Source organism: Saccharopolyspora sp. NPDC045839 (assembly GCF_056431645.1).
Window position 1 is genome coordinate 169,305 of record NZ_JBWKKH010000004.1, and the last position, 171,899, is coordinate 341,203.

Sequence of the window (171,899 nt, forward strand, 5' to 3'; positions counted from 1 at the left end):
CGGCGCGTCCTCCTCGGCCCCGACCGGCATGTCGAGGCTGACCGGGTCGCGGGAGTGGTCCATCAGGTCGAGGATCTTCTCCACCGGGATGCCGGCCTCTTCGGAGAGCTCGTCGTCGGTGGCCTCGCGGCCGAGCTTCTGGTGCAGGTCGCGCTTGATCCGGGCCAGCTTGTTGACCTGCTCGACGAGGTGGACGGGCAGCCGGATGGTGCGGCTCTGGTCGGCCATGCCCCGGGTGATGGCCTGCCGGATCCACCAGGTCGCGTAGGTGGAGAACTTGAAGCCCTTGGTGTAGTCGAACTTCTCCACCGCGCGGATCAGGCCGAGGTTGCCCTCCTGGATGAGGTCCAGCAGCGGCATGCCGCGGCCGGTGTAGCGCTTGGCCAGGCTGACGACCAGGCGGAGGTTGGCCTCCATGAGGTGGTTCTTCGCCCGGCGGCCGTCGCGGACCACGGCGCCGAGGTCGGAGCGCCGCTCGGGGGAGAGGTTCTTGCTGGTCTCCAGCAGGTGCTTGGCGAAAACCCCGGCCTCGATCCGCTTGGCGAGGTCGACCTCTTCCTGTGCGGTGAGCAGCGCGGTGCGCCCGATGCCGTTGAGGTAGACGCGCACCAGGTCGGCCGATGGGCCCTGGGTGTCCAGGTCTTCGGCGACGGTGACGTCTGGCTTGGTGGTCTGCGGGACGGTCATTGAGCTCCCTCCCTGGCGGGCTGGCTTGGCGGGCGCAAATCACACTCGCGCGCCGTTGCGCGGTGTGGAGGACGCGTACGCTCGGTTGTACGAGCTCCGCGTCGACGTCTTCTTCGGTGCTGCCGATGGGTTCGTTGGTGGCCTGTCGGCATGGCCGTCGAAGCTTCGTTACCTGGAAAACGACCGGCGTGCCGAATTCGTTCCCGAAGTTCTAGACGAAGAGACGTCATGGCGGTCACATCCGTTGCGCCGCCAAGCCTGAGGATTTCCTGAGAGCCTTCGTTACATTTAGACCTCAACCAAAAGTGTGAATGGCCCGTCGTTCACGCTCTCGACCGCCATCATCGCCCCGAACACCCCGGTGGCCACTCGCGCACCCCGCTCGCGCAGCGCCGCCACAACCCCGTCTACCAGCGGTTCGGCCTGTTCCGGCCGGGCCGCCTCGGTCCACGACGGGCGGCGCCCCTTCTTGGTCGACCCGTAGAGCGTGAACTGGCTGACGACGAGCAGCGGTGCCCCGGTCGTGGCGCAGGACTCCTCGTCCCGCAGCGCCCGAATCTCGTGCAGTTTGCGCGCCATATTGACGACTTCTCGAGGCCCGTCGGAATGCGTCACACCCAATAGCACTAACAGCCCGGGTTCTTCGATCTTGCCGACCACGACGCCGTCGACGGTTACCGAGGCGCGAGTGACTCGGGTGACGATTGCTCTCATTGGTCGGCGCCCGCCCATTCCGCCGGCAGCAGCATTCCGTGCCGAACGAGTTCGCGCACCATCGGGATCGCGGCCCGGGTCAGGTCTTCGGAGTCCTCGCCATAGCCAATCGCGAGCAGTTCGAGGAGTTCGCCGAGCGGCAGCGCCCCGCGGCACCCGGCGAGCAGCCGCACGCCCAGCTCGTCGATCTCGTGCTGCCAGCCCGGTCCGTCGGTGCGGTGCAGCCGGTGCACGAGCGGCTGCCAGCCTTCGTCGCCGGGCTCGGAGACTGCTTCCAGCACGGTGCTGTCGGCGGTGACCAGGCGGGCCGCCAGCAGGGCCTCGGCGGAGTCGTGGGCGCGCAGCCAGTCGACGCGGCGCAGCCACTGGTCCGATTCCGGGCCCAGCGGGTCGTCGAAGGCGTGCCGGAGGTCCTCGCAGACGACCTCGCCGCGCGAGTCGGTGCGGCGCAGCGTGACGAACCCGAATCCGATGCCGATCACGTCGTTGGCCTCGAACCAGTCCAGCCACTCGGCCGCCTTCCGCAGGCCCTGCGGGGACCGCAGGTCGTACCCGGCGTCGCGTAGCCAGGTGCCCACGTAGAGGGCTGGGTCGGCGACGTCGCGCTGCACGAACCAGGCGTCGACCCCGGCGCCGGGCGGCAGCCACCGGGACACCCGGTCCTGCCAGTCCTCGCCGTCCCGGTGCACCCAGGAGGCCAGCAGCTGCCCGGTGCCGCCTTCGGCGAGGAAGCCGGGCAGCTGGCGCACGACCAGCGCGCTCGCGTCGTCCCCGGCCAGCCCCGAGTCGCGGTAGGTGAAATCGGTGCGTGGCGGGCCGACGACGAACGGCGGGTTGCACACGACCTGGTCGAACTTGCGGCCCCGGACCGGGTCGAACCACTCGCCCTCGGCGAGCTCGACCTCGACGCGGTTGAGCCGGAACGTCGCCTCCGCCAACGCCAGCGCCCGCTTGGACACGTCGGTCGCGGTGATCCGCTGTGCGTGCGTGCTGGCGTGCAGGGCCTGCACGCCGCAACCGGTGCCGAGGTCGAGCACCGAGCCCACCGGCCGCCGCGAGGTCGCCCGGACCAGGCTCAGCGACGCGTGCCCGACGCCGAGCACGTGGTCGGCCTCCACCGGGCGGCCGCCGCGCAGGTCCGAATCCAGGTCCGAGACGACCCACCACGATTCGTCGTCGACCCCGTGCGGGCGGACGTCGAGCCCGGCGCGCAGCCGGTCGCCGTCATCGACGAGCAGCCCGGCGGCCTTCGCCTCGGGCAACGGCAGCGGGGCGAGCGCGGCTTCGACGGCGGCCTGAGACTCGGCCTGGCCGAGCAGGAACAAGCGGACCAAGGTGCCGAGCGCGCCGGCGTCGTCGGTGGCGCGCAGTGCCGGAACGGGCTCGCCCCGGCCCAGCGCGGCGTGCGCTTCGGGACCGAGGAGCTCCACGACGCCGTCGGCGTCGTAGCCGGCGGCTTGGAAGGCGTCGCGAAGTCGATCGATGCGGTCATGGGACAGGTCTGGAATCACGATCCCGATCCTCACACGGCCACCCGTTCGCGCATCTGGGCGCATCCGCGGCGCGGAGCTCCGGAAAACCGATCGCCCCCGAGCTCGTCCTGCACGAACATGGGTGGATGAGACCTGCGGTCGGTGCCGCCCTCGTCCGGTGCGGCGAATGTGGCGGGCACGAATACAGCGGCGCGCCTGATTGCAGCCGATGCCGGGCGCTGGTGGACGACGTCGTCGAAGAGGAATGGCGGCGCTTCCGCGCCGAGTGGGAGGCGGAACCGGAGGCGGAGGTCGCCGGGTTGGTGGTGGCCGAGCCGGACCGGCACGACTGGCGGGTGGTGGACGCCGCGCTCGACCGGATCGCCTGCGAAGAATGCGGAGGCCGGCTCGGACGCGGGCCGGTGGACTGCGGCGCGTGCAACCTCGCCCACGGCTTCAGGTACGCCGCGGTCGAGACCGATCGTCCCGGTGTTTCGCCGCTCAACGAGCACGCGGTGCGCGTGAACGTCTCGGTCGTCCGCAGGCCGAAGGTGACGTCGGCGCAGGAACTGCTCGCCAGGCGGCTGCTGCTGCCTGCGCTGCTGGTCGGCTTCCTGCCGACGACCGCGGAGGCCCAGCGCGTGAGCGCCCTGATCAAAGGAGGAGCCACACCGGATCGGGTTGTCGAGCTGATCGACGACTGGCTCGGAACGTGGCGTCCAGGAGGGCCGGGCGCGACTCACCGGTGAGGCAAAACGCCCGGGAGATCAGCAGATCGCGAGAAGGCTTCGCCCGGCGCCGATGGGGGCCTGCCATTCGCTTGGCTGAGCACCTCGTCTCCGAGGTCGATTGGCGACGTATCCATTGCTGCGCCGATACCGCATCGAATATTCGTGACTGCTCACTATTTGGTGCGTACCGCACCAAATAGTGGGTACTTGTCGGCCCCGTGCCCGGAGGTGACGATCAACCGGCTGCTGAAAGTGGAATTGAAGGAGCGATTCACGATGACCAAGTCCTCGCCGGTTCCGATCACGGTCCTCGGTCTCGGCGCCATGGGGCGAGCTCTGGCACATGCGTTCTTGGGTGGCGGCCACCCCACCGCGGTGTGGAACCGCGCGCCGGGCAGGGACGCCGAACTCGTCGCCGCCGGAGCCACCTCCGCCGCGACGGTCGACGAGGCGGTCGCCGCCGGTGGCCTGATCGTCGCCTGCCTGCTGGACCACGGATCGGTGCACGACGTCCTCGATCCGGTGGCCGGTGACCTCGCCGGGCGAACCGTCGTCAACCTGACCTCCACCGCGCCGAGCGATGCGCGGGAACTTGCCGCCTGGGCGGAGCGCCACGGCATCGACTACCTCGACGGCGGCATCATGTCCATCCCGGCCATGATCGGCCGGCCGGAGTCGTTCCTGCTGTACAGCGGTTCGAAAGAGGCGTTCGACGAGAACAGGGCGGTATTGGAGCTGCTGGGTTCGGCCGAGTACTTCGGTGCGGACGCGGGGATGGCCTCGCTCTACGATTTCGCATTGCTGGCCGCGATGTACACCATGTTCGCCGGGTTCTCCCACGGCGCGGCCATGGTGCGCACCGAAGGCGTCCCGGCCACCGAATTCGCGAAGCACGCCGTGCAGTGGCTCTCGGCGATGGTGCAGGTCCTCCCGCTGAGCGGGGAAGCCATCGAGGCCGGTGCCGAGGCCGATGGGCAGAGCCTCGACTTCACCAAGGCAGCCCTCGACGCCATCGTCCGGGCGAGCCGGGAGGCCGGGGTGGGGCTGGACGTGGTCGGTCCGCTCAAAGCCCTGGTCGACCGCCAGGTCGCCGACGGCCACGGAGCGAAGGCCTTCGACGCGGTGTTCGAGGGGGTCAGGGCGCCGGGTTCCGCGTGAGTCGCCGCGACGACCGCCGCCGCGCCTGACGTGTGAAAATGAGGCGCATGTCCAACATGCTGCACCTCACCGGCGACGCCGACGCCGACAAGCTGCTCAGCGACGACTCGTTCGCCCTGCTCACGGGCATGCTTCTGGATCAGCAGGTCGCGATGGAGGTCGCGTTCGCGGGGCCGAAGAAGATCGCCGACCGGATGGGCGGGTTCGGCGTCACCAAGATCGCCGAATCCGATCTGGACGAGTTCGTCGAGCTGTGCGTGCAGAAGCCGGCGATCCACCGGTACGGCGGGTCGATGGGGCGGCGGGTGCACGCGCTGGCCCAGTACGTCGTCGAGCACTACGACGGCCGGACCGAGGCGATCTGGACCGAGGGCGACCCGGACGGCAAAGAGGTGCTGAAGCGGCTCAAGGCGCTGCCCGGTTACGGCGACCAGAAGGCGCGGATCTTCCTCGCCCTGCTGGGCAAGCAGCGGGGCGTCCAGCCCACCGGGTGGCGCGAGGCCGCTGGGGCTTACGGCGAGGACGGGTCGAGGCGCTCGATCGCCGACGTCGTCGACGAGCAGACCCTGAACGAGGTCCGGTCCTGGAAGAAGGAGCAGAAGGCCGCCGCCAAGGCCGCCAAGGGCTGACTCCCGGAATTCGCTCTCGCCGCGATGCGCCCGCGCGCTACTGTCCGGCTGGGGAGGCGTTCATGGACGAGCGAAGGCTGGTGCGGGTCTCGAAGTACCTGGCCAAGCACCTGCGCCACCAGCCCGAGCGGATCGGGATCGAGCTCGACGAGCACGGTTGGGTGGCGGTCGACGAGCTGCTCGCCGCAGCCGGCTCGCACGGCTTCCCGATTTCGCGGGCGGAGCTGGTGCGGGTCGTCGCGGACAACGACAAGCAGCGGTACGTGATCGACGGTGACCGCATCAGGGCCAGCCAGGGGCATTCGGTCGCGGTGGATCTCGACCTGCCGGTGGCGCAACCGCCCGCATGGCTGTTCCACGGCACGGTCGCGCGCAGCCTGACCGGCATCCGCGCCGAGGGGCTGCGGCCGATGAACCGGCATCACGTTCACCTGTCGGTCGATCGCGAGACCGCGAAGCGCGTCGGCGGGCGGCGGGGGAGGCCGGTCGTGCTGACCGTGGACGCTGCCGGGATGCACGCGGCCGGGCACGAGTTCAGGGTCAGCGCCAACGGCGTCTGGCTGGTGGACCACGTCCGGTCCGAGTTCATCCGCTACCCGGACTGACTCGGCGGCGGCGCTACGGGTGGTAGCCGGATAACGCCCGGCAACGTCAACGCGGAAGCCAAGGCAGGGCCTGCGAACACGCGGGCCTTCGCGCGGGGCTGGCCCACGAGCAGTGCCACGGCACCGCGACCCCACCGGTGAGCGCCACCTCGGCCGAGCCGCCCGCCACATCGACTACGGCACCGACGACGAGCCACCCGCCGACCAGCTCGCCGCCTGCGGAGACGAAAGCAGACTCGCCGACGACACCCGGCTCGCCGACCACGTCAGGTTCGCCGACCACCACCGACCGGCCCAGCGCTTGCGCAAGCACGGGGCCGTGAGTCTTTTGAGTCGCCAGAGCAGCCCAAAAGACTCACGGCCCCGTCATCGACATCAGGGAGCTCGGCGAGCCGCCGACTGGATCAGGCCGCCGCGGCGGCGCCGGGGCTCTGGTAGCGGTCGACGTACTCCTGCTCGGACAGCTCGGCGATCGCGTACATGATCTCGTCGGTGATCGAGCGCAGCACCGGCAGCGACGACTCCATCCCGGCGTAGCGGGAGAAGTCCAGCGGGTCGCCGAAGCGGACCGTCACCGGGTGCGGCCGGGGGATCTTCTTGCCGCGCGGCTGGAGCTTGTCCGTGCCGGTCAACCCGACCGGCACCACCGGCGCGCCGGCGGCCAGCGCCAGCCGGGCCACGCCGGTCCGCCCCCGGTACAGCCGCCCGTCGGGCGAGCGGGTGCCTTCCGGGTGGATGCCGAACGCGCCGCCGTCGAGCAGCACCTGCTGGGCGGTGTCCAGCGCCTCCTTCGCGGCGCGCCCGCGGCCGCGCTCCACCGGGATCGCGCCGAGCGAGCCGAACAGCCACTTGACCAGCGCGCCCTTCGTGCCGGTGCCGTTGAAGTACTCGGCCTTGGCCAGGAACGACACCGGCCGCGGCAGCACCAGCGGCACGATGAAGCTGTCGAGCACGGCGAGGTGGTTCGGGGCGAGGATCACCGGGCCGGTCGTCGGCACCTTGTCGGCGTCGATCACGGTCGGCCGGTAGATCGTCCGCGCCACCGCGCCCACGACCCGCTTGCTCACCGAGTACAGCATTCGCCCTCCCGCGCCGTTGATCCCGATCGAATCTAACCCGGCGAGGTTTCGGCGGTGCGTCCTGCCGGTCAACCTCTGGGTCCGGCCGGTCGGCCCGGCGCCCGGGGTTGCGGGACGCGCGAACCCGGGGTATCCGAGGACGCGATCGGGTGGCAGCATGGGAGGCGGAGGTAGCGTCGTGAACAGCTCACATCGTGACGACACCCCGGTGCTGATCACCGAGGCACAGCCGTCCTACGACGATCAGCAGGCGCAGCGGCGCCGCCGGTACGCGATCATGATGGCCAGCCGGATTCCGTGTCTGGTGGTCGCCGCGGTGGTGTTCCAGCTGTGGCAATTGTGGTGGTTGTCACTGATCATCCTGGCGATTTCCATCCCGCTGCCGTGGATGGCGGTGCTCATCGCCAACGACCGCCCGGCCAAGAAGAGCGAGCACGTGAACCGGTTCCGCCGTTCACCGCACTCGATCGAATCCGGCAGCCACCAGGTCATCGAGGGCGCCTGACGGGCAACACCCGGCCGGATGCGGACATGCGTCGATGCCGTGCGGCATCATTGGGGGCATGAGCACGATGACGATGCCGGAGACCGATACCCGGACCGAGACCACTGATCAGACCAGTGACGACCGTCCGGAGGTGTTCCACTACGTGCAGAAGGACAAGATCGCGGAGAGCGCGGTCATGGGCACGTTCGTGGTCGCGCTGTGCGGCGAGGTCTTCCCGGTCACCAAGTCGCCGAAGCCGGGCTCGCCCGTTTGCCCGGACTGCAAGGAGATCTTCGCGTCCCTCCCCCCAGGCGGCAAGGACTGACCTTCCGGACCCGCGCGGCGGCGCTCAGCCGCCGTGCGGTTCGGCTTGCTTGTCGGTCGGTTTCTTCGGCAGCGGCGCGCCGTTGCGCGGCCGCTCCGCGGGTGGGCTCGGCTCCTCGCCCTCCTCGGCCTGGCCGTTGCGCCACGCGCGGTAGCCCTCTTCGGTGTGCATCCGCTGCGCGAGCCGCTTCATCTCCAGGCGCCGCCACCTCCGGCGCTCCCGGCGGGTCATCTTCGCCGGCCACATCTCCTGGATCGCGTTGTTGAACTGCGCGCCCATGATGATCGCCAGCCCGATGAAGAACGCGAACAGCAGGAACGCGATCGGGGTGGCCAGCGCGCCGTAGGTGTAGCCGGTGCCGGTCACCCACGTGATGTAGAGCCGCAGGCCGATGCTGGCGCACAGGAAGATCGCCATCGCCAGCAGCGCCCCGGGCAGGCCGCGATGCCACGGCAGCTTCCTGGGCAGCGCCACCTTGTACAGCGTCGCCAGCGCGACCACCAGGCCGATCCCGGTCGCCGGGTAGTAGAACGCCTGGATCAGCCAGGCGATGTCGTCCTGGAAGTCCTGCGGGAAGAGCGTCGGCAGCCAGTCCGGGCCCAGCGCGACCACCGGCAGCCCGACCACCGCGAGGATCAGGCACACCAGGTACAGCAGCAGCGCGAAGATCCGCTGCCAGATGCTGTTGCGCACCAGGTACTGGTCGTAGGCGAGCGTGATCGAGTCGACCAGCGACGCCAGCGCCGACGAACCCGCCCACAGCGAGATCAGGAAGCCGACCGAGACAATCTCGCTGCGTCCCTTGGTGAGGATGTCGGCGACGGTCGGGCCGATGATCTGGTCGACCACGTTCGCCGTGAACACCGAGCGGGAGAACGCGAGGATCTTGTCGTGCACGGCGTCGACGACCTCGGGGCCGAACCAGTCGCCGACGAAGCCCAGGCTGCCCAGCAGCCCGAGCAGCAGCGGTGGCATGGACAACGTCTGCCAGAACGCGGCGGCCGCCGATTCCGAGAAGATGTTGTCCCACCACGCCTTGTCGAGCGTGCGCATGACCAGGCGCAGTGGCCCGCGCCGCACCGGAGCTTCCCGTGGTGCGACGGTCGCACTGCGCCCCTGGCGGTCTGGTGGACTCGGCTGACCCATGGCACCCATAAGGATGCTGCATCGGCTGGCGCCGCGGGCGTCGCCCCTTCAAAACCGCCGGGAACACGGAGTGTCGCGCACCTCTCGTCCGGGCATGCCGGTGCCCGCCGGGCTCGAAAGGTAGGCTGCACGACGGCCCGCTTCGAGTCGATCGACGCTGAAAGCGCGTGCGGGCGGTCGCGGGGCAGCGCAGGGCGCGCCCTCACCATCCAGCAGGGGAGCAAGAAGGAAGGGGCGGCGACCCGGCGTGTCCGAAGCGCAACTCGACCATTCCGTTCGATCCGTGCTCAGCGACCCCTCGCAGGCTCCATCCCGGCCACTGCGCGCCTGGCAGCGCCGGGCGCTCACCAAGTACCTGTCGAGCAGGCCCCAGGACTTCCTGGCGGTGGCGACGCCGGGCGCGGGCAAGACGACGTTCGGCCTGCGGGTCGCCGCGGAGCTGCTGGCCGACCGCACGGTCGAGGCGGTGACCGTGGTTGCGCCCACCGAGCACCTCAAGCACCAGTGGGCCATGGCCGCCGGCGGCGCGGGCATCCCGCTGGACTCCAACTTCCGCAACAGCGACGGCATCACCTCCAGCGACTACCGCGGCGTCGTGGTCACCTACGCGCAGGTCGCGGCGCACCCGACGCTGCACCGGGTGCGCACCGAGCGCCGCAAGACGCTGGTGATCCTCGACGAGGTGCACCACGCGGGCGACGCGAAGTCCTGGGGCGACGCGATCCGGGAGGCGTTCACCCCGGCCGTGCGGCGCCTGTCGCTGACCGGAACGCCGTTCCGCAGCGACGACTCGCCGATCCCGTTCATCGGCTACGAGCCCGACGCCGACGGCTCGCTGCGCAGCAGGGCGGACCACTCCTACGGCTACTCCGACGCCCTCAACGACGGCGTCGTCCGGCCGGTGCTGTTCCTGGCGTACTCCGGCGAGGCCCGGTGGCGGACGAACGCCGGCGACGAGTTCAGCGCTCGCCTCGGCGAGCCGCTGACCGCCGAGCAGACCGCGCGGGCCTGGCGCACCGCGCTGGACCCGTCGGGCGAATGGATCCCGGCGGTGCTGCAGGCCGCCGACACCCGGCTGACGCAGCTGCGCAACGGCGGCCTCCCGGACGCCGGCGGCCTGGTGATCGCCACCGACCACGTCACGGCCAAGGCCTACGCGAAGGCCCTGCACCGGATCACCGGGCACGATCCGGTGGTGGTGCTCTCCGACGATCCGCAGGCGTCCGGCCGCATCGCCGACTTCGCCGAGTCCGAGGACCGCTGGATGGTCGCGGTCCGAATGGTGAGCGAAGGCGTCGACGTGCCGAGGCTGGCCGTCGGCGTCTACGCCACGAGCGCCTCGACCCCGCTGTTCTTCGCCCAGGCCATCGGCCGCTTCGTGCGGTCCCGGCGACCGGGTGAGACGGCGAGCATCTTCCTGCCGAGCGTCCCGGTGCTGCTGGAGCTGGCCAGCCAGCTGGAAGCGCAGCGCGACCACGTGCTCGGCAAGCCGCACCGGGAGAAGGACGGCTGGGACGACGAGCTGCTGGCCGCGGCCAACAGCAAGCGCGACGAGCCCGGCGAAGAGGAGAAGGCGTTCACCTCGCTGGGTGCCGAGGCCGAGCTGGACCAGGTGATCTACGACGGCTCGTCGTTCGGCACCGCGGCGTTCAGCACCTCCGAGGAGGAGCAGGACTACCTCGGCCTGCCCGGCTTGCTGGAACCGGACCAGGTGCGGGCGCTGCTGCGGCAACGCCAGGAACAGCAGCTGGAGGACGTGGGCAAGCGCGAAGCGGTCGCGAAGGCGGCGAAGGCCGCCGAGCAGGCGGAGCAGCGCGCGCGGCCGCAGACCGTGCAGGAGCGCTTGCAGAAGCTCCGCAAGGAGCTGAACACGCTCGTGTCGCTGCACCACCACCGCACCCGGAAGCCGCACGGCAAGATCTACAACGAGCTGCAGAAGAGCTGCGGCGGCCCGCCCACCGCGATGGCCACCGTGGAACAGCTCGAGGAGCGCATCGCCACCCTGCGCTCCTGGTGATATCGGCCCCGAACGGCGCAGCGCGATCGGTTTGGTCGCCGATCCGGGTCTCATAGGGTCGGGGCATGGCTTTCGACGTGGAGAAGATCCGGGCCCAGTACCCGGCGCTGGCGGACGGTCGGGCGTGGTTGGACGGCGCGGCGGGCACCCAGGTCCCGCAGTCGGTGATCGACGCGGTGAGCGACGCCTACCGGGTGGGCACGTCCAACGTGGGCGGCCCGTACGAGTCCAGCCGCCGCTCCGCCGGGATCGTCGCCGAGGCACGGGCGGCCGTCGCCGACCTGGTCGGCGCCCCGGACCCCGGGTGCGTGGCGTTCGGCCCGAGCATGACCGCCCTGACCTACCGCTTCGCCGGCGTGTTCGCGGCGGGCTGGCGACCCGGCGACGAGATCGTGGTGACCCAGCTGGACCACGACGCCAACGTGCGGCCGTGGGTGCAGCACGCGCAGCGGGCGGGCGCCGCCGTGCGGATGGCGGAGCTCGACCCGGCGACGGGTGAACTGCCCGTCGAGAACGTCACCGGGCTCATCGGTGAGCGCACCAAGCTGGTCGCCATCACGGCGGCCTCCAACGTGCTGGGCATCATGCCCGATCTGCGGGCGATCACCGACCGGGCCCGGCAGGTCGGCGCCGTGTCCTACGTCGACGGGGTGCAGCACTGCCCGCACGCCCACGTGCGGCTGGATGAGCTGGGCGCGGACCTCTACGCGACCAGCGCCTACAAGTGGGCCGGCCCGCACCTGGCCGCTGTGGTGGCCGCCGACCCGTGGTCGCTGGAGAACCTGCACCCGGACAAGCTGGCGCCATCGCCGGACACCTCGCCGGAGCGGTTCGAGCTCGGCACCAACCCGTTCGCCGCGATGGCCGGTGTGGTGGCCGCAGTGGAGCACCTGGCCGGCCTGGACAGCGACGCCGACGGTAGCCGCGCCGAGCGGCTGGCGACCTCCCGCCGGTCCGTGCAGGCCCATGAGGACGAACTGGCCAGGGAGCTGTTCGACGGCCTGGCGGCTCTGGACGGCGTAGTGCGCTACGGCGCTCCGCAGGGCTCGTGCACTCCTACGGCGTTCTTCGGGCTTCCGGGCAGGGAACCCTCGGATGTGGCAGAGCAGCTGGCTGAGCGCGGTCTGAACGTCTCGCACGGCCATTCCTACGCCTGGGAGACGGTGCACGCCCTCGGCATCGGCCCGAAGGGCGGCGTGCGGGCCAGCCTCTCGCACTACACGAGCCAAGCGGAGGTGCGGCGGCTGCTCGATGCCTTGGCGGAGATCAGCGGATGACCGGACGCACCTAGCCGGAAGACGACCGTGCCCCCGCAGGGCTCCTGCGGGGGCACGGTCTACTCGGTCTGACGGGTGTTTACTGCTCGTCCTGCTGGAGGTCGGCCTGCGCGTCGCGCAGCCCCGCCTCGTACGCACGGGCGTGGTGCCCGCAGAACAGAAGCTCGCTACCGGATGGCAGTACGGCGCGAAGCTTCGCAGCGGCCCCGCAGCGGTCGCAGCGGTCGGCGGCGGTCAGCTCGGGGCGGGTGAGCGTTCCCGGCATCGTGATCTCCCTCCGTCCCGGCGTCGGAATCACCCGACGCCCTCGATCCTGCTACGACCACCGTTGGCCCACTGGCTGCGGGAGCGGTGCTCGTTGACTCCACTCTTCCAGACGCTTGGGCCCGAGTCAGTGTTCCCGCGCCGGGTGGCGACGGTCGTCACGATGAAGCACCCGGTTGCAGCAGCGCCGTTTGCGGAGCGTGATCAACACCGTGAAAAGCCTTGTGACATGGGGAAATAAGCCCTCCCGGGCCGGACGGCGCGAAAGCGGAGTCGATCGACAACCGGACATTCAGTGTTTCAGATCACAGATCGGGCGCCGTTGGGGGCCCGTCATTTCCGCTGGAAGCGAACAGGAAATCCCACCAGGCGGACCGATTTTCGGCGTTTTTCCGGCCTGAAAGCGCCGCCGCGGACGCGAAGAGGGCCGCCGACCGGATCGGTCGGCGGCCCTCTTCGGTGCCGTGTTCGTCAGTCCAGGTAGTCGCGGAGCACCTGGGACCGGGACGGGTGGCGCAGCTTCGACATCGTCTTGGACTCGATCTGCCGGATCCGCTCCCGGGTCACCCCGTAGACCTGGCCGATCTCGTCCAGCGTCCGCGGCTGGCCGTCGGTGAGCCCGAACCGCAGCCGGACCACGCCGGCCTCGCGCTCGGACAGCGTCGCCAGCACCGACTGCAGCTGGTCCTGCAGCAGCGTGAAGGACACCGCGTCGACCGCGACGACCGCCTCGGAGTCCTCGATGAAGTCGCCGAGCTGGCTGTCGCCCTCGTCGCCGATCGTCTGGTCCAGGGAGATGGGTTCCCGGGCGTACTGCTGGATCTCCAGCACCTTTTCCGGGGTGATGTCCATTTCCTTGGCGAGCTCTTCGGGCGTGGGCTCGCGGCCCAGGTCCTGCAGCAGCTCGCGCTGGATGCGGCCGAGCTTGTTGATCACCTCGACCATGTGCACCGGGATGCGGATGGTGCGGGCCTGGTCGGCCATGGCGCGGGTGATGGCCTGCCGGATCCACCAGGTCGCGTAGGTGGAGAACTTGTAACCCTTGGTGTAGTCGAACTTCTCCACCGCGCGGATCAGGCCGAGGTTGCCCTCCTGGATGAGGTCCAGGAACGCCATGCCGCGGCCGGTGTAGCGCTTGGCCAGGCTGACGACCAGACGGAGGTTCGCCTCCAGCAGGTGGTTCTTCGCCCGCTCACCGTCGCGCACGATCCAGCGCAGGTCGCGGCGCATCTGGGTGGTCAGCTGCTCGCCGGCCTCCTCGACCTGCCGCAGCCGCTCCGCGCCGTAGAGCCCGGCCTCGATGCGCTTGGCGAGCTCGACCTCTTCCTCGGCGTTGAGCAGCGCGACCTTGCCGATCTGCTTCAAGTAGGCGCGGACCGAGTCGGCGGAGGCCGTCAGCTCGGCGTCCTTGCGAGCCTGCCGGAGCGCCTCGGATTCCTCTTCGTCCCAGACGAAGTCGCCGGACTCCTTGGTCTCCTCCTCCGGAACGGGCTCTTCCGGGATTTCCACCTCGACGTCGGCGAGGTCGCCGACGTCCGGGGACGTCAGGTCGGTCTCGATCGGTTCGTCGATCTCCATGCCCTCGCCGCTGCCCTTGGCCGAGGCCGACTTCGTCGACTTCTTCGCCGGGGCCTTGGCGCCCTTCTTGGCCCCCGCCGACTTCGCGGCGGCGGTCTTGCGGGCCGTCGGCTTCGCCCCCGTCGAGCTCTTGCGCGCGGCGGTGGACTTCGTCTGCTCGGTGTCAGACGAAGCAGCCGCCTCCGAACCTGGGGTGGCCTGGGACTGGCCCGACTGGGACTGGGCACCGCCGGTTGTTGCAGCGGAGCGTCGGGTTGCTGTTTCTGCGGCTGCCACGTACGCCCTTTCGCGACGGTCGATCAGGGCAGGCCGGAGGGCGCGAAACCTCGGCCGCCGAAGGTCGGGGAACAAACCCACTGGATCCAGCCCTGCGGCTGATGAGGAATCACCCGGTGCCTGCCTCGGTGTTTCCTCGACGAGGACTTCGAATCAAGTGGGCCGTGTTCCATTGTAGCCGCGATGCGGGGGTGCGGTTCCGCTGCAAGGCGGAGTCCGCGCGTCCCGCGATGTGCTAGGAGACCGGAAGATCAGGCGTTGTGCCTGGTTGCGGCCGCCGTCGCGGCACCGACGATGCCCGCGTCGTTGCGGAGCGCCGCGGCGACGACCGGTGTGCGTGTCTCCAGCCGCGGAATCCACTTGTGCCCCTTCTTGCTGACCCCGCCACCGGCGATGATCAGGTCGGGCCAGAGGAACTTCTCCAGTCCCTGGATGTAGTTGCTGACCCGCGGCGCCCACTCCTCGTAGGTCAGCTCCAGGTCGTCCTTGACGGAGGCCGCGGCCTGCGTCTCCGCATCGTGGCCGTCCACCTCGATGTGCCCGAACTCGGTGTTGGGCACCAGCTTTCCGTCGATGAACATCGCGCTGCCGATACCGGTGCCGAAGGTCAGCACCACCACCAGGCCGCGGTGCCCGGCGCCGGCCCCGGAGCGCATCTCGGCGGTGCCGGCCGCGTCCGCGTCGTTGAGCACCAGCACGTCGTCCCGGGTGCGGCCGAGCCGCTCGGCGAACAGCTCCTGGGCGTCGGTACCGATCCAGCCCTTGTCGACGTTCGCCGCGGTGAGCGCGGTGCCGTCCTTGATCACGCAGGGCAGGGTGATGCCGACCGGGCCGGTCCAGGCGAACTTCTCGACGATCTCCGCCACGGCGTCCGCCACGGCGGACGGGGTCGAGGGCTGCGGGGTGGGGATCCGCATCCGCTCCTCGGCCAGCACACCACCGTCGATGTCGACCGGACATCCCTTGATGCCGGACCCGCCGATGTCCACGCCGAAACCGCGGGCAGTCGCCATGGCTGAATCCTTCCTATTCGATTCAGATGAAGGTGTGCAGACCTTAACCGGGTTGTGTTGCGATGTGTACGTGGGATTGGCAGCAGAAGTAGACCCGAAAGCCTTGTGCCAGGTAGCGGTGCGGATCGCCCGCGAAGCCGCGGAACTGGCGCGCACGGTGCGTGACGAAGCAGTCACCGATGGTGCGGTAGACACGAAGAGTACCGAGACGGACGTCGTCACCGCAGGTGATCGCGCGGTGGAGCGGCTCGTGCGGGAACGGCTGGCGGAGTTGCGCCCCGGTGAATCGGTGCTGGGGGAGGAGGAAGGCGGCGAAGGCGCGCTGGACGGGCTGCGCTGGGTCGTGGACCCGATCGACGGCACGGTCAACTACCTGTACGGCTTCCCCTGGTACTCGGTGTCGCTGGCCGCGCAGCTCGACGGGGTTTCGGTGGCGGGCGCGGTGGTGGAGCCCGTGTCCGGCCGGGTGTGGAGCGCCGCCGCCGGGCACGGCGCGTTCCTGGACGGCCGCCGGCTCCGGGTCTCGGCCGCCGACCGGCTCGAACTGTCGCTGATCGGCACCGGGTTCGCCTACGCGGTGGAGCGCCGCACGGCGCAGGCCGAGGTGCTCGGCCGGCTGCTGGGCCAGGTGCGCGACATCCGGCGGGCCGGGGTGGCGTCGCTGGACCTGTGCGCGGTCGGCGCGGGCTGGCTGGACGGCATGTTCGAGGTCGGGCTCAACCGGTGGGACTGGGCGGCGGGCGCGCTGGTCGCCGCCGAGGCCGGCGCCCGGCTGCGGCTGCCCCAGCAGGGGTCGGCGGACGGGCTGGGCGACGGGATGATCGTCTGCGCCGCACCGGGCATCGCCGGTGAGCTGACCGAAGCGCTGCTCCGCGCGGACGCCGGCTGCGTCTGAGAGCGGCCCTGAGGCGCGAAGGGCGCCTGCGACCGGTGTGGTCGCAGGCGCCCTTCGCGCGTCGTCAGCAGTGCACTTCGCGGGCCTTGTTGAGGAGATCGTTGCTGATCTGCGGCGGGGTCACCTCTTGGTGGGCGCCGTCCTGGTGGTCCCGCTGGGGCACCCAGTTCTCCAGCTCCTGGAGCACCTGCTTGGCCTCCGAGGTGGTCTTGATGTCCTTGAAGTCCGCCCCCAGTGCGAGGTCGACGGAGGCGTCCTGGCGTTCGTCGCGCACCAGCTGGGCGCACGGCGCGATCAGGCTCAGCGTCCGCGCCGCGCTCACCCCGGCGCCGCCGAAGCGGATCTGGCCGTGGCACTTCAGGTCGTAGTTGACGTAGACCGGGTCGTTGTCCGCGCCGCCCTTGGCGAAGCCGAGGCTGGCGAGCTCGTCGCTGACCAGCGACGCCTGCCGGGCCTCGCCGTTGCCGTTGAGCACCCGCACCTGCACGTCCTGCTGCGGGATCGGGTTGGTCGAGTCGAGCGCGTTGCGCGGCAGCATCGACCCCAGCGGAACCGGCTCCGGCGCGGCGCCGCCCTGCGGCGCGGCCGTCGGCGTGCTGGGCGGATTGCAGGTCGTCGCCGCCTCGATGTCCTGCACCGAGTCGAAGACCCGGGTCCACAGCAGGCCCGACAGCAGCACGAGCGCGACCAGCACCACCAGGGCGGGCACCGGCCGACGCCGTCGGTACCGGGCTCGTCGACCCGACCTTGCACTCACGGCTGACACGTCCCGCTCCTCCCTGGATGCTTCGACCAGCGTGCGCCCGTCTTCACTAGATCAGCCTAGGCGCACAACCGGCGCCGTGCGGCGCTGGACGCCCCCACCATGTCGGAGCCGTCCGCGACGGGCCGCTGAATCGATGCCGAACGGCGAACTTCCTGGGCACCGCTTCGCGAGGCGGGGTGCCGGGCAACCGAAGAAGGCGACCGGGCGGCATCCGGTGATTGATCTTCGGCGGTCGGCGGATGCAGCGAACACCACACCTATGGGTGACCTGATGCGTGCGCGTACTCGGCATGAGCTACCCTCTCGGCGCCTCACGGAGTGCCGGATGAGGCGAGTCGCTCATTACGGGGGAACTGAACGCGTTGCAGGGCGAGACCACGATCACTGCGCCAACGGGCACAAATCCTGGTCCTGGAACGTTTACCAGCGGCACACCATTGCAGTCTCCACTAACGCAGGGGTGAATCACGATGGCGACCGACTACGACGCTCCGCGCCGCGAGTCCGAAGACTTGGCAGAGGACTCGTTGGAGGAGCTGAAGGCGCGACGCAACGATGCGCAATCCGGCGTCGTCGACGAGGACGAAGGGGCGATCGCGGAGAACTTCGAATTGCCGGGCGCGGACCTGTCCGGCGAGGAGATGACCGTCAAGGTGCTCCCGAAGCAGGCTGACGAGTTCACCTGCTCGAGCTGCTTCCTCGTCCACCACCGCAGCCGGCTGGCCGAAACCCGCAACGGCCAGTTCGTCTGCCGCGACTGCGCCGCCTGATCCAGGCGGCCAGGAGTCGACGAGACCGGGAAGTGGCTGGGCACACGCTGACGGCGTGTGCCCAGTGTCTTTCACGGCTCCCCGCCGGCCGGTCGGACCTGCCCTCCGGCGGGGGAGCCGGGGATCAGGGCTTCTTCAGGGCGGCCATGAGCCGTTCGGGGCGGCGCGTGCTGATCACCCAGTACGGCGTGGGGTCGTCCGGGTCGTTCAGCCAGACCCGCACCGAGGTTCGGATCGACGACCGGTGCACCATGAACGCCGCCGGGTCCAGGTCCGGGCCGAGCGCCCGGCGCTGCTCGGCGGGGGTGATGACCTCCGCGTCCTCGACGAACCGCAGCGGCAGGTGCGCGTCGCCCACCCAGAGCTCGCCGTCGACGACCTCGATCTTGGTGCGACCCAGCCAGAGCGGGATCGCGATGGCCAGCGGGATGAGCACGGCGTAAGGCAGCCATGCGCGCACGCCCGGGTAGCCCATGTGCACCGTGGCGGCCATGATCGCGGCTCCGATGACCGGCAGCGGCCACGCCCACCAGGACGTGTACAACCGCTCGCGGAACACGGGACGTCCCTTCGAGTTCGCCTGACCGGGCATGTCCCCGGCGATGCTGGCCGCTTCTACGCTTTCCGACACGTCTTCAGGGTAGTCTCGCCGCCCGTGTCGAACGTGAAGGTCCTGCTGACCCGACTTGACCCCGATGTGCCGCTGCCCGCGTACGCGAAACCAGGCGACGCCGGCGCGGATCTGGTGACCACCAGCGACGTGGTGCTCGAACCCGGCGAACGCGTCGTGGTGGGCACCGGGATCGCGCTGGCCCTGCCGGAGGGCTACGCGGGCTTCGTGCACCCGCGCTCGGGCCTGGCGGCCAAGGCGGGGTTGAGCGTCGTCAACGCGCCCGGCACGGTGGATTCCGGGTACCGCGGTGAGGTCAAGGTCTGCCTGATCAATCATGATCGTGCACAACCGCTGTCGCTGCGGCGCGGCGACCGGATCGCCCAGCTCGTGGTGCAGAAGGTCGAGCACGCGGTGTTCGAGGAGGTCGACGAGCTGCCGGCGTCGCAGCGGGGTGCCGGGGGCTACGGGTCCACCGGCGGGCACGAGGTGCTGGCGGTCTCGGGGGCCGAGGCCGGTCACAGGACGGAGGTCTGAGGGGATGTTCGGGTGGGGCCGGAAACGGGGCGAACGTGAGGCCGCGGACGAGGCGCTGAACGCCGAGGAAGCGGAAGTCGTGGAGGGCGGCCCGTTCGACTCGAACGAGGCGCCCGACGACGAGGTCGAGCGGCTCGACCTCGGTTCGGTGCGGGTGCCGGTGCCCGAGGGCGGCCAGCTGCAGGTCGAGGTCGACCCGGCCGGGCCGGTGCGCGCCGTGCACTTGGTCACGCCGGTCGGCCGGCTGACCGTCAGCGCGTTCGCGGCGCCGCGCAGCAGCGGGCTGTGGACCGAGGTCAGCGCCGAACTCGCCGAGCAGCTGCGCAAGGACGGCGCCCGGGTGTACGCCGAAGAGGGCGACTGGGGCTCCGAGCTGGTGGCGGACTCGCCGAACGCGGTGCTGCGGTTCGTCGGGGTCGACGGGCCGCGCTGGCTGCTGCGCGGCGTCGCGGCCGGGCCGGCGGAGCACGCCGAGGAGTGCGCGAAGCTGCTGTACGCGGTCCTCGACGAGACCATCGTGGTCCGCGGCGACGACCCGCTGCCGGTGCGCACGCCGCTGCCGATCCAGCTGCCGGAAGCGATCCTGCGCCACATCCAGCAGGCCCAGAACAACGGCCAGCAGGGCTAGGGGAGTCGGCTCGGGCGCCGCCGGAGAACCGGGACGGCGTCCGAGGCGATTTCGGCGCAGCCGAGACCGGATCGGTTCGGGCGCGGGAATTTTTCGCTTTTCACCGGAAAGAACCAGTGCGAAGCCGAACACCCAGCGTGGCCGTGTTGATCAAGGTTTAGCCGATCGGGCGGGTCAAGTCGGTTATCCCGCCGGGCTCGCGACTACGCCGTTCTGGACGGCTACGCTGGGGGTGCACGGGCTTCGAGTCGAGCCCCGGAAGCGCACGGGAGCGCTAGATGAGCAAGACCGACGGCGGCTACTGGCGTCGCCTCGTACGCCGCTTGACCAGCGACGTCGCCGAGTTGGACGCCGATGACCTCTCGGAGCGGTCCCAAGCCGGCGGAGCCCAGCGCGCCAGCGACTGCCAGTGCGGGCAGGAGGCCGTGGTGCTCGGCCGGGTGCGCAGCGTGGGCCTGTGCCCGAAGGCGTCGGCACCGACGCTGGAAGCCGAGTTGTACGACGGCACCGAGGGCGTGACCCTGGTCTGGCTCGGGCGCCGCCGGATCGCCGGCATCGAACCCGGACGGATCATCAAGGCCCGGGGCCGGATCGCGGTCCGCGACGGCCGCAAGGTGCTTTACAACCCCTACTACGAGTTGCAGAACACCGCATGAGCGAACGCGACGCATCCGCCGCCGGGACACCAGCCCAGGACGCGGCCGACAACCAGCAGGACCCGACCGCGCAGCGGGCCGGCGATCCCGAGAAGACCCTGCTCGAACAGATGGGCGGCGTCAGCGGGCTGGCCTACTCCGCGGTCCCGATCGTGGTCTTCGTGCTGGTCAGCTCCTTCACCTCGCTGATGCCGGCGATCTGGTCGGCGATCGGTGTCGCGATCGCGATCGCGATCTTCCGGCTGGTGCGCAAGGAGCCGCTGCAGCCCGCCATCTCCGGCGTGCTCGGGGTGGCGGTGTGCTCGTTCATCGCCTACCGCTCGGGCGATGCCAAGGGCTTCTTCCTGCTGGGCATCTGGACGAGCCTGATCTACGGCGGCGTGTTCCTGGTGTCGGTGCTGGCCCGCTGGCCGCTGGTGGGCGTGGCCTGGTCGGCGCTGAACGGGCTGGGCTTCTCCTGGCGCAAGCAGCGCCGGGCGCTGCGCGGCTACGACCTGGCGACGCTGGCCTGGACCGTGGTGTTCGCGGCGAAGTACGTGGTGCAGCAGTGGCTGTACGACTCCGACCAGACCGGCTGGCTGGCGTTCGCGCGGATCGCGATGGGCTACCCGCTGACCGGCCTGGCGCTGATCGTCACGGTGTGGGCGATCCGCCGCGCTTCGAAGGTCGCCGAGCAGGAGAAAGCCGAAGCCCTGCCGGAGCCCGGAGCCGTCGACTCCAAGCCCTCGCTGGGCTGACCCCGCCAGGTTCGATCCCCGCCGCTTTCGCGCGAAAACGGCGCCCGTCGAGCCGGGAATACCTCAGTCGGTGGGTCGGCGGTCGTGGATGATCGCCCGGATCTGGTGCTCGACGTCCGCGATGGCCACGAACAGCATCTCGTCGCCGGCTTCCAGCGGGTCGTCGGCCTGCGGCACGATCACCCGGCCGCCGCGCAGGATGGTGACCAGCGCCGCGTCGGACGGCAGCTTCAGGTCGCGGACCCGGCGGCCCGCCAGCGGCGTGGAATCCGGCAGCGTGACCTCGACCAGGTTGGCCTGGCCCTGCCGCAGCGTCATCAGCCGCACCAGGTCGCCGACGTTGACCGCTTCCTCCACCATCGCGGCCAGCATCCGCGGCGTGGACACCGCGACGTCGACGCCCCACGCCTCGGTGAACAGCCACTCGTTGAGCGGGTCGTTGACGCGGGCCACCACGCGGCGCACCGCGAACTCGGTCTTCGACAGCAGCGACACCACCAGGTTGACCTTGTCGTCACCGGTGGCCGCGATGACCACGTCGCAGGACTCCAGTCCGGCTTCCTCCAGCGACGCCAGCTCGCAGGCGTCGGCGAGCATCCACTCGGCGCCGGGGATGTTCTTCGGGTGGTAGTTCTGGATGCTCCGCTCGATCAGCAGGACCTCGTGGTCGCCTTCGAGCAGCTCCCGTGCGATGGACTGGCCGACCGCGCCGGCGCCCGCGATCGCGATGCGCATTACTCGCTCTCCTCGGGTGTGCGGCGGGCCGCCGCCGTGACGTCGGTGACGGTGCCCGACAGCGCCGCCACGTAGACGGTGTCGTCGGCCTGGATGACGGTCTTGGCGTCCGGCAGCACGCCGTTGCCGAACCGCATGATGAACGCGACCCGGGCGCCGGTGGCGGATTCCAGCTCGGCGACCCGGCGGCCGACCCAGCCGTCGTCCAGCGGCAGCTGCAGGACCGCGACGGTGCCGGAGGGCTCGCGCCACGCGGTGGCGACGCCCTCGGGCAGCAGCATGCGCAGGAACCGGTCGGTCGTCCACGGCACGGTGGCCACCGTCGGAATGCCCAGCCGCTGGTAGACCTCGGCGCGCTTGGGGTCGTAGATGCGTGCCACGACGTGCTCGATGCCGAAGGTCTCGCGGGCGACCCTGGCCGAGACGATGTTGGAGTTGTCCCCGTTGGACACCGCGGCGAACGCGGTCGCCCGTTCGATCCCCGCCTCGACCAGGATGTCCCGGTCGAAGCCGTTGCCGGTGACCTGCTGGCCGCGGAAGTCCTTGCCCAGGCGGTGGAACGCCTGGGGGTTCTTGTCGACCACGGCCACGGTGTGATCGAGCCGTTGCAGGGCCGTGGCCAGGGAGGCCCCGACCCGGCCGCAGCCCATGATCACCACGTGCACGACCTTGTCTCCTCGCTGCGGGGGGTGTGGGGTTGCCGGCCACGACCTCGCGATCGTCTGCCGACCGTACCGGCACGGGCGCTGATCCGGTCCGGTTCGCGCCCATCGGTTCCGGGCTGGTGCACCGTACCGGGTGAGACGTCCCCGGGGGCAGGGCGGCGCGCAGGATGTGACCTGAGAGCAATTCCGGCAGCCAGGGTCGCCAGTCGACCCGCCTTTGCGCTTACGCTCTGTGCCGTGTCCAAGCTCGCAACCGCGGCGAAACGGTTGATCGTAGGTCGGCCGTTCCGCAGCGACCGCCTTTCGCACACGCTGCTGCCCAAGCGCATCGCCCTGCCGATTTTCTCGTCGGATGCGATGTCCAGCGTTGCGTACGCGCCTGAAGAGATCTTGTTGGTGCTCTCGGCGGCCGGTGTGTCGGCGTTCGCGGTGAGCCCGTGGATCGGGATCGTCGTCGCGCTCGTGATGATCACGGTGGTCGCCTCCTACCGGCAGAACGTGCGCGCCTACCCCTCCGGTGGCGGCGACTACGAGGTCGCCACCGTCAACCACGGTCGCCGGTTCGGCCTGGTGGTGGCCAGCGCCCTGCTGGTCGACTACATCCTCACCGTCGCGGTGTCGATCTCCTCGGCAGCGGCGAACATCGGATCGGTCATCCCGTTCGTGGCCGAGCACAAGGTGCTGTTCGCGGTCGGGGCGATCGCGCTGCTGACCGCGATGAACCTGCGCGGTGTCCGGGAGTCCGGATCGCTGTTCGCGGTCCCGGTCTACGCCTTCCTCATCGGCGTGCTCGGCATGATCGCCTGGGGGTTCTTCCAGTCGTTCGTGCTCGGCCGCGAGCTGCGCGCCGAGAGCGCGAGCTTCCAGATCCTGCCCGACGAGACCCAGATGGCCGGCGTGGCGTTCGTTTTCCTGGTGTTGCGGGCGTTCTCCTCAGGTAGCGCGGCGCTGACCGGTGTCGAGGCGATCAGCAACGGGGTACCGGCCTTCCGCAAGCCGAAGTCCCGCAACGCGGCGACCACGCTGGCGATGATGGGCGGTTTCGCCGTCGCGATGTTCCTGGGGCTGATCGTGCTGGCCCAGCTGACCGGTGCGGTCCTCGCCGAGGACCCGGCGCACCAGCTGATCGGCGCGCCGCCGGGCTACGAGCAGAAGACGTTGGTCGCCCAGCTCGCCGGAGCGGTGTTCACGGGCTTCGCGCCAGGCGTCTGGTATCTGGTGGCCTTCACCGGCCTGATCCTGGTGCTGGCCGCCAACACCGCGTTCAACGGCTTCCCGGTGCTGGGGTCGATCCTGGCGCAGGACCGGTTCCTGCCGCGCCAGCTGCACACCCGCGGCGACCGGCTGGCGTTCTCCAACGGCATCCTGTTCCTGGCCGCCGGGGCGATCATCCTGGTGTTCGCCTTCGAGGCCGAGGTGACCCGGCTGATCCAGCTCTACATCGTCGGCGTGTTCATGTCGTTCGTGCTCAGCCAGAGCGGCATGATCCGGCACTGGAACAGGTTGCTGCGCAAGGAAACCGATCCGCAGGCCCGGCGCCGGATGCGGCGCGCGCAGGCGATCAACTCCTTCGGCCTGTTCATGACGGCCAGCGTGCTGGTGATCGTGCTGATCACCAAGTTCACCCACGGCGCGTGGATCGCGATCGCCGCGATGGCCGCGATCTACGTGCTGATGACCGCGATCCGCCGGCACTACGACCGCGTCGCCGACGAGCTCAAGCAGCAGGAGGCGGACGCGGTTCTGCCGTCGCGCAACCACGCGCTGATCCTGGTCTCCAAGCTGCACCTGCCGACCATGCGCGCGATCGCCTACGCCCGCGCCACCCGGCCGGACGCGCTCGAGGGCGTCACCGTCAACGTGGACGACGAGGACACCCGCGAGCTGACGAAGCAGTGGGAGGCGGAGAATCTCCCGGTGCCGTTGAAGGTGCTGGAGTCGCCGTACCGGGAGATCACCCGGCCGGTGCTCGAATACGTCAAGCGGATCCGGCGGGACAGCCCCCGCGACGTGGTCACCGTGTTCATCCCCGAATACGTCGTCGGCCACTGGTGGGAGCAGCTGCTGCACAACCAGAGCGCGCTGCGGCTCAAGAGCCGCCTGCTGTTCCAGCCGGGCGTGATGGTCACCAGCGTGCCGTGGCAGCTGGAGTCGTCCGCGCGGGTCCGCCAGAAGCAGCTCACCTCGATGCCGGGCGCGGCCCGGCGCGGGCTGGGTACGAACGGGAAGGTGAACAGTGACCGAAAGGCCGGACTGGACAGGTAGGCGGCTGGAGGTCGAGATCGGGCCGGTCGCGCACGGCGGCCACTGCGTGGCCCGGCACGAGGGCCGGGTGGTGTTCGTCCGCCACGCGCTGCCCGGCGAGGTCGTCGTCGCGGAGGTCACGGAGGACGCCGGCGGCGGTTTCTGCCGCGCGGACGCGGTCGAGGTGCTGACCGCGGCGCCGGGGCGGGTCAGCCCGCCGTGCCCGATGGCGGACATGGCGCTCGGCCGCGACCGCTGCGGCGGCTGCGACTGGCAGCACGCCTCCGGCGAGGCGCAGCGGGAGCTGAAGGCCGCGGTGATCGCCGAGCAGCTGCAGCGGATCGCCGGGCTCGACTGGCCGGTCCGGGTGCGGGAACTGCCCGGCGGGCTGCTGCGCTGGCGCAGCCGCGCGCGGCTGGCGGTGGACCGCAAGGGCCGGGCGGGATTCCGCGCGCACCGCAGCCACCGGGTGATCCCGGTGGAGGACTGCCCGATCACCGTCGAGGGCGCGCTGGACGAGGTCACGAACCGCCGGTGGCGTCCGGGCGCGGAGCTGACGGTGGCCGCCGACGCCACCGGTGAAGTGCACGTCACGGCCGTGGACCACAAGCCGCAGCGGCGGCACGGGCGGGCCGTGGCCCGGCAGGTGCAGGGTGGCGGGGTGGCCCGCGAATCCGCCGGCGGCCGGTCCTTCGACGTCGCGGTGCAGGGCTTCTGGCAGGTGCACAAGGCCGCTCCGGACGTCTTCACCGAGGTCGTCGGGCGGCTGGCGGCGGCGCCGGCGGGCGGCGTGGCGTGGGACCTCTACGGCGGGGTCGGCCTGTTCGCGGCCGTGCTCGCCGAGCAGGTCGGGCCGGCGGGTTCGGTGGTGCTGGTCGAGTCGTCGAAGCGCGCGGTGGAGGACGCGGTGGCGAACCTGCGGGACCTGCCGCAGGTGTCGTTCCGGGCGGGCACGGTGGAGGCGGTGGCCACCGACGAGGGCCTGCAGGCGCCGGACGTCGTCGTGCTCGACCCGCCGCGCAAGGGCGCGGGCCGGGACGTGGTGGAGTCGGTGACTGCGCGCCGCCCGGCGCGGATCGTGCACGTGGCGTGCGATCCGGCGGCGCTGGCGCGGGACGTCGGCCTGTTCGCGGAGCGCGGTTACCGGATGACCGAGCTGGAGTCCTTCGACGCCTTCCCGATGACGCACCACATCGAATGCATCGCACTGCTGGAGCCGGATTCGCGCTGAGCCGGGTCGGGGCCGGAACGGATTCATGAGATGACGCAACGCGAACACGTGCCGGAGGTCCTCCCGGCCCCGCCCGCTTCCGGGACCGAGGTGCAGCCCGTCCCGGCACCGGGGACGACGGCGCCGGACGCCGTGCCAGGGCGTCGGGCGACCGCGTTTCTGTTGGCGGCGCTGGGAATCGTGCTGGTCCCGGCCGGTCTGCTGCTGCTCGGTTCGTCCACTGTGCCCGGTTGTTTCGCCGGGTGGGCCGCGGGCTGGATCGTGGTCGCCGCGGCGGCATGGCTGGCCGACTCCCGCACGCCGCGCCGCTGGCCGGGCTGGGCGCTGCTCGCAGCCGTGCCGCAGGCGATCGTCAACGTCATGTTCGGCGCGCCGATCGGTCTGGTCTCGCTGGTCGCCGCGATCGCCTCGCCCGCCCTGGCGGTCCTGGCGCACCGCCGGCTCGCCATGCTCGCGGAGGATCTCGCGGAGCTGGACGTCGAGATCCCGGTGCCGCTCGACGCGCCCGGCAGCGGGCGGTTGCTGATCGGCCGGGACCGGATCGTGCTCGACCGGACCGGCGGCGCCGGACGGGTCCGGCAGGCGCTGCCCCTGGCCGAGCTGGCCTTCGCGCAGGCAGGCGAGATCAGCGGGGAATCGGGCGGCTGGTGGCCGCTGCCCGGCGGCACCGGCATCCGCCTGCGCAGCGGCCCGGCGCTCCGACTGGTCGCCGGGCCGCAGCAGTGGGTGGTCCACGTCGCCGATCCGCAACTGGTCGCCGCGATCGTCCGGCGGCGCGCCACCGCGGCGTGGCCGCTGCGCACCGGGCCGCAGGACCTCGCCGCCTGGCACCGGCTGCGGGGCTGGGCCGCCGCTCGCACCACGACGGTGCGGGGCGGCAGCCGGGCGCAGGGCTACCCGTGGTTCCGGATCCTGCTCGGTGGCGTGCTGGCGGTGTTCGGCTCGATGCTGCTGACCACCGCGATCGGCCGGGGCATCGGCGACCCGGCGCTGTGGATCATCGCGGTGGTCGTGCTGGGTGCGGGCGCGTTCCTGGCCGTCGACTGGTTCCGGGTGCGGCGTCGCCTCGACCAGGCCGAACTGCACCAGTTGCCGCCCGGCAGCCCGCCCTGGGGAGACCTCCGCCCGGATCACGCCCCGCTGCCCGGGTGGCGGCCGTTCCTGCGGTGATGACCCCCACAGCGCTGGTCGCCGCCCGGTGAGCGGGGCGGAAAACCGTTCGCGCGGGGCCCGGGCGATCGCTCCGGCCGCATCGGGCGGTCCGCAGGGCACCGCTGACCCCAGCGATCCGGGGGAATGCGCAGGTGGTGCTCCGGGTAGCCGCGCGGTTGCGCACGGTGCCGCGCACCACGCCGGGCCGTCGGCAGCCCCCTCCGTAGACTGGGACGCGCTATGCATCGCGGCGGAGCCAGGCAGCCAGCCCGGCCCCGGCATGCGAATGAACCCGACCGGCACGACGAGTGAGGTGGAACGGTGACGCTGCTGGGGTCCGTGCACAGTCCGGCCGATGTCAAGCGCCTGACGCACCCTGAGCTGGCGCAACTGGCTTCGGAGATCAGGCGGTTCCTGATCGAGAAGGTGTCCCGCACCGGCGGGCACCTAGGGCCGAACCTGGGCGCGGTGGAACTGACCCTGGCCGTCCACCGGGTCTTCGATTCGCCGCAGGACGCCATCGTGTTCGACACCGGGCACCAGGCGTACGTGCACAAGATCATCACAGGTCGGCAGGACGGATTCGACCAGCTGCGCAAGCGCGATGGCCTCTCCGGCTACCCGTCGCGCACCGAGAGCGCCCACGACTTCGTGGAGAACAGCCACGCCTCCACCGCGCTGTCCTACGCCGACGGCCTGGCCCGCTCCTTCCAGCTCGGCGACAAGCCGCAGCACGCGGTGGCGATCGTCGGCGACGGCGCGCTCACCGGCGGCATGTGCTGGGAGGCGCTGAACAACATCGCCGCGGACCAGGAGCGTCCGGTCGTGATCGTGGTCAACGACAACGGCCGGTCCTACGCGCCGACGATCGGCGGCCTCGCCGAGCACCTCGCCGCGCTGCGGCTGAACCCCAGCTACGAGAAGGCGCTGGAGAGCGGCCGCCGCACGCTGCGCAACCTCCCGGTCGTCGGGCGCTCGCTCTACACCGGACTGCACGCGGCCAAGAGCGGCATCAAGGACGCGATCAGCCCGCAGGTGATGTTCTCCGACCTCGGCATCAAGTACCTGGGCCCGGTCGACGGCCACGACCTGCGCGCGATGGAGCACGCGCTGCAGATGGCCAGGTCCTTCGGCGGTCCGGTGATCGTGCACGCGGTGACCCGCAAGGGCAACGGGTTCGCGCCGGCCGAGAACGACCAGGCCGAGCAGATGCACCAGGTCAAGGTCATCGACCCGGAGACCGGGCTGCCGACCAAGCCGGCCCCGAAGAGCTGGACGGACGTCTACGCCGAGGAGCTGGTGCGCATCGGTGCCGAGCGCCCGGACGTGGTGGCCATCACCGCGGCGATGCTCGGCCCGACCGGGCTGAAGAAGTTCGCCGAGGCGTACCCGGACCGCTGCATCGACGTGGGCATCGCCGAGCAGCACGGCATGACCGCGGCGGCCGGGATGGCGATGGGCGGCCTGCACCCGGTGTTCGCGGTGTACTCGACGTTCCTGAACCGGGCGTTCGACCAGCTGCTGATGGACGTGGCGCTGCACAAGCAGCCGGTCACGGTCACGCTGGACCGCTCCGGCATCACCGGTGACGACGGCGCCAGCCACAACGGCATGTGGGACCTGTCGATCCTGGGCCTGATCCCGGGCATCCAGGTCGCCGCGCCGCGCGACGCCGTGACGCTGCGCGAGGAGCTGCGCGAGGCGGTCGCCGTCGACGACGGCCCGACCGTGATGCGGTTCTCCAAGGGCTCGGTGATCGAGGAGGTCCCGGCCGTGGAGCGGGTCGGTGGCGTCGACGTGCTGCGCCGCTCGGGGGCCGCGGACGACGTGCTGCTGGTGGCGGTCGGCGCGTTCGGCAAGCTGGCGGTCGCCGCGGCGGAGCGGCTCGCCGCGCAGGGCATCGGGGTGACCGTGGTCGACCCGCGCTGGGTGCTGCCGGTGCCGGAGCAGATCGTCGAGATGGCCGCGCAGCACCGGCTGGTGGTCACCCTGGAGGACTGCGGCCGGCACGGCGGGTTCGGCTGGGCGCTGGCCGCGGCGCTGCGCGACGCGGAGCTGGACGTGCCGCTGCGCGACCTGGCGGTGCCGAACCGCTTCCTGCCGCACTCCTCGCGCGAGGAGGTGCTGGCCGACCTCGGCCTCACCGAGCAGGACATCGCCCGCCGGATCACGGAGTGGGTCGCCAAGCGCGGCGACGGGCGCGTCCCGCTGCGGGTCGCGGCCGACTCGGACCGCCCGGAAGCCGCCAACGGCTGACCCGTCGGCGACCGACGCCTTCCGTCCTTGCCACAGATCAGCGGGTGTTGCCCAGACCGGGCAACACCCGCTGATCACTGTTCACGTCAGGGCTGACGCGCCAGGTGGTCGGAGAGGTTCCAGGAGCGCCAGCCCTCGTCGAACAGGTCCTCGGTGATCTCCGCGACGACCGGCCCGCGGGCCTCCGCCGGCAGGCCCTGCAGCGCGGGAAGCGCGTCCGCCGACAGCTTCTCCAGGTACTCCTGGTCGAGCTTGCCGGTCGCCTCGAAGCGGGCGATGTTGCGCTCGGCGATGAACGCGTCGGGGTTGAGCGCCGCCAGCCCGAGCAGCGCCGCCATCGCCGTGCCGACCACCGCGGCGGGCAGCCAGCCGGCCCGCAGCCGGGCGCCGGCTGCGATGACCAGCAGGTACACCACGCCCAGCCACAGCTCGCAGGACATCACCAGCAGGCGCATCACGGTGTAGCCGTAAGCGTCCTGGTAGGCCCACATGCGGATCAGCGCGGAGAACACGATGAGCAGCGTGAGCACCGCGAGCGCACCGCCCAGCCCGCGCAGCAGGTTGCGGTCGAACCCGGTGCTCTTGGGCGCCCAGCGCGCCGCGGCGCCGATGATCGGCAGGGTGAGGATCGTGACGAACGTCAGCTGCCAGAAGCCGCTGCGGGCGTAGCCCGCATAGGTCAGCTGCTCGGTGTGCTGAACGTGCTGCTCGCCGCCGAACATCGGAGTGCTCTGCACCGCGATGAACGCCGCGAACAGCACTACCAGCACGCCGATCGGCAGCGCCCATTCGAGCCGCCGCAGCGTCTTGACCTCACGGGTCGTCCCCGCCGGTTCCGGTGGGCGGAGCAGGGTGAAGGCGGCGCCCAGGGTGGCCGCCCCGAACACGACCAGCACGAACGTCCAGCGGAAGAAGGACTCCCCGTCGAGGCGCGGCAGCACGGCCGAGGCCAGCGCCGCGAAGTTCTCGTCGGCGCCGGCGAACAACGCGCCGAAGATCAGCAGCAGTAGAACCGTGACCGCCAGCGACGCCACTAGCCGCAGGCCGACTGCGCCGCGGCCGCGTTCGCGCACGCCCCGCACCGTCCAGGGCAAGGCTCGGAGGGCTGCTACCGGGATCGCGATGGCGGCCAGCCCGAACGCCCGTACGCTCCGCCCGCCGGTCACCGCGAGCACTCCGGCGACCCCGGCGGTCAGCACGCACCACGCCGTGAGCCAGTCCGCCGACCGGAAGGCGCACACCGACAGCAGCAGCAAGGCCACCACCGCCCAGCACACCTGTCCGATGTGGACTTTTCGTTCCGCCTTGCGGCCCACCAGGAACATCCCGGTGGCGATGGTCAGGCCGAGCAGCGGCCAGCCGATCCCGGGCCCGCCCAGCGGCACGAAGATCGCCGCAGCGGCGCCGCCGATCACCGCCGCGAGCAACGCCACGGGAGCGCCCGAGACCCCCGGCCGCGGCCAGAAGGCGTCGAACAGCGGCGGTGGTGGGGCGAACGGTGGATGGGGTGGCGGATAGGGAGTTCCCGCGGGCATCGGCAGCTGCGCCATCGGGGCCATCGGCACCGGAGCTCCCTGCACCGGTTGCATCGGCGGCAACGGCGCGCCCTGGGCGGCCGGGTGAGGACCCGGCTCGGGGGCTTCCGGAGCGGCGGACGGTCGATCGGGATCGCCCGCCGGCGCAGGCTGTTCATCCGGTTCGGTCGCGGTGTCCTCACCTGGTGCGGTTTCCGCGGACGAGCCGTCCGGGGTGTCGGGCTCGCCGGCCTGCCGCCCGTCCTCTTCGGGCGTCACCTCCCGCCCTGCGGCGTCATCCGGTTCCGGGCCTTGGTTCGGTTTGCCGGGCATGATCCTCCAGCGGTGCGTTGATCGCTTTTCCGTTGGACGCGCGACGGTCGAATCGGTTCACTGGATTTGCCGGATTTCGGGAGGATTTTCCCCTGGCCCCGGCCGAAGGCGTTGACGCCGGTCCGCTCGGCGGAACGGGCTCGCGACCGACCGGCCGGCCGTGCAGTCGCGCACGCCGTCCCGGCTCCGCCGCCGGGCTGTGGCAGGGTGAACAGGTGCGAATCCTGGTCGTCGAGGATGAGAAGCCGCTGGCCGATGCGATAGCTCGCGGGCTGCGGCGGGAAGGCATGGCCGTCGACGTCGCCTACGACGGCGAGAGCGGGCAGGAGAAGGCGTCGATCACCCGCTACGACGTGCTGGTGCTCGACCGCGATCTGCCGGGCATGTCGGGCGACGAGCTGTGCCGCCGGCTGGTGTCCTCCGGCGAGCTGACCCGGGTGCTGATGCTCACCGCCAGCGGCACCGTCGCCGACCGCGTCGCCGGGTTGTCCCTGGGCGCCGACGACTACCTGGCCAAGCCGTTCGCGTTCGCGGAGCTGATCGCCCGGGTCCGGGCGCTGGGGCGGCGGGCCACGCCGGCGCAGCCACCACTGCTCACCGCGCTGGAGCTGGAGCTGGATTCCGCGCGGCGCACCGTGCACCGGCGCAACGGCGAGGTGGAGCTGACTCGCAAGGAGTTCGGCGTGCTGGAGGTGCTGCTGTCGGCCTGCGGCGGCGTGGTTAGCTCCGAAGAACTGCTGGAACGGGTGTGGGACGAGAACGCCGACCCGTTCACCACGACGGTGCGGGTCACGATGATGACGCTGCGCAAGAAGCTGGGGGAGCCGGGCATCATCGAAACCGTGGTCGGCTCCGGCTACCGGGTGCCGTCCGCGGGCGGCGCCGAGCACGCCCGGGATTGAGCCGATGCGTGCGGCCGCCCGATCGATCACCCGCCGCGGTCCGGGGCTGCGAACCCGGCTGACGCTGCTGGCCACGGCCCTGGTCGCCGCGGTGAGCGGGCTGCTGCTGTGGCTGGGCTGGATGCTGGTCGGCAACGTGGTCGCCGCGGTGCCCCGGCTGCCCGCCGGGACGCTGGTCCGGGTGCACGGCGTGGACGTGCCCGCCGAGCTGCTGGGCGAGGCGCTGCGCGACTCCGCGCGGCAGCAGGTGTTGTTGATCGGCGGACTCGCCTTCGTAGCAGTGGTTCTGGCGGCCGCGCTGCTGGCGTGGACGGTGACCGCCCGGGTCCTGCGCCCGCTGCACGACGTGACTGCCGCGGCGCACCGGTTGTCCGCGGAGTCGTTGGACGAGCGGATCGCGCTGAGCGGCCCGCGCGATGAAGTCGCCCAGCTGGCCGACACCTTCGACGCGATGCTCGACCGGTTGCAGGCGGCGTTCGACTCGCAGCGCCGGTTCGTGGCCAACGCGAGTCACGAACTGCGCACGCCGTTGTCGGTCATCCGCACGGAACTCGACGTCACGCTGTCGGACCCGGACGCCGATGAGGCAGAGCTGCGGCGGATGGCCGATGTGGTCCGCGAAGCGACGGCCCGCGCGGAGCGGCTGGTGGAGGCGCTGCTGCTGTTGGCCCGCACCGAAGGCGTGGAGCTGGCGGTGCGGGAGCCGGTGGACCTCACGGAGCTCGTGGGTCGCGCGCTGCGCGCGGTGGAGCAGGAAGCGCGGGAGCGCGGGCTGCGCATCAAGTGCTGCGAGGAACCGGCTTTCGCCGTCGGCGATCCGGCGCTGCTGGAGCGCGTCGCGGGCAACCTGCTGGAGAACGCGGTGCGGCACAACGTGGATGGCGGCTGGGTGGAGATCAGCACCGGCAGCGATCCACAGTGGACGACGCTGCGGGTCGCGTCGTCCGGGCCGCGGATTCCCGAGGATCAGGTGGAATCGCTCTTCGAGCCCTTCCGCCGGGCCGGTGTCCAGCGCACGGCCCGCAACGGCGCGGGCCTGGGCCTGTCGATCGTCCAAGCGGCGGCGAAGGCCCACCACGGCCGGGTCCGGGCGGAATCCCTCCCGGGCGGCGGTCTCGCGGTAATGGTCCAGCTCCCCGCCGCGCCGTAGCGGTCGCGCACGCGCTCAGACGGCGATGCGATCTGCCACCGCCTGCTGGAAATGGGCGCACCGGGTGACGTCCTCGTGATCGCAGCCGAGGGCGCAGTCGATGAGTTCGAGGGACGCCTGCGCGGCGGCGATGCGGGAGCGGAGAGCCGCTGCCTCCTCCCGCAGGATGTCCCTTCGCTTCACGGGATCGCCGGTGCCGGCCAGCGAACGGATGGTGTCGAGGGAGAGCCCGGCCTCCTTGGCGCGCAGGATGACGGCGACGCGGGTGAGGTCGGCGGTGTCGTAGCGGCGGCGTCCGGCTGCGTCGCGTGCGGGGGCGAGGAGCCCCATGGCCTCCCAATGGCGCAGGACGTGCGTGGCCAGGCCGAAGCGACCGGCGAGGGCACCGATGCTCATCGGCTCGTGCTCGCTTGACTTCATGCCGACATTAAGACGCAGCCTGGTGCCCATGATCAAGCAATCGACGGACGACCTCATCGCACGGCTCGACGCGGCCGACCGGCTGCCGGGCGTCGCGGAACTTCGGGCCCTCTCCTACGACCTGCTCGGCGTCGGCCCCGGAAGGCCGGCGGTGGACGTCGGATGTGGTGCCGGGCGTGCCGTGGCAGAGCTGGCCGAACGAGGTGTGCGGGCCATCGGCGTGGACCCGGACGAGCGGATGATCGCCGTCGCTCGCGCCCGGTGGCCCGAGGCGGACTTCCGGATCGCCGGGGCGTGCGAACTGCCGCTGGCGGACGCCTCGGTGGACGGCTACCGGGCCGACAAGGTGTTCCACGAACTGGCCGAGCCGGCGCGGGCCCTGGCGGAAGCGCGCCGGGTTCTCGCACCTGGTGGGCGAATCGTGCTGCTGGGCCAGGACTGGGACGACATCCTCATCGACTCCGACGATCCGGTCCTCACCCGGACCATCGTGCACGCCCGTGCCGACCTGATCACCAGCCCACGCGCCGCCCGCCGCTACCGCAACCTGCTGCTGGACGCCGCGTTCGACGACGTGGCGGTCGAGGTGCGCACCAGCGTGTTCACCGGGAAGTCGATGCTGCCGATGCTCACCGGACTCGCCGCGGGAGCCCACTCCACCGGCGCCATCACGCGCGAGCAGGCGGACGGTTGGATGGCCGAGCAGCGTGCGCGGGCGGAGGCCGACCGGCTCTTCCTCGCGCTGCCGATGTTCGTGGCAGCGGCCGTCAAGCGAGCCGGGCCGGTGCCGGACGCTCGCGAGGCTCAGGGGTCATAGCCGGAGCGAGGCCACATCGAGTTCGAACGGGACCGGGCTGGCGGTGATCCGCGCGCTCCCGTGACCGGCCTTCGCGGTCGCGTCGCACGCGTAGCGATCGTTCTCGAGGCGGTAGGCGGCGAGCTCCACGGGGCCGCCGTGGTCCTGGGCGACGCTCCAGAAGTACGGGATGCCGGCTCGCTCGCAGGCCTGGAACTTCTCCTGCTGCTCGCTGGAGGTGTTGCCCGGAGACCAGATCTCGCCGATGAGCAGGACGTTCCCGGGCTGGAACGACGTGCCGACCGGCGGTGTGTCGAGAACGACGAAGTCGGGGATGAGGGCGGAGCGGTAGCTCGTGCTGATCTCGATCCCGATGCCACCGACCGCGTAGAGATCGGTTCGCCCGGCCGCGGTGATGGCCTGGTCGAAGAGCGAGATGATCCGCTTCTCGGCCCACTGGTGCTGCCCGGTCGGCGGCGGCGTCACGAGCCAGTACCCCTCGATGAGCTCCAGACGCGACCCGTCCTCCCGGGCGGGCAGCGCGTGCCAGTCGGCGATCGTGAACGGCCCCAGTTCGTGCCGGACAAGCGCGGTCACCGGCCATCACCTCTTCTCCGTCCGGCTCCATCATGGCAGAACACGGCACCCGAGCTCACGCACGCGAACGGGGCCGGGGCGAAACGCCCCGGCCCCGACGGCCGCGAATCGCCGATCAGGCAGGCACGGAGGCCACGCCCGGGGCGAGGAATCGCTTGCCGTTGATCTTCTCCGAGACGCCGGCCCGGTCCAGGTACGGCGTGATGCCGCCCAGCCAGAACGGCCAGCCCGCGCCGAGGAGCATGCACAGGTCGATGTCCTGCGCCTCGACGACCACGCCCTCGTCGAGCATGATCCGGATCTCCTCGGCCAGCGCGTTCAGCGCCCGGTCGCGGACCTGCTCGGACATCGACGGCTTGTCGCCCTGCTCCCACAGCGCCGCGACCTCGGGGTCCACGACCCGCCCGCCCGTCGCCCGACCGCCACCCCCCACGGAGGCGCTTTGCGCCGCTGACTGACTGGACTCGTCGGTGATCCACACCGCGGCCTTGCGCGCGTCGACGAACCGCTGCATGTTGTCGCTGAGTCCGAACCGGCCCGGGTAGGCTGCGTGCATCGTCTCGTTGACGTGCTGGGCGACCGCCGGGCCGACCAGCTGCAGCAGCACCATCGGGCTCATCGGCAGGCCGAGCGGCTCCAGCGCGTTGTCGGCCACCTCGAACGGCGTGCCCTCGTCGATGGTCGCGATGACCTCGCCCATGAACCGGGTCAGCAGCCGGTTCACCACGAACGCCGGCGCGTCCTTGACCAGCACGCACGACTTCTTCAGCTGCTTGCCGACCTTGAACGCGGTCGCCAGCGCCGCGTCGTCGGTCTGCTCGCCGCGCACGACCTCCAGCAGCGGCAGCACCGCGACCGGGTTGAAGAAGTGGAAGCCGACGACCCGCTCCGGGTTCTTCAGCTTCGAACCCATCTCGGTGATCGACAGCGACGAGGTGTTGGTGGCCAGGATCGCCTCGGGGGAGACGTGCTCCTCCAGCTCGGCGAACACCTGCTGCTTGACCGACATCTCCTCGAAGACGGCCTCGATGACGAAGTCGGCGTCGGCGAACGCCTTCTTGTCCAGCGAGCCGGTGACCAGCCCCTTGAGGCGGTTCACCGCGTCCGGCGACAGGCGGCCCTTGCCGGCGAGCTTGTCGATCTCGCCGTGGATGTAGGCCACGCCCCGGTCGATGCGCTCCTGGTCGATGTCGGTGATCACCACCGGCACCTCGAGGCGGCGCACGAACAGCAGCGCCAGCTGACCGGCCATCAGCCCGGCGCCGACCACGCCGACCTTGGTGACGTTGCGCGCCAGCGACTTGTCGGGCGCCCCGGCGGGCCGCTTGGCGCGCTTCTGCGTCAGGTCGAAGGAGTAGAGCCCCGAGCGCAGCTCGTCGGACATCAGCGCGTCGGCCAGCGCCTCGGTCTCGGCGGCGTAGCCGGCGTCCAGGTCGTTGCCGCGGGCCAGCTCGATCAGCTCGACGGCCTTGGTCACCGCGGGGGACGCGCCGTGGGTGCGCGCCTCGACGATGCCCTTGGCGCGGGCGACGGCGTCGTCCCAGGCCTTGCCGCGGTCGATCTCCGGGCGGGTCACGGCCTGCTCGCCGTTGATCACGCGGACCGCCCAGCGCAGCGACTCCTCCAGGAAGTCCGGGCTGTCCAGCAGCTCGTCGAAGATGCCCAGCTGACGGGCCTTCTTCGGGTTGAGCATCCGGTTCTGGCTGAGCGCGTTCTCGATGATCACCGTCACCGCGGCGTCCGGGCCGATCAGGTTCGGCAGCAGCTGGGTGCCGCCCCAACCCGGGAACAGGCCCAGGAAGCACTCCGGGAAGGCGATGGCGCCGGCGTTCGCCGCCACCGTCCGGTAGTGGCAGGACAGCGCCAGCTCCAGGCCGCCGCCGAGCGTCGCGCCGTTGACGAAGGCGAAGGTCGGGATCTTCGACTCGGTGAGCCGCCGGAACACGTCGTGCCCGGTCTGCGCGATCTGGTGGGCGTGCTTCCGCTCGGCGATCCGCCCGATGCCGGAGAGGTCCGCGCCCACGGCGAACACGAACGGCTTGCCGGTGACCGCGATGGCCGCGGGCTCGGCGGCGAACGCCTCGTCCAGCTCGGCGTTCAGGCTGGTCAGGCCGCCGGGGCCGAAGGTGGACGGCCGGGTGTGGTCGTGGCCGTTGTCGATGGTGATCAGCGCGAGCTTGCCGGCCAGGCCGGGCACGTCGACGAGCCGGGTGAACGCCTTGGTCACCACTTCGTCGGGGAACAGCGCCGCGAAGTCGTTGGTCACTGCGCGCCTCCAGCGTTGTAGTTCGGGTTCTCCCAGATGACCGTGCCGCCCATGCCGAAGCCGATGCACATGGTCGTGATGCCGTAGCGCACCTCGGGGCGCTCGGCGAAGTGCCGGGACAGCTGCGTCATCAGCCGCACGCCGGAGGAGGCCAGCGGGTGGCCGCAGGCGATCGCGCCGCCCCACGGGTTGACCCGCGGGTCGTCGTCGGCGATGCCGAAGTGCTCCAGGAAGGCCAGCACCTGGACCGCGAAGGCCTCGTTGATCTCGAACAGGCCGATGTCGTCGATGCTCAGCCCGGCTCGCTGCAGCGCCTTCTCGGTCGCGGGCACCGGCCCGACGCCCATGACCTCGGGCTCGACGCCGGCGAAGGAGTAGCCGACCAGCCGCATCCCGACCGGCAGGCCGAGCTCGGCCGCGGTGTCGGCGTCGGCCAGCAGGCAGCCCGTCGCGCCGTCGTTGAGGCCCGCGGCGTTGCCCGGGGTGACCCGGCCGTGCGGGCGGAACGGCGTCTTCAGGCCGCTCAGCGCCTCGACGGTGGTGCCCGGGCGCGGCGGCTCGTCGGTGGCGGCCAGGCCCCAGCCCTGCTCGGAGCGGGTGGACACCGGGACCAGGTCCGGGGTGATCTTCCCGGCCCGCAGCGCCTCGTCGTAGCGCTGCTGGCTCAGGACGGCGTAGGCGTCGGTGCGCTGCTTGGTCAGCGTCGGGTACCGGTCGTGCAGGTTCTCGGCGGTCGAGCCCATGATCAGCGCCGACGGGTCGACGATCTTGTCGGAGACGAAGCGCGGGTTGGGGTCGACGCCCTCGCCCATGGGGTGGTTGCCCATGTGCTCGACGCCGCCCGCGATCGCCACGTCGTAGGCGCCGAAGGCGATGCCGCTGGAAACGGTGGTCACGGCCGTCATGGCGCCGGCGCACATCCGGTCGATGGCGAAGCCGGGGACCGACTTGGGCAGCCCGGCCAGCAGCGCCGCGCTGCGGCCGATGGTCAGGCCCTGGTCGCCGATCTGGGTGGTGGCGGCGATGGCGACCTCGTCGATGCGCTCCGCGGGCAGTTCCGGGTGCCGGCGCAGCAGCTCCCGGATGACCTTGACGACCATGTCGTCGGCGCGGGTCTGGGCGTACTGGCCCTTCGAACCGGCCTTGCCGAACGGCGTGCGTACGCCGTCGACGAAGACCACGTCCCGAACCGCTGGGCGGCTGCGGCTGTCGGCGGGTGCCGACGCAGGTGCGGCCACGGCGTGCTCCTCACTGGCTTGGTGGATGGTGCTGGCCGGATCGTCGGTCGATTACCGGCCGGTAACCGCACTCTAGCGCTTATTACCCGTCGGTAACCACACGGGCTGACCGTGTCGGCTGTCTCACATTCTGATCAGCACTGCCGACCGCGACCAATCCGGGCAGACCCCGCGCGCCGGGCCCGGATCCGCCCGCGACAGGCGGCGCGGCGCGGCGCAGGCTGTGGGCATGAGCGAAACTTCTGAGCGCTACCGCGCGCTGGCCACCGAGTTCACCCGCCGCGTCGAGGCGGTGCCCGCCGGCGGGTGGTCGGCGCAGTCCCCGTGCGAGGGCTGGACCGCGTTGGACGTCCTGCGCCACGTCGTCGACGTGCACCGCGACATCCCCAGCTGGGCAGGGGAGGCGATCACCCTGGCGAAGGTCGTGGACGACGACCCGCTGGGGGCGTGGCTGGAGGCCCGCTACGCGGTCCAGGCGCTGCTCGACGACCCGCAACGGGCGGGCCGCGAGTACGAAGGGATGTTCGGGCGCACCACGGTCGAGGCGACGATCGACCGGTTCCTCTGCTTCGACCTGCTCGTGCACGGGTGGGACATCGCCAGGGCCACCGGGCAGGACGAGGCGCTGCCGGCGGACGAGGTCACCAGGGTTTTCGCCGATGCCCGCGCCCTCGGCGACAACATCCGGCACAAGAGCGTCTGCGGTCCTGAGGTGCCCATCGCCGAGAACGCATCCGAGCAGGACCGCATGCTCGCATTCCTCGGCCGCAATCCGTGAGCGGCGCCTCCCGGGTGGCGGTTCGGTGCGAACCGCCACCCGGCGGGCCTCAGTCGGCCGTTGCCGCGGGCGTCGCGTGGAGGGCCTTGCTCAGGTCCTCCACGGTGAGCTCGATCTGCCACTCGCGGGCGCCCTTGCCGCGCAGCAGCTCCGTCACGCCGGTGACGCTGCGGTCTTCCGGCGGGATCCAGCAGGTCCGCCGGACCAGATCGGGGAGCAGCAGGTTCTCCACCGGCAGGTGGTGGCGCTCGGCGATCTTCGACAGCGCCGAACGCGCCGCGGACAGCCGCGCCGCGGCGTCGGGATCCCGGTCGCTCCACCGGTTGGTCGGGGGTGGCCCGTCGTGCGGCGAAGCCGGGGCCGGCAGCTCGTCGTTCTCCAGCCGACGCGCCGCCCGCAGTGCCTGCAGCCACAGCGACGCCCGGCGCCGCTGCTGCCGCCCGCCGAACACCGGCAGGGCGACCAGGTCGGCCTCGGTCTTCGGATTGGCCTGTGCGGCTTGCACGATCGAGGAGTCCGGCAGCACGCGGCCCGGCGCGAGATCTCGGTCCCGGGCGACGGTGTCGCGGGCTTCCCACAGCGCTCGAACGGCGGCGAGCTGCCGGGGACTGCGCAGCCGGTGAATCCCGGACGTGCGACGCCACGGTTCGGCTCGCGGCGGTGCGGGTGCGGTGTTGCGGACCGCCTCGAACTCCTGGTGCGCCCAGTCCAGCTTCCCCTGTCGCTCCAGCTCGTCGCGCATCGCGTCGCGCAGGGCGATCAGCAGTTCCACGTCGAGGGCGGCGTACACCAGCCAGTCCTGGGGGAGCGGCCGGCGGGACCAGTCCGCCGCGCTGTGCCCCTTCTCCAGCCGGTAGCCCAGCATGCGTTCCACGAGCGTGCCCAGCGAGACCCGTTCGAACCCGGCGAGCCGACCGGCCAGCTCGGTGTCGAACAACCGCGCCGGTCGGAGGTCGAGCTCGGCCAGGCATGGCAGGTCCTGGGACGCCGCGTGCAGCACCCACTCCGTGTCGTCCAGCGCCGGCGGCAGCGGATCGAGCGCACCGTCCAGCGCGATCGGGTCCACGAGCACGGTCCCGGCACCCTCTCGGCGGAGTTGCACCAGGTAAGCGCGTTGCGAGTAGCGATAACCCGAAGCGCGCTCGGTGTCCACGGCGACCGGTCCGGTCCCCGCGGCGAGCGCGGTCGCGGCGGCTTTCAACGCGGCAGGCGTGTCCACCACCGGCGGCACGCCGTCGGTGGGTTCGGTCAACAACACCGGCTCCGGGCGGTCGGACCCGACGGTCTCGGGGCTTGCAGCTTCCACGGCTATCAGACCTTACGTGCTTCGGCCCGCGTCGTGGGGCTACTCCACCCGAGCTCGTCGGGTCGACCGCACCGGTGCAGGTGCGTCAGCGTCCGGTCACCGGATCACGCCGGCCCGCATGGCCAGCGCGACCATCTGCGCCCGGTCGCCGGTGCCCAGCTTGCGCCCTATCCGCGACAGGTGACTCTTCACCGTGAGCGCGGACAGGTTCAGCGCCTCGCCGATCTCCTTGTTGGAACGGCCGTCGGCCACCAACTGGAGCACCTCGACCTCGCGCCCGGACAGCTCGCGAGGCGTGTTGTCCGTTCCCGGCACGCGGGTACCGGCGGCAAGCACCGGCGCCACGCTGGGATCGGCGTACACGCCGCCATCGAGCACGCGACGCACGCCGTCGGTGACCACCATGGGCGAGGCCGACTTCAGCAGGTACGCCTGCGCACCTGCCTGGAAGGCGGCCCGGACCGCATACGGGTCATCGGACGAAGCGAGCACCACGATCCGTGGCCAGCCCTGGCTCCGGAGTTCGGTTACCAGCTCGATGCCGGTCCCGTCCGGGAGTCCGAGATCGAGAATTGCGAGGTCGCACGGACCGGTCGCCAGGGCGCGAGCCCTGGCTTCGGCCATGGATGCGGCCTCGTGCACCGTGCCGGCGCCCATCTGCAGCAACCGGGCGGCGATTGCCTCCCGGAGCAGCGGATGGTCGTCCACCACGAGCACCGTGAACAGCTCTTCCCGCGGGTGCGGGACCATGTTGGCCGGCAAAGCGCCGGCGGGCGTGGTTCGAGCGGCCTGACCTAAGCCGACGGCAGCCACGTCACTACCTCCCTGGAGTCGGTCGTGCCCCCCGACCGGCACCGGGACTCTCGACCAATCAGCCGCGCCACTGATCGACCGAAAGTGGTGTCGTCGGGGGCAGCGTAACCGCCCAAGCGGGTCAGCGGGACGATCAATCGGGTATCTATCCCGATCGAGTTGTTACCTGAACATGATCGCATCGCTCTTTTGGGTGACTATGAGCTATCTCCGTAACGTCGGAGCGTGGCCAAGCGACGTAACATGAACGCGGATTGTGAATAACTTGCGCAATCAACGGTTTCGGCGGGCCCGCAGGGTCTTCGCGAAAGGAAATCGCGCATCGGCGTGTCGGCTGCCGCGGAAACGGGATCGGTTGCGCCGAACCTTACGCGCCGGAGTCGGCCGACACAGCCGGTGATCGGGCGATCTCGCGATCAGTCGCGGTGCGCCGTCCCGGACCACCCGCCGAGCATCGAGACGCCTTCCGGTGGCAGGCCTGCCGCGCTCGCCATCAACTCGTGGAACGCCGCCGCGTGCGGCGCCAGCTCCGCGTCGGTGGCCGTCCACGAACCGCGCAACTCCAGATCGTGGCTGCGGGCCGGGCCCGCGATGTCGCCGAAGCGGGCCGACGAGGTCAGCGTGACCGTGCCGCCCAGGGCGGTCCAGGACGCGCCGGAATCCTCCAGCGCATCGGTCAGCCACGACCAGCCGACCGCCGGCAGCAGCGGATCGGTGGCCAGTTCCGGATCGAGCTCGGCCCGCAGGTAGACGACGAGCCGCAGCTCGCCCGCCCACGCTTCCTGGCCTTCCGGGTCGTAGAGCAGGACCAAGCGGGCGGTGGCCAGTTCACCGGCCGGACCGTTCGCCTCCGCTGCGAGCGCATGAGCCCAAGGAGCGAGGCGTTTGGGCGGCCCCACCTCGGTCAGCTCTATCTCCGCTCGCGGACGCGAAGACGTCAACGAGGCAACAGCCTGCCGGAAAACCTCGGGCGCCACCGGCATCTCCGTCACGCTGCCGACTGTATGCGGCCGGGCGCGGGCGGTTGCGGAGGCACGCCGAACGGGGGATGAAGACGCTTCGCGACCGGCCTCGGAGGCGTCCCCGGCGGGGCGCCGAGGCAGGGGAAAGGGGCGGGCGGGTGCGTGCGAAGATTGCCGCGTAAGCCCGGTCGGCCCGCCGTGGCGCCGTCCCCGGGACGCCTCTCGACCTACGGACAGCGACCTCGATGACGAACTCCGCGAACCCCGCGCCGGCCTCGGCCCGCCGGAACCTGGCCGACGCCCCCCTGCTGGTTGCCGCCCGCGGCGGTACCCCCAGGCACACCCCGGTCTGGTTCATGCGGCAGGCGGGTCGTTCGCTGCCCGAGTACCGCAAGCTCCGCGAGGGCGTGCCGATGCTGCAGGCGTGCCTGACGCCGGAACTGGTCAGCGAGATCACCCTGCAGCCGGTGCGCCGGCACGGGGTCGACGCCGCGATCCTGTTCAGCGACATCGTGCTGCCCCTGTACGCCGCGGGCGTCGGGCTGGACATCGTCGCGGGCACCGGCCCCGTCGTGTCGAACCCGGTGCGCACCCCGGCCGACGTCGCGGCGCTGCCGACGCTGGACGCGGCGCAGGTCGCGCCGGTCGCCGACGCGATCGGGCTGCTGGTGCGCGAGCTGGGGCAGACGCCGCTGATCGGGTTCGCCGGTGCGCCGTTCACGCTGGCGTCCTACCTGGTGGAGGGCGGCCCGAGCCGCAACCACGAGCGCACCAAGGCGCTGATGCACTCCGACCCGAAGACGTGGCACGCCCTGCTGGACCGGCTGGCCGACACCACGCTGGAGTTCCTGAAGGTGCAGCTGGCGGCCGGGGTGGACGCGATCCAGCTCTTCGACTCCTGGGCCGGGGCCCTGTCGCTGCGCGACTACCGCGAATTCGTGCTGCCGCACAGCCGGCGGATCTTCGCCGCCGTCGCCGAGATCGCGGACGTGCCGAAGATCCACTTCGGGGTGGGCACCGGCGAGCTGCTCGGCGCGATGCGCTCCGCTGGAGCCGACGTCGTCGGCGTGGACTGGCGGGTGCCGCTGGACGAGGCCGCGGCGCGGCTGCGCGCGGCGGAACCGGATGCCGCCGCGCCGGTGGTGCAGGGCAACCTCGACCCGGCGGTGCTCTTCGCCGGGTGGGACGCGATCGAGCGCGAGGTGCACCGGATCCTCGGCGAGGGCAAGGCGGCCGGCGGCCACATTTTCAACCTCGGCCACGGCGTGCTGCCCAGCACGGACCCCGAGGTGCTCACCCGCGTCGTCGAGCTGGTGCACACCGCGAGCAAGCAGCAGTGATGACGCGCCGGGTCGCAGTCGTCGGCGGCGGCATCGCCGGTCTCGTCGCCGCCTACCGGCTCCGCCGCGAGCTGGGGCCGGACGCCGAGATCGTGCTCTTCGAGCAGGGCGAGCGCCTCGGCGGCAAGCTCCGCACCGTCGAGCTCGCCGGTTGCCGCTACGACGTCGGGGCGGAGGCGTTCCTCGACTGGCGTCCGGAAGTCCGGCAGCTGGCCGAGGAGCTCGGCGTGCCGGGAGAGGTCGTGCACCCGGGCGCGGTGTCCGCGACGGTGCGCGCCGGCGGCCGGACCTGCCGGTTGCCCGGCGGAACCGTGATGGGCGTCCCGGCTTCGCCGGAGGCGGTGCAGGACGTGCTTTCCCCGGCTGGAGTGGCCGCGGTCCGGGCAGAGGCGGAACTGCCGCCGGTCCGGCTCGGCGGCGCCGACATCTCGGTGGGCGAGCTGCTGCGCGGGCGGATGGGCGACGAGGTCGTCGATCGCCTCGTCGAACCACTGCTCGGCGGCGTCTACGCGGGCGATGCCGACCGGCTCGGCCTGCGGGCCACGATCCCGGCGCTGGCCGCAGCGCTCGACGCCGGAGCGGCGTCGATCACCGCCGCCGCGGCGGCGGCGCTGCCCACGCCGAAACCGGCGGATGCGCCGAAGCCGCCGGTGTTCGGCGCGTTCCGCTACGGCTACCGGGAGCTGGTCGACCGGCTGCTGATCGCCGCCGGTGCCGAGGTGCGGATAGGGCTCCCGGTGCGGCAGCTGACGCGGGCGGAGCAGGGCTGGCGCCTGGAGATCGGCGCCGCGCCCAGCCCGGAGTTCCTGGACGTCGACGCCGTGGTGCTCGCGGTGCCCGCTCCAGCGGCTCGGCGGCTCCTCGGCGACGTCGTTCCGGTGGCGGCCGCGAAGCTGGCCGAGGTGGAGCTGTCCTCCTCGATCGTGGTCGGGCTCGCCCTGCCGCCCGACACGCGGCTGCCGGAGGCATCGGGCGTGCTGATCGCGCGCGGCGAACAGCACGCGGACGGAACCCCGTTCACCGCGAAGGCATTCACCTTCTCCAGCAAGAAATGGCCGCACCTGCGCGGCACCGAGGGCGAGCTGCTGGTGCGCGGCTCGGTCGGGCGGTTCGGCGAGACCGCCGAGCTGCGGCTGGACGACGCCGAAGTGCTGCGCCGGGTCCGGGCCGACTTCGCGGAGCTGACCGGGATCTCCGCGGCTCCGGTGGACTCCGTCGTGACGCGCTGGGGCGGCGGGCTGCCGCAGTACGGCGTGGGACACCTCGACCTGGTCGCCGACGTCGAGCACGCCGTGGCCGAGGTGCCGGGGCTGGCGATCGCGGGCGCCGCGCTGCACGGGGTCGGCGTGCCGGCGTGCATCGCCACCGGGACCGCGGCAGCGACCGATATCACGCGGGACCTGCTGCAGGCCGGCCGCCGCGAGGTGGGAGCATGAACGCATGGCGCGGCTGAACTACAACGAGCTCAACGACACCATTCGCTACACCATGTGGTCGGTCTTCCGGATCGAGCAGGGCACGCTGCCCGAAGACCGGGCCAAGGCCGCGCAGCAGACCCAGGAGTACCTGGACTCGCTGGCCGAGACCGGCGTCGTGGTTCGCGGCGTCTACGACGTCTCCGGGCTGCGCGCCGACGCGGACTTCATGATCTGGTGGCACGCCGAGCGGATCGAGGAAGTGCAGGCGGCCTACACCGGGTTCCGCCGGGAGACCCCGCTGGGGCAGGCGTCCGAGCCGGTGTGGAGCAACGTCGCGCTGCACCGCCCGGCCGAGTTCAACAAGAGCCACATCCCGGCGTTCCTGGCGGGCGAGGAGCCGCGCAAGTACATCTGCGTGTACCCGTTCGTGCGCTCCTACGAGTGGTACCTGCTGCCGGACGACGAGCGCCGCACAATGCTGGCCGACCACGGCAAGGAAGCCCGTGACTACCCGGACGTCCGGGCGAACACGGTGGCGTCCTTCGCGCTGGGCGACTACGAGTGGATCCTGGCCTTCGAGGCCGACGAGCTGCACCGGATCGTGGACCTGATGCGCCACCTGCGCGGCACCGAGGCCCGCCTGCACGTCCGCGAGGAGATCCCGTTCTACACCGGTCACCGCGTCGACGTCCCCGACCTGGTCACCCGCCTTCCCTGAACGGCCGCTGGTCTGGACGTGCCACTGCTGACGGCGGATGCGAGGCCGTCCCGCGCGCCGAAGCTTCCGTGCAAGGTCGAAGTCGTCGTGTGATCTCACTCTGCCGAGGTCAGGCGGACGGCGATCGAGTTGATGCAGTAGCGCTGGTCGGTGGGGGTCGGGTAGCCCTCGCCCTCGAACACGTGGCCCAGGTGGCCGTGGCAGGACGCGCACAGGACCTCGACGCGCACCATGCCGAGCGACCGGTCCTCGCGGAGGATCACCGCGTCGCTGTCGGTCGGGTCGTAGAACGACGGCCAGCCGCAGTGCGATTCGAACTTGGTGTCGCTGCGGAACAATTCGGCCCCGCAGCCGCGGCACTCGTAGACCCCGACCGTCTTGGTGTCGACGTACTCGCCCTGCCAGGCCGGCTCGGTGGCGGCTTGGCGCAGCACCGCGTACTCGTTCGGGCTGAGCTGCTCCCGCCACTCCTGATCGGTTTTGGTGACCTTCGGGGTTCCTGCGACCGGATCCATGCCTCCACGCTAATCCGTGCGAAGATCAACTGCATCGGCGCGGTCTCAGATCGAGTCGAACGCCACCGCGGCCGACTTCGCCCCTCTGGTCCCGGCCAACTGCTGGGCCTCGGTTTCCACCTCCTCACGGACGGCAGCGCTCAGGGTGCGGAAACCCGTCGCGTCCACCTGGAGCTTGCTGCCGGCCTTCCTGGCCCGCCAGGTGCCGATGATCTCGCCGTCGGCGAGCAGCGCCCCGGGAGAGCCGACCGCCCGCCAGAGGACCTTTCGGTGGGCGGGATCCGGCAGCAGCTCCGCGCGATCCCGGGCTTGCAGGTACGGATCGCCGGTCGGCAGCAGCCGCACGCCCCGTGGTGACGGCGGCGAGTCGAGCGCCGCGATGGCGTCCGGCACGAACCACGACCGCTTCCCGGCGACCGAGACCTCGGCGAGGTCCGCCGGCCAGACCGGCCGCAGCGCGGTGGCGCTGGAGCCGACGAACGCGGCGACGTCGGCGATCGAGGCCGGGCCGAGCAGGCGCAGCACGTCTTTGATCAGGGCGTCGGTCCGGGCGGGCTGCTGCGGGACGTGCCACTTCGGGGTCGCCGTGATCCGCAGCCGCCCGGATGCGCGGACGAGCCGGATGCCCGCCGCCAGCCCGGATTGCAGGTACAGCGAGTAGAAGACGTGGGTCGATTCGCAGGCCTTGCACCATGCCGAGGCTTCCGGGACGTCGCGGGTGACCGCCGCGCTCAGCGCGCCCCGATCCGTCGGTTCGAACGAGTGCTCGCGCATCGCCGCTACCGTCTTGCCGAACATCTCGAGCGGGGCGTCGACCGATTTCATGACCGGCATCCGGGCCACCACGTCCGCGTCCGACATCGGGTAGAGCCGGCCAGCCAGCTCCGCGAGGTCCGCGGCGCGGTGCAGGTGCGCGCTGCCGCGCACCGACCAGGCGAGGACCACCGAGTCCGGGAGCTCCGCCCCGGGGACTCGCGTGCGCACCGACTGCAGTGCCGAGCCCGCCGGGGTGTCCGGCACGCCGAGCGGCAGCACGGCGAGGTTCTCGACGGCGCCTGCGGACCGGTCCAACTGCTGGACGGCGTGTCGGTAGGCCAGGACTCGTTCGCGATCGGTCTCGATCATGGGCACTCCGATTCGACGGCAGGCGTCGAGCATGCCCCACGGCCCCGACAATCAGCCGAGGAAGGTACCGAACACGAACGAGACGGCGTTCCAGACCGTGAACAGCACGCCGAACAGGATCAGCAGGACCACCGCGACGGCCACCAGCCTGCGGTGACCGTTCGCCCGGTTCACGCTCTGCGCGAAGTCGTCCACGCCGCGCAGCATGCCCTCCACGGTGGCCTCGGAGTTCGGCCGCTGCATCCGGTCGCGATGCTCAGCGAAGGCCTGCACCTCGGGATCCTCCGGGTCGAGCCCGTGCAGATCATCACCGAGGCGCTCGGTCTCCTCATCCCGGTCGCCGCGCTCCACGGCCCCACCGTAGCGCCTCGCCACGGCACCGTCGGGCGGCTGTTCGCGATCCGTGCCGCGTTCGGACGACCCGGCCACCGACCCGGCCGTCCGCCACACAGCCCACATCGTCCACAGTGGTCGGCTCTCTTCACCTGCGGGGGCGCTCGCCCGTGGCGGACGGGCGCGCGAGGAGGCCGCTCCGCGTTCCGTCGCCGGACATGATCCAGCCCGCGATGCATGCGCCGATGCGTTGGCCGGCCGGGTTTGCCAAGACCTTCGCGATCCGGCACTGGTGTGGCACCACGGCGAATCCGTCCCTGGGCACCGTGATCTGACAGGTATCCGATCTCGTACATGTGGAGAACTCCTCCCGGCTTGCGGAATCAATCGCTCGCCGGGAAAACGCCGTGGAGCGCCCGCACGTGAGTCGGCGCGCGCGCCGTTCACCAGATCGGATGATTGGGAGCGTGTGCTGCCAGCCGAATCCCGGCCCGGCCCGGGGGCGGTGGTTACAGTCGCCGCGCTCCACACCGGACTCGGGAGGCGATGATGAGCGACCAGCCGGCGGAAGCCAACGGCCTTTTCCTGCCCGAGCTGGAGGTGGATCCCCCGGAACGGCAGCGGCGCTGGACCGTCCTATTGCGACTGCTGCTGTTGATCCCGCACTTCATCGTGCTCTGGTTGCTGTCCATCGCGGCCGCCGTCGTGGTGATCGTCGGCTGGTTCGCCGCGCTGTTCCTGGGGCGGCTGCCGGACTGGATCGCCGGGTTCCTGGGCCAGTTCGTCGGCTACCAGGCCCGGGTGGTGGCGTCGAACATGCTGCTCGTCGACAAGTACCCGCCGTTCCTGGTGCCCGAGCCGGACTACCCGGTGCAGGCCGACATCCGGCCCGGCGAGCTGAACCGGTGGGCGGTGTTCTTCCGGATCATCCTGGTGATCCCGGCCGCGATCGTGAGCGCGATCGTCACCCAGGGTTTCGGCGTGCTGGCGTTCTTCATCTGGCTGATCGTGCTGGTCCTGGGCCGCAACCCGCGGCCGGTCTTCGACGCCTCCGCGGCGGTGCTGCGCTACGGCTACCGCACGAACGCCTACTTCTACCTGCTGACCGGCGCCTACCCGAAGAAGCTGTTCGGCGATGCGCGCGCGGAGGAGAACCCGCCGCGCCAGTCGCCGGGCACCTACCCGTTGGTGATGTCCCAGGGCGGGCGGGTCCTGCTGATCGTGTTCATCGTGCTCGGCGTGATCGGTTCGGTCACCAACGGCGTCGTGCAGTCGCTGTACCCGCCGGAGCACCAGGACTACTACTACGGCCGCTGACGTCCCGCAGTTTCAATTGAAACTGCGGGACAACGCGGGGTGGGATCAGATCACGGCTTCGGTCCAGGCCCGGTCGAGGATCTCCGCGACGGTCTGCTCCGGGGTCTGGTCGGAGGTGTCCAGCCACAGGCCGATGCGCGGCGTCTGCTCGTGCAGCACGGCGTTCAGCTCCGCGATCGCCCAGCTGTCGTACGCGGTCTTGCCGCGACCCGCCTCGCGCTCCGCGATCGCCGCGGTCGACGGCGCGAGGACGACCACGAGCAGCGGTCGGCTGCCGATGTTCTCGGCCATCTCCGCCAGGTGCTCGCCCAGGACCACGTCCTGCGCGACGACGGTGAACCCCGCCGCGAAGTACGTGTCCGCGGCCTGCGCGGTCAACCGGTGGCGCAACCGCAACTGGCGCAGCGCCTCCTCGGACGGCGGCGCGGACATCTCCTCACGGCCGCCGACCACCATCCGGCGGAACGCGTCGCCGCGCAGGTGCACCGAGCGCGGGAGCTTTTCGGCGACTCCCTGGGCGATGGTGGACTTCCCGGCGGCCTGGATGCCGGTGATCAGCAGGACGGCCTGGTGGTGCTCGTCGGACACGTTTCCTCCTCGTGCGAGGAGTGGATCTTCTCACCCGGTCGGCGCAGCCGTCATGCGCGTTTCGCACCCGGTTACAGATCGCTATGCGTTCATGTGTCCTGTTCAGCGGGTTGGCCCAACGTGTTTCCCTCGCCCGGCGGTGTCTCGGTTGCTCCGTCGGCGAGCACCATCGCAACCGTTGGTATTCGTCACGACGCGGGAGGCCAAGATGGTCCGCACCGAAGCCGAACGTGCACCGGAAGCCCAGGGCGGCTGCAGCTGTTGCGGCAGCTGCAGCGGTCCTTCCTGCGGCTGCTGCTCCAGCTGCGGCTGAGCCGCGGGGGTCTGTCCGGGGTGCTGCGGGATCACCCCGGGCAGGCCATGCCTTCCGTCGGCACGGTGCCCTGCACCAGGAACCGGCTGACCGCTTCGGTGATGCACGGCGACTTGCCGATGGCCCCGTGCCCGGCGCCCTGCCAGCGCAGCAGCACTCCGGTCGGCACCTGTTCGGCCATGTGATCGGTGCCCAGACCCAGCAGCTGCGGGTCGTTCGCGGTGCTGATCACCGGGATCGGCGGCAGGTCCGGGCGGCGTGGCGAGGGCAGCGGCTGCTGCGGGACCGGCCACGACCCGCACCACACCAGCCGCTGAGCGGCGGCACCGCCGAAGAGCGGGAACCGGTTCACCCAGTCCAGCGCGAGCTCGCCGGTGCGTTGCGGCGGCACGCGCACCGTCGTGTCGTTGCAGCTGGTGATCAGGTCGCCGTCCAGCCACGGCGGGTTGACGCCCTGGTCGGCGACCAGTGGCGCGCTGATCGAGGCGAGACCGGCGCCGTCGCCGCGACCGGCCGCGGCCAGCGCATCGGCGAGGGCGGGCCAGGTGGCCCGATCGGAAAGCCCCAGCAGGATCGCCTGCACCACCCGGCCGGCGCCGACCGAGGTGCCCGGCGCCGGTAGCGGCGTGCCGCGGGTCCGCTCGACCAGATCGCCGACCACCTTGCGCGGCTCGGGGCCCAGCGGGCAGCCGCGGCTGACGCAGTCGGCCGCGAACACGTCGAAGGTCTGCTCCGCGCTCTGCGCCTGCGATTCCGCTTGGCCGATGGCGTCGCGGGTCGGGTCCGGTGCGCCGTCGAGCACCAGCCGGCCGACCGATCCGGGGAAGCGCTCGGCGAAGGTCGTCAGCAGGCGCGCCGCTTCGCCGCGACCGATCGCGTGCAGCCGCGGCACGCCCAGCTCCAGGCGGAGTTCTTCCAGGTCGGATGCCGCTCGCCAGGTGTCGTAGGCCTGCAGCCGCTCATCGAGGTCGAGCAGGCATTCCTGGCTCGCCGACAGCACCGATTCGAGCAGCCGGTCCAGCGCGGCGCGGTCCGTGGCGCGCGGGTCGAAGCCGACGATCGCATCGCGCTGCGCCGGCGGCACGCAGTCGGCCGGATCGGATTCACCGGTGCCGCGCCGGTCCATCCCGATGATGTCGAACGTGTTGCGCAGTTCCGCCGGCAGCTGCGTGGCCAGCCGGGCCGCGTAGGTCGTGCCCGGCTCACCGCCGATGTCGCCCAGCACCACCAGCGGCACGTGGCCGGAACCGGCGCGGATCAGCGAGATGCGCGCGGTGCCGCGTTCCGGGGTTTCGGGGGCGTCCAGCGTGCTGATCAGCCGCGAGCAGGAGAACGTCATGCCCGGTGGCAGACCGCCGAGCTCCGTCCGCGTCTGCTCGGTGCAGTCCTCCCAGCTCTGCGCGTCGTCGCCGGGGGAGCCCAGCGGCGGGACGGGGGCCGGTTTCGGTGGCTGCGGCGCGGGGACGACCTGCTGCTCGCCGTCGTGGTAGGCGACCGCGGGCCGGTCCGACGGTCCCGCCGAACAGGCGGCGACCACCAGCAGCAGCAACGGCAGTAGTGCGGCCCCGACCCGGTGAGTGGTGCGCGGCACGGGTACTCCTAGTCGGCATGCGCGGTGGTCGCTGGACCGGGTCAGCATCGCATGATCCAGGTGAGGCCCCGGTGAGGGCCCTGACAATCGGGTGACGGTCGCGGTCGGTAGCGGGATAACGTGCGGCGGGAAGCGGTTGGCGGAGGCAGAGGAGCATCGTGCACGTCGCGCAGGTCGGTTCGGGGGCATCGTCGAACAGGCGGTCGCTGTTCAGCGTGGAGCACGTCTCCGCGCGCGCACTCGGGGCGATCCCGCCGCCGATGCTCGTGCTGCTGGGCGTGATCAGCCTGCAGGTCGGTGCCGCGTTCGCCAAGCAGTTGTTCACCACGGCCGGGGCGTCCGGCGTCGTGGCGCTGCGGTTGACCTTCGCCGCGGTGATCCTGCTGGCGGTGTGGCGGCCGTCGTTGCGAATGGACCGCAAGACGCTGGCGGTGGTGGCCGGTTACGGCGCGGTGCTCGCCGGCATGAACGTCTGCATCTACCAGGCGTTCGAGCGGATTCCGCTCGGCGCGGCGGTCACCATCGAGTTCCTGGGCCCGCTGGCCGTGGCGGTGATCGGCTCCCGCCGCAAGCTGGACATCGTCTGGGCCGTGCTGGCCGGTACCGGCGTGGTGCTGCTGGCCCGGGTGGAAGGCGGGCTCGACTGGGTCGGCGTCGCCTTCGCGCTGATGGCCGGTGCGTTGTGGGCCGGCTACATCCTGGTCGGCGCGAAGCTCGGCAGCCGGACCAGCGGCGGATCCGGGCTGGCCCTGGGCATGGCGTTCGGCGCGCTGGTGGCGGCGCCGTTCGGCATCGCTGAGGCCGGGACGGCGCTGCTGCACCCGGCGGTGCTCATCGCGGGGCTGGTGGTCGCGCTGATGTCCTCGGTGGTGCCGTACTCGCTGGAGCTGGAGGCGCTGCGCCGGATGCCGCCGCGGGTGTTCGGCGTGCTGATGAGCCTGGAGCCCGCGGTGGCGGCGCTGGCCGGGCTGCTGGTGCTGGGCGAGATGCTGGGCGGCTGGCAGTGGGTCGCCATCGGGTGCGTCGTCGTCGCCTCGGTCGGTTCGGTCGGCGCTACGAAGGGCAGCGACGGGAAGCCCGACGATGCGGGCCCCAAGGACACCGGCGCCAACTGACCCCGGCCGGCAGGTCAGATGGACGGCATCCGCATGGGGCGGAGGGCGCGCATCAGGGTCAGGAGGGTCCGGTTGAGCGGGACGGGGAGATCGTGCTCGTCCGCCGCGCGCACCAGCGCTCCGGTGATGTGCTCGTGCTCGGTCGGCAGGCCCGCCAGCCGGTCGTAGAGCATCGACGTGCCGTTGGTCGGCGGGAACTTCTCGATGTAGTCCGAGAGCACCTTCTCGGCATCGGCGTGGGTCAGCCGGGCGCCTTCGGCGCGGGCGACGTCGACGGCCTCGGCGAGCACTCCCTTGCTCAGGTCCAGGATGTCGGGCTCGCGCAGCACGTCGAGTCGGCGCAGGGTCAGCGCGGTGATCGGGTTCGGCGCCAGGTTCGTCAGCATCTTCCGCCACGCCGCGGTGCGGAAGTCCGACGTGGTCCGGGCGCTCAGGTCGCCGGTGGAGACCAGCTCGACGAAGCGCTCGCCGATCTCGCCGGCCTCGATCTGCATGGTGGCGGGGCCGCGGCGCACAACGTGCCCGGGCCGGACCCGCTCGGCGGCCACGTAGATCAGCGCGGGCAGCACCTGGGCCTGCAGACCCAGGCCGGCGATCGATTCGCGGTGCTCGACGCCGTTCTGCACCACGACGACCGGGGCGCGCCCGTCGTCCAGCTTCCGCAGCCAGCCGGCCGCGCTCGCCGCGTCCTGGACCTTCGTCGTGAGCAGGACCCAGTCGTATTCGCCGAGCGCGCCGGGCTCGGTCACCACCGAGACCGGGATCTCCCCGGTGCGGCCCGGGGTTTCCAGCGTCAGCCGGTCGAACGGGGTCCGGACGCACATCGTCACCTGGTGCCCGGCGGAATGCGCGGCTTCCGCGAGAACCCCACCGATACCGCCCGAACCGATCACCGCGATGCGTTGTGCTGCCACGGGTCGTGACATTACCCGTCGACGCGGGCTCCCCGGTCGACATCGCCGTCGAGCACTGCTTCGAGGTCGTACCGCGTGGGCTCGTCGAGCTGGTCGTAGCGGCAGGATCCGGGATCGCGGTCGGGGCGCCACCGCACGAACTGCGTGGTGTGCCGGAACCGGCCCGGGTGGGCGCCTTCGGTGTGGTCGTAGGAGACCTCGACGACGCGTTCCGGGCGCAGCGGCACCCACGGCTGCTCGGTGCTGCTCCAGCGGTTCACCGACCCGGGCAGCCGCCGCCCGTCCGCCGCGTCGGGCCCCAGCCACGGGTGCTCCCCGTCGGTGATCAGCTCGGCGAGCTCGGTGGCCAGCGCGCGTCGCTGCGTGGCCGGGAAGGCGCCGACGACGCCGACGTGGTGCAGTACGCCCCGGTCGTCGTACAGCCCGAGCTGCAGGGAACCCACCGCGGTGCCGGGTTCGGTCTTGGCGTGCCAGCGCAGCCCGGCGACGACGCAGTCCGCGGTGCGGGAGTGCTTGATCTTGAACATGGTCCGCTTGCCCGGCACGTACTCGCCGGTGGTGGGCTTGGCGATCACCCCGTCCAGTCCCGCGCCCTCGAACACCCGGAACCACTCCGCCGCGGTGTCCGGATCGTCGGTGACCGGCGTGGTGCGCAGCCCGTCGTGGTCCAGGCCGAGGCCGGCGAGCAGCTCGCGGCGCTCGGTCTGCGGCGCGGCCGTGAGGTCCCGGTCGTCCAGCGCCAGCAGGTCGAAGGCGATGAAGGTGGCCGGCGTCTTCTCGGCGAGCACCTTGACCCGGCTGGCGGCCGGGTGGATGCGCTCGCCCAGCGCGTCCCAGTCCAGCCGGTCGCCGACGTCGTCGCGCCGGATCACCACGAGCTCCCCGTCCAGCACCGCGGGCCGGTCGAGGTGTTCGGCGATGGTCCGCAGGACCTCGGGGAAGTACCGGTTGAGCGGGCGGCCGGTGCGGGACTGCAGCAGCACCGGCTGCTCGGCCTGCGGATCGGCGAACACCAGGCACCGGAACCCGTCCCACTTCGGTTCGAACAGCAGGCCGCCCTGCCGGGAGATGCCCTCGACCGGGCTGGCCAGCATCGGCTTCACCGGCGGTTGCAGTGGGAGCACCGGGTCCTCCTTGGTCGGTCAGTGGACGCGTTGGCGAGGCGCGCGGTCCAGCTGCAGTCGGATCGCCGTTGGCAAGGTATCCATTCCCAGCGATTCGCGAGCGCGGGAAAGCACCTTCTCGTCGAGTTCTTCCCAAACGTGGCGCACGTTGGTGCCTTCCTGCAACGACAGCGTGAGCCGCAGCGCCGGGCGCTGCTCGCTGCCCGCCATCCGGACCCGCGCCCGGTTGACCCCGGTGACCCGCTCGGCGTCGGCGCGCACGGCTTCGGTCAGCGCCGCGCTCGTCACCGCCAGGCTGCCGTTGCCGCGCTCCAGCACGAGGGACGGCCGAGGCTCCGGGCGCAGGGCCCGCACCACCCACCACAGGCCGAGCACGCACAGCACGATGCCGAGCACGATCGCCACCGCGATCGCCGCCTGCGAGTTGTCCCGCAGCCACTGGACCAGGATCGGGTCGGCCAGCGGCCGTTGCGCGCGGAAGACGCCCAGCCAACCGGTGCCGACGACGAGCGCGATCACGCCGGCGACCAGCGCCAGCAACCCGAGCGCGATGACCACGCCGCGCTCGAAGGACAGCCCGCGCGCGACCGGCGTCGTGCTCGGTTTGATCTCCTGCCTCGTCATCGCTGCTCCTTCGGCACGGTCACCGACACCAGCACCTTCGGGGTGCTGCGCAGCGGCAGGTCCTGCACGGCGTGCTCGGCGGTTTCGGTCAGCCGGGCGCGCAGGTCACCGGGTTCCCGGAACTGCGCGGTCGCCTTCACCTGGACCCGCTTCGAGCCTGCGGTGACCGAGGCGACCGCGACGCCGTCCTGGCCGCGCACCTGGTGCCCGACCAGCCGGGCCATCGAGCGCCGGTCGGTGGTCACGGTGACCTCCGGCGCCGGGTCGTGCAGCCGGATGTCCTTGGCCCCGGCGTTGATCGCGATGAGCACCAGGAGCACGCCCACCACCGCGACCACCGCCGCGGTCGCGAGGACCTGCGGGTCTTGCCAGGACAGCGAGCTCAGTCCGATGTGGACCTGCTGCCAGGGCACGATGAGGCCACCGGTGCCGGGCCGCGCCAGGACCCACACCGCCTCGATCGCCAGGAGCGCGCCGCCCGCCGCGACGGCCAGGCCCAGCAGCGTGGTGATCAGGCGTACCAACAGGCGCATGGCTTCACTCCACTCGCGGCGGCACGTCGGCGGGGACGAGGGCGGACACGGTCACGTCCACGGTGCGGACCCGGAACTCGGTGAGGCGCTGGAGCTCCGACCCGATCCGCTCCCGCATGGACGACACGGTTTCGCGCACCGGCAGCGGGTAGCGCAGCGCGACGTCGAGCCGGATCCGCAGCGCGTCGTCCGGACCGGACACCTGCGCCGCGGCACCCTGCCGGCCTCCGCCGAGCCGGTGGCGCCGCCGGGCGCTGCCGGGGTCCTGGTCGGCGGTGTGCTCGGCGATCTTGCGCAGCACCGTGCGGCTGATCTGCAACCGGCCCCGCTCGGCGGGATCGTCGCCGTGGCCGGGTTGTTCGGCCGCGGCCGGTCCGGTGGTGGCCGTCATCGGTCCCGGCCCCGGCCCAGGATGTCGCCGATCTCCAGCTCCCCGTCCAGGACCCGGCCGATCACCAGGCCGACGGCGCCGACCGCCAGCGCGATCAGGAACCCGGTGAAGCCGGCGACCGCCGCGGCGGTGCCGAGGATGAGGCCGGCGAGCAAGCCGGTCTGCGTCGCGTTCATGGGTGCAACCCTCCTGCTGAGGAACTGACTTGGATGGTCACCGGACTCGTGGTGGCCGGTTGCGGCGGGCCCGGCGGGCGCTGATCCGGTGCAGCAGCCCGCGAATCCCGCGCGGCCGGTGCACCACGACGATCGGTGCGTCGTAGCGGTCGCGCGGCCGGTGGCACCGGAGTTCGGCGAGACCGGCGGCGAAGACCTCCGGGTCACCGCCGACGTCCGGGTGGTTGGCCCGGACGAAAGCGCGGATCGCGGCCCGCGTGGTGGCCGGTTCGTGCTGCACAGGCACCATCATGCGCCTCCCCGCGGCTCGTCGGTGATCACGTCGGCCACGGTGATGTCCACCGGGACGTCGCCGAGCGCTTCGGCCAGCGCGCCGCGGATCTCGCCGAGGACCTCCGGCAGCGGCCGGTCCAGGCGCAGCACGACGCCGATCTCCGCGGCGCCCGACTCGGGTAACCGCACCCCGACGACCTTGCGGCCGGGCAGGTACGACGCGATCTCGCCGAACTGCCCGCCGTGCAGCCGGACCACCGAGGGGTGGGCGAGCACCCGATCGGCCAGCTCACCGGCGGAAACCTGATCCGGCATGTCGAAGTCGCCCTCCACGAAACGATCGGTCTTCTGGTTCGTTCTTCGTCTTTGAAGCGGCGGAGCCGCTTAGCCCACCTTCGCAACCGGCACCGCCGCGGGTTCTCCGAAGTCTTCTCGCGAGGACAGCCCCGGCGACTGGTCATACATGAGCCGGGGATCCCGGAGCCGCGAAGGCTTCTGAGGTTCGGCTACCCGCACCGCTACGCAGGACGAGCCTGGAACCGCATTTCTCTGGTGCTATTCGACGCGGGACGTGGTCTGCTGGCCGGCTTCCTCGCCGTCCTCGTCGGGCAGGTGGATGTCGTTGACCGCGATGTTGACCTCGATGACCTCCAGCCCGGTCATCCGCTCCACCGCGGTGATCACGTTGCGCCGCACCGCCCGCGCGAGGTCCACGATGGACGCGCCGTACTCCACCACGATGTCCAGGTCCACCGCGGCCTGCTTCTCGCCGACCTCCACCTGGACGCCCGAGGTGGAGGAGGTCCCGCTGCCGCCCGGGATCCGGTCCCGGAGGGCGCCGAAGGCCCGGGACACGCCGCCGCCCATCGCGTAGACGCCGGAGATCTCGCGGGCCGCGATGCCGGCGATCTTCTGCACCACGGACGCGGCGATGGTGGTCTTGCCCTGGGCGGTCTCGTCGGCCAGGCGGGCGGGCGCGGTGCCGGACCGGGTCTCCGGGATTCGCCGGCTCTCGTCGCTGCGCTCGGTCTTGGCCTGCGCGTTCTGCGGGCTTCCGCTGTTCTGTGCCATGGAAATCCAGCTCCTTCCCGGTTTCGCCGATGCCGCGTCGGCTCGGCTGGGCTTGTAGGTGGTCTGATGCATTCGCTCGACGTGCTCTTCCGTGACTGTGAGCCACGCCACTCATTGTGCCGATGCGGTCACCCAGCTCCCGGCGGCTCGACGTCGACCACCCGCATCCACACCTGCGGCGCGCCCGCGCCGAGTGCTTCGCCCAGCGCGGCGGTCAGCTCGCGGTGGATCGCGTCGGCCAGCTCCGGGGCGGGCAGCGGGTAGCGGACCGTCAGGTCCACCCGCACCTCGTCGACGTCGCCGACGCAGCCGCGCAGGTGCACGCCCGGCCGTTCGGCGAGGAGCTCCAGGCACAGCCGCCGCGTCAGCAGCACCACCGCCTGCGGGGAGACGCGCAGCTTGCCGCCCTCCTGGGCGAGCTCCACCGGCGCCGCGCCGCGGCCGCCCCGGACCCCGCGCACCGCCATCAGCGTGCGCTCCACCAGCCCGTGTGGCGGCTCGATCGGCAGGTGCGCGGTTCGCCGCACCGGCGCCCAGTCGGAGTCCAGCTCGGCGAGCCTGGCCTGGCAGTCCCGGCAGGTCTGGATGTGCGCGGCCAGTGCCGGCGGGGCGCTGTCGGCGAGGAAGTCCAGCAGCATGCCGTCGGTGCGGCCGCACGGCAGCCGGCGGTCCGGATCGAAGGAGCGGTCATCCATTGCGCATCTCCTTCAGCCTGGCGAGCAGCAATGCCCGCGCCCGGTGCAGCCGGGACCGCAGCGCGGCCACCGGCACGTCGAGCATCTCGGCGATCTCCTCGTAGCTCAGCCCCTCCAGCTCGCGGAGCACCAGCGGGATGCGCTGGGAGGGTTCGAGGGTCGCGATCGCGCGGTGCACGCGGGCCGCGTCCTCGGTTCGGACGACGTGGCCCTCAGGATCGACCGCGATGCGGTCGGAGATCAAATCGGCGGTCGGTCCCAGCGGGACGGTCGGCTTGCGGCGGCGCAGGGTGGCCAGGGCCGCGTTGGTGACCACCCGGTACAGCCAGGTGGTCGGCGCCGATTCGCCGCGGAAGCGGTCCAGCGACCGCCAGGCGGACACCCACGCCTCCTGGACCGCGTCCTCGGCCTCGGCGGAGTCCCCGAGGATCCGGTACGCGACCCGGTACATCTTGGCGGTGTGGCGGCGGACCAACGCGTCGAACGCCGTCGCGTCGCCGTGCTGGGCGGCAGCCACCAGGGCTTCGTCCGCGCTCGCCCCAACTGTCACGGACGCATTCTCGCGTAACGCAGCAGGAGCAGCGATTCCGCGTGCAGGGCGGACTGCAGGTGCATCCGCCGAGGCGCCTCGACACCGGCCCCCGCCGCGATCCTGCCCGCGTCGCCGCTGGTCAGCAGTGGCGACAGGGTGAGGCACAGCTCGTCGACGAGGTCCTCGTCGACGAGGTTGCCGAACAGCGTCGGGCCGCCTTCGCATCCGATGCGGCGCAGCCCCCGCGCGTTCAGCGCGTCCAGCGCCGCGTGCAGATCCACCCGTTCGTCGCCGGCGATGACGACGTCGGCACCTGCGTCGGCGAGCGCGGTGCGCCGCGACTGCGGGGCGGCGTCGCAGGTGAGCACGATCGGCGGCACGAGGGTGTCGGTGAGCAGCGGCGACTCCGGCGGCAGCGAAGCGTGCGCGGTCACCAGCGCGATCGGCGGCACGGCGGACAGGCCGAGCCGCTCCCGGCGCTCGGCGCGGACCTCGTTGCGCTTCACGCCGCGGTAGCCCTCGGCCAGCGCCGTGCCGACGCCCACCAGCACGACGTCGGAGAGGTCGCGGATCAGCCCGAGGACCCGCTGGTCGACCGGCGCGGACAACCCGCGCGAGCTGCCCCGGACGGTCACCGCGCCGTCGAGGCTGGAGACGAAGTTCACCCGAACCCAGGGCCGTTCCAGCTGCTCGGGGTAGGCGTAGAACCCCTCGAGTCGGTCCTCGACCTGCTGCGCGCCGTCGACCGGCCAGAGCTTGTCCACCACGGGTCAATCCCACCACGCGCGCCGGTCCGGCGGGTGAGCAGGAGCACGCGCCCGCACGGCCGGCGAGGTGTTTTGTCTTGAAGCGGCGCAGCCGCTCAGCCCACCCACGCAACCGGCGCCGCGAGGACAGCCCCGACGTGGTGAATTGGCTTTCATGAGTCGGGGATCCCACAGCGAGAAGGCGACCGTGATTCCCGCAGGGGGCCGCCACCCGCACCGCCACGCAAGATGAGCTCGTCGGACCGGCTCTTATAAGGTCTGCGCATGAGTTCTCCCCGTCTGGTCGACCGCCGTCCCGAGATGACACCGGACGAGCTGGTCCAGGCGATGACGCCGCCGCCCATGTTCGACGCGGTGCGCTTCGACACCTACATCCCGAACCCGGACGAGCCGAGCCAGGAGCAGGCGGTCCGGGACTGCTCGGCGTTCGCCGACCGGATCAACGCCGCCGCCGGTGGCGGGTCCTGGCTGCGCGGGGTGTTCGGCCGGAAGAAGAACGACGACGGCAAGCGGGGGCTCTACCTGGACGGCGGGTTCGGCGTCGGCAAGACGCACCTGCTCGCGTCGCTGTGGCACGCCGTCGAGGGGCAGAAGTCCTACGGCACGTTCGTCGAGGTCACCAGCCTGGTGGGGGTGCTCGGCTTCGCCGAGACCGTCGAGCGGCTCTCGGAGCACCGGCTGCTGGCCATCGACGAGTTCGAACTGGACGATCCGGGCGACACGATGCTGGTCACCCAGCTGATCGCGAAGCTCACCGACGCGGGCGTGCACATCGCCGCGACCTCCAACACGCTGCCCGACAAGCTGGGCGAGGGCCGGTTCGCCGCGGCGGACTTCCTGCGCGAGATCCACGCGATGTCCGCGCGCTTCGGCGTGGTGCGGGTCGACGGCCCGGACTACCGGCACCGCGGGCTGCCGGACGCGCCGCCGCCGATGAGCGAGGACGAGCTGTCCCGGCTCGCGGAGGCCACCGACGGCTCGACGCTGGACGACTTCGACGAGCTCTGCGACTACCTGGCCGGGCTGCACGCCTCGAAGTACGGCCGCCTGGTCGACGGGATCACCGCGGTGCACCTCAGCGGGGTGCACGCGGCGCCGGACCAGGACGTCGCGCTGCGGCTGGTCGCGCTCGCGGACCGGCTCTACGACCGGGCGATCCCGGTGCGGGTCTCCGGTGGAGCGCTGTCGGCGCTGTTCACCGACGAGATGCTGCAGGGCGGCTACCGGAAGAAGTATCTCCGCGCGATCAGCCGCCTCACCGCGCTCTCCCGGGACCTCGCCAAGTCCTGATCCGGTGAAGTGAACGGACCGTTCGCGCCGCCCAACACGACGAACGGTCCGTTCACTTCACTGCGATGGCGACCGTTGGTGAAGTGAGCGGTCCGTTCGCGCCGATAGGCGGGACGAACGGTCCGTTCACTCCCTTCGGACGTCGTGTTCGCGTCAGCTGGTGAGGACCGCTTCGATCGCGTCGAGGCCGGTGTCGAGTTCGGCGCGGGTGATCACCAGCGGCGGGGCGATTCGCAGCGTCGTGTCCTGCGTTTCCTTGCACAGCACGCCGCGCTCGGCCAGCGCCTCGCTGGCCTGGCGGCCCGTCGGCCCGCCTGCCGCGAGCTCCACGCCGGCCCACAGGCCGCGGCCTCGCACCTCGACCGCTCCGCGGCCGATGAGCTCGCCGAGCCGTGCGTGCAGGTGCGCTCCCAGCTCGCGCGAGCGCTCCTGGAATTCGCCGGTGCTCAGCATGCGCACCACCGCCCGGCCGACCGCGCAGGCCAGCGGGTTGCCGCCGAAGGTGGAGCCGTGCTGGCCGGGTTCCAGGACGCCGATGACGTCGTCGCGGCCGACCACCGCGGACACCGGCAGGATGCCGCCGCCGAGCGCCTTGCCGAGGGTGTAGAGGTCGGCGCGGATGCCGTCGTGCTCGCTGGCCAGCAGCTCGCCGGTGCGGGCGAGGCCGGACTGGATCTCGTCGGCGATCAGCAGCACGTCGTTGTCGTCGCAGAGCCTGCGCAGCCGGGGCAGGTAGTCGGCCGGCGGCACGATCACGCCCGCCTCGCCCTGGATGGGCTCGACCAGGACGGCCGCGGTGCGTTCGGTGATCGCGGCCTCGACCGCCGCGGCGTCGCCGTACTCGGTGACGATGAATCCCGGGGTGTACGGGCCGAATTCGTCGTGCGCGACCGGGTCGGTGGAGAACGACACGATGGTGGTCGTGCGGCCGTGGAAGTTGGATCCGGCCACGATGATCTCGGCCCGGTTCTCCGGGACGCCCTTGACCCGGTACGCCCACTTCCGGGCGATCTTGATGGCGGACTCGACGGCCTCCGCGCCGGAGTTCATCGGCAGCACCCGGTCGGTGCCGGTGAGTTCGGCGAGCTCGCGGCAGAACGGGCCGAGCTGGTCGTGGTGGAACGCGCGGCTGGTGAGGGTGACGCGGCCGAGCTGCTCGGTGGCGGCGGCGATCAGGTCGGGGTGGCGGTGCCCGAAGTTCAACGCCGAGTACCCGGCCAGGAAGTCCAGGTACTGCCGTCCGTCCACATCGGTCATCCAGGCGCCGGACGCCTCGGCGATCACGATCGGCAGCGGGTGGTAGTTGTGCGCGCTGTACTGCTCGTCGAGCGCGCGGTACCGCGCGGCTTGCGACGACGCTTCGAGGTGCGACGGAACGACAGTCATGGCCATTAGATTATGTCGACTCCTGCGCAGATTTCATCCGCAAGCCGTTGCTTTGAGCAGCGATCTGTTGCGTGATATCGGATGAATGAGGAGGTTCGTTGTCTCGTCGGGGGAGTGGCGCGGGCTCTTGACATCATGTGTGCGGTGAGGTTTCCGCGGACGGGAAGGCGAGGCGCTGATGCCGGACAACGGGGAGTACCGGGTCTACCTGGGGGCGTACACGGGAGCGGAATCGGCGGCCGACGGGATCCGGCTGGCGATCGCCGATCCCGGCGGGGCGCTGCGGTGCACCGAGAGCGTGGCCGAGGCGTTCGATCCGTCCTTCCTCGCGATGGCACCTGATGGGGCGACGCTGTTCGCGGTCAGCGAGCTGCGGGAGGGCCGGGTCGTCGCCTTCGCGGTGCGCGCCGACGGCACGCTCGGCGAGATCAACTCCCAGCCGACGCTGGGCGCCGCTCCCTGCCACCTGAGCGTGCACCCGTCCGGCAAGTACCTGCTGACCGCCAACTACGAGTCGGGGAACCTCGTGGTGCACCCGATCGCCGAGGGCGGCGTGCTGCGCGAGCCGTGCCACGTGGTGCAGCACAGCGGCAGCGGGCCGAACCCGCAGCGCCAGGAGGGCCCGCACGCGCACCAGGTGTTGCCCGACCCGGCCGGCCGCCACGTGCTCGCCGTGGACCTGGGCACCGACTCGGTGTACGTCTACGGCTTCGACGTGGAAAGCGGCCACCTGGCGCTCAAGCACGAGGTCCCGGTGCGGGCCGGGGCCGGTCCGCGGCACCTGGCGTTCCACCCGGACGGGGAACGCGCCTACGTGCTCAACGAGCTGGCGTCCTCGATCACCGAGTTCGGCTACGACCCCGCGACCGGGGCGCTGGAGCCGGGGCGGACGCTGTCGATGCTGCCACCGGGCTACGGGCAGCCGAACCTGGCCGCCGAGGTCGTGGTGACGCCGGACGGCCGGTTCGTGCTCGGGTCGAACCGGGGCCACGACAGCATCGCGGTGTTCCGGGCGGACTCCAGCGATGGCGAGTTCCGGCTGGTCGGCATCCGGCCGGCGGGAGTGGCGGAGCCCCGCCACATGGCGCTGTCGCCGGACGGCCGGGTGCTGTTCGTGGCGGGCCAGCGCAGCAACGACGTGCAGGCGTTCGCCATCGCGGAGAACGGCGACCTGGCACCGCTGAGCGAACCCGTGCCGACCCCGACCCCGGTCTGCGTCCTCCCGGCGAGCTGACGGCGCCCGATTTCAGGCGAATCGGGAGTTCTTCGGCTCGGGTCAGGCGCGCGTGTTGTAGCGACCGAAGGCGTACTGGCTCAGCGCCGTTCGGGCCCTGCGCGCTTCCTGACGGCGGGTCAGCCAGCCTCCCGTGGCCCCGATCGGGAAAACCCTGGCTCCGCCTCGGTGCGCGGGGGCGCGGTGCCACCACTTCGACGTCGGCTTCGAACCGTTGGCCAGCCACACCACCAGCGCCGTTCGCTTGCCGTTGTCGACCACGTCGACCCGGTTCACCTGGCTCCACGGGATCTCCCGCGTCAGGCCCAGCCGGGAGATCAGCAACCCGTCGCTGTTGATCTTCAGGCGCAGGCTCGGCAGCAGCACCCGCCCGATCGACCAGAGCATGCTGATGGCCAGCAGCAGCATGCCCAGCCGGAAGATCGCGACGTGCTCGGTCGAAAGCCCGCCGTAGGTCTGGAACACCCGGTTGGCGCCGAACATGATCAACGCGCAGATCAGCGCCGACATCGCCGCGCGGAACCGGCCACCGGTGGCGAACACAGGGCCCGGGTTGTCCTTGCGCACCCGCGCCACCGGATGCTGGTTCTGCGCGGTCTGCCTCGGGCGCGCCGGGACGATCTTGTCCCGCATGCGTTCGGGCGCCACCGCCGCGGGAACCACGGGAGCGGGCGGCACGGGAGCCGGTGCGACCGGTGCGGGCGGCGCCGCGTTCTGGGCCTGCGTGTAGGAGCGCGTCGCGGGCCTGGGCGTCGCCGGGACCTGCTGCGGCGGAGGAGTGTCCGGCAGCGGCGCGTTCGCCGTCTGCTGCAGCTGGGTGGCGTGCTGGGCGATCACGTCGCTGATCGCGGCCGGCAGCCAGGAGTTGCCCTGCGGGCTGGATTCGCCGATCTGGTCGAGCAGGTCGCCGGGCCTCGGCCGGTCGGCCGGGTCCTTCGCCAGGCAGGCCGCCAGCAGCGGCCGCAGCCCGTCGGGCACCTGGGCCAGGTCGGCCTCGGCGTGCACCACCCGGTACAGCAGCGCCGCCGTGCTCTCCTCGCCGAACGGACCGGTACCGGTCGCGGCGAACACCAGCACCGCGCCGAGGGAGAACACGTCGCTGGGCGGGCCGACCTCGGTGCCGAGGGTCTGCTCCGGGGAGAAGAAGCCCGGCGTGCCCAGGAACATGCCGGTCGCGGTCAGGGCGTTGCCGGCCATCGCCCGCGAGATGCCGAAGTCGATCACCCGCGGCCCGTCCGGGCCGAGCAGCACGTTGGCCGGCTTCAGGTCGCGATGGACCAGGTGTGCGCGGTGGATCGCGCCGAGCGCCTCGGCCAGCCCGGCGGCCAGGCTGCGCACCGTGGCCTCCGGCAGCGGGCCGTGGTCCACGACGGCCTGGTGCAGCGTCGGCCCGGGCACGTACTCGGTGGCCAGCCACGGCTGCTCGGCGGTCGGGTCGGCGTTGACGACCGCCGCGGTCCAGAACCCGCCGACCGAGCGGGCGGCGTGCACTTCGCGGCGGAACCGCTCGCGGAACTCCGGGTCCTCGGCGAGGTCGGCCCGGACGACCTTGACGGCCACCACGCGGCCGCCGCGGGAGCGGCCGAGGTAGACGCCGCCCATGGCGCCGCGGCCCAGCCGGGCGAGCAGCCGGTAGTCGCCGACCCGCGTCGGGTCGCTGGCCAGCAACGGCTGCACGGGACCTCAGCCTCCTGCCTCGAAGATCGTGGATTCGTCCCCAATGAGCTTACGGATCCGCGGCCCCGGCGTACGCGGGTCCACCCGACCGGTCCTGGCGGCGACGCACTGGTAATCGAATACTTGGCTTCGTTCCAACCTTTTCCCCGGGAGTTCGTTGTGGGTATGATCCGGCGCACTGCGAGCCCGAAGGAACGATCACGCGGATCCGATGGGAGGCGTTTCGTGACGTCCACCGAGCAGGACCGACCCTCCGTCGCGCTGCACGGCGTGGGCAAGCGGTTTCCCGGGGTGGTCGCGGTCTCCGACGTCACGCTCGCCATCCCGCCCGGCGAGGTGCACGTGTTCGCCGGGGAGAACGGGGCGGGCAAGTCGACGCTGATGAAGCTGATCGCCCAGATCGAACAGCCCAGCGGTGGCCGCATCGAACTGGACGGCGTCCCGGTCGCCTACCAGGGGCCCGGCGCGGCCCGGCGGCTCGGCGTGTCCATGGTCCACCAGGAGTTCGCGCTGGCGCCGGACCTGTCGGTGGCCGAGAACCTGTTCATCGGCCACGAACCCGGCCGCGGCGGGTGGATCTCGCGGGCCGAGGAACGCCGCGCCGCGCGGGAGCTGCTCGGCCACGTCGGCCTGGACATCGACCCGGGGCGGCGGGTGGCGCTGCTGTCCACTGCGGAGCAGCAGCGCGTCGAACTGGCGAAAGCCCTTGCGGTGCAGGCGAAAGTGCTCATCCTGGACGAGCCCACGGCCAGCCTCACCGAGCGGGAGGCGGAAGAGCTGTTCGGCATCGTCCGGGAGCTGACCGCCAAGGGCATCGCGGTGCTCTACATCTCGCACCGGCTGGACGAGATCTTCGAGATCGGCGACCGGGTGACCGTGATGCGCGACGGCGCGGTCGTCGCCACCCGGCCGGTGACCGAACTGGACGAGGCCGGGCTGGTGCAGCTCATGGTCGGCCGCGAAGTGGCGAACCTGTACCCGCGCCACCACAACGCGCCCGGCGAGGTGCGGCTGAAGGTCGACGGGCTCATCCGGGACGACGTCGTCCGCGACGTTTCCTTCGAGGTCCGGGCCGGCGAGATCGTCGGGCTGGCCGGGCTCGTCGGGGCCGGGCGCACCGAGCTGGCGCGCGCGGTGTTCGGCGCGGAACTGCCGGATGCGGGCACGATCACCTTGGACGGCAAGCGGTTGCGCATCCGCGGCCCGTCCGACGCGATCGCCGCCGGCATCGGATACCTCACCGAGAGCCGGAAGACCGATGGTCTTGCCCTCCAACTGGGGGTGGACAAGAACATCACGATGGCGAAGCTGCCGATGCGCGCCGGCCTGATCGACCTCGCCGGCGAGCGGCGGATCGCGGAGCGGGAGCGCGACGGCTTGCGCATCCGGGTGCCGTGGGTGGGGCGCCCGGTGCGGCTGCTCTCCGGCGGCAACCAGCAGAAGGTGATCCTGGCGCGGTGGCTGGAGACCGGCGCGGAGGTGCTGTTCTTCGACGAACCCGGCCGCGGCATGGACGTCGGGGCCAAGTCGGAGATGTTCCAGCAGATGGATTCCCTTGCCGCGCGCGGGAAAGCGGTGGTGTTCATCTCCAGCTACCTGCCGGAGCTGCTCAACATGTGCGATCGGATCCTGGTCATGCGCGGCGGGCGGATCACCGGGGAGGTCCGCCGCGCGGAGTTCTCCGAGGAACGCGTCGTCGCGCTGGCGACCGGAGCCCGCAATCCCGAAAACGGGGGCAACTCATGACTGAGCGGACCAAGTCACCGTCCACTGGGGACCACGGCCTGCTGGGCGCGCTGGGCGACCGGCTCTCCGGCGCGGTCTCGCAGGTCGCCGCGGCAGGCGCGCTGATCGTCGTGTTCATCGTGCTGTCGATCATCGCGCCGGCCTTCCTCACCGCGGACAACCTGTTCAACCTGGGCTCGCAGACCTCGGTGAACGCGGTGATGGCGGTCGGCGTGACGCTGGTGATCATCACCGGCGGCATCGACCTGTCGGTGGGTTCGGTGGCGGCGCTGTCCGGGGTGCTCGGCGTGCTGCTGATGGCCGAGTACGGCTTCAACCCGCTGGTGGGTGTCGTCGGCGGCATCCTGGTCGGCGCGGTGGCCGGGCTGGTGAACGGGCTGTTGGTGTCGGTGGTCGGGCTGCCGCCGTTCATCGCCACCCTCGGCATGCTCAGCGTCGCCCGCGGGCTGGTGCTGATCGCCACCGGCGCCGTCGCGGTGTTCGGCGCGCCGGAGTCGTTCCGGCTGCTCGGGCAGGGCGTCGTCAACAGCATCCCGATCCCGGTGCTGCTCATCGCGCTCGTCGCGGTGGCCGGGCACGTGGTGCTCACCCGCACCCGCCTCGGCCGCTACGCCTACGTGATGGGCTCCAACATGGAGGCCGCGCGGCTGTCGGGCGTGCCGGTGCGGCGCTACACCACGTCCGTCTACGTGCTCTCCGGCGCGCTGGCCGGGCTCGGCGGCATGATCGCGGCGTCCCGGATCCACTCGGGTCAGCCGAACTTCGGCGAGGGCCTGGAACTCGACGTCATCGCCGCGGTCGTCATCGGCGGGGCGAGCCTGTTCGGCGGTCGCGGCACCGTGTGGGGGTCGCTGATCGGGGCCTTCCTGGTCGCGGTCATCCGCAACGGGGCGGTCCAGCTCAACATCAGCACCTTCTACCAGAACGTGCTGATCGGCGTGATCATCTGGCTGGCGGTCTGGTGGGACCGGTACCAACGGCGCAAGCTCGGCGGCGACGCCACATGAGGAATTTGCTGCAAAGCTCGCTGTGCGCAGCGGTGCGGGTAGCGGCCCCTCAGCGGGAGTTGCAGACGGTCCCCGGACCGAGGGAGCCCAATACGCGGTGAAGGGGGCTGTCCTCGTCAGGAAGCGTCCGAGAACCCACGGCGGTGCGTGGGCCCAAGCGGTTTCGCCGCTTCAAGACAAGACCCGAACACCAACTCAGCAAGCCGCGATGAGCAAGGGAGCTCGGCCGATGAAGAAGGTACTGACCGCGACGTGCGTGCTGCTTTCGGTTGCTGCCGCCGGGTGCAGCGTCGGGGTGCGCGAGCAGACCGGCGGCGGCGTCCAGCAGGGCGGGCCGATCAAGCTGGCCGTGGTGCCGAAGGCGATCGGTTTCGACTTCTGGGAGAAGGTGCGGGTCGGCGCCGAGTGCGCCGGGTCCAAGCACCCGGACGTGACGATCCACTGGGACGGGGTGCACGCCGAGAGCGACGTCAGCGGCCAGCAGAGCCTGCTGCAGGACCTGCTCTCGCAGGGCGACGTCAAGGGCCTGGTGTACGCGGCGACGGATGCCAAGGCGCTGGCCGACATCACCAAGTCCGCGCAGGGCCAGGGCACCACGGTGGTCAACATGGATTCCGGCACCACGCCGCAGCCGCCGGACGTGCCGGTGTTCGCGACGAACAACGTCGCCGCCGCGGAGCAGGCCACCGACGCGCTCGCCGAGCAGCTCGGCGGCCGCGGCAAGGTGGCGTTCATCGAGTTCCAGCCCGGCACGAGCACCAACGAGACGCGCGCCGAGGGCTTCAAGAAGGGCCTGGCCAAGCACCCCGGGTTGCAGCTGGTCGCGCAGCAGTCCAGCGGCAGCGACTACAACCGGGCGCTGCAGGTCACCCAGGACATCCTCACCGCGAACCCGGACCTCAACGCCATCTACGCGGCCAACGAGCCCAGCGTGCTCGGCGCGGCCGAGGCGGTGCGGCAGGCGGGCAAGGCCGGCCAGGTGAAGGTCATCGGCTGGGACACCTCGGAAGGCGAGATCCAGGGCCTGCGGGACGGCGTGATCACCGGCCTGATCGCGCAGAACCCGTTCAAGATGGGCTACGCGTCGGTGAACGCGGCGATCGGCAAGATCCGCGGCTCGGCGGACCCGCTGCCGGACCCGGACACCGGCGCGGTGCTGATCACCAAGCAGAACGTCGACGGCCCCGACGTCCAGAAGCTCCTCAACCCCACCTGCGAGAACCCGCCCGCCTGAGCGAATTCTCGTAGCCCGATCGGCTGAGACCCTCACCGAATGCATTCCGGAAGAACCGCTGAGAACGCGGGCGCGTTCGGCCGCCCGAGCCGGCCGAATGCGCTGCTAACCTGCGGCCGGTTGGGGGCGCCCCGGCGGTGGCGGTGAGAATGTCGCGGTGAATACCGCGATCGTGAATCCGCTGGTGCAGGAGATCCTCGACCTGGTCGGGATCTTCGCCTTCGCGCTCTCCGGCGCGCTGCTCGCCGTGCGGAAGCGCTTCGACGCCGTCGGCATCGTGGTGCTCGCCGAGGTGACCGCGCTGGGCGGCGGGCTGTTCCGGGACCTGGTGATCGGCGCGGTGCCCCCGGTGGCGTTCACCAACGTCGCCTACTTCACCACTCCGCTGGTCGCCGCGGTCGTGGTCTTCTTCTGGCATCCGAGGCTGGCCCGGATCCGGCGTTTCGTGATGTTCTTCGACGCGGTCGGCCTCGGCGTGTTCTGCGTGGCGGGCAGCATCAAGGCGCTGAACTTCGGCATGCATCCGCTGGCGGCGATCGCGCTCGGCGCGGCGACGGCGATCGGCGGCGGCGTGGCTCGGGACCTGCTCGCCGGCGAGATCCCGGCGCTGCTGCACCCGAAGAGCGAGATCTACGCGGTGCCCGCCCTGCTCGGCAGCGCGCTGGTGTCGATCCTGGCCGTGGCCGGCGTGCTGACGCCGATCACCAGCTCGCTCGCGGCGCTGCTCGCGATCGTCGTCAGGCTGCTCGCCCTGCGCTACGGCTGGCGGGCGCCGCTCGCCCGCGGAACCGGGCCTGCCTAGAGAGTGTTTCGAAATTGGTTTGCGTAGCGGTGCGGGTGGCGGCCCCTGCGGGAATTACCGCTGCCTCCTCGGTGGGAGAACTCCGGAGGAGTGGGCACCGTGGACCCGCGGCGGCGCGAGTTGAGTCCCGCACCGCAAGCGGCTACCGCCGCTCATGAACCACGACCTAGGCACCCCGCCGGAGCACATCCAGCGCGGCGTCGGCGTGCGCGGCCATCCGGAACTCGTTGCGGATCACCGCGAGCACCCGCCGCTGCTCGTCGATGACGAACGTGTGCCGCTTCACCGGGATCGGGCCGAAGCGCCGCTTCACGCCGAACTGGCGGGCCACGGTGCCGTCGAAGTCGGACAGCAGCGGGAAGCCGAAGCCGTGCGCATCGGCGAACTTCTGCTGCTTGGTGACCGAATCCGTGCTGATCCCGACCGGCTGGGCGCCGAGCTCGGCGAACTCCGCGGACAGATCGCGGAAGTGGCAGGTCTCCGCCGTGCAGCCGGTCGTCATCGCCGCGGGGTAGAAGAACAGCACCACGGGGCCGTCGACCAGCAGGCCGGACAGCTTGCGTTCGTTGCCGCGCTGGTCGGTCAGCGCGAAGTCCGCCACCACGTCGCCTTCTCGCATGCCGCCTCCTCGAAGGAATCGGGATCCACAGGGTATGCGCACCGCCGCACACCCGGACGGCCAGCCCGGCGCCGATTCGCCATCGGTCGTCGGAGGCCACCTCTACTGTGGTCGATCATGGATTTGAAGGGCAAGAAGGTATACCTGTCGGGCACCGAAGCGCCGGTTTCCCGGGAGGAGTTGGAGCGGCGGTTGGCGGAGCTCGGCGCCCAAGTGGTCGAGCCGGATGCCGCGCCGGATGTGGTGCTGTCCGGGGAAGTCGTGTTCTCGGTTCGCTTACCGGACCTGGAAGAGCAGAAGCTCGGCTTGCCGATGCTGCCGGAAGCCGAGTTGTACGAGCTGCTGCTCCGAGGCGAGCAGGCCGGCGGTACCTTCGCCGATCACGACGCGTTGGCGGCGGCGAACGGCCCGGCGGAATTGCTCGGCCTGCTCAGGGAAGCGGACTGGGCGGCGTTCGCGCCGGCGCGGGATTTGCCTTCGCTGCGGGAAAAACTGGCCGAGCTCGAACGCGAGCACGGTGTCACGCAGGCGCACCGGCTGGCGACCGGGCAAGTGGTGGCGCGCGGCGCTCGGTTGCGCCATCCGCACGCCCATCCCGCCTACGAGGACGGCGGCGGGCTGCTGGACTTCGAGCTCAGCCCGTGCGGTCGGCACCTGGCCACCGGCCGGTGGGGCGAAGACGCGGAAGCGGGCACGGTGCAGGTCTGGGAGATGAGCACCGGGCGCGCCGTCAACGAGATCGTGATCGACGGCGGCGTCGGCTGGCTGGGCGACCGCGGCACGGTGCAGTGGTCGGCCGACGGCACGCGCCTCGCCGTCGGGTTCTGCACCAACCAGGTCGGGGTCTGGGATCCCTTCGGGCAGAGCGCCAATCCCCACGGCTACGCGGACGTGACGGACGGGAACGACTCCTCCGCGACCTTCGCGCTGGCACCCGATGGCCGCCGCGCGTACGTCAGCATGCGCACGAGCCACGAGGTGATGGGCTGCATCGCGCCGCTGGACCGGGGCGAGGTCGTCTACGCCCACCAGTTCGACCACCTCGAAGGCCCGCGGCCCGAACTGCTCCCCGAGCCGATCCCGGCGGACGCCAGGCAGCTGCTCGGACCGTCGCAGATCGGCCGTGACGGCGAGCCGGGCCGCTACGAGTTCTTCTTCGCCCGGGTGCGGTGGTCGCGCGACGGCACCCGGCTCCTGGGCGACGACGGCCCGGTGGCCTGCGTCGTCGACGTGCCGGGCGGGCGGATGCGCTGGGTGGCGCGCATCGGCGATGCCCGCTGGAACGGCCTCAGCATCCCGCTCGCGTGGAGCCCGGACGACCGGTTGGTCGCCGCCGTCGCGAGCGGTGAGCCCGGCACGCTGACCGTGCTCGACGCCCGCACCGGGGACCAGGTCGGCGAATCGGTCGAGCAGACCCCGGGCATGCTGCACTGGGGCATGCGCGATGCGGCCGCGCGGCTGGCGATCGTGCTGCCGGATGGCGGCGGCGTCGACGTCCACGACGAGGACGGCCGCCGCTTCCACCTCGACATCGACACGACCGAGAAGATCGGCATGCACGATGCGGGGCCCGAGCGCCCCTGGGCGTGGGATCCGTCGGGGGAGCACGGTGCGTGCCTGACGGCCGACGGACGGGTCCAGGTGTGGTCGCTGGGTGACGAGCCGGCGCGCGTGCGGTCGATCGAGGTGCCGGCGGAGACGACGGCGGTGCTGTGGGGCGCCTCCGGGGTGCTCGCCGTGATGGGGGAGTACACGCTGCGGTTCGTGCGCGCCCTGACCGGCGAGGTCGTCGGTGACTTCGAATTCGGCCAGGAATCCGACGAGGAACTGCGCCCCGTGGAAGAGGGTGACTTCATCGGCGACATGTTCCAGGAGGATTCGTTCCCGCTGGACGAGTCGACCTGGTGCACCATCGCCAAGCCGGCCGTGGGCCCGGCGGCGTCCTTGGTGATCGGCCCGGAGGATGCCGACCTCGACGCGGTGCTGGCCTGGACCGTGGACCGGCGCTTCGCGTGGCCGGTGCGGTGGGGCGTCCTGGACGTCGTCGAGGATCTCGACGCCGCCGAGGCCGCTCTGCAGCGGTGACTTCGCGCCGTGGCCCCGCGCGCACGGGGCCACGGCGGTCGGTCATCGCACCGAAATCCGGCGATACTGGAGGAAAAGCCCGGCGACGAGCACCAGGGCCATCAGGATTCCCATCGTCAGCACGGAACCCGAGATGGTGAGTCGGTCCGCCAGCAGCGCCACCGCCACGAGCAGCGCGCAGCCCACCCCCGTCAGCACCAGCACCGGCGGGCCGGCGTCGGCCATCCGGGAGTGCAGTACGCCCGCCGTCACCAGGTAGACGATCAGCGGGATCGCGACGGTCAGCGCTCCGGCGACCGTGCTCACGTGCGCCTTGTGGGCGTTGACGTCGATGGCCACCTCCAGCCCGGCGCCGACCGCGGCGACAGCGGAGAACACCAGGTAGTGGCCGTAGGCCCAGGCCAGCGGGGCGCGCTTCGTGTCGCGCAGCTGCTCGACCGCGGAGTGCTTGAAGTAGATCCACCACATCGCGAAGATCATCAGCAGCCCGCCGATGCCGATCTCCAGCAGCTCCGGGGACCAACCGCCGTCGGAGACGTCCTCCTGGATCGCGGCGGTCACGGCCAGCACCACCTCGCCGAGCACGATGATCGTGAACAGCCCGTAGCGCTCCGCGATGTGGTGCGGGTGCCAAGGGGTCCGATCGCGCCGCTCGGCGAACGCCGGAACCGCGAGTTCGGCCAGCACCAGCACCGCGAACCCGGCCTCGGCCCACGGGTGCGGCAGCGCCAGCCGCAGGAGCCAGCCGATCTGCACCACCGAGATGCCTGCCGCGTACCGCAGCGAGCAACCGCGGCTGCCGGGATGCTCGCGCGCGGCGCGCAGCCACTGGGCGACCATCGCCAACCGCATCACCACGTAGCCGATGGTCACGATGGTGAAGTCGTAGTCGTGGAACGTGCCGGGCACCCCGGCGGCGAGCACCAGCACCCCGCCCATCTGCAGCAGCGTCAGCGCGCGGTAGAGGGCGTCGTCGGTGTCGAAGGCGGAGGCGAACCAGGTGAAGTTCATCCAGGCCCACCAGATCGCGAAGAACACCATGGCGTAGCCGATGCCGAACTCGGCGAAGTGCCCCTCGGCGAACCCGTGGTGCAGCTGCACGGCGGCCTGACCGACGGCTGCGACGAAGCACAGGTCGAACAGCAGCTCCAGGGGAGTGGCCACGCGGTGTTGTTCTCCCGGGTCGCGCGCGACCATCACGCGGCGCAGAGGTGGGACGTTCATGGCCCGGATTCTCTCGAAGCCGAGCGGAACCTGCTAAGGCTCGTTCGGGAACGGGTGCGGCACGTGCGAGGCGCGGCCGTCTGGGGCGGCGATTTCGCGCGAAATCGCCACCGGTGCCGGGTGCTCTCGGGATCGGAGCTCTTCCGAAACGGCCGCTAGGACGGCGCGTCGGCGGGTAGCCGGGAGGCATGCCCGAATTGCCCGACGTAGCGGGATTTCGCCGGGTCGCGGAGCAGGCGACCGGCAAGCAGGTGCGCGAGGTGCGCGTGCACGACGCGCAAGTGTTGCGCGGCATCGGCGCAGACGCGTTCCAGCGCGCGTTGCGGCGCAGGTTCTTCGCCGAGCCGCGGCGGCACGGCAAGTGGTTGCTGATCCCGACGGCGCCCGCCGTGAACGCTTCGGCGGCGCCGCCGACCTTGCTGGTGCACTTCGGGATGACCGGGAATCTCCAGTGGTGCGCCCACGACGAGGAACTGCACGCGCACGACCGGGTCGTGTTCGACTTCGCCGCCGGCGAACTCCGCTACCGGGACATGCGGAAGCTGACCGGCATCCACCTCGCGCGGGAACGGGACGAAGTGGACGGTCTGCTGGCCGACCTCGGCCCGGACGCGCAGCGCATCGACGCCGCCGAGTTCGGCTCGCGGCTCACCCGCACCCGGCGCGGCCTCAAGCCGGCGCTGATGGATCAGACGGTGCTCGCCGGGCTCGGCAACATCTGCGCCGACGAGATCCTCTGGCGAGCGAGGATCAACCCGAACCGCTCCACCGCGGAGCTCAGCGACGGCGATCTCGGCCGGTTGCATCGCGAGATGCGCGAGATGCTGCGGGTGGCGGTTCGCGCGGGCCGGGTTCCGGACGGCGCGTCGTGGCTGACCGGGCACCGCGACGAGCCGGACCGGAGGTGTACGCGGTGCTCGTCGGCTTTGCGGCGCTTGAGGATCGGTGGCCGCAGCACCCTCTTCTGCCCGGTGTGCCAGCCGGGTTGACCAGCGCGAACCCATGCCCGGCGTGCATGCATTCATGCGCAGAGCGTGCTGTAACCTGAAAGAACTTCAGGGGGTCAGGGTCGGATCGGGGGGTCCGACCGCGCGGAGCCGGGCCCGGGGGGAACCGGCCCGGCTCCGTACGGCCCACCCTTCCCGCGCGGCGGTGTGATCGACGTGGCCTAGCGCACTGTTTACCGGTCGGTAATCGCTGTTTTTGGCATGATCTGGCCGACGAAGGCCCTGCAGCGGCAGCGCAGCCGGAAGCGGAAGGATCGGTGTGGTGACGAAGATCGAACGCCTGGGAGTCGTCGGTGGCGGGCAGATGGGTGGCGGCATCGCCGAGGTCGGCGCCCGAGCCGGCATCGACGTGATCGTGTGCGAGGTCAACGCCGAGGCCGCGCGCGCCGGCCGGTCCAGGCTGTGGAAGTCGCTCAACCGCGGGGTGGAGAAGGGCAAGCTCACCGAGGCCGAGCGCGACGAGGCGCAGTCCCGGCTGCACTTCACCACCACGGTCGCCGACCTCGAAGACCGCGACATGGTCATCGAGGCGATCGCCGAGGACGAGGGGCTGAAGCTCAAGCTGTTCGCCGAGCTGGACAAGGTGGTGTCCGACCCGGAGGCGATCCTGGCGTCGAACACCTCGTCCATCCCGATCGCCAAGCTCGCCGGCGCCACCAAGCGCCCGGAACGGGTCATCGGCGTGCACTTCTTCAACCCGGTGCAGGTGCTCAACCTCGTCGAGCTCGTGCCGTCGCTGCTGACCGCCGAGGACACGGTGGCGCGGGCCACGGCGTTCGCCGGTGAGCAGCTGGGCAAGGAGACCATCCGGGCCAAGGACCGGTCCGGGTTCATCGTCAACGCGCTGCTGGTGCCGTACCTGCTGTCGGCGATCCGGATGCTGGAGGGCGGCTTCGCCACCGCCGAGGACATCGACAAGGGCATGGTGCTGGGCTGCGCCCACCCGATGGGCCCGCTGCGCCTGTCCGACCTGGTCGGCCTGGACACCCTGAAGGCCATCGCGGACTCGATGTACGCCGAGTACGCCGAGCCCACCTACGCGGCCCCGCCGCTGCTGCAGCGGATGCTCGACGCCGGCCTCAAGGGCAAGAAGACCGGCAAGGGCTTCTACACCTACGACAACTGACCGCTCGCGCGGTCGTGAGTGCGAAGACCGGTTCTAGCCGGTTTTCGCACTCACGAGCTGCGCTCAGGCGTTCAGGAAGGTAAGGATTTCTTCGGTGATCCGGGCCGGGTCGTCCTCCATGGGGAAGTGGCCCGCGCCGGGGATCATCGACAGCTCCGCGCCCGGGATGTCCTCGGCCAGGCGTTGCGCGTAGGCGAGCGGTTGCCAGCGGTCCCCGGCTCCCCACACGATCTTCGTCGGCACCGCAAGGGTTTTCAGCAGCGGGGCCACCCGTTGCGTCGGCGCCGAGTCGTAGTGGCGGACCTGGTGCTCGAAGAACGACGCCCGGCCCATCGGTGTCCGGTGCGGAGCGAGGTAGGCCTCCAGGGTTTCGCCGGTCATCCGGGTCGGGTCCGCCACCGTCATCGCCAGCTGGCGGGTCAGCATCGCCTCGAACTCCGCCTGGGGCATGGCGGCGTGATCGGCGAGGTGGTCGCGGATGATGTCCCGCCAGGTGCTCGACGGCCACGAGTCGTAGCTCACCGAGTCGATCAGCACCAGGCGTTCGACGCGGTCCGGGTGGCGGGTGGCGAAGATCTGCGCCACCGCGCCGCCGATGTCGTGGGCGATCAGCGCGCAGCGCCGGATTTCCTGCTGCGCCAGGACTTCTTCGAGCAGCTCCGCCTGCGCCTCGACCGAGGTGTCGCGGTTCGGCGGGCGCTCGGAGGCGCCGTAGCCCAGCAGGTCGTAGGCCAGCACGCCGTGCCCCGCGGCTTCGACGGGCGGGATCACGTTGCGCCAGATGTGGGAGTGCGACGGCGTTCCGTGCAGGAACACGAGCGTTTCGCCGGTGCTGCCGGCAGTCCGCCGGTAGGCCAGCCGGACCCCGTCGACGATCAGGTCGTGGTCCAGGATCATGCCGCGCCCTCCAGGGTGATCACGAGCTTGCCGAAGAAGTCCTTGGCGGCGAAGGCTTCCTGCGCTTCGGGCAGTTCGTGCAGCGGGTACGTCCCGGCCAGCAGCGGCGTCAGCTCGCCGCGGGCGATGTGCTGCAGGAGCTGCGCGAAGTCGTCGTGGGTGCCGAACGACGAGCCGATCAGCTGCAGCTGGCGCAGGTAGACCGTGCGCAGGTCCGTCTCCACCAGCGGACCGGCGATCCCGCCGGCCACGACGTAGCGCCCCAGCGGCCCGAGCATCCGCAGCAGCGCGGGGAAGCTCGGGCCGGCCACCACGTCGGCGACCACGTCGGCCGGGCCGACCGCGGCCCGCACCGCCGCCTCCAGGTCGGCGGCGCGCCGGTCCACCGTCGCTTGCGCTCCGAGGCGCAGTGCGCGCTCCCGCTTCGCGGCGCTGGTGATCGCCACGACGCGCGCTCCGCGCAGCGTCGCGAGCTGGATCAGCGCCGAGCCGACCCCGCCGGAGGCGCCGGTGACCACCACGGTCTCGCCGGTGCCGACGGCCGCCCGGTTCAGCATCCGCATCGCCGTCGCGTACGCGGTGGGGAAGGTCGCCAGCTCCGGATCGCCGAGGTCGCTGTCGATCTGGTGGGCGTTCTGGGCGGGCACGGTGGTGAATTCGGCGAATCCGCCGTCGCGCTCGCTGCCCAGGTACGCGGTGTCGACCAGTTCTCGTTCGCCGCCGGTGTAGAGCATCGGGTCGACGATCACCCGCTCGCCCAGCCGCGATCCGGGCACGCCGGTGCCGGTCTGGTCGATGCGGCCGACCACGTCGGCGCCCTGGATGCGCGGGAACTCCAGCGGCTCCCGCCGCCAGCCCGCGCTCGCCCCCGGGTCGTCGGGGGAGCCGTACGCGCCTTCGCGGGTCCAGATGTCGGTGTTGTTGATCGCCGTGGCGGCGACCCGGATGCGCACCTCGCCCGGCCCGGCGTGCGGCTCGGGCACGTCCTCGCGGTACGCCAGCTTCTCCGGCCCGCCGAAGCCGGTGAGCAGCACTGCCCTCATGGGAAACACTCCGTTCTGGGTCTCGACGCCGGTCAGGGTATGTATACCGACCGGTGTGGTTACCAGGGTAGGCATGCTCGGCCGTGGTGTGTCAACACACCGGTCGGTATAGTCGAGGCGTGGAGTTGTTGGAGAAGCTGACGCCGGCCGGGCGGCGGGTGCTCGACGTGGCCGCCGAGCTGTTCTACCGGCAGGGCATCCACGCCGTCGGCGTCGAGGCGATCGCCGCCGAAGCGGGCGTCACGAAGAAGACCCTGTACGCGTGCTTCGGCTCGAAGGAACAGCTGGTCACGGCGTACCTCGTCGAGCGGGACCAGCGCTGGCGCGACTGGCTCCAGCGGTGGGTCGCCGAGCATGCGGCCACGCCGGCGGACGAGCTGCTGGCGGTCTTCGACGCGCTCGATGCGTGGATGGGCGGCGCGGGCTTCCGGGGCTGTGGATTCGTCAACGCCCTGGCGGAGATCCCCGATCCGGAGAGCCCGGCCCGCGCGGTGATCATCGGCCAGAAGCGGTGGATGCGCGAGTACTTCGAGGAGCTCGCCGCGGCGGCCGAACTGGCCGATCCGGCGGATTTCGCCGACAGCGCCCTGCTGCTCTACGAGGGCGCGACGGTCGCGGCCTCGGCGGGCTTCGACGGCGCGGTCCGCCAGGCGCGCCGGACCGCGGAGATCCTGCTCCGGGCCTGAACTCCGGCTTGATCAGTCCACTTCGGACGCGATGGTGGCGCGCAGCGCGTCGACCGCGTGTCTGCGGTGCTCGTCGAGCAGGTGCACGAGGTCGTCGGCCCGTCGGTCCGCGACCGCCGCCACGATCGAATCGTGCTCGTGGCGGACGCGCTCGCGGTTGGTGCTGGAGTTGTAGTACACCGCGCGGTAGGCGTCGGTGGCGTCCCAGAGCGTGCGCACGACGCGCAGCAGGCGGGGCATTCCGGCGGGCTCCAGCAGCGCGAAGTGGAACCGCCGGTTCGCCGCGATCATCGCGACCAGGTCGCCGCTGTCGGCGGCCTTCTCGACGTCGACCTGGGCGTCGGTGATGCGGGCCAGGTCGGCCTCGGTGAGCCGCTCGGTGGCCACCGCCGCGGCCTCCGATTCGAGCAGCTCGCGCATCCGGTAGACCTCCAGCAGGTCGCTCAGCGACAGTTCCGCCACCGAATACCCCCGGTGCGGTTGGTAGATCACCTGGCCCTCGGCCTCCAGCGTCTTCAGCGCCTCGCGCAGCGGAACCCGGCTCACGCCGAGGCGCTGGGCGATGGTGTCCTGCCGGATCGGCTGGCCCGGCGCCAGCTCCCCGGACACGATGGCCCTGCGGAGCTCGCCGAGGACGAACTCCTGGGTGGTGGGTGGTCGTTGCATCGGCTCTCCGGCTTTCGCGGTTCTCCGGCGTCTTGACCGCCGCCCGAACAACTGTATATTGGATCCAATATCACGGCGAGGCAAGCCGCTGTTCGGGCCACCGCGCCGGATCGCGCTGGTCCGCCTGGCGGAAGGGTGGGTGCATGGAGACGCTGCCGCTGGAGGGCGTGGTCGTCGCGGACTTCAGCCGGGTGCTGGCCGGGCCGTACGCGACCATGCTGCTCGCCGACCTCGGCGCGACGGTGATCAAGGTGGAACGCCCCGAAGGCGGCGACGACACGCGTTCGTGGGGACCGCCCTGGACCGAGCACGGCTCCGCCTACTTCGAGTCCGTCAACCGCAGCAAGCGCAGCATCACCCTCGACCTCGCCGACCCGGCCGGCCAGGAGGCCGCGCGCCGGCTCATCCGCCGCGCCGACGTCCTGGTGGAGAACTTCAAGTCGGGCTCGCTGGCCCGCTACGGCCTGGACCACGAGAGCGCGCTCGGCATCAACCCGCGGCTGGTCTACGCCTCGATCTCCGGGTTCGGCAGCAAGGAAGGCGCGCACCTGCCCGGCTACGACTTCGTGGTGCAGGCGCTCGGCGGCCTGATGAGCATCACCGGCGAGGCCGACGGCGCGCCGATGAAGGTCGGCGTGGCGCTGGTGGACGTGCTCACCGGCAAGGACGCGGCGCTGGGCATCATGGCGGCGCTGCGGCACCGCGAGCTGACCGGCCGCGGTCAGCACGTCGAGGTGAACCTGCTGTCCAGCTTGCTGGCGTCGCTGGCGAACCAGATGAGCAACCTGCTGACCACCGGGGTCGCGCCGCAGCGGATGGGCAACCGGCACCCGAGCATCGCGCCGTACGAGGCGTTGCGCTGCGAGGACGCCTTCCTGGCCGTCGCGGTCGGCAACGACGGGCAGTTCCGCAAGCTCTGCGATGCGCTGGGCCTGGTCGCGCTGCCCGACGACCCGAGGTTCGCGACCAACGCGCAGCGGGTGGCCAACCGCGAGGAACTGGCGAAGCAGCTGGAGAACGTGCTCGGCGCGCGGACCGCCGCGGACTGGCAGCGACGGCTGCAGGGCGTGGGCATCGCGTGCGGCCAGGTCAACGACCTGTCGCGGGCCGTGCACTACGCCGAATCGCTGGGACTGCGGCCGATGGTCGATCCCGGTGGCGGCGCGGCGATGCAGGTGCGCACGCCCATCGACTTCTCCGGCCACGGCACCGCCGAGGTGGCGGCGCCGCCGCTGCTCGGCGAACACACCGAGGAAGTCCTCGCCTGGCTGGAGGACTCCGAACAACAGCTTTCCCCGCTCGTCTCGAGGAGGAGCCCGCAATGAGTGCCGGTGGAAAACGTCCCGCGTTCGACCCGCGCGATCCGCTGGGGATCGACGCCGAATTCACCCCGGAGCAGCTCGCGATGCGCGACAGCGTGCGCGCGCTGTGCCGGGACCACGTGCAGCCGTACGTCGCGGAGTGGTTCGAGCGCGGCGAACTCCCGCAGGTCCGGGAACTGGCCCGGGAACTGGGCAAGCTCGGCGTGCTGGGCATGCACCTGGAGGGCTACGGCTGCGCCGGACTGTCCGCAGTGGACTACGGCATCGCCTGCGAGGAGCTGGAGGCCTGCGATTCCGGGCTGCGCTCGCTGGTTTCGGTGCAGGGCTCGCTCGCGATGTTCGCGATCTGGCGGTGGGGCTCGGAGGAGCAGAAGCAGCACTGGCTGCCGCAGATGGCCGCGGGCGAGGCGATCGGCTGCTTCGGCCTGACCGAGCCCGACCACGGCTCCGACCCGGCCTCGATGCGCACCGCCGCGCGCCGCGACGGCTCCGACTGGGTGCTCAACGGCCGCAAGATGTGGATCACCAACGGCACGGTCGCCTCGGTCGCCGTGGTGTGGGCGCAGACCGACGAGGGCGTGCGCGGCTTCGTCGTGCCGACCGACACGCCGGGCTTCTCGGCGCCGGAGATCAAGCACAAGCTTTCGCTGCGGGCGTCGGTGACCAGCGAGCTGGTGCTCGACGACGTCCGGCTGCCCGCCGACGCGGTGCTGCCGGAGGTCACCGGGCTGCGCGGGCCGCTGTCCTGCCTGAACGAGGCGCGCTACGGCATCGTGTGGGGCGCGGTCGGCGCCGGGCGCAGCTGCCTGGAGGCGGCGCTGGACTACGCGACCACCCGCGAGCAGTTCGGCCGGCCGATCGGCGGTTTCCAGCTCACCCAGGCCAAGCTCGCCGACATGGCGGTGCGCGTCCAAAATGGACGGTTGCTGGCGCTGCACCTCGGCAAGCGCAAGGACGCCGGCGAGCTGATCCCGCAGCAGGTGAGCTTCGGCAAGCTCGACAACGTCCGCGGTGCGCTGGAGGTGGCCCGCGCGGCCCGGACCATCCTGGGCGCCAACGGGATTTCGCTGGAGTACCCGGTGATCCGGCACATGACGAACCTGGAGTCGGTGCTGACCTACGAGGGCACCAGCGAGATGCACGCCCTGACCATCGGCCAGGCCCTGACCGGCCTCGCGGCCTTCCGCGGCTGATCTCCCCACGGTTTCAAGGAGGCTTTTCCAACCTCAATCTGCGTGGCGGTGCGGGTGTCGTAGGTGGGTTATGCGCCTGCGGAGTTGCCCACGCCCTCCGGCGTGTCGGGGTCCGGCGCGCCGGAGGGCCGCAATTTCAATGGAAATCAGAGGTCCGATTTCCATTGAAATTGCGGAAGTTGTCCACAGCCGGCCGGGGTTGTCCACAGTCCCCGGCATGTCGGGCCGTGACACGCCGGGGGTCCGCAAGTTCCACTTGGACATGCATCAAGAGGGGTACCCACAGTCCCTCTGAGGTTCCGCTACCCGCACCGCCACGCAGAACGAGGTTGAAAAAAACCTCATGGAAATTGCGGTCCCGATCGGGGTGGGGTCAGCGGAGCATGGGGGGTAGGACGCGGTGGGTCCAGTCGGTGGCCTGCTCGTAGGCGTGCGCCAGTTGCAGGAGCGGCCACTCCGCGTGGTTCCGGCCGATCAGCTGGACCCCCATCGGCAGCCCGGACTCGCTGAAGCCGACCGGCAGGTTGACGATCGGCAGCCCGGACAGCGTCCACGGCGCGACCGTCTCCATCCAGCGGTGGTAGGTGTCCATCGACCGGTCGCCGATCTGCCGCGGCCAGCGCTGCCCGGCCTCGAACGGGAACACCTGCGCGCTCGGCGCGAGCAGGAAGTCGTAGTCCTCGAACAGCCCGGCCACCGCGGCATACCACTCGTCGCGGCCGGTCAGGGCCCGCGCGATGTCGTCGACCGTCAGCCGCCGGTAGCCCTCGATCTCGAAGACCAGCTCCGGCTTGAGCAGCTCCCGGGTGGCCGGGTCGGCGTGCAGTTCGGCGTTCTTGCGCCCGACCGTCCAGGCCCGCCACAGCAGGAAGGTCTCCCAGGCCTGCTCGACCGGTAGCCGGCGCGACACCGGCTCCACCTCGCAGCCGATCTCGGCGAAGGCGCCGAAGGACGCCGTGCACAGGTCGAGCAGCCCCGGCTCGGTGGCCAGATAGCCGTCGAAATCGCCGATCCAGCCGATCCGGGCCCCGCCGAAGTCGTGTTCCAGGTTCCCGGTGAACAGCTCCGGGTCCTGCTCGATGCTCAGCGGCGCGCGCTCGTCCGGACCGGCCATTGTGGACAGCAGCATCGCGATGTCCCGCACCGTGCGCCCCATGGGACCGACCACCGCGGGCTCGCTCAGGAACCCCTCGGTCGGGATGCGGCCGAAGCCGGGGCGCAGCGACACGAGGTTCCCCCACGCCGCGGGGTTGCGCAGCGATCCCATGAAGTCGCTGCCGTCGGCGACCGGCAGCATCCGCAGGGCCAGCGCGGCACCGGCGCCGCCGCTGCTGCCGCCCGCGCTGCGCGTGGTGTCGTAGGCGTTGAGCGTGGTGTCGAACACCGGGTTGAAGGTGTGCGAGCCCAGGCCGAACTCGGGGACGTTGGTCTTGCCGACGACGATCGCGCCGGCCTCCCGCATCCGCCGCACGTGCAGGTCGTCGGTCGTCGCGACCTGGTCGGCGAAGATCGGCGAGCCCATCGTGGTGGGGAACCCGTTCGCGTGGGAGAGGTCCTTCACCGCGATCGGGAAGCCGTGCATCCAGCCGGTGGGGTCGCCGCGGTCGAGTTCCTGGTCGCGCTGCCGCGCCTGCTCGACGAGCTCGGCCTCGTCGGCGCGGGACACGATCGCGTTCACCGCCGGGTTGTGCCGGTCGATGTGCCGGAGGTAGGTCTCCATCACCTCGACGCAGGTGATCTCCCGGCGGCGGATCAGCCAGGACAGCTCCACCGCATCCAGCAGCACCAGGTCGGGGACCTCCGGCGCGGGCAGCCGGGAACCGGGCGCCACGACCACGCTGTCTTCCTGTTGTCGACCCACGCTGTCGACCTTTGCGCCTCGGCCGGGGCGCGTCAACCAGACGGTCGGGGAGGCGTGCGTCACGTTAGCGTTGCTAAAAATCCGGCCGCTTCGCACGCTGGTAAGACCACCGCACCTCAACGTGCCGCGAGGAGGACGCATGCCCGCAGTGGCCGTCGCCGAGCAGGCTCCGCGGACCATCGGGATCCCGCGGGTGCTGTCATCCGTGGCCGCGGTCGTGACGGTCGGGGTGTTCCCGGTGTTCCTCGTCGGCGGCATGGGGGTGCAGCTGCAGCAGGACTTCGGATTCGGTGCGGCGCTGCTGGGCGTGGGCGCGGCCGGCTTCTTCGGCGTCGCGTCGCTGTCGTCCCGGACGATGGGGTGGGTCGTCGAGCGGATCGGCGCCCGAAAGGGCATGCGGTTGGGTGCGCTCGGCAGCTCGGTCTGCCTGTTCGGACTGGCCCTGGCGCCCGGCGTGCCCTGGCTGCTGGGCTTGCTGTGGGTGGCCGGACTGCCGAACTCGCTGGCCCAGCCGGCCTCCAACCTGCTCATCGCGCAAGGCATCCCGGCCAACCGCCGGGGCATGGGCTTCGGCGTCAAGCAGTCCTCCATCCCGGCCGCGACGCTGCTGGCCGGGGTCGCGGTGCCCGCCGTGGCGCTGACCGTCGGCTGGCGGTGGGTGTTCGTGATCGCCGGCGTGGTCGGCCTGGTCGCCGCCGTCGCGGTGCCGCGGCTGCCGGACGCCGAGCGGTCCGTCGCGCGCAGTGCCGATTCCGGCGGGCGCGACGCGGGCCGCGGCGCACTGCTGTTGCTGGCGATCTCCGGCGGCCTCGGTTCGGCGGCGGCCAACGCGCTCGGCGCGTTCGTCACCACCACCGCCGTCGAGGTCGGGTTCAGCCCCTCCGCGGCGGGATTGGTGCTGTCGCTGGGATCGGCGACCGGGCTGACGATCCGGTTGTGCGCGGGGGTCATCGCGGACCGCAAGAACCCGAACCTGGTGCGGATGATCACCGCGATGCTGCTGATCGGTTCGATCGGCTTCGGGCTGATGGCGGTGAACTCGCCGGTGGCGTTCCTGATCGGCGTGTCCATCGGCTTCGGCGCGGGCTGGGCCTGGCCCGGGCTGCTGAACTTCGCGGTCGCCAAGATCGCCCCGAACCGGGTCGCCAGCGCCACCTCGTTCACGCAGACCGGTATCTACCTCGGCGGCAGCCTCGGGCCGCTGCTCTTCGGCGTCCTGGCGGAGCAGGCGGGCCTGGCAGGGGCCTGGCTGGCGGCGGGAATCGCGGCGATCCTCGCGGGCGTCCTGCTGCTGTTCATCCGCCGCTGAGCCGACTTCAGGCGGGCCCGGCGCCCGCTGCCGTCCGGGCGCCCAATTTTAGGCAAAATTGGAAAACCCAGGTGAGGCCCGCTAGGAGGCGTCCGGGCCGCCCAATTTTAGGCAAAATCGGGAGGGTGAGTGGCGGCGAGGGGGCGTTCCAGTTTTAGGCAAAATCGGGAGGGTGAGTGGCGGCGAGGGGGCGTTCCAGTTTTAGGCAAAATCGGAACTCGCCCGGGGCGTGCCGGAGTTGGTCAGGGCTTCCGGGCCATTCCGCCGTAGAGCAGGCGGTAGGGGCGCTTCGCCGGGGTCCGGCCGGGTTCCGGGCGCCAGTCCGACAGGTACGTCGTTCCCGGCGGGACGACCGCGAAGTCGCCGAACTGCTTCTCGATCCACTCCACTTCGCGCGGGTGCAGCGGGTCCGTCGTCTCCTCGTAGCGGCCCGCCAGGATGCGCATCTCGTCCGGGTCGTGGCTGCCGGTCAAGTGCGAGATCACCAGGTGGCTGCCGGGAACCAGCGCGTCGCGGTAGGCATCGACCAGCGCGACCGGGTCGTCGGAGTCGGGGACGAAGTGCAGCACCGCCGCCATCAGCAGCGCCACCGGCTGGTCCAGGTCGAGCAGCTCGGCGGCTTCCGGGGAATCCAGGACCGCCTGCGGGTTCCGGCAGTCCACCCGGATGATCTCGGCGCGCGGCTCGCCGGCCAGCAGCGGCTTGCTGTGCGCGACGGTGAGCGGCTCGTTGTCCACGTACAGCACGCGGAAGTCGCGGGTCCGGCGCCGGGCCACCTCGTGCACGTGGCCGATGGTGGGAATGCCCGAGCCGAGGTCGATGAACTGGCGGACGCCGTGCGCGAGCAGGTACTCCACGGAGCGCCGGACGAACGCCCGGTTCTCCCGGTACGACTCGCCGATGTGCGGCAGCTCCCGCTCCAGGTCTTCCATGAAGGCCCGCTCGCAGCCGAGGTTGTGGCTGCCGCCGAGGAAGGCGTCGTAGATCCGGGCTGCGCAGGGCCGGGCGATGTCCATTTCCCGGACCGGTGGGATGCGCATGTCGGTCATGATCGTCCTCCCCCGCTCACTGGAATCGTACAGTAGTCAATCAGTGACTCAGGGTGTTCACGATCGATCCGGTGTCGCTCTTGCTGACGGTCGAGCGCGCGTACGACGATGGTGGCCGAAACGACGATTTGCTGGAGGTGCTCGTGGCCGACGACGTCCGCGCGGTGGTGGCGACCGGGAAAGGCGCACCGGTCGAGGTGGTGACCATCCGCGTTCCGGATCCGGGGCCCGGCGAGGCCGTGGTGCGGGTGCAGGCGTGCGGGGTGTGCCATACCGACCTGCACTACCGCGAGGGCGGTATCAGCGATGAGTATCCGTTCCTGCTCGGGCACGAGGCGGCGGGCATCGTCGAAGCGGTCGGCGAGGGCGTGCGCGACGTGCAGCCCGGCGACTTCGTGATCCTCAACTGGCGCGCGGTGTGCGGGGTGTGCCGGGCCTGCAAGCGGGGCCGGCCGCAGTACTGCTTCGCCACCCACAACGCCGCGCAGCCGATGACGCTGACCGACGGCACGCCGCTGTCGCCGGCGCTGGGCATCGGGGCCTTCGCGGAGAAGACGCTGGTGCACGCCGGGCAGTGCACCAAGGTCGATCCCGCGGCGCGCCCGGCGGTGGCCGGGCTGCTGGGCTGCGGCGTGATGGCCGGGATCGGGGCCGCGGTCAACACCGGGTGTGCCGGGCCGGGGGACACCGTCGCGGTGCTGGGCTGCGGTGGCGTCGGCGACGGCGCGATCGCCGGGGCGAGCATGGTCGGCGCGCGGCGGATCATCGCGGTGGACCGGGATCCGAAGAAGCTGGAGTGGGCGCGGCAGTTCGGCGCTACGCACACGGTCAACGCAACCGAGACCGATGCCGTGGAGGCGATCCGGGAGCTCACCGGAGGCTTCGGCGCCGACCTGGTGATCGACGCGGTCGGCCGCCCGGAGACCTTCCAGCAGGCCTTCTACGCGCGCGACCTGGCCGGCACCGTGGTGCTGGTCGGAGTGCCGACGCCGGAGATGAAGCTGGAGCTGCCGCTGCTGGACGTGTTCGGCCGCGGCGGCGCGGTGAAGTCCAGCTGGTACGGCGACTGCCTGCCGGAACGCGACTTCCCGATGCTGATCGAGCTCTACCTGCAGGGCCGGTTGCCGCTGGAGAAGTTCGTCAGCGAGGAGATCGCGCTGGACCAGGTGGAGCAGGCGTTCGAGAAGATGCACCGCGGCGAGGTGCTGCGTTCGGTGGTGACCTTCGGATGACGCCGCGCATCGACCACACGACCACGTCGGGCACGTTCTCGCTGGACGGCCAGACCTTCGACGTCGAGAACAACGCGTGGGTGGTCGGCGACGACCGCGAGTGCGTGATCATCGACGCGCCGCACGACGTCGAGGCGATCCGCCGGCTCGTCGGCGACCGCCGCGTGCTGGGCGTGGTGTGCACGCACGCCCACGACGACCACGTGCGCAGGGCTCCGGAGCTGGCCGACGCGGTCGGCGCGCCGATCTTCCTGCACCCCGACGACATGGTGCTGTGGAACCTGGTGCACCCGGACCGCGAGCCGGACCGGGAGCTCGCCGACGGCCAGGTGATCGAGGTCGGCGGCGCGAGCCTGCGGGTGCTGCACACGCCCGGCCACGCGCCGGGCGCGGTCTGCCTGTACTCGCCCGAGCTCGGCGTGGTGTTCACCGGCGACACGCTGTTCGCCGGCGGGCCCGGCGCGACCGGGCGGTCCTATTCGGACTTCGACGTCGTCGTGGCGTCGATCCGGGATCGCCTGCTGCCGCTGCCCGAGGACACCGAGGTCCGGACCGGACACGGGGAGAGCAGCACGATTGGCGCGGTCCGGCCGCAATTCGACGAGTGGGTCGCGCGCGGGTACTGACCGTTCCAGGTAGGTCGGCGGCGGCGAACGGGTAGGTTCGCCGCTACGACTTTCGCCGGATGAAGCGCGTCGGTGCGTGGGACACGATCTTGGTTCTCGTGAGTGTTCGTTCCGGTAAGAACCGGAATTCCCGCTCACGAGCCCGATCTGCGCCGACGCGCTGACGGCTTCAGGAACGGTCTCGAGGCAGGTTCGATTGGTCGATCACGCAATTGACCGCGCCGCGGTCGTCGAGCCGCGGGCCGGCGTGCTGGCGTGGGCCACCGCGCGTCGCGCCGTGCTCGGCGATCTCGCCTTCGTGCTGGTGCTTTCGGTGCTGCACGGTTTCGACCTGACCATCGGCGACCATCCACCGTGGATGGACTGGTGGTGGCCGCTGCTGGTGAGCGTGCCCGCCACCAGCCTGCTGCTGCTGCGCCGGCGGGCGCCGTGGCTGGTGCTGTTCGCGCTGCTGGCGGTCGCCGTCGGGCTCACCTTGCTGCAGCTGAACATCGGCGGGCTGAACCTGGTGATCCTGGTCGCGGTCTACTCCGTCTGCGTGCGCCACTCGGTGGTCGGCGAGGTGGGCGCCGCGACGATCGCGATGGTCTACCCGGTCAGCGAGCTCGTCGTCTACGAGCTGACGCCGGTGGAGGGGCTGCTGCGGATCTCCGGCGCGGTGGTGAACCTCGTGATGGTGGTCGGCTGGGCCCGGGCGGTGCGGATCGGCCGTCGGCGGGCGGCGCAGCTGGAGCAGACCATGACGCTGCTGGACGAGGCGCGCGATCAGCTCGCCGCCGATGCCGCGGTCGTCGAACGGGCCCGCATCGCCCGCGAGTTCCACGACATCGTGTCGCACAACCTGTCCGTGGTCGCGCTGCGCGCGGGCGTCGCTCGCGCGCTGATCGACCGCGATCCGGATCATGCCCGGCAGACCCTGCAGGAGCTCGAGCAGACCTCGCGCGGCGCGCTGGGGGAGATGCGCAACCTGCTCAACGTGCTGCGCGATCGCAACCCGGCCGGTCAGGACCCGATGGACTGGCAGCCGACGCCCAGCCTGGACGGGGTGGACGCGTTGGTCGAGTCGGTCCGCGGCGGGAACGTGGTGTGGACGCTGGACCGGCGCGGCAAGGTCCGCGAGCTCGGCTCCGGCGTGGAGATGACCGCGTACCGGATCGTGCAGGAAGCGATGACGAACGTGCTCAAGCACGCCGGGGCCGGCCGGGCGCGGGTGTTGCTGGACTACGGGCCCGAGGCGCTGCGGATCGAGGTGACCAACAGAATCAGCGGGATCGACGCGGTGGATGGCAGGCCCGTCTCCCAAGAGTCGGGACATGGGCTGATCGGCCTGCGGGAACGCGTTGCGCTGCTGGGCGGAACCTTGACCGCACATCCGGTTTTGAACGGATTTCACCTTGAAGCCGTGCTACCGTGCCCGGAAAATTCGGACCTGGCCTGAGTCGGAATTCAGGCCGTCCGGACCGAGGAGGCCCGGCGTGGAAACTGCGGACACGACTGTCCTGGTAGCCGATGACCAAGCGATGATCCGCGCGGGACTGGTTGCCCTGTTGTCCAACGAGCCGGGCCTGCGGGTCCTGGCCGAGGCCGCCGACGGCGATGCGGCGTTGGCGGCGGTGCGCCGCCGACGGCCCGACGTGGTGCTCATGGACGTGCGGATGCCCGGCAAGGACGGCATTGCGGCGGCCGGCGACATCATCGCGGAGACCGGCGGTGAGACCTCGGTGATCATGCTCACGGTGCACGATCTCGACGAGTACGTCTACGCCGCACTGCGCGCCGGTGCCAGCGGGTTCCTGCTCAAGGACGCCACACCGGAGGAGTTGGTCAAGGCCGTGCACACGGTCGCGGCCGGAGACGCACTGCTGTCGCCGCGGGTTACCAAGCGGCTCCTGCAGCGCTTCGCGGCGCTGGGCGTCCGGGACGCGCGCAGCGAGCTGAGCGTCTTGACGGAGCGGGAGTTGGACGTGCTGCTGGAGGTCGCGCGCGGCGGGTCGAACGCCGAGATCGCCCGCAACCTCGGTTTAGCGGAGCTGACGGTCAAGTCGCACCTCTACCACGTGATGCAGAAGCTGCACCTCAGTTCGCGCACCCAGCTGGTGATCACGGCCTACGAGACCGGCCTGGTCTGCCCCGGTCAGGCCGAGGTGCGCCCGCGCCAAGCCTCGGCCTGACCCTGTGCCGCAATTTCCATTGAAATTGAAGGTTCGATTTCAATGGAAATTGCGGCCCCACCAGGGCGGGTTGCGGCCCCACCAGGGCGGGTTGCGGCCCCACCAGGGCGGGTTGCGGCCCCACCAGGGCGGTTGCGGGGTCGGTGGGGCGGGGGTGGGCTTGGCGGCGGTCTAATGGGGACATGGGTTCTGCACTGCGAGTCGGACTTGTCGGATATGGCGTCGGCGGCGCGATCTTCCACGCGCCGCTGATCGCCGCCCACCCGTCGCTGCGGCTGGACGCGGTCGTCACCGCCAACCCGGAGCGGCAGCAGCGAGTGTGCGTCGAGCACCCCGACACCGCGGTGGTCGACGACATGGATGCGCTGCTGGCGCGCGAGCCGGACCTGGTGGTGATCGCCAGCCCCAACCGCACCCACGTCGAGCTGGCCGAGGCCGCGCTGGACGCGGGGCTGCCCGTGGTGGTGGACAAGCCGTTCACACCGACCTCGGTCGAGGGGCGGCAGCTGATCGAGCACGCCGCCGCGAAGGGGCAGCTGCTCACGGTCTTCCAGAACCGCCGCTGGGACAACGACATGCGCACCGTGCGCAGGCTGCTCGACGACGGCGAACTGGGCCGGGTGCACCGCTTCGAGTCGCGGTTCGAGCGCTGGTCGCCGACGCCGAAGCCGACCTGGCGCGACTCCGGCGGGGCGGAGGACGTCGCGGGCGTCCTCTACGACCTGGGCAGCCACCTGATCGACCAGGCCCTCCAGCTGTTCGGCCCGGTCGCGGCGGTCTACGCCGAGATCGACTGCCGGCGCGACGGGGTGCGGGCGGACGACGATTCGTTCATCGCGCTGACCCACGCCAACGGGGTCCGCTCGCACCTGTGGATGAGCAAGGTCGCGGCGCAGCAGGGCCCGCGCTTCCGGGTGCTCGGCGACGCCGCCACCTTCACCAAGTACGGCCTGGACCCGCAGGAGGCCGCGCTGCGCGCCGGGCGCCTGCCCGTCGACGACACGTGGGGCCGGGAGCCCGAGGAGATGTGGGGTGTCCTGGGCGTCGGCGACGAGGTCCGCCGGGTGCCCAGCGAAGCGGGCGACTACCTGGCGTTCTACGACGGAGTCGTCGCGGCGCTGCGCGACGGCGCGCCGCCGCCGGTGGACCCGGCCGACGCGGTGGCCGCGCTGGACATCATCTCGGCGGCCAGCCGCTCCGCCGCCGAGATCACCGTCGACCGCCTGCTGTAGCACGGTTTCCGCTGCACAGAGCCCGTGCGTACTTTGTGCCGCCATGGCAGCACAAAGTACGCACGGGTGGTCACCAGGCGAAACGATCGTCCACGTTGGTCAGAACCGGTAGGTGCGGGTGACCGCGATGCGGTCGCCGTCTTCGCGGGTGCCTGCCTCGACGTCCGGTGGTCTCGGGCGGAAGCCCGGGGCCGCGGCGAGACCGTGGGTTTCGTCGATCGCCGTCACCTGGACCTCGTTCCCGCGGGCGCGGAAGGTGATGTCCGCGCCCTCCGGTGGCAGGTCGCGGAAGCGGATCTCACCGGGCCACGTTCCGGCGCGAGTCCCGGACACCTGGACCGACACCGGGGCGCTGCCGGGGGCACGAGCCGTGACGTCGGTGATCGGCCGGTCCACGCGCAGCACCAGGTCCGCCGCACCGCGGCCGGAGGACACGTGCAGGGTCACGGTGTCCCCGGCGCGGGATCCGGTCACGCTCGGCCCGTCGACGTCGAGCGGTTGTGCCGGGCCGGTCCACAGGTCACCCCGCGCGTATCCGGCCGGGAGTCGGTCGGTGTTGCGGGTGCCGACGAACTGCTTGGTCCAGTCGGTCGGCTCGTCCTCGGCGCTGACCCAGCTCGCGGTGTTCGCGTCCGCGTCCAGCACGTAGGCGAGATGGGAGCGGCGGGGGTGCTGCGCGTCGAATCCGTCCGCGGCAAGACCGCCACCCACCGAGGCGCAGGCGACTGCGAATGCCGACAGCAGGATGACTGCGACGCTTCGACGACGTAATGCGCGGTCGGGAAAGAGCAGCTCGCCGATCGGCAGCAGCACCAGTCCGAGCAGAACGACTAGCAGCGCGCCGGCACCGCCGAAGGCCAAGCCCACGCCGTGGAAGACATTGCGAGTGACGGCAGGCAGCACCATCGCGGACACCAAGGCACCGGCGGAGACCGGAACGAGAGCCCACCTCGGGAACATCAACGCGATGACCGCGCCGAGAGCTCCCGCCAGCGCCGGAACGGTGAACACGAACGACGCCCCCGGCGCGAGCGCGGCGCACGCGATGCCCAAGGCCGTCGGCCAGGCCAGGCCGCCGAGCGCGAGTGCGGCCTGGCCGAGCCGGTTGCGCAGCGGCAGGTACCAGCAGAGCAGCGCGAATCCGGTCAGCGCGACGATGGCGACCTGGAAGATCAGGGGGCGGTGCACCAGCCCGCCCATCAGGTCGTAGCCGGGGCGCACCGCCACCATCAGCGACCACATCGCCTGCGCGAGCACGACCGAAGCGCCGATCGGGAGCAGCGCGGACAGCGCGCCCACCAACACCTTCGGCAGTGAGACCAGCCGTCGGTACCTCGCCAGCGCCACGGCGCCCACCAGCAACAACGCGGCGAGCCCGGCTAGCGGCCAGACCAGCGTGTCGGGGTAGGTGATCGTCATGCCGAGCGCGCGGAAGTAGATCAGGTCGTGGTCCGAACGTAGCCCGGCGAGATCGGCACCGCCGAAGGCGCGGGCCAGGGCGAGCATGTTCTCGCCCTGGTGCTGGAGGCTGCCCGGCGCCAGGTTCGCGATCGAGTCGCCCGCGGTGTGGTAGCGCGACGAGCCCTCGATGTACGCCGAGTTGAGGCCGGTGAAACCGGCCTGGGTGAAGGCGGTGAAATCGGTGTTGTTCGGCAGCATCCGGTACATCGCGACCATCGAGGAGTCTCCTCGCGGGTGCTCGACCGCGGTGGTGAACGTTTCGACCAGCCGCGCGTTGTCCTTCGACGTCTCGAACATCAGCGATGGGCCGTCGACGCCCCGCGCTTCCCAGTTGAGGACCACTCCGCCGCGAAGGGCGAGCGGGTGCTCCCGGACGAACGCGTTCGCGCCGAGCAAGCCGTCCTCCTCGCCGTCGGTGATCACCAGCACGAGGTCGTTGCGCAGCGGCCCGCCGGCCCGCAGCGCCCGGACGGTCTCCAGCATCGCCGCGACGGAGGAACCGTCGTCCGATGCTCCGGGGCCGACGGCCGCCGAGTCGTAGTGGGCGGCGAGCAGGACCGATCCCGTGGATGCGTTGCCGGGCAGAGTCGCCACCACGTTGTCCACCCGGCCGAACGTCGCCAGCCCGGTGCCCGAGCGCACGCCCACCGAGTGCTGGACCTGCACCTGCAGCCCTTCCGCGCGCAGCCGTTCGACGAGGTGATCCTTGGCCCGGTCGCTCGCCGGGCTGCCCATCGGACGGGGCTCGGTGGCGAATCTGCCGAGCTCGGAAACAGCGCGCTCGGCGCTGAACTCGCCGGCGGGTGCCGAGGCCGGGGCAGGCTGCTGGGTGCTCGCATTGCCCAGTACGGACAACACGAGGACCACCAGCACGGCGAGCGCGCTCGCGACCCCGGCCGCGGCCGGGAAACGCTTGTTGATCAACTTTCCGGTCACGATGCGCAAAGCTATGGCGCCGCGGTGCGCCGCGGAATGCGGTGCACCGCACTCATCGACTGCGGTTTTCCGCAGATGACCGGATCAGCGCTGGTCCAGCGCCGCCGAGTTGCGAACCGGCCGGTGCCGCCCACGCTGGTTGGCGGGTGTCGAGCTTGAGGAGCCGGGATGAGCAGCGAGACCAGCACCGCGACCGGGGCCACCTGGACGACCACGCCCGCCGTGTCCGAACACCTGGACGCCGCGGAACTCGACGGTCTGCAGCTCTGGTGGCGGGCGGCCAACTACCTGTCCGTCGGGCAGATCTACCTGATGGACAACCCCCTCCTGCGGGAGCCGCTGCGGCCCGAGCACGTCAAACCGCGGTTGCTCGGGCACTGGGGCACCACGCCGGGCCTGAACTTCGTCTACTCCCACCTCAACCGGGCGATCCGGGTCCGCGACCTGGACATGATGTACGTGATCGGGCCGGGGCACGGCGGGCCGGGGCTGGTCGCGGCCGCGTGGCTGGAGGGCACCTACAGCGAGGTCTACCCGGACGTCGCGCAGGACTACGACGGCCTGCGCCGCCTGGTCACCCAGTTCTCCTTCCCCGGCGGCATCCCCAGCCACGTCGCGCCGGAGACGCCCGGCTCGATCCACGAGGGCGGCGAGCTCGGGTACTCGCTCTCGCACGCCTTCGGCGCCGCCTTCGACAACCCCGACCTGATCGTGGCGTGCGTGATCGGTGACGGCGAGGCCGAGACCGGGCCGCTGGCCGCCGGCTGGCATTCCAACAAGTTCCTGGACCCGGTGAGCGACGGCGCGGTGCTGCCGATCCTGCACCTCAACGGCTACAAGATCGCCAATCCGACGGTGCCGGCGCGCATCCCGGACGAGGAGCTGTTCAGCATGCTGCGCGGCTTCGGCTACGAGCCGTTCCTGGTGTCCGGCTCGGAGCCGGAGCCGATGCACCACCTGTTCGCCGCGACGCTGGACCGGTGCCTGGACGAGATCGCCGCGATCCAGCGCCGGGTCCGCCGGGACGGCCGGGTTCAGCGGCCGCGTTGGCCGATGATCGTGCTGCGCACCCCGAAGGGCTGGACCGGTCCGGACACTGTGGACGGAAAGCGGGTGGAGGGCACCTGGCGGTCGCACCAGGTGCCGATCGGCGATCCGCGCCAGAACGAGGAGCACCTGCGCCAGCTCGAATCCTGGCTGCGCAGCTACGAACCCGCCGCGCTGTTCGAGGCGAGCGGAGCGCCGGTGCAGCGGATCAAGGACCACAACCCGGTGGGCACCCGGCGGATGAGCGACAACCCGCACGCCAACGGCGGGATCCTGTTGCGCGCGCTGCGGATGCCCGACTTCCGGGACTACGCCGTGCGGGTCGACGAGCCCGGCGCGACCACCGGCGAAGCCACCCGGGTGCTGGGCGGCTTCCTGCGCGACGTGATGCGCCTGAACGAGGGCGAACGCAACTTCCGGGTCTTCTCGCCCGACGAGAACAACTCCAACCGCCTCAACGCGATCCTCGACGCCACGTCGCGCGCCTGGGACGCGGAGACCGAACCGGGCGACGACGCGCTGGCCCCCGACGGCCGGGTGATGGAGATCCTCTCCGAGCACACCTGCCAGGGCTGGCTGGAGGGCTACCTGCTCACCGGCCGGCACGGGTTCTTCTCCTGCTACGAGGCCTTCGCGCACATCGTGGACTCGATGGTCAACCAGCACGCCAAGTGGCTGAAGGTCACCCGGGGGCTCGCCTGGCGCGCGCCGATCGCATCGCTGAACTACCTGCTGACCTCGCACGTCTGGCGGCAGGACCACAACGGCTTCTCCCACCAGGACCCGGGGTTCATCGACCACGTGATGAACAAGAAGGCCGAGGTGGTGCGGGTCTACCTGCCGCCGGACGCGAACACGCTGTTGTCGGTGGCCGATCACTGCCTGCGCAGCCGGAACTACATCAACGTGGTGGTCGCGGGCAAGCAGCCCGCGCCGCAGTACCTGGACATGGACGCGGCGATCGTGCACTGCACCAAGGGGATCGGGATCTGGGACTGGGCCAGCAGCGATCAGGACGGCGAGCCGGACGTGGTGATGGCGTGCGCCGGGGACGTTCCGACGATGGAGACGCTGGCCGCCGTGGACCTGCTCCGCGAGCGCTTCCCGGACCTGCGCATCCGGGTGATCAACGTGGTGGACCTGATGCGGCTTCAGGACGAGCGCGAGCACCCGCACGGGTTGTCCGACGCCGACTTCGACAGCCTGTTCACCCGCGACCGGCCGGTGCTCTTCAACTTCCACGGCTATCCCTGGCTGATCCACCGGCTGACCTACCGCCGGCACAACCACGACAACATCCACGCCCGCGGCTACAAGGAGGAGGGCACCACGACCACGCCGTTCGACATGTGCGTGCTCAACCAGATCGACCGGTTCAACCTCGCCATCGACGTGATCGACCAGGTGCCGCGGCTGGGCCCGAGTGCGGCATACGCGCGAGAAGCGTTGCAGGACAAGCTGATCGAGCACCGCAACTACGTGTCGAAGCACGGCGAGGACATGCCGGAGATCCGGGACTGGGCGTGGTCGTCGCGATGAGGGTGCTGACCGTGAACGCGGGTTCCAGCAGCTTGAAGCTCGGTCTGCTGGACGGCGACGAGGCGATCGCCGAGGAGACCCTGGAGCGCTGGGAGGGCGGTGCGGAGCCGATCCGCCGGTTCCTCGACGAGCACGGCGCGGACGCCGTCGGGCACCGCGTGGTGCACGGCGGCACCCGGATCGTCGCGGCGACCGTGGTCGACGACGAGGTGCTGGCCTACCTGGATTCGCTGACCGAGCTCGCCCCGCTGCACCAGCCGCGCGCGATCGCGGGGTTGCGCGCCGCCCTGACCGCCGCGCCGGGCACGCCGTCGGTGGCGTGCGTGGACACCGCGTTCCACGCCGGGCTTCCGGTGGCAGCAGCCACCTACGCGCTGCCCCGGGCGTGGAACCGGCAGTGGTCGTTGCGCCGCTACGGTTTTCACGGCCTGTCGCACTCCTACGCCGTGGTGCGCGGTGCGGAGGTGGCGGGGTTGCCGCCGCGGGAGGGGCGGGTGCTGTGCTGCCACCTCGGCGCCGGGGCCTCGATGGCGGCGGTGCGCGATGGGCGGTGCGTGGACACGACGATGGGCTTCACCCCGGAAGAGGGGCTGGTCATGAACACCCGCAGCGGCACGGTCGACCCGGGGCTGCTCGGCTGGCTGATGACCACGAAAAGCGTTGCGCCGCAAGAGTTGTTCGATGTGCTGGCGACGCAGTCGGGCCTGGCCGGCCTGGCCGGCGGCTCCGGCGACCTGCGCGACGTGCTGGCGGCCCGCGAGCGCGGCGACGCGGACGCGGCGGTGGCCTTCGACGTGTACCGGCACAGCCTGGTCCGGTACGCGGGGGCGATGGTCGCGGTGCTCGGCGGGCTGGACCTGCTGGTGTTCACCGGCGGCATCGGCGAGCACCAGCCGCCGGTGCGGGCGGCGGTCTGCGAGGCGCTGGGATTCGTCGGCGCGGCGGCGGATCCGGTGTTGAACGCGGCGGCGTCGGACGACGCCGACATCACCGCGCGAGGCGCAGCGGTGCGCACGGTGGTGGTGCAGGCCCGCGAGGACCTGGAGATCGCCCGCGAAACCCGCGCGGCGGCAACGGTCACCTGGTGACCGCGCTGCTCGGCTTGCGGGAGGCGGAGTTCCAGAGGACGCATTCCTCGCAGTAGCCGTTGCCCGGCTTTCGCCACCACTGGCAGCAGGTGGTCCGGCGTGGCCAGGTGTCCCGTCGCTCGTCGATGTCCAGCAGGCGCTCGCGGCCGGTGGCCGTGCGGAGCTCGCGGGCCGTGGCGATCGCGTCGCCAGGCAGTCCGGAGCGTTGCAGCCGCCAGAGCACCGTGCCGATGGAACCGACCGGATTTCCCCAGTACTCGTGGCTTTCCGGGGCCGGGCCGCCGAGCGCGTGCAGAGCCTCGGTCAGCGGCTCGAACGCCCGGCGGAGCTGGTCCCACCACAGCTGCGGGCTGCTCTCGCCGAGCTCGCCGGTCGGGCGGAGTCCGGAGAGGCGGCCTTCGGCCGTGATCGCGACGCGCAGGTCGTCCAGCGCGGGCAGTGGCGCCCCGAGGTGGTACTCCGGCACCGTGGCGCAGCAGGCGAGCCAGCCGAAGCGGAACGCCACCAGCACGATTCCCGCCCTGCGGTGCCGGAATTCACCTCGTTCCTGCCATTCCTCGACGCAGCGCGCCAGCCACGGCCCGGCCGGATCGCAGAACTCCGCCCAGGGCACCGTCGGCAGGGTGGGGGAGCGGATGGTGCCCGGCCTCGGGAGCAGCCGGTCGCACTCCCGCAGCCGCCCGAGCAGCACGGCCGGGGAGCAGGGCTCGGTGGTCATGGTGCGCTCCTGGTCGTCCGGGACGATCACAGGGTACCCGGACCTTTCGGACTGCTTCGCCTTGCGAAGCGAGGACATTGTGGACGGCCGTCCAACTCCGGGCGGCGAGCGGAAGTTCGCCGGATCGGTGCAGCGGAAATGCCGCGCCGGGGCGGTGGGTGCCCCGCTCGGCTCGCGTTCTTTGGTGCGTTTGCGCTGGTGGTTCGGCATCCTGCGAGGTTTCGTACCGCCGAGCGGACGAATCCGAAGGTTACGCATTGTCAACAATCCGTTCATTGACAGGGTCAATCGGGCGACCTAGCGTCTCTGCCCAACGCATCACTCGATTGGGTGATGCTCGCGAGGGAGGCGTGAGCCGATGCGCAGATCCGAAATCTCCCGACGACAGTTGTTCCGCGGTAGTGCGGCGGCGGCCCTGGCCCTGCCGGCGGCCGGCCTCCTCGCCGGATGCAGCTTCACCCAGCCGGGCACCGGACAGCCGGGGTCCACGTTGGACCAGATCAAGGCGCGGGGCTCCGCCCGCATCGCCATCGCGAACGAGCCCCCGTACACGCAGATCAAGCCGGACGGCACGGTCACCGGCGCGGAGCCGGACGTGGTCGCCGCCGTGCTCAAGCGGATGGGCATCCCGAGCATCGAGGGCGTCGTCACGCCCTACGAGTCGATGATCCCTGGGCTCAACGCCAACCGGTGGGACATCATCGCCGCCGGGCTGTTCATGAAGCAGTCCAGGTGCGGCCAGATCCTCTACTCCGAGCCGGAAATCGTGTCGACGGAGTCGTTCGCGGTGCCCGCGGGGAACCCGAAGAACCTCACCAGCGTGGCCTCCGTCAAGGCCGACCCCGCGGTGAAGGTCGCCGTGCTGCCAGGCGGTTTCGAGGACGGCGCGCTGAAGACGCAGAACGTCCCGGCCGCCCAGATCGTCAACATTCCCGACGGGCGCAGCGGGATCGAGGCGGTGCTGGCCGGGCGCGCCGACGCGTTCTTCCTGCCGACGCTGTCGCTGAACTCGCTGAAGACCGACGGCATCGACATCACCCCGGCGATCCAGGACGTGCAGCAGACGGGCTCGGGCGCCGGCTTCCGCAAGACCGACCAGGACCTGGTCAACGCCTACGACGAACAGCTGCGCGCCTTGAAGGCCAGCCCCGAGTTCGACGAGATCCTCTCGAGGTGGGGCTTTTCGGCGGACGCGGCCCGGAGCGTCACCCGCGACCAGCTCTGCGCCGTCGCCGGCTGACCCGGGAGCGCTGGGCGCATGTCGCAGATCCTGCCGTTCTTGCCGCTGCTGCTCGACGGGCTGCTGATCACGCTCGCACTGACCGCGGTGGGCGTGGTGATCACCGTGCTGGTCGCGTTCGCGGCCGGCCTGTGCCGCATGTCGCGGCGGCGCTGGCTGAGCTGGCCGGCCGGGGTGTTCATCGAGATCTTCCGCGGTACGTCGATGCTGGTCCAGCTGTTCTGGCTGTTCTTCGCCCTGCCGTTCTTCGGGGTCCAGCTGGTGCCGTTCGCCGCGGCGGTGCTGGCGCTCGGCCTCAACGAGGGCGCCTACGGCGCGGAGATCGTGCGCGGCGCCATCACGGCGCTGCCGCGCGGGCAGCGCGAAGGGGCGATCGCGCTGAGCCTGACGCCGTACCAGCGGATGCGGTACGTGATTTTGCCGCAGGCGATCCCGGCGATGATCCCGCCGTTCGGCAACGTCTTCGTCGACCTGCTGAAGAACACCTCGCTGGTGTCCCTGGTGACGGTCGCGGACCTGACCTTCCGGGCGCAGATGGTGCGCGCGACCACCGGCGCCACCACCGCGGTCTTCGGCACCATCCTGGTGCTGTACTTCGTCGCGGCGTACGTGCTGTCGATCGGGATGGGCCGGCTCGAGCGCCGGATGGATCCGGGGCGGCCCGAGCCGCGGCCCACGCTGCTGCAGCGCTTGTTCCGGCCGGGTGGGGTGGTCGGCTCATGATCTGGGACTGGGCCTTCGCCGCGAGCATCGTTCCGTCCCTTTTGGAGGGACTGTGGGTGACCGTTCAGGTCACGCTCGTCGGCACGGCGATCGCGCTGCTGCTCGGGCTCGGAGTGGCAGTCGTCCGCTACTCGCGGATTCCGCTGCTGGGCAAGCTGCTCGACTTCTTCGTCCTGTTCGTGCGCGGCACGCCGCTGCTGGTGCAGGCGTACTTCGCGTTCTACGTGCTGCCCAACGTCGGGGTGCAGTTCTCGCCGCTGGTCACCGGGATCATCGTCATCGGCATCAACTACAGCGCCTACACCGCCGAGGTCTACCGCGCCGGGATCCAGAGCGTGCCCGCCGGGCAGTGGGAGGCGTCCACGGCGCTGAGCCTGTCCGCCGTGCAGCGCTGGCGGTTCGTGGTGCTGCCGCAGGCGGTGCGCGACGTGGTGCCGGCGCTGGGCAACTACGTGGTGCAGATGTTCAAGGACTCGGCGATCCTGTCCGCCATCACGGTTTTCGAGCTGCTCAGCCACGCGACGTCGATCGGCTCCGGCAGTTACCGCTACCTGGAGCCGCTGACCATCGCGGGCCTGCTGTTCCTGGCGGTGAGCCTGCCGGCCGCGAAGCTGATCAAACGATTGGAGCTGCGCCTTGCGCATCCGCGATGAGGACGTCCAGCCGATGATCTCGTTCTCGGACGTGGGGAAGTCGTTCGGCGACAACCACGTCCTCCGCGAGCTCGACCTCGACGTGGCGGCGGGGGAGAAGGTCTCCATCATCGGGCCCAGCGGCTCCGGGAAGACCACGATCCTGCGGCTGCTCATGACGTTGGAGGAGCCGGACAGCGGCCTCGTCGAGGTCGACGGCGAGCCGCTGTGGGACCGCCGCGGTGGCGCGGTGGTGGACACCCGAGGCCAGGCGGCGGTGCGGCGCAAGATCGGCATGGTCTTCCAGCACTTCAACCTGTTCCCGCACATGACGGTGCTGAACAACGTCGCGCTCGCGCCGGTCCAGGTGCTGGGGATGTCGCGGGACGACGCCGAGCACCGCGCGGTCGACCTGCTGCGGATGGTCGGGCTGCAGAAGCACCTGCGGCACAAACCGGGGCAGCTCTCGGGCGGTCAGCAGCAACGCGTGGCGATCGCCCGGGCCTTGGCCATGCGCCCCAAGGTGATGCTCTTCGACGAGGTCACCTCCGCGCTGGACCCGGAGCTCATCGGCGAGGTCCTCGCGGTCATCCGGGACCTCGCCCACACCACCGCGATGACGATGCTGCTGGTGACCCACGAGATGCGCTTCGCGGCGGAGATCTCGGACCGGGTCCTGATGTTCGACTCCGGAGCGGTGATCGAATCCGGCCCACCCTCGAAGATCTTCGAGGACCCCCAGCACGAGAGAACCCAGCGCTTCCTCAAAGCGGTCCTCGAACGCAAGTGACCCCGGTTCCGGCCCCCAGTTTCAATTGAAACTGCGGACCAGGCCCCGGGGAGGTGGCAGTTTCAATTGAAACTGGGGTCTGGCCACTGGGGACCGGAGGTTTCAATTGAAACTGTCGGTCCGCGCCCGGGGGAGGTGACGGTTTCGATTGTGGAACTTGCGGACCCCCGGCGTGTCACGGCCCGACGTGCCGGGGCCTGTGGACAACCCCGGCCGGCTGTGGACAACTTCCGCAATTTCAATGGAAATCGGACCTCTGATTTCCATTGAAATTGCGGCCCTCCGGGGCGCCGGACCCCGACACGCCGGAGGGTGTGGGCAACTTTCGCAGTTTCAATTGAAACCGCGGTCAGCGGAGGAGGGGGACGACCTGGTCCTGGAAGCGTTGCATCTGCTCCGCCGCCATCTCGTACGTGTGGCCCGGGAAGTGGGGGAAGATCACCAGGTGTTCCAGGCCTAGGGAATCCTTGTGGAACTGGACGGTCTCCGCGACTTCCTCGGGGGTGCCGATCGCCCACATCTTCTGGTCCGTCGACTGCTCCAGCGTCGGCACCAGGCCGGGCTTGGCGGGCTTTCCGTCCTCGCCCCGGTAGCCGCGGCTCCAGCCGAACGGGGCCAGCAGGTTCCAGAACTCGTCGTGGCCCGCGCCGCCGATCCGCCACGCCGTCTCGTGGTCGTCGGCGATGTGCACCGGCAGCACCAGGATTCGCTTGGCGCCGCTGGAGAGCTCGACGTCGTGGTGCTGCCGGTAGAACTCCGCATAGCGCTCCCACTGGTCGCGCACGAAGCCGTGGTACTGGTTCCACCAGACGCAGCCGTGGCCGACCTCGGCGGCGTAGCCGAGGGTGGGCGGGCTGGTCACGGCCTGCCAGATCTCCACCGGGTGCAGCGGGCCGGGCAGCAGCGTGAGGGTGTCCACCGCGCCGTCCGGGCCGTTGGTGTCCGGCGGCGGCAGTTCGAAGAACTTGCCCTTGTAGGCGAAGGTCTCGTTGGCCAGCGCGGTGCGCACGACCTCCATGTACTCGGCGAAGACCTCGCGGTTGTGCGCGTCGATGGCCTTGCTCTTCTCCTCGGATTCCAGGTAGCCCATGTCCGCCTGGTGCAGGCCGAGGCTGCGCAGCTCCCGGGGCACCGTGCCGCGCCCGACGCCGAGCACCGCGCGCCCGCCGGAGAGGTTGAGCAGCGTGCTGAAGTCCTCGGCCAGCCGTAGCGGATGCCACTGCGGGACGATGTTGAACATCGCGCCGACCTGGATGCGCCGGGTGCGGGCGACCAGGTTCGACTGCAGCATCAGGGAGTTGGGCACGATCTCGTAGCCCTCGTGCTGGAAGTGGTGTTCGGCCAGCCAGTAGCTGTCGTAGCCGAGATCTTCCGCGCGCACTCCCATGTCGAGCAGGTGCTCGGTGGCCTCCCACACCTGCTGCCGGGTGGCGCGGCGCTGACCGGCCGGCAGCGGGTTACCCGCCAGCACGTCGGGCATCTCCACGGAGCCGAAGAAGAACACGCCGTACCGCACGGGTACCTCCATCCTGCCCGGCTGCTCCGGGCCGCTGACGAGCAAATGTAAGTAGTATCAACATTTCCTGCGGATCAGTTTCCTCCGGATTTCCGCTTCGTCAAGTCCCGTTTCGGCTCTTGACTCCGGAGTCGTCGCGGCCCACGATCCCGGTGAATGTTCGCCACATCAACATCCGGCCTCATCCGTCGCCAGGCGAACACCAACCCATCGGTGCGTCCCCGGGAGGACCCCATGGTCGAAGACGCTGCCCAAGCCGCACCCGCCGTGGCCGGCCGACCGCCTCGAGGCGGGGTCGAGCACAAGGGCATCGAAGCGGTGCGCGACGACGAGCGGCACGGTTCGCCGCTGTCCGCGTTCACCCTGTGGTTCGCGGGAAACCTGCAGTACTCGGCGCTCGTGGTGGGCGCCATCCCGACCGCGTTCCTCGGCCTGAGCTTCACGCAGGCCGCGCTCGCGCTGGTCGTCGGCACGCTGATCGGCAGCCTGCTGCTGGGCGTGGCGGCCACCATGGGGCCGCAGGCCGGCGCCCCGCAGATGGTCCAGTCGCGCGGTCCGTTCGGCTACTTCGGCAACTTCGTGCCGGTGTTCCTGCTGTTCCTGACCGGATTCGGCTACTTCGCGGTGAACACCGTGCTCGGCGCCTACATCGTCCGGCAGCTGTTCGGGATCCCGTTCCTGTGGGCGCTGATCGCCGTCGCGGTGGTGGAGATCGTCATCGCCATCATCGGGCACGACTTCGTGCACCGCATCGAGCGGATGCTGCTCGGCGTGATGGCGGTGCTGTTCGTGCTCATCACCTGGTACGGCATCGCGCGCGGCGACGTCGGCGCGGTCGGCGATCCCGGCGAGAAGACGCTGACCGGGGCGCTGCTGATGACCGTGGCCGTCAGCTCCTCGCGAACCTTCGGCTGGGCGATCGGCGCATCCGACTACACGCGCTACCTGCCGCGCGACACCAGCCGGGCGCGGCTGGGTTGGTCGGCGTTCCTCGGCGCGGCGATCGCGGGCCTGTGGATGCACCTGCTCGGCGCGGCGATCGGCACCGTCATCTTCCCGAACAGCCCGACCGACCTGGTGACGCAGCTGATCCCGTCGGGCCTGGCGATCATCGCGCTGATCGCGCTGCTGGCGTCGACGATCGCGGGCAGCGTGCTGGACATCTACTCCGGCTCGCTGGCCTTGCTGATGGCCGACATCCCGTTGCGTCGCTGGGTTTCCGCGCTGCTCACCGGCGTGCTGGGCACCGCGCTGGGCTGGTGGGCCGGGCACGTCGAGGGCGAGGCCTTCGGCAACTTCCAGAACTTCCTGTTCGTGGTCGGCTACTGGATCGGCCCGTGGCTCGGCGTCACGCTGGTGGACTTCCTGGTGCACCGGCGCGACGGCGTCGAGGTGGCCACGTTCTACGACCGGTCGCGGCGGCTCGGGCCGGGGCTGGCGGCGTTCGCCATCGGCGTGGTCGCGTCCGTGCCGTTCATGAGCCAGAGCCTCTACACCGGCCCGCTGGCGGCCGCGTTCCCGCAGCTGGGAGACATCACGTACTGGGTCGGCGGGGTCGTCGCGGCCGTCGCGTACTACCTCATCAAACGAGTCCGGGAGTCGAAGTGAAACGTGGTTTGGGCCCACTGTCCTACGGGGACGCCGTGCAGCCGTGGGGACGGGGCGCCGCGGCAGGCGGTTTCGTGTTCCTCAGCGGGATCGACGGGGCGACCGACGACAGCGGCGCGCCGGTCGACGGCATCGCCGAGCAGACGCGGATCACGTTGGACCGGGTCCGGCAGTTGCTGGCGGACGCGGGCGCCGAGCTCGCGGACATCGTGCAGCTGGACCAGTTCGTCGCCGATCCCGCCGAACGGGCGGAGTACATGAAAGCCCGCGACGAGTGGCTCGCGGAGCACGCGCCCGCGCTGCTCGACGAGCGTTCTTACGCCTCGCTGTTGATCTACCCGGCGCTGGCCACGCCGCAGATGCGGGTGGAGATCCGGGCCGTTGCCCACGCAGGGGAGAAGTCGTGATCACATCCCGCGAGTTCGCCGAACTGAGCGTCGCCGACGTCGCCGGTGCGTGCCGCGAGTCGTCGATCGCGGTGGTGCCGGTCGGCGCGATCGAGCAGCACGGGCCGCACCTGCCACTGGTCACCGACGCGCTGGTCGCCGAGGCGGCGGCGCGAGCGGCCGTGGCCGAGCGGGGCGAAGAACTCGACCTGTGGCTGTTGCCGACCCTGTCCTACGGCCGCAGCGTCGAGCACGTCTGGGCGGCGGGCACGCTTTCCCTGTCCACCGCCACGTTCGCCGCGGTGCTCGACGACATCGGACGGTCGGTGGCCGCGGCCGGCTTCCGGCGCATCGTGTTCGTCAACGGCCACGGCGGCAACATCTCGGAGATCCAGACCGCGCTGCGCGACATCCGGCACCGGCACGGGCTGCTCACCTTCGCCGCCAACACGTTCGTGCCGGTCGAGAAGGACGAGTCCTTCGCCGGGACCGAGCAGGGCCTCGGGATCCACGGCGGCGCGATGGAGACGTCGCTGATGCTGCACCTGCGGCCGGAGCTGGTGGACATGTCCGCCGCGAGGACGCGGGTGCCGAGCAGCATGAACGACAACCGGCACGTCCGGTTCGGCGGCAGCGTCGCCTTCGGTTGGCTCTCCGACGACTTCGGCCCGGACGGCTACCTCGGCGACCCGACGCGCGCGACGCCGGAGGCGGGCAAGCGCGGTTTCACGGCCCTCGTCGACGTGCTGGGCGACCAGCTGGCCGAGGTGTCCCGGTTCGACTTCGCCAACTACCAGTGAGGTGTTCGCCATGCAGGACAACGAGAAGCTCGTGCGCGACGGCTCCGCTCCGCTGATCGTCGGGCTGGGCGGCACGACTCGCGCCGGATCGAGCAGCGAGCGGGCGCTGCGGTTCGCGCTGGCCGCCGCGCGGGAGCACGGCGCGGAGACGCTCCTGTTCGGGGCCGACGAGATCAACCTGCCCATGTACCAACCTGATTCGGGCGATCGGACCTTGCGGGCGGCCGAACTGGTGACCGCGTTGCGCCGCGCGGACGGGGTGATCATCGCCTCGCCCGGCTACCACGGCGCGCTGTCCGGCCTGGTGAAGAACGCCCTGGACTACGTCGAGGACCTCCGGGGCGACGACCGCCCGTACCTCGACGGCCGGGCGGTCGGCTGCATCTCGACGGCGGCGGGCTGGCAGGCCCCGGCGGCGACCCTGGGCCAGCTCCGCGCGATCGCCCACGCACTCCGGGGCTGGCCGACGCCGCTGGGCGTGGCGATCAACTCCGCGCAGCCCTGCTTCGCGGAGGACGGCAACCCGACGACGCCGTACGCCGACCAGCTGCGCACGATGGCCCACCAGGTCGTCGACTTCGCCTGCCGCCCCGTTCTGCCCCTCGCCGGCTAGGCGAGCGCGGGTCCGGCCACTCCCGTGAGCACTTTGTGCCGCCATAGCAGCACAAAATGCTCACGGGTGGCCGGCGGTGCAAAATGGGTCGCCGTGCTCCGCTGGGCTCTGGCAGGCTGGCGACCATGGTCGACCTGCAGTTCTCCGATCATCGGCTCGCGGCGCTCTACGACCTCTACTGCCCGACGGACGAACGTTCGGACTTCGGGTTCTACCTGCCCCTGGTGATGTCCGCGCGGTCCGTGCTGGACGTGGGGTGCGGGACGGGCACGCTGCTGGGCATCGCGCGGGACAACGGCCATCAGGGGCGGCTGTGCGGCCTGGACCCGGCGGCCGGAATGCTGGAGGTGGCGCGGGCGCGTTCGGACATCGAGTGGGTTCTCGCCGATCTGGCCGCGGCACCGGCCTGGGACCAGGAGTTCGACCTGGTGGTGATGACCGGCCACGCGTTCCAGGTGCTGCTCGGCGACGACGAGCTGCGCGTCGCGCTCACGACGATCGCGGCGGCGCTCACCGACCGCGGCGAGTTCGCGTTCGAAACCCGGAACCCGCTCGCGCGGGAATGGGAGGACTGGCACCTGCGGTACTCGGGCGGCGTGGTGGATCCGGCGGGCGTCGCGGTGCACTGCGAGTGCGAAGTGCTGCCGGTGGAAGGAGATCTCGTCACCGCTACGCACACCTACACCGGCCAAGGGTGGGACAGGCCGCTGCAGAGCAGGAGCACGTTGCGATTCCTCGGTCCGGAGGCGTTGTCGGCGTTCCTCGCCGACGCGGGCCTGTCGGTGGCCGAGCAGTTCGGGGACTGGGACCGCAGCCCGTTGCGCGACGACAGCCCGGAGATCATCACCGTCGCGCGCCACCGCTGACGAAACCGAGCTGGAGCGCGAAGCGCGGTCGGAGTCGCCCTACCGCGAGATCTCCCGGCCGGTCATCGACTACATCAAGCGGATCCGCCGGGAGGGGCCGCGCGACCTGGTGTGCGTGTACATCCCGGAGTACGTCGTCGGTCATTGGTGGGAGAACCTGCTGCACAACCAGAGCTCGCTGCGGCTGAGCTGGCGGCTGCGGTTCGAGCCGGGAGTGATGGTGGTCAGCGTGCCGTGGCAGCTCGACTCCAGCCACCGCCGGGACGTCGACCGCATCCACCACGTCCCCGGCCACACCCGCCGCGGCATCACCCCACCCACCTGAGGCGTGGCGCCGATTTCGCGCGAAACCGGCGTCTAGTGGGCGTGGGTGGCGCGAAATCGCTCCGTCCGGCGCGGCGGCTCAGACGAGGGCGGCGAGGCGGCGGTAGGAGTCGAGGCGGTCGGCGGGGTCGTAGGCCGTGGTGGTCACCAGGAGCTCGTCGGCTCCCGTGCGGGCGGCCAGCTCCTTCAGCTCGACCGCGACCTCGTCCGCGGTGCCGAAGACGTGGCCCCGCAGCGCGCGCTCGAACTGGGTGCGCTCGCGCTCGGACATCTCGCGCGCCAGCACCTGCTCCGGCGGTTCCAGCGGCGGGAACTCGCCGCGGATGCGGGATTCGGCGGTCGCCCACGCCTCGGGCACGAGCAGCCGCCGGGCCTGCTCCGCGGTGTCGGCGACCGCGACGGACCGGGCGAGGACCACGTACGGCCGCGCCGCCCAGGCCGACGGGCGGAAGCGCTCGCGGTAGGCGTCGATGGTGTCGGTCATCCGGTCGTCGCCGTGGACCGCGGCGATCACCAGCGGCAGCCCGAACTCGGCGGCGGTGTCGGCCCCCGACCCGGTGGCCAGCAGGAACACCGGCATCGACAGCCCCTCGGCCGCGACCGCGTGCACCCCGGGGAACCTGCCCGGCTGCCCGGACAGGTAGCCCAGCAGTTCGACGAGCTGCTCGCCGAAGCGGTCGGCCGCGTCCTTGTCGCGCCCCAGCGCGCGCCGGATGCCGCTGGTGAAGCCCACCGAGCGCCCCAGCCCGACGTCGACGCGGTCCGGGAACAGCGAGCCGAGCACGCCGAACTGCTCGGCCACCACCAGCGGCTGGTGGTTGGGCAGCATGACGCCGCCGGTGCCGACCCGGATTCGGGTGGTCGCGGCGGCGATGGCGGCGGCGAGCACGGTCGGCGCGGCGCCGGCGACGCCGGGCACGCTGTGGTGCTCGGCCACCCAGAACCGGTGGTAACCGAGGGCCTCGGCCTGCTGGGCGAAGCGAACCGTCTCCTGCAGGACGTGCTGCGGACTCCGCCCCTGCATGGTGTGCGAGCGGTCCAGCACGGAAAGGCGCAAAGTCACACCCGTGCAAACCGCCCGAGGAGCCGCAAGATTCCGGCTTCGGATGAGGCGGAGCCCACGCCGCGATTCCGCGATGCGGAACCCACCGGCCCGGAGCTCCGCCCCATGCCCACGGCTTGCGGAGCGGCGTTCCCGCAGGCATGTGGCCGTGAGTCCGGACCAGCGGAGGCCGTCACGCCGCCGCCCGGGGCATCAGCAGCCACAGGACCAGGTAGATCAGGAACTGCGGGCCGGGCAGGACGCAGGAGAGCACGAACACCAGCCGCACCAGGCCGACGCGCCAGCCGAAGCGGTTCGCGATCCCGGCGCACACCCCGGCGATCAGCGCACCGTCGCGAGGACGTTCCAAAACCGTCATGCACCCAGCCTGCGGCGTCCCGCCGCATCGCGCACGCCGCGCCGGCGTGGCACGTTGATCCCGTGGAGTTGGAGGAACTCGCCCGCGAGCTGTACGCGGCGGATCCGGCCGAGTTCATCCCGGCCCGCGACCGCCACGCGGCAGCGGCCGCCGAACGCGGCGACCGGGATCTCGCCGCGCAGCTCAAGAAGCTGCGCAAGCCCACCGCGGCGGCCTGGGCGGTGAACCTGCTCGCCAGCCGGGATCCCCGCAGCGTCACCGAGCTCCTGGAGCTGGGTGAGAAGCTGCGAGCGGCGCAGCGCGAACTGCGCGGCGACGACCTGCGAGCCCTCGCAGCCGACCGCACCCGCCTCCTGCGCGAGATCACCGGCAGGGCTGCGGAACTCGCCGAACAGCACGGCCACCGGCTCACCGAATCGACCCGGCAGCAAGTCGAGCAAACCCTCACCGCGGCGCTGTCCGATCCCGAAGCAGGCCGCGCGGTCCGAGCCGGAATCCTCACCAAAGCCCTGGAATACAGCGGATTCGGTCTCGACGAACTCGCCGTCGCAGCCATCCGCCGCACCGCCGCACGCCCCAAACCCCAACGGGAACTTCGCGAGCTCCGCGAGCAATTGCGGCACACCGACGAGCAACTGGGCGAAGCCACCGGCGCGGAGGAACGCGCCGAGAGCGCAGAGCGCGAAGCCGAGCAGCGCTGCGAAGAGCTGCGCGAGGCGCTGCAGCAGGCGGAAAGCGAGCTCCGCGAGCACCGCCGCAGCGCGAAGACGGCGCGCCAGCGCCGCGAGCGCGCGCAGCACGACCGCGACGCGGCAGCGGAGCGGGTGCGCCGTCTTGAAGCGCGGGAGCGCTGAGCCCGCGGTATCCGCGTAGCGGATGGCGGGTATTTGAAAAGTGCGCTTCTCCCGGATGGGACGCCTGCCTAGGGTCTAGCCCCAGGAGCCGGCGGACGATCCCGGAACGGTTCCGGTCTTTCGCGCACGTTGGCTCCAACTCCGACGAAGTCGTCGAGTCTCGGGGGAACCGGAATGAGTCCACCGCGGAGCATCCGCCGGATGCGCTTCGCACTGCTCGTCATGCTGCTGCTCATCGGCATCGTCAACTACGTCGACCGCAGCACGCTCGCCATCGCCAACCACAGCGTCCAGGACGAGTTCGGCATCGGCCCCACCGAAATGGGCTTGCTGCTCTCGGTCTTCTCGTGGGCTTACGCGTTCGCCCAGCTGCCCGCCGGTGGCCTGCTCGACCGGTTCGGGCCGCGCAAGGTGCTCGGCGGCGGCCTGCTGCTGTGGTCGATCGCCCAGGCCTTCTGCGGGATCGCCGCCAACTTCAAGCAGATGCTGTTCGGCCGGTTGTTCCTGGGGCTGGGCGAGGCGCCCGCCTTCCCCGGCGGCGCCAAGGTGGTTTCCGACTGGTTCCCGCGCGAATCGCGAGGCACGCCGATCGGGCTGTTCAACACGGCCTCCACGCTCGCCCCGGCGCTCGCCCCGCCGCTGCTGACCTGGCTGATGCTCAGCTACGGCTGGCGCGCCATGTTCGTCGTCGCCGGGCTGGCCGGCGTCCTGCTCGCGCTGGTGTGGTTCGTCGTCTACCGGGACCGCAAGCAGCTCTCCGGCGAGCCGCAGCCCGCCGCGGAGCCGGTGTCGGTGCGGGAGTGGCTCGGGCTGCTGCGGCATCGCACCACGTGGGGCATGATCCTCGGCTTCTCCGGGGTGATCTACTCGATCTACCTGTACCTGACCTGGCTGCCCGCCTACCTGGAGAGCGAGCGCGGCCTGAGCGTGGCCGACACCGGGATCGCGCTGATCGTGCCCTACCTCGCCGGCACGCTCGGCATGCTCGCCGGCGGTGGCGTCGGCGATCTCCTGGTGCGGCGCGGGGTTTCCACCATGCTCGCGCGGAAGGTGCCGATCTGCGGCGGGTTGCTGATCGGCGGCCTGTGCACCATCCCCGTCGCGCTCACCCCGAGCACCGCGCTGGCGCTGGTGTCCATCTCCGCGTCCCAGTTCTTCATGAACTCCGCGAGCGCCGGTGCCTGGTCGCTGGCGACCACGGTGGGCAGCGAGCGCATCACCGCGTCGCTGGGCAGCCTGCAGAACTTCGGCGGCTACTTCGGCGGGGCGTTCGCGCCGCTGATCACCGGCATCATCGTGGACGAGACCGGTTCGTTCGTGCTCGCCCTGCTCGCCGCCAGCGGCATCGCGATCGCCGCCGCGCTCAGTTACGCGTTCCTGGTCCGCAAGCCCGTCGGCATCCCGGAATCCGCCATGGCAACGCAATCCGGAAGGGACTGATCGCCGTTGTCCACCCTGCGAGCGGATGCATTCGCCGGGAAGTCGGTGCTCGTCGTCGGCGGCAGCAGCGGCATCGGCGCGGCGGTCGCCAACGCCTTCGCCCGCCACGACGCCGAGGTCCGCGTCACCGGAATGGGCCCGCCATCGCCGGAACTGGACACGACCATCGACGCGTTCGACTCCGATGTGACTCGACCGGGCGGCATCAAGACCATTGTGGACGGTCTGGTCAGGCTGGACGTGCTGGTGAACTGCGCGGGAATCATCCGCCGTGGCGCGGAACTGGAGCCGGAGGCGTTCGCCCGGGTCGTCGACGTCAACCTCACCGGCACCATGCGGGCCTGCGCGGCGGCCCGCGCGCTGCTCGCCCGCTCCGGCGGCTGCGTCGTCAACACCGCTTCGATGCTCAGCTTCTTCGGCGGCGCGCAGGTGCCCGGCTACTCGGCCAGCAAGGGCGGCGTGGTGCAGCTGACCAAATCGCTGGCGGCAGGCTACGCGGCCGACCGCATCCGGGTCAACGCGGTGGCGCCGGGCTGGATTCGCACCGCGCTGACGGGAGAACTGCAATCCGATCCCGAAGCCGACGCGCGCATCCTCGCCCGGACCCCGCTGGGCCGCTGGGGAACCCCGCAGGACGTGGCGCGCGCGGTGCTCTTCCTCGCCTCCGCGGAGGCGGAATTCATCACCGGAACGGTCCTCCCGGTCGACGGCGGCTACCTGGCCGTCTGAAAGCTCTCGTTGCACTCGTCTTGCGCAGCGGTGCGGGTGGTGCGCGGCTGCGTCGCTTCAACAAGAAACCGAAACCAGTGGGGAGTGAGCGAAATGTCATCCGAGTTCCAGGTGCTGCCGTCGCCGGCGATCCCGCCCGAGGTGGCGATCGCGGCGGTGCCCGAGGACGACCGGGTGTGGGTGCCGCAAGCGCCGGACGTCTGGTTCCGGCCGCTGATGTTCAACACCGTGGTCGGGCAGTGGTGCAACCTGTTGTGGGTGACCAAGTCCGGCATCGTGTCCCGGCACCGCCACCCCGGCGCGGTGCACGGCTACGTGATCAAGGGCAAGTGGCACTACCACGAACACCCGTGGACGGCCGAGACCGGGCACTACGTGTACGAACCGCCCGGCGAGATCCACACCCTCGCGGTTCCCGCGGATTGCGACGAAATGGTCACGTTCTTCAACATCACCGGTGCGATGATCTACCTTGACGAGGCCGGTCACCAGGTGGGCTACGAAGACGTGTTCACCAAGATCGAAATGTGCCGCGCGCACTACGAGAAGGTCGGACTCGGCGGCGAATTCGTCGACCAGTTCGTGCGTTGACCCGCCGCCGGGCCGACCGGTGGCGGCGGCCCGGCGCCTCGTGATCGGCAGCTGTGCTGAACCGGCGAGCCACGAACGAAGGTGTCCAGATGGCCGACGCGAGCATCCCCGATCCAGCCGGAGCCTTTCCCGACAAGCACATCCCGCGCCCCCAGGTGCGTGACCTCCCCGAACCGCCCGGCAAGCAGTGGCGCCTCATCGGCCCGGGCATCGTCGCCGCCGGGGTCGGCCTGGCCAGCGGCGAGTTCATCCTCTTCCCGTACATCACCTCGCAGGTCGGCCTGACGTTCGTCTGGGCGGCCGTGCTGGGCCTGGTGACGCAGTACTTCCTGAACATGGAGATCGAGCGCTACACCCTGGCCACCGGGGAGACCGCGGTCACCGGCTTCAGCCGGTTGTGGAAGCACTGGGGCCTGGTGTTCGCGATCATGGCCTACTTCGCGAACCTCTGGCCGGCGTGGGCGACGAGCTCGGCGACCCTGGTCAGCTACGTCGTCGGCGGCAACGTCGCGGTGATCTCCGTGGTGATCCTCGTGATCGTGGCGCTGATCCTGACCCTGGCGCCGGCCGTCTACACCGCACTGGAACGCGCGCAGATGCTCAAGGTCGCGGCGATCCTGCTGCTCATCGCGATCGGCTCGCTGTTCGTCATCGGCGCCAACACCTGGTCGGCGCTGCCCAGCGTGGTCACGCAGCCGCGATTCCCCGCCGCGGAACTGGGCTTCGCCGTGCTGATGGGCGCCCTCGCCTTCGCGGGCGCGGGCGGCGGGCAGAACCTGGTGCAGAGCAACTGGATCCGGGACAAGGGTTTCGGGATGGGCCGCTACGTCCCGAAGATCGTCTCGCCGCTGACCGGCGAGACGGAGGCGCGCGGCCAGGCCGGGTTCATCTTCCCGGCCACCGAGGAGAACCTGGCCCGCTGGCGGGTGTGGTGGCGGTTCGCCAACAAGGAGCAGCTGCTCACCTTCGTCGCCATCACCTTCCTGTCCATCATGTTCATGTCGTTGCTGGCCTACGCCACCGTCTTCGGCGGCGACGTGTCCAACGACGTGTCGTTCCTGCGCGCCGAGGGCGAGCAGATGATGGCCACGGCCGGCGGCTGGTACGGCTACTTCTTCTGGATCGTGGGTGCCTTCTCGCTGTTCGCGGCCGCGCTGGGCATCGTCGACTACACCAGCAGACTGGCCGCCGACGTGCTGAAGACGACGTACTTCCCGAACGCCTCCGAGAGCAAGATCTACGCCGGACTGGTGTGGGGCCTGGTGCTGATCGGCGCGCTGGTCGTGGCGGCGGGCCTGGGCCAGCCGCTGCTGCTCGCCACCATCGCGGCCTGCGTCGGCGGGGTCATGATGTTCGTCTACTCAGGACTGCTGATCGCCATCAACCGCAAGATGCTGCCCGCCGCGATCCGCGTCCGCGGCTACCGGCTGGCCGCGCTGATCTGGTCCATCCTGCTGTTCGGCGTGCTCGCGGTGCTGACCGTGAACCAGCAGCTGGACAAGCTGTTCGGCTGACCCGCATGAACGCACGACGGGACGCGAGGTGGTGGCGGTGAAGCCCGGCGAAGCCTACCGCTACCGCCTCGACTGGTTCGTCGGCTTCGTGTCCGTGGTGGAGCACGGCGGGTTCTCCGCCGCGGCGCAGGCGCTGTTCCGGTCGCAGTCCCGGATCAGCACGCACGTCTCGGAGCTGGAGCGGGCGTTGGGCGTGCAGCTCTTCGACCGCTCGCACCACCCCGTGGTGCTGACCGCCGAGGGCCGCGCGCTGCTCCCGCACGCGCGGGGCATCCTCCAGCACCTGCGGGCCGCCAGCGAGGAAGCCGGGCGCGCCGCCCACCGGGTGCGCGGCCGCGTCCGGCTCGGCGCCTATCCCAGCGCGGCGGCACATCTGTTCCCGTTCCTCTTCGAGCGCAGCGCGGCGCAGTTCCCGGGCATCGAGCTGGAGCCGTGGGAGGGCGCGACGCTGGAGCTGGAGGCCGCGCTGATCGCCGGCGACATCGACCTGGCGGTCCGGCCGGTGCTGCCGGTGGCGGCCGGCGGCGCGCTGACCTTCCAACCGCTGTGGCGGGAGCCGCTGGTGGCGGTGGTGGCCGCCGGCGAGGACCGGCCCGCCGGGCCGCTGCGGCTGGCGGACCTGGCGGCGAGGCCGCTGATCACGATCGGCGAGAACACCGACCGCGAGAACGGCCACTTCGAGGCGAGCCTGGCGTTCGAGCAGGCGGGCCTGGTGCCCGACGTCGTCTTCCGCACGAACCAGCCCCAGACCCTGATCGCCCTGGTGCGGCGGGGGATCGCGGTGGGCGTGACGAACGCGTTGGCGATGGTCATGGCGAACACCTCGGGAGTCCGCCTGATCCCGATCAGCGATGTGCCGCAGGGAAGGGAGGTGGCCTTGTGGTGGCGGAAGGACGCAACCCCGACGGAAGCCGGAGAGGCGATCAGAGCCCTGGTATCAGAGGCTCCACTACCGGACTTCACCCACCTGGGCACCTGATCGGCGAAACAGCGATCCCAATTTTAGGCAAAATTGGAAACCGGCCACCCACGCGAAGCGGAACTCCTGCCATGGAGAGAATTCCAATTTTAGGCAAAATCGGGAGCCCATCTCCGCCGCAGGGAACAGTTGAGGGTCGCCTTGTTGCGATCCCAATTTTAGGCAAAATTGGGCGGGGCTTTGACGGGCCCTGGAATGCGGAAGCCTCCGGCCGCTGGGGTCGGAGGCTCCGCCGAGCCGGGAAGTTCGAAAGCTCCACGTGCCAGCGCGGGGCGCCCGGCCGGCACCTCCAGGGTAGCGCTCAGTCGCCTTCGCCGGGACCACCCCAGCCGCCTCCACCTGGGGTTTCGATGCGGATCCGGTCCCCCCGGCGCAGCGGCCAGGTGCCCTTGGCCGGGAGCCCTTCCTCGGTGCCGTCCGCCCGGACCAGGACGTTGCGGCCCACCGCGCCGGGCTCGCCGCCCCGGGCTCCCCGCGGGGCGTGTTCGCGGCGTTCGGACTGGATCGTCAGGGTGCAGTCGGCGAGCGCTTCGATCTCCCGCACCAGGCCGTCGCCGCCCGGGTGCCGTCCCGCGCCGCCGGAGGACGGCCGGAGCTCGTAGCGCCAGACCCGCAGCGGGTAGTCCAGCTCCATCGCTTCCGCCGGCGTGTTCTGGGTGTTGGTCATGCCCGTGTGCACGCCCGACATGCCCGGACGGGCGGGAGTGCCGCCTTCGCCGCCGCCCAGCGTCTCGTAGTAGCTGAACGCCGGGTCGCCGCCGCCGATCAGCAGGTTGTTCATGGTGCCCTGGCTGCCCGCCGGGACGCGGTCGGGGATCGCCTGTGCGAACGCGCCGAGCAGCACGTCCACGATGCGCTGGCTGGTCTCCACGTTGCCCGCCGCCGTCGGGGCCGGGAACGTCGGGTTCACCACCGTGCCTTCCGGCGCTTCGACGCGCAGCGCCCGGTAGCAGCCGGCGTTGGGCGGGGCGTCGGGGTCGGTGAGCATCCGGAGCACGAACATCGACGCCGACAGCGTCACCGCGAACACCGCGTTGCAGTTCACCGGGATCTGCCGGGCGGTGCCGTCGAAATCCACCAGCACCTCGTCGCCGGAGACCGTCACCGCCGCCTTGATCGGGATCCCGTCGCCGATCTCCAGCACGTCCTCGCTGCGGTAGCAGCCGTCGGGGATGTCGCGGATCGCCGCGCGCACCCGGCGGTCCGAGTAGTCGCACACCGCCGCCATCGCCGTGCGCAGCCGCCGCGACCCCATCCGGTCGGCCAGTTCGCGCATCCGCACCGCGCCGACGTGGTTCGCCGCGAACTGGGCGCGCAGGTCGCCGCGGCGTTCCTCGGGGGTCCGCGAGTTCGCCGCGATCAACCGGACCACGTCCTCGCGCTCGCCGGTCGCGTCGGCGATGCGGACCGGCGGGATGCGGACGCCCTCCATCGCGATCTCGGTCGCGGTCGCGGGCATCGAGCCCGGCGCGGCGCCGCCGACGTCCGCGTGGTGGGCGCGGTTGGCCACGTACCCCAGCAGCCGGTCGCCGTCGCCGACGGCGGCGACGATCGTCAGGTCCGGCAGGTGGGTGCCGCCGAGGTAGGGATCGTTCACGCAGACCTGCTCGCCCGGTTCGAGCCGCCCGCAGGTCTCCAGCACGGCGCGGACACTCGCCGGCATCGCGCCCAGGTGCACCGGGATGTGCTCGGCCTGCGCGACCATTTCGCCGTCGGGGTCGAACACCGCGGCCGAGCAGTCGGCGCGTTCCTTGATGTTGGGGGAGTAGGCGGCGCGGCGCAGCGCCACGCCCATCTCGTCGGCGATACCGGCCAGGGCGTGGCGGAACACCTCCAGCTCGACGGCGGTCAGCTCGGTCATGTCAACCGCACCACCAGGTTCCCCGATTCGTCCACTGTGGCCATTTCGTCCTCGGCGAGCAGCGTCGTGGTGTCCGGCTGCTCGATCAGCGCCGGCCCGGCGACCTCGTCGCCCGTCCGCAGCGCGGCCCGGGACACGATCCGCGCGCGCACCGACCGGTCGCCGATGCCGATCTCGCGATCCGGTTTGCGCTCCGGTTCGCCCTGGTCCCAGTCCCGCGGCGAATCCGCGAGGATCGGCTCGCCGCGGGCGATGACCCGCAGCGTGACGACCTCGACCCGCTCGTCGCGCATCGCGTACCCGTACGACTCGCGGTGCGCGTCGTGCAGCAGGTCGGCGAGATCGGCTTGCTCGGTGACGTCGATCCGCAGCTCGTGGGATTGCCCCGCGTAGCGCATATCGGCCACTTTGGACAGTGATATGCCCGTTGTGACGCCTTGCTTTTCGAGCTCCCGATGAGCTTCGGTGCCCAGCTCCTCCCACGCCTGGGACAGGTCTTCGCCGGCATCCACCAGCATCGTTCGCGACGCCTCGAAACGCGGCGGAGCCAGCAGCAGGCCCAGCGCGCTGAGCACGCCGGGCGCAGGCGGCACCACGACGGCGGGGCAGCCGAGTTCCCGCGCCAGCGCGGTCGCGTGCAGCGGGCCCGCGCCGCCGTAGGCGACCAGGGCGAGCCCGGCCGGATCGATGCCGCGCTCGGTGCTGACCCTGCGCAGCGCCCGCGCCATCGTCGCGCGCACGACGGCCAGCACCCCGGCAGCCGGCTCCGGCAGCGTTTCCAGCGCTCGGCGTGCGGCGTCGGCGTCCAGCCGGAGGCCGCCGCCGAGCTCGCGCGCCGGGTCGAGGTGGCCCAGCGCGCAGTGCGCATCCGTCACCGTGGGTTCCTCGCCGCCGAGGCGGTAGCAGGCCGGGCCGGGGTCGGCGCCGGCCGACTGCGGGCCGACCCGCAGCGCGCCGCCGGTGTCGACCCATGCGATCGACCCGCCGCCGGCCCCGACGGTGTGGATGCCGACCGCCGGGGTCCGGAACGGCAGCCCGGCGATCTCCGACGTCGTCGACACCGCCGGGCGGCCCTCGCGGATCAGGCACACGTCGGTGGACGTGCCGCCCATGTCGAAGGCGATCGCGTCCTCGAACCCCGCCGAGCGCGCGACCGCTCCGGCGGCCACCACGCCCGCGGCCGGGCCGGACAGCAGCGTGTGCACGGGTGCCGCCGCGGCGAAGTCCACGCCCGCCGTGCCGCCGCTGGAGGTCATCACGGTGATCGTCGGGTCGGGCAGCCGGGCGGTGAGGTTGGACAGGTAGCGGCGCATCACCGGTTCGATGGCGGCGTTGAGCACGCAGGTCGACGCCCGCTCGAACTCGCGGAACTCCGGCAGCAGCGAGCTGGAGCGGGTGATCGGCACGCCGAGCTCGGCCAGCGCCGCGCACAGCCGCCGCTCGTGGTCGTCGCAGGCGTAGGAGAACAGCAGGCACACGGCGATGGATTCGGGTTCGAGGCGGCGGACCGCGGCCACCACCCGGTCGATCTCGGCGTCGGTCAGCTCGACGACCGCCTGGCCCCGCGGGCTCATCCGCTCGGCGACGGTGACCGAACGCTCGTGCGGCACCAGCGGTTCCGGCTTGGTCGCGGACAGGTCGTAGAGGGCGGGCCGGTTCTGCCGCCCGATCTGCAGGACGTCGGTGAAGCCGTCGGTGGTGACGAAGGCGGTGCGGGCGATCTTGCGCTCCAGCACGGCGTTGGTGGCGGTGGTGCTGCCGTGCGGCAGCAGCCGGAGCGACCCGCCGGGCATGCCTTCGGCGATGCCGCGCTCCACCCCTTCGGCCTGGTCGGCCGGGGTGGTGGGCACCTTGACGGCCCGGGGGCGGTGGCCGGGGGCGTGCACGACGACGTCGGTGAACGTGCCACCGACGTCCACCCCGGCACACGCCTCGGCCTCTCCGGTCATCGCAGTCACCCACGCTCAATCATCGCGCAGCGGCACCCGTTCGGCAGCCGCAGCGTGGCCGATCCTGGCTGTGAGCCGCCCATCCTCGTGAGTGGTTCTGGTCGTTATAGCGCTTGTTCTGGAAGGTGGTTCGATCTTTGTCTTTGAAGCGGCGCAGCCGCTTAGCCCACCCTCGCAACTTGCACCGCTGCGGGTTCTCAGACGTCGTCTGGCGAGGACAGCCCCGATGCCGCGTATTGGTCATACGTAAGTCGGGGCTCCCACAGTCCAGGCGGCGTCTGAGGTTCCGCCACCCGCACCGCCACGCAAAACGAGTGTGGAAACAGCCTCTACTGTGGATTGTCCAGTTGGTCGAAGGTGGGCTGGCGGCTCGCCGCCACGTGCTCGAGGGCGATCCGGGCCGCTTCTTCGGCGTTGCCCGCGGCGATCGCGTCGAACAGGTCGGTGTGCTCCCGGCAGAGCATCTCCGGGTCGGTCGCGCTGGTGAGCCGGAACAGCCAGCGGACCTTGCTGTTCAGCGGCGCCATCATCGAGTGCAGCAGCTCGTTGTCGGCGAGGTCGATGATCGTCGCGTGGAACGCGGCATTGGCGCGGGCGATGCCGTCCTTGTCCGCGGCGGCCGTGGTCGCCCGCGCCTCGTCGAGGTGCGCCCGCAGCCGCTGCAGGCCCTGCCGGTCGGCGCGCTGCGCCGCGAGCCGGGCGGCCAGCGATTCCAGGCTCTCCCGGATCTCGAACAGGTTCTCGACGTCCTTCGCCGTCATCGAGGCGACCACCACGCCGCGCCGCGGCAGCGCGCGCACCAGCCCTTCCGACTCCAGCTGTAGGAACGCCTCGCGCAGCGGGATCCGCGAAACCTCCAGCTGCTGCGCGAGATCGCGCTCCACCAACCGGAATTCGGGCGGGTAGGCCCCGGAGATGATCCGCTCCCGCAGCTCGTCGGCGATCGAGTCGCGCAACGAACGGTGCGCCGACCCTACGGAAGGTCGCGCTTCCAGCGACACCTGGCACCTCCTGGCCGCGGTCCGGCTCCCGCGCGGCCCATCGTATTCCGCCTACTCGGGCAGCGAGATCTCGATCCCGATGCCCTTGTCGCGCGCCCGGTCGACGAGGATCCGGGCGGTCGCGAGGTCCTGGATCGGCACACCGACCGAGTTGAACAGGGTGATCTGCGCGTCGTCGCGGCGGCCGGGCTTCGCGCCGGTGAGGACCTCGCCGAGTTCGTCGCGGACGTGGTCGACCGTGATGGCGCCTTCGTCGAGCGCGATCGACACGGCACCCGATTCGGCGAGCGCGGTGTCCAGCGAGTCCACCACGACGCGGGCGCGCGCGATGCCGTCGGTGTCGATCTCCCGGTGGTCCCGGCGCGGTGGCGCCCCGACGGCGTTGACGTGCAGGCCCTCGCCGAACCAGCGACCGGCGACCACGGGCGTCGCCGCCGGGGTGAGGGTGCAGAGGACGTCCGAGCCGCGGACGACCTGCTCGGGGCTGCCGGCGAGCTCGACGTCCACGCCGCTGTCGGCCACGGCATCCCGGAAGGCCCGGGCGCTTGTCTCGGTGCGGCTCCACACCAGCACCCGGTCGATCGGCCGGACCCGCGTGATCGCCGCGAGGTGGCTGTGCGCCTGCGCGCCCGCCCCGATCAGGCCGAGCACGTGCGCGTCGGGACGGGCCAGGCAGCGGGTCGCGACGGCGGAGGCGGCGGCGGTCCGGTACTGGGTGATCGCGCCGCCGTCGAGGAATGCCTCGCAGACCCCGTTCTCGGGGTTCACCAGGACGATCGTCGACTGCTGCCGGGGCAGCGCGCGGGCCGGGTTCGCGGGCACGTCGGCGAGCAGCTTGACGCCACCGGCCTGCCCGTCGGCGAGCGCCGCGGTCATCGGGATCAGGTGCGCGTCGGTGCCGGGCGTGCGGGCGGCGTGCCGTTCGGGCTGGTCGGCGCGGCCGAGGGCGAGGTCCTCGTGCGCCTTCTGCACCGCATCGATCACCTCGTCCATCGAGATCAGCGAGCGAACGTCGGACCGGGTCAGGATGCGCACCATCGGGACCTCTCCGTCGAAGAAGGAGCGTTGGTCTATGGTATACCATATTGCGAACCCGGGCTGCGATCTCCGCCCGGGCGGGCGAGCTCAGGTCACCGGCGCCGCCCGGCCGCCAGCGGGACGATCCGGCCGCGGCGCTCCAGCTTCTGCCACGGCAGCCGGGCGCCGGCGAGGGCGGTGATCACCGACTGCACCACGACCAGGTACATCAGCTGCCGGTACACGATCTGCTGCAGCGGCAGAACCAGCAGCGGGCGCAGCGGCTCGCCGTCCAGCCGGAAGGCGATCACGCCGGGAACCGCCTGCAGCGCCAGGAACCCCAGCCAGGTCAGCGCTACCGTGCCGGCGTCCTCGGTGAACAGGGCGAAGCACGCGGTCACGTCGACCACCGGGGAGATCACCTGCAGTAACACCTGGAAGACGAGCAGGTAGGGCAGGCCGCGCCGGCCGAGCCGTCCCGCTGCGCCGCGCTCGATGACGGCCCGCCGGTGCTTCCAGATCGCCTGCAACGTCCCGTAGCACCACCGGTAGCGCTGCTTCCACAGCTGGCCGTAGGTGGCCGGCGCCTCGGTCCACGAGATCGCGTTCTGCTCGTACACCACTCGCCACCCGGCGCGCTCCAGTGCCATGGTCAGGTCGGTGTCCTCGGCGAGGGTGTCGTCGCTGACGCCGCCGATGTCGAGGACCGCCGAACGGCGGAAGGCGCCGAGCGCGCCGGGCACCGTCGGCGTGCAGTGCAGCACGTCGTAGACGCGGCGGTCGAGGTTGAAGCCGATCACGTACTCGATGTGCTGCCAGCGGCCCAGCAGGCTGCGGCGGTTGCCGACCTTGACGTTGCCGGACACCGCGCCGATCGCCGGGCCGGTGAAGTGCGCGACCAGCCGTCCCACCGCATCGGGTTCGAGGACTGTGTCGCCGTCCACCATGACCACCAGCTCGGAGTTCGCTGCGGCCAGCCCGGTGTTGAGCGCCGCGGACTTGCCGGAGTTCTCCTGCCGGATCAGCCGGATGCGCGGGAACCGCTCCTGCAGCCGCTCGACCACCTCGACGGTCCGGTCGGTGGAGCCGTCGTCGACCACGATCACCTCCACCGGATGCTCGGAGGCGAGGATCGATCGCACCGTGTTCGCGATGCCGGCTTCCTCGTTGTACGCCGGGACGATCACGCCGACGCGCTGGCTGATCTGCCACGGCGGTTCCCATCGGCGGGAACGCCGCACGTGGATGGGCACGACGAGCAGCACGAAGACGCCGCGCAGCGCGACCAGCACGGTCGCCGCCAACAGCAGCGCGCGCAGCGCGTCCGACAGCCGGGCGGACGACCAGATGGTGGTGGCGAGCAGGGTGCCTGCGATGCGGTCGACGATCCCGGCCTCGTTCATCGTGCCGGGAAGCCGGAAGGTGCCGCCGACCGAGTCGACCTGCCAGCCGGAGCGCTGCAGATCGGGCAGCAAGCGGTCGAGAGCCTCGGCGGTCGCCGGGCCGGCGGTGCCGCTCATCATCAGCACCGCGCCGCGGTCGTCGCGGGGCGTCGAATTCGCCAGCACGGCCGCCGCGTCGGGTTGCCGCCAGTCCTGCGAGTCCAGATCGGCCAGCACCACCTGGCGGCCGTGGTTTCCGATGCGCAGGAACGCCTTCCACGCGTCGTAGTCCAGCGATCCGGTGGTCGCGTACGGCGGCTGGACGAGGTTGGTCGTGATGCCGGCGGCGCTCGCCAGCACGAGGTCGGTGGCCTGCAGTTCCAGTTGGACCCGCAGGTCGCCGGCCTGCCGCAGGTCGGTGCGGGTGAGGGTGCGGTTGCCGATTTCGTGCCCGGCGTCGACGATCCGGCGGACCAGCGCCTGGTTCTCGGCGGCCTGAGCGCCGGTCACGAAGAAGGTGGCGTGCACCTGATGCCGGGCCAGCACGTCCAGCAGCATCGGTGTCCACTGTGGATCAGGTCCGTCGGCGAAGGTCAGCGCCAGGTGGCGGTCCGGCGGGTGCTGCACCACCGGCTCGCGCGGATCGATCACGGAACCGCCGGCGAACGCGGATTCGGGCACGAACTGCCTGCTGCCGCTCGGCGTGCTCGGCGCGCCCGCGCGGCTGAGCACGGTGTCGAGGCCGAGCAGACCGCACAGCACGAGGAGCACCAGACCGAGCAGCAGCCAGTGCGCCCGGGGAGTTCGGGGGAGTTGCGAGCGACGCGGCAAAAGTTGTTCCTGCTCTAGGAGTTGACGCCCGCGGTGTCGGCAGCGGCGGGGCGGGGGTGCGCGAGTTGAGCATCGCCGCGGCGAGGAAGCCCCCGAGGCACACGAGCACGAGGCTGATCACCAGGATGACCCGGCGGAACGTGCGTCGACGGCGACCGCTGCTGTCGACGAAGACCGGTTCCGCAGGATGGTGCACCCGGCGCACGCTCCGGTCCGGGCGCACGTCGAGGGTGGTTTCGCCGCTACGTCTCCGCCGTCCGGAGTGTCCGGTGTGGACCACGACGGTGCCGGGGCCGCCGCGGCGCCGGTGCCTGGCATGGACTTCTTCCGAGCCGCTACGGGGTCGCTGGCGGCCTCGTCGGGACATCACTACTCCGGTTGTCGGAAACGTTGATCACTCGAATGGGCAAGTCGGGACACCGTACGATAACGTTACGGTCACTATGGACCAAGGCACGTCGTTCGTCGGGGACGCGTGCGAGTGATCTGAACGCGCGGAGTGAACACGGATCGTGAGAGTTTTCTTGCGGCGCACCGCCCGACTGGTGTCGCTGGCGCTGGCCGGCCTGGTCGTGCTCGTCGCCGCCGTTGCGCTGTACCTGGACTTCTCGCTGGGCAGGGTGCCCGCGTTCACCGACTACCTCGACCGCAACGCTCCCGCGCAGGGCACGAACTGGCTGCTGGTCGGTTCGGACAGTCGCGATGGGCTTACCGCGCAGCAGGAACAGGATCTGGTCACCGGCGGTACGGCCGACGCGGCCGGATCCCGTACCGACACGGTCATGCTGCTGCACATCCCGGCCGGTGCGGGTGCGCCGACGCTGGTCAGCCTGCCGCGCGATTCCCTGGTGCCGATCGAGGGCCACGGTCCGAACAAGCTCAACGCGGCGTACGCCTACGGAGGTCCGACGCTGCTGTCCCGGACCGTCGAGGAGGTCACCGGGCTCCGCATCGACCACTACCTGGAGATCGGCCTGGGCGGTTTCGCCGGGGTGGTGGACGCGGTCGGCGGCGTGCGGATGTGCCTGCCGCAGGCGATCCACGACCCGAAGATCGACCTGACCCTCGCGGCAGGCTGCCAGCAGCTGACCGGCGCGCAGGCGCTCGGATTCGTCCGCACCCGAGCCCTCGCGCGCGGCGACCTGGAACGCGCGGAGCACCAGCGGGAGTTCCTCACCTCGTTGGTGCGCAAGGCGACCAGCCGGGAGGTGTTGTTCAACCCGGTGCGCTCGGTGCCCATGACGTGGCGGCTCGCCGATGCCGTCACCGTCGCCGACGGCGACCACCTGGACGACCTCGGGCAGCTCGGCTACCAGGCGAGCACCGCGGGCGACGGGTTGATCACGGCGACCGTGCCGACCAACGGCGGGATGGACATGCCGGGTGTCGGCGCGGTCCTGTTCTGGGACAAGGAGAAGTCGGCGGAGCTGTTCGCCGCGCTCGGGCAGGATCGGCCGGTGCCCCGCGAGGCGCTCTCGGGTGCCCGGTGAACGGTCGGGCCGGGTCTGTCGGCAGCGAGCCGACCTGGCAGTCCTTGACGCCGACGGCGTCGCGGGTGAACGTCTCGACGTTCTTCTGCGCCCGCTCCGGGTCGTTGACCCACATCCGGTAGAAGTCGAACGGGCAGTCCGCCACGCCATAAACGGCGTGGGTGGAGCGTCAAGCGCTGCGCCGCACCGACCTGGAATCGGCTTGGGGATCGAGGGAGTTGGAGGCTCGGTCTCGTACGGAGCCGTGAGCGCTTTGTGTTGCTGTAGCGACACAAAACGCTCACGGCTAACGGGCATCCGTCCCGCCGGAGCGGGTTTCAGAGGCGGGTGATGACGTCGAAGTCGTAGCCGTCGGCCACCGCCAGGTGGACGTGCTGGGCCGCCTGGTGGCCGCGGAACTCGACCGTGCCGCGCGGGCCCTGATAGGCGGTTCCGTCGATGGCGGCGTTGAACTCCGCCATGCGGGTCGAGCCCGCTCGCCGCGCCAGCTTCGCCAACGTGCGCAGGCCCTCGTAGCAGGATTCGGCGGCGTTGTTCAGCGGCGGCGCCGACGGGCCGTGCAGCCGGGTGTACGCGCCGAGCAGGTCCATCGCGTCCGCCGTGGCCAGCGACCGGAAGTATCCCGCCGAGACGAACAGGTTCCGGGTCGCCTCCAGGCCGCTGGCGAGCAGCATGCTCTCCTCCATCAGCGGGCTGAAGCGCACCAGGCGTTCGTGCAGGCCCTGCGCGGCGAAGGCGCGGTTGAACCGCACAGCGTCCTGCCCGACGAGCAGCATCAGCACGCCGTCGCACGGGGAGTCGGCCAGTTGCCTGGCCACCTGCCGCATGTCGCCGGTGCCCAGGCCGACGAAGGTCTCGCCGACGATCCGCAGGTCCAGTTCGCGCGCGAAGGCGCGGACCGCGGCGGTCGAGCCGCGTGGCCAGACGTAGTCGTCGCCGACCACGAACCAGCGGCGCACGCCGGCGTTGTCGCGCAGCCACCGCAGCGCCGGGGCGATCTGGAAGCGCGGCGTCTCGCCGGAGCAGAAGATGCCGGCGCGCCGCTCGCCGCCTTCGTAGAGCGAGGTGTAGACGTAGGGCACGCGGTCGGCCACGACCGGCGCGATCGCGTGCCGCACCGAGGAGATGTGCCAGCCGGTGACCGCGTCGATCTCCCCGGCCGCGACCAGCCTGCCGACCTCCGCGGCGACCTCGCGCGGCGGCGCGCCGCCGTCCACGACGTGCACGGCCACCTCGCGGCCGAGGATCCCGCCGGCGTCGTTGAGCTCCTGCACCGCGAGTTCGGTGATCGCCTCGCAGGACGGGCCGAACAGGCCGGCCGGGCCGCGCAGCGGGATCACCATGCCCACGCGCCACCTCGCGGCGCGTTCGCGCACCGCTGGGCCGAATGCCATTCGCGGCTCCGAAAATGGCGAGAGTCTCGATCGCTTCCAGGTGGAAGTCTTACGATTCTCGCTGGATAGCGCAAGAGTGAGGATCGGGGAGCATGGCAGCAGGTGACGTCGCGGCGAGTCCGCCGCTGACCAGGACGCTGGCCCGGGCCGCGCGCGCGGTCACCGCGAGCGTCGAGCAGGTCGTCCGGCCGGAGGGGCTGACATTCGACCAGTGGCTGGTGGTGGAAACCCTGGCAGCGGAGGGAAGTCTGGCGATGGCCGAGCTCGGTGAGCGCACCATGATCACCGGACCGACCCTGACCAGGCTGGTGGACCGGCTGGTCACGACGGCCCTGGTGTACCGGGAGGTGGACCCGGCGGATCGCCGCAAGGTCCTGGTGCACCTGAGCCGCCGGGGCGAGGCGCTGCACCGGGAGGTGGCGCCGAAGGTCGCCGAGGTCGAGCGGCGCCTCCTGGGCGGGCTCAAGCGCGCCGGGGCGGTGCTGGAAGCCCTGGAGGGCATGGCGGAGCGCTGACGCGTCAGCGCGAGCGGGCGAGCCGGAACCCGAGGTCGTCGGTGCGCAAGGTGGGGTGGCTCTTGCGGCGGCACGACGCGCGGCATCCCCGGGGCGGGTCGTACCAGCCGCCGCCGCGGAACACCCGGTACGGTCCGTAGACCTCGGGATCGTAGACGTCCCAGCACCATTCCCACACGTTGCCGATCATGTCGTGGAGGCCCCACGCGTTCGGCGCCCTGGTCGCGACCTCGTGCACCTCGTCGCCGGAGTTCCCGCGGTACCAGGCGATCTCGTCCAACTCTCCATAGTGGACCTCGGAGGTCCCGGCCCGGCAGGCGTGCTCCCACTCGGCCTCGGTCGGCAGCCGGAAGCCGTCGGCGGACCAGTCGCAGGTCGCCTCCCGCGCGTCGGGGTCATCACCGATCGAGTAGCAGGGTTGGAGCCCCGCCGCTTCCGAGAGCAGGTTGCAGAACCGGACGGCCTCCCGCCAGCAGACCTCGGTGACCGGCGTCCGCGGCCCGGCCGGGCTCGCCGGCGCGTCGCCGGTGACGGCGCGGTACAGCTCGCGGGTCACCGGGTGCGCCGCCAGCAGGAAGTCGCCGACCCCGACCGGCCAGTTCGTCTTCGTGCCCTCGTCCCGAAGGACGATTTCCCCGCCAGGGATGGCGATCATGCGCGGCGCTGGCTCGGGGTTCGTCGACGGCTCAGGCATCGCCGAGCTCCCCGGCGAGCAAGCCGTTGTCGCCGTCGAGCACGGCGTCGAGCAGTCGCAGTACCTCGGCTGTGGCGGCGGCACCGCCGAGGATCACGATCTTCATGCGGTTCCGCTCCTCGTCGTGGACGGTCTGGATGCGCAGCGGGTGCGGGGCGGAGTTCGCCTCGGCCAGGACGAGCGTGCCGAGGCGGTCGGCCGCGGCGCGGTCGACGCCGTCGATCTGCACGATGCTCGACACCTCCACCGCGGCGTCGGCGGGCCGGGCCGATGGGGCTTGCGGGTGGCCGGTCAGCACCTCCAGGTCGGCGCGCGAAATCCGGTACTGCTTGCCGATCCGCACGGCCTTGAGCCGCCCCGAGCGGATGTAGCCGCGCACGGTCCGCACGTGCAGCCCGAGCCGATCGGCCACCTGTTCAACCGAGTACATTTCTTCATTCATCAATCCCTAACATAGACCATATAGGGAACGATAAGGAAGTTTGACGCCCATTATGAGCACCATGATCGGCTGACTGCGGCGTTTGTGGCCCGTGCGGTCAGTCGAGGGCGGTGTCCTTGGTCTCCGGCATGCGGTACGCGACCACGGCGCTGATCAGCAGCAGGATCACCGCGTAACCGAGGAACACGTCGCCGCGGCCGCTGCTGGCCAGCCAGGTCTGCAGGTACGGCGCGCTGCCGCCGAACGCCGCCGTCGCGATGGCGTACGGGAAGCCGGCGCCCGCCGTCCGCATCCGGGTCGGGAACAGCTCCGCGTACACCGTGGGCATGATCGCCGGTCCCGGGGCGATGACCAGCAGCGCGATGATCATCGCGACCGCGAACTGCCAGATCTGGTCCTGGATCAGCCAGCTCAGCGGGTAGATGACCACGGCGCTGCCCACGAAGGACATCAGCAGCACGGGCCTGCGGCCGATGCGGTCCGAAAGCGCCCCGAACAGCGGCAGGACGAGGATGAACACCGCGTTCGCCAGGGCGCCGACCCACAGCGCCGCGGACGGGTCCAGGTCGTGGACGCTGATCGCCTGCGCGGGCGCGGAAACCACCCAGGTGTAGAACACCACGGTGCCGCCGACGGTCAGCCCGATCACCCGCAGGCACGCGGTGCGCTGCTCCCAGAAGCTCCGCCACAGCGGCGGCCGGTCCGTCGTCCGCTGCCGGTCGAAGACCTGCGTCTCGGCCAGCCGCAGCCGCATCACGAGGGTGTAGAGCCCGACGACGCCGCCGAGCAGGAACGGCACCCGCCAGCCCCAAGCGCTCATCGCGCCCGGCGCCAGCGCGCCCGCCAACGCGGCGGCGAGCGCGGAGCTCGCCAGGATTCCGCAGGTTCCCGAGGTGTAGACGAGGCTGGACCAGATCCCGCGCCGGCCGCGCGGCGCCATCTCCGCGATGTAGGTCTGCACCGCGGGCATCTCCCCGCCGTGCCCGAGCCCCTGGCACAGCCGGGCGACCACCAGCAGCAGCGCCGCGCCGATGCCGATCGACTCGTACGTCGGCGCGATGCCGATCAGCAGGCTGCCGCCGGAGGCCAGCGCGATGGAGCCGACCATGGCGGAGCGGCGGCCGATCCGGTCGCCGAACCAGCCGAACAACAGCCCGCCCAGCGGCCGCATCAGGAACCCGACGGCGAAGATCGCCAGGCTGGACAGCACGGCGCTGGTGCTGTCGTGGGCGGGGAAGAACTGCGCGGCGAAGAACGGGGTGAAGACGGCATAGGCGTTCCAGTCGAACCACTCCAGCGCGTTGCCCGCGCCGGTGCTGACGATGGTCCGCCACTTCCGGGGCGATGTGCGTTCGGCTTCGGTGATCAAGGCTGCCGCCCGGCCAGGCGGCGGATGGCGAGTTCGGCGTAGAGCGCGGCGCCGTCGGCGAGCACGCTGTCGTCGAAGACGGCGAACGGGGAGTGGTTGTCCGGCGCGGTGGCCGGATCGCGGTCCGGCGGGCACGCGCCCAGGAAGATGAACGCGCCCGGAACCTGTTCCAGCACGCGGGAGAAGTCCTCGCCGCCGGTGACCGGGCGGTCCAGCCAGGAGAACCGGTCGCCGTGGGCGTCCGCCGCGACCTGCGCGGCGAACTCAGCCTCGGCGTCGTCGTTGATCGTGGCGCGCACGTACTCGGTGAGGTCCACGTCGACCTCGACGCCGTGGGCCGCCGCGATGCCGTTGCACACGGCGGCGATGCCCGCCCAGACCGCGTCCCGCGAAGGCGCCGAGAACCAGCGCAGCGAGCCGTCGAAGACAGCTTCGCCGGGGATCACGTTGCCCGCGTCCCCGGAGTGGAAGCTGCCCACCGTCAGCACCACGGTCTCGAACGGATCCACGGTGCGCGCGACCAGTGCCTGCAGCGCGCCGACCATCTCGCAGGCCGGGGCGATCGGATCCTTGGCGCGGTGCGGGGTGGAACCGTGGCCGCCCGCACCGCGCACCGTCACCCGGAGCAGGTCGCCGCCCGCCATGAGCGGGCCGCGCCGGGTGGTGAAGGTCCCGAGGTCGTGGCGCGCGGCCTGGACGTGCATGCCGTACGCGGCAACCGGGTGCGATCCGGAGGCCTTTAGCACGCCTTCGGTGATCATCTTCCCGGCGCCGTCACAGCCCTCCTCGCCTGGCTGGAACATCAGCACCACGTCGCCGGCCAGCTCCGCGCGCCGCTCGGTCAGCAGCCGTGCGGCGCCGACCAGCATCGCGGTGTGCAGGTCGTGCCCGCAGGCGTGCATCCGGCCGTCGATCCGGGAGGCGTAGTCCACGCCGGTCTGCTCGGTCACGGGCAGGGCGTCCATGTCGGCCCGCAGCAGCACCGTCGGGCCCGGGCGCGCGCCGTGCAGCACCGCGGTGATGGAGCTCAGCCCGCTGCCGGTGGTGATCTCCAGCGGCAGGCCGTCCAATGCGGCCAGCACCATTTCCTGGGTGCGCGGCAGATCCAGCCCGACCTCGGGTTCGGCGTGCAGCTGCCGCCGCAACCGCACCAATTCGTCCTGCAGCTCGCGTGTGGACAACGGCAGTCCCCTCATCTCGTGATCACGTCACGGCCAGGATGACCGCCCGCCACCCGGGGAACACCAGAATGTCGGGAAACCGTTGCGGAAGCGCGGTTGCGCGCAGGAAAACGATCAGGACAGCGACAGGCCGAGCTCTTCGAGCGATTCCTGCAGCCGGGACAGCGCCTTCGGCCCCATGCCGTGGAGCTTCTTCAGCTCGGCGGCCGGAACGCCGTCGAGCTGCCGCAGTTCGGTGTAACCGGCCGCGTTCAGGGCCCTCGTCGCGGGCGCGCCCACGCCGCGGGGAAAACCGGAGTCCGCCATGCCCGGGATCGTAGCGCCACCTGACCGGCATCTTGTGTGCCAGATCACCCTTGCATAGGCTGTGACCATACCGACTAGTCGGTACCGACTTGTCCGGGCGACACCGCCGTTCCCCGAACCGACGGAGTGGGCATGGGATTCAACCTGGCGACGATGCTGCGCGAATCTGCGACCGAGCGGCCCGAGCGGCCACTCCTGCACTTCGGCGCGCAGTCCATCACATACCGGGAGGTCGACGAGCTCAGCGGGCGCGTCGCGGCCGGACTGCAGGCGGCCGGGCTGCGCCGCGGCGACAAGGTCGTCGTGCACCTGCCGAACGTGCCCGAGTTCCTGTTCGCCTACCTGGGCATCCTCAAGGCCGGCCTCGTGATGGTGCCGCTGAACCCGATGCTGCGGGCGCCGGAGATCGCCTACCACCTCGCCGACAGCGAAGCCACGCTGCTGATCACCTTCGAGTCCTTCGCGGACGAAGCCGTCAAGGCCGCGGACCGGGTGCCGGTCTACGTCGTCGGCTCGGCCGCTCCCAGCGGTACGAAGCGCTTCGAGGAGCTGTGCGCGGCCGAGGACACCGGCGAGATCACCGCCGTGGAAGCCGACGACACGGCGGTCGTGCTCTACACCAGCGGCACGACCGGTCAGCCGAAGGGCGCCGAGCTGACGCACTTCGAGCTGTTCATGGCCTGCACCGTCGGCGGCGAGCGGTTCGGCGTCTCCGAGGACGACGTGAGCGTCGTGGTGCTGCCGCTGTTCCACGTGTTCGGCCTGGTCACGGTGCTCGGCCCGGTGATCCGGTTCGGCGGCTCGGCGGTGCTCATCCCCAAGTTCGACGCCGGAGCCGTCCTGGATGCGATCGAGCGGCACCGCTGCACGATCTTCTCCGGCGTGCCGACGATGTACTTCGCGCTGCTCGGCGAGAACCTCGCCGGCCGGGACCTCTCCTCGCTGCGAGCCGGGATCTCCGGCGGCGCGGCGATGCCGGAGGAAGTGCTGCGGGAGTTCGAGCGGAAAGTGCCGGGCATCGTGGTGCTGGAGGGCTACGGCCTGTCCGAGACCGCCGCCGTCGCGACCTTCAACTGCAGCGCGGCGGAGCGCAAGATCGGCTCGATCGGCCGGCCGCTGTGGGGCGTCGAGGTGAAGATCTTCGACGAGGACGACCGCGAACTGCCGCCCGGCCCCGAACACATCGGCGAGGTGGTGATCCGCGGCCACAACGTCATGAAGGGCTACTACAAGCGCCCGGAGGCGACCGAGGAGGCGTTCCGCAGCGGCTGGTTCCACACCGGCGACCTCGGCTACCGCGACGAGGACGGCTTCTTCTTCGTCGTGGACCGCAAGAAGGACCTGATCATCCGCGGCGGCTACAACGTCTATCCGCGCGAGGTGGAAGAGGTGCTCTACGCCCACCCGGCGATCCGCGAGGCGGCCGTGATCGGCAAGCCCGACTCGCGAATGGGGGAGGAGATCGTCGCGGTGGTCGCGTTCCAGCCCGGCAGCAGCCCGGACGCGGACGAGCTGATCGCGTTCAGCCGCGAGCGCCTGGCCGGGTACAAGTGCCCGCGGGAAGTCCGGGTCCTGGACGAACTCCCCAAGGGCCCGAGCGGCAAGATCCTCAAGAAGGCCCTCAGGTAACGGCGAGGGCGGCCGGCTTCGCGCGAAACCGCCACCCGGCAGGCGGGGAACGCCGTTTTCGCGCGAAACCGGCGTTCGCCGTGAGGGCGGGGCGCCGGTTTCGCGCGAAAACGCCGGTAGTACCCGAACGGTGGGGTGATCCGAAGCCGGGGTCACATCTTCGCGGCGCCGGCCTTGATCGCCTCGCGGATGCGGAAGTACGTGCCGCAGCGGCAGATGTTGCGGATCCCGTCGATGTCCGCGTCGGTGATCTCGCGGCCTTCCGCGGCGGCCCGGCGGACCAGCGCCACGGCGGCCATGATCTGGCCCGGCTGGCAGTAGCCGCACTGCGCGCGACCAGCGCCGCCGTCACGCCGTGGTACTCGGCGTGGAAGGCGATTCCCTGCGCCGTGCCCGCGGGCATCTCCCGGCCCCAGCCGCCGGTCTCGGCGACCTCGTCCAGCACGGCCCGCGAACGGTCGTCCTGCAGGAAGTCGCGCCGGAACCGGTAGGGGTCCTTGCCCATTCGCGCCGCGAGCTCGTCGACGATCAGCTCCCGGGCGCAGGTGACGTCGGGGGAGTAGATGTTGCGCATGCTGCCGGTGTTGAAGCCCTTGTCGGTCTCGTTGAGCAGCTGCGTGGCGACGCCGAAGTCGTAGGGCATCGACTGGGTGAGCTGGAAGATGGTCTCGGCGAAGGTGAAGTCGCCGACGGGCAGCTGCGCCGACATGGCGGCGAGCACCTCGCCGAGGCCGTGCCCGAAGTCGGTGGCGACGCTGGTGTGCCGCTGCTCGTAGTCGAGCACGGTGCCGCCCGCGTAGCCGACGCGGACGCGCGACGTGGCCATCGGATGCGTGCGTCCTTGGCGAGCGTCGTCGGCGCGGTGCCACATGAGCTTCACCGGCTTGCCGAACGGCTTCGAGATCTCGGCCGCTTCGAGCGCGGCGTCGAAGAACAGCTTGCGGCCGAAGGAACCGCCACCGTCGACGACGTGCACGGTGACCGCGCCCGGCGGGAGTCCGAGCTTGGCCGCGATGGTCTGCCGGGCGACGATCGGCGACTTCAGCGATCCCAGATCTCGGCCCGGTCGGCGCGGACGTCGGCGACCGGGCAGTTGGGTTCCAGCGCGCTGTTGCCGCGGAAGTAGAAGGTGAAATCGTGTTCCACGGTGCTGGTCAGCGGCGGCACCGCGAGCGGCAGCTCGGCGGACTTCAGCTCGCGGAGCACCGTGTCGTCCGATTTCCCTTCCGCAGTACCGGGATTCCACGTGACCTGAAGCGCGCGCACGGCGTCGATGCACTGGCCGAAGGTCTCCGCGCGGACCGCGACTCCCGTGGAGACCACGGCGGCATCGGTGACGCCCGGCATGGCGCGGACCTCGGCGAGGTTGGCCACGGATTCGACGGTGCCGTTGATCGTCGGCGGCCGGCACACCATCGTCGGCTTCGCGCCCGGGATGTCGAGGTTCATCGCGAACTTCTTGCGCCCGGTCACCGCCGCGAGCGCGTCGGTGCGGTTGTGCGGCTTGCCGATGACGGCGAACTGCTCGCGCGGCTTGAGCTCGACGGGAACCTGCTCGGTCCGCGTGCTCGCGGCCTTCCCCGCCAGGGCGCCGATGCCGATGCTGCGGCCCGCGAGGTCGGTGATCACGCCGGCCTTCAACGTCAGGTCGGTGACGACGGAGCCGAGCTCGATCGCGGCCGCGCGCAGCAACCGGCCCTTGGCGACGGCGGCGGCGACGCGGATCGGGGCGTAGGTGGAGATAGTGGTGTTCGAACCCCGGTGAGCTGGTTGAACAGCAGTTCCGGCCGGGCGTCGGCCAACGTGACGCGGACGTCCTCCAGCGGCACGCCCATCTCCTCGGCGATCAGCATGGCCGTGGAGGTGGTGATGCCCTGGCCGACCTCCGCGCGCGGCAGCGCGAAGGAGACCGTGCCGTCGTCGTCGACCGCGACGGTGATCAGGTTCGAGGTCGGGCGCGCGGCCTCCGTCAGCAGTTCGTTGAGGTCGAGCAGCCCGGCCACGCCCGGCGACGGCACGACCGCCTCGGCGCGCGGCGAGAGGCCGAGTTCGGCGGCGACCAGGGTGGGCGCGGCCAGCACGTAACCGAGGAACCGCCGCCGCCCGAGGACGTTCGCGCCGGATTCCTGGGGGCCATGATCAACACTGGTCATCGGAGATCCCCTCCGCCGGGCACCCCGTTGGGCCTGGCAACCGAACGCGAGCCGAGCGGACGGCGCAACGCCGTTCGGCCAGCGGAACTGTAACGACGATCATTGTCGAGGTGACACCGCCGGCGGGTCCCCGCCGTCCGCGCCGACGCCTGCGCCATGGCTGCTATCGAGGCTGCCCGGGAACCCGCCTTGCGCCGGTTTCGCGCGAAAACCGGCGCTCCACGTGAGGGCGGGATGGCGATGTGAGGGCGGGATGGCGGTTTCGCGCGAAATCGCCCGCCTCACAGCCGTTGGGCGGGCATCAGGCGGAAGGCGTGCGCGGCTCGGTCAGGCTTCCGGGACTCGGACGGCGGAGAAGTACAGCCGGTACCGCAGCCGGAAGCCCATCGATTCGTAGAGCCGGATGGCGCCGGTGTTGGACGCGACCGTGTGCAGCAACGGCTTCTCGCCTCGGGCCCGGATCCCGGCGACGACGGCCCGCATGAGCCGGGTGGCCAGGCCCTGCCCGCGGAACGCCGGATCGGTGCAGACCGCGCTGATCTCCGTCCACCCGGGCGGATGCAGACGCTCACCGGCCATCGCGACGAGCTCGCCATCGCGCCGGAGCCCCAGGTACGTGCCGAGTTCGACGACGCGCGGCAGGAACGGCCCGGGCTGGGTGCGCTTGACGAGGTCGAGCATCTCCGGCACGTCCGCCGCAGTGAGCCGCACCGCCTCGTCGTCCTCGGCTCCGACCACGCCGTCGTCGACCAGCTGCACGCCGGGGAGCCGCTCCACGACCTCCCAGCCGGGCGGGGGCGTTCGCGCCCGCCCGGAGAAGGCGACCACCGCGCCCGGCCCGGCCAGCGCCGCGACGTCCCGCCAGCCGTCGTCGCCGAACTCGTCGGGAATCGCCAGGAACGGCGCCATGTCGACGGGGTAGCGCAGCACCTGCCCGTGCTTCTCGGCGAAGCCGGCGTGCGGGCCGGTGAGCGAAGCCCACGCGGGATTGTCGAGCGGCGACGTGGTCATCGACCACTCCTTCCGGCGAAGTGTTCGGTGCCACCACTTTTTCGCGCAACGCCGCGCGCTTCAAGCGCCCGCGCGCCACCGGCGATCCCGTACCGCCACATGGGAATCCGGTTGCGCGGAACACCCCAGGTCGTCCGGGGTCGTGAGTGGTTCGGATCGCCATAGCAGCCCAAATCACTCACGACCCCGAACTGCTGGGATCGCGTCCAAGAGCGCTTGACGTTCTGGAAGCTGCCGTGATCTGATCCAACCAGCGTCGCGTGTCGGTGGCAGGCTGTGCCAGGCATGGAGGCGCGGGTTCGAAGGGTCTTCATGACCACTCTCTTCAATCACACGATCGTCGCCGCGCGCGACAAGCAGGAATCGGCGTCCTTCTTCACGGAGATGTTCGATCTCCCGGCTGCGGAGCCGGGCGGACCCTTCCTCACGGTCCACCTGGACGCGGGCGTGACGCTCCAGTTCGCGGAGCCGGGCATCGAATTCCCGCCGCAGCACTACGCATTCCTCGTGACCGAGGAAGATTTCGACGGCATCTACGCCAGAATTCAGGCGGCGGGCCTCGAGCACTGGGCGGACCCGCAGAGGAAGCTCCCGCACCAGTACAACACGAACTACGGCGGCCGTGGCGTCTACTTCTGCGACCCGTCGGGTCACTACCTGGAGGCGATCACCCAACCGTACGGCGCGGATCTGAACTGATCTAAGTGGACGGTCGCACGCGGCCCGCCCGGTCCTCGCGCCGGGCGGGCCGCGCGGCTGGTAGCGTCGGGTGAGCTCCGGCCGAAGGGACTGGTTCGCGATGACCGCCGAGCACCCCGAGGTTCCGCCTGACGGGGAACGCGATCACAGCCTGCTGATCAGCGAGGAGCGGCAGCAGGATCTGCTCTCCCAGCTCGTCGAGATCGAGCACGAGATCCGCCGGGTCACCCTCGACGCGGCCGGGAACGGCCCGGCCAACCGCGCGGCCGCCGAAGTCCACCTCGCCGAGTTCACCGAGCTGACCCGGCGTGCCCGCCGAGCCGTCCGAAACGCGGTCACCGTCGAAGAGCGAATCGCCCACCTCGACTTCGACGTCGACGACCGGCCCTGAAGCGCCGGAACGAACGCGCGGCCTCCGCCCGACCGGATTCACCGCTGATCACGTAGAGGCTGCATCCCCCTGCGCCGAGGTGACCCTGCAGGAACGCAATTTCAATGGAAATCAGAGCTCTGATTTCCACTGAAATTGCGGAAGTTCTCCACAGCCATCGGCGTGTCGGGTCCTGACACGCCGGTGGAACGTGGTCGTCGCGGTGTTCGGCGCGGAGTCTTGAGCCTGCTCCAGCCCGGCCCCGAGGCCTGCGCCGAGACTGTCGGCGCCGGGTGCTAGAACCCGTCGGAAACGATCACCGATCTGAACGGGCGCATTCCAATGGGACGTCATCGGCGGGAAGCCGACACCACCGAACTGCTCAGCGGCATGGCCGCACGCGTCGCGGAGAACGCCCCCGAGGGATGGCGGCGCGCGTGGGCGAGCGTTCACCGGTACAGGAACGGGGCCCGCAGCAATGTCATGCAGTACGAGCTGGCCGACGGTGAGCTCCGCGACGGTGGCGTGGATCTGTTCAAGGAAGCGGGAGCCCTGTTCTTCGCGACCGAGCCGTGGCCGGATCACCTGACCGTCGAGCTGGCCGTCGAGCAGTCGGGCGAGTTCGAGGCGATCACCAGCCGGTCGCTGATCCGCACGCAGTACCACCCGGATCGCCTGCTGCTCGTGCTCAAGCCGGATGTCCTACCCGTGGAGCCGGGGGACGAGCAGGAGGGTCCTGCGGATCCGACGTTCGCCGGTGATCCGGACGAGGCCGTGCGGCTGCTCCGGGAGTACCTCCGGCTGCGAGCGGAAATCTTCGAAGAGGAGGAGGAAGAAGAACTGCCTCCTCCGCTGGACGAAGCGACGTGCGCCGAGCTCATGGCGAGCCTGGACGTCGCGCTGCCGCCGGATCTGGTCGCCTTGTACGGCGTGGCCAACGGCGACGACGGCGAGGACGTCAACATCTTCGACACGCACTCGTGGACCGACCTCGAATTCGCGACCGAACACCCCCACCACCGGCACGACGGTGACTGGACCGACGATCCGCTGACGGTTGCGGCGTTCGAGGCGATACCGCCGGGGAAGGTGCGCAGGTCGATGAGCCGCGATGGGTGGATCGTGATCGGGGTCAACGAGGACGGCGATTTCCTCGCCGTCGACATGGACCCGGGCCCTGCGGGTCGCCCGGGACAGGTGATCATCATCGGTGGCGAGTACGAAGGAGCTCCCGTCTACGTCGCCGATTCGGTGACGACGCTGCTGCGCCGCCAGGTGGCGGCGCTCGAACGGGGCGACTACGAGCTCGACCACGGCCGCCTCTTCGTCGACGCCGACACCCCGCGCAAGTGGGAGTACCTGGAGTCGTTCTCGTGGGATGCCGACGACCACGGCGGCTCCCTGATCGGAATGCCTGCGGAAGTCCAACGCCTCACAGCCTGGAAGGCCGACGGGATCGACCTGGAGCCGGCGCGCCACGCGCCCCTCCTGCGGGACGTGGTGCTGCGCGGCCAGGGCGCACTAGACCTGAGCCCGCTCCGAGACGCGCCCCTGGAGAGCCTGACGCTGGAACTGGGCTCGATCGACCCGACTCCGCTGTCCGGCCACCCGACGCTGCGAAACCTGACCCTGCGTTCGCAAAGTCCGGTAGAAGTCGCAGTGCTGCCAGCGCTTCCGCGACTCCAGGGCCTCGACCTCTCCCGCGCCGAGGTGACCGACATGGCTCCGGCCGTGAAGCTGGAAGGGCTGCTGTTCCTCGCCCTGACCTACGAGCAGTGGGTGCGGCTTTGGGATCTCGGCGCCGAGCTGCCATCGCTAGCGGCGGTCGCGCTGGGAGGAAACCCAACGCCGAACCAGATCAACGAGTGGACGGAGCATTTCACGGGAACCCTCCCGAACGGCCACGATAAGCACACCGGCCGATACGACACGCGATCATGACCAGTGCTCCAGGCCGAAGAACGGCGTGAAGGCGGGCTACGCCAGGCCGGTCAGTCAGGCCGGCCGCAATACGTGTCGCCGAACCCGCCTTCTCCACCCGGGGCGGGCACGCAGTTGGATGCCGGGCGAGACCCGCTCCCATCTAGCGGTACTGGATCTCGTCGAACGGCCAGTCCGACGACAACCAGGCGGCCACGGCGTCGTGCAGCGGGCCGTCCAGTTCTCCGCGGTCCGCCCGCACCCACGAACTCACCTCCACGACCTCCTGGTTCGCACGCGACGGGTAGATGTACACGCACCCGATCACCGCTCCGCCGTCGTCGAGGACGGTGTAGGTGAAGCCCGTCCGCTTCGCGAAGTCATCGGCGTGGCGCTTCAGGTCGCGAAGGTTCTCCGCGAGGCTCATGCCGTCGGGCGGCGGCCACCTGACGTCCGGGAAGCCCGGAGTGGCGTGGATGTGCTCGATGCTCGACATCCACGCCTCGTGATCGGCCTCGTTGTGCTGCGGACCCAACGGCTCCAAGCGGAAGCCGTTGCCCGGGAGGCCCTGGGGTACTGCGAAGTCGTCGGGAACGAAAGCATGCGCAGACATGTCTAGAGGCTATCGGGGTGGAAATTGTTGTGCGGTGAACGGACCGTTCGCTCCGGTAGACGGCACGAACGGGCCGTTCGCCTCGGCGGCACCTAGAGCGGCCGTGGTGCGTCGAACTTCTGGCGGACTTCCTCGGCCGCTCCGGGGTTCCCGGCCGCTTCGATCAGCCGCGCGAAGCGGTGGGCCGTCAGGGCGCGCACCGGGTTGTCCCCGTACAGGCCGATCCTGTCCAGGACCACGCCGACGTGGTCGCTGGTGGTCCTGTTCCCGTGCATGATCTTCTGGTAGACCCCGTACAGAATCGCGCCGAACAGCGGCACCGTGACCCAGGCCGGCCATCCCAGCAGCAGGCCCAGCAGGAGCGGGACGGCTGCCGCCAGCGCCAGGCCGCCGTAGAGGATCCGGTTTTCCTTGCTCATCGAACGGCCTCCTCGGGCGCGTGGTCGAACGTGTAGTCGGTGGAGTGCAGGCCCTGCGCCATGTCGATCAGCTGGGACAACCGGACGGAGACATCGGCGCGCCCGCTCGTGGTCCGGCTCCAATCGCGCGCGAGGACGTGCAACGAACCGAGCAGGTGGAGGTGCTGGCTCGCCGCGTCCACCAGGATGCCGAGCAGCAGATCGTGCGGCGCGGTCCGGCCGGCGACGTCGAACCAGTGGCAGACGCGCTGCACGACGAGGTCCGGGCGGGCGAGCATGGCCGCACGCCAGCAGAAACCCAGCTGGGAGCGGATCGTGTGATCTGCCGCCAGAGGCTGGGAACGATTGCTGGAGTCGGCCAGCCGCAGCGGATCCGCGATGGCGAGGAACAGGAAGTGATCGGCGGGCCACGGCTGCTGCTTCGCCAAGCCCGTCGTGAGCCTGTCGAGCAGCAGCCGCAGGAGTATCGGATCGCGCGAGGTCAGCTCGACGAGCGCTTGGTACGCCGTCGGGGCACCGGTGCCGTCCTCGTTGCGGGCCCGGTGGTGCAGCCGCACCAGGGCCTGGTCCGGGTAGGTCGGTGCGATCACCTCGGTGCACACGTCCACCAGGATCTGCCCGACGTCCCCGGGGAGGTCGCTGCGCCGCGACCACCTGTACACCAGCTGCCGGAAGAAGTGACCTTGACGCTCGTCCTTCAGACCCGCTATAAGGGCCCGCACCCCGAAGTCGCGCAGCGCGTTCGGCGTCCCGTTCTGCCTCGGATAGATCCACCGGTCGATCAGCCACTTCACGTGGCCGGGTGAGTTGGTGCGCAACGCTTGGACCACGAACCGGTCCACCAGGTTCTCCCGGTCCCGCCGGGTGAACTGCTCGATGCGGATGATGTCGTCCACCCACCGGCAGAACGGCTCCCGGAGATCCGGGTAGTTGTCCCAGAAGTGCTCGCGCAGCGCTCGGTCGTAGCTGCGCAGGCTGAACTCGATCCGGTTGTTCGGCGCGACGTCGATGCTCAGGTCGCCGAGCTGGGTGCGATAGCCCTCCTGCTCCATCCGGGGCTGCTCGCGCCCGTCGAGGCTCAACGCGCTCACCAGGCGGTGGGAGGCGAAGAACACCGCGTCGCTCGACGCTCCACGGCACATCGCAGCGGCGAGCAGCACCGTGCGTTGCCGACCGCCGAGCACCTTGCTGAGCTGCTGCGCCACCTCGTTGCTGCGGTCGATCCGGGCGGAAACGGCTTCGCTGAGCCATGTCGAGACGTCGCCGCTGGGGTTCGTGTCCCGGGCTTGCACGACCACCTGCGCGAGGTGGGCGATCTCCGACATCGGTGCGGAAAGGCTGCGTGCGAGTTCTTCCGAAGCCAGTTGCTGGTCGGAGGGGAAGATCGACTCCTGTTCCAGGTGCCATCGCAGCACCGAGGCACCGCGCGGCCGGTCGATCCTGGCCACGAACTGCGCCAGGTCCGAATCCAGTTGGTGCTTGCGGGAATCGGGCACGACGACGGCGATATAGCCGTTGCGCTGTTGAAGGACCGTGCGGAACGAGAGGAGATCTCGTTGCCGGGCGTGGAACACGTCCTCGCCGCTGTCCGAGAGGTCGAGGACGAACAGGTGGCCCGGCTGGACCTTCAACTTGTCCAGGCCCGGGTTCTGCGTGCGCGCCTCGTCGTCCAGCACGGTGAAGGGGGTGTGGTCGTCGGCGAGCTCGTTCAGGAGCATCTTCGCCGCCGTGCGCCGACCGCTTCCCGGCGGCCCGGTGAGCACGACAGTGCGGGACTGCCGCAGCATGTCCCGCGCAGCACCAAAGTTCTGCGGCGGCTCGAACCGGCTCTTGAGCCAACGCAGGTCGCCCTTCAGCGTCAACCGCGGCCCGCGAGCCTGCTGTTGGACGCTCTCGTGGATCGTGTAGTAGACGGGGTTGATGTTCTGATCGCCGGAGCCGGCGTGGATCGGGCTTCCCTGCGTGTCGTGGAATTCGTTATTCGTTTCGGTCACCGGTCTTCACCCCGCTCCCGCTTCGAGCCGAACTTCTGGCGGATTCCGCCGGTGTTCTTGCCCGCGATGTAGTTCACGCCGTCGCCGTAGAAGATGTTCTGGTCGCCTTCGCCGCTGCTCACCGGTCCCGTCGGGCCGTGGAACGTCGTGTGGGTGATCGACCCACCGCTCATGCTGCCGAGCTGGACGAGGTTTCCGTTGACGTCGCCGTGGTTGGAGTTGATCACCCCGCTGGCCGAAGGCGCTTTCGCCGCCCGGTCCACGAGACCCGGCACCAGGTCCAGGAGCTCGGCGGCGATCCGCACCAGCCCGGCCTCGGCGTTCCCGGTGTCGAAGTCCAGGGTTTGGAGGTCGGCCAGCGGGGCCAACTCCGGCGGCAGCGCCGCGGCCGAAAGCCGCGGCAGCCCCCGCCCGCACAGGATCGGGATGATTCGGGCACCGGACTGCATGGCGTTCACGATCTCCTTGCGGATCCAGTCGTCCTCGTTCGCCAGCGCCTGGTCCCCGTTCTGGTCGGTTGCGGTGAGCCAGTTGGGGCCGATCAGGACGAGGAGCGCGCGGGCACCGGTCGACGCGGCCTGCAGGCGCACCCGGAAGTTGTCACCGGGTCGGATCGACTTGCTGTCGCGGAACACCTCTTCGCTGCCGAACCTGCCCGACAAGTAGCTTTCGATGTGCGCCGCTGCCTGGTGGCAGTCGTCGGTTCGGTAGTTGACGAAGATTTTCGGCATGGGGATACCTCATTTCCGGCACGGATGGCGCCTGTGGACTTCTCAGCTGGACTGGTTGTGCAACGAGGTGATCAGCCGGGGTTGCAGCTCGCGGACTGACCGAACCCGGTGGTGCCGGGCGAGAACGTGGCTCAGCTGGCGGAGGTCGGTGATGATGGTCGCCGAGCCGACGGTGTCGACGACACCGAGGATCTGGCCGACCAGAGCACAGGCGTGGTCGATGTCGCCGGCCGAGGCGTGGGCCAGTGCGCGGCGCACGCCGTAACGCGCTTGGGAGCGAAGTGCCTGCGGCGACAGGCGTTGGACTTCGCGGTCGAGAACCGCGGTAGCGGCGTCGATGCGGCCGAGATCGTGGAGGCACCAGCCGTGGACCATCTCGACCGGGTCGGCCAGGTTCGTCGTGCCGAGCACCGGCCCTGCTTCGGGTTGCGAGGCGCTCAGCATTTCGCGCGCGTGGTCCAGCGCCCGCATGCACGAGTCGTAGTCACTGGCGAGCGCATGGCCTTGCGCCTCGTGCAGAGCGGCCAAACCGCGGATGCGCGGGGTCGTCGCGCCGCTTTGCGCTTGGCGCGACAGGTCGATCGTGTGCTGTGCGTTTCGCTGGTACATGGCGACCAGCGCGCGCCGGGCCAGCGAGTACGCGGCCAGTGTTCGGTCCTCGCCGGCTTCGGCCAGCTCCACCGCGCGGTCGGTCCACCACAGCGCGGCCTGGTCGTTTCCCGACTCCTGCGCCATCCACCCGGCGAATTCCGCGTACCGCGAGTTCAACGCGAAGAGCTCGCCGCGGAGCTTCGGCCGCCTGGCGCGGGCGGCGAGTTCGCGGAGGGTGTGGGTTTGCGCGATGAGCGCGGGCAGCACCACCGAGGGGCTTGCCGTTTGCCCCAGCGTGCGGAACTGGTCGAACATGGTGCGGAACGTCGAGACCGTGCCGTCCTCGGCTATCGCGTGACCGCCTCCCATGCCGAAGGCGAGCACCGAGGCCGCGCCCGCCGCCAGCGCCTGCCGCCGGTCCATCGGCCGGAACCAGCTCTTCCCGCCTGAATCGAGACTCATCAACCACACCTCACCGTCGCCGTTCACCTCGGGCAGCGGTGCTTCGGAAGACCGCGCGGGCACCAGGCCCGCGAGTTCTCCACCGGCTTCGAGGATCGAATCGCAACGCCGGGCGAAATCCGGTGTCGGCCGTTTCCCGCCGGTTTCGATCTTGCTGACGTAGCCCTTGCTGTAGTGCAGCAGCGCGGCCATTCGAGTGAGCGAAAGACCGGCCGCGGTGCGCAGTCTTCGAAGCTCTGCCCCGAACAGTGTGGGCTGTTCAGTCACATCGTCCTCCGGGTTTCCCGTTGCCCGGTTAAGCGGGCGACGGGAAACGGCTGTTGGTCCCGACCGGTTTTCGCGCACGGTGAAACGTGCCGGTCCGGCGACTGGGAGGCCGGGCCACCGGCAGACCCTAGGAGAAGAGATGATCAAGGACGAGCTCGTCCGGGAATCGATACCCGAACAGCGCAATCCGTCCCTTTCGAGGTCGCTCGGACGGGTGATGCTCGCATTCGTGTTCACCGCAGTGCTGGTGTGGGCGGCGATCGTCCTCGCCGGCATCGCCCTATCCGGTGTTGAGCTGTTCGCTTTGGTGCTGGTGCTCTCCGCCGCATTCATCGCTGTCCTCGACGCCTGGAGGGAAGTCCGGTTCGGCGCGGCCGCGCGCCGTTCGTCGGAGGATTGTGGCGGAGATTCGGCTTCCGGAGCCGGGAAGTAGAGCCGTTTCCCGTTTCCCGTTGGAGGAGTCAACGGGAAACGGTGCGCCACCGGAGGGTTTCGGAGGTGCGCGCCATCCCGCCGGCGTGGCTCGTGAGCGTTTTGGAGCGCTACGGCGATCCAAAACGCTCACGAGCCTCACACGGCGGGGACGGGCGGTTTCGCGATGAGGACGGTTGCGTTGCTCGCCCAGCCCAGCGATGAGTACAGGCCACGGCCTTCGGTGCTGGCGATCAGGATGCCCGTCTTCGCTCCTTGCGCCATGGCTCGCTCCGCGAGCGCGCTCATCACCACGCTGCCCAGGCCGAGCCGGCGGTGCGACGGGTCCGTCTCGATCCGGTCCGCGATCGCATCGGTGCCGATCACGGCCATGGTTCCGCGCGCCACCACGCCCCCGGACGGATGCCGTACCTCGGCCTCGACCACCGACCCTTCCACCGCTGTCGCGCACTCGTACGGCGCCGGGGCCGCGCGTCGCGGATGCCCGCTCAGATCGGTGGTCATGAACCATTCCGGCTCGTCCGGCAGGCTCAGCCCCGCGTCGCGCACGATCGTCTCGACAGTCTCGGGCCGGTTCGTGGGCACGGTCAGCCACGTGGGAAGCGCGGCCGCGGCGGCCTCTGCAGCGAGGTTGCGCAGGGACTCCGGATCGTCGTCGGCGTGCAGTGCGACAACTTCGTAGTGGCGGCCCGGCTTTCCGAGCACGACGTGCAGTCCGCCGCGTGCCTCCTCTGCAGGGCGAAACCGTCGGGCCAGGCCCCAGCCCGCCTGCCAGCGGCGGACGAGGTCGGGCGTGATTCGCGAGGGTTCGGTCATGCCGCCGAGCAAATCACGTGGCCCCGACAGGCGGCCTCGGTCACTCCCGGTGGGTGACCGTCCTCTTGGGACGGTTCGAGGATCGGGAACGCGGCCGTTCAGGCGGTAGGGCCGAACTGCTCGATGAAGCGGCCGGTGAACAGGTCCGCGCCCTTGTACTCGGCGACCATCGCGGCCGGCGCGGCGGTCGGGCCCTCGGGAGAGGGCAGCTGCCCGACACCGCCGCTGCGACCGAGCGGGAGCAGGATCGAGGGGGACGGCTGGGGAGCGTAGGTGGCCGCAGGGCGTTCTCCGCTCAGCTGAGCGGAGATGTTCTTGACGACCACCTCGGCGTGCTGCATCGCGTGAGCCGCCATCTTGGCCTCGGCGACGTCCGTGATGTCGCCGACCGCGTAGACGTGGTCGTGCCCCACGACGTTGAGTAATTCGGTCACCGGCACCTGGCCCTGCGGCGTGCGGGTCGTGAGCTTGCCGTCGGCGAGGTAGTCGCTGTTGGTGCTCGTCCCGTAGGCGCGGAACCAGATGTCGGCGGCGATCTCGTCGCCGCCGGTGGTGGTGGCGGTGAACGCGCCGGCCCGGCCCGCCTCGGTGCTCGGCGCTGCCGCCAGGCCGGTGCCGAGGCGCACGTCGACACCGAGCGCGTCGAGCTGGCCGCGCAGGTCCTCGACCACCTCCGGCTCGAAGCCGGGGAGCAGCTCCTGGGCGGGGTCGACGATGGTCACGTGCTTGTCCGGCCAGGCATCCTTGATCTCGCCGGCCAGTTCCAGGCCGACCGGGCCCGCGCCGAGGATCAGCACCTTGCCGGCCTGGAGGAGTTCCTCGTTCGTCCGGCGGAGGTCGTCCAGCGCGTCGCCGACCGAGTCGGAGCCGGGCTTGGCCGGGTAGGCGTAGCTGGAGCCGGTGGCCAGGACCACGTAGTCCGCCGGGACGTGCTCGCCCGAGGCCAGGGTGACGCCGCTGGGGTCCACCGAGACAGCGCGGTCGCGGATCACCTCACCCTTGGTGAGCAGCGTTTCGAAGGGGAAGAACATGTTGCCCGCCCAGTCGGGCCGGGTCAGCGCGCGCAACGATGCGGCCGCGTTGACGAACGCGTCCCGGGGGTCGATGAGGACGACGTCGGCCTCGGACTGCAGCGCCTTGGCGACCGCGGCGCCCCCGTAGCCTCCGCCGATTACCGCGACGGTACGACTCATGATTCCACGCTCCACAAAAAGATCGAGTTCGTAGTACGAACTGTAATAGTTCGCACTACGAACTCAAACTATTGTGTCGCGAGACACATCATCTTCGGCTCAGCTGTCGCGGGCGCCCTCGTCCGGTTCCATGAAGACCACCGGAACCTCGTTGCTCAGCACGACGCGGCCCAGCAGGTCGGCGAGCGTGTTGCGCTCCGCCGGGCTGAGGCTCGCCGGCAGTTCCTCGATCCGCCTGCAGGTCTCGGCGTAGAACTCGTCCGCGAGCTTGCTGCCCTGCGCGGTGAGCGCGACCCGCACCGCGCGCGTGTCCTGCGGATCCGGCTCGCGGCGGACCAGGCCGTTGCGCTCGGTGCGGTCCACCAGGCCGGTGAGGCTCGACTTGGCCAGCCCCAGCATCGCACCCAGTTCGCTCATGCCGCGCGAGCACGACATCAGCACGCACAGCAACTGCCCCTGCTGCGGCGTCAGCCCGTATTCCCGGCCCGACTCGGCGTACACGGCATCCACCAGGAATGCGGACCGCACCAGCGCGGCCGCCATTCCCATCTGGCCATCTTCTTGATTGCCCACGCCGCCAGATTAACATCGGACGCCTTGATAATTCGCGCAACGAACTGCGCCTTGCCGGTCACCTGGGCGGGCGCTCGGCGGCCAGTTCCAGGATTCGCTCGGCGGCCACCGCGTCGGTGATGAGGGTCGTGACGATGCCGGAGCGCAGGACCGCGTCGATCGCTTCCGCCTTCGGTTCGGTGTAGCCGAGGGCGATCACCTCCGGGACCTGGCGCAGCTGTTCGTGGGTGATCGCCAGGACGTGGTGGGCCAGGCCCGTCGACAGGGCGTTGCCGTTCTCGTCGAACAGGCGGGCCGCGATCTCCGCCGTCGCGCCGCGCCGGCCGATCGAGTCCCGTTCGCTCGGGGTCAGCGCGTCGTACACCGTCGATTCGCCCGGCCGCCAGGCGCCGATGCTCACCACGGCCTTGGTCAGGTGCTGGAACTGGTCGAAGGTCTCCGCGATGCCCGGCTGCTTGCGCAGGATGTCGGTGGTCCGGCGGTCCGGCAGCACCAGCGGGCCGTAGATCGGGTAGGGGACGCCGCCGCCGACCGCCGCGACCCGGCCCACCGTCTCCACCGACCGGTCGCGCATGTCCATGCCCGCCTGCACCCCGCACAGCTGCACGATCGGGCACTTCGGGAGCGAATCGACGGCCTCGGCCATCGCGTTCACCGAACGCGCCCAGGCCAGGCCGATCACGTCGTCCGGCGTGGCGAGCTCGGTCAGCAGCTGTGCCGCCAGCGAACCGATCCGGCGGCGCAGCTCCGGCCGGTCGGCCTTCGATTCCGCTCGATTGAGCACCAGGACTCTGCGGAGCCCGTAGGCGGCGCGGACCTCGTCCGACATCGGCAGGTCCACCGGCACCGGCAGGTCGAACTCGATCCGGACCAGGCCGGTTTCCTGTGCTGCGGCCAGGATGCGCGCCGCTTTGAAGCGGCTGATCCCGAACTCCTCGGCGATCTCCAGCTTGGACCGGCCCTGGACGTAGAACCGGTGCGCGATCGACGCCGCGGTGATCGTGTCGGTCATCCGGATCCTCTTGGTGCTCATATGAGCACGATAGCTCGAAATTCGGCCCAAAGGTTGACGTAGCTCGGCATGAAGTCCTTGAATGCTCCGCGTATTGCGGGACGCCCGCGATGAAATGTGCTCATATGAGCAGACCGGAATGGAGTGTCATGCGCGCCGCGATCATCGACCAGCCCGGTTCGATCAGGGTTGGCGACGTGCCGGATCCGAAGCCGGGGGACGGGCAACTGGTGATCAAGGTCGGTGCGTGCGGGATCTGCGGCACGGACCTGCACATCGCCGACGGCCACTTCCCGCCCACGCCCTACCCGATCGTGCCGGGCCACGAATTCGCCGGGGAGGTCGTCGAGATCGGCGCGGAGGTGCCGGGGGACTGGAAGGCCGGCGACCGTGTCGCGGTGGATCCCTCGCTGTTCTGCGGGTACTGCACGCCCTGCCGCTCCGGCCACGGCAACCTGTGCGCGAACTGGAACGCCACCGGTGACACCGTGGACGGCGCGTTCGCCGAGTACGTCGCCGTCCCGGCGGCCACCTGCTACCGGATGCCGGACGAGATGACCTGGCAGCAGGGCGCGCTGGTCGAACCGGTGTCGTGCGCGGTGCACGGCGTCCGGCAGATCGGCGTCGAAGCGGGCGAGCGGTTCCTCGTGGTGGGCGCGGGCACGATGGGGCTGCTGATGCAGCAGTTGCTCCAGCGCGGCGGCGCGCACGTCACGGTGGTCGACCGTAACGAGGCGCGGCTGGGCCGGGCGAGCAAGCTCGGCGCGGTGGCGGTGGGCACCGACGTCGCCGAGCTCGACGAGCGGTTCGACGCCGCCGTCGACTGCACCGGTGCCGCGCCCGCGATCGAGGCGGCCTTCGACTCGCTGCGCCGCGGCGGCCGGCTGCTGGTGTTCGGCGTGGCCCCGGAAGAGGCCCGCGTGTCGCTCTCGCCGTTCCGGATCTACAACGACGAGATCAAGATCGTCGGCTCCATGGCGGTGCTCAACAGCTTCGGCGCCGCGCTGAACCTGGTGGCCTCCGGTGCGATCGACACCGCCGCGCTGCTCACCGACACCTTGCCGCTGGAGGAGTTCCCCGCGGCGCTCGACCTGATGCGCAGCGGTGCCGGGCTGAAGGTCCAGGTGCTGCCGGGAGGCGTTGATGCATAGGCGAATGAGGAAGCTCGCGCTGCTCGCGTGCGCCGCGCTGCTCACGCTCACCGGCTGCGCCGGTGCCGGGGCGCTGGGCTCCGGCGGGCGGACGCTGGTGGTCGCGATCGTGTCGAACCCGCAGATGGAGGACGCGATCGCGCTGTCGGACCAGTTCGAGCGGGACAACCCCGGCATCAAGCTGAAGTTCGTGCAGCTGCCCGAGAACCAGGCGCGCGCCAAGATCACCGCCTCGACCGCCACCGAGGGCGGCGAGTTCGACGTGGTGATGATCAGCAACTACGAGACGCCGCAGTGGGCGGCCAACGGCTGGCTGGAGAACCTGCAGCCCTACATCGACGGCAGCGAGGGCTACGACCCGGGCGACTTCATCCCGAGCATCCGGGACTCGCTGTCCCACCAGGGCTCGATGTACGCGGTGCCGTTCTACGGCGAGTCATCGTTCCTGGCCTACCGCAAGGACCTGTTCGAGCAGGCCGGGCTGACCATGCCGGAACGCCCGACCTGGCAGCAGATCGCCGACTTCGCGGCGAGGCTCGACAACAAGGCCGCGGGCGTGTCCGGCATCTGCCTGCGCGGCAAGCCGGGCTGGGGCGAGAGCCTGGCGCCGTTCACCACGGTCGCGAACACCTTCGGGGCGCGCTGGTTCGACGAGAACTGGAACGCGCAGCTGACCTCGCCGGAATTCCGCTCCGCCGCCGAGTTCTACGTGAACCTGGTGCGCGAGCACGGCGAGGTCGGCGCGTCGAGCGCGGGCTTCTCCGAATGCGGCACGCGCTACGGGCAGGGCCAGGCGGCGATGTGGTACGACGCCACGGTCATGGCCGGCACCAACGAGGACGAGGAGAGCAGCAACGTCGTCGGCAAGTCCGGCTACGTCGCGGCCCCGGTCGAGCGCACCGCCAGCAGCGGCTGGCTCTACACCTGGTCGCTGGCCATGCCGAAGGTCGCCGAGGACAAGGACGCCGCCTGGCGGTTCATGCGCTGGATGACCGACAAGGAGTTCGTGCGCAACGTCGGCACCACCTTCGGCTGGAACCGGGTTCCGCCCGGCTGCCGCCTGTCGACGTACCAGATCCCCGAGTACCAGCAGGCCGCCCAGGCCTACGCGCCGGCCACTCTGGACGGGATCGACCGCGCCCAGCAGCGCAACTCGATGCTGCACCCGGTGCCGTACCCGGGAATCCAGTTCGTCGGCATCCCGGAGTTCCAGGACCTCGGCACGCGGGTCAGCCAGCAGCTGTCCGCCGCCATCGCGGGGCAGATCACGGTCGACGAGGCGCTCCAGCAGTCCCAGGAGTACGCCGAATCGGTCGGCGCGGCATACCGGGAGACCAGATGACCCAGACCGCCACGACACCCGTCGCGAAGCCCGCCCAGGTGCGCAAGCCGGTCGGCAAGTGGTCCGGCACCGCCTGGCTGCGCCGGGCCCCGCTGCTACCCGCCCTGCTGTTCACGATCCTGGTCACGCAGATCCCGTTCGTGCTCACCGTGTTCTACTCGTTCCAGTCCTGGAACCTGGTGCGGCCGGGCTCCCGCCACTTCGTCGGGCTGCGCAACTACGTCGACGTGTTCGCCGACAGCCAGTTCCGCGGCGCGATGCTGACCACGGTGCTGCTGACCGTGGTCTGCGTGCTGGTGGCGATGCTGCTCGGCCTCGGGCTGGCGCTGCTGCTGGACCGGCAGTTCGTCGGCCGCGGGGTGGTCCGCACGCTGCTCATCACGCCGTTCCTGATCCTCCCGGCGGCCGGCGCGCTGCTGTGGAAGACGACGATGTTCGACCCGACCTTCGGCCTGCTGAACTTCGTCTTCGGCGGCGACACCGACTGGCTGTCGGAGTTCCCGCTGGCCTCGGTGATGGCGCAGATCGTCTGGCAGTGGACGCCGTTCATGATGCTGCTGATCCTCGCGGGCCTGCAGTCGCAGTCCAAGGAGGTGCTCGAAGCCGCGGCGGTGGACGGCGCGGGCCGGTGGCGCATCTTCGCGTCGATCACCCTGCCGCAGCTGACCCGCTACCTGCAGCTGGCGATCCTGCTCGGCGCGATCTACATCGTGAACAGCTTCGACGCGATCTTCCTGATGACCCAGGGCGGCCCGGGCACCGCCAGCACGAACCTGCCCTACTACATCTACCAGCGCGCCTTCGAGGGCTTCGACATCGGGCAGTCCTCGGCGATGGGCGTCATCGTCGTCGTGCTGACCCTGATCGTGGCGACGTTCGCGCTGCGCTTGATGTTCCGGACCTTCGGCGTGAGCGAGGTGCGATGATGCGTGCCGGAAACCCGGTCGGCAGGTGGGCGCTGACGGCGTTCACCTGGCTGGTCGCCATCCTGTTCGTCTTCCCGCTGCTGTGGATGGTGCTCACGGCGTTCAAGCAGGAGGCCGACGCCTACACCGACCCGCCGCGGCTGGTGTTCACCCCGACGCTGGACCAGTTCGCCGGCGTCCTGGAACGCGGTTTCCTGCCGTACCTGGGCAATTCGGCGTTCGTCACGGTGGTGTCGACGCTGCTGGTGCTGCTGATGGCGGTCCCGGCGGCCTACGCGCTGTCGATCGCGGCGGTGCCGGGCACCCGGGACGCGCTCGGGTTCTTCCTGTCCACCAAGATGCTGCCGGTCGTCGCGGCGATCATCCCGCTGTACGTGATCTCGCAGAACCTGAAGCTGCTGGACAACGTCTGGGTGCTGGTCATCCTCTACACGGCGATGAACCTGCCGCTGGCGATCTGGATGATGCGCTCGTTCTTCCTGGAAGTGCCGAAGGAGATGGTGGAGGCGGGCCGCGTGGACGGCGCGAAGCTGCCGACGCTGCTGTTCAAGGTCATCCTGCCGGTGGTCGCACCGGGCATCGCGGCGACGGCGCTGATCTGCGTGATCTTCTCCTGGACGGAGTTCTTCTTCGCGGTGAACCTGACGGCGGCCCAGGCGGGCACGGTGCCGGTGTTCCTGGTCGGCTTCATCACCAGCGAGGGCCTGTACTGGGCCCAGCTGTCGGCGGCGGCCCTCCTGGCGTCGCTACCGGTGATGATCATCGGCTGGGTGGCCCAGAACCACCTGGTCCGAGGCCTCTCCATGGGAGCGGTGAAGTAACGTTGCAAGCTGGCAAGCCCCCGCCGCGGAACTGCCAGACAGAGCGCCGACGGGGGCCTTTCTGCTGTGGGGCGTGGGCCGGATCCTCACCACCACCGCAGCGAATCCCAGATCCGTTGGAAGAGTCCCTGTTGCCGCGCAGGCCGACCACGAAGACCCTGCTTCGGCGTTGTTCGCGGTGGACTGGGTAATTGGAAGCTCCGGTACTGCTGCGGCACCGGCGGCGGTGGATTGGGCATGTGCCTGTTCTCGAGCGGTCCTGGGAAGCTGGTCTGCTGTGGTGGGGTTACCGGGCGCCGAGGTGGACTCGGCCCTGCAGGGTCGGTTTTGGTGGTTTGGCCCGGGACGGGTGATACACGGGAAGCGAATCTCGGCGATGAGTACAGTCGTCCGAGCCGCTCTTCGAAGTCGTCGGCTTTGCCCCTGGTGACCTGTCGGGCAGATCCGGTTCGCATCGAGGAGGGGCGTTCTGGTGGCGCTTCGTCTCGGTGACTGTGCTGGTCACCGTTGACCGGTGCGGGACCGTGAGCTGCGGCTTCCAGCATTGCTTCGACCTGGCTGGGGCTCAACAATCGGAGCGTACGAACACTTCGCAGCTCGATCTGCGGGGTGAGGTTGCGGCTCCAACGACTCTGGAAGAGGCTGAGCAGCCCGGTGACGGCTACCCAGGTTCCGTCCAGGTCCGCGAGATCCGCGCCGAAGTTCTTGCGTAGTTCATGACCTGCCGAACCGAACGCGACAACGGTGAAGTCGCCGCGCCGGTAATCCCCGAAGTTGATGTTTATGATCTTGTGAACCTTGGTGTTTGCGACCCTACCGAATACCGTGACCTCGTCGCCGTCGCGAGCGCGAAGTGCGTCGGCATCAACTGCGTGCATTGGCACTGGTTCACTTGCGCGACGTGACGGCGTGCCCGAGGACTGGGGTGCCTTGAGAGTGCCGTCCAGAACATCCAGCAGGACATCGAAATCGGCGGCACACGCGTCCATCAGTAGCCGCGTAGACTTCGCTACAATCGGCAGCTGTCGCAGTCTGGCGAAAGCTTCAGAGCGTTCAGGGTCGGCGAAATCCGCAGCAGTGAGCAGTAGGTTCTCGCCATTGTGGAAGGCGGCCCACAGACTCGGGTCGTGCTGCAGCGCAGTCAAGGAGATGTCCAGGACCCATGCTGAGAAGACGTCGATCGTCGCGTCGAAGGAGTTGCCCCGGCCCGGATGTTGGTAATGTCGATGCCCCTGCTCAGCGGTCCCGTATTCCCGCAGGATCGGCAGATACATCCCGTCGTAATCGACGAACTGCACGTTGAGGTCGGGCTTGACCAGGATATTTCCGTGCTGGAGGTCACCGTGTGCAGCCCCAGCCGCGCGCAGGTCAGCAACCGCGTCGAGAATTCGATTCCGTACTACTGCTAGGGATTCTGGAGCGTGGAGATTGCGCTCTACCCAGTCGCCGAGTGTTTTGCCATCTATCCAAGGCATTCGGACGATCGGGTAGGTCCGCTGGTCGACATTGATGCCAACGGGAACGTAGTCGACGTCAATGAGGAAGCCGAAATGCGGATTTCTGTGGATGAAGTCAGCGATCGCGGCATATCGCTGTTGGAGGTGGTTGCCTTCCTTGTGGAAACAGCGCACGGCGAAGCTCTGCCGCTCGACTTCGATCCGGAAGGTGAGCGCAAATCCACCTGAGACGGCTTCGGGAGTACCTCTGGGGGTCATCGCGGGGCGGCCATGGCGCACCACGTCATCGCGGAACGCGAGGTGCGGCGCTTGGACGGCCTGTTGGTAGTCGAATAGAGAGGGCAGTTTCATGTCCGGACCACGCACACTGTCATGTCGTCGTTCACGCCTGCGTCACGAGTGGCTGCTACGAAGTGGGAGAATTGTTTGCGGTCGGCCAGTCGCCACGAGAGCCAGCGCGTGTCCCCGGCTTCTGCCATTTGCAAAAGGCGCTTCGCCACTGCATCCGTTGCCAGGATGAACATGTCTCCGGGCTGGTAAGACCCCCTTGCCCGCCACTGCTCGCGTCCGGCAATGGCGCCCTCGGGTCCGAAATGCAGCAGATCAGGGAACCGGTTGAAGTATTTCGATACCTGCAGGGGGCCCGTGACCAGGGGACGTGATCCGCGCAGGTGGAAAAGGCAGGAATCGCCGACCGCCCACGCGTGGTACTCGCCGCGCGAGATGCCCAGTCCGACGAAAGCCGCGGCAACTCCGCGAACCAGTTTCTCTTGCGCGAACCAGGGAAGCCCCGGGTGCCATACCTGATTCCACCACTGATGGCCGAGCTCTCGCAGCACGGCGGGGTCAAGAGGATTCCGATTCTCGTGCACGAACGCGTCAACGAGAATCCGGCTCCACACCTCGGAGCGGGCAGACGTCGATGCCCCATCGGCAACGGCGAATCGACCCGCCCCGTCATCGATGGCGAAACTGTCCTCGTTCTCGTGCTGCTCGTGACCGGCCTTCGGTGAACTTCGCGGGGTTGCGAGCCAGCGTTTTCGGCGGGTCAATTCTCCGACTCGCCTGCAGTCAGCTCCTTGAGCCCGGTCGGAGTGACCGCTCTGGTGCCGATGTCGAGGAACTCGATGACATGAGTCGCATCGGCGTTGTACATGAAGCCTCGCGAGCCGGATTTGACTTCCAAATCGAGCGAGGAGGCGGCTTCGAGCATTGTCGACGGTAGTGCGCTGGACATGTTGAACAGCCTGACGGCGTTCTCATCGGGCAGACCGTCGCTGGTGTTCGGCAGCACCGACGGGTACGCGGGATTCGCCGACATGTGCAAGTTGAACAGCAATGTTGGCCCGTCGTCCGTCCCCATCTGGCACAGGGCCCTCGCGGCAACCGTCGGATCGCCGTCGGTACTCTCGCCGTCAGTCAGGTTGATGACGATCGGGGGGAAGCTGCTGCGGTGCTCTGCGCACCACTTCGAGACGATCTCTTCGGCAACCCGAAACGCTTGAACCATTGGAGTCTTTCCGTTGTGCAGCGGGTCGATCCACACTGGCTGATTCGTCGGAACCCGCACGATCCCACCGGCCCCGTCCGGCATCTTGCGCATCACCTGGTCAATCCGCTGCGGGTCGTCGGCAACCTCGCTGATGGGAAGCAACGGGCGGTCGACGTCGGAGCCGTGCAACACCGGTCGCACTTCCAGGCCGTAACCGATGATGCCGACCTCGAAGTAGTCGTGGATCCGGCCGTCTCCCTTGCTGCACATCAGCACAGCGTTGCCCAGCAGTTTGTTGACCGCCTGTGCGAGCGCCTGAGCGATCGAGGCCTCGGTGCCTGCCCACGGCTCGGACATCGAGAACGATTGATCGATGAGCAGCAGCAGGCATGCCCTACGAGTGCGGTTGATCTCCGCCGAATACATCGTCTTCCTTTCGAGCGATCAAGAGTTGCCGTCTCCAGCGCTGTCAGTTGCAGCCCAGATCGTTTATGACTTCGTCCAAGTTACTGAAACAGCGCCAGATCGGAATCCGGACGACCCTCGCGGTGGTGGCTTCGCCCATCAGTTTCTGGACGGCACAGAGCTGCCGGAGGCTTCGCCCCAATGTCCCGGAGGACTCCGTCCGGGTGCCGCTTCGGTCGAGGAGCACGGCTACCTTCCCGGTCGGCGTGTCGATCATCAGATCCGCTCGGTGGCCGCCGATGTCGGCTCCCACCTCGGTCGGGACACCGGACACCAGAAGTCGTTGGTGCAGTCTGGCGAGCGGTTCGTCCATGTCGAGATCGGTGACGTTCCGGCGGTCGGCATCCTCCGTTTGGGCCAACAGGACTTCGAGCAGACCGTTCGTCCTTCTCCACAGGTCCGCATCACCAACGACGATCAGCCGGGAAGTGGCGCGGGTGAAGGCCACGTTCCATAGGTTCTGGTTTGCTGCCAGCCTCTTCACAGATCGTTGTGCGCTGTCTTGAGAAAGGGTGGGTGACAGCACGATCACGTCTCGCTCCCCGCCCTGGAAGGCGTGGACGGTGCCGACTTGCACCTCTGGTGCATCGCTGAGGAGTTCGCGAATTCTCTTGCGTTGCGCGGCGAACGGGCTGACCACACCGATGGATTTGGCGTTGCCCGCGGCGCGGATCTCGTTCACGACATCCGCGACCCGGCGGGCTTCGTGCTGATTGCGCCACGACTTTGCCGGGGTCTGTTCACAGATTGCGCCGAGATGCTCCCAGCGCACGGGTTTGTCGGCGCCATTCGTGAGATTCGCGGGATTGGTGAGCACTCGTAGCCTGTTGCCGTAAACGCGTTCGTTCACGGTCTTGACGATCTCCGGGTGACAGCGGTAGTGCTCGTCCAGCCAGAGAACGTCGGTGGTCGTGGCAGCGGCAGCGTGGTAGGCGGAGAACCGGCCGTGGTCGAGCTGCCGATGTTGGAGCCACTCGTCCGACAACCCGGCTTCCTCGGCGGCTCGGTCGAGGTGACCGCGGTCGAGATTGGTGATATGGCTCAACTGGTGTGGATCGCCGATGATGAGCGCACGTTTCGCGCGGAAGAGCAGCGGAAGTACCTGCGCTACCGGACATTGACTTGCTTCATCGATGATCACCAGGTCGAAAAGACCTGGCTTCGGCGGGATGCTGGGCCTGGTCGCCAACGTCGTGGTTGCCCAGGCGGGAACGAATTTCAGCAGGTGTTCGAACTTGACCCAGTGCTTGGCGTCAGGGCTGGATAGCGCAGTGGCTCGGTCAAGGATGAAAGCTTCATCGGCCCCGATCCTGGATCGTAGCGTCGATTGCAGGAGCTCCGTGCTAGCCGTCCCGTGCTTCTGCTGTGCGGTATGCAGTGCGGCCAGGACATCGTGCTCGTCGGCAAGTTCGCTCAGCTCGTGCTGTAGCCGGCGAACGTCGAGTTCGGCATCAATGAGGTCCTGCCACGCGGGCAGCAGGTCTGTCTTGATGTCGAAATGACGGCGGAGCCTCCAGCGGTCCAGGAAACCGAAGGCCGCCCAGGTCATCGCCCGGTGTGTCCGTCGCCGATATCGGTTGAGCAGGTAGTCGGAGGTAGCCGCGAACCGCGACTCGTCCAGTTGCGTAGAGTCAAGCCAGGGCAGCAGCCGGGTGCGATTGAGCAGCGCGGTGGTGAGCTTGTGCTCGGCTTCGGCGCGGCGATCCAGCTCAGCCATCTGCTTGGCGGACTCGCGTTGCCAGCCTTGCACCGCCGCACCGATGTCGCTTGTCAACGGGGCATGCTTCTGCACTGCAGCTACTAGCTCGCGCAACCGGTCGCCTACGCCGCTGCGGATCTCCTTATTTCCGGTCCGAACGAGCGAGCCGGCGGAAATCTGATTGCTTCGTTCGACCACTACGTCGACAGCGGTGTTGTTGGTGGATGCGACGAGAACCTTTTCCCCTGCGCTGATCGCTGTCGCCAGGAGACTTGTGACCAACTGGCTCTTGCCAGTGCCGGGAGGACCGGTGGCCACGGTCAGCCGCCGGCTCATCGCGGCCCTGATGATGTCTTGCTGTGCTTCGTTTGTCTTATGCGGGGTTACCAACAGGTTTGGCGCCGTGTTTAGTGCGTGGGCGCTCTCCTGAGGGCTCGCCAGACCGGCCAGTGCGGTTCGGGAGAACGTGTCGACGCTGTTGAGGAGTTCCTGCTCGTAGTCAGCCAGCAGGGCCGCGAACATTTTCGACGACGCTTCGTCGGTGTGCAGCATCGCGGCGTTGTGCGCGCCCGCACGCGGATGCCGCATCTCCAGCTCATCGAGCAGAGCAGTCGGACGGATTGCCTGCAGAGATGGGATACCGGCGTAACTGAGGTGATGCTTTACCTTTTCCACCAAGGCTTTGTGGTCGCCCTGGGGCCAATCGGCGCGGAAATTCTCGACGAACGCATCGCGTTCCTGTGGACTCCAGTCGATCCAGGTGTCCAACAACTCGGCGTTCAGCTGGACCTCTCCGTTGCGCGCGAGGCGACCGCCCGGTAGAACACTGACGTCGACGACGAACAGCGGTGCTACGTGCCACGAAGGCTTGTCAGAAGTCTTGGCGTTGGCGTTTACGGTCACCAGCGGATAGCCGTAGCACAGCCCCAGGCCGTCCTTCGTGGCGCTTCGAGCGAGAGCAGCGATCGGCCCGCTGGGTTCGAGTGCTTCGGCGTTGCCGACGAGGAGCTGCTCTCGACCTCCGCCGATGAGGGCGAACTGCTTGCCGCGGGACGAAAGCTCCGGCATCGAGGTCGTGTGCACTTCGCGCTGAACGCACGACTGGTAGTAGGTCAGCAGCCGCCGCCATTGGTCGTGATCGAATGGAGCGTCTTCGGCGGACCTGGCCATATCCGGCGCGGGAGCTCCGGGCTGGCGGCGGCCCGTCGCACGTGCAGCCGCGCGGGTGAGCTTGATCCCGCCGACGACGCCGAGACTGAAATGCGTTGGCTGCTGCCGCTTCGATCTCGGGACGACGATGTCGACGTAGCTGGCCAGGTCTTTGTGATCGATCCAGCCATCACCGTCGCCGTCGGAAGCTTCGCCTTCGAGCGCATCGACGACGGCCTGGGTGAAGACCGCCAGCATCGGCGTTCCGTCCTTGGACGGTGGTTCGAAAGCCTCACCGGCTGCTCCGGCTGCCGCGATGATGACGCTTCCCCGGCTTTCCACCTGGCGAAACATCTCACTAGCCGTTGTGCCGCCTGACCGGCTGCTGAAACCGTCTGCGTACGCTCCGCTATAACAGCAGTCGAGCAGGATCATCTTGCTGCCCGCATGGCTGTCGCGTGCGAGTCGGTGCAGCAGGTCGGCTGGGATGGCGCTGGTGGGCCGAAGTCGGCGGTCGGAATCGATGTCGGCATCGCGTGGCAGCAGGTGAAGCCGTCCGCGTGCGTCCAGACCGCCGTGGCCGGAGAAGTGCACGAGCACGACATCGTCCGGCCGCTTGCGGTGGAATAGCTCGTCGAGCGCCGCCTCAGTCTGTGCTTTCGTCCCGTCTACCACGCTCTGGACCTGGAACTCGCCGCGCGTGCTCAGGACTTCTCGTAACCGCTGGACATCTAGTCCGGGAGCTTTCAGATCATCCAAGTTGGGGCTGTCGTATCGGGAAGTGCCGATGAGCAACGCGTGCCTCATGCGTCGGTGCGCCTGTGTCGGTAGAAGGAGTCCAGCAGTTCCGCGGGATTCGCCGCTGGCGAGCCGGTGATCTCCAGCTTGTCGCCATCAATCTCCACTATGACTTTGTCCTGGTCGTTTCGTCGCAACCAAGACTGAACAAGTGAGACCAGCGCACTCAGCACAGGCTTCGACAGCGCGCCGGTGACCGCCAGGGTGCCGATTGCCAGCGCTGTGCCCGACCTGCTGCCTTGTGGGCTTTCCGGACCGCGCTTCGGCTCGGCGATCAGGTCTAGCGCACGTATTTCGTCGGCCAATTCCCTGGTAAGCCCGTTCAGCGCTTGGCTGTCGAAGCCTTCAGCTGCGAAGACGGTCAACGTGAGCGTGTCGGAAGCGGCGGTCATGAACTCCCCAGGGCGTGATTCGTCAGGCCATTCTTGAGAACTGGCACGCATACGTTACGTGGCAGCCCTGAGGGGTGGTGGAACTATTGCAACTAACACCTGAATGGAGTAGTCAGATAAGGAATATTCCGAATTTGTTTATGACAGCAGTCGGCTTCGCTGTGATCGACGGACTGCCTGCCGTGCGTCTCGCCGTGGCCGGTCGCTCCGGTCGGCAATGCGTTCTGCGCATGTACGTCAGGGCGTCAGAGGGACTTGCGGAGGGCTTCGATGAGGTTGTTGGCCCTGGCGTCTCCGTGGCCGATCATTCTGTTGGCCACGTAGGCGAAGCCCACTCCGGATTCTTCGTCGCCGAATGCGAACTGGCCTCCCGCTCCGTCGTTGCCGAAGCTGGTTTCTCCCAGCATCGGGCGGAAGGACTGCGAGTCGAGCAGGAAGCCCGAGCCCCAGCGCGTTCCGGCGTCGAAGCCCAGCCAGCCCTGGCCGGACGACACCTCTCGGACCGCGTCCGCCACGGTGGCCGGTGTGAGCAGCCGCCGGCCGCCGTCGATGCCGGTCACCGCCGCCGCGTACAGGCCGGCGAGGCCGCTGGCCGACGCCGTCGCGCCCGCGCCGGGCAGCTCCATGCCCAGCAATGCCGGGTCGTTCCAGCCGTGCGGTACGTCGACGCCGGGGAAGACCAGTGCGCCGTTCATCGTCACGATGCGGGTGAGCAGGTGCTCGGGTCCCGGCATCTCGGGGCGTCCTGCGGCCTCCACGAGCCGTGCGCGGCCGTCGAACTCTTCGGCGGGCAGGCCGATCCAGGCCCGCAGGCTGAGCGGGTCGCCCACCGCCTGGCGGAAGTACGTGCCCGGGGTGCGGCCGGTGATGCGGCGGATGACCTCGCCGATGAGGAAGCCGAACACGTGGCCGTGGTACTCGTACGCCGTTCCCGGCTCCCACAGTGGCGGCTGTTCCTCGATGGCGCGGATCACCGGTTTCCAGGCCGCGATCTCGTCGAAGGCGAGCTCGTCGTCCAGCGCCGGGATGCCCGCCCGGTGCCCGAGGACCATGCGGCAGGTGATGGCCTCCTTGCCGTGCCGCGCGAACTCCGGCCAGTACCGCGCCACCGGGGCGTCGAGATCGAGGCGTCCCTCCTGCGCGAGGAGGTGCGCGCAGAGGCTCACGATCCCCTTCGCGCAGGAGAACACCGGCACGGCGGTGTCCTGCGCCCACGGCCGGCCGGTGCGCTCGTCGGCGAACCCGCCCCACAGTTCCGCGACCTTGCGCCCGCCGACGAACACCGTGACCGCCGCGCCGAGTTCGGGGAATTCGGTGAAGTTCCGCGAAAACGCGTCGGCGACGGCTCCGAAGCGCTCGTCGGCCCAACCGCTGTGCTCCACCGCTGCCATCCTCTCGTCCTGGTGCCGCACGCATGCGACCGGACCACGGTATGGCATCGGGTGATCTTGAGGCGAACCATTTACCGAGCCGCCGGCGGGCGCTGGATCGCGAAAGCGAGGACGAACGGCCGAGATGTCCGATTCGGACAGTCCACCGGTAGAACCCGTTGACCGACGACACCTCTCGGTCCCGGTTGCGGATGGTCCAGCGGGCGGCTTTCGATCGGACCGGCGGCATGGCCGACCCGCGCGAACGGCCGAAGCCACCAACGTTCCACATCCGGCTTCCCCTCCCGAACTCACCCGGTGCTCGCGCAGCCGCCGGGCCGGGCGGTATCAATGGGTGGGTGAGCGAAGGTGGCGCGATCCGGGTGGCGGTGCTGGGGCCGATTCGGGCCTACGTCGATGGATCGCCGATCGGCATTCCCGGTGCCCGGGCCCGCCTCCTGCTGGCCCGGCTGGCGCTGGCCCGCGGTCGGCTGGTGCCCGCCGAGATGCTGATCGACGACCTGTGGGGCGCGGATTCGCTCGCAGACCCGGCCAATACCTTGCAGGCGCTGGTATCGCGGTTGCGCAAGGTCGTGGGCGCCGCGGCGGTGGAGCTGACGAGCGGGGGCTACCTGCTCAGGGCAGACGTGGATGCATCGCGGTTCGAGGAGCTGGCCGCGCGGGGCCGCCGGGAACTGGCCGCCGACCACCCCGCCGCCGCCATCACCAGCCTCGGCACGGCGTTGGGCCTGTGGACCGGCCCGGCGCTGAGCGACCTGCCGGACGCCCCGTTCGTCCGCACGGCGACCGCGCGGCTGGAGGAGATGCGGCTGGCGGCCGCCGAGGATCGCTTCGAGGCGGCGCTGGGTCTGGGACGTCACGGCGAGGTGCTGGCCGAGTTGGAGGCGTCGGCCGGGGAACATCCACTGCGGGAGCGGCTGGCCGCGCTGCGGATCCGTGCGCTTCACGAGGTGGGGCAACAGTCGGAGGCGCTCGCCGCGTACGAGAAGGTTCGCGGCGCACTCGCCGAGCATCTCGGTGTCGATCCCGGGGCCGAACTGCGGCAGATCCACCTGGCCATGCTGCGCGGCGAACTCGACCCGCTGGTGGCGCGCCCGAAACTCGTGCCTGGCCGGCTGCCCGCGCAGCTCACCAGCTTCACCGGGCGGGACGCGGAGCTGCGTTTGCTCGCCGGACAACTCGCGGCCGCCCGGCTGGTGACGATCGTCGGGCCGGGCGGCGTGGGGAAGACCCGGCTGGCCATCGAGACGGCGACCCGGCACCCGGCCCACGATCAGGGCCGGGTGTGGTTCGCGCCGCTGGCCGGTGCGGCGGGCCAGGTCGCCGAGGCCGTGCTGGGAGTGCTCAGTGCCGCCGGCGCGCGTCTCGGCGGGGCACGGCAGGGGATGCTCGATCAACTGGTGGAGCTGATCGGCCCCGAGCCGGCGGTGCTGGTGCTGGACAACTGCGAGCACCTGGTGGCCGCCGCCGCGGAGTTCGCCGACCGGCTTCTGGAACGGCTGCCGCGACTGACGATCCTGGCCACCAGCCGGGAACCACTGGCGATCACCGGCGAGTCGCTGTGCCGGCTCGGCCCGCTGGAACTGCCGACGGGGACCGCCACGGCGGGTGACTCGGCCGCGGTGCGGCTGTTCGTCGATCGGGCGCAGGCCGTCCGGCCCGGCTTCGCGCTGGACGAGTCGACGGTGGGGCTGGTCGTCGATGTATGCCGACGGCTGGACGGCCTGCCGCTCGCCCTGGAACTGGCCGCTGCCCGGCTGCGCTCGATGACCGCCGAGCAGATCGCGCACCGGCTCGATGACCGGTTCCGGCTGCTCACCTCGGGCAGCCGGACGGCGTTGCCGCGGCACCGGACGCTGCTCGCGGTGGTCGAGTGGAGCTGGGAGCTGCTGACCGAGCAGGAGCGGGTGCTTGCCGGACGGCTCTCGGTCTTTCCCGGCGGGGCGACGGTGCCCGCTCTGGAGGCCATCTGCGCGGACGGGACGCTGCCCGCCGACGACGTCGTCTACGTGCTCGGTTCGCTGGTGGAGAAGTCCCTGGTGCAGTGGGACGGGCGGCGGTACCGGATGCTGGAGACCATCCGCGCGTACGCGAGCGAGCGGCTGGGCGAGCGGAAACCCGTCTCCGACCGGTTCATGCGATATTTCCTGGCGCTGGCCGAGGAGCACGAGCCTCGCCTGAGGTCCCGGGAGCAGCTCGCCTCATTGCGGTGGTTCGACGCCGAGTACGACAACCTGCTGTCCGCGTTGCGTGCGGCCATCGACGACGGCATCGCGGACACGGCGGCGCGGCTGGTCGGCTCGCTGGTGTGGTACTGGCAAACATTGCGCTTCGACGCCCGGGCGGACGGGTTCGTGGCCGAGGTGCTCCGCTTCGGCGATGCCCTCCCCGGCCACAGCCGGGCAGCCCTCACCGCGCTGTACCAGCTGAACAGGAGTGATGGAACGGCCGCCGACCCCGAGCGGGTGCGCTCGGTCATCGAGGACTGCATCAGCACCGGCGCATTCGAGCACCACCCGATGCTGTTGATGGTGACGGCCCCGATGGCCTACTTCATGGGGCACGTCGAGCTGGCCGAGAGCCTGCTGCACGGCGCCGAAGATCATCCGGACCGGGGGGTGACGGCCATCGCGGCCTGGGCGCGGTCCGTCTTCCGGAACGACCAGGGTGACTGGTCGGGCGCGGCTGCGGAGCGGACACGGGCGCTGCGCGGGTTCGAGGAGGTGGGCGAGCGGCTCGGCCTGGCGTTCATCCTGGCCAGGGTGGCGCAGGACCACGCCCTGCAGGGAGAGCACGACCAGGCGATCGCCGCCCTGGAGCGGTGCGTCACGCTCGCGGCCGAGGTCGGCTGGGCGGAGGAGATCTCGTACCGGGCCCAGCTGGGGGCCCAGCGATTGCGCGCGGGCGACCTGGGCGGGGCTCGGCGGGAGCTGGACATCGCCCTGCGGCAGGCGGTCGAGCGCGGCCAACCGCACCTGCGGATCGAGCCGCTGGTGGGCCTGGCCGACCTGCACCGCCGCGCGGGCGAACCGGACCGCGCCGAGCAGACGCTCCGCCACGTGGAGTCGATCGCTCACGGTCAGCCCAGTGCCGAGCAGGCCGCCGCGATGCTCATCACCCCGGTCCGGATGGCCGGTCGGCTCGACACCGGGCAGCCTGCGACGGCGCGGGAGCTGCTGCCCTGGGTGGTGGCGGTGGCGGAATCGGCCGTGCGAGATCTGGCGGCACCGGGCGCGGAACTGCTGGCCCGGTTGCTGGCGCAGGAGGGGGACGCGGCCGGGGCGGCGACCGCGCTCGGCATGAGCCAGGTCATCCGCGGGACGTTCGACCGGGGCGATCCGGAGCTGCGCGAGCTGATCGACGATCTCACCGCACGGCTCGGCGCAACGGCCTACGCGCAGGCGTTCGACCGGGGAGCCGGGATGCCGCGAGCCGAGGCGCTTGGCCGGCTGGGCTCGCTCTGACAGCCTCCATCAGTCGCCTTTCAGCACGCCGTCAGCGCGTCTGGGCAGGGTGGATCTCACGTGATCAACCCGCTCAGGAAGGCATCACCATGGCAGGCAGCACGCACGAGAAGGTGCAGGAGGCGCTGGAACGGGTGGTGGCCGAGGGCAGCGCCCCCGGAGCCGTCGCCGAAATCCGGGACGCCAACGGCACCTGGTTCGGCTCGGCCGGGGTCGCCGACCTCGAGACCGGCCGCCGCCGCGACCCGGGCGACCGGTTCCACACCGGCAGCGTCAGCAAGGCGTTCATCGCCAGCGCGCTGCTGACGCTGGAGGCCGAAGGAAGGCTGAGCCTCGACGACACCGTGGACGCCTGGCTGCCCGGTGTGGTGAGCGGCAACGGCAACGACGGCCGCAAGATGACCATCAGGCAACTGCTCTCCAACACCAGCGGTCTGGGGATGACCGGCCTGAGTCCCGAGATCGTGCGCAGGTACCACACGCGGTCCGGGTTCGCCGAGAACCGCTACCACGTCTGGACCATGGACGAGATCCTGCGACTCCAGATGTCCATCCCGCCGGTGTCCGCGCCGGGCGAGGGCTTCGCCTATTCCAATGGCGGGTTCCAGATCGCCGGCGCGATCATCGAGAAGGCGACCGGTCGAAGCTATGTGGACGAGATCGGCCGGACGGTCATCCGGCCGCTCGGGCTGGCCGACACTTACGCCCAAACCCTGGATGAGTGGCGATTCCGGGGCCAGCACTGCAAGGCGTACTCGAAGGGACTGTTCATCAGGGACGATGTCGACCCGGACAGCCTCACGGCGGAGAATTACGCGTCCCTCCTGGAAGGCACCGATGGCGATCCGGCGGACATCACGGACCGGACCTACTTCGAGGGAGCCGCCGGTTGCGTCGTCTCGACCACCGGCGACCTGCTCCGGGTCGCGGAAGCGCTGATCACCGGCTCCCTGCTGCCGCCGGCGCAGCATCGTGCGATGTGGACCACCGGCCCCACCACGAACTGGATTCCCAACGCCCGGTATGGCCTCGGGGTGTCGCAGTGGCCGCTGGCCGACGGCCGCCTGCTGCACGTCCTGTCCGGCATGACGGGAGGTACCGCCTGCGTCGCCCTGGGCACTCCCGACGGTGAGCTCGTCGTCTCCATGCACGTCAACGGCGACTGGAACTGGTACCTGGCCTGCTACCAGGTCGCCGAGGCGGCGTTCGGCTCTCCCTTCCTCGTGGCTCAATAGCGCACCAGGCAGTTCGCCATCGCCGGCGATTGCCCTGCCGCAACCGGATTCGGGATATCCCATGTGGACAGACGCGCCACGAGAAGCCATGCGCGGCGACTTCGTGATCCGCCCGCGCGTGGCCTCAGATCCCACGAAAGGAACGAAATTCCCATGACCACCGACCTCCGCCGGCCCGCGCTGGCGGCGACCGCGGTGCGCAAGGCGTACGGCGACCACGTGGTGCTGGACGGCATCGACCTCGACATCCCCGCGGGAACTGTCTTCGCGTTGCTCGGCCCGAACGGCGCCGGCAAGACCACCATGGTGCAGATCCTGTCCACGCTCATCCGCGCCGACGCGGGGGAGATGCGGGTCGCCGGCCACGACGTGGTCCGGGATCCGGACGCGGTCCGTGCCGCGATCGGTGTCACCGGCCAGTTCTCGGCGGTGGACGGCTTCCTCACCGGCGAGGAGAACCTCCGGCTGATGGCCGACCTGAACCACCTGCCCCGCCAGGAACGGCGGCGGTGCGTCGCGGACCTGCTGCAGCGGTTCGATCTGGTGGATGCGGCCAAGAAGCCCGCGGTGACGTATTCCGGCGGGATGGGCCGCCGCCTGGACCTCGCGATGACGCTGGTCGGCCGGCCGCAGGTGATCTTCCTCGACGAGCCGACCACCGGACTGGACCCGCGCAGCAGGCGGACCATGTGGGAGATCATCCGCGGGCTGGTGACCGACGAGGGCGTCACGATCTTCCTCACCACCCAGTACCTGGAGGAGGCCGACCGGCTCGCCGACCGGATCGCCGTTCTGCACCGAGGAAAACTGGTCGCCCAAGGCACGGCGGAGGAGCTCAAGCGACAGGTCGGCGGCGGCCACGTCACGCTGCGGTTCACCGATCCGCACGACTACGACCGCGCGTCCCGGACGCTGGAGGTGTTGTCCCGCAACGATGAGACGCTCACCTTGCAGATCTCCAGTCAGGGCGACGTCCGGTCGCTGCGCGCGCTGCTCGACCGGCTCGACCGCGCTTCGCTCGAAGTGGACGAATTCCAGGTCCACACCCCCGATCTCGATGACGTCTTCTTCGCCCTGACGGGCAACCCGGCCGCGGAACAGGAGCCCACCCGATGAGTACCGCCTCCAGTGGCGTTTCCGCCGCCTTCGCCGACTCGGCGACCATGTTCCGCCGCCAGCTGCGGCACATGCTGCGCTATCCGACGCTCACCCTGACGGCCGCCGGGGTTCCGGTGATCTTCCTGCTGCTGTTCGTCTACGTTCTCGGCGGCATGCTCGGCAGTGGCCTTGGCGGGCCGTCGGGCGGCCGGGATGCCTACGTGAACTACGTCGTGCCCGGCATCATCCTGATGACCGCGGCCACCGCGGCCCAGGGCACGGCGATCTCGGTGGCCATCGACATGACCGGGGGCATCGTCGCCCGGTTCCGCACCATGGCCATCGCCCGGGTCTCGGTGCTCACCGGTCACGTGCTGGGCAGCCTGGCCCAGACCCTGCTGAGCATGGCCATCGTCACCGGCGCCGCACTGCTGGTGGGCTTCGAGCCCACCGCGGGCTTCGGCGAATGGCTCGGCGCGGTCGGTGTGCTCGTGATGATCATCTTCGCGCTCACGTGGCTGTCGGCCGCCTTGGCGATGGTGGCCAAGAGCGTCGCCACCGCGAGCAACATGCTGACGCCGCTGATGATCCTGCCGATGATCGGCAGCGGGTTCGTCCCCACCGACTCGATGCCGGCCGGATTGCGCTGGTTCGCCGAATACCAGCCGTTCACCCCGTTCATCGAGACCCTGCGCGGGCTGCTGATGGGCACCCCGATCGGCAACAGCGCGATCCTCGCCATCGGCTGGTGCGCCGTGATCGCCCTGGGCGGCTACCTGTGGGCGAAGAAGCTCTACAACCGCGAACTCGCCCGATGAGCAGCTTCGTCCGGCGAAAGTGATCGGCGCATCGGGTGATCTTGGCGCGGACCATTCGGCCGAGCCGCCGGCGGCCGGGCGCCGGGCTTCGAAAGTGAGGACGAAGGTCCTGGCGAGCGGCGGCCGGGTCCGGGCATGCTGGCTTTGGTCGCCGCACCCGGACAACGTCGCCCGCCGCGGCGTTTTCGCTTGCTCGCGAGGAGGTTGATGATGAACGACATTCGGATCGACGAGCCGACGCGGTTTTGGTCGGTCCCCGCCACGGCGGGGCAGCAGGTGCCGGCGCCGCGCGCGCCCGAGGCGCACAGCGGGCTCGCCCGGCTCGTGATCAGCCGCGGGCCCGACGCGGGCACCGGGTTCACGATCGGCATGCCGCGCACCACGATCGGGCGCGGCCGCGACTGCGACATCGTGGTCGACGACGTCACCGTCTCGCACGTGCACGCCGAGCTGCGCGAGGAAGGCGGCCGGTGGGTGCTCGTCGACGGCGGCTCGCTCAACGGCACCTACCTCAACCGGCTGCCGGTGGAGGCCGCCGTGCTGGCCGACGGTGACGAGATCTGGGTCGGCAAGGTCCGCTTCACCTTCCGCACCGACGCCTGAGGCCGGCGAAGAGCACCGGGCAGCGACCCGGGTGCGCTCGTAGCCTGGAAGGGTGGATGACACCCGGTCCGGGACGACGACGGTGTTCCTGGTCGACGACCACGAGGTCGTGCGGGTCGGACTGGCCGACCTGCTCAGCGCCGAGCCAGACCTCGAAGTCGTGGGCCAGGCCGCCACGGCCGGCGAGGCGGAGGCCCGCATCCCCGCCCTGCGGCCGGACGTGGCCGTGCTCGACGTGCGGCTCCCGGACGGCAACGGCATCGAGCTCTGCCGGGAGCTGCGGTCCCGGCTGCCCGGGCTGAACTGCCTGATGCTGACCTCGTTCTCGGACGAGCAGGCCATGCTGGACGCGATGCTGGCCGGGGCCGCCGGCTACGTGGTCAAGAACATCAAGGGGATGGAGCTGGCGTCGGCGGTGCGCACGGTCGGATCGGGCCGGTCGCTGCTCGGCGAGCAGGGCACCGCGGAGCTGGTGAACAAGCTGCGCGCCAAGCTGGACAGCGCCGCGGCGCTGCCCGACCTGACGCCCCAGGAGCGCATCCTGCTCGACCTCATCCGCCAGGGCCTGACCAACCGGCAGATCGCCGACCGGATGTACCTGGCGGAGAAGACGGTCAAGAACTACGTGTCCCGGCTGCTGTCCAAGCTGGGCCTGCAGCGCCGGACCCAGGCGGCGGTCCTGGCCACCCAGCTGCACCACCGGCCGAAGCGGGTCTGAGGCCCGTCAGCTGCGGGCGGGCGCGTCGTCGACCACGTCCTCAAGGGAGCGTCGCGGCGTCGCGGGCACCGGCGACCCGTAGCCGATGCGCAGCACGGCCTGCGGCCACAGGCCGCCGCCGATGAGTTCGCGCAGCTCCTTGCGGGTGGTGGGCACCTCGACGATCTGGGAGAGGAACGAGCTCGACAACCCGGCGGCGGTGGCGGCCAGCAGCACGCGCTGCATCGCCATCCCGGCGTGCAGCTGCGCGGACACCCCGTCCTGGAACGAGCCGAGCACGCAGATCAGCGGCTCGGGCTCGAAGTCCTTGCCGGCCACGCGGGCGTTCGCCTGCCCGCTGCTGTAATCGCGCAGCACCCATTCGTCCTGCGGCTCCGGGATCGGGCCGCTGCTCCTCGCGGGCACCCCGTCGGGCGTCGTCGGGCCGCGGCCGGTCCAGTGCTGCAGCTCCGCCACGAACTCCGCATCCGCGAGCTGTGCGTCGTGCGCCTGCTGGGCCAGCGCCTGCAGCTTCGGCAGCTGTTCGCGCTCCGGGATCGCCAGCCACGCCCGCTCCGCCTCCGCGGCCTGCCGCAGCTGGCTGTGCAGCGACATCGGGACCGGGGTGGGCAGGAACGGCTTGCGGTTGGTGCGGCGTCGCGGGATCGCAGCCGCGAGCTCGATGTCGGTGGGAGTCGCCGGGCGTCGCCTGGCCGGGCGGACGATCGCGAGCAGATCCGATGCGCAGCGGTGCGGCAGCACGTTCACGTCCGGTTGCACGCCGGCCGCCCGGATCGCCAGCCGCAGGTTCAGCAGCGCCGCGCCGCAGGCGAGCAGGAGCTCGCGGTCCTCGGGGTCGGCCACCGGCACGGCGCGCGACCGGTCCGCGTGCAGCGCGATGGCGTCGGCCGTGCAGTGGAATCGCCAGGGCTGGCTGTTGTGCAGCGATGGTGCGGAAGTGGCCTCGATCAGCGCCTCCCGGACCTGGTCGGCCGTCAGGCACCCCACTGCGCCGATAGGCGTGTTCATCGGGTCTCCCTCCGGTCGCGTGCTGCCAGCGTGCCGGTGGCGGGTGCGGCGAACCAGAGTCGATCGTCACCACTCGGCACCCGGTGCGAATCGGTCGGACGTGCCACAGTAGACGCGTGAGCAGGGCGGACGCGGCGAACCCCGGCGAACCGCAGGACCCGTCGAGGTCGGTCGCGGATGCGTTCTCCCGATTGCGGCTGAGGGAGCTGTTGAACCAGGTCCAGGAGCGCATCGAGGAGATCATCGGGCTGCGCGAGCGGATGGACGGCCTGCTGTCGGCCGTGCTCGGGATCTCGTCGGAACTCGAACTCGACGCGGCGTTGCGGCGCATCGTGCACGCCGCCATGGAACTCGTCGACGCCCGCTACGGCGCCATCGGCGTGCTGGGCCCCGGCGGGGAGCTGTCGCAGTTCGTGTACGAGGGCATCGACGAGCCGACGCGGGAGCGCATCGGCTCGCTGCCCACGGGACACGGCGTGCTCGGCGTGGTCATCGAGGCGGACAAGCCGCTGCGGCTGACCGAAATCTCCGACCACCCGGCCTCGATCGGCTTCCCGCCGCACCACCCACCGATGCGCGGCTTCCTCGGCGTACCGATCCGCGCCCGGCAGGAGACGTTCGGGCGGCTGTACCTGACGGAGAAGCGCGGCGGTGGGGAGTTCACCGAGGACGACGAGGCCGTCATGCAGGCGCTGGCCGGCGCGGCGGGCATCGCGGTCGACAACGCCCGGCTGTTCGAGGAGGTCCGCCGCCGGGAGCGCTGGCTGGACGCCACCGGCGAGATCACCGCGGGACTGCTGGCGGGCACCGATCCCATCGACGCGCTGCAGATGATCGCCGAGCGGGCGGCGGAGCTCACCGCCGCCGACTACGCCCTGGTCGCGGTGCCCGCGGCCGGCGAGGACGCGGCGGAGGTGGCCGACCTCGTCATCACCGTGTCCGTCGGGCTGGACATCGAGGGCCTGGCGCACCGGACGATCCCGGTCAGCGGTTCCACCACCGGGCAGGTGTTCCGGGAGCGGTTGCCGCGCAACGTCTCGAACCTCGTCTTCGACATCACCGAGGGCAATGCCGTGCAGTTCGGCCCCGCGCTCGCGGTTCCGATGCGGGCCGACGAGACCACGTCCGGCGTGCTGCTCACCGCGCGCGAGACCGGGGCGCCGGGGTTCGACGAGAACCAGCTGCAGGTGGTGTCCTCGTTCGCCGACCAGGCGGCGCTGGCCCTGCAGCGCGCCGAAGCGCAGGCCGCCCGCCGGGAGCTCGACGTGCTGGCCGACCGCGACCGCATCGCGCGCGACCTGCACGACCACGTCATCCAGCGGTTGTTCGCCATCGGCATGGCGATGCAGGGCACGCAGCGCCGCGCGAAGGTGCCGATCGTGGCCGCCCGGCTGACCGAGCACATCGACCAGCTGCACGAGGTGATCGAGGACCTCCGCGCCAGCATCTTCGACCTGCAGGCCACCGGCGAGAGCGCGCTGCGGTTCCGCGCGCGGGTGCAGCGCGTCGTCACCGACGTGGTCGGCGACAGCCCGATCCGCATCACCGTGCGGATGGCGGGCCCGCTCGACGTGCTGCCGCCGAAGCTGGCCGAGAACGCCGAAGCGGTCGTGCTGGAGGCGGTGAGCAACACGATCCGGCATGCGCGGGCATCGGAGCTGTCGGTCGCGATCGCCCTGGACGACGCCCTGTCGATCGAGGTGACCGACAACGGCATCGGCATCCCGGACGACGTCACGCCCAGCGGCCTGCGCAACCTCGCGGAGCGCGCGGACCAACTGGGCGGGCAGTGCACCGTTCAGCCGCTACCGACGGGCGGAACCAGCGTGCGCTGGAGCGCCCCCCTGCGCTGATCGCCGTCGCTCCCGCGCTGCGGTGCCACCATGTGCCACAGTGGCGCGCATCGTGCCCTTGATTCCTGCATGGTGGTCGGAGCCTCGAAGTCCCGATCCAGGGTTCGTGTTTCAGAGGGGGGCGCGGGCAGGTGGCCGTCCGGGGCGCAGGGCGCCGGTTTCGCGCGAAACCGGCGCCACGCCCCGGGGGTGGGAGGCAGCATTTGGGCAAAAAACAACCCCCTTCTGCGACCGAGCCCTCTGACACCCACAACAGGTCCCCGCCTTTCCTCCCT

At 70.5% G+C, this 171,899-nt stretch carries 160 protein-coding genes and 3 pseudogenes (1 of these 163 only partly in view); 81 read left to right on the top strand and 82 right to left on the bottom strand.

All coding sequences use genetic code 11. From position 1 onward, the window contains the following. The 3 genes from AC07EQ_RS08105 to AC07EQ_RS08115 all read right to left on the bottom strand — a co-directional run. Positions 1-687, bottom strand: partial view of a sigma-70 family RNA polymerase sigma factor gene (locus tag AC07EQ_RS08105; protein ID WP_478387301.1) — the 5' portion only. Its footprint begins 285 nt before the window's first position; the window shows 687 of its 972 coding nt (coding positions 1-687); it begins with the start codon at positions 685-687; its stop codon lies beyond the left edge, outside the window. A gap of 288 nt (positions 688-975) precedes the next feature. After that, positions 976-1,401: a D-aminoacyl-tRNA deacylase gene (gene dtd / locus AC07EQ_RS08110; protein WP_478387302.1), complete on the bottom strand. Its 426-nt coding sequence runs from the start codon at positions 1,399-1,401 to the stop codon at positions 976-978. After that, on the bottom strand, positions 1,398-2,957 hold the full coding sequence (locus AC07EQ_RS08115) for a DUF7782 domain-containing protein (protein WP_478387303.1): 1,560 nt from the start codon (positions 2,955-2,957) through the stop codon (positions 1,398-1,400). Before AC07EQ_RS08115 ends, dtd begins: the two co-directional genes overlap by 4 nt. A gap of 158 nt (positions 2,958-3,115) precedes the next feature. On the opposite strand from AC07EQ_RS08115, the gene AC07EQ_RS08120 reads away from it, so the two are divergent. The 4 genes from AC07EQ_RS08120 (at position 3,116) to AC07EQ_RS08135 (ending at position 5,996) form a co-directional block, all read left to right on the top strand. Further along, positions 3,116-3,622, top strand: a complete 507-nt coding sequence (locus tag AC07EQ_RS08120) for a hypothetical protein (protein ID WP_478387304.1) — start codon at positions 3,116-3,118, stop codon at positions 3,620-3,622. 258 nt (positions 3,623-3,880) lie between these two features. Beyond that, positions 3,881-4,762, top strand: coding sequence for an NAD(P)-dependent oxidoreductase (locus tag AC07EQ_RS08125; protein ID WP_478387305.1), 882 nt, complete (start codon positions 3,881-3,883; stop codon positions 4,760-4,762). A 47-nt stretch (positions 4,763-4,809) separates the two neighbouring features. After that, a complete protein-coding gene (locus AC07EQ_RS08130) occupies positions 4,810-5,391 on the top strand; it encodes an HhH-GPD-type base excision DNA repair protein (RefSeq protein ID WP_132482950.1) in 582 nt (193 codons plus the stop codon). A 62-nt stretch (positions 5,392-5,453) separates the two neighbouring features. Further along, a complete protein-coding gene (locus tag AC07EQ_RS08135) occupies positions 5,454-5,996 on the top strand; it encodes an RNA 2'-phosphotransferase (RefSeq protein ID WP_478387306.1) in 543 nt (180 codons plus the stop codon). Between the two features lie 46 nt (positions 5,997-6,042). Here the strand turns inward: AC07EQ_RS08135 and AC07EQ_RS08140 are convergent, their stop codons facing one another. Beyond that, complete coding sequence (locus tag AC07EQ_RS08140; protein WP_478387307.1) at positions 6,043-6,309, bottom strand: hypothetical protein; 267 nt, start codon at positions 6,307-6,309, stop codon at positions 6,043-6,045. A gap of 91 nt (positions 6,310-6,400) precedes the next feature. Further along, positions 6,401-7,075 carry a lysophospholipid acyltransferase family protein gene (locus AC07EQ_RS08145; RefSeq protein ID WP_478387308.1) on the bottom strand — a complete coding sequence of 225 codons (675 nt, stop codon included), beginning with the start codon at positions 7,073-7,075 and terminating at the stop codon, positions 6,401-6,403. A 157-nt stretch (positions 7,076-7,232) separates the two neighbouring features. Between AC07EQ_RS08145 and AC07EQ_RS08150 the strand changes: the two genes are divergently transcribed. Next, complete coding sequence (locus tag AC07EQ_RS08150; protein WP_478387309.1) at positions 7,233-7,580, top strand: DUF3099 domain-containing protein; 348 nt, start codon at positions 7,233-7,235, stop codon at positions 7,578-7,580. A gap of 58 nt (positions 7,581-7,638) precedes the next feature. Next, positions 7,639-7,887, top strand: a complete 249-nt coding sequence (locus tag AC07EQ_RS08155) for a DUF3039 domain-containing protein (RefSeq protein WP_478387310.1) — start codon at positions 7,639-7,641, stop codon at positions 7,885-7,887. 24 nt (positions 7,888-7,911) lie between these two features. Here AC07EQ_RS08155 and AC07EQ_RS08160 read toward each other — a convergent pair whose 3' ends face one another. After that, positions 7,912-8,967, bottom strand: coding sequence for a YihY/virulence factor BrkB family protein (locus tag AC07EQ_RS08160; RefSeq protein ID WP_478387311.1), 1,056 nt, complete (start codon positions 8,965-8,967; stop codon positions 7,912-7,914). Between the two features lie 313 nt (positions 8,968-9,280). On the opposite strand from AC07EQ_RS08160, the gene AC07EQ_RS08165 reads away from it, so the two are divergent. Together AC07EQ_RS08165 and AC07EQ_RS08170 are read left to right on the top strand one after the other, a co-directional pair. Continuing rightward, positions 9,281-11,050 carry a DEAD/DEAH box helicase gene (locus AC07EQ_RS08165; RefSeq protein WP_478387312.1) on the top strand — a complete coding sequence of 590 codons (1,770 nt, stop codon included), beginning with the start codon at positions 9,281-9,283 and terminating at the stop codon, positions 11,048-11,050. A gap of 65 nt (positions 11,051-11,115) precedes the next feature. After that, the gene (locus AC07EQ_RS08170; protein WP_478387313.1) at positions 11,116-12,327 is read left to right on the top strand and encodes a cysteine desulfurase-like protein; all 1,212 of its coding nucleotides are present in this window, start codon (positions 11,116-11,118) and stop codon (positions 12,325-12,327) included. 79 nt (positions 12,328-12,406) lie between these two features. Here the strand turns inward: AC07EQ_RS08170 and AC07EQ_RS08175 are convergent, their stop codons facing one another. From AC07EQ_RS08175 to ppgK, 3 genes are all read right to left on the bottom strand, one after another. Then, positions 12,407-12,592, bottom strand: a complete 186-nt coding sequence (locus tag AC07EQ_RS08175; RefSeq protein ID WP_093265227.1) for a DUF7455 domain-containing protein — start codon at positions 12,590-12,592, stop codon at positions 12,407-12,409. 470 nt (positions 12,593-13,062) lie between these two features. Beyond that, complete coding sequence (locus AC07EQ_RS08180) at positions 13,063-14,445, bottom strand: RNA polymerase sigma factor (RefSeq protein ID WP_132482968.1); 1,383 nt, start codon at positions 14,443-14,445, stop codon at positions 13,063-13,065. A gap of 251 nt (positions 14,446-14,696) precedes the next feature. Continuing rightward, positions 14,697-15,458: a polyphosphate--glucose phosphotransferase gene (gene ppgK, locus AC07EQ_RS08185; RefSeq protein ID WP_358570069.1), complete on the bottom strand. Its 762-nt coding sequence runs from the start codon at positions 15,456-15,458 to the stop codon at positions 14,697-14,699. 64 nt (positions 15,459-15,522) lie between these two features. Here ppgK and AC07EQ_RS08190 point away from each other — a divergent pair, with 64 nt between their 5' ends. Further along, a complete protein-coding gene (locus tag AC07EQ_RS08190) occupies positions 15,523-16,353 on the top strand; it encodes an inositol monophosphatase family protein (protein ID WP_478387314.1) in 831 nt (276 codons plus the stop codon). 64 nt (positions 16,354-16,417) lie between these two features. On the opposite strand, the gene cei is transcribed toward AC07EQ_RS08190, so the two are convergent. After that, positions 16,418-17,119 carry an envelope integrity protein Cei gene (gene cei, locus AC07EQ_RS08195; RefSeq protein WP_478387315.1) on the bottom strand — a complete coding sequence of 234 codons (702 nt, stop codon included), beginning with the start codon at positions 17,117-17,119 and terminating at the stop codon, positions 16,418-16,420. Positions 17,120-17,589: 470 nt separating this feature from the next. Between cei and AC07EQ_RS08200 the strand changes: the two genes are divergently transcribed. After that, complete coding sequence (locus AC07EQ_RS08200) at positions 17,590-17,889, top strand: DUF4193 domain-containing protein (protein WP_093265014.1); 300 nt, start codon at positions 17,590-17,592, stop codon at positions 17,887-17,889. Positions 17,890-18,013: 124 nt separating this feature from the next. Here the strand turns inward: AC07EQ_RS08200 and AC07EQ_RS08205 are convergent, their stop codons facing one another. After that, positions 18,014-18,520 (bottom strand): DUF3093 domain-containing protein, encoded by a 507-nt coding sequence (locus tag AC07EQ_RS08205; protein ID WP_478387316.1) that lies wholly within the window; start codon positions 18,518-18,520, stop codon positions 18,014-18,016. 24 nt (positions 18,521-18,544) lie between these two features. Here AC07EQ_RS08205 and dut point away from each other — a divergent pair, with 24 nt between their 5' ends. From dut to AC07EQ_RS08225, 4 genes are all read left to right on the top strand, one after another. Next, positions 18,545-19,036 (top strand): dUTP diphosphatase, encoded by a 492-nt coding sequence (gene dut / locus AC07EQ_RS08210; protein WP_132482976.1) that lies wholly within the window; start codon positions 18,545-18,547, stop codon positions 19,034-19,036. 4 nt (positions 19,037-19,040) lie between these two features. Further along, complete coding sequence (locus tag AC07EQ_RS08215; RefSeq protein WP_478387317.1) at positions 19,041-19,664, top strand: DUF3710 domain-containing protein; 624 nt, start codon at positions 19,041-19,043, stop codon at positions 19,662-19,664. 278 nt (positions 19,665-19,942) lie between these two features. Beyond that, entirely contained in the window at positions 19,943-20,320 is a 378-nt protein-coding gene (locus tag AC07EQ_RS08220) for an OB-fold nucleic acid binding domain-containing protein (RefSeq protein WP_132482980.1), read from the top strand. Then, positions 20,317-21,057, top strand: coding sequence for a DUF3159 domain-containing protein (locus AC07EQ_RS08225; RefSeq protein WP_478387318.1), 741 nt, complete (start codon positions 20,317-20,319; stop codon positions 21,055-21,057). The genes AC07EQ_RS08220 and AC07EQ_RS08225 overlap by 4 nt, the downstream gene beginning before the upstream one ends. Positions 21,058-21,120: 63 nt before the next feature. Here the strand turns inward: AC07EQ_RS08225 and AC07EQ_RS08230 are convergent, their stop codons facing one another. Continuing rightward, complete coding sequence (locus AC07EQ_RS08230) at positions 21,121-21,792, bottom strand: potassium channel family protein (protein ID WP_478387319.1); 672 nt, start codon at positions 21,790-21,792, stop codon at positions 21,121-21,123. After that, a complete protein-coding gene (locus AC07EQ_RS08235) occupies positions 21,792-22,457 on the bottom strand; it encodes a potassium channel family protein (protein WP_452612818.1) in 666 nt (221 codons plus the stop codon). The genes AC07EQ_RS08230 and AC07EQ_RS08235 overlap by 1 nt, the downstream gene beginning before the upstream one ends. Positions 22,458-22,694: 237 nt before the next feature. Here AC07EQ_RS08235 and AC07EQ_RS08240 point away from each other — a divergent pair, with 237 nt between their 5' ends. The 4 genes from AC07EQ_RS08240 to dxs all read left to right on the top strand — a co-directional run bounded on the left by AC07EQ_RS08240 (position 22,695) and on the right by dxs (position 29,340). Then, positions 22,695-24,722, top strand: coding sequence for an APC family permease (locus AC07EQ_RS08240; RefSeq protein WP_478387320.1), 2,028 nt, complete (start codon positions 22,695-22,697; stop codon positions 24,720-24,722). Further along, positions 24,694-25,932 (top strand): class I SAM-dependent RNA methyltransferase, encoded by a 1,239-nt coding sequence (locus AC07EQ_RS08245; protein ID WP_478387321.1) that lies wholly within the window; start codon positions 24,694-24,696, stop codon positions 25,930-25,932. The genes AC07EQ_RS08240 and AC07EQ_RS08245 overlap by 29 nt, the downstream gene beginning before the upstream one ends. 30 nt (positions 25,933-25,962) lie before the next feature. Beyond that, positions 25,963-27,102, top strand: a complete 1,140-nt coding sequence (locus AC07EQ_RS08250; RefSeq protein WP_478387322.1) for a hypothetical protein — start codon at positions 25,963-25,965, stop codon at positions 27,100-27,102. 303 nt (positions 27,103-27,405) lie between these two features. After that, positions 27,406-29,340 (top strand): 1-deoxy-D-xylulose-5-phosphate synthase, encoded by a 1,935-nt coding sequence (gene dxs / locus AC07EQ_RS08255; RefSeq protein WP_478387323.1) that lies wholly within the window; start codon positions 27,406-27,408, stop codon positions 29,338-29,340. Between the two features lie 86 nt (positions 29,341-29,426). Here the strand turns inward: dxs and AC07EQ_RS08260 are convergent, their stop codons facing one another. Then, positions 29,427-31,187, bottom strand: coding sequence for a DUF4153 domain-containing protein (locus tag AC07EQ_RS08260; RefSeq protein WP_478387324.1), 1,761 nt, complete (start codon positions 31,185-31,187; stop codon positions 29,427-29,429). 215 nt (positions 31,188-31,402) lie between these two features. Here AC07EQ_RS08260 and AC07EQ_RS08265 point away from each other — a divergent pair, with 215 nt between their 5' ends. Next, entirely contained in the window at positions 31,403-32,089 is a 687-nt protein-coding gene (locus AC07EQ_RS08265) for a response regulator transcription factor (RefSeq protein ID WP_478387325.1), read from the top strand. Positions 32,090-32,093: 4 nt separating this feature from the next. After that, a complete protein-coding gene (locus tag AC07EQ_RS08270) occupies positions 32,094-33,239 on the top strand; it encodes a sensor histidine kinase (protein ID WP_478387326.1) in 1,146 nt (381 codons plus the stop codon). 15 nt (positions 33,240-33,254) lie between these two features. On the opposite strand, the gene AC07EQ_RS08275 is transcribed toward AC07EQ_RS08270, so the two are convergent. Beyond that, complete coding sequence (locus AC07EQ_RS08275) at positions 33,255-33,659, bottom strand: MerR family transcriptional regulator (protein WP_478387327.1); 405 nt, start codon at positions 33,657-33,659, stop codon at positions 33,255-33,257. A gap of 28 nt (positions 33,660-33,687) precedes the next feature. On the opposite strand from AC07EQ_RS08275, the gene AC07EQ_RS08280 reads away from it, so the two are divergent. Further along, complete coding sequence (locus AC07EQ_RS08280) at positions 33,688-34,476, top strand: methyltransferase domain-containing protein (RefSeq protein ID WP_478387328.1); 789 nt, start codon at positions 33,688-33,690, stop codon at positions 34,474-34,476. Here the strand turns inward: AC07EQ_RS08280 and AC07EQ_RS08285 are convergent. The 3 genes from AC07EQ_RS08285 to AC07EQ_RS08295 form a co-directional block, all read right to left on the bottom strand. After that, the gene (locus AC07EQ_RS08285; RefSeq protein ID WP_478387329.1) at positions 34,471-35,052 is read right to left on the bottom strand and encodes a Uma2 family endonuclease; all 582 of its coding nucleotides are present in this window, start codon (positions 35,050-35,052) and stop codon (positions 34,471-34,473) included. The two genes, AC07EQ_RS08280 and AC07EQ_RS08285, sit on opposite strands and share 6 nt — an antisense overlap. 115 nt (positions 35,053-35,167) lie before the next feature. After that, a complete protein-coding gene (locus tag AC07EQ_RS08290; RefSeq protein ID WP_478387330.1) occupies positions 35,168-37,318 on the bottom strand; it encodes a 3-hydroxyacyl-CoA dehydrogenase NAD-binding domain-containing protein in 2,151 nt (716 codons plus the stop codon). Next, a complete protein-coding gene (locus tag AC07EQ_RS08295) occupies positions 37,315-38,556 on the bottom strand; it encodes a thiolase family protein (protein ID WP_478387331.1) in 1,242 nt (413 codons plus the stop codon). The genes AC07EQ_RS08290 and AC07EQ_RS08295 overlap by 4 nt, the downstream gene beginning before the upstream one ends. 229 nt (positions 38,557-38,785) lie before the next feature. On the opposite strand from AC07EQ_RS08295, the gene AC07EQ_RS08300 reads away from it, so the two are divergent. After that, positions 38,786-39,334 carry a TIGR03086 family metal-binding protein gene (locus tag AC07EQ_RS08300; RefSeq protein WP_478387332.1) on the top strand — a complete coding sequence of 183 codons (549 nt, stop codon included), beginning with the start codon at positions 38,786-38,788 and terminating at the stop codon, positions 39,332-39,334. A 49-nt stretch (positions 39,335-39,383) separates the two neighbouring features. Here AC07EQ_RS08300 and AC07EQ_RS08305 read toward each other — a convergent pair whose 3' ends face one another. From AC07EQ_RS08305 to AC07EQ_RS08315, 3 genes are all read right to left on the bottom strand, one after another. Continuing rightward, the gene (locus AC07EQ_RS08305) at positions 39,384-40,646 is read right to left on the bottom strand and encodes an HRDC domain-containing protein (RefSeq protein WP_478387457.1); all 1,263 of its coding nucleotides are present in this window, start codon (positions 40,644-40,646) and stop codon (positions 39,384-39,386) included. A 90-nt stretch (positions 40,647-40,736) separates the two neighbouring features. Continuing rightward, positions 40,737-41,453: a response regulator gene (locus tag AC07EQ_RS08310; RefSeq protein ID WP_093264979.1), complete on the bottom strand. Its 717-nt coding sequence runs from the start codon at positions 41,451-41,453 to the stop codon at positions 40,737-40,739. Between the two features lie 416 nt (positions 41,454-41,869). Next, the gene (locus AC07EQ_RS08315; RefSeq protein WP_478387458.1) at positions 41,870-42,436 is read right to left on the bottom strand and encodes a DUF3000 domain-containing protein; all 567 of its coding nucleotides are present in this window, start codon (positions 42,434-42,436) and stop codon (positions 41,870-41,872) included. Between the two features lie 224 nt (positions 42,437-42,660). On the opposite strand from AC07EQ_RS08315, the gene hemE reads away from it, so the two are divergent. The 3 genes from hemE to hemQ are packed head-to-tail and all read left to right on the top strand — an operon-like array spanning position 42,661 to position 45,891. Then, positions 42,661-43,755 carry a uroporphyrinogen decarboxylase gene (gene hemE / locus AC07EQ_RS08320; RefSeq protein ID WP_478387333.1) on the top strand — a complete coding sequence of 365 codons (1,095 nt, stop codon included), beginning with the start codon at positions 42,661-42,663 and terminating at the stop codon, positions 43,753-43,755. Next, positions 43,755-45,191: a protoporphyrinogen oxidase gene (gene hemG, locus AC07EQ_RS08325; RefSeq protein ID WP_478387334.1), complete on the top strand. Its 1,437-nt coding sequence runs from the start codon at positions 43,755-43,757 to the stop codon at positions 45,189-45,191. Before hemE ends, hemG begins: the two co-directional genes overlap by 1 nt. Before the next feature lie 4 nt (positions 45,192-45,195). Continuing rightward, complete coding sequence (hemQ, locus tag AC07EQ_RS08330) at positions 45,196-45,891, top strand: hydrogen peroxide-dependent heme synthase (protein ID WP_132493784.1); 696 nt, start codon at positions 45,196-45,198, stop codon at positions 45,889-45,891. Between the two features lie 95 nt (positions 45,892-45,986). Here the strand turns inward: hemQ and msrB are convergent, their stop codons facing one another. The 3 genes from msrB to AC07EQ_RS08345 are packed head-to-tail and all read right to left on the bottom strand — an operon-like array spanning position 45,987 to position 47,882. Continuing rightward, positions 45,987-46,406, bottom strand: coding sequence for a peptide-methionine (R)-S-oxide reductase MsrB (gene msrB, locus AC07EQ_RS08335; protein WP_478387335.1), 420 nt, complete (start codon positions 46,404-46,406; stop codon positions 45,987-45,989). A 45-nt stretch (positions 46,407-46,451) separates the two neighbouring features. Beyond that, positions 46,452-47,531 (bottom strand): DNA glycosylase AlkZ-like family protein, encoded by a 1,080-nt coding sequence (locus tag AC07EQ_RS08340; protein ID WP_478387336.1) that lies wholly within the window; start codon positions 47,529-47,531, stop codon positions 46,452-46,454. 51 nt (positions 47,532-47,582) lie between these two features. Further along, positions 47,583-47,882, bottom strand: coding sequence for a hypothetical protein (locus AC07EQ_RS08345; RefSeq protein ID WP_478387337.1), 300 nt, complete (start codon positions 47,880-47,882; stop codon positions 47,583-47,585). A 531-nt stretch (positions 47,883-48,413) separates the two neighbouring features. Between AC07EQ_RS08345 and AC07EQ_RS08350 the strand changes: the two genes are divergently transcribed. Beyond that, positions 48,414-49,181 (top strand): DUF4389 domain-containing protein, encoded by a 768-nt coding sequence (locus AC07EQ_RS08350; RefSeq protein ID WP_478387338.1) that lies wholly within the window; start codon positions 48,414-48,416, stop codon positions 49,179-49,181. Between the two features lie 45 nt (positions 49,182-49,226). Here the strand turns inward: AC07EQ_RS08350 and AC07EQ_RS08355 are convergent, their stop codons facing one another. Together AC07EQ_RS08355 and AC07EQ_RS08360 are read right to left on the bottom strand one after the other, a co-directional pair. After that, a complete protein-coding gene (locus tag AC07EQ_RS08355; protein ID WP_478387339.1) occupies positions 49,227-49,769 on the bottom strand; it encodes an AAA family ATPase in 543 nt (180 codons plus the stop codon). Positions 49,770-50,113: 344 nt separating this feature from the next. After that, positions 50,114-51,673 (bottom strand): alpha/beta hydrolase, encoded by a 1,560-nt coding sequence (locus tag AC07EQ_RS08360; protein ID WP_478387340.1) that lies wholly within the window; start codon positions 51,671-51,673, stop codon positions 50,114-50,116. 158 nt (positions 51,674-51,831) lie between these two features. On the opposite strand from AC07EQ_RS08360, the gene AC07EQ_RS08365 reads away from it, so the two are divergent. After that, positions 51,832-52,788 (top strand): EamA family transporter, encoded by a 957-nt coding sequence (locus tag AC07EQ_RS08365; protein ID WP_478387341.1) that lies wholly within the window; start codon positions 51,832-51,834, stop codon positions 52,786-52,788. Between the two features lie 14 nt (positions 52,789-52,802). Here the strand turns inward: AC07EQ_RS08365 and AC07EQ_RS08370 are convergent, their stop codons facing one another. The 12 genes from AC07EQ_RS08370 to AC07EQ_RS08425 all read right to left on the bottom strand — a co-directional run bounded on the left by AC07EQ_RS08370 (position 52,803) and on the right by AC07EQ_RS08425 (position 59,888). Beyond that, positions 52,803-53,702, bottom strand: a complete 900-nt coding sequence (locus AC07EQ_RS08370) for a 2-dehydropantoate 2-reductase (RefSeq protein ID WP_478387342.1) — start codon at positions 53,700-53,702, stop codon at positions 52,803-52,805. Positions 53,703-53,713: 11 nt separating this feature from the next. Continuing rightward, positions 53,714-54,826, bottom strand: coding sequence for an ATP-dependent DNA ligase (locus AC07EQ_RS08375; RefSeq protein ID WP_478387343.1), 1,113 nt, complete (start codon positions 54,824-54,826; stop codon positions 53,714-53,716). 18 nt (positions 54,827-54,844) lie between these two features. Then, positions 54,845-55,450 (bottom strand): alkaline shock response membrane anchor protein AmaP, encoded by a 606-nt coding sequence (gene amaP / locus AC07EQ_RS08380; protein ID WP_478387344.1) that lies wholly within the window; start codon positions 55,448-55,450, stop codon positions 54,845-54,847. After that, a complete protein-coding gene (locus AC07EQ_RS08385) occupies positions 55,447-55,983 on the bottom strand; it encodes a DUF6286 domain-containing protein (RefSeq protein WP_478387345.1) in 537 nt (178 codons plus the stop codon). The genes amaP and AC07EQ_RS08385 overlap by 4 nt, the downstream gene beginning before the upstream one ends. A gap of 4 nt (positions 55,984-55,987) precedes the next feature. Beyond that, positions 55,988-56,374: an Asp23/Gls24 family envelope stress response protein gene (locus AC07EQ_RS08390; protein ID WP_478387346.1), complete on the bottom strand. Its 387-nt coding sequence runs from the start codon at positions 56,372-56,374 to the stop codon at positions 55,988-55,990. Continuing rightward, entirely contained in the window at positions 56,371-56,550 is a 180-nt protein-coding gene (locus AC07EQ_RS08395; protein WP_093264953.1) for a hypothetical protein, read from the bottom strand. The genes AC07EQ_RS08390 and AC07EQ_RS08395 overlap by 4 nt, the downstream gene beginning before the upstream one ends. Before the next feature lie 37 nt (positions 56,551-56,587). Then, complete coding sequence (locus tag AC07EQ_RS08400) at positions 56,588-56,842, bottom strand: hypothetical protein (RefSeq protein ID WP_478387347.1); 255 nt, start codon at positions 56,840-56,842, stop codon at positions 56,588-56,590. Beyond that, entirely contained in the window at positions 56,839-57,138 is a 300-nt protein-coding gene (locus AC07EQ_RS08405; RefSeq protein WP_478387348.1) for a hypothetical protein, read from the bottom strand. Before AC07EQ_RS08405 ends, AC07EQ_RS08400 begins: the two co-directional genes overlap by 4 nt. Before the next feature lie 240 nt (positions 57,139-57,378). After that, positions 57,379-57,894 carry an Asp23/Gls24 family envelope stress response protein gene (locus AC07EQ_RS08410; RefSeq protein ID WP_478387349.1) on the bottom strand — a complete coding sequence of 172 codons (516 nt, stop codon included), beginning with the start codon at positions 57,892-57,894 and terminating at the stop codon, positions 57,379-57,381. 128 nt (positions 57,895-58,022) lie between these two features. Next, complete coding sequence (locus AC07EQ_RS08415; protein WP_478387350.1) at positions 58,023-58,589, bottom strand: anti-sigma factor; 567 nt, start codon at positions 58,587-58,589, stop codon at positions 58,023-58,025. Next, on the bottom strand, positions 58,582-59,139 hold the full coding sequence (locus AC07EQ_RS08420) for an RNA polymerase sigma factor (protein ID WP_478387351.1): 558 nt from the start codon (positions 59,137-59,139) through the stop codon (positions 58,582-58,584). Before AC07EQ_RS08420 ends, AC07EQ_RS08415 begins: the two co-directional genes overlap by 8 nt. Beyond that, positions 59,136-59,888 (bottom strand): pyrimidine reductase family protein, encoded by a 753-nt coding sequence (locus AC07EQ_RS08425; protein WP_478387352.1) that lies wholly within the window; start codon positions 59,886-59,888, stop codon positions 59,136-59,138. Before AC07EQ_RS08425 ends, AC07EQ_RS08420 begins: the two co-directional genes overlap by 4 nt. 264 nt (positions 59,889-60,152) lie before the next feature. Between AC07EQ_RS08425 and zapE the strand changes: the two genes are divergently transcribed. Beyond that, the gene (zapE, locus tag AC07EQ_RS08430) at positions 60,153-61,178 is read left to right on the top strand and encodes a cell division protein ZapE (protein WP_478387353.1); all 1,026 of its coding nucleotides are present in this window, start codon (positions 60,153-60,155) and stop codon (positions 61,176-61,178) included. 153 nt (positions 61,179-61,331) lie between these two features. Here the strand turns inward: zapE and rocD are convergent, their stop codons facing one another. Next, positions 61,332-62,564 (bottom strand): ornithine--oxo-acid transaminase, encoded by a 1,233-nt coding sequence (gene rocD / locus AC07EQ_RS08435; RefSeq protein ID WP_478387354.1) that lies wholly within the window; start codon positions 62,562-62,564, stop codon positions 61,332-61,334. Between the two features lie 178 nt (positions 62,565-62,742). Between rocD and AC07EQ_RS08440 the strand changes: the two genes are divergently transcribed. Continuing rightward, positions 62,743-63,798 carry a lactonase family protein gene (locus AC07EQ_RS08440; RefSeq protein WP_478387355.1) on the top strand — a complete coding sequence of 352 codons (1,056 nt, stop codon included), beginning with the start codon at positions 62,743-62,745 and terminating at the stop codon, positions 63,796-63,798. A gap of 42 nt (positions 63,799-63,840) precedes the next feature. Here AC07EQ_RS08440 and AC07EQ_RS08445 read toward each other — a convergent pair whose 3' ends face one another. Then, positions 63,841-65,475 carry a serine/threonine-protein kinase gene (locus AC07EQ_RS08445; RefSeq protein WP_478387356.1) on the bottom strand — a complete coding sequence of 545 codons (1,635 nt, stop codon included), beginning with the start codon at positions 65,473-65,475 and terminating at the stop codon, positions 63,841-63,843. Between the two features lie 225 nt (positions 65,476-65,700). Here AC07EQ_RS08445 and AC07EQ_RS08450 point away from each other — a divergent pair, with 225 nt between their 5' ends. From AC07EQ_RS08450 to AC07EQ_RS08465, 4 genes are all read left to right on the top strand, one after another. Then, on the top strand, positions 65,701-67,221 hold the full coding sequence (locus AC07EQ_RS08450; RefSeq protein WP_478387357.1) for a sugar ABC transporter ATP-binding protein: 1,521 nt from the start codon (positions 65,701-65,703) through the stop codon (positions 67,219-67,221). Next, positions 67,218-68,228, top strand: a complete 1,011-nt coding sequence (locus AC07EQ_RS08455; RefSeq protein WP_478387358.1) for an ABC transporter permease — start codon at positions 67,218-67,220, stop codon at positions 68,226-68,228. The genes AC07EQ_RS08450 and AC07EQ_RS08455 overlap by 4 nt, the downstream gene beginning before the upstream one ends. A gap of 229 nt (positions 68,229-68,457) precedes the next feature. Beyond that, a complete protein-coding gene (locus tag AC07EQ_RS08460) occupies positions 68,458-69,462 on the top strand; it encodes a substrate-binding domain-containing protein (RefSeq protein ID WP_132493762.1) in 1,005 nt (334 codons plus the stop codon). 157 nt (positions 69,463-69,619) lie between these two features. Then, complete coding sequence (locus AC07EQ_RS08465) at positions 69,620-70,264, top strand: trimeric intracellular cation channel family protein (protein ID WP_478387359.1); 645 nt, start codon at positions 69,620-69,622, stop codon at positions 70,262-70,264. 166 nt (positions 70,265-70,430) lie between these two features. Here the strand turns inward: AC07EQ_RS08465 and AC07EQ_RS08470 are convergent, their stop codons facing one another. Then, positions 70,431-70,883 carry a peroxiredoxin gene (locus tag AC07EQ_RS08470; RefSeq protein WP_478387360.1) on the bottom strand — a complete coding sequence of 151 codons (453 nt, stop codon included), beginning with the start codon at positions 70,881-70,883 and terminating at the stop codon, positions 70,431-70,433. A gap of 117 nt (positions 70,884-71,000) precedes the next feature. Between AC07EQ_RS08470 and AC07EQ_RS08475 the strand changes: the two genes are divergently transcribed. Further along, positions 71,001-72,968, top strand: coding sequence for a hypothetical protein (locus AC07EQ_RS08475; protein ID WP_478387361.1), 1,968 nt, complete (start codon positions 71,001-71,003; stop codon positions 72,966-72,968). 42 nt (positions 72,969-73,010) lie between these two features. Here the strand turns inward: AC07EQ_RS08475 and AC07EQ_RS08480 are convergent, their stop codons facing one another. After that, positions 73,011-74,192 (bottom strand): low temperature requirement protein A, encoded by a 1,182-nt coding sequence (locus tag AC07EQ_RS08480; protein ID WP_478387362.1) that lies wholly within the window; start codon positions 74,190-74,192, stop codon positions 73,011-73,013. 188 nt (positions 74,193-74,380) lie between these two features. Between AC07EQ_RS08480 and AC07EQ_RS08485 the strand changes: the two genes are divergently transcribed. Together AC07EQ_RS08485 and AC07EQ_RS08490 are read left to right on the top strand one after the other, a co-directional pair. Further along, positions 74,381-75,181 carry an Fpg/Nei family DNA glycosylase gene (locus AC07EQ_RS08485; RefSeq protein WP_478387363.1) on the top strand — a complete coding sequence of 267 codons (801 nt, stop codon included), beginning with the start codon at positions 74,381-74,383 and terminating at the stop codon, positions 75,179-75,181. A gap of 280 nt (positions 75,182-75,461) precedes the next feature. Then, positions 75,462-76,325 carry a 3-hydroxybutyryl-CoA dehydrogenase gene (locus AC07EQ_RS08490; RefSeq protein WP_478387364.1) on the top strand — a complete coding sequence of 288 codons (864 nt, stop codon included), beginning with the start codon at positions 75,462-75,464 and terminating at the stop codon, positions 76,323-76,325. Between the two features lie 63 nt (positions 76,326-76,388). On the opposite strand, the gene AC07EQ_RS08495 is transcribed toward AC07EQ_RS08490, so the two are convergent. Both AC07EQ_RS08495 and AC07EQ_RS08500 read right to left on the bottom strand, forming a co-directional pair. Beyond that, positions 76,389-77,222, bottom strand: coding sequence for an alpha/beta fold hydrolase (locus tag AC07EQ_RS08495; RefSeq protein WP_478387365.1), 834 nt, complete (start codon positions 77,220-77,222; stop codon positions 76,389-76,391). Further along, positions 77,219-78,265 (bottom strand): alcohol dehydrogenase family protein, encoded by a 1,047-nt coding sequence (locus AC07EQ_RS08500; protein ID WP_478387366.1) that lies wholly within the window; start codon positions 78,263-78,265, stop codon positions 77,219-77,221. Before AC07EQ_RS08500 ends, AC07EQ_RS08495 begins: the two co-directional genes overlap by 4 nt. A 125-nt stretch (positions 78,266-78,390) precedes the next feature. Between AC07EQ_RS08500 and AC07EQ_RS08505 the strand changes: the two genes are divergently transcribed. Beyond that, complete coding sequence (locus AC07EQ_RS08505; protein ID WP_478387459.1) at positions 78,391-78,951, top strand: TetR/AcrR family transcriptional regulator; 561 nt, start codon at positions 78,391-78,393, stop codon at positions 78,949-78,951. Positions 78,952-78,963: 12 nt separating this feature from the next. Here AC07EQ_RS08505 and AC07EQ_RS08510 read toward each other — a convergent pair whose 3' ends face one another. Then, positions 78,964-79,617, bottom strand: coding sequence for a GntR family transcriptional regulator (locus AC07EQ_RS08510; RefSeq protein ID WP_478387367.1), 654 nt, complete (start codon positions 79,615-79,617; stop codon positions 78,964-78,966). A 143-nt stretch (positions 79,618-79,760) separates the two neighbouring features. Between AC07EQ_RS08510 and AC07EQ_RS08515 the strand changes: the two genes are divergently transcribed. Further along, the gene (locus tag AC07EQ_RS08515) at positions 79,761-80,942 is read left to right on the top strand and encodes a CaiB/BaiF CoA transferase family protein (protein WP_478387368.1); all 1,182 of its coding nucleotides are present in this window, start codon (positions 79,761-79,763) and stop codon (positions 80,940-80,942) included. Next, positions 80,939-82,132 carry an acyl-CoA dehydrogenase family protein gene (locus AC07EQ_RS08520; protein ID WP_478387369.1) on the top strand — a complete coding sequence of 398 codons (1,194 nt, stop codon included), beginning with the start codon at positions 80,939-80,941 and terminating at the stop codon, positions 82,130-82,132. Before AC07EQ_RS08515 ends, AC07EQ_RS08520 begins: the two co-directional genes overlap by 4 nt. A gap of 373 nt (positions 82,133-82,505) precedes the next feature. Here the strand turns inward: AC07EQ_RS08520 and AC07EQ_RS08525 are convergent, their stop codons facing one another. Beyond that, positions 82,506-83,993 (bottom strand): amidase, encoded by a 1,488-nt coding sequence (locus tag AC07EQ_RS08525; protein ID WP_478387370.1) that lies wholly within the window; start codon positions 83,991-83,993, stop codon positions 82,506-82,508. A gap of 139 nt (positions 83,994-84,132) precedes the next feature. Between AC07EQ_RS08525 and AC07EQ_RS08530 the strand changes: the two genes are divergently transcribed. Next, positions 84,133-85,302 carry an MFS transporter gene (locus AC07EQ_RS08530; RefSeq protein ID WP_207954872.1) on the top strand — a complete coding sequence of 390 codons (1,170 nt, stop codon included), beginning with the start codon at positions 84,133-84,135 and terminating at the stop codon, positions 85,300-85,302. A gap of 242 nt (positions 85,303-85,544) precedes the next feature. Here the strand turns inward: AC07EQ_RS08530 and AC07EQ_RS08535 are convergent, their stop codons facing one another. Then, a complete protein-coding gene (locus tag AC07EQ_RS08535) occupies positions 85,545-86,351 on the bottom strand; it encodes an SAM-dependent methyltransferase (RefSeq protein ID WP_478387371.1) in 807 nt (268 codons plus the stop codon). 143 nt (positions 86,352-86,494) lie between these two features. Between AC07EQ_RS08535 and AC07EQ_RS08540 the strand changes: the two genes are divergently transcribed. From AC07EQ_RS08540 to AC07EQ_RS08560, 5 genes are all read left to right on the top strand, one after another. Then, positions 86,495-87,583: an S-(hydroxymethyl)mycothiol dehydrogenase gene (locus tag AC07EQ_RS08540; RefSeq protein WP_478387460.1), complete on the top strand. Its 1,089-nt coding sequence runs from the start codon at positions 86,495-86,497 to the stop codon at positions 87,581-87,583. Beyond that, positions 87,580-88,209 (top strand): MBL fold metallo-hydrolase, encoded by a 630-nt coding sequence (locus tag AC07EQ_RS08545; protein WP_358569892.1) that lies wholly within the window; start codon positions 87,580-87,582, stop codon positions 88,207-88,209. The genes AC07EQ_RS08540 and AC07EQ_RS08545 overlap by 4 nt, the downstream gene beginning before the upstream one ends. A gap of 196 nt (positions 88,210-88,405) precedes the next feature. Next, a complete protein-coding gene (locus AC07EQ_RS08550) occupies positions 88,406-89,647 on the top strand; it encodes a sensor histidine kinase (protein WP_478387372.1) in 1,242 nt (413 codons plus the stop codon). 37 nt (positions 89,648-89,684) lie between these two features. Further along, on the top strand, positions 89,685-90,380 hold the full coding sequence (locus tag AC07EQ_RS08555; protein WP_132494405.1) for a response regulator: 696 nt from the start codon (positions 89,685-89,687) through the stop codon (positions 90,378-90,380). A 182-nt stretch (positions 90,381-90,562) separates the two neighbouring features. After that, entirely contained in the window at positions 90,563-91,612 is a 1,050-nt protein-coding gene (locus AC07EQ_RS08560; RefSeq protein ID WP_478387373.1) for a Gfo/Idh/MocA family protein, read from the top strand. A gap of 99 nt (positions 91,613-91,711) precedes the next feature. Here the strand turns inward: AC07EQ_RS08560 and AC07EQ_RS08565 are convergent, their stop codons facing one another. Beyond that, positions 91,712-94,009 (bottom strand): M20/M25/M40 family metallo-hydrolase, encoded by a 2,298-nt coding sequence (locus AC07EQ_RS08565; RefSeq protein ID WP_478387374.1) that lies wholly within the window; start codon positions 94,007-94,009, stop codon positions 91,712-91,714. A 168-nt stretch (positions 94,010-94,177) separates the two neighbouring features. On the opposite strand from AC07EQ_RS08565, the gene AC07EQ_RS08570 reads away from it, so the two are divergent. Then, positions 94,178-96,595: a phosphoketolase family protein gene (locus AC07EQ_RS08570; protein ID WP_478387375.1), complete on the top strand. Its 2,418-nt coding sequence runs from the start codon at positions 94,178-94,180 to the stop codon at positions 96,593-96,595. Then, the gene (locus tag AC07EQ_RS08575; RefSeq protein WP_478387376.1) at positions 96,592-97,683 is read left to right on the top strand and encodes an acetate/propionate family kinase; all 1,092 of its coding nucleotides are present in this window, start codon (positions 96,592-96,594) and stop codon (positions 97,681-97,683) included. Before AC07EQ_RS08570 ends, AC07EQ_RS08575 begins: the two co-directional genes overlap by 4 nt. Here AC07EQ_RS08575 and AC07EQ_RS08580 read toward each other — a convergent pair. Continuing rightward, positions 97,673-98,401, bottom strand: coding sequence for a hypothetical protein (locus AC07EQ_RS08580; RefSeq protein WP_478387377.1), 729 nt, complete (start codon positions 98,399-98,401; stop codon positions 97,673-97,675). The two genes, AC07EQ_RS08575 and AC07EQ_RS08580, sit on opposite strands and share 11 nt — an antisense overlap. Before the next feature lie 358 nt (positions 98,402-98,759). Between AC07EQ_RS08580 and ehuB the strand changes: the two genes are divergently transcribed. From ehuB to ehuA, 4 genes are read left to right on the top strand one after another with little or no spacing between them, the layout of a single operon-like run. Then, complete coding sequence (ehuB, locus tag AC07EQ_RS08585; RefSeq protein ID WP_478387378.1) at positions 98,760-99,641, top strand: ectoine/hydroxyectoine ABC transporter substrate-binding protein EhuB; 882 nt, start codon at positions 98,760-98,762, stop codon at positions 99,639-99,641. Positions 99,642-99,659: 18 nt separating this feature from the next. Continuing rightward, entirely contained in the window at positions 99,660-100,364 is a 705-nt protein-coding gene (gene ehuC / locus AC07EQ_RS08590; RefSeq protein ID WP_478387379.1) for an ectoine/hydroxyectoine ABC transporter permease subunit EhuC, read from the top strand. After that, positions 100,361-101,017, top strand: a complete 657-nt coding sequence (ehuD, locus tag AC07EQ_RS08595; RefSeq protein WP_478387380.1) for an ectoine/hydroxyectoine ABC transporter permease subunit EhuD — start codon at positions 100,361-100,363, stop codon at positions 101,015-101,017. Before ehuC ends, ehuD begins: the two co-directional genes overlap by 4 nt. Positions 101,018-101,030: 13 nt before the next feature. Further along, the gene (gene ehuA, locus AC07EQ_RS08600; RefSeq protein WP_478387461.1) at positions 101,031-101,786 is read left to right on the top strand and encodes an ectoine/hydroxyectoine ABC transporter ATP-binding protein EhuA; all 756 of its coding nucleotides are present in this window, start codon (positions 101,031-101,033) and stop codon (positions 101,784-101,786) included. A 349-nt stretch (positions 101,787-102,135) separates the two neighbouring features. Here ehuA and AC07EQ_RS08605 read toward each other — a convergent pair whose 3' ends face one another. Further along, a complete protein-coding gene (locus tag AC07EQ_RS08605; protein WP_478387381.1) occupies positions 102,136-103,302 on the bottom strand; it encodes an LLM class flavin-dependent oxidoreductase in 1,167 nt (388 codons plus the stop codon). Positions 103,303-103,536: 234 nt separating this feature from the next. On the opposite strand from AC07EQ_RS08605, the gene AC07EQ_RS08610 reads away from it, so the two are divergent. From AC07EQ_RS08610 to AC07EQ_RS08635, 6 genes and pseudogenes are all read left to right on the top strand, one after another. Next, on the top strand, positions 103,537-104,910 hold the full coding sequence (locus AC07EQ_RS08610) for a purine-cytosine permease family protein (protein WP_478387382.1): 1,374 nt from the start codon (positions 103,537-103,539) through the stop codon (positions 104,908-104,910). Beyond that, the gene (locus tag AC07EQ_RS08615; protein ID WP_478387383.1) at positions 104,907-105,317 is read left to right on the top strand and encodes a RidA family protein; all 411 of its coding nucleotides are present in this window, start codon (positions 104,907-104,909) and stop codon (positions 105,315-105,317) included. The genes AC07EQ_RS08610 and AC07EQ_RS08615 overlap by 4 nt, the downstream gene beginning before the upstream one ends. Then, positions 105,314-106,096 carry a creatininase family protein gene (locus tag AC07EQ_RS08620; RefSeq protein WP_478387384.1) on the top strand — a complete coding sequence of 261 codons (783 nt, stop codon included), beginning with the start codon at positions 105,314-105,316 and terminating at the stop codon, positions 106,094-106,096. Before AC07EQ_RS08615 ends, AC07EQ_RS08620 begins: the two co-directional genes overlap by 4 nt. Before the next feature lie 10 nt (positions 106,097-106,106). Next, the gene (locus AC07EQ_RS08625; protein WP_478387385.1) at positions 106,107-106,709 is read left to right on the top strand and encodes an NADPH-dependent FMN reductase; all 603 of its coding nucleotides are present in this window, start codon (positions 106,107-106,109) and stop codon (positions 106,707-106,709) included. Between the two features lie 125 nt (positions 106,710-106,834). Next, positions 106,835-107,575 (top strand): class I SAM-dependent methyltransferase, encoded by a 741-nt coding sequence (locus AC07EQ_RS08630; RefSeq protein WP_478387386.1) that lies wholly within the window; start codon positions 106,835-106,837, stop codon positions 107,573-107,575. Between the two features lie 31 nt (positions 107,576-107,606). Next, positions 107,607-107,900 (top strand): annotated as a pseudogene (locus AC07EQ_RS08635) (DNA-binding protein); the annotation flags it as partial. Between the two features lie 78 nt (positions 107,901-107,978). On the opposite strand, the gene AC07EQ_RS08640 reads toward AC07EQ_RS08635, so the two are convergent. Beyond that, complete coding sequence (locus AC07EQ_RS08640; protein WP_478387387.1) at positions 107,979-108,956, bottom strand: LLM class flavin-dependent oxidoreductase; 978 nt, start codon at positions 108,954-108,956, stop codon at positions 107,979-107,981. Between the two features lie 178 nt (positions 108,957-109,134). Beyond that, on the bottom strand, positions 109,135-109,320 hold the full coding sequence (locus AC07EQ_RS08645; protein ID WP_478387388.1) for a PspC domain-containing protein: 186 nt from the start codon (positions 109,318-109,320) through the stop codon (positions 109,135-109,137). A 62-nt stretch (positions 109,321-109,382) separates the two neighbouring features. Here AC07EQ_RS08645 and AC07EQ_RS08650 point away from each other — a divergent pair, with 62 nt between their 5' ends. From AC07EQ_RS08650 to AC07EQ_RS08675, 6 genes are all read left to right on the top strand, one after another. Beyond that, entirely contained in the window at positions 109,383-110,174 is a 792-nt protein-coding gene (locus tag AC07EQ_RS08650) for a hypothetical protein (RefSeq protein WP_478387389.1), read from the top strand. A gap of 201 nt (positions 110,175-110,375) precedes the next feature. Next, on the top strand, positions 110,376-111,614 hold the full coding sequence (locus AC07EQ_RS08655; RefSeq protein ID WP_478387390.1) for an MFS transporter: 1,239 nt from the start codon (positions 110,376-110,378) through the stop codon (positions 111,612-111,614). A 6-nt stretch (positions 111,615-111,620) separates the two neighbouring features. Further along, complete coding sequence (locus AC07EQ_RS08660; protein WP_478387391.1) at positions 111,621-112,343, top strand: SDR family NAD(P)-dependent oxidoreductase; 723 nt, start codon at positions 111,621-111,623, stop codon at positions 112,341-112,343. 93 nt (positions 112,344-112,436) lie between these two features. Next, on the top strand, positions 112,437-112,934 hold the full coding sequence (locus tag AC07EQ_RS08665) for a 2,4'-dihydroxyacetophenone dioxygenase family protein (RefSeq protein ID WP_478387392.1): 498 nt from the start codon (positions 112,437-112,439) through the stop codon (positions 112,932-112,934). An 89-nt stretch (positions 112,935-113,023) separates the two neighbouring features. Next, the gene (locus tag AC07EQ_RS08670) at positions 113,024-114,448 is read left to right on the top strand and encodes an Nramp family divalent metal transporter (protein WP_478387393.1); all 1,425 of its coding nucleotides are present in this window, start codon (positions 113,024-113,026) and stop codon (positions 114,446-114,448) included. Between the two features lie 37 nt (positions 114,449-114,485). Continuing rightward, on the top strand, positions 114,486-115,427 hold the full coding sequence (locus tag AC07EQ_RS08675; RefSeq protein ID WP_478387394.1) for a LysR family transcriptional regulator: 942 nt from the start codon (positions 114,486-114,488) through the stop codon (positions 115,425-115,427). A 301-nt stretch (positions 115,428-115,728) separates the two neighbouring features. Here AC07EQ_RS08675 and AC07EQ_RS08680 read toward each other — a convergent pair whose 3' ends face one another. From AC07EQ_RS08680 to AC07EQ_RS08700, 5 genes are all read right to left on the bottom strand, one after another. Continuing rightward, complete coding sequence (locus AC07EQ_RS08680) at positions 115,729-117,288, bottom strand: hydantoinase B/oxoprolinase family protein (protein WP_478387395.1); 1,560 nt, start codon at positions 117,286-117,288, stop codon at positions 115,729-115,731. Beyond that, positions 117,285-119,237, bottom strand: coding sequence for a hydantoinase/oxoprolinase family protein (locus tag AC07EQ_RS08685; protein WP_478387396.1), 1,953 nt, complete (start codon positions 119,235-119,237; stop codon positions 117,285-117,287). Before AC07EQ_RS08685 ends, AC07EQ_RS08680 begins: the two co-directional genes overlap by 4 nt. A 329-nt stretch (positions 119,238-119,566) precedes the next feature. Continuing rightward, a complete protein-coding gene (locus AC07EQ_RS08690; protein WP_478387397.1) occupies positions 119,567-120,238 on the bottom strand; it encodes a GntR family transcriptional regulator in 672 nt (223 codons plus the stop codon). Positions 120,239-120,289: 51 nt separating this feature from the next. Further along, the gene (locus AC07EQ_RS08695) at positions 120,290-121,276 is read right to left on the bottom strand and encodes an ornithine cyclodeaminase family protein (RefSeq protein ID WP_478387398.1); all 987 of its coding nucleotides are present in this window, start codon (positions 121,274-121,276) and stop codon (positions 120,290-120,292) included. Positions 121,277-121,368: 92 nt separating this feature from the next. After that, positions 121,369-123,468: a bifunctional polysaccharide deacetylase/glycosyltransferase family 2 protein gene (locus AC07EQ_RS08700; protein ID WP_478387399.1), complete on the bottom strand. Its 2,100-nt coding sequence runs from the start codon at positions 123,466-123,468 to the stop codon at positions 121,369-121,371. A gap of 512 nt (positions 123,469-123,980) precedes the next feature. On the opposite strand from AC07EQ_RS08700, the gene AC07EQ_RS08705 reads away from it, so the two are divergent. Then, positions 123,981-124,958, top strand: a complete 978-nt coding sequence (locus AC07EQ_RS08705) for an LCP family protein (RefSeq protein ID WP_478387400.1) — start codon at positions 123,981-123,983, stop codon at positions 124,956-124,958. A gap of 317 nt (positions 124,959-125,275) precedes the next feature. On the opposite strand, the gene AC07EQ_RS08710 is transcribed toward AC07EQ_RS08705, so the two are convergent. Continuing rightward, complete coding sequence (locus AC07EQ_RS08710) at positions 125,276-126,352, bottom strand: substrate-binding domain-containing protein (protein WP_478387401.1); 1,077 nt, start codon at positions 126,350-126,352, stop codon at positions 125,276-125,278. 92 nt (positions 126,353-126,444) lie between these two features. Between AC07EQ_RS08710 and AC07EQ_RS08715 the strand changes: the two genes are divergently transcribed. Next, a complete protein-coding gene (locus tag AC07EQ_RS08715) occupies positions 126,445-126,867 on the top strand; it encodes a MarR family transcriptional regulator (protein ID WP_478387402.1) in 423 nt (140 codons plus the stop codon). 4 nt (positions 126,868-126,871) lie between these two features. On the opposite strand, the gene AC07EQ_RS08720 is transcribed toward AC07EQ_RS08715, so the two are convergent. From AC07EQ_RS08720 to AC07EQ_RS08740, 5 genes are all read right to left on the bottom strand, one after another. After that, positions 126,872-127,561: a formylglycine-generating enzyme family protein gene (locus AC07EQ_RS08720; protein WP_478387403.1), complete on the bottom strand. Its 690-nt coding sequence runs from the start codon at positions 127,559-127,561 to the stop codon at positions 126,872-126,874. Next, positions 127,554-128,003, bottom strand: a complete 450-nt coding sequence (locus tag AC07EQ_RS08725) for a helix-turn-helix domain-containing protein (RefSeq protein WP_478387404.1) — start codon at positions 128,001-128,003, stop codon at positions 127,554-127,556. Before AC07EQ_RS08725 ends, AC07EQ_RS08720 begins: the two co-directional genes overlap by 8 nt. A gap of 97 nt (positions 128,004-128,100) precedes the next feature. Further along, on the bottom strand, positions 128,101-129,372 hold the full coding sequence (locus AC07EQ_RS08730; protein WP_478387405.1) for an MFS transporter: 1,272 nt from the start codon (positions 129,370-129,372) through the stop codon (positions 128,101-128,103). After that, positions 129,369-130,568, bottom strand: coding sequence for a M20 metallopeptidase family protein (locus AC07EQ_RS08735; RefSeq protein ID WP_478387406.1), 1,200 nt, complete (start codon positions 130,566-130,568; stop codon positions 129,369-129,371). The genes AC07EQ_RS08730 and AC07EQ_RS08735 overlap by 4 nt, the downstream gene beginning before the upstream one ends. Positions 130,569-130,667: 99 nt before the next feature. Next, the gene (locus AC07EQ_RS08740) at positions 130,668-130,859 is read right to left on the bottom strand and encodes a helix-hairpin-helix domain-containing protein (RefSeq protein WP_132493631.1); all 192 of its coding nucleotides are present in this window, start codon (positions 130,857-130,859) and stop codon (positions 130,668-130,670) included. 132 nt (positions 130,860-130,991) lie between these two features. Between AC07EQ_RS08740 and AC07EQ_RS08745 the strand changes: the two genes are divergently transcribed. Further along, entirely contained in the window at positions 130,992-132,488 is a 1,497-nt protein-coding gene (locus tag AC07EQ_RS08745) for a long-chain-fatty-acid--CoA ligase (RefSeq protein ID WP_478387407.1), read from the top strand. A gap of 152 nt (positions 132,489-132,640) precedes the next feature. Here the strand turns inward: AC07EQ_RS08745 and AC07EQ_RS08750 are convergent. From AC07EQ_RS08750 to AC07EQ_RS08760, 3 genes and pseudogenes are all read right to left on the bottom strand, one after another. After that, positions 132,641-132,820, bottom strand: a pseudogene (locus AC07EQ_RS08750) (2Fe-2S iron-sulfur cluster-binding protein); the annotation flags it as partial. A gap of 2 nt (positions 132,821-132,822) precedes the next feature. Beyond that, positions 132,823-134,641 (bottom strand): annotated as a pseudogene (locus tag AC07EQ_RS08755) (molybdopterin cofactor-binding domain-containing protein); the annotation flags it as partial. 327 nt (positions 134,642-134,968) lie between these two features. Then, positions 134,969-135,652: a GNAT family N-acetyltransferase gene (locus tag AC07EQ_RS08760; RefSeq protein ID WP_478387408.1), complete on the bottom strand. Its 684-nt coding sequence runs from the start codon at positions 135,650-135,652 to the stop codon at positions 134,969-134,971. A gap of 312 nt (positions 135,653-135,964) precedes the next feature. On the opposite strand from AC07EQ_RS08760, the gene AC07EQ_RS08765 reads away from it, so the two are divergent. From AC07EQ_RS08765 to AC07EQ_RS08775, 3 genes are all read left to right on the top strand, one after another. Next, positions 135,965-136,351 (top strand): VOC family protein, encoded by a 387-nt coding sequence (locus tag AC07EQ_RS08765; protein ID WP_478387409.1) that lies wholly within the window; start codon positions 135,965-135,967, stop codon positions 136,349-136,351. Between the two features lie 70 nt (positions 136,352-136,421). Further along, the gene (locus AC07EQ_RS08770) at positions 136,422-136,742 is read left to right on the top strand and encodes a hypothetical protein (RefSeq protein WP_478387410.1); all 321 of its coding nucleotides are present in this window, start codon (positions 136,422-136,424) and stop codon (positions 136,740-136,742) included. Positions 136,743-137,063: 321 nt separating this feature from the next. Continuing rightward, positions 137,064-138,662 carry an SMI1/KNR4 family protein gene (locus AC07EQ_RS08775; RefSeq protein WP_478387411.1) on the top strand — a complete coding sequence of 533 codons (1,599 nt, stop codon included), beginning with the start codon at positions 137,064-137,066 and terminating at the stop codon, positions 138,660-138,662. 142 nt (positions 138,663-138,804) lie between these two features. On the opposite strand, the gene AC07EQ_RS08780 is transcribed toward AC07EQ_RS08775, so the two are convergent. From AC07EQ_RS08780 to AC07EQ_RS08800, 5 genes are all read right to left on the bottom strand, one after another. Further along, a complete protein-coding gene (locus AC07EQ_RS08780; RefSeq protein WP_478387412.1) occupies positions 138,805-139,254 on the bottom strand; it encodes a GNAT family N-acetyltransferase in 450 nt (149 codons plus the stop codon). 92 nt (positions 139,255-139,346) lie between these two features. Next, positions 139,347-139,673 carry a hypothetical protein gene (locus tag AC07EQ_RS08785; RefSeq protein WP_478387413.1) on the bottom strand — a complete coding sequence of 109 codons (327 nt, stop codon included), beginning with the start codon at positions 139,671-139,673 and terminating at the stop codon, positions 139,347-139,349. Then, positions 139,670-141,667, bottom strand: coding sequence for an nSTAND3 domain-containing NTPase (locus AC07EQ_RS08790; RefSeq protein WP_478387414.1), 1,998 nt, complete (start codon positions 141,665-141,667; stop codon positions 139,670-139,672). The genes AC07EQ_RS08785 and AC07EQ_RS08790 overlap by 4 nt, the downstream gene beginning before the upstream one ends. After that, entirely contained in the window at positions 141,664-142,398 is a 735-nt protein-coding gene (locus AC07EQ_RS08795) for a toll/interleukin-1 receptor domain-containing protein (RefSeq protein WP_478387415.1), read from the bottom strand. The genes AC07EQ_RS08790 and AC07EQ_RS08795 overlap by 4 nt, the downstream gene beginning before the upstream one ends. A gap of 42 nt (positions 142,399-142,440) precedes the next feature. Continuing rightward, on the bottom strand, positions 142,441-143,643 hold the full coding sequence (locus AC07EQ_RS08800) for a transcriptional regulator (RefSeq protein WP_478387416.1): 1,203 nt from the start codon (positions 143,641-143,643) through the stop codon (positions 142,441-142,443). Between the two features lie 214 nt (positions 143,644-143,857). Between AC07EQ_RS08800 and AC07EQ_RS08805 the strand changes: the two genes are divergently transcribed. Further along, the gene (locus AC07EQ_RS08805) at positions 143,858-144,151 is read left to right on the top strand and encodes a hypothetical protein (RefSeq protein WP_478387417.1); all 294 of its coding nucleotides are present in this window, start codon (positions 143,858-143,860) and stop codon (positions 144,149-144,151) included. A gap of 137 nt (positions 144,152-144,288) precedes the next feature. Here the strand turns inward: AC07EQ_RS08805 and AC07EQ_RS08810 are convergent, their stop codons facing one another. The 4 genes from AC07EQ_RS08810 to AC07EQ_RS08825 form a co-directional block, all read right to left on the bottom strand. Then, positions 144,289-144,966, bottom strand: coding sequence for a GNAT family N-acetyltransferase (locus AC07EQ_RS08810; RefSeq protein WP_478387418.1), 678 nt, complete (start codon positions 144,964-144,966; stop codon positions 144,289-144,291). Positions 144,967-145,064: 98 nt separating this feature from the next. After that, positions 145,065-146,159, bottom strand: coding sequence for an NAD(P)/FAD-dependent oxidoreductase (locus AC07EQ_RS08815; protein WP_478387419.1), 1,095 nt, complete (start codon positions 146,157-146,159; stop codon positions 145,065-145,067). 99 nt (positions 146,160-146,258) lie between these two features. Continuing rightward, positions 146,259-146,708, bottom strand: coding sequence for a MarR family winged helix-turn-helix transcriptional regulator (locus AC07EQ_RS08820; RefSeq protein WP_478387462.1), 450 nt, complete (start codon positions 146,706-146,708; stop codon positions 146,259-146,261). Between the two features lie 82 nt (positions 146,709-146,790). Beyond that, entirely contained in the window at positions 146,791-147,765 is a 975-nt protein-coding gene (locus AC07EQ_RS08825) for a sugar-binding transcriptional regulator (protein ID WP_478387420.1), read from the bottom strand. Between the two features lie 128 nt (positions 147,766-147,893). Between AC07EQ_RS08825 and AC07EQ_RS08830 the strand changes: the two genes are divergently transcribed. The 4 genes from AC07EQ_RS08830 to AC07EQ_RS08845 are packed head-to-tail and all read left to right on the top strand — an operon-like array spanning position 147,894 to position 151,984. Next, complete coding sequence (locus AC07EQ_RS08830) at positions 147,894-148,895, top strand: zinc-dependent alcohol dehydrogenase family protein (protein ID WP_478387421.1); 1,002 nt, start codon at positions 147,894-147,896, stop codon at positions 148,893-148,895. A gap of 4 nt (positions 148,896-148,899) precedes the next feature. Beyond that, entirely contained in the window at positions 148,900-150,237 is a 1,338-nt protein-coding gene (locus AC07EQ_RS08835) for an ABC transporter substrate-binding protein (RefSeq protein ID WP_478387422.1), read from the top strand. Next, positions 150,234-151,163: a carbohydrate ABC transporter permease gene (locus tag AC07EQ_RS08840; RefSeq protein ID WP_478387423.1), complete on the top strand. Its 930-nt coding sequence runs from the start codon at positions 150,234-150,236 to the stop codon at positions 151,161-151,163. The genes AC07EQ_RS08835 and AC07EQ_RS08840 overlap by 4 nt, the downstream gene beginning before the upstream one ends. Further along, entirely contained in the window at positions 151,160-151,984 is an 825-nt protein-coding gene (locus tag AC07EQ_RS08845) for a carbohydrate ABC transporter permease (RefSeq protein ID WP_478387424.1), read from the top strand. The genes AC07EQ_RS08840 and AC07EQ_RS08845 overlap by 4 nt, the downstream gene beginning before the upstream one ends. Positions 151,985-152,070: 86 nt before the next feature. On the opposite strand, the gene AC07EQ_RS08850 is transcribed toward AC07EQ_RS08845, so the two are convergent. The 6 genes from AC07EQ_RS08850 to AC07EQ_RS08875 form a co-directional block, all read right to left on the bottom strand. Then, a complete protein-coding gene (locus tag AC07EQ_RS08850; RefSeq protein WP_478387425.1) occupies positions 152,071-153,792 on the bottom strand; it encodes a hypothetical protein in 1,722 nt (573 codons plus the stop codon). Then, positions 153,789-154,493, bottom strand: coding sequence for a protein phosphatase 2C domain-containing protein (locus tag AC07EQ_RS08855; protein WP_478387426.1), 705 nt, complete (start codon positions 154,491-154,493; stop codon positions 153,789-153,791). Before AC07EQ_RS08855 ends, AC07EQ_RS08850 begins: the two co-directional genes overlap by 4 nt. Next, positions 154,490-155,359 carry a vWA domain-containing protein gene (locus AC07EQ_RS08860; protein ID WP_478387427.1) on the bottom strand — a complete coding sequence of 290 codons (870 nt, stop codon included), beginning with the start codon at positions 155,357-155,359 and terminating at the stop codon, positions 154,490-154,492. Before AC07EQ_RS08860 ends, AC07EQ_RS08855 begins: the two co-directional genes overlap by 4 nt. A 43-nt stretch (positions 155,360-155,402) precedes the next feature. Beyond that, entirely contained in the window at positions 155,403-159,041 is a 3,639-nt protein-coding gene (locus AC07EQ_RS08865) for an AAA domain-containing protein (protein WP_478387428.1), read from the bottom strand. 8 nt (positions 159,042-159,049) lie between these two features. Beyond that, positions 159,050-159,436: a hypothetical protein gene (locus tag AC07EQ_RS08870; protein ID WP_478387429.1), complete on the bottom strand. Its 387-nt coding sequence runs from the start codon at positions 159,434-159,436 to the stop codon at positions 159,050-159,052. Positions 159,437-159,681: 245 nt separating this feature from the next. Continuing rightward, the gene (locus AC07EQ_RS08875; RefSeq protein WP_478387430.1) at positions 159,682-160,827 is read right to left on the bottom strand and encodes a serine hydrolase domain-containing protein; all 1,146 of its coding nucleotides are present in this window, start codon (positions 160,825-160,827) and stop codon (positions 159,682-159,684) included. Positions 160,828-161,165: 338 nt separating this feature from the next. Between AC07EQ_RS08875 and AC07EQ_RS08880 the strand changes: the two genes are divergently transcribed. The 6 genes from AC07EQ_RS08880 to AC07EQ_RS08905 all read left to right on the top strand — a co-directional run bounded on the left by AC07EQ_RS08880 (position 161,166) and on the right by AC07EQ_RS08905 (position 168,763). Beyond that, positions 161,166-164,291, top strand: a complete 3,126-nt coding sequence (locus AC07EQ_RS08880) for a BTAD domain-containing putative transcriptional regulator (protein WP_478387431.1) — start codon at positions 161,166-161,168, stop codon at positions 164,289-164,291. Positions 164,292-164,380: 89 nt separating this feature from the next. Next, positions 164,381-165,526, top strand: a complete 1,146-nt coding sequence (locus AC07EQ_RS08885) for a serine hydrolase domain-containing protein (protein WP_478387432.1) — start codon at positions 164,381-164,383, stop codon at positions 165,524-165,526. Positions 165,527-165,679: 153 nt separating this feature from the next. Next, positions 165,680-166,642 carry an ATP-binding cassette domain-containing protein gene (locus AC07EQ_RS08890; RefSeq protein ID WP_478387433.1) on the top strand — a complete coding sequence of 321 codons (963 nt, stop codon included), beginning with the start codon at positions 165,680-165,682 and terminating at the stop codon, positions 166,640-166,642. Continuing rightward, a complete protein-coding gene (locus AC07EQ_RS08895; RefSeq protein WP_478387434.1) occupies positions 166,639-167,442 on the top strand; it encodes an ABC transporter permease in 804 nt (267 codons plus the stop codon). The genes AC07EQ_RS08890 and AC07EQ_RS08895 overlap by 4 nt, the downstream gene beginning before the upstream one ends. Before the next feature lie 210 nt (positions 167,443-167,652). Then, positions 167,653-168,045 carry an FHA domain-containing protein gene (locus AC07EQ_RS08900; protein WP_478387435.1) on the top strand — a complete coding sequence of 131 codons (393 nt, stop codon included), beginning with the start codon at positions 167,653-167,655 and terminating at the stop codon, positions 168,043-168,045. A 52-nt stretch (positions 168,046-168,097) separates the two neighbouring features. Beyond that, the gene (locus AC07EQ_RS08905) at positions 168,098-168,763 is read left to right on the top strand and encodes a response regulator transcription factor (RefSeq protein WP_478387436.1); all 666 of its coding nucleotides are present in this window, start codon (positions 168,098-168,100) and stop codon (positions 168,761-168,763) included. Between the two features lie 6 nt (positions 168,764-168,769). Here the strand turns inward: AC07EQ_RS08905 and AC07EQ_RS08910 are convergent, their stop codons facing one another. After that, positions 168,770-169,771, bottom strand: coding sequence for an Acg family FMN-binding oxidoreductase (locus AC07EQ_RS08910; protein WP_478387437.1), 1,002 nt, complete (start codon positions 169,769-169,771; stop codon positions 168,770-168,772). A 116-nt stretch (positions 169,772-169,887) separates the two neighbouring features. Here AC07EQ_RS08910 and AC07EQ_RS08915 point away from each other — a divergent pair, with 116 nt between their 5' ends. Then, positions 169,888-171,624 carry a GAF domain-containing sensor histidine kinase gene (locus AC07EQ_RS08915; protein WP_478387438.1) on the top strand — a complete coding sequence of 579 codons (1,737 nt, stop codon included), beginning with the start codon at positions 169,888-169,890 and terminating at the stop codon, positions 171,622-171,624. Positions 171,625-171,899: the final 275 nt, after the last annotated feature.

Excerpts from the sequence above, each read along its gene's own strand:
- dtd (WP_478387302.1), bottom strand. The coding sequence starts at position 1,401 with ATGAGAGCAATCGTCACCCGAGTCACTCGCGCCTCGGTAACCGTCGAC.
- AC07EQ_RS08115 (WP_478387303.1), bottom strand. The coding sequence starts at position 2,957 with ATGCGCCCAGATGCGCGAACGGGTGGCCGTGTGAGGATCGGGATCGTG.
- AC07EQ_RS08125 (WP_478387305.1), top strand. The coding sequence starts at position 3,881 with ATGACCAAGTCCTCGCCGGTTCCGATCACGGTCCTCGGTCTCGGCGCC.
- AC07EQ_RS08130 (WP_132482950.1), top strand. The coding sequence starts at position 4,810 with ATGTCCAACATGCTGCACCTCACCGGCGACGCCGACGCCGACAAGCTG.
- AC07EQ_RS08135 (WP_478387306.1), top strand. The coding sequence starts at position 5,454 with ATGGACGAGCGAAGGCTGGTGCGGGTCTCGAAGTACCTGGCCAAGCAC.
- AC07EQ_RS08145 (WP_478387308.1), bottom strand. The coding sequence starts at position 7,075 with ATGCTGTACTCGGTGAGCAAGCGGGTCGTGGGCGCGGTGGCGCGGACG.
- AC07EQ_RS08150 (WP_478387309.1), top strand. The coding sequence starts at position 7,233 with ATGGGAGGCGGAGGTAGCGTCGTGAACAGCTCACATCGTGACGACACC.
- AC07EQ_RS08155 (WP_478387310.1), top strand. The coding sequence starts at position 7,639 with ATGAGCACGATGACGATGCCGGAGACCGATACCCGGACCGAGACCACT.
- AC07EQ_RS08170 (WP_478387313.1), top strand. The coding sequence starts at position 11,116 with ATGGCTTTCGACGTGGAGAAGATCCGGGCCCAGTACCCGGCGCTGGCG.
- AC07EQ_RS08175 (WP_093265227.1), bottom strand. The coding sequence starts at position 12,592 with ATGCCGGGAACGCTCACCCGCCCCGAGCTGACCGCCGCCGACCGCTGC.
- ppgK (WP_358570069.1), bottom strand. The coding sequence starts at position 15,458 with ATGGCGACTGCCCGCGGTTTCGGCGTGGACATCGGCGGGTCCGGCATC.
- AC07EQ_RS08200 (WP_093265014.1), top strand. The coding sequence starts at position 17,590 with ATGGCGACCGACTACGACGCTCCGCGCCGCGAGTCCGAAGACTTGGCA.
- AC07EQ_RS08215 (WP_478387317.1), top strand. The coding sequence starts at position 19,041 with ATGTTCGGGTGGGGCCGGAAACGGGGCGAACGTGAGGCCGCGGACGAG.
- AC07EQ_RS08220 (WP_132482980.1), top strand. The coding sequence starts at position 19,943 with ATGAGCAAGACCGACGGCGGCTACTGGCGTCGCCTCGTACGCCGCTTG.
- AC07EQ_RS08225 (WP_478387318.1), top strand. The coding sequence starts at position 20,317 with ATGAGCGAACGCGACGCATCCGCCGCCGGGACACCAGCCCAGGACGCG.
- AC07EQ_RS08230 (WP_478387319.1), bottom strand. The coding sequence starts at position 21,792 with ATGCGCATCGCGATCGCGGGCGCCGGCGCGGTCGGCCAGTCCATCGCA.
- AC07EQ_RS08250 (WP_478387322.1), top strand. The coding sequence starts at position 25,963 with ATGACGCAACGCGAACACGTGCCGGAGGTCCTCCCGGCCCCGCCCGCT.
- AC07EQ_RS08260 (WP_478387324.1), bottom strand. The coding sequence starts at position 31,187 with ATGCCCGGCAAACCGAACCAAGGCCCGGAACCGGATGACGCCGCAGGG.
- AC07EQ_RS08270 (WP_478387326.1), top strand. The coding sequence starts at position 32,094 with ATGCGTGCGGCCGCCCGATCGATCACCCGCCGCGGTCCGGGGCTGCGA.
- AC07EQ_RS08275 (WP_478387327.1), bottom strand. The coding sequence starts at position 33,659 with ATGAAGTCAAGCGAGCACGAGCCGATGAGCATCGGTGCCCTCGCCGGT.
- AC07EQ_RS08280 (WP_478387328.1), top strand. The coding sequence starts at position 33,688 with ATGATCAAGCAATCGACGGACGACCTCATCGCACGGCTCGACGCGGCC.
- AC07EQ_RS08300 (WP_478387332.1), top strand. The coding sequence starts at position 38,786 with ATGAGCGAAACTTCTGAGCGCTACCGCGCGCTGGCCACCGAGTTCACC.
- AC07EQ_RS08315 (WP_478387458.1), bottom strand. The coding sequence starts at position 42,436 with ATGCCGGTGGCGCCCGAGGTTTTCCGGCAGGCTGTTGCCTCGTTGACG.
- hemE (WP_478387333.1), top strand. The coding sequence starts at position 42,661 with ATGACGAACTCCGCGAACCCCGCGCCGGCCTCGGCCCGCCGGAACCTG.
- hemG (WP_478387334.1), top strand. The coding sequence starts at position 43,755 with ATGACGCGCCGGGTCGCAGTCGTCGGCGGCGGCATCGCCGGTCTCGTC.
- hemQ (WP_132493784.1), top strand. The coding sequence starts at position 45,196 with ATGGCGCGGCTGAACTACAACGAGCTCAACGACACCATTCGCTACACC.
- msrB (WP_478387335.1), bottom strand. The coding sequence starts at position 46,406 with ATGGATCCGGTCGCAGGAACCCCGAAGGTCACCAAAACCGATCAGGAG.
- AC07EQ_RS08340 (WP_478387336.1), bottom strand. The coding sequence starts at position 47,531 with ATGATCGAGACCGATCGCGAACGAGTCCTGGCCTACCGACACGCCGTC.
- AC07EQ_RS08350 (WP_478387338.1), top strand. The coding sequence starts at position 48,414 with ATGAGCGACCAGCCGGCGGAAGCCAACGGCCTTTTCCTGCCCGAGCTG.
- amaP (WP_478387344.1), bottom strand. The coding sequence starts at position 55,450 with ATGACGAGGCAGGAGATCAAACCGAGCACGACGCCGGTCGCGCGCGGG.
- AC07EQ_RS08385 (WP_478387345.1), bottom strand. The coding sequence starts at position 55,983 with ATGCGCCTGTTGGTACGCCTGATCACCACGCTGCTGGGCCTGGCCGTC.
- AC07EQ_RS08390 (WP_478387346.1), bottom strand. The coding sequence starts at position 56,374 with ATGACGGCCACCACCGGACCGGCCGCGGCCGAACAACCCGGCCACGGC.
- AC07EQ_RS08395 (WP_093264953.1), bottom strand. The coding sequence starts at position 56,550 with ATGAACGCGACGCAGACCGGCTTGCTCGCCGGCCTCATCCTCGGCACC.
- AC07EQ_RS08400 (WP_478387347.1), bottom strand. The coding sequence starts at position 56,842 with ATGATGGTGCCTGTGCAGCACGAACCGGCCACCACGCGGGCCGCGATC.
- AC07EQ_RS08405 (WP_478387348.1), bottom strand. The coding sequence starts at position 57,138 with ATGCCGGATCAGGTTTCCGCCGGTGAGCTGGCCGATCGGGTGCTCGCC.
- AC07EQ_RS08410 (WP_478387349.1), bottom strand. The coding sequence starts at position 57,894 with ATGGCACAGAACAGCGGAAGCCCGCAGAACGCGCAGGCCAAGACCGAG.
- AC07EQ_RS08415 (WP_478387350.1), bottom strand. The coding sequence starts at position 58,589 with ATGGATGACCGCTCCTTCGATCCGGACCGCCGGCTGCCGTGCGGCCGC.
- zapE (WP_478387353.1), top strand. The coding sequence starts at position 60,153 with ATGAGTTCTCCCCGTCTGGTCGACCGCCGTCCCGAGATGACACCGGAC.
- rocD (WP_478387354.1), bottom strand. The coding sequence starts at position 62,564 with ATGACTGTCGTTCCGTCGCACCTCGAAGCGTCGTCGCAAGCCGCGCGG.
- AC07EQ_RS08440 (WP_478387355.1), top strand. The coding sequence starts at position 62,743 with ATGCCGGACAACGGGGAGTACCGGGTCTACCTGGGGGCGTACACGGGA.
- AC07EQ_RS08455 (WP_478387358.1), top strand. The coding sequence starts at position 67,218 with ATGACTGAGCGGACCAAGTCACCGTCCACTGGGGACCACGGCCTGCTG.
- AC07EQ_RS08460 (WP_132493762.1), top strand. The coding sequence starts at position 68,458 with ATGAAGAAGGTACTGACCGCGACGTGCGTGCTGCTTTCGGTTGCTGCC.
- AC07EQ_RS08470 (WP_478387360.1), bottom strand. The coding sequence starts at position 70,883 with ATGCGAGAAGGCGACGTGGTGGCGGACTTCGCGCTGACCGACCAGCGC.
- AC07EQ_RS08475 (WP_478387361.1), top strand. The coding sequence starts at position 71,001 with ATGGATTTGAAGGGCAAGAAGGTATACCTGTCGGGCACCGAAGCGCCG.
- AC07EQ_RS08480 (WP_478387362.1), bottom strand. The coding sequence starts at position 74,192 with ATGAACGTCCCACCTCTGCGCCGCGTGATGGTCGCGCGCGACCCGGGA.
- AC07EQ_RS08485 (WP_478387363.1), top strand. The coding sequence starts at position 74,381 with ATGCCCGAATTGCCCGACGTAGCGGGATTTCGCCGGGTCGCGGAGCAG.
- AC07EQ_RS08495 (WP_478387365.1), bottom strand. The coding sequence starts at position 77,222 with ATGATCCTGGACCACGACCTGATCGTCGACGGGGTCCGGCTGGCCTAC.
- AC07EQ_RS08500 (WP_478387366.1), bottom strand. The coding sequence starts at position 78,265 with ATGAGGGCAGTGCTGCTCACCGGCTTCGGCGGGCCGGAGAAGCTGGCG.
- AC07EQ_RS08510 (WP_478387367.1), bottom strand. The coding sequence starts at position 79,617 with ATGCAACGACCACCCACCACCCAGGAGTTCGTCCTCGGCGAGCTCCGC.
- AC07EQ_RS08515 (WP_478387368.1), top strand. The coding sequence starts at position 79,761 with ATGGAGACGCTGCCGCTGGAGGGCGTGGTCGTCGCGGACTTCAGCCGG.
- AC07EQ_RS08520 (WP_478387369.1), top strand. The coding sequence starts at position 80,939 with ATGAGTGCCGGTGGAAAACGTCCCGCGTTCGACCCGCGCGATCCGCTG.
- AC07EQ_RS08530 (WP_207954872.1), top strand. The coding sequence starts at position 84,133 with ATGCCCGCAGTGGCCGTCGCCGAGCAGGCTCCGCGGACCATCGGGATC.
- AC07EQ_RS08535 (WP_478387371.1), bottom strand. The coding sequence starts at position 86,351 with ATGACCGACATGCGCATCCCACCGGTCCGGGAAATGGACATCGCCCGG.
- AC07EQ_RS08545 (WP_358569892.1), top strand. The coding sequence starts at position 87,580 with ATGACGCCGCGCATCGACCACACGACCACGTCGGGCACGTTCTCGCTG.
- AC07EQ_RS08560 (WP_478387373.1), top strand. The coding sequence starts at position 90,563 with ATGGGTTCTGCACTGCGAGTCGGACTTGTCGGATATGGCGTCGGCGGC.
- AC07EQ_RS08570 (WP_478387375.1), top strand. The coding sequence starts at position 94,178 with ATGAGCAGCGAGACCAGCACCGCGACCGGGGCCACCTGGACGACCACG.
- AC07EQ_RS08575 (WP_478387376.1), top strand. The coding sequence starts at position 96,592 with ATGAGGGTGCTGACCGTGAACGCGGGTTCCAGCAGCTTGAAGCTCGGT.
- AC07EQ_RS08580 (WP_478387377.1), bottom strand. The coding sequence starts at position 98,401 with ATGACCACCGAGCCCTGCTCCCCGGCCGTGCTGCTCGGGCGGCTGCGG.
- ehuB (WP_478387378.1), top strand. The coding sequence starts at position 98,760 with ATGCGCAGATCCGAAATCTCCCGACGACAGTTGTTCCGCGGTAGTGCG.
- ehuC (WP_478387379.1), top strand. The coding sequence starts at position 99,660 with ATGTCGCAGATCCTGCCGTTCTTGCCGCTGCTGCTCGACGGGCTGCTG.
- ehuD (WP_478387380.1), top strand. The coding sequence starts at position 100,361 with ATGATCTGGGACTGGGCCTTCGCCGCGAGCATCGTTCCGTCCCTTTTG.
- ehuA (WP_478387461.1), top strand. The coding sequence starts at position 101,031 with ATGATCTCGTTCTCGGACGTGGGGAAGTCGTTCGGCGACAACCACGTC.
- AC07EQ_RS08610 (WP_478387382.1), top strand. The coding sequence starts at position 103,537 with ATGGTCGAAGACGCTGCCCAAGCCGCACCCGCCGTGGCCGGCCGACCG.
- AC07EQ_RS08625 (WP_478387385.1), top strand. The coding sequence starts at position 106,107 with ATGCAGGACAACGAGAAGCTCGTGCGCGACGGCTCCGCTCCGCTGATC.
- AC07EQ_RS08630 (WP_478387386.1), top strand. The coding sequence starts at position 106,835 with ATGGTCGACCTGCAGTTCTCCGATCATCGGCTCGCGGCGCTCTACGAC.
- AC07EQ_RS08645 (WP_478387388.1), bottom strand. The coding sequence starts at position 109,320 with ATGACGGTTTTGGAACGTCCTCGCGACGGTGCGCTGATCGCCGGGGTG.
- AC07EQ_RS08655 (WP_478387390.1), top strand. The coding sequence starts at position 110,376 with ATGCGCTTCGCACTGCTCGTCATGCTGCTGCTCATCGGCATCGTCAAC.
- AC07EQ_RS08665 (WP_478387392.1), top strand. The coding sequence starts at position 112,437 with ATGTCATCCGAGTTCCAGGTGCTGCCGTCGCCGGCGATCCCGCCCGAG.
- AC07EQ_RS08670 (WP_478387393.1), top strand. The coding sequence starts at position 113,024 with ATGGCCGACGCGAGCATCCCCGATCCAGCCGGAGCCTTTCCCGACAAG.
- AC07EQ_RS08680 (WP_478387395.1), bottom strand. The coding sequence starts at position 117,288 with ATGACCGAGCTGACCGCCGTCGAGCTGGAGGTGTTCCGCCACGCCCTG.
- AC07EQ_RS08685 (WP_478387396.1), bottom strand. The coding sequence starts at position 119,237 with ATGACCGGAGAGGCCGAGGCGTGTGCCGGGGTGGACGTCGGTGGCACG.
- AC07EQ_RS08695 (WP_478387398.1), bottom strand. The coding sequence starts at position 121,276 with ATGGTGCGCATCCTGACCCGGTCCGACGTTCGCTCGCTGATCTCGATG.
- AC07EQ_RS08710 (WP_478387401.1), bottom strand. The coding sequence starts at position 126,352 with ATGGCATTCGGCCCAGCGGTGCGCGAACGCGCCGCGAGGTGGCGCGTG.
- AC07EQ_RS08715 (WP_478387402.1), top strand. The coding sequence starts at position 126,445 with ATGGCAGCAGGTGACGTCGCGGCGAGTCCGCCGCTGACCAGGACGCTG.
- AC07EQ_RS08720 (WP_478387403.1), bottom strand. The coding sequence starts at position 127,561 with ATGCCTGAGCCGTCGACGAACCCCGAGCCAGCGCCGCGCATGATCGCC.
- AC07EQ_RS08725 (WP_478387404.1), bottom strand. The coding sequence starts at position 128,003 with ATGAATGAAGAAATGTACTCGGTTGAACAGGTGGCCGATCGGCTCGGG.
- AC07EQ_RS08735 (WP_478387406.1), bottom strand. The coding sequence starts at position 130,568 with ATGAGGGGACTGCCGTTGTCCACACGCGAGCTGCAGGACGAATTGGTG.
- AC07EQ_RS08740 (WP_132493631.1), bottom strand. The coding sequence starts at position 130,859 with ATGGCGGACTCCGGTTTTCCCCGCGGCGTGGGCGCGCCCGCGACGAGG.
- AC07EQ_RS08745 (WP_478387407.1), top strand. The coding sequence starts at position 130,992 with ATGGGATTCAACCTGGCGACGATGCTGCGCGAATCTGCGACCGAGCGG.
- AC07EQ_RS08760 (WP_478387408.1), bottom strand. The coding sequence starts at position 135,652 with ATGACCACGTCGCCGCTCGACAATCCCGCGTGGGCTTCGCTCACCGGC.
- AC07EQ_RS08765 (WP_478387409.1), top strand. The coding sequence starts at position 135,965 with ATGACCACTCTCTTCAATCACACGATCGTCGCCGCGCGCGACAAGCAG.
- AC07EQ_RS08775 (WP_478387411.1), top strand. The coding sequence starts at position 137,064 with ATGGGACGTCATCGGCGGGAAGCCGACACCACCGAACTGCTCAGCGGC.
- AC07EQ_RS08780 (WP_478387412.1), bottom strand. The coding sequence starts at position 139,254 with ATGTCTGCGCATGCTTTCGTTCCCGACGACTTCGCAGTACCCCAGGGC.
- AC07EQ_RS08785 (WP_478387413.1), bottom strand. The coding sequence starts at position 139,673 with ATGAGCAAGGAAAACCGGATCCTCTACGGCGGCCTGGCGCTGGCGGCA.
- AC07EQ_RS08795 (WP_478387415.1), bottom strand. The coding sequence starts at position 142,398 with ATGCCGAAAATCTTCGTCAACTACCGAACCGACGACTGCCACCAGGCA.
- AC07EQ_RS08800 (WP_478387416.1), bottom strand. The coding sequence starts at position 143,643 with ATGGCCGCGCTGCTGCACTACAGCAAGGGCTACGTCAGCAAGATCGAA.
- AC07EQ_RS08805 (WP_478387417.1), top strand. The coding sequence starts at position 143,858 with ATGATCAAGGACGAGCTCGTCCGGGAATCGATACCCGAACAGCGCAAT.
- AC07EQ_RS08810 (WP_478387418.1), bottom strand. The coding sequence starts at position 144,966 with ATGACCGAACCCTCGCGAATCACGCCCGACCTCGTCCGCCGCTGGCAG.
- AC07EQ_RS08815 (WP_478387419.1), bottom strand. The coding sequence starts at position 146,159 with ATGAGTCGTACCGTCGCGGTAATCGGCGGAGGCTACGGGGGCGCCGCG.
- AC07EQ_RS08820 (WP_478387462.1), bottom strand. The coding sequence starts at position 146,708 with ATGGGAATGGCGGCCGCGCTGGTGCGGTCCGCATTCCTGGTGGATGCC.
- AC07EQ_RS08825 (WP_478387420.1), bottom strand. The coding sequence starts at position 147,765 with ATGAGCACCAAGAGGATCCGGATGACCGACACGATCACCGCGGCGTCG.
- AC07EQ_RS08830 (WP_478387421.1), top strand. The coding sequence starts at position 147,894 with ATGCGCGCCGCGATCATCGACCAGCCCGGTTCGATCAGGGTTGGCGAC.
- AC07EQ_RS08835 (WP_478387422.1), top strand. The coding sequence starts at position 148,900 with ATGAGGAAGCTCGCGCTGCTCGCGTGCGCCGCGCTGCTCACGCTCACC.
- AC07EQ_RS08840 (WP_478387423.1), top strand. The coding sequence starts at position 150,234 with ATGACCCAGACCGCCACGACACCCGTCGCGAAGCCCGCCCAGGTGCGC.
- AC07EQ_RS08845 (WP_478387424.1), top strand. The coding sequence starts at position 151,160 with ATGATGCGTGCCGGAAACCCGGTCGGCAGGTGGGCGCTGACGGCGTTC.
- AC07EQ_RS08850 (WP_478387425.1), bottom strand. The coding sequence starts at position 153,792 with ATGAAACTGCCCTCTCTATTCGACTACCAACAGGCCGTCCAAGCGCCG.
- AC07EQ_RS08860 (WP_478387427.1), bottom strand. The coding sequence starts at position 155,359 with ATGTATTCGGCGGAGATCAACCGCACTCGTAGGGCATGCCTGCTGCTG.
- AC07EQ_RS08870 (WP_478387429.1), bottom strand. The coding sequence starts at position 159,436 with ATGACCGCCGCTTCCGACACGCTCACGTTGACCGTCTTCGCAGCTGAA.
- AC07EQ_RS08875 (WP_478387430.1), bottom strand. The coding sequence starts at position 160,827 with ATGGCAGCGGTGGAGCACAGCGGTTGGGCCGACGAGCGCTTCGGAGCC.
- AC07EQ_RS08885 (WP_478387432.1), top strand. The coding sequence starts at position 164,381 with ATGGCAGGCAGCACGCACGAGAAGGTGCAGGAGGCGCTGGAACGGGTG.
- AC07EQ_RS08890 (WP_478387433.1), top strand. The coding sequence starts at position 165,680 with ATGACCACCGACCTCCGCCGGCCCGCGCTGGCGGCGACCGCGGTGCGC.
- AC07EQ_RS08895 (WP_478387434.1), top strand. The coding sequence starts at position 166,639 with ATGAGTACCGCCTCCAGTGGCGTTTCCGCCGCCTTCGCCGACTCGGCG.
- AC07EQ_RS08900 (WP_478387435.1), top strand. The coding sequence starts at position 167,653 with ATGAACGACATTCGGATCGACGAGCCGACGCGGTTTTGGTCGGTCCCC.
- AC07EQ_RS08910 (WP_478387437.1), bottom strand. The coding sequence starts at position 169,771 with ATGAACACGCCTATCGGCGCAGTGGGGTGCCTGACGGCCGACCAGGTC.